This is a genomic window from Caulobacter sp. AVps16, from assembly GCF_058681455.1.
In genome coordinates this window covers 1745955-1976640 of sequence record NZ_CM178739.1, presented here as the reverse complement: position 1 = coordinate 1976640, position 230686 = coordinate 1745955, and the positions used below count along the sequence as shown (strand labels likewise).

General features: G+C 64.4%; 202 protein-coding genes, 3 tRNA genes and 3 pseudogenes (1 of these 208 running past the window's edge). 111 read left to right on the top strand and 97 right to left on the bottom strand.

The window, feature by feature from the left end; all coding sequences use genetic code 11:
* Nucleotides 1-175: 175 nt before the first annotated feature.
* Together ACW17U_RS09510 and ACW17U_RS09505 are read right to left on the bottom strand one after the other, a co-directional pair.
* Nucleotides 176-874 carry an IS6 family transposase gene (locus tag ACW17U_RS09510; RefSeq protein ID WP_492052140.1) on the bottom strand — a complete coding sequence of 233 codons (699 nt, stop codon included), beginning with the start codon at nt 872-874 and terminating at the stop codon, nt 176-178.
* A gap of 228 nt (nt 875-1102) precedes the next feature.
* Nucleotides 1103-1465: an L-rhamnose mutarotase gene (locus ACW17U_RS09505; protein WP_492052139.1), complete on the bottom strand. Its 363-nt coding sequence runs from the start codon at nt 1463-1465 to the stop codon at nt 1103-1105.
* A gap of 141 nt (nt 1466-1606) precedes the next feature.
* On the opposite strand from ACW17U_RS09505, the gene ACW17U_RS09500 reads away from it, so the two are divergent.
* The 7 genes from ACW17U_RS09500 to ACW17U_RS09470 all read left to right on the top strand — a co-directional run bounded on the left by ACW17U_RS09500 (nt 1607) and on the right by ACW17U_RS09470 (nt 15692).
* Complete coding sequence (locus tag ACW17U_RS09500; protein ID WP_492052138.1) at nt 1607-3799, top strand: polysaccharide lyase 6 family protein; 2193 nt, start codon at nt 1607-1609, stop codon at nt 3797-3799.
* Between the two features lie 22 nt (nt 3800-3821).
* Nucleotides 3822-6008: an alginate lyase family protein gene (locus ACW17U_RS09495; RefSeq protein WP_492052136.1), complete on the top strand. Its 2187-nt coding sequence runs from the start codon at nt 3822-3824 to the stop codon at nt 6006-6008.
* Nucleotides 6005-7285 (top strand): MFS transporter, encoded by a 1281-nt coding sequence (locus tag ACW17U_RS09490; RefSeq protein ID WP_492052134.1) that lies wholly within the window; start codon nt 6005-6007, stop codon nt 7283-7285. Before ACW17U_RS09495 ends, ACW17U_RS09490 begins: the two co-directional genes overlap by 4 nt.
* Before the next feature lie 26 nt (nt 7286-7311).
* Complete coding sequence (locus ACW17U_RS09485; RefSeq protein WP_492052132.1) at nt 7312-8064, top strand: SDR family NAD(P)-dependent oxidoreductase; 753 nt, start codon at nt 7312-7314, stop codon at nt 8062-8064.
* A 253-nt stretch (nt 8065-8317) separates the two neighbouring features.
* A complete protein-coding gene (locus ACW17U_RS09480; protein WP_492052130.1) occupies nt 8318-9076 on the top strand; it encodes a FadR/GntR family transcriptional regulator in 759 nt (252 codons plus the stop codon).
* 357 nt (nt 9077-9433) lie between these two features.
* A complete protein-coding gene (locus ACW17U_RS09475) occupies nt 9434-12463 on the top strand; it encodes a TonB-dependent receptor (protein WP_492055684.1) in 3030 nt (1009 codons plus the stop codon).
* A 352-nt stretch (nt 12464-12815) separates the two neighbouring features.
* Nucleotides 12816-15692, top strand: coding sequence for a TonB-dependent receptor (locus ACW17U_RS09470; protein ID WP_492055683.1), 2877 nt, complete (start codon nt 12816-12818; stop codon nt 15690-15692).
* A 199-nt stretch (nt 15693-15891) separates the two neighbouring features.
* Here ACW17U_RS09470 and ACW17U_RS09465 read toward each other — a convergent pair whose 3' ends face one another.
* The 3 genes from ACW17U_RS09465 to ACW17U_RS09455 all read right to left on the bottom strand — a co-directional run bounded on the left by ACW17U_RS09465 (nt 15892) and on the right by ACW17U_RS09455 (nt 19121).
* The gene (locus ACW17U_RS09465; RefSeq protein ID WP_492055682.1) at nt 15892-16590 is read right to left on the bottom strand and encodes an IS6 family transposase; all 699 of its coding nucleotides are present in this window, start codon (nt 16588-16590) and stop codon (nt 15892-15894) included.
* Between the two features lie 402 nt (nt 16591-16992).
* Entirely contained in the window at nt 16993-17799 is an 807-nt protein-coding gene (locus ACW17U_RS09460; protein ID WP_492055681.1) for a DUF5681 domain-containing protein, read from the bottom strand.
* A complete protein-coding gene (locus ACW17U_RS09455; protein WP_492055680.1) occupies nt 17796-19121 on the bottom strand; it encodes a site-specific DNA-methyltransferase in 1326 nt (441 codons plus the stop codon). Before ACW17U_RS09455 ends, ACW17U_RS09460 begins: the two co-directional genes overlap by 4 nt.
* 181 nt (nt 19122-19302) lie before the next feature.
* On the opposite strand from ACW17U_RS09455, the gene ACW17U_RS09450 reads away from it, so the two are divergent.
* From ACW17U_RS09450 to ACW17U_RS09410, 9 genes are all read left to right on the top strand, one after another.
* Entirely contained in the window at nt 19303-19581 is a 279-nt protein-coding gene (locus tag ACW17U_RS09450) for a DUF3489 domain-containing protein (protein ID WP_492055679.1), read from the top strand.
* Complete coding sequence (locus ACW17U_RS09445) at nt 19581-19994, top strand: DUF2924 domain-containing protein (RefSeq protein ID WP_492055678.1); 414 nt, start codon at nt 19581-19583, stop codon at nt 19992-19994. Before ACW17U_RS09450 ends, ACW17U_RS09445 begins: the two co-directional genes overlap by 1 nt.
* Nucleotides 19991-21634: a recombinase family protein gene (locus ACW17U_RS09440; RefSeq protein ID WP_492055677.1), complete on the top strand. Its 1644-nt coding sequence runs from the start codon at nt 19991-19993 to the stop codon at nt 21632-21634. Before ACW17U_RS09445 ends, ACW17U_RS09440 begins: the two co-directional genes overlap by 4 nt.
* Nucleotides 21635-22296: 662 nt before the next feature.
* Nucleotides 22297-23427, top strand: a complete 1131-nt coding sequence (locus ACW17U_RS09435; RefSeq protein ID WP_492055676.1) for a tyrosine-type recombinase/integrase — start codon at nt 22297-22299, stop codon at nt 23425-23427.
* The gene (locus ACW17U_RS09430) at nt 23424-24236 is read left to right on the top strand and encodes a hypothetical protein (protein WP_492055675.1); all 813 of its coding nucleotides are present in this window, start codon (nt 23424-23426) and stop codon (nt 24234-24236) included. The genes ACW17U_RS09435 and ACW17U_RS09430 overlap by 4 nt, the downstream gene beginning before the upstream one ends.
* Nucleotides 24237-24323: 87 nt before the next feature.
* Nucleotides 24324-24515 (top strand): helix-turn-helix domain-containing protein, encoded by a 192-nt coding sequence (locus tag ACW17U_RS09425; RefSeq protein ID WP_492055674.1) that lies wholly within the window; start codon nt 24324-24326, stop codon nt 24513-24515.
* Between the two features lie 2 nt (nt 24516-24517).
* The gene (locus ACW17U_RS09420; protein ID WP_492055673.1) at nt 24518-24739 is read left to right on the top strand and encodes a hypothetical protein; all 222 of its coding nucleotides are present in this window, start codon (nt 24518-24520) and stop codon (nt 24737-24739) included.
* Nucleotides 24736-25104, top strand: a complete 369-nt coding sequence (locus tag ACW17U_RS09415; protein WP_492055672.1) for a hypothetical protein — start codon at nt 24736-24738, stop codon at nt 25102-25104. Before ACW17U_RS09420 ends, ACW17U_RS09415 begins: the two co-directional genes overlap by 4 nt.
* A gap of 66 nt (nt 25105-25170) precedes the next feature.
* Nucleotides 25171-25647, top strand: coding sequence for a helix-turn-helix domain-containing protein (locus tag ACW17U_RS09410; protein WP_492055671.1), 477 nt, complete (start codon nt 25171-25173; stop codon nt 25645-25647).
* Nucleotides 25648-26020: 373 nt separating this feature from the next.
* On the opposite strand, the pseudogene ACW17U_RS09405 reads toward ACW17U_RS09410, so the two are convergent.
* The 3 genes and pseudogenes from ACW17U_RS09405 to ACW17U_RS09395 all read right to left on the bottom strand — a co-directional run.
* A pseudogene (locus tag ACW17U_RS09405) lies at nt 26021-26113 on the bottom strand (hypothetical protein); the annotation flags it as partial.
* Nucleotides 26071-27257 (bottom strand): IS3-like element IS511 family transposase gene (locus ACW17U_RS09400; protein WP_492055670.1). Its coding sequence is split into 2 segments (ribosomal slippage): nt 26071-27005 and nt 27005-27257, totalling 1188 coding nucleotides; the frame shifts between segments, so codons are not numbered across the junction. The pseudogene ACW17U_RS09405 and the gene ACW17U_RS09400, both read right to left, overlap by 43 nt.
* A gap of 633 nt (nt 27258-27890) precedes the next feature.
* Entirely contained in the window at nt 27891-29351 is a 1461-nt protein-coding gene (locus ACW17U_RS09395; RefSeq protein WP_492055669.1) for a serine hydrolase domain-containing protein, read from the bottom strand.
* A gap of 160 nt (nt 29352-29511) precedes the next feature.
* On the opposite strand from ACW17U_RS09395, the gene ACW17U_RS09390 reads away from it, so the two are divergent.
* Nucleotides 29512-30300: a LytTR family DNA-binding domain-containing protein gene (locus tag ACW17U_RS09390; protein WP_492055668.1), complete on the top strand. Its 789-nt coding sequence runs from the start codon at nt 29512-29514 to the stop codon at nt 30298-30300.
* Nucleotides 30301-30476: 176 nt separating this feature from the next.
* Here the strand turns inward: ACW17U_RS09390 and ACW17U_RS09385 are convergent, their stop codons facing one another.
* Nucleotides 30477-31283 (bottom strand): LytTR family DNA-binding domain-containing protein, encoded by an 807-nt coding sequence (locus ACW17U_RS09385; RefSeq protein ID WP_492055667.1) that lies wholly within the window; start codon nt 31281-31283, stop codon nt 30477-30479.
* 82 nt (nt 31284-31365) lie between these two features.
* On the opposite strand from ACW17U_RS09385, the gene ACW17U_RS09380 reads away from it, so the two are divergent.
* Both ACW17U_RS09380 and ACW17U_RS09375 read left to right on the top strand, forming a co-directional pair.
* Nucleotides 31366-33243 carry a MarR family transcriptional regulator gene (locus ACW17U_RS09380; protein WP_492055666.1) on the top strand — a complete coding sequence of 626 codons (1878 nt, stop codon included), beginning with the start codon at nt 31366-31368 and terminating at the stop codon, nt 33241-33243.
* 291 nt (nt 33244-33534) lie between these two features.
* Nucleotides 33535-34159 (top strand): annotated as a pseudogene (locus ACW17U_RS09375) (site-specific integrase).
* Nucleotides 34160-34281: 122 nt separating this feature from the next.
* Here the strand turns inward: ACW17U_RS09375 and ACW17U_RS09370 are convergent.
* From ACW17U_RS09370 to ACW17U_RS09360, 3 genes are all read right to left on the bottom strand, one after another.
* Nucleotides 34282-34488 carry a hypothetical protein gene (locus tag ACW17U_RS09370; RefSeq protein WP_492055665.1) on the bottom strand — a complete coding sequence of 69 codons (207 nt, stop codon included), beginning with the start codon at nt 34486-34488 and terminating at the stop codon, nt 34282-34284.
* A gap of 474 nt (nt 34489-34962) precedes the next feature.
* On the bottom strand, nt 34963-35901 hold the full coding sequence (locus tag ACW17U_RS09365) for a TraB/GumN family protein (RefSeq protein WP_492055664.1): 939 nt from the start codon (nt 35899-35901) through the stop codon (nt 34963-34965).
* Nucleotides 35902-35961: 60 nt separating this feature from the next.
* A complete protein-coding gene (locus ACW17U_RS09360; RefSeq protein WP_492055663.1) occupies nt 35962-36984 on the bottom strand; it encodes a zinc-dependent alcohol dehydrogenase family protein in 1023 nt (340 codons plus the stop codon).
* Nucleotides 36985-37522: 538 nt separating this feature from the next.
* Here ACW17U_RS09360 and ACW17U_RS09355 point away from each other — a divergent pair.
* Nucleotides 37523-39565, top strand: a complete 2043-nt coding sequence (locus tag ACW17U_RS09355) for a TonB-dependent receptor plug domain-containing protein (protein WP_492055662.1) — start codon at nt 37523-37525, stop codon at nt 39563-39565.
* A 138-nt stretch (nt 39566-39703) separates the two neighbouring features.
* On the opposite strand, the gene ACW17U_RS09350 is transcribed toward ACW17U_RS09355, so the two are convergent.
* On the bottom strand, nt 39704-41158 hold the full coding sequence (locus tag ACW17U_RS09350; protein ID WP_492055661.1) for a lipase/acyltransferase domain-containing protein: 1455 nt from the start codon (nt 41156-41158) through the stop codon (nt 39704-39706).
* Between the two features lie 169 nt (nt 41159-41327).
* Between ACW17U_RS09350 and fabF the strand changes: the two genes are divergently transcribed.
* On the top strand, nt 41328-42695 hold the full coding sequence (gene fabF, locus ACW17U_RS09345; RefSeq protein WP_492055660.1) for a beta-ketoacyl-ACP synthase II: 1368 nt from the start codon (nt 41328-41330) through the stop codon (nt 42693-42695).
* Between the two features lie 209 nt (nt 42696-42904).
* On the opposite strand, the gene ACW17U_RS09340 is transcribed toward fabF, so the two are convergent.
* From ACW17U_RS09340 to ACW17U_RS09320, 5 genes are all read right to left on the bottom strand, one after another.
* Nucleotides 42905-44287: a glutamate--cysteine ligase gene (locus ACW17U_RS09340; RefSeq protein WP_492055659.1), complete on the bottom strand. Its 1383-nt coding sequence runs from the start codon at nt 44285-44287 to the stop codon at nt 42905-42907.
* A 120-nt stretch (nt 44288-44407) separates the two neighbouring features.
* Nucleotides 44408-45802: a glutathione-disulfide reductase gene (gor, locus tag ACW17U_RS09335; RefSeq protein ID WP_492055658.1), complete on the bottom strand. Its 1395-nt coding sequence runs from the start codon at nt 45800-45802 to the stop codon at nt 44408-44410.
* Nucleotides 45795-46472 (bottom strand): DJ-1/PfpI family protein, encoded by a 678-nt coding sequence (locus tag ACW17U_RS09330; RefSeq protein WP_419252841.1) that lies wholly within the window; start codon nt 46470-46472, stop codon nt 45795-45797. Before ACW17U_RS09330 ends, gor begins: the two co-directional genes overlap by 8 nt.
* Before the next feature lie 255 nt (nt 46473-46727).
* Nucleotides 46728-48824, bottom strand: a complete 2097-nt coding sequence (locus tag ACW17U_RS09325) for a 2Fe-2S iron-sulfur cluster-binding protein (protein ID WP_492055657.1) — start codon at nt 48822-48824, stop codon at nt 46728-46730.
* A 179-nt stretch (nt 48825-49003) separates the two neighbouring features.
* Nucleotides 49004-49615 carry a glutathione S-transferase family protein gene (locus ACW17U_RS09320; RefSeq protein ID WP_419252839.1) on the bottom strand — a complete coding sequence of 204 codons (612 nt, stop codon included), beginning with the start codon at nt 49613-49615 and terminating at the stop codon, nt 49004-49006.
* A 190-nt stretch (nt 49616-49805) separates the two neighbouring features.
* On the opposite strand from ACW17U_RS09320, the gene ACW17U_RS09315 reads away from it, so the two are divergent.
* Complete coding sequence (locus ACW17U_RS09315; RefSeq protein WP_492055656.1) at nt 49806-51431, top strand: PAS domain-containing hybrid sensor histidine kinase/response regulator; 1626 nt, start codon at nt 49806-49808, stop codon at nt 51429-51431.
* 140 nt (nt 51432-51571) lie between these two features.
* Here the strand turns inward: ACW17U_RS09315 and ACW17U_RS09310 are convergent, their stop codons facing one another.
* Both ACW17U_RS09310 and cynS read right to left on the bottom strand, forming a co-directional pair.
* Complete coding sequence (locus ACW17U_RS09310; RefSeq protein ID WP_492055655.1) at nt 51572-52288, bottom strand: hypothetical protein; 717 nt, start codon at nt 52286-52288, stop codon at nt 51572-51574.
* A gap of 9 nt (nt 52289-52297) precedes the next feature.
* A complete protein-coding gene (gene cynS, locus ACW17U_RS09305; protein WP_492055654.1) occupies nt 52298-52747 on the bottom strand; it encodes a cyanase in 450 nt (149 codons plus the stop codon).
* Between the two features lie 938 nt (nt 52748-53685).
* Here cynS and ACW17U_RS09300 point away from each other — a divergent pair.
* The 5 genes from ACW17U_RS09300 to ACW17U_RS09280 are packed head-to-tail and all read left to right on the top strand — an operon-like array spanning nt 53686 to nt 56618.
* Nucleotides 53686-53979, top strand: coding sequence for a BufA1 family periplasmic bufferin-type metallophore (locus ACW17U_RS09300; protein ID WP_492055653.1), 294 nt, complete (start codon nt 53686-53688; stop codon nt 53977-53979).
* Between the two features lie 46 nt (nt 53980-54025).
* Nucleotides 54026-54895 (top strand): MNIO family bufferin maturase, encoded by an 870-nt coding sequence (gene bufB / locus ACW17U_RS09295; protein ID WP_492055652.1) that lies wholly within the window; start codon nt 54026-54028, stop codon nt 54893-54895.
* Nucleotides 54888-55613, top strand: coding sequence for an HvfC/BufC family peptide modification chaperone (locus tag ACW17U_RS09290; RefSeq protein ID WP_492055651.1), 726 nt, complete (start codon nt 54888-54890; stop codon nt 55611-55613). Before bufB ends, ACW17U_RS09290 begins: the two co-directional genes overlap by 8 nt.
* Complete coding sequence (locus ACW17U_RS09285) at nt 55603-56076, top strand: DoxX family protein (protein WP_492055650.1); 474 nt, start codon at nt 55603-55605, stop codon at nt 56074-56076. The genes ACW17U_RS09290 and ACW17U_RS09285 overlap by 11 nt, the downstream gene beginning before the upstream one ends.
* A gap of 26 nt (nt 56077-56102) precedes the next feature.
* Nucleotides 56103-56618 carry a TlpA family protein disulfide reductase gene (locus ACW17U_RS09280; RefSeq protein ID WP_492055649.1) on the top strand — a complete coding sequence of 172 codons (516 nt, stop codon included), beginning with the start codon at nt 56103-56105 and terminating at the stop codon, nt 56616-56618.
* 82 nt (nt 56619-56700) lie between these two features.
* Here ACW17U_RS09280 and ACW17U_RS09275 read toward each other — a convergent pair whose 3' ends face one another.
* Nucleotides 56701-57597: a LysR family transcriptional regulator gene (locus ACW17U_RS09275; protein WP_492055648.1), complete on the bottom strand. Its 897-nt coding sequence runs from the start codon at nt 57595-57597 to the stop codon at nt 56701-56703.
* 695 nt (nt 57598-58292) lie between these two features.
* Nucleotides 58293-58787 (bottom strand): YHS domain-containing (seleno)protein, encoded by a 495-nt coding sequence (locus ACW17U_RS09270; protein WP_492055647.1) that lies wholly within the window; start codon nt 58785-58787, stop codon nt 58293-58295.
* A gap of 523 nt (nt 58788-59310) precedes the next feature.
* On the opposite strand from ACW17U_RS09270, the gene ACW17U_RS09265 reads away from it, so the two are divergent.
* Together ACW17U_RS09265 and ACW17U_RS09260 are read left to right on the top strand one after the other, a co-directional pair.
* Entirely contained in the window at nt 59311-59718 is a 408-nt protein-coding gene (locus ACW17U_RS09265) for a nuclear transport factor 2 family protein (protein ID WP_492055646.1), read from the top strand.
* A gap of 43 nt (nt 59719-59761) precedes the next feature.
* Nucleotides 59762-60331 (top strand): pyridoxamine 5'-phosphate oxidase family protein, encoded by a 570-nt coding sequence (locus ACW17U_RS09260; RefSeq protein ID WP_492055645.1) that lies wholly within the window; start codon nt 59762-59764, stop codon nt 60329-60331.
* Nucleotides 60332-60586: 255 nt separating this feature from the next.
* On the opposite strand, the gene ACW17U_RS09255 is transcribed toward ACW17U_RS09260, so the two are convergent.
* The 5 genes from ACW17U_RS09255 to ACW17U_RS09235 all read right to left on the bottom strand — a co-directional run bounded on the left by ACW17U_RS09255 (nt 60587) and on the right by ACW17U_RS09235 (nt 68575).
* Nucleotides 60587-60663 (bottom strand) — tRNA-Arg (locus ACW17U_RS09255).
* Nucleotides 60664-60956: 293 nt separating this feature from the next.
* Entirely contained in the window at nt 60957-61868 is a 912-nt protein-coding gene (locus tag ACW17U_RS09250) for a LysR family transcriptional regulator (RefSeq protein WP_492055644.1), read from the bottom strand.
* A gap of 30 nt (nt 61869-61898) precedes the next feature.
* A complete protein-coding gene (locus ACW17U_RS09245; RefSeq protein ID WP_492055643.1) occupies nt 61899-63788 on the bottom strand; it encodes a CocE/NonD family hydrolase in 1890 nt (629 codons plus the stop codon).
* An 89-nt stretch (nt 63789-63877) separates the two neighbouring features.
* A complete protein-coding gene (locus tag ACW17U_RS09240; RefSeq protein WP_492055642.1) occupies nt 63878-66757 on the bottom strand; it encodes a TonB-dependent receptor in 2880 nt (959 codons plus the stop codon).
* A 228-nt stretch (nt 66758-66985) separates the two neighbouring features.
* A complete protein-coding gene (locus ACW17U_RS09235) occupies nt 66986-68575 on the bottom strand; it encodes an AbgT family transporter (protein WP_492055641.1) in 1590 nt (529 codons plus the stop codon).
* A 150-nt stretch (nt 68576-68725) separates the two neighbouring features.
* Between ACW17U_RS09235 and ACW17U_RS09230 the strand changes: the two genes are divergently transcribed.
* Nucleotides 68726-69841, top strand: a complete 1116-nt coding sequence (locus ACW17U_RS09230) for a CapA family protein (protein WP_492055640.1) — start codon at nt 68726-68728, stop codon at nt 69839-69841.
* Between the two features lie 356 nt (nt 69842-70197).
* Here the strand turns inward: ACW17U_RS09230 and ACW17U_RS09225 are convergent, their stop codons facing one another.
* Nucleotides 70198-70521 carry a hypothetical protein gene (locus ACW17U_RS09225; RefSeq protein ID WP_062145966.1) on the bottom strand — a complete coding sequence of 108 codons (324 nt, stop codon included), beginning with the start codon at nt 70519-70521 and terminating at the stop codon, nt 70198-70200.
* Between the two features lie 207 nt (nt 70522-70728).
* Here ACW17U_RS09225 and ACW17U_RS09220 point away from each other — a divergent pair, with 207 nt between their 5' ends.
* From ACW17U_RS09220 to ACW17U_RS09210, 3 genes are read left to right on the top strand one after another with little or no spacing between them, the layout of a single operon-like run.
* A complete protein-coding gene (locus tag ACW17U_RS09220; protein ID WP_492055639.1) occupies nt 70729-71997 on the top strand; it encodes a TolC family protein in 1269 nt (422 codons plus the stop codon).
* Complete coding sequence (locus tag ACW17U_RS09215) at nt 71994-73256, top strand: efflux RND transporter periplasmic adaptor subunit (RefSeq protein WP_492055638.1); 1263 nt, start codon at nt 71994-71996, stop codon at nt 73254-73256. The genes ACW17U_RS09220 and ACW17U_RS09215 overlap by 4 nt, the downstream gene beginning before the upstream one ends.
* A gap of 12 nt (nt 73257-73268) precedes the next feature.
* Nucleotides 73269-76403: an efflux RND transporter permease subunit gene (locus tag ACW17U_RS09210; RefSeq protein WP_492055637.1), complete on the top strand. Its 3135-nt coding sequence runs from the start codon at nt 73269-73271 to the stop codon at nt 76401-76403.
* Between the two features lie 346 nt (nt 76404-76749).
* Here the strand turns inward: ACW17U_RS09210 and ACW17U_RS09205 are convergent.
* Nucleotides 76750-76825: transfer RNA gene (locus tag ACW17U_RS09205), tRNA-Thr, on the bottom strand.
* 321 nt (nt 76826-77146) lie between these two features.
* Nucleotides 77147-77560, bottom strand: a complete 414-nt coding sequence (locus ACW17U_RS09200; protein ID WP_492055636.1) for a DUF1761 domain-containing protein — start codon at nt 77558-77560, stop codon at nt 77147-77149.
* A 169-nt stretch (nt 77561-77729) separates the two neighbouring features.
* Between ACW17U_RS09200 and metG the strand changes: the two genes are divergently transcribed.
* Both metG and ACW17U_RS09190 read left to right on the top strand, forming a co-directional pair.
* Entirely contained in the window at nt 77730-79445 is a 1716-nt protein-coding gene (gene metG, locus ACW17U_RS09195; RefSeq protein WP_492055635.1) for a methionine--tRNA ligase, read from the top strand.
* Between the two features lie 46 nt (nt 79446-79491).
* Nucleotides 79492-80658 (top strand): MFS transporter, encoded by a 1167-nt coding sequence (locus ACW17U_RS09190; RefSeq protein WP_492055634.1) that lies wholly within the window; start codon nt 79492-79494, stop codon nt 80656-80658.
* On the opposite strand, the gene cysN is transcribed toward ACW17U_RS09190, so the two are convergent.
* Both cysN and cysD read right to left on the bottom strand, forming a co-directional pair.
* Nucleotides 80646-82562 carry a sulfate adenylyltransferase subunit CysN gene (gene cysN, locus ACW17U_RS09185; RefSeq protein ID WP_492055633.1) on the bottom strand — a complete coding sequence of 639 codons (1917 nt, stop codon included), beginning with the start codon at nt 82560-82562 and terminating at the stop codon, nt 80646-80648. The genes ACW17U_RS09190 and cysN overlap by 13 nt on opposite strands.
* Nucleotides 82562-83533 carry a sulfate adenylyltransferase subunit CysD gene (gene cysD, locus ACW17U_RS09180; RefSeq protein WP_492055632.1) on the bottom strand — a complete coding sequence of 324 codons (972 nt, stop codon included), beginning with the start codon at nt 83531-83533 and terminating at the stop codon, nt 82562-82564. The genes cysN and cysD overlap by 1 nt, the downstream gene beginning before the upstream one ends.
* A gap of 566 nt (nt 83534-84099) precedes the next feature.
* Between cysD and ACW17U_RS09175 the strand changes: the two genes are divergently transcribed.
* Nucleotides 84100-86757, top strand: a complete 2658-nt coding sequence (locus ACW17U_RS09175; protein WP_492055631.1) for a coiled-coil domain-containing protein — start codon at nt 84100-84102, stop codon at nt 86755-86757.
* Nucleotides 86758-86770: 13 nt separating this feature from the next.
* Nucleotides 86771-87331 (top strand): sugar transferase, encoded by a 561-nt coding sequence (locus ACW17U_RS09170; RefSeq protein ID WP_492055719.1) that lies wholly within the window; start codon nt 86771-86773, stop codon nt 87329-87331.
* Between the two features lie 6 nt (nt 87332-87337).
* Here the strand turns inward: ACW17U_RS09170 and ACW17U_RS09165 are convergent, their stop codons facing one another.
* Both ACW17U_RS09165 and ACW17U_RS09160 read right to left on the bottom strand, forming a co-directional pair.
* Complete coding sequence (locus ACW17U_RS09165; protein ID WP_492055630.1) at nt 87338-88774, bottom strand: mannitol dehydrogenase family protein; 1437 nt, start codon at nt 88772-88774, stop codon at nt 87338-87340.
* 5 nt (nt 88775-88779) lie between these two features.
* Complete coding sequence (locus ACW17U_RS09160; RefSeq protein WP_492055629.1) at nt 88780-90288, bottom strand: UxaA family hydrolase; 1509 nt, start codon at nt 90286-90288, stop codon at nt 88780-88782.
* Nucleotides 90289-90463: 175 nt separating this feature from the next.
* Here ACW17U_RS09160 and ACW17U_RS09155 point away from each other — a divergent pair, with 175 nt between their 5' ends.
* The 7 genes from ACW17U_RS09155 to ACW17U_RS09125 all read left to right on the top strand — a co-directional run bounded on the left by ACW17U_RS09155 (nt 90464) and on the right by ACW17U_RS09125 (nt 100024).
* Entirely contained in the window at nt 90464-91540 is a 1077-nt protein-coding gene (locus ACW17U_RS09155; RefSeq protein ID WP_166504327.1) for a LacI family DNA-binding transcriptional regulator, read from the top strand.
* Nucleotides 91541-91651: 111 nt separating this feature from the next.
* The gene (gene uxaC, locus ACW17U_RS09150) at nt 91652-93106 is read left to right on the top strand and encodes a glucuronate isomerase (protein WP_492055628.1); all 1455 of its coding nucleotides are present in this window, start codon (nt 91652-91654) and stop codon (nt 93104-93106) included.
* 17 nt (nt 93107-93123) lie between these two features.
* On the top strand, nt 93124-93972 hold the full coding sequence (gene kduI / locus ACW17U_RS09145; RefSeq protein ID WP_062145995.1) for a 5-dehydro-4-deoxy-D-glucuronate isomerase: 849 nt from the start codon (nt 93124-93126) through the stop codon (nt 93970-93972).
* A gap of 147 nt (nt 93973-94119) precedes the next feature.
* Complete coding sequence (gene kduD, locus ACW17U_RS09140; protein ID WP_492055627.1) at nt 94120-94890, top strand: 2-dehydro-3-deoxy-D-gluconate 5-dehydrogenase KduD; 771 nt, start codon at nt 94120-94122, stop codon at nt 94888-94890.
* Between the two features lie 167 nt (nt 94891-95057).
* Nucleotides 95058-97784: a phosphoenolpyruvate carboxylase gene (gene ppc / locus ACW17U_RS09135; protein WP_492055626.1), complete on the top strand. Its 2727-nt coding sequence runs from the start codon at nt 95058-95060 to the stop codon at nt 97782-97784.
* A 458-nt stretch (nt 97785-98242) separates the two neighbouring features.
* Nucleotides 98243-98917 (top strand): bifunctional 4-hydroxy-2-oxoglutarate aldolase/2-dehydro-3-deoxy-phosphogluconate aldolase, encoded by a 675-nt coding sequence (locus tag ACW17U_RS09130; RefSeq protein WP_062151386.1) that lies wholly within the window; start codon nt 98243-98245, stop codon nt 98915-98917.
* The gene (locus ACW17U_RS09125) at nt 98918-100024 is read left to right on the top strand and encodes a PfkB family carbohydrate kinase (protein ID WP_492055625.1); all 1107 of its coding nucleotides are present in this window, start codon (nt 98918-98920) and stop codon (nt 100022-100024) included.
* Here ACW17U_RS09125 and ACW17U_RS09120 read toward each other — a convergent pair.
* Together ACW17U_RS09120 and ACW17U_RS09115 are read right to left on the bottom strand one after the other, a co-directional pair.
* The gene (locus tag ACW17U_RS09120; protein WP_492055624.1) at nt 100021-100212 is read right to left on the bottom strand and encodes a hypothetical protein; all 192 of its coding nucleotides are present in this window, start codon (nt 100210-100212) and stop codon (nt 100021-100023) included. The two genes, ACW17U_RS09125 and ACW17U_RS09120, sit on opposite strands and share 4 nt — an antisense overlap.
* Nucleotides 100213-100522: 310 nt before the next feature.
* Entirely contained in the window at nt 100523-100792 is a 270-nt protein-coding gene (locus tag ACW17U_RS09115; RefSeq protein ID WP_492055718.1) for a hypothetical protein, read from the bottom strand.
* 167 nt (nt 100793-100959) lie between these two features.
* On the opposite strand from ACW17U_RS09115, the gene rsgA reads away from it, so the two are divergent.
* Nucleotides 100960-102027, top strand: coding sequence for a ribosome small subunit-dependent GTPase A (gene rsgA, locus ACW17U_RS09110; protein WP_492055623.1), 1068 nt, complete (start codon nt 100960-100962; stop codon nt 102025-102027).
* 28 nt (nt 102028-102055) lie between these two features.
* Here the strand turns inward: rsgA and ACW17U_RS09105 are convergent, their stop codons facing one another.
* Complete coding sequence (locus tag ACW17U_RS09105; RefSeq protein WP_492055622.1) at nt 102056-103705, bottom strand: O-linked N-acetylglucosamine transferase, SPINDLY family protein; 1650 nt, start codon at nt 103703-103705, stop codon at nt 102056-102058.
* Nucleotides 103706-104044: 339 nt separating this feature from the next.
* Here ACW17U_RS09105 and ACW17U_RS09100 point away from each other — a divergent pair, with 339 nt between their 5' ends.
* Nucleotides 104045-104353 (top strand): hypothetical protein, encoded by a 309-nt coding sequence (locus ACW17U_RS09100; protein WP_062146007.1) that lies wholly within the window; start codon nt 104045-104047, stop codon nt 104351-104353.
* A gap of 34 nt (nt 104354-104387) precedes the next feature.
* On the opposite strand, the gene ACW17U_RS09095 is transcribed toward ACW17U_RS09100, so the two are convergent.
* From ACW17U_RS09095 to ACW17U_RS09085, 3 genes are all read right to left on the bottom strand, one after another.
* Nucleotides 104388-105425 (bottom strand): oxidoreductase, encoded by a 1038-nt coding sequence (locus tag ACW17U_RS09095; protein WP_492055621.1) that lies wholly within the window; start codon nt 105423-105425, stop codon nt 104388-104390.
* Nucleotides 105426-105537: 112 nt separating this feature from the next.
* A complete protein-coding gene (locus ACW17U_RS09090; protein ID WP_492055620.1) occupies nt 105538-106812 on the bottom strand; it encodes an MFS transporter in 1275 nt (424 codons plus the stop codon).
* A 32-nt stretch (nt 106813-106844) separates the two neighbouring features.
* Entirely contained in the window at nt 106845-107663 is an 819-nt protein-coding gene (locus ACW17U_RS09085) for a 2-keto-4-pentenoate hydratase (RefSeq protein WP_492055619.1), read from the bottom strand.
* Nucleotides 107664-107879: 216 nt separating this feature from the next.
* Here ACW17U_RS09085 and ACW17U_RS09080 point away from each other — a divergent pair, with 216 nt between their 5' ends.
* The 6 genes from ACW17U_RS09080 (at nt 107880) to ACW17U_RS09055 (ending at nt 112604) form a co-directional block, all read left to right on the top strand.
* Nucleotides 107880-108248: a BlaI/MecI/CopY family transcriptional regulator gene (locus ACW17U_RS09080; protein ID WP_492055618.1), complete on the top strand. Its 369-nt coding sequence runs from the start codon at nt 107880-107882 to the stop codon at nt 108246-108248.
* On the top strand, nt 108238-109137 hold the full coding sequence (locus ACW17U_RS09075; RefSeq protein WP_492055617.1) for a M56 family metallopeptidase: 900 nt from the start codon (nt 108238-108240) through the stop codon (nt 109135-109137). The genes ACW17U_RS09080 and ACW17U_RS09075 overlap by 11 nt, the downstream gene beginning before the upstream one ends.
* A gap of 111 nt (nt 109138-109248) precedes the next feature.
* Entirely contained in the window at nt 109249-109701 is a 453-nt protein-coding gene (locus ACW17U_RS09070) for a hypothetical protein (protein WP_492055616.1), read from the top strand.
* Nucleotides 109702-110123: 422 nt separating this feature from the next.
* On the top strand, nt 110124-111572 hold the full coding sequence (locus ACW17U_RS09065; RefSeq protein WP_492055615.1) for a L,D-transpeptidase family protein: 1449 nt from the start codon (nt 110124-110126) through the stop codon (nt 111570-111572).
* A gap of 55 nt (nt 111573-111627) precedes the next feature.
* On the top strand, nt 111628-112233 hold the full coding sequence (gene mepK, locus ACW17U_RS09060; RefSeq protein ID WP_492055614.1) for a peptidoglycan L,D-endopeptidase MepK: 606 nt from the start codon (nt 111628-111630) through the stop codon (nt 112231-112233).
* A 23-nt stretch (nt 112234-112256) separates the two neighbouring features.
* Entirely contained in the window at nt 112257-112604 is a 348-nt protein-coding gene (locus ACW17U_RS09055; RefSeq protein ID WP_062146020.1) for a hypothetical protein, read from the top strand.
* Nucleotides 112605-112682: 78 nt separating this feature from the next.
* Here the strand turns inward: ACW17U_RS09055 and ACW17U_RS09050 are convergent, their stop codons facing one another.
* The 4 genes from ACW17U_RS09050 to ACW17U_RS09035 all read right to left on the bottom strand — a co-directional run bounded on the left by ACW17U_RS09050 (nt 112683) and on the right by ACW17U_RS09035 (nt 115351).
* A complete protein-coding gene (locus tag ACW17U_RS09050; protein WP_492055613.1) occupies nt 112683-113723 on the bottom strand; it encodes a substrate-binding domain-containing protein in 1041 nt (346 codons plus the stop codon).
* Nucleotides 113724-113851: 128 nt separating this feature from the next.
* Complete coding sequence (gene arsC, locus ACW17U_RS09045) at nt 113852-114268, bottom strand: arsenate reductase (glutaredoxin) (protein ID WP_492055612.1); 417 nt, start codon at nt 114266-114268, stop codon at nt 113852-113854.
* On the bottom strand, nt 114265-114936 hold the full coding sequence (locus tag ACW17U_RS09040; protein WP_492055611.1) for an aquaporin: 672 nt from the start codon (nt 114934-114936) through the stop codon (nt 114265-114267). Before ACW17U_RS09040 ends, arsC begins: the two co-directional genes overlap by 4 nt.
* 43 nt (nt 114937-114979) lie before the next feature.
* On the bottom strand, nt 114980-115351 hold the full coding sequence (locus tag ACW17U_RS09035; RefSeq protein WP_492055610.1) for an ArsR/SmtB family transcription factor: 372 nt from the start codon (nt 115349-115351) through the stop codon (nt 114980-114982).
* A 54-nt stretch (nt 115352-115405) separates the two neighbouring features.
* Here ACW17U_RS09035 and arsH point away from each other — a divergent pair, with 54 nt between their 5' ends.
* A complete protein-coding gene (gene arsH, locus ACW17U_RS09030; protein ID WP_492055609.1) occupies nt 115406-116125 on the top strand; it encodes an arsenical resistance protein ArsH in 720 nt (239 codons plus the stop codon).
* Nucleotides 116126-116246: 121 nt separating this feature from the next.
* Nucleotides 116247-117002, top strand: coding sequence for a phosphocholine cytidylyltransferase family protein (locus ACW17U_RS09025; RefSeq protein ID WP_492055608.1), 756 nt, complete (start codon nt 116247-116249; stop codon nt 117000-117002).
* A gap of 12 nt (nt 117003-117014) precedes the next feature.
* Here ACW17U_RS09025 and ACW17U_RS09020 read toward each other — a convergent pair whose 3' ends face one another.
* From ACW17U_RS09020 to ACW17U_RS08990, 7 genes are all read right to left on the bottom strand, one after another.
* Entirely contained in the window at nt 117015-117443 is a 429-nt protein-coding gene (locus tag ACW17U_RS09020) for a nuclear transport factor 2 family protein (protein ID WP_492055607.1), read from the bottom strand.
* 26 nt (nt 117444-117469) lie between these two features.
* A complete protein-coding gene (locus ACW17U_RS09015) occupies nt 117470-118234 on the bottom strand; it encodes a nucleotidyltransferase family protein (protein WP_492055606.1) in 765 nt (254 codons plus the stop codon).
* Nucleotides 118231-119382, bottom strand: coding sequence for a dATP pyrophosphohydrolase (locus tag ACW17U_RS09010; RefSeq protein ID WP_492055605.1), 1152 nt, complete (start codon nt 119380-119382; stop codon nt 118231-118233). Before ACW17U_RS09010 ends, ACW17U_RS09015 begins: the two co-directional genes overlap by 4 nt.
* Entirely contained in the window at nt 119382-120443 is a 1062-nt protein-coding gene (locus ACW17U_RS09005; RefSeq protein ID WP_492055604.1) for an LptF/LptG family permease, read from the bottom strand. Before ACW17U_RS09005 ends, ACW17U_RS09010 begins: the two co-directional genes overlap by 1 nt.
* A complete protein-coding gene (locus ACW17U_RS09000) occupies nt 120440-121606 on the bottom strand; it encodes an LptF/LptG family permease (protein ID WP_492055717.1) in 1167 nt (388 codons plus the stop codon). The genes ACW17U_RS09005 and ACW17U_RS09000 overlap by 4 nt, the downstream gene beginning before the upstream one ends.
* 26 nt (nt 121607-121632) lie before the next feature.
* Nucleotides 121633-122070, bottom strand: coding sequence for an HIT family protein (locus ACW17U_RS08995; protein WP_492055603.1), 438 nt, complete (start codon nt 122068-122070; stop codon nt 121633-121635).
* Between the two features lie 126 nt (nt 122071-122196).
* Entirely contained in the window at nt 122197-123090 is an 894-nt protein-coding gene (locus ACW17U_RS08990) for a metallophosphoesterase family protein (RefSeq protein WP_492055602.1), read from the bottom strand.
* Between the two features lie 158 nt (nt 123091-123248).
* On the opposite strand from ACW17U_RS08990, the gene ACW17U_RS08985 reads away from it, so the two are divergent.
* The 3 genes from ACW17U_RS08985 to ACW17U_RS08975 are packed head-to-tail and all read left to right on the top strand — an operon-like array spanning nt 123249 to nt 126141.
* Nucleotides 123249-124298: a CDP-alcohol phosphatidyltransferase family protein gene (locus tag ACW17U_RS08985; protein WP_492055716.1), complete on the top strand. Its 1050-nt coding sequence runs from the start codon at nt 123249-123251 to the stop codon at nt 124296-124298.
* Complete coding sequence (locus ACW17U_RS08980; RefSeq protein ID WP_492055601.1) at nt 124298-125215, top strand: diacylglycerol/lipid kinase family protein; 918 nt, start codon at nt 124298-124300, stop codon at nt 125213-125215. Before ACW17U_RS08985 ends, ACW17U_RS08980 begins: the two co-directional genes overlap by 1 nt.
* The gene (locus tag ACW17U_RS08975) at nt 125212-126141 is read left to right on the top strand and encodes a hypothetical protein (protein WP_492055600.1); all 930 of its coding nucleotides are present in this window, start codon (nt 125212-125214) and stop codon (nt 126139-126141) included. The genes ACW17U_RS08980 and ACW17U_RS08975 overlap by 4 nt, the downstream gene beginning before the upstream one ends.
* A gap of 20 nt (nt 126142-126161) precedes the next feature.
* Here the strand turns inward: ACW17U_RS08975 and spt are convergent, their stop codons facing one another.
* The 8 genes from spt to ACW17U_RS08935 form a co-directional block, all read right to left on the bottom strand.
* On the bottom strand, nt 126162-127379 hold the full coding sequence (gene spt, locus ACW17U_RS08970; protein ID WP_492055599.1) for a serine palmitoyltransferase: 1218 nt from the start codon (nt 127377-127379) through the stop codon (nt 126162-126164).
* A gap of 2 nt (nt 127380-127381) precedes the next feature.
* Nucleotides 127382-127633: an acyl carrier protein gene (locus ACW17U_RS08965; protein ID WP_492055598.1), complete on the bottom strand. Its 252-nt coding sequence runs from the start codon at nt 127631-127633 to the stop codon at nt 127382-127384.
* Nucleotides 127634-127718: 85 nt separating this feature from the next.
* On the bottom strand, nt 127719-128669 hold the full coding sequence (locus ACW17U_RS08960) for an NAD-dependent epimerase/dehydratase family protein (protein ID WP_492055597.1): 951 nt from the start codon (nt 128667-128669) through the stop codon (nt 127719-127721).
* A gap of 2 nt (nt 128670-128671) precedes the next feature.
* On the bottom strand, nt 128672-130375 hold the full coding sequence (locus tag ACW17U_RS08955; RefSeq protein ID WP_492055715.1) for a fatty acyl-AMP ligase: 1704 nt from the start codon (nt 130373-130375) through the stop codon (nt 128672-128674).
* A 2-nt stretch (nt 130376-130377) separates the two neighbouring features.
* Nucleotides 130378-131736: a lipopolysaccharide biosynthesis protein gene (locus ACW17U_RS08950; RefSeq protein WP_492055596.1), complete on the bottom strand. Its 1359-nt coding sequence runs from the start codon at nt 131734-131736 to the stop codon at nt 130378-130380.
* The gene (locus tag ACW17U_RS08945) at nt 131733-132896 is read right to left on the bottom strand and encodes a CDP-glycerol glycerophosphotransferase family protein (protein WP_492055595.1); all 1164 of its coding nucleotides are present in this window, start codon (nt 132894-132896) and stop codon (nt 131733-131735) included. Before ACW17U_RS08945 ends, ACW17U_RS08950 begins: the two co-directional genes overlap by 4 nt.
* 19 nt (nt 132897-132915) lie before the next feature.
* Nucleotides 132916-133530 (bottom strand): LPS export ABC transporter periplasmic protein LptC, encoded by a 615-nt coding sequence (gene lptC / locus ACW17U_RS08940; protein ID WP_492055594.1) that lies wholly within the window; start codon nt 133528-133530, stop codon nt 132916-132918.
* A gap of 95 nt (nt 133531-133625) precedes the next feature.
* Complete coding sequence (locus ACW17U_RS08935) at nt 133626-134792, bottom strand: glycoside hydrolase family 88/105 protein (RefSeq protein WP_492055593.1); 1167 nt, start codon at nt 134790-134792, stop codon at nt 133626-133628.
* 484 nt (nt 134793-135276) lie between these two features.
* Between ACW17U_RS08935 and ACW17U_RS08930 the strand changes: the two genes are divergently transcribed.
* On the top strand, nt 135277-136386 hold the full coding sequence (locus tag ACW17U_RS08930) for an alginate lyase family protein (RefSeq protein WP_492055592.1): 1110 nt from the start codon (nt 135277-135279) through the stop codon (nt 136384-136386).
* 117 nt (nt 136387-136503) lie between these two features.
* Here ACW17U_RS08930 and ACW17U_RS08925 read toward each other — a convergent pair whose 3' ends face one another.
* Nucleotides 136504-137265 carry a FadR/GntR family transcriptional regulator gene (locus ACW17U_RS08925; RefSeq protein ID WP_062146065.1) on the bottom strand — a complete coding sequence of 254 codons (762 nt, stop codon included), beginning with the start codon at nt 137263-137265 and terminating at the stop codon, nt 136504-136506.
* A gap of 157 nt (nt 137266-137422) precedes the next feature.
* Here ACW17U_RS08925 and manD point away from each other — a divergent pair, with 157 nt between their 5' ends.
* The 3 genes from manD (at nt 137423) to ACW17U_RS08910 (ending at nt 143584) form a co-directional block, all read left to right on the top strand.
* Complete coding sequence (manD, locus tag ACW17U_RS08920; RefSeq protein ID WP_492055591.1) at nt 137423-138634, top strand: D-mannonate dehydratase ManD; 1212 nt, start codon at nt 137423-137425, stop codon at nt 138632-138634.
* Between the two features lie 146 nt (nt 138635-138780).
* Nucleotides 138781-141636 carry a TonB-dependent receptor gene (locus ACW17U_RS08915; protein WP_492055590.1) on the top strand — a complete coding sequence of 952 codons (2856 nt, stop codon included), beginning with the start codon at nt 138781-138783 and terminating at the stop codon, nt 141634-141636.
* A 70-nt stretch (nt 141637-141706) separates the two neighbouring features.
* Nucleotides 141707-143584 carry a hypothetical protein gene (locus tag ACW17U_RS08910; RefSeq protein WP_492055589.1) on the top strand — a complete coding sequence of 626 codons (1878 nt, stop codon included), beginning with the start codon at nt 141707-141709 and terminating at the stop codon, nt 143582-143584.
* Between the two features lie 57 nt (nt 143585-143641).
* Here the strand turns inward: ACW17U_RS08910 and ACW17U_RS08905 are convergent, their stop codons facing one another.
* Complete coding sequence (locus tag ACW17U_RS08905; RefSeq protein WP_062146073.1) at nt 143642-143920, bottom strand: HU family DNA-binding protein; 279 nt, start codon at nt 143918-143920, stop codon at nt 143642-143644.
* Nucleotides 143921-144148: 228 nt separating this feature from the next.
* On the opposite strand from ACW17U_RS08905, the gene ACW17U_RS08900 reads away from it, so the two are divergent.
* Nucleotides 144149-145810, top strand: a complete 1662-nt coding sequence (locus tag ACW17U_RS08900; protein ID WP_492055588.1) for an MFS transporter — start codon at nt 144149-144151, stop codon at nt 145808-145810.
* Between the two features lie 10 nt (nt 145811-145820).
* Here the strand turns inward: ACW17U_RS08900 and ACW17U_RS08895 are convergent, their stop codons facing one another.
* The 3 genes from ACW17U_RS08895 to bioF are packed head-to-tail and all read right to left on the bottom strand — an operon-like array spanning nt 145821 to nt 149047.
* Complete coding sequence (locus ACW17U_RS08895; protein WP_492055587.1) at nt 145821-147191, bottom strand: tetratricopeptide repeat protein; 1371 nt, start codon at nt 147189-147191, stop codon at nt 145821-145823.
* A gap of 27 nt (nt 147192-147218) precedes the next feature.
* A complete protein-coding gene (bioD, locus tag ACW17U_RS08890) occupies nt 147219-147893 on the bottom strand; it encodes a dethiobiotin synthase (protein ID WP_492055586.1) in 675 nt (224 codons plus the stop codon).
* Nucleotides 147890-149047: an 8-amino-7-oxononanoate synthase gene (gene bioF, locus ACW17U_RS08885; protein ID WP_492055585.1), complete on the bottom strand. Its 1158-nt coding sequence runs from the start codon at nt 149045-149047 to the stop codon at nt 147890-147892. Before bioF ends, bioD begins: the two co-directional genes overlap by 4 nt.
* A gap of 74 nt (nt 149048-149121) precedes the next feature.
* Here bioF and ACW17U_RS08880 point away from each other — a divergent pair, with 74 nt between their 5' ends.
* Both ACW17U_RS08880 and ACW17U_RS08875 read left to right on the top strand, forming a co-directional pair.
* A complete protein-coding gene (locus ACW17U_RS08880; RefSeq protein ID WP_492055584.1) occupies nt 149122-150405 on the top strand; it encodes an adenosylmethionine--8-amino-7-oxononanoate transaminase in 1284 nt (427 codons plus the stop codon).
* Nucleotides 150402-151341, top strand: a pseudogene (locus ACW17U_RS08875) (DMT family transporter). The gene ACW17U_RS08880 and the pseudogene ACW17U_RS08875 overlap by 4 nt, the downstream one beginning before the upstream one ends.
* A gap of 36 nt (nt 151342-151377) precedes the next feature.
* Here ACW17U_RS08875 and ACW17U_RS08870 read toward each other — a convergent pair.
* Nucleotides 151378-151911, bottom strand: coding sequence for a superoxide dismutase family protein (locus ACW17U_RS08870; RefSeq protein WP_492055583.1), 534 nt, complete (start codon nt 151909-151911; stop codon nt 151378-151380).
* 123 nt (nt 151912-152034) lie between these two features.
* On the opposite strand from ACW17U_RS08870, the gene gyrA reads away from it, so the two are divergent.
* The 5 genes from gyrA (at nt 152035) to ACW17U_RS08845 (ending at nt 157675) form a co-directional block, all read left to right on the top strand.
* Nucleotides 152035-154791, top strand: a complete 2757-nt coding sequence (gyrA, locus tag ACW17U_RS08865; RefSeq protein WP_062146088.1) for a DNA gyrase subunit A — start codon at nt 152035-152037, stop codon at nt 154789-154791.
* Between the two features lie 23 nt (nt 154792-154814).
* Nucleotides 154815-155306: a pantetheine-phosphate adenylyltransferase gene (coaD, locus tag ACW17U_RS08860; protein ID WP_062146090.1), complete on the top strand. Its 492-nt coding sequence runs from the start codon at nt 154815-154817 to the stop codon at nt 155304-155306.
* Nucleotides 155307-155415: 109 nt separating this feature from the next.
* A complete protein-coding gene (locus tag ACW17U_RS08855; protein WP_062146092.1) occupies nt 155416-156246 on the top strand; it encodes a peptidylprolyl isomerase in 831 nt (276 codons plus the stop codon).
* Nucleotides 156243-157106 (top strand): peptidylprolyl isomerase, encoded by an 864-nt coding sequence (locus ACW17U_RS08850; RefSeq protein WP_492055582.1) that lies wholly within the window; start codon nt 156243-156245, stop codon nt 157104-157106. Before ACW17U_RS08855 ends, ACW17U_RS08850 begins: the two co-directional genes overlap by 4 nt.
* A gap of 101 nt (nt 157107-157207) precedes the next feature.
* The gene (locus tag ACW17U_RS08845) at nt 157208-157675 is read left to right on the top strand and encodes a peptidylprolyl isomerase (RefSeq protein ID WP_062151406.1); all 468 of its coding nucleotides are present in this window, start codon (nt 157208-157210) and stop codon (nt 157673-157675) included.
* Between the two features lie 62 nt (nt 157676-157737).
* On the opposite strand, the gene ACW17U_RS08840 is transcribed toward ACW17U_RS08845, so the two are convergent.
* On the bottom strand, nt 157738-158718 hold the full coding sequence (locus ACW17U_RS08840) for an endonuclease/exonuclease/phosphatase family protein (protein ID WP_492055581.1): 981 nt from the start codon (nt 158716-158718) through the stop codon (nt 157738-157740).
* 39 nt (nt 158719-158757) lie between these two features.
* Nucleotides 158758-159363: a hypothetical protein gene (locus tag ACW17U_RS08835; protein ID WP_492055580.1), complete on the bottom strand. Its 606-nt coding sequence runs from the start codon at nt 159361-159363 to the stop codon at nt 158758-158760.
* A gap of 127 nt (nt 159364-159490) precedes the next feature.
* Here ACW17U_RS08835 and queA point away from each other — a divergent pair, with 127 nt between their 5' ends.
* Together queA and tgt are read left to right on the top strand one after the other, a co-directional pair.
* Nucleotides 159491-160579 (top strand): tRNA preQ1(34) S-adenosylmethionine ribosyltransferase-isomerase QueA, encoded by a 1089-nt coding sequence (gene queA, locus ACW17U_RS08830; RefSeq protein WP_492055579.1) that lies wholly within the window; start codon nt 159491-159493, stop codon nt 160577-160579.
* Between the two features lie 3 nt (nt 160580-160582).
* On the top strand, nt 160583-161695 hold the full coding sequence (tgt, locus tag ACW17U_RS08825) for a tRNA guanosine(34) transglycosylase Tgt (RefSeq protein ID WP_492055578.1): 1113 nt from the start codon (nt 160583-160585) through the stop codon (nt 161693-161695).
* A 3-nt stretch (nt 161696-161698) separates the two neighbouring features.
* Here tgt and ACW17U_RS08820 read toward each other — a convergent pair whose 3' ends face one another.
* A complete protein-coding gene (locus ACW17U_RS08820) occupies nt 161699-162349 on the bottom strand; it encodes a hypothetical protein (protein WP_492055577.1) in 651 nt (216 codons plus the stop codon).
* A 125-nt stretch (nt 162350-162474) separates the two neighbouring features.
* Between ACW17U_RS08820 and ACW17U_RS08815 the strand changes: the two genes are divergently transcribed.
* From ACW17U_RS08815 to ACW17U_RS08795, 5 genes are all read left to right on the top strand, one after another.
* Nucleotides 162475-162549 (top strand) — tRNA-Lys (locus ACW17U_RS08815).
* 124 nt (nt 162550-162673) lie between these two features.
* Nucleotides 162674-163549, top strand: coding sequence for a glycosyltransferase family protein (locus tag ACW17U_RS08810; RefSeq protein WP_492055576.1), 876 nt, complete (start codon nt 162674-162676; stop codon nt 163547-163549).
* A gap of 201 nt (nt 163550-163750) precedes the next feature.
* Nucleotides 163751-164623, top strand: a complete 873-nt coding sequence (gene cysT / locus ACW17U_RS08805) for a sulfate ABC transporter permease subunit CysT (protein ID WP_062146108.1) — start codon at nt 163751-163753, stop codon at nt 164621-164623.
* Entirely contained in the window at nt 164623-165468 is an 846-nt protein-coding gene (cysW, locus tag ACW17U_RS08800) for a sulfate ABC transporter permease subunit CysW (RefSeq protein ID WP_492055575.1), read from the top strand. The genes cysT and cysW overlap by 1 nt, the downstream gene beginning before the upstream one ends.
* Nucleotides 165469-165484: 16 nt before the next feature.
* Nucleotides 165485-166504: a sulfate/molybdate ABC transporter ATP-binding protein gene (locus ACW17U_RS08795; protein WP_492055574.1), complete on the top strand. Its 1020-nt coding sequence runs from the start codon at nt 165485-165487 to the stop codon at nt 166502-166504.
* A gap of 1 nt (nt 166505) precedes the next feature.
* Here the strand turns inward: ACW17U_RS08795 and ACW17U_RS08790 are convergent, their stop codons facing one another.
* The 3 genes from ACW17U_RS08790 to ACW17U_RS08780 form a co-directional block, all read right to left on the bottom strand.
* Complete coding sequence (locus tag ACW17U_RS08790; RefSeq protein WP_492055573.1) at nt 166506-167492, bottom strand: transglutaminase family protein; 987 nt, start codon at nt 167490-167492, stop codon at nt 166506-166508.
* 74 nt (nt 167493-167566) lie between these two features.
* A complete protein-coding gene (locus ACW17U_RS08785) occupies nt 167567-168508 on the bottom strand; it encodes an alpha-E domain-containing protein (RefSeq protein ID WP_062146115.1) in 942 nt (313 codons plus the stop codon).
* Nucleotides 168505-170019, bottom strand: a complete 1515-nt coding sequence (locus tag ACW17U_RS08780) for a circularly permuted type 2 ATP-grasp protein (protein WP_492055572.1) — start codon at nt 170017-170019, stop codon at nt 168505-168507. The genes ACW17U_RS08785 and ACW17U_RS08780 overlap by 4 nt, the downstream gene beginning before the upstream one ends.
* 253 nt (nt 170020-170272) lie before the next feature.
* Between ACW17U_RS08780 and ACW17U_RS08775 the strand changes: the two genes are divergently transcribed.
* From ACW17U_RS08775 to ACW17U_RS08745, 7 genes are all read left to right on the top strand, one after another.
* On the top strand, nt 170273-172054 hold the full coding sequence (locus ACW17U_RS08775) for an autotransporter assembly complex protein TamA (protein WP_492055571.1): 1782 nt from the start codon (nt 170273-170275) through the stop codon (nt 172052-172054).
* Between the two features lie 86 nt (nt 172055-172140).
* The gene (locus tag ACW17U_RS08770) at nt 172141-176223 is read left to right on the top strand and encodes a translocation/assembly module TamB domain-containing protein (RefSeq protein WP_492055570.1); all 4083 of its coding nucleotides are present in this window, start codon (nt 172141-172143) and stop codon (nt 176221-176223) included.
* 102 nt (nt 176224-176325) lie between these two features.
* Entirely contained in the window at nt 176326-177570 is a 1245-nt protein-coding gene (locus ACW17U_RS08765; protein WP_492055714.1) for a hydrolase, read from the top strand.
* Nucleotides 177571-178575 (top strand): arginine N-succinyltransferase, encoded by a 1005-nt coding sequence (locus ACW17U_RS08760; protein WP_062146123.1) that lies wholly within the window; start codon nt 177571-177573, stop codon nt 178573-178575.
* The gene (gene astD, locus ACW17U_RS08755) at nt 178572-180026 is read left to right on the top strand and encodes a succinylglutamate-semialdehyde dehydrogenase (RefSeq protein ID WP_492055569.1); all 1455 of its coding nucleotides are present in this window, start codon (nt 178572-178574) and stop codon (nt 180024-180026) included. Before ACW17U_RS08760 ends, astD begins: the two co-directional genes overlap by 4 nt.
* The gene (astB, locus tag ACW17U_RS08750) at nt 180023-181363 is read left to right on the top strand and encodes an N-succinylarginine dihydrolase (RefSeq protein ID WP_492055568.1); all 1341 of its coding nucleotides are present in this window, start codon (nt 180023-180025) and stop codon (nt 181361-181363) included. Before astD ends, astB begins: the two co-directional genes overlap by 4 nt.
* On the top strand, nt 181360-181851 hold the full coding sequence (locus tag ACW17U_RS08745) for a GNAT family N-acetyltransferase (protein WP_062146130.1): 492 nt from the start codon (nt 181360-181362) through the stop codon (nt 181849-181851). The genes astB and ACW17U_RS08745 overlap by 4 nt, the downstream gene beginning before the upstream one ends.
* On the opposite strand, the gene ACW17U_RS08740 is transcribed toward ACW17U_RS08745, so the two are convergent.
* Nucleotides 181848-182669, bottom strand: a complete 822-nt coding sequence (locus tag ACW17U_RS08740; RefSeq protein WP_492055567.1) for a LytTR family DNA-binding domain-containing protein — start codon at nt 182667-182669, stop codon at nt 181848-181850. The two genes, ACW17U_RS08745 and ACW17U_RS08740, sit on opposite strands and share 4 nt — an antisense overlap.
* Nucleotides 182670-182780: 111 nt before the next feature.
* On the opposite strand from ACW17U_RS08740, the gene ACW17U_RS08735 reads away from it, so the two are divergent.
* On the top strand, nt 182781-184004 hold the full coding sequence (locus ACW17U_RS08735) for an acyltransferase family protein (protein ID WP_492055566.1): 1224 nt from the start codon (nt 182781-182783) through the stop codon (nt 184002-184004).
* Here ACW17U_RS08735 and phhA read toward each other — a convergent pair.
* A complete protein-coding gene (gene phhA / locus ACW17U_RS08730) occupies nt 183962-184843 on the bottom strand; it encodes a phenylalanine 4-monooxygenase (protein WP_492055565.1) in 882 nt (293 codons plus the stop codon). The genes ACW17U_RS08735 and phhA overlap by 43 nt on opposite strands.
* Before the next feature lie 81 nt (nt 184844-184924).
* Nucleotides 184925-185254 (bottom strand): heat shock protein HspQ, encoded by a 330-nt coding sequence (gene hspQ, locus ACW17U_RS08725; RefSeq protein WP_062146137.1) that lies wholly within the window; start codon nt 185252-185254, stop codon nt 184925-184927.
* A gap of 153 nt (nt 185255-185407) precedes the next feature.
* Here hspQ and ACW17U_RS08720 point away from each other — a divergent pair, with 153 nt between their 5' ends.
* The 7 genes from ACW17U_RS08720 to guaA all read left to right on the top strand — a co-directional run bounded on the left by ACW17U_RS08720 (nt 185408) and on the right by guaA (nt 193137).
* The gene (locus tag ACW17U_RS08720) at nt 185408-186535 is read left to right on the top strand and encodes a Ppx/GppA phosphatase family protein (protein ID WP_492055564.1); all 1128 of its coding nucleotides are present in this window, start codon (nt 185408-185410) and stop codon (nt 186533-186535) included.
* Entirely contained in the window at nt 186532-187242 is a 711-nt protein-coding gene (locus tag ACW17U_RS08715; protein ID WP_492055563.1) for an RlmE family RNA methyltransferase, read from the top strand. The genes ACW17U_RS08720 and ACW17U_RS08715 overlap by 4 nt, the downstream gene beginning before the upstream one ends.
* Before the next feature lie 61 nt (nt 187243-187303).
* Complete coding sequence (locus tag ACW17U_RS08710; protein ID WP_492055562.1) at nt 187304-188302, top strand: potassium channel family protein; 999 nt, start codon at nt 187304-187306, stop codon at nt 188300-188302.
* A gap of 80 nt (nt 188303-188382) precedes the next feature.
* Nucleotides 188383-189846 carry an IMP dehydrogenase gene (gene guaB / locus ACW17U_RS08705; RefSeq protein WP_492055561.1) on the top strand — a complete coding sequence of 488 codons (1464 nt, stop codon included), beginning with the start codon at nt 188383-188385 and terminating at the stop codon, nt 189844-189846.
* A gap of 9 nt (nt 189847-189855) precedes the next feature.
* Entirely contained in the window at nt 189856-190245 is a 390-nt protein-coding gene (locus ACW17U_RS08700; protein WP_492055560.1) for an MAPEG family protein, read from the top strand.
* Between the two features lie 4 nt (nt 190246-190249).
* On the top strand, nt 190250-191524 hold the full coding sequence (locus tag ACW17U_RS08695; RefSeq protein WP_492055559.1) for an RsmB/NOP family class I SAM-dependent RNA methyltransferase: 1275 nt from the start codon (nt 190250-190252) through the stop codon (nt 191522-191524).
* A 53-nt stretch (nt 191525-191577) separates the two neighbouring features.
* A complete protein-coding gene (gene guaA / locus ACW17U_RS08690) occupies nt 191578-193137 on the top strand; it encodes a glutamine-hydrolyzing GMP synthase (RefSeq protein ID WP_492055558.1) in 1560 nt (519 codons plus the stop codon).
* Nucleotides 193138-193147: 10 nt separating this feature from the next.
* Here the strand turns inward: guaA and ACW17U_RS08685 are convergent, their stop codons facing one another.
* From ACW17U_RS08685 to ACW17U_RS08670, 4 genes are read right to left on the bottom strand one after another with little or no spacing between them, the layout of a single operon-like run.
* The gene (locus ACW17U_RS08685) at nt 193148-194335 is read right to left on the bottom strand and encodes a fumarylacetoacetate hydrolase family protein (RefSeq protein ID WP_492055557.1); all 1188 of its coding nucleotides are present in this window, start codon (nt 194333-194335) and stop codon (nt 193148-193150) included.
* A 51-nt stretch (nt 194336-194386) separates the two neighbouring features.
* Nucleotides 194387-195217, bottom strand: coding sequence for a DAPG hydrolase family protein (locus ACW17U_RS08680; protein WP_492055556.1), 831 nt, complete (start codon nt 195215-195217; stop codon nt 194387-194389).
* The gene (locus ACW17U_RS08675; protein WP_492055555.1) at nt 195214-196557 is read right to left on the bottom strand and encodes an FAD-binding oxidoreductase; all 1344 of its coding nucleotides are present in this window, start codon (nt 196555-196557) and stop codon (nt 195214-195216) included. The genes ACW17U_RS08680 and ACW17U_RS08675 overlap by 4 nt, the downstream gene beginning before the upstream one ends.
* On the bottom strand, nt 196554-197246 hold the full coding sequence (locus ACW17U_RS08670) for a TetR/AcrR family transcriptional regulator (protein ID WP_062146158.1): 693 nt from the start codon (nt 197244-197246) through the stop codon (nt 196554-196556). The genes ACW17U_RS08675 and ACW17U_RS08670 overlap by 4 nt, the downstream gene beginning before the upstream one ends.
* 409 nt (nt 197247-197655) lie before the next feature.
* Between ACW17U_RS08670 and ACW17U_RS08665 the strand changes: the two genes are divergently transcribed.
* On the top strand, nt 197656-198216 hold the full coding sequence (locus ACW17U_RS08665; RefSeq protein ID WP_492055554.1) for a hypothetical protein: 561 nt from the start codon (nt 197656-197658) through the stop codon (nt 198214-198216).
* Nucleotides 198217-198241: 25 nt separating this feature from the next.
* Here the strand turns inward: ACW17U_RS08665 and kynU are convergent, their stop codons facing one another.
* Genes kynU through ACW17U_RS08645 form a run of 4 tightly spaced genes read right to left on the bottom strand, consistent with a single transcriptional unit; the run spans nt 198242 to nt 201202 of the window.
* Nucleotides 198242-199486: a kynureninase gene (kynU, locus tag ACW17U_RS08660; protein ID WP_492055553.1), complete on the bottom strand. Its 1245-nt coding sequence runs from the start codon at nt 199484-199486 to the stop codon at nt 198242-198244.
* Nucleotides 199487-199494: 8 nt separating this feature from the next.
* Nucleotides 199495-200121 (bottom strand): DUF1190 domain-containing protein, encoded by a 627-nt coding sequence (locus ACW17U_RS08655; RefSeq protein WP_492055552.1) that lies wholly within the window; start codon nt 200119-200121, stop codon nt 199495-199497.
* Nucleotides 200122-200129: 8 nt separating this feature from the next.
* Complete coding sequence (locus ACW17U_RS08650) at nt 200130-200543, bottom strand: DUF350 domain-containing protein (RefSeq protein ID WP_492055551.1); 414 nt, start codon at nt 200541-200543, stop codon at nt 200130-200132.
* 17 nt (nt 200544-200560) lie between these two features.
* On the bottom strand, nt 200561-201202 hold the full coding sequence (locus tag ACW17U_RS08645) for a DUF2491 family protein (RefSeq protein ID WP_492055550.1): 642 nt from the start codon (nt 201200-201202) through the stop codon (nt 200561-200563).
* Nucleotides 201203-201375: 173 nt separating this feature from the next.
* Between ACW17U_RS08645 and ACW17U_RS08640 the strand changes: the two genes are divergently transcribed.
* From ACW17U_RS08640 to ACW17U_RS08555, 18 genes are all read left to right on the top strand, one after another.
* Complete coding sequence (locus ACW17U_RS08640) at nt 201376-201801, top strand: YjfI family protein (protein ID WP_492055549.1); 426 nt, start codon at nt 201376-201378, stop codon at nt 201799-201801.
* Between the two features lie 22 nt (nt 201802-201823).
* Nucleotides 201824-202564 carry a PspA/IM30 family protein gene (locus ACW17U_RS08635; protein ID WP_492055548.1) on the top strand — a complete coding sequence of 247 codons (741 nt, stop codon included), beginning with the start codon at nt 201824-201826 and terminating at the stop codon, nt 202562-202564.
* Between the two features lie 5 nt (nt 202565-202569).
* Nucleotides 202570-203727 (top strand): glutathionylspermidine synthase family protein, encoded by a 1158-nt coding sequence (locus ACW17U_RS08630; RefSeq protein WP_492055547.1) that lies wholly within the window; start codon nt 202570-202572, stop codon nt 203725-203727.
* Between the two features lie 153 nt (nt 203728-203880).
* Nucleotides 203881-204225 (top strand): DUF8776 family protein, encoded by a 345-nt coding sequence (locus ACW17U_RS08625; protein WP_492055546.1) that lies wholly within the window; start codon nt 203881-203883, stop codon nt 204223-204225.
* Nucleotides 204226-204248: 23 nt separating this feature from the next.
* A complete protein-coding gene (locus tag ACW17U_RS08620; protein ID WP_492055545.1) occupies nt 204249-204605 on the top strand; it encodes an ArsC family reductase in 357 nt (118 codons plus the stop codon).
* A gap of 119 nt (nt 204606-204724) precedes the next feature.
* A complete protein-coding gene (locus ACW17U_RS08615) occupies nt 204725-205390 on the top strand; it encodes an HAD hydrolase-like protein (RefSeq protein WP_492055544.1) in 666 nt (221 codons plus the stop codon).
* A 46-nt stretch (nt 205391-205436) separates the two neighbouring features.
* A complete protein-coding gene (locus ACW17U_RS08610) occupies nt 205437-205619 on the top strand; it encodes a hypothetical protein (protein ID WP_492055543.1) in 183 nt (60 codons plus the stop codon).
* Between the two features lie 20 nt (nt 205620-205639).
* Complete coding sequence (locus tag ACW17U_RS08605; RefSeq protein WP_492055542.1) at nt 205640-206050, top strand: hypothetical protein; 411 nt, start codon at nt 205640-205642, stop codon at nt 206048-206050.
* Nucleotides 206050-206565 (top strand): RNA polymerase sigma factor, encoded by a 516-nt coding sequence (locus tag ACW17U_RS08600; protein ID WP_492055541.1) that lies wholly within the window; start codon nt 206050-206052, stop codon nt 206563-206565. Before ACW17U_RS08605 ends, ACW17U_RS08600 begins: the two co-directional genes overlap by 1 nt.
* Nucleotides 206562-206852 carry a hypothetical protein gene (locus ACW17U_RS08595; RefSeq protein WP_492055540.1) on the top strand — a complete coding sequence of 97 codons (291 nt, stop codon included), beginning with the start codon at nt 206562-206564 and terminating at the stop codon, nt 206850-206852. Before ACW17U_RS08600 ends, ACW17U_RS08595 begins: the two co-directional genes overlap by 4 nt.
* Nucleotides 206853-206961: 109 nt before the next feature.
* Entirely contained in the window at nt 206962-207345 is a 384-nt protein-coding gene (locus tag ACW17U_RS08590) for a DUF6249 domain-containing protein (protein WP_492055539.1), read from the top strand.
* Nucleotides 207346-207372: 27 nt separating this feature from the next.
* The gene (locus tag ACW17U_RS08585; RefSeq protein ID WP_492055538.1) at nt 207373-207945 is read left to right on the top strand and encodes an RNA polymerase sigma factor; all 573 of its coding nucleotides are present in this window, start codon (nt 207373-207375) and stop codon (nt 207943-207945) included.
* Complete coding sequence (locus ACW17U_RS08580; RefSeq protein WP_062146189.1) at nt 207938-208318, top strand: hypothetical protein; 381 nt, start codon at nt 207938-207940, stop codon at nt 208316-208318. Before ACW17U_RS08585 ends, ACW17U_RS08580 begins: the two co-directional genes overlap by 8 nt.
* A 99-nt stretch (nt 208319-208417) precedes the next feature.
* The gene (gene panB / locus ACW17U_RS08575; protein WP_062151420.1) at nt 208418-209245 is read left to right on the top strand and encodes a 3-methyl-2-oxobutanoate hydroxymethyltransferase; all 828 of its coding nucleotides are present in this window, start codon (nt 208418-208420) and stop codon (nt 209243-209245) included.
* 167 nt (nt 209246-209412) lie between these two features.
* Nucleotides 209413-210159: a tetratricopeptide repeat protein gene (locus tag ACW17U_RS08570; protein WP_062151422.1), complete on the top strand. Its 747-nt coding sequence runs from the start codon at nt 209413-209415 to the stop codon at nt 210157-210159.
* Nucleotides 210156-211595, top strand: a complete 1440-nt coding sequence (locus ACW17U_RS08565; protein WP_492055537.1) for a PQQ-like beta-propeller repeat protein — start codon at nt 210156-210158, stop codon at nt 211593-211595. Before ACW17U_RS08570 ends, ACW17U_RS08565 begins: the two co-directional genes overlap by 4 nt.
* Before the next feature lie 123 nt (nt 211596-211718).
* Nucleotides 211719-213491: a ribosome biogenesis GTPase Der gene (gene der / locus ACW17U_RS08560; protein WP_492055536.1), complete on the top strand. Its 1773-nt coding sequence runs from the start codon at nt 211719-211721 to the stop codon at nt 213489-213491.
* A 17-nt stretch (nt 213492-213508) separates the two neighbouring features.
* Nucleotides 213509-214444, top strand: a complete 936-nt coding sequence (locus ACW17U_RS08555; protein ID WP_492055535.1) for an MBL fold metallo-hydrolase — start codon at nt 213509-213511, stop codon at nt 214442-214444.
* Between the two features lie 31 nt (nt 214445-214475).
* On the opposite strand, the gene ACW17U_RS08550 is transcribed toward ACW17U_RS08555, so the two are convergent.
* The 12 genes from ACW17U_RS08550 to rpsF all read right to left on the bottom strand — a co-directional run bounded on the left by ACW17U_RS08550 (nt 214476) and on the right by rpsF (nt 227235).
* A complete protein-coding gene (locus ACW17U_RS08550) occupies nt 214476-215225 on the bottom strand; it encodes an SDR family NAD(P)-dependent oxidoreductase (protein WP_492055534.1) in 750 nt (249 codons plus the stop codon).
* An 8-nt stretch (nt 215226-215233) separates the two neighbouring features.
* A complete protein-coding gene (locus tag ACW17U_RS08545) occupies nt 215234-216181 on the bottom strand; it encodes a bile acid:sodium symporter family protein (RefSeq protein WP_084746222.1) in 948 nt (315 codons plus the stop codon).
* A 75-nt stretch (nt 216182-216256) separates the two neighbouring features.
* Nucleotides 216257-217756 (bottom strand): amidophosphoribosyltransferase, encoded by a 1500-nt coding sequence (purF, locus tag ACW17U_RS08540; RefSeq protein ID WP_492055533.1) that lies wholly within the window; start codon nt 217754-217756, stop codon nt 216257-216259.
* Entirely contained in the window at nt 217753-218370 is a 618-nt protein-coding gene (locus ACW17U_RS08535; RefSeq protein WP_492055532.1) for a CvpA family protein, read from the bottom strand. The genes purF and ACW17U_RS08535 overlap by 4 nt, the downstream gene beginning before the upstream one ends.
* Nucleotides 218367-219749 carry a DNA repair protein RadA gene (radA, locus tag ACW17U_RS08530; RefSeq protein ID WP_492055531.1) on the bottom strand — a complete coding sequence of 461 codons (1383 nt, stop codon included), beginning with the start codon at nt 219747-219749 and terminating at the stop codon, nt 218367-218369. The genes ACW17U_RS08535 and radA overlap by 4 nt, the downstream gene beginning before the upstream one ends.
* 71 nt (nt 219750-219820) lie before the next feature.
* Entirely contained in the window at nt 219821-220903 is a 1083-nt protein-coding gene (alr, locus tag ACW17U_RS08525) for an alanine racemase (protein ID WP_492055530.1), read from the bottom strand.
* A 62-nt stretch (nt 220904-220965) separates the two neighbouring features.
* Entirely contained in the window at nt 220966-221655 is a 690-nt protein-coding gene (locus ACW17U_RS08520; protein WP_062146210.1) for a MarC family protein, read from the bottom strand.
* A 3-nt stretch (nt 221656-221658) separates the two neighbouring features.
* Entirely contained in the window at nt 221659-223179 is a 1521-nt protein-coding gene (locus tag ACW17U_RS08515) for a replicative DNA helicase (RefSeq protein ID WP_062146212.1), read from the bottom strand.
* A 154-nt stretch (nt 223180-223333) separates the two neighbouring features.
* Entirely contained in the window at nt 223334-225763 is a 2430-nt protein-coding gene (locus ACW17U_RS08510) for a TonB-dependent receptor plug domain-containing protein (RefSeq protein WP_062146214.1), read from the bottom strand.
* Between the two features lie 199 nt (nt 225764-225962).
* Nucleotides 225963-226547, bottom strand: a complete 585-nt coding sequence (gene rplI, locus ACW17U_RS08505) for a 50S ribosomal protein L9 (RefSeq protein WP_062146216.1) — start codon at nt 226545-226547, stop codon at nt 225963-225965.
* A gap of 13 nt (nt 226548-226560) precedes the next feature.
* Complete coding sequence (gene rpsR / locus ACW17U_RS08500) at nt 226561-226833, bottom strand: 30S ribosomal protein S18 (RefSeq protein ID WP_062146219.1); 273 nt, start codon at nt 226831-226833, stop codon at nt 226561-226563.
* Between the two features lie 15 nt (nt 226834-226848).
* The gene (gene rpsF, locus ACW17U_RS08495) at nt 226849-227235 is read right to left on the bottom strand and encodes a 30S ribosomal protein S6 (protein ID WP_062146221.1); all 387 of its coding nucleotides are present in this window, start codon (nt 227233-227235) and stop codon (nt 226849-226851) included.
* 274 nt (nt 227236-227509) lie between these two features.
* Here rpsF and ACW17U_RS08490 point away from each other — a divergent pair, with 274 nt between their 5' ends.
* Nucleotides 227510-228175: a hypothetical protein gene (locus tag ACW17U_RS08490; protein ID WP_492055529.1), complete on the top strand. Its 666-nt coding sequence runs from the start codon at nt 227510-227512 to the stop codon at nt 228173-228175.
* Here ACW17U_RS08490 and ACW17U_RS08485 read toward each other — a convergent pair.
* The 3 genes from ACW17U_RS08485 to ACW17U_RS08475 form a co-directional block, all read right to left on the bottom strand.
* The gene (locus tag ACW17U_RS08485; RefSeq protein WP_492055528.1) at nt 228150-228965 is read right to left on the bottom strand and encodes a sterol desaturase family protein; all 816 of its coding nucleotides are present in this window, start codon (nt 228963-228965) and stop codon (nt 228150-228152) included. The genes ACW17U_RS08490 and ACW17U_RS08485 overlap by 26 nt on opposite strands.
* Nucleotides 228966-229034: 69 nt before the next feature.
* Nucleotides 229035-230141, bottom strand: a complete 1107-nt coding sequence (locus tag ACW17U_RS08480; protein ID WP_492055527.1) for a helix-turn-helix domain-containing protein — start codon at nt 230139-230141, stop codon at nt 229035-229037.
* A 100-nt stretch (nt 230142-230241) separates the two neighbouring features.
* Nucleotides 230242-230686, bottom strand: partial view of a peroxiredoxin gene (locus ACW17U_RS08475; RefSeq protein ID WP_492055526.1) — the 3' portion only. The gene runs 86 nt beyond the window's last position; 445 of the gene's 531 nt are visible here — the last part of the coding sequence; its start codon lies off the right edge, out of view; it ends in the stop codon at nt 230242-230244.

Here is a 230686-nt window from a genome sequence, read left to right as displayed (position 1 = left end):
GGGCCATCGGAGACCAGGCCGAATGACGGATTGGTCTCGCTGGAAGCCCGGTGCGCCGGGGCTTTGGAGACTTGGTCTCAGAGAAGAGCCAAGTTGCCCAGACTGCGTGGCGGTGCTGTCAGTCTAACCCCAACTTGTCTCCACTGGGCGCAGTTCGAGCAGAAGCAGCCTGGTCTCAAGCCATGAGAGATTGCCACTCAGCCAAGGCGGCTGAGCGTTGCGTCTTGTAAGTCTCCCGGTTGATGAGGTGGCGGTCCTGGTTGAAGTGGTTGTGGAAGGCGGCGTGGACGGAGCTGAATTTCTGCAGGCTCTTCATCTGTCGGAACCGCAGCATGGCCCGTTCTCGTCGCCGGAACGGTAGGTGTGAGTTCTCACAACGGTTGTTGGCCCAGCGGCCAATCTCCTGCTTCTCGGTGTTGCCGAGTTCCTTCATCGCCGCCCTATAAGAGCGCAGGCCGTCGGTGGTGACCGCCTTGGCACGTCCGTGCCGCTTCATCAGTTTCTTCATGAACTTCAACGCCGCAGGCTTGTCGCGGGTCTTGCTGGCGAAGGACTCTAGCACTTCACCCTCGTGGTCGACGGCCCGCCAGAGGTAGTGCATCTGGCCGTTGATCTTCACGTAGATCTCGTCGAGATGCCATTTCCAGTGCGTGAAGGTCCTCATCCGCCGGACCCGTTTTTGGCGGATCTCGGCGGCCAACATCGGGCCAAACCTGTTCCACCAGAACCGCACCGTCTCGTGGCAAATGTCGATGCCCCGTTCGGCCAGGAGGTCTTCAACGTTCCTAAGCGACAGCGGGTACTTGACGTACATCATCACCACCAGGCGGATCACCTCGGGCGAGCTGTTGAAGTAGCGGAATGGGTTGCTCATCCCAGCAGGCTACCGGCCAGGGGCGGCGTCAGCAATTTGCTCTGACAGCGCCCCCATGCATCACGGCAATGTCCTTTCGGGCGTGGGCCAAGAGCCGCTTCTGACCCACGGCAGACCTTTGACAGGTCCGCTTGGCGGTCCGGTTCAGCAGGTGGTCTTGCACACTCGTTTCCGAGCTGGGGCCCCAAGACTTTCCCGGAAGAATAGGAAGCGCCAGAAGCTCAAGGCCTAACTGGTGCTCTTGTCCAGATATTCCCGTAATGAGAAAATATTCTCCATTGCGCGCCATTTCTCTGCCGGCATGGAATTCGGCAGAGCCTTCTGAAAGCTCCACATCAATAATTCCCACTCCCGTACACTTACATTTTTGTTGTCGTAGGCAAGTTTGGATTCAAAGTTGAACTGTTCGGTGACCTCAAGGATCATTGTAAGTCTATTCTCAACGAGAAATATCTCCATATCGATGACGCCGACCTCCTTGAGGCCAGCGGCGACATCCGGCGAAAAGTTCGCGTGCTGGTGATAGCGCCGATAGCTGTCGATGAGATCGGGCGCGTCCTTCAGATCCACCGCCATACACAGCCGCTGCATCGAAGCCCCCTGTCTTTTTGTGGACGACCAATCGTCACAGAATTATTCAGCCATAATGGCAGACCGATTGGTTGACAATAATCGGGAAGAATCTAGGTTGCCCTCAAGCCGCGAGGTCGGCGTTGGTGGGGGAGGCTTGCCGTGCGAGCGTTTTGGATCGCTGCTGCTTTGTGCGTTGTAGGTTCCGCCGGTGCCGTTTCGGCGGCCGAACGGCTGGTTCGGGACCCCTCCCAGTACCGCGCCGCCCTGAGCGCCTCGCGACCCGGCGACAGCATCGTCCTCGCCGATGGCGTCTGGCGCGATTTTGAAATCGTGTTTGAAGGCCAGGGCACAGCGAAGGCTCCGATCACGCTCCGGGCCCAGAATCCCGGCCGCGTGAGCCTGGAGGGGCGGTCGAGCCTCAAGCTGGCGGGCCGCTATCTGAAGGTCTCGGGCCTGGTGTTTCGGAACGGCTATTCGCCCAGCGGCGAAGTGATCGCCTTTCGCCGGGACTCCAAGACCCTGGCCAATGACTCGCGTGTCACTGAAACGGTGATCGACGGGTTCAACAACCCCGACCGGGGCCAGGTCGATTACTGGGTGGCGCTGTACGGCAAGAACAATCGTTTCGACCACAACCATGTGGAAGGCAAGCTCAACAGCGGCGTGACGCTGGCCGTGATCCTGTCCACGCCCGAGAGTCTCCAGAACCATCACCGGATTGATCACAACTATTTTGGACCCCGGCCGCCATTGGGCTCAAATGGCGGCGAGACCATCCGGATCGGGGTCAGTCAGCACTCGCTGTCGGATTCCAACACCCTGGTCGAAAACAACTATTTCGAGCGCACCAACGGCGAAGCCGAGATCATCTCCAACAAGTCGGGTGGCAATATCTACCGCGGCAATGTCTTCGTACGCGCTCAGGGGGCCCTGACGCTCCGGCACGGCAACGGGAATCTCGTCGAAGGCAATGTCTTCCTGGGCGGCGGCGAGCCGCACACCGGAGGCGTGAGGGTAATCAACGCCGACCAGACCGTCCGCGGCAACCTCTTTGCAGGCCTGGCCGGCGAAGGCTTCACCGGGGCGCTTGTGGTGATGAACGGGGTGCCGAACTCACCGCTGAATCGCTACCATCAGGTCCGTAATGCCCTGATCGAAAACAATATTTTCCTGGACGTGGCGCGGATTGAATTCGGCGTGGGCGCTTCGGCCGAGCGCTCCGCTCCGCCGATTTCCAGCATCATGCGCAACAATCTGATCATGGGTCATGGCGACGCGCACACCCTGGTGACCGGAAGTGACATTTCGGGCGTGACCTTCAGTGGCAACATCGTGTCGGGTGTCGCCAAGCCGGACGGCCTGGCGGGGTTTGAGGCCCGCGCGATCGAACGCCAACCCGGCCCTGGCGGCGTAAGCCTGCCGGCTGCCTCGGTGTTGAAGGCGCTCGGGCTGTCAGGCATGCCGCCCATTCCCGCGCGGGATGAAACGGGCGTGTCCTGGTATCCCAAGGGCGGATCCGAGATCAGCTTCGACAGCGGCAAGGTCACGGCCGTATCGCCGGGCGCCGATGGCATTGCCAGGGCCGTGGCCGCAGCAGCGCCCGGTGACGTCCTGCAACTGGTGGCAGGTGACTATACCGAGAGCCGGACCATCGACATTCCGGTCGCCCTCACGCTCAGGACGGCCAGGACCAGCAGTGGCGCGATGGCAAAGATCGTCTTCGAGCGTTCGACCCTGTTCAACCTGGTGGGCAAGGGGGATCTGAAGCTCGAGCGCGTAAGGATCAGTGGCGAGGCAGCCCCCGACTCGGTGGGGGACACGGTCATACGTGCGGCCCCTTCCTATCCGCTGCACAATTACCGGGTGGAGATCATCGGCAGCGAGATCTCTGACCTGGTGGTCAACAAGGGCTTCTCGGTCCTGAAGGCCGAAAAGGGGACCTTTGCCGAGCGGATCCGCATCGTCGATTCCGCCTTCAGCAACCTGACTGGCCCGGTTCTGAGCCTGGCGGGTGAGACGGAGGCTTTTGGCCTTTACAGCGCCGAAGCCGTCGAAATCTCGGGTTCGAGTTTCAGCAAGATCGGGGCACCCGCTCTGGACGTACTCCGTGGGGGTACGGACGAAAGCACCTTTGGTCCGCGCATTGTCGTCGCCAATTCGGTCTTCCGCGACGTGGGTGCGGCGGGCGGCCCCTCCATGGAGATGGTTGGGGCCCAGGACGTGCGCCTGTCGGCAAACCGTTTCGAACGGGCCGGATCGGCGCGCGTGACCATCAAGGTCGGAGAACCGCGTCTGTTCGAGACCGGCAGTGTCGGTCGCACGGCGCTCGAAATCATCGACAACCGTCGCTAGCCGTCAACTCAAGGCTTTGATCATGTCCACGACCTCCAGGTGCCTGCCGCTCGCGGCACTCGCGGCCTTCGCATTCCATCCGGCACCCACGCTGGCGAAGGTCGCGCCTCCGCCACCGCAGAGCGGCGCTGCACCCCTGTTCGACCAGAGTCTGGCCAAGGCCAAGACCTGGGTAGACGGCGAAATGGCCAGCCCGATCGCTGTCCCGCTCCCGGCGGACGCCGGTGGCGGCTACACCCATGAGCGACACAAGGACAATTACCGTTTCATCCATGATGCGGGGGTCATGTACCGGCGGACGGGCAACCCGGCCTATGCCGACCGGGTCCGCAGGATGCTGCTTGAGTATGCGGCGCTCTATCCGAAGCTTGGGCCGCACCCGAAGGCTACGGGCCAAGTGGCGGGTCGCCTCTTCTGGCAACTCCTCAATGACAGTGTCTGGCTGGTCAACAGCATCCAGGGCTATGCGGACGTTCGCGACGCCATACCGGCGGCCGATCGCGACGTGATCGAGCGCGGCCTGTTCCGGCCCATGGCCCAGTTTCTGTCCACGGGATCGCCGAAGGTCTTCGACAGCCTGCACAACCATGGCACCTGGGCCTTGGCGGGCGTCGGCATGACCGGCCATGTGCTCGGTGACAAGGACCTGGTGACCAAGGCCCTCTACGGCCTGGATGGCAGCGGAAAATCCGGCTTCTACAAGCAGCTGGACGAGCTTTTCTCACCGGACGGCTACTACACCGAAGGCCCCTACTATCAGCGTTACGCCCTGTTGCCGTTCGTGCTCTTTGCGCACTCGGTCCAGGCCAACGACCCTCAGCGCAAGATCTTCGCCTATCGTGATGGCGTCCTGCTGAAGGCTGTTCACGCCGAGATTCAGCAGTCCTATGCGGGCCGGTTTTTTCCCATCAATGACTCCCTGAAGGAAAAGGGTCTCGACACGCCGGAAATGCTCGATGCAGTGGCTATTGCCTATGGGGTCGAGAAGGATCCCTCCCTGCTGTCGATCGCCGTGGGACAGGGCGGGGTCGCGCTGAGCGATGACGGACTGGCTGTCGCCGCCGCCATCGGGCGGGGTGAGGCCAAGCCCTTCGGGTTCGCCTCGATCGCCTTGCGCGACGGCGGCAAGGGTGATCGTGGCGCGCTGGTGGTGATGCGATCGAAGCCGGGAGCAGGCGACCAGGCCCTGGTCTTCAAGAGCACCGCCCAGGGCATGGGGCACGGGCATTTCGACAAGCTGGGATGGCTGTTCTACGACGCGGGCCGCGAAGTGGTTTCCGACTATGGTTCGGCCCGGTTCCACAATATCGAGGCCAAGGCTGGCGGTCGCTACCTGCCCGAAAACAACAGCTGGGCCAAGCAGACCGTGGCTCACAACACCCTGGTGGTCGATGAGGCCAGTCACTATGGCTTCAAGCTCGAGGTCGCCGAGGCCAGGCCACCCAAGGTACTGACCTTCGAGGCACGCGATGGCATTCAGCTGTCCGCCGCCACTGCCGATGACGCCTATGACAAGGTGGGCTTCACGCGGGTCATGGCGATGATCGACCGCAAGGAGATCGGCCGCCCGATCGTGCTGGATCTGGTGAAGGCCAAGGGCACCACGGCCCACCGTTTTGACCTGCCCGTGCACTATCAGGGTCAGTTTATCGGGTCGGATCTGGCCTTTTCAGGTGGAACGAAAGGCCTCGCTCCCCTCGGTGTGGCCAACGGCTACCAGCATCTGTGGAACCGGGGTGAAGCGCCCGTAAAGGCCGGCTCGGGGCAACTGTCCTGGTTCAATGTCGACCGCTTCTACACCTTTACCTTCGCCTCCCCGAACGTCGATCAGGTGATCCTGACCGAGCTCGGAGCCAATGACCCCGACTACAATCTGCGAAACGAGCGCGCCTTTATGCTGCGCGGCGACGGCGACAAGGACTTTCAGGTCGTCTCCGTTCTCGAGCCGCACGGGGCCTATAGTCATGCCGAGGAATATGCCCGCGAAACCGCCCCGATGGTGCAAGCCGCCCGGCTAACCCAAGCGGAGGGTCTGGATCTCGTCCAGATCCGGACAACCAAGGGGTCTGAGCTCGCGATCGGCATCTCCTACAACCCTGACCCCAACACAGAACACGTCATCAAGACGGCTGCCGGCACCTTTGGATGGAGGGGCTTCTTCGGCGTTGCCTCGCCCACTGGGCTGGCAAATGCGGAGAAACGGCCATGAAGGTTCGCGGTCTGAGATGGGCAATCGTCGCCCTGGTCGGCTTCGCCACCGTGATCAACTACATCGACCGCAACGCCCTTGCGGTGATGTGGCCCGAGATGTCCAAGACCATGGGGGTCGGCAAGGAAGAGTATGCCCTGGTCCTGACCTGTTTCATGATTTTCTATGCCCTGGGCCAATCGGTTTTCGGCAAGATCTTTGACGCCCTGGGCACGCGGATCGGCTTTGTCCTGTCCATTGCCGTCTGGTCGGCCTCGATCGCCCTGCACGCCCTGGCCCATTCGGTGCTGGTTCTCAGCATCCTGCGGGCTGCACTGGGCCTTAGTGAAGCGGGCAATTGGCCTGGCGCCACCAAGGCCAATGCCGAATGGTTTCCGGTGAAGGAGCGGGCCTTTGCGCAAGGCATTTTCAATGCGGGCGCGTCGGTAGGAGCCATCATCGCGGCACCGCTGATCGCCTTGCTCTACCTGTCTATCGGTTGGCAGGCGACCTTCATTCTGATCGGGGTTCTGGGCTTTCTGTGGATCATACCCTGGTTGCTGGTCTACCGGTCGGGCCCGGAAACTCACCCCTGGCTGCACGAGGACGAGCGGGCCTATATCCTGACAGGCCAGCGCCCGGCTGCGACCGACGTGGCCCAGTCACAATCGGACTATGTGCCCAGGTTCAGTGAACTCCTTCATCACAAGGAAGCCTGGGGCCTGATCCTCTGCCGGTTCTTTCTGGATCCTGTCTGGTGGCTCTTTGTCTCCTGGCTGCCGATCTATCTGGCCGACAGGTTTGGCTTCGATATCAAGCAGATCGGGCTCTTTGGCTGGGTGCCCTATGTGGGTGCCGCCATCGGCAGCCTGTTTGGCGGCTGGATTTCGGGCTGGCTGCTGGCCCTGGGCTGGCCGGTGGGCCTGGCGCGCAAGACGGTCATCACCCTTGGTGGCGTGATCATGTTCCCAGCCCTGCTGATGACCATGAATGCCGCGACACCGCTCTATGCCGTTCTGCTGATTGCCGTGATCCTGTTCGGCTTCCAGATCGCGATCGGGAATATTCAAACCCTGCCCAGTGACTATCTCAGCGGCAAGTCGGTCGGGTCCCTGGCCGGGATCAGCGGCACGGCTGCCGTCCTCGGCGTGCTGATTACGATCTGGATCGTGCCGGTCATCACCAAGACGTCCTACGTCCTGTTCTTTGCCATGGGCGCGGCGCTTGTCCCCCTGGCCCTTCTCTCGATCTGGCTTCTGGGCGGCAAGGGCGAACGCCTTGTTGCCAGGACCCGCTAATGCAAGTTCCACAAGGGAATTCCACCATGCGTTTCACCAACAAGATTGCCGTCGTCACCGGTGGCGCGCGCGACATCGGCAAGGCGATCGTCCTGAAGCTGACCGCCGAAGGCGCTAAGGTGGCCTTCAACTATTTCGGCAGTGCGGACGCCGCAGCCGAGACCCTGGCCGAGGTTGAAGCTGCGGGTGGCAAGGCGATCGCCGTCAAGGGCGACATGACCCTGCAAAGCGACGTTGATCACCTGATGGAGTCGACGCGGCAGGCGTTTGGCGGGCCCGCTTCGCTGCTGGTCAATGTCGCCGGCGGGATGGTCGCTCGCAAGACACTGGATGAGATGGACGAAGGCTTCTTCGAGCAGGTCATGCGACTGAACCTGACCTCGACCTTCCTGGTCACCAAGGCTGCGGTCGCCCACATGGAGAGCGGCGCAGCCATCGTCAATCTGTCGTCCCAGGCCGGCAAGGATGGCGGCGGTCCTGGTGCCAGCGCATATGCCACGGCCAAGGGCGCGCTGATGACCTTCACCAAGGCCATGGCCAAGGAGTTGGGGCCGCAGGGTATTCGGGTCAACGCCTTGTGCCCGGGCATGATCAGCACCAGCTTTCACGACACCTTTTCCAAGGATGAAGTCCGGGCGAGGGTCGCAGGCATGACCCCGCTTCGCCGCGAGGGCATGGCACCGGAGATTGCTGAAGCCGTGGCCTTTCTGCTGAGCGACGAGGCCTCGTTCATGACGGGCGTGAATGTCGACATCAATGGCGGGTTGCTGATGAGCTGAGGTCCAGAGGCCTGGGACCAACCGGCGTCCATGGATTCTGAAATCTTCTCCCGCGCGGGGCCTTCTTTCTGATCGCCTGTCGATCCTCCCGCGCTTCTGGGGCGCCGGCCCAGGTCGGCGCCCCATTTTTCGTCTGGGCCGGGGCGAATGATCGTAGGGCAGCGGTCTTGAAAGCTGGCGCGGCTCGCGGCATAAAATGCGTGGCTGACCAATTGATTTGGCCGGTCAAGGCAAACGGGAAGCTCGCGGATCAATGACGTCACGCCGCCTCTACATGGACCTGTCACAGCAGATTCTCGCGCTCATCGAGAGTGGTGAATTCCCCGTAGGCACCCGATTGCCGCCGGAGCGCGAACTGGCCGTGCGCCTGGGCGTCAGTCGGCCCATCCTGCGCGAAGCCATCATCGCGCTTGAAGTTCTGGGCCGTGTCGAGGTCAAGACCGGCTCTGGCGTCTTGGTGACCCGGCCGCGCCGGAACAGCAACGAACTGGTCAGCGGTGTCGGTCCTTTTGAACTTACCCAGGCCCGTGCCGCCCTTGAGAGTGAAGCCGCCAGCCTGGCTGCGCCGATCATCACGGATGAAGAGCTTCGCACGCTTGAGGGCCTGCTGCAGCAAATGAGCCAAGCCGACGGTGTTGACGAGGAGGCCGCACAGGCCTTCGACCGGGAATTCCATCTTACCATTGCGCGAGCCACCCAAAACCAGGTGATCGAGAGCATGGTCGAGCAGCTCTGGGTGATCCGGAATGCGTCGACCGAGTGCCGGAGGGTCTATGCCCTCGTTTGCGGCGAGCACAGCGGCCAGCGTCACGATGAACATGACGGGATCCTCAGCGCGCTCAAGGCCCGCGACGCCGAGGGTGCCCGTACGGCCATGCGGCTACACTTCTCGCGCCTGCTGGAGGCCCTTCTGGCCGCAGCCGAGAACGAAGCCATTCGCCAGGTGAAGCTGCAGCTTTCTGAGAGCCGCACCCGGTTTGCCATCTCGCCAGGCCAGACCACGGCGGCCTGACCTGGTCATGGCCGGCGCACCACGCCGGCCATGATGATCGACTGAATCCCAAAGCCCTTTTCAATCGCTGCCCGCAAAACGGGGAGCGGGCGCGTGCCGTACACCTTCCTGTGCGCGGTCCTTCTGGCTGACCGGCTGTCGGCACCTTCGACAAGACACGTCTCCTCGCCAGGTGCCAGCAAGGTCGCGGCGGGCCAGTTTTGAGCGGCCGATCTTGGTTGCTTACATGGCTGCTAAATCGGCTGAACAATTTGTTGGCCAATTGGTTGACAATAAAGCCCGCTGCGGTAAGCCTGCTATCAATCCCGCTACACGTCGGGCTTTTCAGGAGGGGAAACCATGGCTTGTCAGCCAAGCTTGGCCTTGCGCGCGCTGCGCGCGTCATTGTTGTGCGGTATCGCGCTGCCTTTGGCTGCAACGCAGGTTCAAGCCCAGTCCGTGCCTGCTGCAGAGTCCGGCAAGGCCCAGAGCGCCCAGCAGAGCAACGCCGTCGCGACCGTTGAGGAAATCGTCGTCACGGGCATTCGGAGTTCTCTCCAGAACGCGCTCGTGGAGAAGCGTGAGGCCGACAACCTGATTGAGGTCATCCGGGCCGAGGACATCGGCAAGCTACCGGACCAGAATCTCGCCGAAGTCCTTGAGAACGTGACCGGTATTCAGATCAGCCGCGAAGCGGGGGTCGGCAACAAGGTGCAGATCCGGGGAACGGACGCCAACCGGGTCGAGATCAATGGTGTTTCGACTGTCGGTTCGGGTTCTGGGCGCTCCGGCATCAGCTTTGACGACCTGCCGGCATCGCTGATTTCTTCCGTTGAAGTGACAAAGGTGTCGACCGCGCAAACGGTCGAGGGGTCTGTCGGCGGCACGATCAATCTTCGCACGATCCGTCCGCTCAGCCTCAAGAAGCCTCTGATTGCCGGCCGGATGCAGATGGAGCACAGCGATCTTTCGGGTTCGACCCTCCCCCGGGTGTCCGGCACGCTGGGTGACAGGTGGGACACGGGTGTGGGGGAAATCGGCCTGGTCATGAGCGGCAGCTATGCCCGCCAGGACGTGGACAGCTTCAACCCGCGGGTCGATCGCGATGCGCTGGTGATGCCCGGCTCAAGCCCGAGTGCGAAGTCGTTTCCATTCCTGCGGATCCAGTTCTTTCAGCAGGGACAGGCAAACTACAAGTATGAGACCTATAACGGCACCACGGCGCTGGAATGGAAGCCGAACGATAATCTGAAACTGTATTTCGACGGCACCGTAAACCAGCAAGAGCGTGCGCAACAAAGCTATCGCGTACAACTGTCGGGCGTGTCTGCGGCCGGAGTCGTGGATACGACCAACAATACCTCCTTTGAAACCGTCAATTTCGGCAAGCTGAACGGACCAAACGGCCCCATCGACCTGGGATCCGTCCAGGCGGCGCTGACGGGTACAATGGGCATTACCGGGACCACGGGGTCCGTCGTCGATCCCAATCTTCGCACCTCGAGCGACACGGGCTCACGCGTTACGAAAAGCCAGGTCTTTGATTTCGGCGCGGACTGGCAGGCGAGCGACAATCTGTCCGTGCGCGCCGAGGCGTCACTGTCGACGTCGAAGTCGGACTTTCCAAACTTCTCGACCACTCTGGATTTCATCAATCCGAAAGGGCCGCAGCCTTCCTTCGGCAGGAGCCTGGACAACGGCGTGCCCCTGGCCTTCGACCTGAGAAATGGCACCCTGCAATTCGGTATCGATCAAGCCAGCGCCTTTGCCCCGACCAAGGAGCAAATGCTCGCCCCGGCCAATTACAAGTTGCAGCAGGTCTCGCAAAGTGCGGACAAGGCCGACAACGAAGAAAAGGCAGTGCGTGTCGATCTCTCCTATGATGCGACCCATATCCTGCCCTTCATCAAGTCGATTGATGCCGGTTATCGCTGGAGCAAAACCTCTTCGATCAAAAACTCGTTCACGAATAACATAACCCTGTCCAATACGAACACGGCCTGGAACAGACCGTCGGGCAATCTCTTTTCGGACATTCTGATTGCTGGACCTAGCAACTTCAACAAGGCCGATGATCGGACTCTGTTCTTCCCTGATTTCCTGCTGATCGATGGCAGCGCGGCGTTCAAAGACCCCACCCGCGTCCTGGCGTCGCTCAATAGCGCAATCTCGGCCAGCAATGCGGCCAAGACGGTCGGCCCCAATATTGCGCCGCTCGCAGGCCCGACGGAATCCGTCGCCGGCTTCTTCGAGATCAAGGAAACGACGGACGCGGCCTATTTCCAGGCCAATTTCGACACCGATATTGCCGGCAAATCCGTGCGCGGCAATGCCGGTGTCCGCTGGATCAACACCAAGATCACTTCGATCGGCAACAACGTCTCGAACGGTGCGTCCGCAGGCCAGATCGTTGAGAACAGCGAATATGACGTCTTCCTGCCGCGCCTTAGCCTGGTGGTGGAGCCGGCCGAGAAATTCTACGTCCGGGCTGGGGCGGCGAGGGATATCCGGCGTCCGGATTTCGACAAGCTGTCGACGTCGCTGTCCTTCTCTACGGGCGCGAATACACCGGTCTCGGTCGGCAATCCCAAGCTGGTGCCCGAAACCGTTTGGTCATTCGACATCTCCGGCGAGTATTACTTCGCGCCGTCAAGCTTGGTCAGTGTTGGGTTCTTCCACAAGGTTCGCGGCAATCTCTTCGCTGCCCGGCAGGAAGATCCGGCACCCAATCTGATCGGCAACCAGCTCAATATCGACATTACGCCGCCCTGTGAATCCGGCGGCATCTACAACCCCATTGCCAATCGCAACATCAATAGCCCCATCCAGGGCGTCGGCATCTGCGTGCCCTTGAGCTCGACCTTCAATGTTGAGGGCGAAACGACCCAGACCGGCATTGAACTCGCCTTCCAGCATGACCTGTCGGCTTGGGAAGACAAGCTCGGTTGGGCCTCGGGCTTTGGCTTCATTGGGAACTTCACGCATCAGAAAAGCGGCGGCAATGCCAAGGAATACCGTCTGGCGGATGGTCCGAGAACGATCTTTACCACCCTGGGAAAACCCAATTCGAAATCCCAGATTACGCTGACCAATCTGTCCGAGAATTCCTATAATACGACACTGTTCTACGACAAGTACGGCCTCAATGCGCGGCTGCGCTATACTTGGCGCTCCAGCTACGTATCGGATGACCCGTTCTTCTTCGGCCTGCCGCTGATCAATGCTGCACGCGGTCAGTTGAATGCCAGTGCCAACTACGCCATCAGCGATCGGTTCACCTTCGGACTTGAAGGCGTCAATCTCCTTCGGGAAGATCAGAGCCAGTACTGTGTGAACAACAAGGCCCTGCTGTGCTTCCAGGGCTTGACCGATCGAAGGGTCACGGCCGGCTTGAGCTTCCGTTTCTAAGGTACGGCTGAATACCGACGATCAAGGAGAAGGGGGGAGGGTGCTTGCTGATGCGAGCGCCCTCCCTTTTTTGTTTGTGCGTGGGCCAGGACGATTATTCGGGACATACCTGTGCAGCGCCCATGGCCTGGAGCGCGTGATCCTCAGGCCAGATCCGCAAGCGAGGGCCCTAGACCGCCGCCGTCCGCGTGCTGTCGCCCGTGCGGACCGCCTCCTCGCGCCTTAGTGTATCGGGGTGACCAATCTCCAGATATGGCCATACCAATTTGTCAGCCAATTGGTTGACATCTCGGTCTGTTGCCAGCAAAAGTTTGCCAAGTCCCAGGAATTGGGCACGGGAGGGACACAGGTCATGCGACATCATTCGACGCCCGCGGCGTCTGCCAGGGTCAGCGCTCTGAAATCGGCCTTGCTGGGCGGGATTGCCATTTCCGCCATGGCCGGCGCGGCATACGCCCAAACAGCCCCGGCCCAGCCCGAAGCCGCCTCGACGCTCGAGGAAGTCGTGGTCACCGGCATCCGGGCCTCGATTCAATCTTCCATCACCCGCAAGCGCGTTGAAACCGTCGTGGCGGACGTGCTTTCGGCCGACGACATTGGCGACCTGCCCGCCCTGTCGATCGGGGAGGCGATTGAAACGATCACGGGCGCGGCGACGCACCGTGAGAAGGGCGGCGCGTCCGAGATTTCGGTCCGGGGCCTGGGGCCGTTTCTGGGGTCGGCCAGTTTCAACGGGCGGGAAGCCAGCAATGGCAGTGGCGACCGCTCGGTCAATTTCAACCAGTTCCCGTCAGAACTCATCAATACGGTGGCGGTCTACAAGACCCAGCGGGCGGACTTCATCGAAGGCGGTGTCGCCGGCATCATCAATATGGAGACCCTCCAGCCTCTCGATTTCGGGAAGCGGAGAATCCAGCTGGAAGGTCGGGCGATCTGGGCCGACTACGACAGCAAGTTGAAAAATCCCAACGGCCTCGGGTATCGCGGCACGGCCAGCTATGTCGATCAGTTCGACCTCGGCAAGGCCGGAAGGCTGGGCATTTCAATTGGCTATCAGAATCTCGCCGACACCAATCCGGAAGAACTGTTTTCGTCCAGCACGACCTGGGTGGCCTGCAACAATGCCACGGCTGTCGTGTCGACGACCACGAACTGCATCCCGGTGACTCCCACTCAGGTCGCGGCAGGCACGCCCTATTACCTGTCCGCTGGCAGCCGGACCTATCGGCAGTTCATTGAGCAGAATGAGCGTGAGGCGGTCTTCGGTGCCTTGCAGTGGCGGATGACCGACCAGTTCGAGGTCGGCTTTGACTATCAGCAGTCGACGCGCACCTACACGGAAGAGCGCAACGACCTGAACTTCTCCGAGACGCTCCGTGGCGTGAACGGCCGGGTGGTCGGCGACCAGGGCGTGATCCTGGCTTACAATGGCAATACGACCATCGAGTCCACGCCCACCTTTCGCATCCGGACCGAAGAGTACAAGGGCGGCGGACTCAAGTTCAAATGGACCCCGACCGATGCCCTGACCCTGACCTCGGACATCTCCTATTCCAGCACCTTCCGCAGTGAGATGGACCGGCAGGTCCGCATGCGTTCGAATGCGACAGACATCTATGGCGTCGCCATTCCCGGCATCACGGGGCAGCGCGTGAACTACACCTATGATGCACGTGGCGTCGATCTGCCGGCCATCATGGTCAATCCGCTTTATGACCTTAACCGGCACGAGAACTTCAGCGCCGCCGCCCGCGTCCGCCGCGACGAATCCGTCCGCAATAACGAGATCAAGTCCATCCGGTTCGACGGAGCCTATGAGCTCGAGGACAACCTGTTCCGACGGGTTCGGGCCGGCGTTCGAGCCTCCGAACTGACCTATGACGACTTCGACGACCGGGTCGAGCTGAACATCGCGACCTCAACGACGATCCGCGATGCCAACCTTGCCTGTCGCAAGGAGTTTGGCCAGGCCGACTATCTGAGCAATGCCAGCGGGCCGACCATTTCGAGCTGGGCCACTTTCGATGCGCGTTGCCTGTTCCAGGCGTTCACCGGGGTGAAGGACACGGGAACCAACGCCGACACCCGCGCCATCGGCAATCGTGACATCATCGAAAGGACCAAGGCCGCCTATGTGCTCGGCGAGTTCGACACCCAGTTGTTCAACCTGCCAGTCACCGGCAATGTCGGGCTTCGCTATGTCCACACCGATGTGACCTCGGTGGGGCTGCGGGGCGGATTCAACGTCGTCAACAATGGCGACGGCACCATCCGGCTGGTGTCGAACGGCCAGTTCGAGAGTCAGACGATCAAGTCCGATTCCGAGGCCTGGTTGCCGAGCCTCAATGCGAACCTTGAACTGCGGCCAGATCTGGCACTGCGCGCTGGACTGTTCCGGGCGATGTCGCGACCCGACCCCAGTGCGCTCGGTGCCGGCCGCACGCTGAACCTGCAGTCAGGGACCTCTTTCGCGACGGTCGCTGAAGCGATCAACAGCATCACCGCCAACGGCAATCCGCGGACCCAGCCCCTGATGTCGTGGAATGGCGACCTGTCTCTGGAGTGGTACCCCAACCCCGACTCGATCCTCAGCCTTGCTGTCTACTACAAGCAGTTCAACGGAGGGTTCACGTCCAGTGTCGTCGATGAAACCTTCGCGGTGGGCGGGCAGAACATCACGGTTCCGGTGATCCAGGACGACGCCACCAAGGACAAGAGCACCCTTTCAGGGCTTGAGATCACAGCCTCGCATCGCTTCTCCAACCTGCCGGCCCCCTTCGATGGGCTGGGCTTCAAGGCCAGCTACAACTATGCGGACTCCGATTTCAAAACCCAGGATCTAAGGCTGGGCGAGCAGATCAATCCGCTGACCGGAGCCATCACCCCGGCCATCATCGCGCCGGCGGGGATCTTCGGCCTATCCAACCAGGTTTTCTCGGGCTCGCTCTACTACGAGATTGGCCCGATCGAGCTGCAGGGCATCTACAAGTGGCGGACGGAGTACTATCAGAAGTTCGTCGGAGGCCCGTCCCAGAACCGCTATGTGCGCGACACCGGCGTGTTTGATTTCCGCGCCTCCTACAGAGTCAACAAGCAGCTGTCGGTGAGTTTCGAAGGGTCCAACCTGAACGATGAGCCGCGGTTCCAGGACATGCCCATTCCGGGATCCATCCGGGAATATAGCAGCTATGGCGCGCGCTATTATCTCGGGGTCCGATATCGCTTCTAGGTCATCTGGGTCCGGCTGCGGTGGCGAGGTGGCAACCGCCTGACCTTGTCGCCGCGGGGCCCAGGACTAGAAGAACACCTGCGGGCTTTGCCGTCGGCCCGAGAGGGTCTGATCCAGTCCCGGTGCGGCTGTCGGGGTGCTGTCAGTCTAACCCCAACTTGTCTCCACTGGGCGCAGTTCGAGCAGAAGCAGCCTGGTCTCAAGCCATGAGAGATTGCCACTCAGCCAAGGCGGCTGAGCGTTGCGTCTTGTAAGTCTCCCGGTTGATGAGGTGGCGGTCCTGGTTGAAGTGGTTGTGGAAGGCGGCGTGGACGGAGCTGAATTTCTGCAGGCTCTTCATCTGTCGGAACCGCAGCATGGCCCGTTCTCGTCGCCGGAACGGTAGGTGTGAGTTCTCACAACGGTTGTTGGCCCAGCGGCCAATCTCCTGCTTCTCGGTGTTGCCGAGTTCCTTCATCGCCGCCCTATAAGAGCGCAGGCCGTCGGTGGTGACCGCCTTGGCACGTCCGTGCCGCTTCATCAGTTTCTTCATGAACTTCAACGCCGCAGGCTTGTCGCGGGTCTTGCTGGCGAAGGACTCTAGCACTTCACCCTCGTGGTCGACGGCCCGCCAGAGGTAGTGCATCTGGCCGTTGATCTTCACGTAGATCTCGTCGAGATGCCATTTCCAGTGCGTGAAGGCCCTCATCCGCCGGACCCGTTTTTGGCGGATCTCGGCGGCCAACATCGGGCCAAACCTGTTCCACCAGAACCGCACCGTCTCGTGGCAAATGTCGATGCCCCGTTCGGCCAGGAGGTCTTCAACGTTCCTAAGCGACAGCGGGTACTTGACGCACATCATCACCACCAGGCGGATCACCTCGGGCGAGCTGTTGAAGTAGCGGAATGGGTTGCTCATCCCAGCAGGCTACCGGCCAGGGGCGGCGCCAGCAATTTGCTCTGACAGCGCCCTCGCCCGGCTTGAGGCGATCGCGCATCGTCTGGACGGGAGTCAATCTCGACCGATGGCTCCGGGACCCGCGCGCAATGGTTCCTGGAACGCGCATGGCGTTTCGTCTTAGTGACCCACAGGCGCGTGCTGACGTTATCGCCTACCTGCAGGCTCAATCCCCACCTGCTCACAAGTAGCGCATTGGAACGACCGCTCTGCGACGGTCGTGTTCCCGGAGCGTACCAAGTTCGGCTCATAGCGCGCAGCCGCATCGCATCACCCGGACCTTCGCAAGCTTGCTGCCGAAGGTCCGGTTCATGGAGCAATACCAAGGTCCGCTGCTGGCGCTGAGCAGAAGGTCATCGAGGCTCAGCGACTACTGTCGATCCGTAACTGACGCAGTCGCTCCCGCCGCTCGTGATTTTTGGCCTGTTCCTGGTGCCACTCTCCGATGTTGAAGCCTGGGGCCCGCCGCGTCGGCTCATCTGGGATCAATCGGCCGATCATGTCCGCGAGCCGCTGCTCATGGGCGATTTCGATCTCATAGACCTCCCGAAGCTCCGGATTCTCTTCGATCTCCTGCCTATAGGCCTCGATCTCCAGCAAGGACTCTGCCCGACGTGCCGCGAGCTTGTCCCAGTGCGCCTTGTGATGGTCATCCATCGGGCCATTGAAGATGACCTGACCGGCGCGGATATCCAACAGAATGTCGTCGGGGTGTGGGATCGGATTTGGGCGGGCTTCACCTCTGCGATCACAGGCTTCGAAAACCTCCTCCCAGCCCTTCTTGTACTCGATCGCGGCCCCCATCATTGCGTCACGCTCGCTGAGCGACCGCTGTTCCACGGCCTGCACGAGGCCGGTGACGGCAAGCTGTGCTCTGTGGCTGCCTTTCACGGCGGCGACGCCCAGGCTTCGGAGTACGGCCTGGATCATCGGAAGCTCCTCGAGCTTCCCGTTTTCGCGGATCTGGATCGGCCGATAGGCCTCCTGCATGATCAGATCCTCCAGCCCTGACGCGCGACTTGCCGTCTTGCCCGGCTTTGCCTTCTTCCTGGGACGGCCGCGGGGATTGCCAGATGCACCCTTGCGGAACTGATGCTGCGCTGGCGGCTGACCATACCCGACCAGGGCCTTGCTCGGGCTGCCGGGGTCCTCATCGTCGGGCGCGCTCACTTCGGCTCCTCCCGCGAGCGCTGCACCTCGGTCGCCTCGAAGGTCGCACCATCCTGGGCAAGTTTCGCCGCCTTGCCAGTGAGCTTCTCAAACCGCCGCACAATGGTGTCGCAGTAGAGCGGGTCGAACTCGATGAGGCGGGCCGACCGACCGCATGTCTCCGCGGCGATCAGAGTGGTGCCGGATCCGCCAAATCCGTCGAGCACGATGCCGCCCCGCTTCGAGCAGTCACGGATCGCGTCGGCCACCAGAGCGGTTGGCTTAACGGTGGGATGCATCGCGAGCATCTCCCCGCGCCCCGATCCTAGACTGCTGATCCCCGGATAGTCCCAGACGTTGGTGCGGTATCGCCCGTCCTCACCAAGGCCGAAGCTGTTCACGTGTGGAGCTGTCCCGACCTTGAACACGAACACCAGCTCGTGCTTGGACCGATAGAAGGTGCCCATCCCGCCATTGGTCTTGTTCCAGATGCAGAGGTTCTTCAGCTCGCTGAACACCTGCTCGCCGGCCGCTAGCAATTCCCCCATGTGGCGCCAGTCCATGCATACGAAGGCGATGGCGCCATCGCGACTGACGCCGGCCATCGCGCCGAGGGCCTCCCGCAGGAACGCTGTGAACGCGGCCGAGGACATCTCGCCGGCGCCCATGGCGAACTCGCGATGCTGGATGCTCCCCAAGCCGGAGACGTGCCCATCGATCGGCACATTGTAAGGCGGATCCGTGAATACAAGGTCGGCGATATCGCCCCGCATGAGCCGGGCATAGTCCTCCGGATTGCGCGCATCGCCGCAGATCAGCCGGTGGCGCCCAAGCTCCCAGATGTCGCCCATCCGGCTTACCGCCGCCGTCGCGAAAGGCGGGACCTGATCCTCCGGACCGGGAGGCGCGTCGGGGTCGCTGTCTCGGGACAAGTCGAGGGTAAGGTCGACCTCGGCCAGTGAAAAGCCGGTCAGGGTCACGTCGAAGTCCAGGTCGATGAGGGCCTGGAGTTCGATCGCAAGGATCTCGGTGTCCCAGCCTGCGTTGAGCGCGAGTTTGTTGTCGGCGAGTACGTAGGCTCGGCGTTCGGTCTCGCTAAGGTGGGACAGGCGGAGGATCGGCACCGATTCCAGGCCGAGAAGCTTTGCAGCTTCAACCCGGCCATGACCGGCGATGATCTGACCCTCGTCGCTCACCAGCACCGGATTGGTGAAGCCGAACCGCTGGATACTGTCGGCGATCTGCTTGATCTGCTTTTTGGAATGGCGCCTAGCGTTTCGGACGTAAGGTTTGAGCGTGCTTGGTGCGCGGTGCTCGACTTCAAGTTCGGCGGGGCGAGTCATCTGCCGAACATATCATGAACTCGTGATTCTGAAACTAATGGCCGCAACCTGCCGCTGCCTGCGCTGAGGTTCGACTGGACTGCGGCGGGCGTCCGAGCATTGCTGTTGGCGTCCAGCCCGGCAGTCCGGGTTTTGCTCAGTGCGGGCCAACACCGGCCCCATGAGCGAAGGACAACTTCAAATGACCAAGTCATTCCGCAGATCCGGCGCCTTGCCCACAGACTTAACCGCCGAGATCCCGACCGAGCCGGCCAAGACGAAAATCGCCAGCGTCGTCGACCTGCTTCGCAACCCGGGCGGCGCGACCCTTGAGACTATGATGCGCGCTACAGGCTGGCAGGCGCACTCGGTCCGCGGTGCCCTGGCCGGATCGATCAAGAAGGGCATGGGCCTGCACGTCGTCTCTGAGAAGGTCGACGGTGTCCGGATTTATCGCATCCCGGCGAAGGTCCCGGCGTGATGATCGATCCCGCAATTACCGAGGAGGTTCGGGCGCTCGAGCGCCTGGACCTGGAGGGGCTGCGAGCGGTTTGGCGCGAGCGCTATGGACCTCCGCCGACGCTGAGGTCGACCGACCTTTTGGCTAGGCTCTTGGCCTGGGGGATTCAATCCGAGGCCTTCGGAGGCTTGGACGCCGAGACCCGGTCGACCCTCTTCCGAATGAGTCTCCCCGTCGCTGCGCCCAGTCTCGCCCCAGGCATGCGTCTGGAACGTATCTGGCGTGGGACCACCCAGACCGTCGAGATTGTCGAAGGCGGGTTCCGCTGGAGTGGACAGACCTATCGCAGCCTTTCACAGGTGGCCCAAGCGATCACGGGCGTGAAGTGGAACGGTCCAAGGTTCTTCGGGCTACGGCGGGACCCAGCGCGATGAGCCAGAAGCTTCGCTGCGCCATCTACACCCGAAAGTCCTCTGAAGAGGGGCTCGATCAGAGCTTCAACAGCCTGCACGCCCAGCGCGAGGCGTGCGAGGCCTATGTGCTGAGCCAGGCCGGGGAGGGATGGTCGGCCCTCAGGACCACCTACGACGATGGCGGGTTCTCCGGCGGTTCAATGGAGCGGCCGGGCTTGGCCCAACTGCTCAGCGACATCGCCGCAGGCAAGATCGATGTGGTGGTGGTCTATAAGGTCGATCGATTGACCCGGTCGCTGGCGGATTTCGCCAAGATCGTTGAAACCTTTGACGCGCGGGGCGTCTCGTTCGTTTCGGTCACCCAGGCCTTTAACACCACCAACAGCATGGGCCGGTTGACCCTCAACGTTCTGCTGTCGTTCGCCCAGTTCGAGCGCGAGGTCACCGGCGAGCGCATTCGCGACAAGATCGCCGCCTCCAAAGCCAAGGGCATGTGGATGGGCGGTACTATTCCTCTGGGCTACGACCTTCGTGAGCGCAAGCTGATCATAAATCTCGTCGAGTCCGAACTCGTCCGGGACATCTTCGCGCGCTACCTGGCCGGATCGTCGGCGGCGTCGCTGGCGGAGGATCTTGAGCGCGCCGGCGTCCGCTCCAAGGCCTGGACGACGCGCGCGGGCCGGCCGATGGGCGGCAACGTCATGGGCAAGGGCGCCATCGTCCATATCCTTCAGAGCCGGCTTTACCTCGGTGAGATCGTCCACAAAGGACAGGTCCATACCGGCGAGCATGAAGCGATCATCTCGCGGGAGGTGTTTGATACGGCCGCGGCCCAGATGGCTGCGAAGGCGGCGCTGCGCCGCAGTCGGCCGTCGCGCGCTGTGGCGGGACCACTCAAAGGTCGACTGTTCGATGGTTTGGGTCAGCCAATGAGCCCGAGCTTTGCCTATGGCAAAGCTGGAAAGCTGCATCGCTACTACATCGCCATGGCGTTGCAGCGCGGCGTCAAGCTGGCGCAGGCTGATGGCTTCATACGCCGGGTGTCAGCGCCTGCGGTTGAGGGTTTCCTTGTCGGCATCTTGAAGCGGATCAGCACCCGAGACGATGTGGAGACCGCCGACTTGCAGGATGTTGTGCATCGCGTGGAGCTGCGGGCGGATGAGACCCATCTCATCATAGATTCCGAGATGCTCTTTCCCAGCGAGAATCCGGAGCTTGTACTGGCCGCGGTTCGCAAGGCCCTCGTTGAGGGCGAACAGGCGGTTGCAGAACGCGGGCAGCAAAATGCGATCCGGCTGGTGCTGCCCCAACGTCTCCAACTCCGCGGCGGGCGGACATCAATCCGCGGGGGTTCGGCGGATGAGCGGCCTAGGCGGATCAATCCCGGGCTTGTGAACGCCCTGAAGCGCGCCCATGCCGACTTGCTCGAACTGAAGGCCTCGCCGTTTTCGAGCCGGGAAGACCTTCAATCTGCCGTGGCGCCGGCGACGCAACATGATCGTCAGGTCTGTCGCCTGGCTCTGATGTCGCCGGATATCCAGCGCCAAATTCTCGTGGGTGACCAGCCCGCCGGAATGACCCTTCGAAACATCCTGAAAACGCCGATGCCGCTTGCCTGGGCAGACCAGATGGCCTGGCTGGAGACGATTTCGCGCGGGTGATTTAGCCCCGAAAATTATCCCTGCTCCAGGGCGAATTGTTCCCTGTTCAACTCGATAATGTTCCCTGTTGCCGGCTTGCAAATTCCCTGTTTGCGAGCTGAAGCATCGTGGAAGATTTCGTGATTATTGCATTAAATTCAGAAGGTTATGTAGGTGTGAGCGTCTTGGGGAGGCCGACGGTGCGTTTTTAATGTCCCTGCAATCCCTGTTATCTGCTCATAACAGGGAAACCGTCACGGTTTTTGATGCGCGGAGACAGGCCGTGAAATGGAGGGGTTTGGGGGCCGAACAGGGCCATCGGAGACCAGGCCGAATGACGGATTGGTCTCGCTGGAAGCCCGGTGCGCCGGGGCTTTGGAGACTTGGTCTCAGAGAAGAGCTAAGTTGCCCAGACTGCGTGGCGGCCCGGAAGACCGCCATATCCCCATCCCAAGTGATGTCTGTCTGTCCGAATTAGCTGTTACAATTCAATGTATAGTCCACTCCTTTGGTCTCAGCTTGTCCAACGCAATCCCATTCTATAGTAGGGACCAGTAGGGACCCAAGTTGGGACCGAAGCTGTTGGGACCGGCATGGCTCGGCACATAAACAAACTCCCCCCCAAGGCCGCGACGGCCATTACCGCGCCGGGTCGCTATTCCGATGGCGGCGGGCTCTATCTGGTGGTGGGTGCCGGGGCGTCGCGCAAATGGGTGTTCCGTTTCCGGTGGAACGGCAAGCTCCGGGACATGGGCTTGGGTGGGACCACGAAAGTCTCCCTCGCCAGGGCGCGGGAGCGGGCTGCGGAGGCGCGCCGGATGCTTGGCGATGGGGAGAGCCCCCTGGAGGCCAAACAGGCCCTGAAAGCCATTCCGACCTTCGGCGAGTTTGCCGACGAGCTGGTCACAGTTCTCAAGGCCGAATGGCGCAATGAAAAGCATAGGGCGCAATGGGCCAAAGCCCTGACCAAGGATGCGGCCCCGCTACGGCCTTTGCGCTTGGACAAGATCGAGACCTCGCATGTTCTCGATACCCTGAAGCCGATCTGGTCTGAAAAGCCAGAGACCGCATCGCGCTTGCAACAGCGCATCGCGCGGGTGCTGGACGCGGCCAGGGCCAAAGGTTTCCGATCCGGGGAGAACCCGGCGCGGTGGTCGGGTCATCTGGACCACCTGCTACCAGCCCGCCAGAAGCTCTCCCGTGGCCATCATGCCGCCTTGCCCTATGCCGAGGTGTCCGCATTCATCGCCAAGCTTCGGGAGCGCGACGCGGTGGCGGCCCTGGCCTTGGAGTTTGTCATTTTGACAGCAGCCCGGTCTGGTGAGGTGCGTGGCGCGACCTGGGCGGAGATTGATCTTGAAGCCAAGGTCTGGACCGTCCCCGCATCGCGCATGAAGGCGGGCCGGGAACATCGGGTTCCCCTCTCAGCGTCTGCGCTCGCCTTGCTGAACAAGGTCAAGCCGCTGACCGACGGCAAGGCCGATGCCTTCGTGTTCCCCGGCTTCAAGAAGGACGCCAGCCTTTCGGACGCGGCCTTTAGCGCTCTATTCATCCGCATGGGCCTGGACCGAGGCGCCATCACCCCACATGGCTTTAGGTCCAGCTTCCGGGATTGGGCGGGGGAGGTCTCGACCTTTCCTCGCGAGGTGGCGGAGGCGGCCTTGGCGCACTCCGTCGGCGACGCTACCGAACAAGCCTACCGCCGGGGGGACGCGCTGGAAAAGCGCCGCAAGCTCATGGATGCCTGGGCGGGATACTGTGAGCGCCTGCCTGGGGGTGGCAACGTCATGCCTATGCTGAGGGGGAGCAAATGAAGCGCCGAAAAGCAAATCATGAAAGGTCTGGGCTGCTCAATCGTAGGGAGCCTGAGCCACGCGAGACAATCCCCGCTAGCCAGCCGGAGCGGATAGAGGCGGCTTTCAGGGCTTGGGGCGAGAGCGCTTCGCTGGCGAACCTGCTGGCCGAGGCGCGCGAGAATGTAAACCAGATCGAGGCCGCAGCCCTGGCGGTTTACCGACGAAACGGTCTTCCCGATCGAGACGGCGCCTACTTGCGTAATCCAGCCGACGGGACTTGGCATCCTCAACGGATCGCAGAAAGGCCTGGCGGCAAGTGGATCAAGGTTGATGACGACGGGGTCAATCGAGAACGGTGGGGCCGGACTCACATTGAAAACATCGGCGAAGAATATTCTGCAAATAGTGAAATTGGATTTGCGTCCAAAATACTCAAATCAGTATCGACGTCCCGCGCTCTAATAAATGAAATTGAATTAAAAGAAGACTATTTTGGAATTCGGGCATTTAATGCCGGATATAGTATAATGTGGAATTACTGGCTCATGGACATTGAGTTTGGTCTAAGCGATTTAGTTGCGCCGGAAATTCTAGCTAGAGCGGGCCGTAAAGCTGGCGGAACTGCAAGAGCCACCTCGCAGCGAAACAAAAATAAGGCTGAGTGGTCTAGGTGGAAGTCTGAAGCAGACAGGCTTTGCGCGAAGAACGCGGACCTGGGAGCCAAAGGCAACGGCGAGCGACTAGGAGACCTCATTGTCAAGAACCTCAATTTGTCAGTGAAATCCGATACCGTCATTCGAAGGATCAAAAAGGACGGACGCAGCTAACCACCTTCCGGCGGCGGCCTGACATCTGGCTATCCGACACTTTGAAACGGACGGAATGGCCCGCCCGCAGGTGTTGGATCAAAGCTCTTGTCCCCTCACCCTATTTTGCCTGTCGCCCTCAACATGACCGGTGCGGCGGCCTATTCGGGCCTGTCCCGCTCCCGTCTCTATGAACTGATGCGCTCGGGCGCTCTGGCCAGCTTTCAGGTCGGCGGACGCCGCATGATACGCCGCGACGCCTTGGACGCCTTTTTCGCCAAGTTGGCGGGGGAGGCGTGATCATGACGATCAAGAAAAAGCCCGCCGCGTTCGAGCGCGACGGGCCTTCCAATGTGGTTCTGCCTGACAGCAACGAACTCCACGCCAATACCCCTTCGTCAACTCAGGTTCAACACCGCGCTCGTGACCTGTTCGTCGAGGCGCTGGGACTCCGGGGAGGCGACCGGCATGCTGCCCTCAGCCTTAGTCGTCACTTCGGCCAAATTGCTCGGAGGGTGGCATGACCTATCTCAATGAGCAGGGCTTTGAAGTCGGCACCAACGGAACCGGCACCCTGGCGGCTCGAAGCAACGCGCGACAGGTCAGGGTACGGCGAGCGCAGTTGCTGGAGGGTCTTGAAGCCGGTCCCGCAACCGCAGAGCAGCCAGGCGAGCGTGCCAGCCTTCATTGGTATCTCGCGCCCCCTCGCCTGTTGGAACTGAAAGCCCTGGGCCTGGTAACTGTAGTAGGTGAACGGGCGCGCGGCGCCAGGGGCGGTGAGGTGAACGTCTGGCGGCTGACCACTGCTGTCGAGCACGCAGCCTTCACAATGGCCGCGACCGCGATTGTGCCGGGCCTTCTTGAGAAAGGGGGAGCCGACCGCGCTTAGCGCAGTTGGGGCGCGACGGTGGTCCCCGTCGCGCCCTGATCCGCTGTTGCGTCTTTGGCGAACCGAGTGGCCAGCAAGCACAATCAAAAGGGACGATCGAAAACAGGCAGTTTCATCATGCTCCAGCGGTTCATGATGGACTCGCCTGCATGGCGCGACCTGACACCGGCGGCGCGAGCGATCTATCTGGAAGTGGCGAAACTCTACAATGGCCGAAACAATGGACATCTTGCCCTGTCGGTCAGGGATGCCGCCGACCGGTGCCGCGTGAACAAGGATACAGCCGCCAAGGCCCTGGCGTCGCTGCAGCACCATGGCTTTATCGAGTGTGTCACGGTGGGCGGCTTTAGCCGAAAGGTCAGGCACGCGACCGAATGGCGCTTGTCGATCGAACGTTGCGACAAGACCCAAGCGCTACCAACGAAGGCGTTCATGAGGTGGCGATCGCCACCGACTGAATGCAAAACACGGTCCGGAAATAGTGCTCCAGCGGTCCCTTCGTTTAGGACAGTCACGGCATTGCCGAGCCCAAAAGGGGCCTGACGGTGCACTCGTTTGGGACCGTGGCGGTGGTTTTCCCTCCATCACGGTCCCCCCGTTTGGGACACATATACAATCTAGCCATAGGCGGTAGCGAAGCCGGGAGCGTAGCGCGCCCCCCAAAGGGCGCCGTAGCGAGCGAGCGGCTTCGCGGAGGCAACCACCGACGTTTTCAATTTCAGCCTAAAGTCTAGATGATATCTCGGTTTGAAATAAGCCAGACGCTCTAGCGTCCCGCCCCTATTGCTGTGCAGCACGCAACATCTTGCAAAATTTGACCTTAGCCTCCGGCTATATAGTGAAGACTAGATCGAGCATGTCGCGCGTTCGGTCCGTGTAATGCGCTCACAATGCCCGCAATTGGTCAGGAGTGTTAAATCAGGCCATCGCCCGTAACCGGAGATTTTGTGACCTGCCTCTGATCTTTCATCCAGCGCGGACCAGAGTCTCGGCACGGGTTACGCCCGATGGCGCGGTTGTAGCAACAGGCCGAGCCGTGGAGCTTCCACATTGCGCAGCGGGTCGGCCTGTTGCGTTCAGGTGCGCGGCATAGGCCGCAGGGGTCTGGTATCCGATCGACGAGTGCGGCCGGCGGGTGTTGTAGTCTTCGGCCCAGGCAGCGAGCTTCTGGCGGGCGTGGTCGAGGCCGAAAAACAGGGTCTCGTTGAGCAGTTCGTCGCGCATCCGGCCATTAAAGCTCTCCACGAAACCGTTCTGGGTGGGTTTGCCCGGCGCGATGTAGTGCCAAGCGACGCGATGATCCTCCGCCCAGGCCAGAATGGCCGTCGAGGTGAACTCCGTGCCATTGTCGCTGACGATCATCCCTGGCCGGCCACGACGGTCGATCAGCGCCGACAGCTCCCGCGCCACGCGCCGACCTGAGATCGAGGTGTCAGGGATCGCCGCCAGACATTCTCGGGTGACGTCGTCGACAACATTGAGAACCCTGAACCGGCGCCCGCCCGCGAACTGGTCGTGCACGAAGTCCAGCGACCAGCGGGCATTGGCCTTTGCCTCCACTAGGATCGGCGCCCGTGTGCCAATGGCGCAGCGGCGAGCCCGGCGTTTGCGCACCGTCAGGCCCTCCTCGCGGTAGAGCCGGTAGATGCGGTTCTTGCCGGAAAGCTCGCCCTCCCGACGCAGCAGGACGAACAGCCGTCGATAGCCGAAACGTCGTCGCTCGGCGGCGAGGCTGCGCAGGCGCTCACGCAACTCGGTGTCGGGCGCGCGGCGGGACCGGTAGCGCACCATCTTGCGGTCCGCCTTGACGATGGAGCAGGCCCGCCGCTCACTGATCTCGAACACCGTCCGCAGATGAGCGACGCCCTCGCGCATGGCGGCGGGCCCTACCATTTTTTTGAGAGCAGCTCGTTCAACGCCGCCTTGTCGAGCATGGCGTCGGCCAACAACGACTTGAGCCGCCGGTTCTCGTCCTCCAGCGCCTTCAGCCGCTGGGCCTCCGACACGCTCATGCCGCCGAACTTGGCCTTCCAGGCATAGATCGTGCCTTCCGACACGCCGTGCTTGCGGGCCAACTCACCCGCCTTCGCCCCAGCCTCGTTCTCCCGCAGGATCCCGATGATCTGCTCTTCCGTAAATCTCGCTCGCTTCATGTCCGTCCTCTCAAGGGCCGAACTCTAGCTCCGCGTGGAGGAAAAAATCAGGGGCAGGTCATTTGCCCCAGCCTTGAAGCGGACTTCCGAAGCTCGGTTATCGGGGAGGGGGAGGGGGAGGGGGAGGTCAAATCTCTCGGTCGATCAGCGTGGAGACCGGTGAGGTAACAGCATGAATTTCGCCGCGAAATAGGCCCAATCTTTTTTTTTTGAGGAGGCAGAATGCGACTGGGAACGATGGGAGCTGTGGGAACGCCTATTGAGACTACAATTGTTTGAAATGGCCTGATAGGTTGGAACGGTTCCCATCTTTCTCCGAAATGGTGGAAACTGTGGGGACCGGTGTTGCCTCGCCAAAGCTTTTGCAACAGGGGATTGCTTGCCCATTAGCACCTCGAAACATCGCGCGAGTGGTGCTCCCTACTGGCATTATGGCGGGTTTGAACGTCGGGGCGAACTGCGTTGGCGCTAGGTCATCGGTATTGATCGGGTAGCAGGGCGGCTTGGCGAGGCGGTATCCCAGAAGTCCGCTGCTGACTCTTCTCTGACCTTGGGAGAGTCCGCTTCCTGGCACCGGCCACAGCCCAGACGAGGCGATCCCGCGATTGGGCAGACCTGACTCTTCTTAGACCCCTAAAAGGTCTCCTGTTCGGCGTCACCGACAGCGGTTCTTCTGGATCGAGATAGCCAGACCACAAGGCCTGGCAAAGCTATTCGAAGGACAGCCCAGAGCGTGGCGATTGCGGAGGACAAGAGCACCAGGACCCCGACGTCCGGGTAAAACATATAGACCGCTGTCAGAGTCACGCCGCTAAAGCCCGGCACGGTGACTGCGAGAAAATAACTCAGCCCGATCAGTGCAAGAGAGGGAACGATGGCCCACGTCATCCGTGTGACCACGGGACGCCGGAACGTTGGGGCCCGGCGCGTGATGAGTCTCCTGATCGATAGCCCGCTGCCCAGCAACAGCAGGATGGTCAGTCCAAGCGTGCCCCACAGGCGCAGGCGATTGACCCCGGCCGGCGCGATGGCCTCGGCGGGCAGGCCCAGCGCGTAATTGACCGTCCCGCCCACCAGATTACCTTCCAGACTGCCGGACATGTTGGTCAGGACAAGCACGCCCTGCCGGGTCTCCGGATCATAGGCGACCCGGGACCAGAAGCCCGGATTCAGCCCGCCGTGGAAGATCAGCCTCCGGTCATCGATCGTGTCGAACTCCCACCCGAACTCGTAGCCGCCCCGGCGCTCCCGGGAGAGGGCTTCAGAAAGCGGGGCGGGGACGATGCGCGGGTCGTTCCCGAACACCGCAACCAGATAGGTCGCCAGATCTTCGGCGCTGGCCGTGACGCCGCCCGGCCCAGCCATCATCCGGCCGGCGACGAAGTCACGCTCGACCGTCTGTCCGAACCATTGGGTATGGCCGACGGCGGGGCGGGCCGATCCGGGCTTCGGCGCCTGGACGAACGAATTGCGCATACCCAGCGGACCGAAGATGCGGTCCTGCAGGACGTCTTCATAGGGGCGTCGCTCGACGGTCTCGATCACATGGGCAAGCAGAGCGTAGTTGGCGTTTGAATAGGCGAAACGGTCGCCGGGCCGGGTCTGGAGCCGAGCGCCCATGAGCTTGAGCGTGGCCCGGGCCATCGCATCCGCTCCCCGGTCGGTGGTCGACTGGCTGCGGTTTCCGTCCAGGGTCGACAGGCCGCTGCGATGGTTCAGCAGATGGCGGATGGTGATCCGGTTTGAGGCCGCCGGATCAGCGGTCCTGAAGGTGGGGATGTATCGGATGATCGAGTCATCCAGCGACAGTCGCCCCTCGTTAGCGAGTTGCAGCACGACGAGGGCTGCAAACGACTTGCTGACGGAACCCAGCTGAAAGGGGGTTTGCACCGTCACGGGCGTTCCAGCGTCATCGGCTTGCCCCAGCCCCCTGACGTGCGTGACCCGGCCGTCGGAGAACAGCGCCACCGCCGCGCCCGGAATGTGCAGCTCCGCCATCCCCCGTTCGACATAGGCGTCCACCTGCTCGGCCGATGGAACCGATGGCGTCGCGGCCCTTGCCGGGCTGAGGCCCGCCGACATCACCAGCGCCATGGCGACGGCCGCAACGGCTTTCAGGCGGAGCATCGCCCCCGAAATCGATCCTGTCACCCTGCAACTCTCCCTGATTGACCGGAGCAACTTGAACCGGATCGCGGTGACGTGTCTCTTCGCCTTCGCGAACGGGACGGTTTCTTCGCGAACGGAGCGTGGCGTGACGGTAGCAGGAACGATCCGGGGACTGGCGTCGCTCAGGCTGGGCCGGGCGGACGGCGTGGAACTGGCCGCCCTGGTCCTGTTCGGGGTCTTCCTGGCCACGATCGCGCCGTTCGGCACAGCATCGGACCCGGGCCCGATGCGCCACCTCTACTGGCAGCTGGCCGTGGTCGGCGGCGGGATGATTGCGGCCCTGATCGAGATGGGGCTGGTGCCGCGCCTGTCGGGGCGACCCCGGCTGTTCCTCGTCTTCCAACTGGCGATCATGACGCCGGTGATCACGGCCTGGGTCTCGCTGCTGCCGGTGGTCCTGTTCGGTGAGGCGGTCTCGGCCGCGCGGTTCCTGCGGCTTCTTCCCGAAGTGCTGGCGGTCAATGTCGCCGCCCTGGCCCTGACCGGGTTGACACGCAAGGCGCTGAACCGGGGCGACAGGCGGTCGTCGGCGCCCGAGGGGCTGGCTCCCCTCGCCATTCGCAGCAAGCTTCCGCGCCGGCTGGCGCGGGCCTGTCTGGTCGCGGTCGAGGCCGAGGATCACTATCTGCGCATCCGGACCGAGGCGGGGTCGGCCCTGGTGCTGATGCGGCTGGGCGATGCGCTGGACGTCCTGTCGCCCCTGGACGGCTTTCGCACAGACCGGTCCTGGTGGGTCGCGCGCACCGCCGTCCAGACTGTTCGATGGAAGGGCGGGCGCGGCGTCCTGGCCTTGTCCGACGGATCGTTCGCTCCGGTCAGCCGGACCTACGCCGCCGCCTTGAAGGGGACCGACTGGGTTGCGGCTGTTGTCTGAGGCTCGAACCCCCGGTCCGTCTCTCGGCGGAGATGCAGGCTCGGAAGATGTGCATCATCGCGTTCCGTGCTGACAAATGTCGCCTTTTCGGACGAGCGACAACGACCGCTCCGGGCGCAGGGCTGACCTCCGGCCTCCTGCTCATCTAGGCGTCCGCGGACGGTGGTCGCGGCCCCCTAGAACCAGCCAGCCTCTTTCAACACCGGTCCATAGGTCCGGCTCACCGGCACCGTTAGCCCGCCGGCAAGGCGTATTTCGCCCACGCCACGCCGCCACTGCACGCCCTCCACCGCGCCCGCCGCCACCCACCAGGAACGATGGACCCGCCAGCCGTGAGCCAGGACCAGCTCGTCCAGAGCATCGGCGAACCGCAGGGTGACCAGTTCTGCGCCCATGTCGGTATGGACTTTCAGATAGTGGTCGTGTGCTTCGATCGCGATCAGCCGCGCCTCGCGGCGTCTCGCCGACAGCCGCCGCCTGAAGGTCGCCTCGGCCTCGGGCAGCGGCGCGGCGATGACGGTTCGCGTCTCGATGACCACGGGCGCGCGCCGCCAGACCAGGGCCCGGACCGCCATCACCGCCAGCATGATCGGCCACACCTGCCAGAGCAGCCACCCGTAGGCCGGCCAGGTGATCGGCTGGTCCACGAGCAGATACTGGGTGACCAGCACCAGTAGGGTCACCGGCGGCGTCATCAGCACCGTGACCGCCGTCATTCGCCACCACGGGCTCATCAGGTATCGACGAAGCAATTCGTCCGCCCCGACTCCGATCAGTCCGCCGCCGACGAGGCAGATCATCCAGTAGAGGTAACGCACCGCGACGGGCGCGCTGTCCGAGTCGAAGGGTCCCAGGAATGCCATCAACAGGCCGATCCCGGCCAGGATCGCGACGTCGATCGCCCAGCGCCGCAGCGCCGTCGTCCCGCCTCGTTTTTTCGGCCTACGGTCCATGTCGTCCTGTTCGCGAAGCCCTGGCGCCATTCGCGAAGTCCTGCCTAGTGAGTCGCAGCTAGACCGGCAATGGCGTTGGGCGAAACCGCAACCCTGCTGGATAAGAAAACCTGTGTCGCACTCATGGCTCGCCGCCTCCCTGACCTTCGCCGCATCCGTCCTCGCCCTTCCCGCCATAGCCCAGCTTCCGGGTGCCGGCGTCGACGCCCGGCCTGATCCGGCCGTGATCTGCCACGTCGGCGTTTATCGTCTGGCCGACGGCGGCTGGGTGGATGTCGCCCCGCTCGAGAACGAGGGCCTCCGGTGGCGTCGGCTCGACGGATCGACCGCACGGATGACACTCGACGTCGAAGGGCGTTGGGTCAGCACCCTGGGATCGACCAGTCGGATCGAAGGTCCGCAGCCGCAACTGGGCACCTGCGACGACGGCCGGATGGTCTTCGAGGGCCAGTCCGGCTCCCGCATGACGCTGGATGTGCAGGATACGACCTTCGTCGGCCAGGGCGGAACCCGGTTGCAGGGACGGTTGATCCTGCCGCCCGGCGACGGTCCCGTTCCCGTCATGGTCGAGGTGCACGGATCGGAACGGTCGAACGCCCTCGACTTCAACGCCTTCCAGCGGTTCGCCCCGGCCTCGGGGGTCGGCGTCTTCGTCTACGCCAAGCGGGGCTCAGGCGGATCGGAAGGCCACTACACCCAGGACTTCCGCATCCTCGCCGAGGACGCCGCCGCGGCCGTCGTCGAGGCCCGTCGGCTGGCCGGGGGCCGGGCGAGCCGGGTCGGCCTGCACGGTGCCAGCCAGGGCGGCTGGGTCGCGCCGCTCGCCGCCGCCCGGACACCCGTCGATTTCGTCATCGTCCGCTTCGGCATGGCTTATGGAGTCCTGTCCGAAGACAGCGATCAGGTGGCTCAGGATCTCGAGGCCAGGGGGTGGGGCCCGGAGGTTCTGGAGCAGGCGCGGGAGATCACCGACGTCACCGGCGCTTTCGTCGCCTCGCATGGCGCCGTCGGCTTCGAAGGTCTGGAGGCCGTCCGAGCTCGATACCGCGCCGAACCCTGGTTCGCGGACATCAGGGGCGAGTTCACCGGCCTGCTGCTCAACGCGCCCAACGAGCAGATCATGGCCATGGCCCCCCAACTCGAAAACGGGCCGTCGTGGGACTATGACCCCCTGCCGGTGCTGAGCAGCCTGGACACGCCCATGCTCTGGATCCAGGCGGAAGACGACCGGGCTGCACCACCCGACGCCACACGGCGCCGACTGATCGACCTGTCCGCCCAGGGGAGGCCCATTACCCTGCTGGAGTTTCCGGACACAGACCACGGGATCGTCCGGTTCGAGACGGCCCCTGACGGCAGTCGCACATCGCTCGGCTACGCAGCCGGCTATTATCAGGCTGTGCTGGACTGGGCGCGGACGGGTCGATTGGACGGCGCATACGGCGACGGTCGGCTTCTCGCGTCGCTTGGAGCGCGTCTGGAAATCTGGGGAGACGGCCTCCTATCATCGCCTGGATTGCGGAGCTGCCTGCAAATGATCGAGTTGAGCCGCGCCTTCCTGGGTCGCCTTAGCGAACAGCTCAGCGAGCTGATCGAGCAACAATCGGCAGAGGTGTTCAAGCGCGCCGGCCTTGTCATTCCGGTCAAGTCTTCGTCCTTGTTGAGCGCCATCGCGGCGCTGGGTCCGGTCTCTGCTTCCGACCTCGTGCGCGCACTGCAGCGTTCACACCAACTCATTCAACAGAAGGTGCCGAAGCTGGTGGCGCTAGGATTGGTCGTCCGCCGGCCCGCCCCTGACGACCAGCGCGTCATCCTGATTGAGATTACCGACAAGGGGCGCGAACAGCTGGCGTTGCTCGATAGGCTGGCCTCCGAGTTCGACCGCGCCTACGGCGAAATGGAGGAGGAGGCCGGTCCCGTCTTCGACGGAATAAATCGCGCGATCAGCGCCCTCAAGTCCCGCCCCCTGATCGATCGCATCGCCGGCTGAAAGTCCGCAAAGGGTCGAGGCTGTGTAAAAACGTCGGAGCGGCATTTCTCCTTAGAACAATTTTCCCTCGTGCACCCCAGTGCAGCACGAACGATTCGGCATGGGGCGAAAATCGACCTTCTGGCGGAAGGAGTTACCCACAAATTTTCCAGTGCCGACGTTTTTACACAGCCTGGGTCGGGAGCGGAAATCAGGTCGCCGCCCGAGAACGGACATTGGGACCGTTGGCACCTGAAGGCAGAAACGGGTGTAGAATGCAGGTGAGGGACATTGGCACGCTGGAGGCGTGACATGGCTCAGCTCGACTTTTTTCTTTCGCCCAAGCAACCCTGGAACCATCGGCGGCTCATCGGACCTAAGCCGCCTTTTAAGCCCAAACACGTATGGGGGATCAGGCAGCAGCTGAAAACGACGGGGCGTGTGCGGGATCTCGCGCTTTTCAATTGCGCGATCGATGCGAAGCTTCGGGGGTGCGATCTCGTAAAGCTGCGAATCTGTGATGTAGCTCCAGGTGGATCTCTGCGTGCACGCGCCACGATCATCCAGCAGAAGACCGGCCAGCCGGTGCCGTTCGAGATCACGGAGCCCACACGGGACTCATTGGCAGTATGGTTGCAGCGGCGGCCGTCGAACTGATGACTGGCTCTTTCCAAGCCGGTCCCGGCCTGGCGAGCACATCACCACCCGGCAATACGCGCGGCTCGTAAATCACTGGGTGGCCATGATCGACTTGGAGCCCTGCGCTTACGGCACGCACAGCCTTCGTAGAACCAAGGTGGCGCTGATCTATAAGAAGACGGGTAACCTCCGAGCCTGCCAGCTCCTGCTTGGCCATCGGAAACTGGAGAGCACCGTGCGATACCTCGGCATCGAGGTCGACGACGCCCTTGAGATGTCAGAGCAGATCGATCTCTAGGCCGCTTTGGAGGATCCTCAGTAGCGTCGAGATACGAGGCGATTTGCGGCGCGCCCGATTTGCGAATGTCGTGTTTCAGGCAGTGCGACAACGGCAGCTGTTGGCGCAAAGCCGCACCAAGTTTAGGCGAGACGATCCGGCTGGGCCTCAGTTTCGGCTTGGAAGAAGGCCTTTTCTTCCGGGGTCAGGCTAAGGTCACCAAACAGCTCTTGCTCGAACCTGAAGACCTCGAGGACGACCGTCCTCCTGACCCTTCCCTCGTCGGACAACAGCCACGGGTTTCTTCGCACAATCTTCCGCAGCAGCCAGCGCGGCAGTTTGATATCCATCCCTGCCTCCTTCGCAAATCTCGAACGAATCTGCCGAGGTGACATGTCAGAATCGGACGTTCCGATTTGCGATGATGGGCACCTTGTGGCCCTCTTGCGACCGCTTCGCGTTATTGACTGTCTTGGGTAGGAAATGGGTACGCGTTAGGTTGCAACGACAGACAACCGTGTCGGGCCAACCTAACGCGGAACGGCTAAGGCGTTGAAAGCCCTCAACAGGGCATTTTTGCCAACTTAGCGGTCCCAACTTAAGGCTAGCCGCAGCACATTTCACTTGCGGCTAGGTGCCGATGAAAGTGCAACGATTTCGGTGACTTGGTGATTGCACTTCGCTGTCACGACGTAGGCGCAAGGTCATCATTTCATAGATGCGCAGAGCGGGTCGCCCAGGCGCTAGTCACCTGGGCGTACCTGTTGCCAGCAAACTCAGACGCTCGGAAATCGTGGCATCATTGTTGGCATGGCGCAGTATCGCTAGCTCAGATACTTTGCCTCCCAGCCATCCTGCTTCAAGTATTCGACCAAGCTATCGGGCCCAGCCATGTGGTAGATGCCGACGACTACGAAAGAGGGCTTGGCTTCCTTCTGCATCTCAGCGAAGCGCGGTAGCCAGTTGGTGTTCCGCCCCACGACGTGTTTTGCGTAAAGGCTTGGCTGAGAACGCTTCATTTCGGCCACGAATTCAGCGGCAGGATCGCGGTTTCCATTGGCCCATGCGCCATAGATGCGCTCGCTCTCCGCCGCCCCGGATATGACTTGCTTAACGGTATACTGGAGGAACTGGACGTCCTCCTCGTTCGACATTTCCCCCATGAATGTGATTACATCATCCTGGGCATCGAATTCGCTCGCGTGCCGAATTTTGTCTGAACTGATTTTCGACAGCAAAACTCGCTCGGCTGTTCCCTGCTCCTTTAGGCCCTTTTCTTTGAAGTAGGCCGACTCGATTTGGCTGGCTGCCAGCCAGGGTCTCATGGGCTCGAGCGAGTCCAAGGCGACTTTCGCTATCTCCGCAGCCTTCCTGACATCCGCGTAGTCAGGCCTAGACAGCGATCCGCTCAGCGGACGCTCGAGGTTTAGGCCGTACTTTCGAACGAGCGTGTTGGGGGTGCCCCGCCAGACACTCTTGGTTTCTGTCCAAATTGAGCCGCAGGACCCAATCAGGTTCTCAATTCGTGTGTCGCTCCAGGCGGTAGGGCGTGGTGGCGTTTGCGCCGTAAGATACACAACCTGCCCAGACTTCCTTAACGCCCAAAGCGGCCACGGGGTTCGTGATCCTGACTGCAATTCTCCCGCCAATGCCAAGCTGCTTTTGAGGGCACTGAAAGAAAGCGGTGCCGCAAAAGCCCCCGCAATGATTTGTCGCCTCGACGGAATTCCGACGCTGTTCGCGGGATTTCTATTGTTTGCCATGGACGTAAGGCCTCACTGCAGGGGAAAGGGGTGGAAACGCTCTCTTCGATTTCGACGCCGCTAGGAATGGTCCTGAGTATTGATGACCACCTTGCCGAAGTGGTCAGAATGTTTCAGGGCCTCATAGGCTTCGGCCGCCCCGCTCCATTTGAAAGTCTTGGACACGCGTGGGGTGATCGCGTGGTCTTCGACGAAGGCCATGAGCCGCTCGAAGTGTTCGACCGACCCAACGCAGATGCCGTTGATCCGACCATTTTTGAACTGCAGTGGTGTAATGTCCGGCTTGGAACCGAAGCCCGTGAGGACGCCGATCTGTGAGATCGTTCCCCCGAATGCGAGGCAGTTGATCGAACGATTGTAGGTGTCCGGGCCGCCCAGTTCGAGGATGTGATCGGCGCCGCGTCCATCCGTCAGGTCAAGAACAGCCTGATCCCAGTCAGGCGCCGTCTTGTAGTTCACGCCCGCCCAGGCTCCCATGGACTTTGCGATGGCGAGCTTTGCGTCAGACGACGATGTTACGATAACCTTCGCGCCTGCGGCGTGCGCCAGTTGGAGCGCAATGATGGAAACGCCGCCGGTCCCTTGAACAAGGATGGTGTGGTCGGGCCCTACCTGATCACGCTCAAACAGCGCATGCCACGCGGTCACACCCGCGCAGGGCAGGGTGGCGGCTTCGGCAAACGACAGACGGTCCGGGATCCGCACGAACGCATCTTCATGCGCCACGAACAGGCTTTGCAGCACGCCGTCCGTGTTCGAGCCGCCGAGAGCCTCCGCCAGATGTTCGGGCCGGAAAGGGCCGGAGCGCCATTTTGGGAAGAAGGCCGGACTAACGCGATCACCTGGTCGCCAACGGCTAACGCCTGAGCCAACCTCGATCACCTCACCGGCGCCATCAGAGAGTGGAACCAGGCCTTGTCGGGTGCCCTCCAGATCGCCTCTGCAGAGCAAATCGCGATAATTCAGGCTCGTCGCCATCATGCGCACGACTACGTGCTGACTGCCGAGTGGGCCGATCTGCGGCTGTTGGCCGAGAACTAGGGCGAGCTCGTTAGAGCCAGATTGGAGAGTGTACTGGTCCATCGACGAACTCCGCTGCTTGCAAGCCGCCCCTTCCGGCAGCGCAGGGCTGGGCGGGGTGAGGAGAACCTAGTGTGGTCGGTGGCCGACGACCGTTTCGATTAGTGAAATACACCGTCTCAGCCGCTGATTGCCTAAGAGTGCCTGCCTGGCCTTCCCAGTCGGCGCGGACGATGGGGCGGTGCCGAAAGCAGTCGTACCAAACGGCTCTGCGATGGACCTGGTCGAAAATCTCTTCCGTACCTGACATAAAGGACGGCTCAAAATGTTGAGTTGACTTGTGCCGCGCGTCTGTATTTTGCCTATCTTTCTCGATATCCATTTTCTGACTGTGAGTATAAACTTATATTATATGCATATATATCACCATTGCTTTGGCGTATTTATTTCGATAGTTTCCGATCATTTAGGGCGATGTCTTTATTAAAATCTGGTAATACGCATAGTTGCGTGAATTGAAATGCTCCATTCCTTTTGTTCCACTTGTTCGTGAGGAGCGGACGGCGGAGTAACGCCGCCTCATTTTTGACGAGGCGACTTCATGTCGAGAGAACTTTTTCTAGCGGGTCTGGCTGCGACGCTGCTGACCTCTGTAGCCCACGCTGCTGATCCTTTGACTGAGCAGCCCAACCCGCCGGCGCAGGCTGCGCAGCGCGGGGTGCTGGTCTTCCAGCCTGACTTCTTCGCCGCCCAGCGACCGAACACGGCGCTAGATATGGTGCAGCGGGTACCAGGTTTTTCGGTTCAGGACGGAAGCGGCGCTCGTGGCTTCGAGGGTGCGGTCGGAAACATTCTGATCAACGGAGCTCGCCCGGCCTCGAAGAACGACACAGGTAGCAACGTGTTGTCCAGAACGATAGCCGGGCGCGTTGAGCGTATCGAGCTGATCCGCGGCGGAGCCCCCGGCGTGGATATGCAAGGCTATTCGGTGGTCGTGAACGTGATCCTGAAGAAGGCCACAAGCCGACAATCGATCCTCACTTGGAATACGACGCAGTTTGACGGGGGGCGGGACCTCTTCGGCGGCAGCTATCAATTCACGGCCACCGACGGCGAAAAGAGCTGGGGAGTGACCCTGAGTGACGGCATCAGCAGTAGCGACGCCAATGGCCCTGGCGTGAACATTCGTCGTGACGGAAGTGGCAAGCCAATCCGCGAGGAGTCCTTCCTAAACGATAGCTGGGGTGGCAATCGCGGTATTCGTGGCAATTATTCTGGGCCGCTGGCCGGCGGCAAGATCGAGGCAACGGCCCGCTTTGGGGTCAATGACTGGCAGCAGTGGCAGGCCCTTGTGTCGTCGGTCGCTGACCGTCGCAGCAACTACGCGGAAGAGGGGCAGTCCGGTGAGTTTGGCCTGACTTATACTCGGCCCCTGGCCCCCAACTGGGCGCTGGAGACGCGGGCGATCCACACTTTCGAGGCCTTCGACAACGCGTCGACCAGCACCGAGACGCTTGGCGGCACTGCGAGCCCGCAGCAGCGGTTCACCGCAGACGGCGACAGTTCGGAGACGATTTTGCGCGCCCAGGTTCGCCACGACTGGAGCAAGGCCGTCACCTTCGAAGCCGGCGGCGAGCTTGCCTACAACGTGCTGGACGTGACGCAGGCCTACTCGGTAGGCGGGGCGGCCGTGCCGTTGCCCAGCGCTTCGCTCAAGGTCGAGGAGCTGCGCGGCGAGGGCTTTTCCAAGGCCACATGGCGGATCAATCCGCGCCTCACACTTGAGGGTGGTTTGCGACTGGAGACCTCGACCATCAAGCAGTCGGGCGACGCGGACAATGAGAAGAATTTCTTTTACGCCAAACCCCGGTTCCTTGCGACCTGGACCCCGGCAGCCAATAGCCAGGTGCGTATCCGCTTTGAGCGGGAGCTTGGCCAATTGGACTTTGGCGACTTCGCAGCGTCGGCAGAGCTGGATGATGACAGCGTTTATGGCGGCAATGTTGACCTCAAGCCCGAGCAACGCTGGATCAGCGAGATCGGATATGAGCGCCGCTTCTGGGGCGAAGGCATTGTCGCTATCGCCTATCGCCATGATGAGATTATCGGCGTGATCGACCGCCTACCGCTACCTGGAAACCTGTCAGCAACGGGGAACATCGGCGACGGCAAGCTGGATCGCCTCAGCGTGAACATTGTCGTGCCGACCGACAGGGCTGGCCTCAAGGGCGGCCGGATAACCTTCAAGAACGACTGGGATCAGACCGAGGTGAAGGATCCCACGACGGGCCGGACCCGTCCGATCTCGGGGGTGCGTCCAACCCTCGCGTCAGTCGGGTTTCAGCAGGACCTGACCCGATACAAGGTCCAATGGGGCGTGAACTGGCTGCCTCTTCTCATCGACAGAAACTATAATGTAGATCAGGTCGTGAACGTGCGAGGCTCCGGATATACGCAGGTATTCGCTGAGTACAAGCCGAACCCGACGCTGTCCGTTCGCACCCAGCTGACGCTTTGGGACGATTTCAATGTGCAGAGAACGGTTTTCTCAAATCGCGCCCCTGATCGCGCAGTCGCCTACGTAGAGAGCCGAATGATTGATCCACGCACCTTCGTCACCGTGCGAGTGCGCAAGACCTTCTAGGTCGAGCTTTCGGGAGGCTAGCCTGGCAATCCTGATCTGGGAGGCTGTTGCTGCATGGCGACAGCCTCCCAGTTGGATTTTGCGTCTAAAGCTTCAGCGCCCTGAAGGAGCATTTTGATCCAACCAGCGTCACGCCGGCTAAATAGAATAACGTACATTCAATCCGCCGCGCTGTTCTTCCAGCAGCCAGAATAGCAAATTGTCTGAAAACAAATCTGTCCTGGTCAGCCCAAGATGGTCCTGCTCGGTGAACAACACGCTGCGAAACCTCAGCGGAGACTGAATTCGCGGTGTCCAGGTGGAAGGAGTGCGCTGATCGAGCAGGGCGCTGGAACGGGTGACCGCTCCATCACCGGGGGCGTAGCTGGTCACGGTCAGCCGCTTACGCTGCCCGTCAAATCGATAGCGATCCGGCGTCGGCACCGTGTCACCGGCAACCAGGAAGGGCTCAAAGCCCACCGGCGCTGCCTGTGCGCTGTCGAGCGCCGTATGAAATTTTCGGGCTCGCGTCAGACTCGTCTGGAGATGCTCGAGCGCCAACTGGCGGCGCCGATTTGCGTCGGCGACCTCGGGAATGATGCTGGCAAGCACCGGTGCCTGGTCCGGCGCCGCCAATCCCCAGCCACGGTCAACCCAAGTTGTCGCGTCAAAGAGACTCTCACCCTTTACGCCTTCAATCGTTGGCGACCAGGATCGAGGCAGCAACTGGTAGACGGAAGGAAATGATCCAAGGATCGATGGCGGATACCTGGGCGCAACAGGGCGCCCAAAGTCTTGGCCATCCAGCAGGAGCCGCATGGTTTCCCCGCTTCCGCCATTCGGGGGCGCTACGAGGACTGCGCGATCAACATAGGCCGCGCCGGCCCAGTCAAGTGTTGGACCCGCGCCGAGCGACTCCAGCGGCTGGCCGCCATAACGCATGAAATATCTGAACATAACGGCCCCCATCGAGTGGGCGACGACGTCAAAGCGGATGGACTCCGGTGCAACATCATAGCCGAAATACTCGCGATAGCCGTCAGCAACGACCAGCCGCTTTTCGTCCATGAACTGCTTGAGGGCTAACGCAGTTTCGGCATTGTCGCGCCGCCAGTCATAAGGAAACTGGAAGCAGCTGATGTGCCCTGGGCCGTAGTCGAGGCCGTCAGGATGGAGGGTTTCGTCACGATAGCCCGCCGCGCCGAGCGTGGATAGAATCTGGGCGTACTGACGAAGCTGGAACGGTATGCCCAGGAGTTTCACGCTGACACGGTCGAGGACCACATCGGGACGTAGGTCTGTCAGCAGGTCAGGCGACAACCCTTCACGGTGGAACGGGAAGGCCAGCCTGCGAACGTTGGCTTTATCTGATGAGTTGAGAGAGAAGCCATCGAAGGCCCCCCAGACGGTTTGCCCTGACGCCCCGTCGACCAGGCGTGTGCCGAGAATTCCCGGAATTACGATCACAGGGTTTTGGTCGGGATAGTGCTGCTGGGCGGCACGAGTATAGAGAATTTTCAGACGATCACTGCTGGCGCGGGCTGCGGTAGGCAAAGCGGCGAGCCCGGCACTCGCCGTTACAGATGTCAGGAATTGTCGGCGCGAGTGGATCATCGGATTTTCGGGCTCGCAGCTTTTAGACTTCAGGGCGACCCGAACAGAAGGGCTGGCGGGTTGGGCTTTTTCCAGTCAACCCGGCCCCGGGCCGAGCTGACTGGCATGTCGCACACTCTGTGTCTGGAGGTGTTCTAGCAAGCTGCCCGGGGCGGAAGACTGCATTGCCATGAGTGGTGGTTCTCAATTGGAAGAGCCGCAGCCAAAACAGCGCTCAGCTTCGTGGTCCGGAGCAGTCACGCCCGGTCGCGGGAAAGTATCGGAAGTAGGTCTCATGCGCCGTATCGTTGTTACGGGCCTTGGTCTGGTCACGCCCCTTGGCGTGGGTGTCGAAACGGTCTGGGAGCGCCTGCTAGCCGGAGAGTCTGGCCTGCGGCGTCTGGCAGCTGAGGTGGCTCCCGATATTGCCGCGCAGGTCGTGGCACCTGTGCCTGAGGGGCAAGGCTTTGGTGAGTTTGACCTTGAGACGGTCGTCTCATCCAAGGACCAGAAGAAAATGGATCGCTTCATCCCGTTCGCACTTGCGGCGGCTGAGGAGGCCCTCGTTCAAGCGGGTTGGGCACCTCAGGACGAGGCAGGCCGTCAGAGTACTGCAACAGTTGTGGGATCAGGTATTGGCGGTTTCCCCGCCCTGGCCCAGGCCGTTCGGACCACCGACGCCCGTGGGGCGCGCCGGCTTTCACCGTTCACGGTACCTTCGTTTCTGGCCAACCTGGCCGCTGGCTGGGTCAGCATCCGCCACGGTTTCAACGGTCCCATTGGCGCGCCGGTAACCGCCTGCGCGGCAGGCGTGCAGGCGATCGGTGATGCTGCCCGCCTTATCCGGAATTACGAAGCCGACATCGCCGTTTGCGGCGGAACCGAAGCGGCGATCCACCATGTCAGCCTGGGTGGCTTTGCTGCCTCTCGGGCCCTGTCGAGCGCCTACAACGACACGCCTGAACACGCCTCCCGGCCCTTCGATGCCGACCGCGACGGCTTTGTGATGGGCGAAGGCGCTGGCATTCTGGTGATTGAAGCACTGGACCATGCGCTGGCTCGCGGGGCCCAGCCGCTCGCAGAGCTTGTCGGGTATGGCACCAGCGCTGACGCCTATCATCTTACCGCAGGGCCTGCTGATGGGGCGGGCGCCCAACGAGCCATGATGGCCGCCCTGAAGCAGGCCGGGGTTTCCGCCAGCCAGGTGGGTCACATCAACGCTCATGCAACCTCGACGCCGGTCGGTGATGCCGGCGAGTTGGCAGCCATTCGGGCCATTTTCGGCGTCGAGGGCGGCCCAGCTATCAGCGCGACAAAGGCCTCGACGGGACATCTGTTGGGCGGCGCCGGGGGTATGGAGGCCGCCTTCACTGTCCTTGCCCTTTCCAGAGGTGTTTTGCCGCCGACCCTGAACCTGAAGTCTCGAGACCCGTTGGCGGAAGGTCTTGATATTGTCACCACAGCTCGCGAGGCGCAGGTCGACCTGGCCTTGTCTAACGGGTTCGGCTTTGGCGGGGTCAATGCCAGTCTGCTCTTCCGACGCTGGACGGGTGCTTAGGCTCAAAGCATCAGGGTCAACCGGATTGAGCCAAATAGGCTCGGGTCTGCACCTCCTGGGCGGTACTCGGTCTGGTCCTGACCGAACATGGCGAGCTTGAACTCGCCTCAAACCTGGCTCGGCACGATGTCGGCACGTCCTCGCTGCCCGCGGCCAGGCTCGCCGCTTCCTCTGGATGGGAGCGGAAAGCCTGTCTGCCTGTCTCCGGCTTAAGTTTTGGACTGCGCGTCCCAGTAGGCGCAGTCTGTAAAGACCCGGCTGACATCGCCCTGCCAGGGGCCGTGATACAGCTCCAGTAGGCGGTCGGCCCGGGTCAAGCCGCTGTCGGCGATCTCTTCCAGCTCGCCCATATAGATGGTCTCGTCGAGGAACCCGCCGTTCATGTGGGCCCGGCCCTTGAGGCCCGACTTGGCGATGGCGACGAAATCCTTGGCCACGTCCTGGGCGGTGCGCCCGGCGATCGGCGCCTGCAGACCCAGAACCGGCACGTCGCGGCGCAGCTGGGCGCGCTCCTCAGCCGTCCAGTCCTTGCAGAGGTCCCAGGCGGCGGCCAGGGCGGCGTCATCATAGAACACGCCGGTCCACAGGGCCGGCAGGGCGCAGAGGCTGCTCCACGGGCCGGCGTCGGCGCCGCGCATTTCCAGATAGGTCTTCAGGCGCACTTCCGGGAACAGGGTCGTGGTGTGGTCGGCCCAATCCTTGATCGAGGCGCGCTCGCCGGGCAGCTCATCGATCTTGCCGTCGATGAAGTCGCGGAAATTGCGACCGGCCAGGTCGATATAACGGTCGCCGCGCTTGGCGAAATACATCGGCACGTCCAGGGCGTAGCGGGCGTAGCGCTCGAAATCGAAGCCGTCCTCGAACACGAAATCCAGCAGGCCGGTGCGGTCGGCGTCGGTGTCGGTCCAGACATTGGCCCGGCTGGAGAGGAAGCCGTTGGGCTTGCCTTCTGTGAACGGAGAATTGGCGAACAGCGCCGTGACGATCGGCTGCAGGGCCAGGCTCATGCGGAACTTGGCGACCATGTCGGCTTCGGACGAGAAGTCGAGATTGGCCTGCACGGTGCAGGTGCGCAGCATCATGTCGAGGCCCAGGCCACCGACCTTGGGCATGTAGTTGCGCATGATGACGTAACGCCCCTTGGGCATCACCGGCACTTCCTCGCGCTTCCACACCGGCGAGAAGCCAAGGCCCATGAAGCCCAGGCCCAGTTCGTCGGCGACGGTCTTGACCTCGTCCAGGTGCTGGCCGGTCTCTTCGCAGATGTCGTGCATGGTCAGCAGGGGCGCGCCGCTGAGCTCGAACTGGCCGCCGGGCTCCAGGCTGACATTGGCGCCGTTGCGCTCCAGCCCGATGATGACCTCGCCTTCCATCACCGGCTTCCAGCCAAAGCGCTGCAGGCCGACCAGAAGGGCGTGGACGCCGGTGTCGCCGTAATAGGGCACGGGCGCGTGCGAGCCGAGATAGAAGCCGAACTTCTCGTGCTCGGCCCCCACGCGGAAGGCCTCCTTGGGCTTGGAGCCTGAAGCGAAATAGGCGGTCAGGTCGTCGAGCGTCAGCGGACGCTCCTGCAGGCTAGTGGTGTCGGCCATGCACGGCGTCCTCATAAATCTGTGCGGGTCGGCTAAATCGGGCTGTCGGGGCGGAGCGCGAGGCGGCACTCATCCAAAGGCTTCCAGACCGCGCACCAGCCTGCAGGGCCTGGATCAAGGCTACGTTCCCACGTCGGAGGGCACGTACTTCTCGCGCATCGTGACCAGTTCCTCGGCCAGGGTCGGGTGAACCGCGCAGGTGGAGTCCCACTGTGGCTTGGTGACGCCCATCTTCAGCGCGATCGCCGCCATCTGAATGATCTCAGGGGAGTCAGGTCCAACAACGTGGACGCCCACGATCCGCTCGTCATCCTGCCTGACGACGAGCTTGACGAGGCACCGTTCCTGGCCGCCGTAGAAGGTGGCCTTCATCGGTCGGAAGACGGAGCGATAGATGTCGACCTTGCCATAAGCCTGACGGGCTTGCGCTTCGCTCATGCCGACCGAGCCGACCGGCGGCTGTGAAAAGACGGCCGAGGCGACCATGTCATGATCAAAGCTGGTGGGGTTGTCGTAGAACTCGGTCTGGGCAAAGGCGGCCCCCTCTCGGATCGCCACGGGCGTCAGATTGATGCGGTTGGTGACGTCGCCGACAGCCCAAATGCTGTCGATGTTCGTCTTGGAGAAGGCGTCAACGGCGATCGCGCCCTTGTCATTCAGGCCCACACCGGCCTTCTCCAGACCGAGGCCCCGCGTATAGGGCTCGCGGCCGGTTGCGAACATCACCGCGCCTGTTTCGAAGGTCAGGTCATTGCTCAGGGTGCTCAGCAGATGGCCGTCGTCCATCTGTTTGATGCTCGTGTGCGAGCAGCCCAGGACGACCTTGATCCCGCGCTTTTCCAGTTCGTCGGCCAGGTGCATGCGCACGTCGTCGTCAAAGCCGCGCAGAATGTTGGCGCCGCGATAGAGGAGCGTTGTCTCGACGCCCAGGCCGTTGAAGATTCCGGCAAATTCGACGGCAATGTAGCCGCCGCCCACCACCAGTATGCTCTTGGGCAGGCTCGGCAGATGGAAGGCCTCGTCCGACGTGATCCCAAGTTCCGCGCCCGGGAACTCAGGACGCACGGGGCGACCGCCCGTTGCGACCAGGATCCTGCGGGCGGTGTAGGTTCCGGCGTCGTCACTGCCGGTCTTGGGCAGGACCTCGACGGTGTGGGCGTCAACGATCTGCCCGCGACCGTGCAGGAGCTTGGCTCCGGCCTTCTGGAGGTTGGTGACATAGACGCCTGACAGCCGGGCGATCTCGACGTCCTTGTCCTGCAGGAACCTTGTCCATTCGAAGCGCGCATCGCCGATCGTCCAGCCATAGCCGGCCGCAGTCTTCAGCTGGCTAGAGACCTCACTGGCATAGACCATGAACTTTTTGGGAATGCATCCGCGCACGACGCAGGTTCCACCCACCCGGTACTCTTCGGCCACGGCGACCTTGGCGCCGCTCATCGCCGCCACACGTGCTGCGCGCACACCGCCTGAACCGGCACCGATCACAAACAGGTCGAAGTCGTAGTCAGCCATTGAGCACCTGTTCGTCAGAGTCCGTGTTGAATTCCGCGTCCACCGTCAAAACCTGAGGCAGGGCGTGCCACGCCGCGTCGGGACGGGGCATCCGCATGACATGGCGGATATGGTCCGCGTTCGAGTGCGAAGTCAGCATTTCCAGGAGCGCGAAGGCGACCTCGATGGCCGTTCCGGGGCCGGTTGAGGTAATCAGTGCGCCGTCAATGACCAGCGGGCGATCGACGAACGTCGCGCCATAGGATTCAAGCTGAGCTTTTCGCTTTCCGCCAACCTGATGATAGGTCGTCGCGCGCCGGCCTTGCAGGATACCCGCCGCGCCGAGCGCGAGTGCCGCCACACAGGCCGAGGCGATCGGCTTGCCCGCCGCTTCGAAGTTACGGATCACCTCCGAAAAGTCATGCGACAATGCGTCGTCGTAAAAGCCGGCGCCTTCAAAGCCGCCAGGAATGGCCAGGGCGTCAAAGGTGGCAAGATCGAGATCTTGGACGTTCTGGTCGGGGACTACCGAAAAGCCGAACGTGGCCCGAAGCATCGGGCGAAGACCAGCCGAAACGAGGTCGATCGGTTCTTCGCCATCGATGTTGGCCCAGCCCAGTACGTCGGTAAAGCCAGCCGCTTCCAGCGGCTCGAAACCATCTGCCAAAAGTAACAAGACCTTCTTGGCCATGCTCGATCCCTGACGAAATGTCGCCGGACCCTGGCGAAAATCGCCCGGCCTCTCCGCGAACGTGATGCGCTGTCAACCTTGGCAGCTGCGCCAGTGTCCGGATCGGCGGCGCTCAGCGCCATCCTGCTTTTGCGCAATAGTGCCTTCCGTCAGGCGGAGTGTAAGCGGTGACAAGGCGAGCCCCCGCGCAAACGCCGACCTCGTGGGCGGTAGCGTTACGCAGCACATTCACACGCTCAATCCCTTGAGGGCCGGCTAGACGTCCAAGACAAGCGGCCCGGGCACATCACCGCCATCGTGCTTGGGCGCCGCACTGCAGATCAGGGCCTCACCATCTTCATAATGGGCAGTGGGGCTGTTCTCGTAGCCGACAGCGCCGCTGAGCAGCTTAACTGCGCAGACGCCGCACGAACCCGATCGGCAACTATGCAAGGGAGAAAGGCCCTCGCGCTCGGCAAGCTCAAGAAGCGTTCCATCCCCCGGCCGCCAGGTCGCGTGCTTACCGCTTGCGCGGAACTCCACCTCCACGGCCTGTCCATCGCCTTCAGTGGCCGCGCTTCGCGCTGCTTTCCGGCCTGTTGCGCTGACGGCTGTCTCAATGGCCTTGGGCTTGATCGCGGCCGGACCAAAGGTTTCCGAATGAATGCGTTCGGGACGAACGCCCATCCCCAGCAGACCCTGCGACAGGGCGCTCATGAATGGCGGCGGTCCGCAAAGGTAGAACTCGTAGTCGTCGAAAGGCAGCCGGGCCTTCAGGAGGGCCAAGTCAACCCAACCTGTAATGTCGTGGTCGCGCCCCAAGACATCGTTCGGCAAAGGCTCATTATAGGCCGTGACCATCGTGAGGTTGCTATGCCTTGCGCATTTGTCGACCATGTGGTGGCGGAAGGCATGGTCAAGGCTGTTGCGCGCACCGTGGAAAAACCACAGGCGCTGCTGTGAACGGCTACGGCCGTTATTGACGAGGATCCGATTGATCATCGCGATCATCGGCGTAACCCCGATACCTGCGGAAAGCAGGACCGCCGGTCGCGGCGCAGCTTCGTCAAAGACAAACTCGCCACGTGGTGGGAGGAGCTCGACGACGTCACCAACGTTCAGCTGATGGACGGCCTCTGAAAAACGGCCCTGTCGCTTGACGCTTATGCGGTAGCTTGAGCCATTGGCGGCGTCTGAAACTGTATAGGGGCGCAATTCCAGCGCCCCGTTCACCGTCAAGCGCACAAAGATGTGCTGCCCAGCCTTGTGGACGGGCACGCTGCCTCCATCCATCGGCTTCAGAACCAGAGACCGTACCGTCTCGGTTTCGGGCTCGGCCCACGCGACGCGAAAAGCACGAAATTCGCCCTTGCCCCAGGCGCCGGGCTCCGTGGCCTCCCAAGATCCGGTCTTATCCAAATAGGGTGATGCCTCAACGTCGCCGATCGCACGGATCGACAGGCTGGCGGCAACCTTCACGGTCTCCAGAATGGTAAACTGCAAGAGCCGCTCGGCCCCGGCGAAGCCCGCCACCTCGGGCCCGTCCCAGATGATCTCGGCCTTCGCCGAGATGTGCCAAAGATCACCAGTCGAAAAATCGGGGAAGACAAGTCCGACACGCGGTTCGACGAGGATATTGCCCAGGGTGTTGAACAGGAAATTCCCCAGGAAATCCGGGATGGTGAGCACATCACCCTGAACCCTGACAAAGCCAGGTTTGCCGCCCCGATGGGAAACATCGACACCGTTGACTGGATCTAGCGCGGCCTTGTCGGTGTGGGTTGAGGCGATGAAGAACGTGTCCGCCTGGGCTACGAGCAACGCGGCCTCTTGGGACAGCCCTGGGGTTCGCTTGGGGGGAGCGTGCTGGCCCAGCAGCATCTGGTCCACGCGCTCGAAATGACGCCCCTGGATGTACTGAGGGCAGTTACCAAAGCTCTGGTCCACATCGACCGAAAAGCCCTCGGGCCCTCGGGCTGAAACCCGCCCGTTCACCCGGTTACGGCGTCGGGTGTGGAGTTCGATGCCTAGAAAGCCGACCGGTTGCCCTGCGGCCACGCCTTCGGCCGCGGGGTCCCCAGAGGAGAATGCCGCAGCCAGGGTAAGCGTTGCGGGGCTCGGAGACTGGACGAAGCCCGGCGCGCCGTCGAGCAGCGTCGCCCAGGGCTGGCCCGTGGCGTCACGAGATCCCAAGACGATGAACGGCAGCTGTTCGAAAAACGTCCGGTGCTGATCGGGCATCTGACCGCGGATGATTTTCCGGCCGGTCGCTTCAATCTTTGCCCGCACGCCCAGACGTTCCTGGAGCGCCTGCTCGCCCTCGTGGAAGGGGGAGCGGTCGTGGGGCCAACGGGTGGGATCGCCATGTGTCACTGAAACTTGCTCCAATGGCGGCACCAACGCGCCGGCCCCATTTTTAGACTAGCAGGGCGTACCGGTCGCCAGGCAATCCAGGCGAAGGGCCTGGAACTCTTGCTGGCTTAACGGCGCCCGGGCTTCGCGCCGATCAACGCGGCTGAAGAAATTCAGCAGGCGTCGGCGCAGGCGGGTGATCATTTGACCAGACCGACCGGCGTGCTTTGCATCGGCACGAAGCCAGGAAGCGCCTCGACGCGGGCCAGCCAAGCCCCAACGTTCTTGTAGCTTTCCAGGGCCACGTTGCCCTCCGGTGCGTGTGCCACATAGGTGTAGGCCGCCACGTCGGCGATCGTGGGGCGGTCACCGGCCAGGAAGTCCGAACCTGCCAGCTCGCTATCCATGACCTGCAGAATGGTATGAGCTCGCGCGATGACTTCGGCGGCATTCAGACCCGCACCAAAGACGGTGATCAGTCGTGCAGCGGCCGGACCTGAAGCGATTTGGCCCGCAGCAATCGACAGCCAACGCTGCACCCTGGCGGCAGTCGCAGCATCTTTCGGGAGCCAGTCGGCACGATCGAACTTCTTGGCCAGATAGACGAGGATCGCATTGGAATCGGCAACGACGACGTCACCATCCTTCAAGACGGGAACCTGGCCCAGGGAATTGAGGGCGAGGAAGTCGGCCTGCTTGTGGGCGCCCTTGCGCAGGTCGACCTCGACGAACTCGGCGGTCTCGCCCAGCAGCGACAGAAAGAGTTCGACGCGATGCGAGTGGCCCGAAAGCGGGAAACGATAGAATTGCATGGATGTTCTCCGGTTTGAAACTTACCCCTTCAACATGACGGCTGGCTTCCTGGTGCTGAACGGTCGAAATCTGGAAGGACCGATTCCGATATGCGCAATAAACGCCTCGGCTGCCGACGGTTTGTCTGCACTCCCTGAAACGCTGTTTTGCGAAATCTGCGGCTAATCGCTGAGGCAAGATAGCCGCAAGATGGACGCTGCGCATTTCATTCGAGGGGCCAAATGCTTGCAGGCACTGGCCAACTGGGGAGTTATCCCGATGTCCATTGCGACTGCCGTCCAACCTCCGGCCAACAGTACGAGTCTTTTCGCACGCGCCTGCGACAAGGCCGCGATCGTCGTTCTTACGGATCTGAGCGGCGGGATCATCGACTGCAATGACAAATTCTGTGAAGTGAGTGGCTACGCGCGTGGAGAAATCATCGGGGCCAGTCACCAACTTGTCAGCTCCGGGACCAACCCACCCGAGTTATTTGCCCAAATGTATGAGGCAGCCTCTTCAGGCAGCGCTTGGAGTGGTACGATCTGCAACAAGCGCAAATGCGGCGCGCTTTACTGGCTAGATACCACCATTACGCCACAACTCGACGAAATCGGTCGGCCGGTTGCTTATCTCGCCATCCATTTCAACGTAACGGCTCACAAGCAAGCGCTTGCGGATCTTGCCGAAGCGCGTGAGCGAGCTGAGGCTGCGGCACGGGTCAAGGGGCGTTTTCTGGCAACAATGAGCCACGAGCTGCGGACGCCCCTGACGGGAGTAATCGGACTGACCGAGCTTCTCGCCCAAACCTCATTGGACGCGAGGCAGCAGGACTATGTGTCGTCCTTGCTTGAAGCCGCTCATGCCCTGCATGCGATCGTCAACGATGTGCTGAACTTGGCCAAAGCGGAAGCGAACATGGCGATTCGGCCGGTCCCGATCAATCCCACCGAGGTGTTGGCCGCAATCGTTAGATTGCTTTCGCCAATCGCAGCCAAGAGGGGTCTCTGTCTTTCGTTAAAAGTCGCCCAACCCTTGCCAGAGTTCGTGACCGCCGATGTTGACCGGCTGCGGCAGGTCGTCGTCAACTTGGTCGGGAATGCTCTGAAGTTTACGGATGCGGGTGTCGTGGAGGTATCAGCGGCCTGGATAGGGCCGGCGCAGTCGGGGCGTTTTCGAGTCGATGTCGTCGACACTGGACCAGGTTTTCCAGCAGAGGACGCTGAGCGCATTTTTGAGCCCTTCGAACAGGCCGACAACTCTGCTTCTCGTCTTCACGAGGGCGCAGGCCTTGGCTTGGCCATCAGTGCTCATCTGGTTCGGGCGATGAATGGTGAAATCGGGGCCGAGAACCGAAAAGAGGGTGGTGCACGATTTTGGTTCGAAATCCCATCAGAGGCCTGTCGAGAGAAGATCCGGCAGCTTGAGAGCCTGGCAAGAGTTGAGAGCCATTCACTGGATATCTTGATCACTGAGGATAATCCGACTCTCCAACGCCTGGTCCGGACCATCCTGGAGAGCGCCGGCCATGTCTGTGCGGTCGCTGACAATGGGGCGGTCGCCCTTGAAATGATGCGCGCGCGACCGTTTGACGTCTGCCTGATGGATCTGCGCATGCCAATCATGGACGGAGTTACGGCCACTCGGATCATTCGCGACGAGCCTCCGCCCGGTTGGCGTCCCCCTCCGATTATCGCCCTTAGCGCGGACGTGCTGGATGGCGATATGGAGCACTATTCGGATCTGGGTTTCTACGCGTTCTTGCCAAAGCCGATCAACGCCGCCCTGCTGCTGACAACGATCGCTGAGGCGGCTTCGCTTGCGGTGCTTGTTTGAGCTGGGCAGGGGCAGAGAAGTGTCTGGTCGCCGCCGAATAGGGATATACCCACCTAGGTAGCGAGACTTAGGGGCGCGGCCTTCAGAGCTCGGGTGGTCTGATTATTGGTCAACCCGCGCCCGCTCGCTAGTTGGGCGCGTCAGGTGCCGATCATGTTACGCCTTATGGTCGAAGTGATCCTTTTTACCTCCCCACTGAGGCCGTTGATCTCGTTGGCTATCAAAGCAAAAGCTCGTCCGGACTCGCCTGAGCGGGCAGCCTGGATCGTCGCGTTGATCGAGATCATGTAGACGGAGCTGTTGAGGCGATCCAAGTCCGCCAGCCAACCCGTTAGCCTAGCTTTGCCCTCTTCGGACACGCGCGACAGTTCGGCCGTAAACTGCTCGACCAACGCATTCATCCGCTCAAGCAACGTGATCGAGACGAATTCGGATAGTTCGAAAAGCGCCTGGACCTCGCCCCCACGTTCCCGCATGGCGCGGATTAGCAAGGCGCAATCCCTGGAGAAGCGGCCAGCGGTTTCATCGAACACCGTCTGGTGGGGGGCGAGGAACTGGCCAAGGTGGATGAAGAGCTCTTTTCCGATCGCAAAGACGCTTGGATCGGTCGTGAAACCTCTCACCAACGCGTCAAAGTCGTTCAGGGTCTGTTGCGCACGGTCGATCAGATCCGCTCGCGCCGCGCCTTCCCGCGACTGGGCGAGGGCCAGGAACATCACTGCCCGGTGCGGGAAGAACCTGAGCCGGGCGCCCTGGTTGGTGAGATGTCCAAGAAGGCCCCGCCATTCGGCACGACGTTCCTCTGAAAGTTCAGCGCTCGGCTGTGAACCCGCAGCTTCCTTGAGGGGCGGGGCCATACTCAGATCCTAGTCAGGTACAAAGGCGAACGCGGCGTCGCGATCACTCTCGTAGTATTTGAAGGGCAGGAACTTCCCGCTCATGACGATCCGTACGCGGTCCCCCTTGGGATCGACCTGGCGACCCAGATCGAGGTTGAAATCGATGGCAGACATGATGCCGTCGCCAAATTCCTCCTCGATCAAGGCCTTCCAAGCCGGTCCATTGACCATCAGCAGCTCATAGAAGCGATAGAGCAGCGGATCGGTGGGCGGCATCGGCGTCCCGCGGCTTGGGACCTCGCCGAGCATCTTGATCTCATCCGCATCGAGCGCGAGGAAGGTGCCAACTTTCACGGCCGCGTCTGGCCCCAGTCTCATCTGGCCCAGCAAGGCCCCGACGGTCAGCGCAGGCGAGAGCGGCAGGGCGTGGGCGTAGATGTCGCTCCATGTCAGGTCCCGCCGGCGCTTGATGTCCAAGATCTTTTCAGTCAGCCCGTCGCGCGTCACGTTTCACCTGTTCTTATCGGAGCGGCCGCTCGCCCAGCTCTGCCGGTTGCGGAACGTTCGGAGCGATGGCTGGCCGCCGGCGACGACCAAGCGTTGTGTGAGGCCAAGAAGAGCCTTGAAGCCTCGCGGATCGTGACGCTTTGCCGGAACCCATCGCCCAGTGCCGGGCAACTTCGATGGTTCGTTCGCCGCCCGGAATAGGGTTATTTCGGAACACACCATTCCAGAATTTGGGATGGCCGGCATTGCGGCCGGGCCTCCATCCTGCCGAACGCGCGGGGCCGGATCAGGGGGCGGCGATCTTGGCTGAAAATCAGCGGGCGGAGCGGATGACCAGCCTTGAAGATTGGCCAGGATTTGACGTCCAGGCGAGCGCCGAGGCGGCCACTGGTCAGGCAGGTTCAAGCCGTGCTCGGATCCTTAGCAGGCCGGTTTGACTGTCGGGATGGTCAAGGCGCTCGATCTGGGGTGTGGCGCGGGTGAAATGCTCTCCGCCCTTGGGAGCGGGCGGTGATTGGCCTGCTTCAAGTGTGGAAGCGCCTTTGGCAGCCAACGACCACGTCGCTCCCGGTAGCCCAACTGTTGCGCACAGTGAAAGACACACTCTCTTTTCGCATATGTTATCGCGGCAGGAACAGCGGCCTATCTTCATTCCCGGCGCACAAGCCGAGCGAGAAGGGTTTGCGGAGTGAAACGAGACGGCAGCGCCTAACCTGCAGTCTTTGTTTCATCAAACGTAAGGGGCCTGGCTGCGAGCACTTCAAGTAAAGTGTTGCGGTGAGGCAAGGCGCAGAATGTTCTGAAAACGCCTAGCCCGAACGATCAGATCTTTCTCCTCGGTGTCAGCGTCTGCGTGGCGGTCCTTTTGACTGTCTTCGCCAATCGCAGACTTCACGATGGAGATTACAATGTCGATTAGCCGTTCGGCCTTCCTGGCCGGTGTGCTCGCTGTCGCCCTGACCCCGATGGTTGCCTCCGCAGCCGAGCGGCCTGCGCGTGAAAAGTGCTTTGGGGTTTCTCTCGCCGGACACAATGACTGTGCGGCAGGCCCCGGGACGTCATGTGCTGGGACCTCCAAGATCGACTATCAGGCCAATGCCTGGACGCTCGTTCCCAAGGGGACCTGCACTACGATGAAATCGCCGACCTCGGCGACGGGCCTTGGCCAACTCAGCGCCTTTACGGCTAAGCCGAAGGCATAGGCCTTTGTCGACTCCACCTGACATTCCGACGCCCTTGGGAATTCCCGTGCGCCGCGAGCGTTCGGCCGGCGGCGGGCTCTTGCCCGTCGCCGTGGGGCTTAGCCTCCGGCGCGAGCACGCCACGGCGCTGCTTGAGGGCTGCGCCGAAGTCGGCTTTCTGGAGGTCCACGCAGAAAACTATATGGCCGCCGGCGGCCCGGCGCGGGCCTTGCTCGAGCGGCTCGCCGAGACCTATCCTATCTCCCTGCACGGGGTTGCGCTCTCGCTCGGCGGAAACGAGCCACCCGACCGCGCGCACTTGAGCGCCCTGAAGGCGCTGGTCGACTGGGTACGGCCAGCGGCGGTTTCGGAGCATCTGGCCTGGTCGTCACATGAAGGGGTCTACTTCAACGACCTGCTGCCAATCGCCTATAGTCCTGCAGCGCTCAATCGGGTCGGCGATCATATTGAAGCCGTTCAGGATGTGCTGGGCCGCACAATCTTGCTGGAGAATCCAGCTCGGTACTATCACTTGGCCGGGGGCGAGCTTGAAGAGACCGAGTTTCTTCAGCGCCTGACCGAACGCACCGGTTGCGGCCTGCTGCTGGACATCAACAATGTCTACGTCTCGGCCCAGAATCTCGGGTTCTGCGGAGCTCACTATCTTCACAACTTCCCGGTCGATCAGATCGGTGAAATTCACCTTGCCGGCCATGAGAGCGTACTGCTCGAGATGGACGGGAGAAAGCTGCTCGACAGCCATGGCGCCCCAGTCGCCGATCCCGTCTGGGCACTCTATGTCGACCTAATGGCGCGTATCGGCGCGCGTCCGACGCTGATCGAGAGGGACAATGACGTCCCGCCCTTCGAAACCCTGCTAGCGGAATTGCGGCACGCCCGGCGCCTGATGGGCCAGATCGGCGCGGATCATGTCTGAGATTGCGCGCATCGCTCAGGCTGTGCTGGAGAGCGGACCGCTGCCTCCGGAGAGGAGCCCAGCGTTCGAGATCTACCGCAACAACTATCGGCATGCGCTCTTGCGAGCCCTGTCGCAGAGCTTCCCGGTCGTTGAGCAACTGGTTGGCGAGGGGTTCTTCCGCGCGATGGCGCAGGATTATTTGGAGCTCACGCCGCCTACGTCGCGCCTTCTGCGCGACTATGGCGAGAGCTTTGCCGAATTTATCGGGCGTTTTGGGCCCGCCGCTCCGGTTCCCTATCTGGCCGATGTCGCCAGGCTTGAGTACGCGCTTGTTCAGGCCTTCTACGCCAGCGACGAGGGCGACGACCCGGCCGGGAATCTCACGGAGCTTGGGGTCGAAAGCCAGCTGCGGTGGCGCGGCTCTACCCAGTTGATCCGTTCGCTCTATCCAATTGTCTCTATCTGGCAAGCTCACAAGACCGGTGAAGACCTGGCGGGACTCGACTGGCGCCCGGAGAACGGCCTGATCGTGCGCGATGCGCACACGGTCGGAGCCCATGCTCTGGACGACACCGAGGCTGCCATAGCGGACGTGTTTCGAAACCCCGCCTCACTCGAGACGGCCCTCGAATCCCTGGGCCCTGATGCAGCACCTGCTGCGGCCCAAGCCATTCGGCGCTTGCTCGACCTGCAAGCCCTTGTCCTCCTCAACGAAAGCAAGATCGATGCACAATAACTCGTATACGGACGATAGCTTCCTCTCGCGGTCCCTCCGTCGCCTGGACACGACGCTTGACCTCGTCCCGCCCAGTGTGCCGCGCCTGTTGCTGCGCTGGGGCCTGGCGGGCGTGTTCTGGACCTCTGCCCGCACCAAGGTTGAAGGTCTGCTGACGGTCTCCGACAGCGCCAAGTTCCTCTTTGCCGAAGAGTATCGGCTGCCCTTGATCGACCCCGATCTGGCCGCTCATCTGGCCACCTATGCCGAGCATGCCTTTGCCTTGAGCCTCTTTGTGGGCCTGGCGACACGCGCTTCCGCCCTCGGGATCTTTGTGATGACCCTGGTCATCCAGCTCTTTGTCTACCCGGACGCCTTTCTGGGCGTACATCTGGGGTGGTTTGCGATGGCCGCAGCCATCCTGGTCCAGGGCCCGGGCGCGATTTCGGTCGATCACCTGTTGCGGACGCGCTTCGCCCGATGACCGGTCCATCTATTAGCCGGCGTGCCGTGTTTGGCCTTGCCGCCCTGGCCGGCGCCGGGGCGGCCGAGGCTCAGACGAACCTCAGCGGTCTTGGTTCCCCGCCGCTCGTCCACGGGTTTTCTGGACGTGCCGCTGCGACTGGGAAGTTCACTGATCGGCAGGGCCGGGAGAGGCAGGTCGCCGACTTTCGCGGCCGCGTCGTCCTCCTGAACCTGTGGGCAACCTGGTGTGGCCCTTGCCGCATAGAAATGCCGAGTCTGGACCGACTGGCTGCTGTGTTTGCCTCCGACCTTTCGGTCCTTCCGGTCTCGCTCGACGGACGTGGCTGGCTGGCGGTTGACGAGTTCTGGGGAGATCGCTTCGCGCATTTGACGCCCTATCTGGCCAAGGACAACAAGCTCACCAAGAGCTACGGCGCCCTTGGTTTCCCTTTCTCGGTTCTGATCGACCGAGGGGGGCGCGAGGTGGCGCGGCTGCCGCGTGGGGCGGAGTGGGACCAGGGGCCCTATCGGTCACTGGTCGCCAAGACGGTGCTGGCGTGACGCTGATCTCAAGGTGCGGCCGAACGGGCCGCCATCCAGGGCAAAAATTCGATCTCTTTGGAGCCGTAAGATCTGAGGCGCCCTAGTTGAGCAGACGGTTGGCCCTTAGCCGGTCCACGGCAAGATCGACGAAGGCGCGCACCTTGGCTGAGGCCCGCCGACCCTCTGGGTGGACCACGTGGATAGGCAACGGCTCTTCCTCGTAGTCGGCCAGCACGATCTGCAGGTCGCCATCGCGCAGTTCTGCGCCGATTTGGTAGGACAGGATGCGAGTCAGCCCCCACCCCGACCGAGCGGCATCGATAACGGCCTGGTTGCTGTTACAGAAAAGGCGAGGCTCGACCATGGTCGAAACCTTGCGCTCGCGACCAAACCGCCACTCTAGATTGGTCCACGCGCTCGTCGCCGCGACAATCCGATGTCCAGCCAGATCCTGGGGTACGCTAGGAGCCCCATGTTGCTCGAAGTATTTCGGAGAGCCGCAGATCACCCGCCGCACCTGGCCAACACGAATGGCCGCAAGGCCGGAGTCGCTGAGGTGGCCGATGCGCAGGGCCACATCGACGCCTTCTTCAACAAGATTGGTGACTCGGTCGAGAAACAGCGACTTGCCAACGACCTGACTGTTCTGTTCCAGATACTCCTGCAGGATTGGCATGATGTACATCTGTCCAAACAGCACGGAAGCGGTGACTGTCAGGCTGCCCTTGGCCTCGCTGTAGGCACCCGACGCCACGGCGTCGGCCTCTTCGATGTATGAGAGAATTTTCTGGCAGTCGTCAAAGTAGCGCTGGCCGACTTCGGTCAGGCGAACCACGCGCGTCGTGCGTGTAAATAGCCGAGCCCCCAGCCCTTCCTCGAGAAGTGCTACAGCTCTCGTGACCGCCGGCGGGCTCATATTCAGCTGTCGAGCGGCTTCAGCAAATCCACCGCTTTCGGCGACTTTGACAAACACCTGCATAGCCTGGAGGCGTGCCACGTCTTAATTCTCCGCCGAATCTTCTGGCGAAAGGTTTACCTAGCAATTTCGCAAAGTCCATCTGGGGCGCCTCGACAGGTGTTCAGAGGAGCCCGCGTCCTTTGCCTTAGTGCTGGGTCTTGATCGGGGGAACGAGAAGTTCTGGCCTTGAGGCCACTGTGATCTCGAGCATAGCCAGTTCCAAAGCCCGAGCCTCGACAAGATCCAGCTCTTCGCGGGTTAGTCCCATGCGTAGCGCGCGGGTCCTACTCGTAGCGATCGCGATCTCGCTGAAAGACCTCACGGCCAGGGCAAAGCCTATGGCTGCTGAGCATTTGATGTCGAAACTCCGGCCTGCCCACGCCGCATCGATTTCCGCGCCCGTCAAGCCTGCCGACCGGGCCTCTTGCTCAAGTTTGTCTCTCGTCTCGCAACAGACGCAGCGTGCCAACAAGGCGAGCGCCAGCTGGGCGTCCAGGCTCGAGGACAGGCTAATCCGCTTCATTGGGAAGGCTCACTTTCATCAGATGGAAACGACAAACCCGACGCCCCCTCAGGATGCCCAATGTTGAGCATCCTGGGGGCGCCGGGCGTCCGCCGGACCAGACCAGAAGGGGGCGGGCGGTGACCTCGCTCTCCCCTATCGACCTTCCACGGGGGGGCAGGGGGGGGGGAGAAGGCCTGACTGGTCCGACAAGAGGTTGCCGATCTGCCTACTACAGGCTGTCGGGGGTCTTGCTCATGATCTCAGGCCAGTTCTCCTCGGCCTTGACGAGGTTGCCCGGAATGTCACGGCCCCAGGCGACGGATACGTCCTGATTGACGTTGAGGTAGAGCTTCTTGTCGACGACCTTCCAGACCATCGGGTCGCCATCGAGCTTCTTCTCCAGGGCCACGCCCATGGCGCAGAAGCCACCATATTGCGGTGCATAGGCTGCGGGGCTGGCCTTGAACATCTTCAGGCTCTCAGCCGAGGCGAAGTGATAGGTGGCGCCGTTGAACTTGGTCGAATAGCGGGCCAGGCCCAGGGTCGGCTTGCCGGCGCTGAAATAGGCGACCGGATCATAGCCGCGCAGGGCCAGATTGGCGGTGTCGGTGTTGACGGCCGACGTCGAAGTCGGAACGATGGCGTGCGCCTGGGTCGTGAGGACAGGGGCGGCGATCATCAGGCTGACAGCGCCGATGATGGCGCGAGCGGCTTTATAGGACATTGTAGTCTCCGGTTGCGTCGGCCGGCGTTGGGCGCCGAGCCCTTTAGGAAATCGATGGGCATTGGCGGTGTGCCTCTGAACCCGTCGCCAAGGTATGGGGTGGCGGGGCAGTGAATAAGCCTCGTTGTGCGCAATTGATTGTTTCATCCCGAGAGCATCCGGCGCCTTGCGGCGCCTTCCCTCGTGGCTTGTTGCGCACGGGAACCTGCACCAAGTTTTGGGCTGAACTGAAAGGTGCGAGGCCCCGGCTTTATGACTGCCGTAGTAAATGGACGCAGATATTTCGACGTGACGGTCAAGACCGTTTCGCCTGCTGAAACTGATCATTGCCTACAAGGCGGATTATCCCGTCTCAGATTCTGGTGTCTGGTCATTGCAGGGTTCTGGCCGTCGCGGTCGCGCCCTTTGGCTTTCCTCTCGGCCCTCCGAAGCGCGGCCGTCCACTCCGATGCAAAGGTAGATATCCATGGCTCGCCCTCCGCTGCCGCCGTTTGATCGTGATGGCGCCGTTCAAAAAGTGCGAATGGCGGAAGATGGCTGGAACTCCCGGAACCCGGACGCCGTCTCTCTGGCCTATACTGAGGACAGCGTCTGGCGGAACCGCGCCGAATTCCTGCAAGGTCGGGCGGCGATCGTCAGCTTCCTGACCGGCAAATGGCAGCGCGAGGCCGAGTATCGGCTCATCAAGGAGCTCTGGGCCTTCACCGATAACCGCATCGCCGTGCGCTTTGCCTACGAATGGCAGGACGCGGCCGGTCAATGGTGGCGCTCGTACGGCAACGAGAACTGGGAGTTCGACGGCGAAGGGCTGATGCGCCTGCGGATCGCCAGCATCAACGATCTGGAGATCCAGGAGCAGGATCGGCTGTTCCGATGGCCGCAAGGCCGGCGTCCTGATGACCATCCAGGGCTATCAGATCTGGGTCTCTAGTCCGCAGTAGCAATGGAGGAAGTGACCCATGGGACATAGATTCATGGAGCTGGCTTTCACGCCAGGCGTCATCGCTGCGCAGGAGGCGCAAGGGAGCCGTCGTGGCTATGAGGGCTTCGACGCCGGCCCGGCCTTCAGCGACGCTCTGGGGCCCCAGGAAGACGCCTTCATCCTTGAGCGGGATAGTTTCTACCTCGCCACGGTCGGTGAGACCGGTTGGCCCTATGTCCAGCACCGAGGTGGGCCGATTGGGTTTCTGCAGCCCCTGGACGACCGCCGCCTTGTGTTCCCCGACTATCGCGGAAACCGTCAGTACATCAGCCTTGGCAACATCGATGCGGCATCGAAGGTTTGCCTCTTCCTGATGGATTACGAGCAGAAGGTTCGGCTGAAAATCTTTGGCCTGGCATCGGTCAGCTCAGAGCAGCCGGAAGGCTATGTCGACGCCCCGGACGCGGCGCGCAGGCGTGTGGAGCGTTACTGGACCATCCAGGTCCAAGGCTTCGACTGGAATTGCCCCCAGCACATTACCCGCCGCTTCCCGGAGCCGCGTGTGCACGAGCTGGTAAAGTCGCTTCGCGACCGTATTGCTGAGCTCGAGGCGCTGATCTGAAGGCCTTGTTGTTGGTGGAGCGCCAATGTCCGCATCTGGCGCGACCGTGTCCCTAAAGCGGACATGCTCAACGGCTCACTAGGGTCGTGCACGCGAGAGGCCAATGCGATGGAACCAGGTTTCGAGCGCCTCTTATTTGGCCGGAACCGTCCCAAGCGATACCGCTTTATCGCCACGCCAAGTAGGGACGAAAATTGGTACCGGGAACGATGGGCGCAGAAAACATTATATTTTTCAATAATTTAACATTGATGTTGGCGGCCCGGAAGGGACTCGAACCCCTGACCTTCGCTTTAGGAAAGCGCTGCTCTATCCTGCTGAGCTACCGGGCCGCGCGCCGCGCGGGCGAAGGGTCCATAGCGCAGGATTATGCAGCGGGCCAGAAGTATGAGGCTTTGGCGCAGCTTCATTCTGGGCGCTTCGAAGGGCGTTCTCTTGTCGTCCAGGCTTGCCGCCAAGACGCCTATGCTAGCGCTCAGGTTTGGGCCGGAACGCTGGAGCTGGCCAGGATCTAAAGGTCAGGTGCTCCGGCCAGAAGGTCTGCTTCTTTCGAAGTTGATCCATCTTTGATTGCGCGCTTCGAGATACAACCCCTAGCGTCAGGCTTGCCGGCTGTGAGGGGCACCTATGCCGCTGTCGTTGGCTTGTCCAGGGCGTCGAAATAGCCACGCGCTTCTTCAAGCAGGGCGGCGGCCAGGCGGTTCATTGGGGCCAGGGCCGAGGTCATGAAGGCATACTCGTGCAGGATCTGCGGCCGGAAGGTGCGGATCACCGTGTCGCCCCGCACGAAGTTCTTGGCCATCAGGGCGTTGACGATGGCGATGCCTATACCCTCAGCGGCGAAGGCGCAGGCGGAGCCCACCGTATGGGTCTCCAGTTTGACGTCGGGCCGCACGCCGCGGTCGCGGAAGGCGTCGTCGATCTGGCGGCGCGACCAGGTACCAAAGCCCAGCAGGACCAGGGGTTCGGCCCGCAGCAATTCCGGCGTGAGAAACTCATGCTTCGCCAGAGGGTGAGCGCCGGGCAGCACGCAGACGGTCTCGCTGGCCGAAAGGGTGAAGGTTGAAAGGTCCGAGCGATCCATCGGCAACTTGACGAAGCCGCAATCGGCCGTGCGGTTGGCGACCATGTTTCGCGCCGTCTCGGTGCTGCGCGAGTCGATGCTGACCCGTACCTTGGGAAAGCGGTCGAGGAACCGGGTCAGAATGGTCGACAGCACGCCTTCAGACAGGCTGGGCGGAGCGACGATCTTCAAGAGGCCGGCATTGAAGGTGGCGATGTCGCGGACCAGGGCGTCGATGCGCTCCAGACCGCCGAAGGCCAGGTCGACCTCCTCATAGATCATCAGGGCTTCGGGGGTAGGGCTGAGGCGGCCCTTTTCGCGATAGAACAGCTCGAAGCCGGCGTCCTGCTCAAGTTGGGCGATCAGGCGGCTGACGGCGGGCTGGGTCAGCCCCATTCGCCCCGCAGCAGCCGTTGCCGAGCCGCTCAGCATGGTTTCGCGGAAGGCTTCCAGGCTGCGCAGGTTCAGTTTCAATCGATCGCTCCGCTTTCAGGCCCGGCGTTTCTACCGCGCCGTGACCGGCAGCAGCAGGCGCGAAGGCCGCGTCGCATCGACATAGACCCGATTTGTCGCCACGCGGGGAGTCCGCCCATAGCCTTCAGGTTCGCCGGAGTTTGGATTGACGTCGAAATGAGGGAAGTTGCTGGAGGCAATGTCCAGTCTGATGCGATGGCCCTTCAGGAACAGATTGGCGGTCGGAAAGGCCTCGATCTCGATCCGGTAGATCCCGCCCGGGGCCAGGCGGCTTTCGTGGCTGTAGCTCAGCCGGTAGCGCGCCCGCAGGATGCCGTGGCTCAGGTTCATGGCGAATCCATCGGGAAAGTCTTCCGACGGCGGATGAAGATCGATCAGCTTGATTGTGAAGTCGGTGTCTACGCAGTCGGAGGCAATGAACAGCTCGGCCTGGATCGGACCGATAACCTCGACATCGTCAGCCAGAGGCGAAGTCTGGAAGACCAACACGTCGTCGCGGTCGGCCAGGGCGCGAAAGGGGGCGCGACAGCCGAAGAACCGCTCGTCCTCGCGCTGGTCGAATGCGCCCGCCTCCATGACGGGCGCGCCCGAGGCCAAGGCACCGCCTATTGTAGGGACGGGTTTGCGCGGATCGTGCACATAGGCGCGGAAGGCTTCGGCGACCTGTGGCGGCGTGGTCGAAAGACCGCCGTCGGCCTGCAGGAAATAGTCCATGACGACCGATGAGGCCGGCGGCCAGGCCGCCTCGTCGCGCCATCGTCCGCCGTGATCCAGCCGCCCCTCCGGGGTCTTGCGGCCCGAGCCGCCGCCCATGACGAAGAGTTTGACCGGGGGCAGCGGGTCAGGTCCCGGCGCGGCCTTCAGCCAGGCGTCGAACCAGGCCAGCCGCAGCGCCACATAGTCCGGGGCCAGGGCGCCGTCCAGCGGCGCATCCGCGCCGAAGTCCACATCGCCGGCATGGCTGACCGAGCGCTGGCCATGAGTCCATGGGCCCATCACCAGCTTGACCGGCGAGGACTTGCGCGCCGAAAGCCCCAGATAGTTCTCGGTTGCGGTCAGGGCGTAAGGGTCGAACCAGCTGCTCATATGCACCATCGGCACATCGGCATAGTCGTCATAGGCACCGCGCGCATAGAGGCCGGTCTGGGTCCAGTAGGGGCCAAACAGGCCGTTTCGCCACTGATCCAGCAGGTATTTTTCGTATTCGGGCGCCGCACTCAGAGGCGAAGCGCCCTCGCTCCAGGGCATGTGCGCGAACCAGGCCTTCAGGTCCTGGGAGATCAGCGCCTGACGCCGAACGGGATCGCTCTCCGTGGCAGGGCTTAGCAGGGCGTGCTTGTAGGCCCAGGTTGCCTGTTTCAGCTCAAACGCCCCGCCCTGGCGGATGCCCGAATGGTAGGCGCTGGAAAAGCCGCCGGAATCCAGGAACATCGCCGCCAGCGCTGGAGGGTTCAGGCAGGCGAGGGCGCTTTGGGTGTGGGCGCCGTAGGAGAGGCCGAGCGTTCCCACCTTGCCATCGCACCACGGCTGCTGGGCCAGCCATTCGAGGGTGTCGAAACCATCCTCGCCCTCGGCCAGGTACTTTTCGAACACGCCTTCAGAGGCGTATCGGCCACGACAATCCTGCAGGGCCACCACATAGCCGCCGCGCACGAACTGAACCGCCAGTTCGGGCTTGGAACGCGGGTGAGAGTCTTGCCGGGTTCGGTCGCCGTGATTGACGCCCAGCTTGTCATAGGGCGTGCGTTCCAGCAGCACCGGCAAGGGCGTCTGTAGGGGCTCGCCGTCCAGGGCCGGACGATAGATGTCCGTGGCCAGCCGTACGCCGTCACGCATGGTGACCATGACGTCACGCGTCACATGCACATCGTCAGGCAGGCTGAACGTCGCGCAAGACCGCTGCTGGGAACCGTCGCTCATGGCCGGCGTCTCTGGAAAGGGGGTAACGCGACGGTTTTTCAAGAGGTTGCGACGGGAGAGAGACGGCGAGCGCCTCCCTCCACGCGGTCCTAGAACTTGGCCGAAACGCGGGCGTACATGTACCGGCCGCGGGCGTCGTAGGTGTAGATGTCGTAGTTGATCGGAGCATTGGCGTAGGACGCGGGTGGCGCTTCGTCGAAGACGTTGCTGACCCCGATGCTGACTGCCGTTTCAAAGGTGTTGAAGACGTAGCCGGCTTCCAGGTCGTTGTAGAAGATGGAGTCGGTCTTGGCCCCTTTGACGGTGTTGGCGACGTCGGTGGTGTCGCCGATATAGCGGCCGCGCCACAGGGCGTTCCACGATCCCAGGCTCCAGGTCAGAGAGGCCTGACCCTTCCAGTGCGGATAGGTCGACCGGGGCTGGTCGCCCTTGCCGGCCCGTTCGTCGACGATCGGCGCGCCGCCCGTCGGGTTGGGGCTCGTGGTCTTGAAGGTGTCCAGATACGAGGTGTCCAGCACGGCGGCGAAGCGACCGACATCCGTACTGACCTCGTAGCGGATCGTGGTGTCGATGCCCGAGGTCTCGATCTCGGCCAGGTTCTGAGCGCCTTGCAGAAGGTTGGTGATGGCGCCGGTGGAGGCGTCGCGGGTCACCAGGTCGCAGAACACGCCGCCTTGCTGGGCGCATAGGTTGAGGATCTGGGTCGCCGACTGCGAGGCAATCGCGTCCTTCACCTTGATCTGGTACCAGTCGACCGTGGCGCTGAGGCCGGGGGCGAAGCGCGGCTTGACGGCGAGGCCGAAGCTGTAGGTGTCAGCGGTCTCGGCCTTCAACTTGGTATTGCCCGCGATCGTGCCGGCAATCAGGCCATTCAGATTGTAGTTGGCCTGATTGTAGCCGGTGGGCACGCCCACGCAGCCAGGGCGGCTGGCATTGGCAGCTGCACCGCCATTACAGGGATCGACGCCCTGGAAGCTGGTCTGGCGACCGCCCTGATAGAGCTCGAGGATCGAGGGGGCGCGGAAGCCCTGTGAATAGGTGCCGCGCACCAGGATGTCTTCGATCGGACGCCAGCCGACGCCGATCTTGCCGGTGCTGTCACCACCGACGGTGTCATAGTCGGAATAGCGGAGGGCCAGGCTGACATCGAGACTCTTGGCCAGCGGCAGGTCCTTCAGCAGCGGAATGGCGGCTTCGACATAGGCTTCGTTCAGGCTGTACTCGCCGCGCGTGGGGGTGCGGGTCTGGCCCGTGGTGCTGGTGTTGCTGGCGAAGGTCGAGCCCGAAGCTGGGGTCGGAATATTGGTCGGCGCGGTGTTGACGAAGGCGTCGGGATTGTCGACGGCCTTGTTGGTGCGGTGCTCGACACCGGCGGCGATGGCCAGCGGGCCGGCCGGCAGCTGGAACAGCTCGCCGGTGATGTTGGCCGTGACATCGAAGATCGAGGTGCTGTTGGATTCGACCACCGTGTAGCGGATGTAGTCGGCCTGTGCGGCCGTCATCGGCGCGAACAGGTTGACCGGAACGCAGCCGGCCGTTGAGGCGCAGGCGGTGCCGAGGCCCAGCGCCAGCTTGTCGTAATTGATCGCGTTCAGCGCCCGCGAATTGATCTTGTTCTTCGAATAGAGGGCGTAGACGTCCCAGGTCCAATCGCGACCCAGCAGGCTGACCGTGCCATCCAGGCCCCCGGCGACACGCATGGTCTTGACGTCCTGCACGTTGTCGCGATTGCCGACCTCGGTCATCACCTTGCGGATGCGCCAGGCCTGGTTGGCTGCGAAACCGAGCGCATTGGCCGTGGGCACGCCATTGGCCGTGCCGAATGGATTGAAGGCCTGGCTGTTGGGGATGGCGAACCCGCGGATAGTACCGGAGGTGCCGCCGATATCCAGTTGGACAGGTGAGAACAGCTGGTCGGACTTGCGCTGGTTATAGAGACCCTCGACCTTCAGGCGGACCTTGTCGGTCAGGTCGGCGGTGTAGCGCGTATAGACGCCATAGCGCTCGCTGGGACCAGCCGAATAGATGCCCTGGGCCTGGGTGTTGAAGTAGTCGCCGGGCAAGGCGGCAGTGTGGAAGGCGTTGTCGGCCTGGCTGCCTGCGGCGATCGTGGCACCGGCGTTGAAGGCAATGGGGGCGGTCGAGGCGGCAAAGCCTGTCGCCGTACCGAAATAGGCGTTGTTCGACAGGCCAGGCAGGATGAACAGGCCATTGGGGCTGGTGCCGACAGCCGTGGCTGGAACCAGGGTGACCCGGGTCAGGTCGCGATCCGAGGTCAGGATCGGCTTATCCTTCACATAGCTCAGCGAGACCAGCAGGGCGCTGCTTTCGAAGCGCTTGCCGAAATTGACGATGCCCGAATACTGCTGGCCGTCGCCTTCCGAGCTGACGCCGTACTTTGCCTGGGCCTTGACGCCGTCGAAGTCGCGGGCCGTCTTGATGTTGACGACGCCGGCGATGGCATCGGAACCATAGATGGCCGAAGCGCCGTCCTTCAGCACCTCAAGGCCTTCGATCATGCCCAGTGGCATGGTGTTCAGGTCGACAAAGTCCCGGAAACCGCGCTGACCGACGCCGTCGACCCAGCGGTGGCCATCGACCAGAACCAGCACGCGATTGCCACTGCCTTCGGCACCGCCGAGATAGCGCAGATTGATCGAGCTGGCGCCGTAGGAGGTGCCCTGGGTGCCGTTGCTGCTGAGGCTGACGCCCGCCGACGGCAGCTTTTGCAGCAGCTCGCCGACCGAACCAGCGCCGGAGTTTTTGATGTCGGCCTCAGTCAGGGTGGTGACGACCCCCACGCCGTCAGCGTCCTTGCGCTGGATGCGCGAGCCGGTCACGACGATCTCCTCGACGGTTGTATCCGCCGCCGGTTGTGCGGTCTGGGCGAAGACCGGCGTCGCCGCGCAGGTCAGCAATGCCGCATAAGCAGTTCCGGCGCAGAGCGCGCGCACGTTCAAGGCCTGCATGGATCAATTCCCCTTTGTCGCCGACATCGTCCTGCGCCGACCGCGCTAGACCCCCTGCCGACTTTCGAAGCGTAGGAGGCGCGTCTTCGGCTGCGCAACGCCATTGCGGTTTCTGATCAGGCCATGCGCGGGCCGTATGACTCTGTTTTGCGACGACGGTCATGAACGGGGCCAACCGCGCCCTTTTGAAAGGCGCGGTTGGCCGGTCTGCAGGATTTCGTCGCCGAGCTAGGGCGTAATCGGTGCGCTGGCGGCGGGCGGCAGGGTATAGACTCCGGAAGCCCCAGGCCCGACCGGCAGCTTGAACCCGACGAAGACCAGCACCAGCAAAACGCCCCCGGCCATGAAGCCCAGGCAGTAGGGCAACATCAGCGCGATCATCGAGCCGACACCGAAGTTTGGTCGCCATCGCTGGCACAAGATCAGAACCAGCGGGAAGTTGGAAGCCAAGGGCGTGACGATGTTGAAGATCGAGTCGCCCATCCGATAGGCGGCGGTGGTCATCTCCGGCGAGATCCCCAACAGCATCATCATCGGTACGACCACCGGTGCCATGGCGCTCCATTTGGCCGAGGCCGAGCCGATCACCAGATCCAGCCCCGAGGACATGGCCAACAAGGAGACCAGCAGCGCCGGTTTGGGCAGTCCGACCCCCTGCAGCACCTCTGCGCCCTTGACCGCCAGCACCGGCCCTAGCTTTGACCAGCCGAACATTGCCACGAAGTGGGCGGCGAAGAAGGCCAGGACCAGATAGGGGGCCATGTCCTTCATGCCCTGACCCATCATCGACACCACGTCGCGGTGGGAGCGGATCGCACCGGTCGCAGAGCCATAGGCCCAGCCGCTGGCCAGGAACAACAACATGAACGCTGCGATCAGGGACTGGTAGAAGGGCGTCATCCTTCGCGGGCCGACGGCCTCTTCGTCAAACAGGGGTGTGAAACCCGGCCACAGGGTCAGTGCCGCAAAAAGGGCGATGATCACCAGGGCCGCAATGCCAGCACGACGGAGGCCGCGACGCTGAGACTCTCCCAGAGCGTCCAGGCTGACTCCGGCCTGCGCCATGGCCGCCTCGTCGGGACGCCAGGGTCCCAGGCGCGGCTCGACGATCCTGTCGGTGACGAACCAGGCGATGGGCGTAAACAGGATCCCGATCGATAGGGTGAACCACCAGTTGCCCAGCGGGTTCATCACGAAGTTCGGGTCGATCAGCCTGGCGGCCGGTTCGGTGATCCCGAGGATCAGCACGTCGAACTGTCCCGGCAGGATGTTGCCGGCGAAGGCCCCGGAGATGCCGGCATAGGCGATGGCGATCCCGGCCAGGGGATGACGTCCGCTCTCGGCATAGATCAGGGCGGACAGGGGTATCAGCACGACATAGGCGGCGTCTGAGGCGTGATGCGACATCAGGCCGATCACGAAGATCGCCGGGGTCAGGACCTTGCGCGGCAGCTTGCGGACCGCGTCACCCAGCAGGGCACCGAACAGGCCGGTGCGCTCGGCGACCGCTGCGCCCAGCATGACGACCAGCACCAGACCCAAGGGCGGGAAGCCGGTGAGGGTGTCGGGCATGTCGACAAAAAGTTTGGCCAGATTGGCTTCTGACAGCAAGCTCTGGGTCTTCAGATGCGCGCCGGTGACCGGATTGACCGCGCTCCATCCCGCTGCGCTGGCGATTACCGAAACGACCATCAGGATGGCGATGCAGAAGACGAAGATCAGGACCGGATCGGGAAGGGCGTCGCCGATCTTTTCAATGCGATCAAGCAGGCGCGGCCCCCGGCCAGCAGCCGGCTCGCGCGGATCTTCAGTCGTCATGGTCGAAAGTCCCCCGTTCGAATGAGCCTTGCAGGCGGCTCGTCGCCTTACAACCGCATAGCGGCAGGGCATCGGGCCATTCGTCAAAGGCATGACCTAGTCGCCTTTCAGCCGGTCTCTTATGGTCTTTAAGATCCCGGAGCCCCGAGCATGCATCGCAGAGATTTCTTGGCGACGGCGACCGCGTCTGCGCTGGTAGGGTCGGTCTCGCCCGGCATGGCCGCCGCATCGAGCCTGAAGGTGACCCTGTTGGGTCAGGCGCTGATCGAACATGACGTCTCTGCCGGCTCCTGGCCCGGACGTCTGGACCTGGCTGCGCGGCTGGCGAGCGCCGACGCCGGCTTCACCAATCTGGAAACGGTGATCCGGGGGCCGCGAGCCGGCGCACCGACACGGGAGCTTCTGACGCTGCACGCCGCCGGTCCTGAGGTGATCGAGACGCTCAAGGCGATGAACGTCACCCTGGCCGCCACCGCCAATAATCACGCCTTCGACCTCGGCACGGGCGGGATCCTCGACACCCTAGCAGCGCTGCAGGCTGCAGGCCTGCCTTCGGCCGGGACAGGAGAGGATCTGGCCCGGGCCACTGCGCCGGCCTATCACCAGACCCCGCACGGCACTGTGGCGCTGGTCGCCTGCGCCACCGGCAAGGTGCGGGAGGGCGGCGCAGCGACGCCTACGCGCCCCGGCGTCAATGAGGTGCGCCGCGACGCCGGCGGACAGGTTGCAGCGGCCGATGCGACCCGGGTGCTCGACGCCCTGTCTGACGCGGCGCGCCGAGCCGACGTTGTCATCGCCTACCAGCACAATCACGACTGGGAGCCGGACATGGCGAGGGTTCCCGACTGGCAAAGGGTCTTCGCCCGGCGCTGTGTCGATGCCGGAGCCAGTGTGTTTGTCGGTCACGGCGCGCCCTTGCTCCAAGGGATGGAGGTCTATCGCGGCGCGCCTGTGATTTACGGCCTTGGCAACTTCATCTTCCAGACCGAGAAACCGCCCGGTGCCTATCCGCCCGAGGCCTGGGAAGGCGTGCTTGTCGAATGCAGGTTCAGGGCGCGACGTTGCCGGTCTGTCAGGCTGGTCCCGATCCGCCTCAATGAGATCGGCAGGGCAGGGCCGGACGACTTGGCGACGCGGGGTATGCCGTCATTGGCCTCGGGGTCGCAGGCGCTGGCCATACTGGACCGGATCGCGGACCGTTCCCTCGCTTTGGGCGGTCGTCTGTTGATAGGCGATGGAACGGACGCGCAGCTGCAAGTCCCGTAGCTGAGATTTTGGCCGGCTGAGGCGGCGCGTCAGAAGTCAGCAATGCCCAATCCGTTGCAGTTGGAAGGGCCGCCCCACCCCCAATATGGGTCGATTGACTTGACCACAAACGACCCGGGGCAGGTCTATTTCTGTGCCAGTCCGAGTTTTGCAATCGCCTCCGCTCGGGCATGGGGATGGTTCGACGGATGGCTGCGACGGGATTGGAAGGACTCTGCAGGAGCATTCTAACGCACCAGCAGCTGCGCGACATGGGTTTGCGGTGAGCACTGTTCCTGGCCGGGCAGGCTGGGAGCGCGATCCTGCGGTGACGTTGACGCATTGATCTAAGCAGAGCTTGCGACGACTATGTCGCTTCACACGAGTCCATCGAGGGATTTTTGCTCCAACATCTGAACAAACGGCTTGCGAAAGGCGTGACGGCTCTGGCCGTGATGCTGATCGCTATGCTCGTGGTTCAGGCACCCGTCGCCATGGTGGATCGGGCCTTGCACGCGAACGGTAAGGCCCATGCAGCTAACGCCTTCGCCGGTCCGCTTGCCGCCGATTTGGTAGATCACGAACGCGATCATGACCGTCATTTGGTCCAGGATCATCACGATGGCGAAACGACCGATATGGCTTCGCTCGTCGTTGAGGACGATCGTGATCCTTCCCCCTCGCAAGGCGCTCACCACCATCACGATGGCCCTTCGCTTCTAGGCCTCGTGACCGTGATGTCTGCTGCAAGCCCCTGGATTGCCTCGGTCATTCCCTGGTCCAGCCGGGAAACATCGCTCGCCAGTGCTGATCCGTCGCCGCAGAAGCGCCCTCCCAAGACCCGCCTCGAACACGTCGCCTGACCGACGCGGCCTACGGCCGCGCCAGCATCCGTTCGAGAGAAATCCATGTCCCGTCCTATCCACGGTCGCCTCGCGCGATCATGGCTGCTCGCGTCGGCGATCGCCGTCGCGCTGCCCTTCACGGCGCAAGCCCAATCCCTGGCGCTGAACCAGGCGCTCGCCAGAGCCGCTCAGGCTGATCCCACTCGGGCCGCCGCAGAGGCCCGTATCAAGGCCGCAGACGCCGGGGCGCGGCAAGCCGACGTTCGCGCCAATCCAGTCCTCGGCGTCGAGCTCGAAGACCTGACCGGAACCGGCCCCTATTCCCTCGTCGATCGCGCCCAGGCCACTTTCTACTACCAGCAGACCCTGGAACGCGGCGGCAAGCGAGAGGCCCGGACTGCCCTGGCGCGAACCGAGATCGACCTGGTCCGCCTGCGCCATCAGACCAAGGTGCTGGACCTCTTCAAGGAGGTCGAACTGGCTTGGGTCGAAGCCCTGGCGGCTGAGGCCCAGGCTCGCCTGGCGCGAACGCGCCTGGACATCGCCGAGCGCGCCCAGGCTGAAGTTGATCGCCGGGTGAAAATGGCCCGTGACCCGCTGTTTGCCGGTGCCCGTGCCGAAGCTCAGGTTGCCGAGGCGAGGATCGCCTTGTCGCAAGCTCAGCTGGCTGCCGACACCGCCCGGCGGACCTTGGCCGGCTATTGGAACGACGGCGTGGATTTCGAGATCGACGCCGCCGCGTTAGAAGACACCTCGGCCGCCCGGGAGATCGCTGGCGAGGCTTCCCCCGTGGACCTGGCTCTGCTCGACGCCGAGCGACAGACCGCGACGGCGCGGGTTCGCGTGGAAGAAACCAAGGCCGTTCAGGACCCGACCTGGCGCGCAGGTCTGCGCTATCTGAATGAAGGCCGCGACGTGGCCGTCGTGGTCGGTGGGTCGATCCCTCTCGCGCGCTACGACACCAATCGCGGAGCCATCGAGCGCGCCCAGGCCGAACGCACGGCGGCCGACACAGATCTGCTGACCGGCAAGGTCCTGCGCGAGCGGCAGATTGCCAGGCTTCAGGCCGACCTGACCGCACGGGCCAGTGAAGCCCGTCGCATCGAGGCGGAAGTACTGCCTGCCGCCGAACGCACCATTGCTCTGGTTCGCGAAGGGTTCAACCGGGGCGGCTTCAGCTATCTCGACGTCATCGAGGCCCAGCAGGTCCTGATCGACGCCAGAAGCCGACGGCTCGACGCCCTCAAGGCCTTCCACACCGACCGCGCCCTGCTGGCCCGCCTGACCGGCCGCCACGCGGCCCTTATTCCCGCTTCGGAGACTGTCCGATGAACCGTGTTTACACCCGGCGCGCGTCAGTGCGCCTTGCCCTGCTGATGGCCGGTAGCTTGTTGCTCTCCGCGTGTGGCGATGGTGCCAAGCCCTCCGCCGAGGCCGAAGGGCACGCCGCCAAGGCCGGCGACTTCGAACGTGGCCCGCATCGTGGCCGAATGCTGCGCGCCGGCGATCTGGCCATCGAGATGACCATTTTCGAAGACGGGGTCGACCCGGAATTCCATGTCTATGCCTATCGCAAGGACAAGCCGGTCGACCCGCGTCAGGTAGAGCTGTCGGTCGAACTGACCCGCCTGGGCGGCAAGGTTGATAGGTTCCACTTCACGCCACAGGATGACTATCTGCGCGGGGCGGGCGTGGTGCATGAGCCCCACTCTTTCGACGTGAAGGTGCGCGCCAGCCAAGGCGGTCAAAGCCATCAGTGGACCTATGCGTCCTACGAAGGCCGAACCACAATCAGCGCCCAGGCTGCCAAGGCCGGGGGCGTGAAGACTGAGATCGCCGGGGCGGCCGATGTCGCCGAACTGGTCGACATGGCGGGGCGCGTTGAGATCACGCCCGAGGGAAAAAGCGAGGTCCGTGCCTGGTATCCGGGCCGGGTGATGGCCCTGCGCGGCGAGCTTGGAAGCCAGGTCCGCAAGGGGCAGTTGCTGGCGCGCGTAGAGTCTAGCGAGAGTCTGCAGACCTATTCGATCTTCGCGCCGATCAGCGGAGTCATCGTTGAGAAGAACCTCAATGTCGGCGATGTGGCCGGCGAGAGGGCGATCTTTGTGATCGCCGATCCGACCAAGCTGCACGCCGAGTTCTTCGTCTATCCGCGCGATGCCGAGAAGGTGCGTGTCGGACAGCCCGTGCAGGTTCGCAGCCTGGCGGGCGACACCAAGCTGATGGCGCGGGTCGAAGCCGTGCTGCCGACAGCGGACCTGGCCAGCCAGACCCTTCTGGCGCACGTCCATCTGCCGGAGGGCTCAGCCGCGTTCCGGCCGGGCATGGGCGTCGAAGGCTCATTCCAGGTCGCGTCCAGCCGGGTTCCGCTGGCGGTTCGCACCAAGTCCCTCCAGCGCTTCCGAGACTTCACGGTCGTCTTCGCCAAGGTGGGAGACACCTACGAGGTGCGGATGCTGGAACTGGGCCGCCAGACGCCGGAATGGACAGAAGTCCTGGGCGGACTTGAGCCTGGAACCGAATATGTCGCCGATGGTGCCTTCCTGATCCGCGCGGACATCGAAAAGTCCGGCGCGAGCCACGACCACTAGGAGCGCGCAACCATGCTTGACCGCATCATCGCGCTGTCAATCCGGCTTCGATGGATCGTCCTGGCGCTCGTCATCGTCTCGTCGATTGTCGGAGTCTGGAGCTTCCAGCGCCTGCCGATCGACGCCACCCCCGACATCACCAATGTCCAGGTGCAGATCAACACCGAGGCACCCGGCTTCTCGCCCCTGGAAGCTGAACAACGCATCACCTTCCCGATCGAGACAGCCATCGCCGGCCTTCCAGGTCTGGAATACACCCGCTCGGTGTCGCGCTATGGCCTCAGCCAGGTCACCGTTGTCTTCAAGGACGGGACGGACATCTATTTTGCGCGGCAACTGGTCAATGAGCGGCTGCAGGCTGCACGTGCACAATTGCCGACTAGCCTGACGCCCGAGCTTGGCCCGATCGCGACGGGCCTGGGCGAAATCTTCATGTACACGGTCGAGGCTAAGCCCGGTGCGCGTCGTCCCGACGGTAAGGCCTATACGCCTGAAGACCTGCGCACCCTGCAGGACTGGGTGATCCGGCCACAGCTGCGAAACACACCCGGCGTCACCGAGGTCAACACCATCGGTGGTTTCGAGCGGCAGTACCATGTCACGCCTCTGCCTGAACGCTTGTCGGCCTATGGCCTGACCATGGCCGATGTCACTGACGCCCTGTCCACCAACAACAGCAATGTCGGGGCCGGCTATATCGAGCGCTACGGCGAGCAGTATCTGGTTCGCGTTCCCGGCCAGGCCAGCGGTGTTGAGGACCTGCGCGGCACGATCATCGTCAATCGCGGCGGCGCGCCGATCCGCATCGGTGACGTGGCCGATGTCGGTCTGGGCGAGGAGCTTCGCACCGGGGCCGCGACCGAGAACGGCCAGGAAGTGGTGCTGGGCACGGTCTTCATGCTGGTTGGCGAAAACAGCCGCACCGTCGCCCGCGCTGCGGCGCTGCGTCTGGAGCAGGCCGCCAAGTCTTTGCCGGCCGGCGTCATGGCCAGACCGGTCTATGACCGCACCGAACTGGTCGATCGCGCCATTCGCACGGTCGAAAAAAACCTGGCCGAGGGCGCTCTGCTGGTGATCGTCGTGCTGTTTTTGCTGCTCGGCAACATCCGCGCGGCGCTGATCACGGCAGCGATCATTCCCTTCTCCATGCTGATGACCATAACCGGCATGGTGCAGAGCCGTGTGTCGGGCAATCTGATGAGTCTGGGGGCTCTGGACTTTGGCCTGATTGTTGATGGCGCGGTGATCATCGTCGAAAATTGCCTTCGCCGGTTCGGCGAGGCCCAGCATCGTCTGGGCCGCCTGCTTAGCAAGGAGGAGCGCTTCGCCCTGACCGCCTCCGCGACCGGCGAAGTGATCAAGCCGTCGCTGTTTGGCGTGCTGATCATCACGCTCGTCTATGTGCCGATCTTCGCCCTGACCGGGGTCGAGGGGAAGATGTTCCACCCGATGGCCATCACCGTGGTCATCGCCCTTACGGCCGCCCTGGTTCTGTCCCTGACCTTCGTTCCCGCCGCCGTGGCGACCTTCGTCAACGGCAGGGTTGAGGAGAAGGAAAGCCGCGTCATGCGAAGCGCGCGCCGACTCTATGAACCAGCCTTGGCTCTGGCGCTGCGCCTGCGCATTGCCATTGTGGCCGGTGCGGTCGCTCTGGTGCTGCTCGCAGGCTTCGCCGCCAGCCGGATGGGCTCGGAGTTCGTGCCCAATCTCGACGAGGGGGATATCGCCATGCACGCCCTGCGCATCCCCGGCACCAGCCTCACCCAAGCCATCCGCATGCAAACGGCCCTGGAGGCGCGGATCAAGCAGATGCCGGAGGTCGAGCGCGTGGTGGCCAAGATAGGTACCGCTGAGGTCGCCACCGATCCCATGCCGCCCAGCGTTGCCGACACCTTCATCATGCTGAAGGACCGCAAGGACTGGCCCGATCCGCGTAAGCCACGTGCCCAACTGGTGGCCGAACTCCAGGCGGCCGTGGCCACCATCCCGGGCAACAACTACGAGTTCACCCAGCCGATCCAGATGCGGTTCAATGAACTGCTGTCGGGCGTACGCGCCGACGTGGCCGTAAAGGTCTTCGGCGACGACCTCGACCAGCTACTCGAAATCGGCGAAAGCGTTGGCAGCGTGGTCGAGGGCATCGAGGGCGCTCAGGACGTCGGTGTCGAACAGGTGACCGGTCTGCCGGTCTTGCAGATCACTCCAGATCGCGCCGCCCTGGCCCGACTGGGTCTGAACGTGCAGGACTTGCAGGAGGTCGTCGCCACCTCGATCGGCGGCGCGGTGGTGGGCCAGGTCTTCGAAGGCGACCGTCGTTTCGACGTTGTCGTTCGACTCCCGGAGGCGATCCGCCGCGATGTCGATGGTGTTGGCCGGCTTCGCGTCCCGCTGCCGCAGGCCTCTGACGGGTCGCGTGGCTTCGTACCGCTCCAGGACGTGGCCAAGGTCGAGACGGTCATCGGCCCAAACCAGATCAGCCGCGAGGATGGCAAACGCCGGGTTGTCATTACCGCCAATGTGCGCGGTCGCGACCTCGGCTCGTTCATCACCGAGGTCCAGCAGAAGGTTGGCACCGAGGTGGAAATCCCCACCGGCTACTGGGTCAGCTACGGCGGCACGTTCGAACAGCTGATCTCAGCCGCCAAACGGCTTCAGCTGGTCGTACCGGCCGCGCTACTGCTGATCTTCGGCCTGCTGTTCGCTCTGTTCAGATCGGTGAAGGACGCCGCCATCGTATTCTCCGGTGTGCCCCTGGCCCTCACCGGCGGCGTCGCGGCGCTGCTTCTTCGTGGATTGCCGCTGTCAATCTCGGCGGGCATCGGCTTCATCGCGTTGTCGGGTGTGGCGGTGCTCAACGGCGTGGTCATGGTCAGCTTCATCCGCAGCCTGCTAGCGGAGGGCCGGTCCATCGAGGAGGCAATCTCTGAGGGCGCTCTGAGCCGGCTGCGGCCGGTGCTGATGACGGCCCTGGTCGCCAGCCTGGGCTTTGTGCCGATGGCGTTCAATGTCGGTGCCGGCGCTGAAGTTCAACGGCCGCTGGCGACCGTGGTGATCGGCGGGATCATCTCCTCGACCCTGCTGACGCTGCTGGTCCTGCCGGCCCTCTATCGGCTTGCAGGGGGCTCTCAACGATCCGCGCAAAACTAGAGGGGCATCGAGTGTTCGGGCCGCCCAAGGGGTTACGCCCAAGGGCGGCCGGCCGATCAAGTGCTCGGTGTACGGCCTGCGCGGCCCGGCTGGCGAACAAGTGGGAGGGCCGACCTGACGCCAGCATTGGCGGGAGAGATGTCCATTGAGACCCCGCGCGCTCTCAGGGTCGGTCGGAGATATGCAGTTGCCCCTAGCGGGGGCGCTTCAGCAATCCGATTGTCTTCCAGCCTCTCACGAAGGAGAGCCGTGGCCGCTGGCCGTTCTTAACCCACGGTGCTGTAACCTAGGTGTGGGCCGATCGGATGACCCAACTTTAGGCTACGGTCTTATCTATTGAAAAAATTGGTGCCGGTTACAGGAATCGAACCCGTGACCTTCGGTTTACAAAACCGCTGCTCTACCAGCTGAGCTAAACCGGCATCTTTGAAAACACTGGTGTTTTCAGGCTGTCGCGCGACTGTTGTCGGAATACACCCACGCACGGGCTTCTCTCTAGTCGGGCTGCCATGCCCTTGGCAACTGCTACCTAGGCTTTGGTGTCGAAACCCTGACCTTCGGCAAGTTCAGAACGATCTCCCAGTCTAGTGGTTTGCTGCGCTGAGCGACTTTGACCGGCGCTGCATTCTACCATGGCCAGGCTCGAGTTGAGGGAACCGAGGTGACCTGACATGCGATGGTCCCGTATCGTCACTAAGGGGTCGTAAATGGCATTCCGTAGCTATCGCCTGAGCGCGGCCTTCTCAACCGGCGCGCGGCTTCAGCTTCAATCCGCCGAGCAGGGCTCCGCCCAAGGTGTAGGTCAGCAACTGGTAGCCCCCGTCGATCCAAAACAGAGACAGATTTCCTGCTGCATAGACATAGTCCAGCGCGACCACCGTCAGGTCAAAGAACAGGCAAGCGGCCAGACCAACCTTGGCACCGCCTAGCCAGGTGCGTGCCTCCAGCCGACGGATCAGCCAGTCCAGACCGATCAGGATGATCGCCATATTGAGGATCCCAAGGCCCATTCGCCATTCGGTCCCGACGAAGTCCGCCTCCGTCATCCCCATCGCCTTCATCCAGGCGGCACTGAGGAGAATGCCATACCAGAGAATGCCGATGACTTGCCCGACGACAAGGGCCGCAACCCAGCCCAGCCAGTTTATGGTCTTCACAGGTCAACCTCCCACGATGCCGGATCAGTGTCTCCGGTTCTCCCCAGAGGCAGGGAGCCTGCATAACTTTGTTTGGTCAACGGTCCGGCGCTTTTGTTTCGCGGCCCGCCCTTCTATATGCGAACGCCTGTTTCCTTGATCCCCGACTCCCCCGGAAGATTTCCGCCTCATGGCTCGTATCCTGATCACCTCCGCCTTGCCGTACATCAACGGCATCAAGCACCTGGGCAATCTGGCAGGATCCATGCTGCCGGCGGATGTCTACGCGCGCTTCCAGCGGGCCCGGGGTCACGAAACGCTCTATATCTGCGCGACAGACGAACACGGAACTCCGGCTGAACTGGCCGCCGCCGCCGCCAGCCAGGACGTGGAGACCTACTGCGCCGAACAGCACGTCCTGCAGCGCGACGTGGCGGAAGCTTTTGGCCTGTCCTGGGACTGGTTTGGTCGGTCATCCTCGCCGCAGAACCGCAAGCTTACGCAACACTTTGCCGAAGTGCTGGAGGCCAATGGCCTGATCGAGGAACGCGTCGACCAGATGGTCTATTCCATCGACGACAAGCGCTTCCTGCCCGACCGCTATATCGAGGGCACCTGCCCGCACTGCGGCTTCGACAAGGCGCGTGGCGACCAGTGCGACAACTGCGGCAATCTGCTGGATCCAACCGACCTGAAGAACGCCTATTCGGTGATCTCGGGCTCGCGGAACCTGGAGGTGCGCGACACCCGCCATCTCTATCTTCTGCAGACCAAGATGGCCGACAAGATCCGGGCCTGGGTCGACAGCCACGCCGAATGGCCGCAGCTGGCCAAGTCGATCGCCTACAAGCATCTCGACGAGGGTCTGATCGACCGCGGCATTACGCGCGATCTGGCCTGGGGCGTCCCGGTGGTCAAGGACGGCGGGCCTCGCCCGGGCATGGAGGGCAAGGTCTTCTATGTCTGGTTTGATGCCCCGATCGAATATATCGCCGCGACCCAGGAATGGGCCGACGCCGAAGAGGGCCGCGACTGGAAGCGCTGGTGGCGGACCGACGAGGGTGCAGCCGATGTTCGCTATGTTGAGTTCATGGGCAAGGACAATGTCGCCTTCCACACCGTCAGTTTCCCGGCGACCATCCTGGGCTCGGAAGAGCCGTGGAAGAGCGTCGACATGCTCAAAGCCTTCAACTGGCTCAACTGGTATGGCGGCAAGTTCTCGACCAGCAACAAGCGCGGCGTGTTCATGGACGCGGCTCTGGAAATCCTGCCACCCGACTTCTGGCGCTGGTATCTGACGTCTAACGCGCCTGAGAGCAGCGATACCGCGTTTACGTGGGAGATGTTTGCCAGCGCCGTGAACCGCGATCTGGCCGATGTGCTCGGTAACTTCATCAATCGCATCCTGAAGTTCACCGAAGGCAAGTTCGACGGAGTCGTGCCTGAAGGTGGCACGCCTGGACCCCTGGAAGAGAAGCTCTTCGCCGACGTATCCGCGCGCCTCACGGATCTTGCCGAACAGATGGACGCCATCGAGGTTCGCAAGAGCGCCCAGGCGCTCAGGGCCCTTTGGGTGGTCGGCAACGAGTATCTGCAAGAGGCCGCGCCCTGGACGGCGATCAAGACAGATCGCGATCGAGCCGCTGTGATTGTCAGAACAGCGCTCAACCTGGCTGCGCTTTACGCGAAAATTTCTTTGCCCTTCATCCCGTTTGCCTCAGAAAAGATCGCCGAAGCCTTCTCGCTCTCTTTGCCGGCCGCCTGGCCCACCAGCGATGCAAGGCATGAGCTCTCGTCTCTTCCGGTCGGTTTGACGGTCCGTGCGCCTGAGGTTTTGTTCAGGAAGATTGACGAGGACATGATCGCCGAGTGGGCAGGCCGCTTTGGGGGAGCCGAAGAGGCGTGATCTTCATGGGCGTCAGGTATGCCGGCCGTTCGGGCGACCTTGGCCGATGAGTAGCCTGACGCGGCTGAGTATCTTCTACGTCGCGATGTATCTCGGGACCGGTGTGAGCCTGCCTTACATCGGCACCTATCTGCGCGATCGCGGGATGAGTGGCGCGGCGATCGGCTTGATCCTCGCCATTCCCATGTTGGCCCGGCCGTTCACCGGGCCGGCGCTGGCGGTTTGGGCTGACGGGTTCACCCTGCGCCGCTCGCCGATGATCCTTTTGTCGCTGGGTGCGGGCCTGGGCTATGCCGCCTTGCTGATCGCGCCTGGCGCGCTGGGTCTTGCGATCGCATGGTTCATTGGCCAGACCCTGCTTTCGACGGTTTCGCCGCTGGTCGACGTCATGGCCTTGCGACGTGCGCGCGCTGAATCGTTCAATTACGGCCTGCCGCGCGGGACGGGATCGACCGCGTTCATCGTCGCTAACCTGATCATGGGTGTCGTCCTGACTTTGGCGGTACCAGCTGTCATTCCAGTCTGGATCGCGGCTTCAGCCTTTCTGACGGCCGTGGCGGCCCGTCTGGTCATTCCGGCGGACCCCGTCCACACCGATGGGGCCAAACCCATCGGCGCTGATCGCTGGAAGGGCCTCGGAGCGCTGCTGAAGGACCGCAACTTCCTGCTGGCTGTGGTCACAGCGGGCCTGATCCAAGGGGCTCATGCCTTCTACTATGGGTTTTCTACAATCCTCTGGCGCGGGCAGGGCATTTCCGAGCCGGTCATTGGGCTATTGTGGGGTGTCGGCGTCGCGGCAGAGGTGGCGTTCATGTGGTTCCTGGAGCCATGGCGCCGCCGCATCGGACCCGAGAAGCTGATGATCCTCGGGGGGATCGCGGCGGTCCTGCGTTGGCTGGCCTACGCATTCTCGCCGCCGCTCTGGCTCTTGTTTCCGCTGCAGGGCCTCCACGCCCTGACCTTTGCTGCCAGCTTTCTGGCCTCCTTGCGACTGATCGAAAAGCTGACCCCGCCTGCAAACGCTTCGGCCGCTCAGGCGCTTAACTCGGCATTGTCCGGCGGCTTCACGCTGGGCATTGCCACCCTGCTTGCCGGTCCTTTGTTCGATGCCAGCAACGCCTTTGGCTATCTGGCCATGGCGGTTATGGCAGCCTTGGGCCTGGTTGGAGCCATTGCCCTTAACCGCCGCACCGGGCGCGTTCAGATGGTGTAGTCGTTTTCCTGCCCTTCAAGCCATTCGACGATCCGTTCGGCCGCTTCAACCGGGCTCATGCTAGTGGTGTCGATGCGCAATTCGGGTGCCTCGGGCGCTTCGTAGGGACTGTCGATGCCTGTGAAGTTCTTTAGCTGACCGGCGCGCGCCTTGGCATAGAGGCCCTTGACGTCGCGGGCTTCAGCCACGGCGAGTGGGGTGTCTACAAAGACCTCGATGAACTCACCGACCTCGAGGATCTCGCGCGCCATTCGCCGCTCAGCGCGGAACGGCGAGATGAAGGCCGTCAGTACGATCAAGCCCGCATCGACCATGAGCTTGGCCACCTCCGCCACCCGGCGGATGTTCTCTACCCGGTCTTCTTCCGTGAAGCCCAGGTTCTTGTTGAGACCGTGACGGACATTGTCGCCGTCAAGAAGGTAGGTGTGGCGACCCAGGGCGTGCAGTCGCTTCTCGACCAGATTGGCGATGGTCGATTTCCCTGCGCCCGACAGGCCGGTAAGCCAAACAACCTGACCGCGCTGGCTCTTTAGTGCAGCGCGAGATTGTTTCGTGACGTCCGTATGTTGCCAGTGAATGTTATCTGCCCTTCGCAGCGCGAAGTTCAGCATGCCGGCACCGACCGTACGGTTGCTGATCCGGTCAATCAGGATGAATCCGCCCAGTTCGCGGTTATCCGCATAGGTCTCGAAGGGCACCGGTTGATCGAGCGACAGATTGACCAGTCCGATTTCGTTCAGGGCCAGCCGCTTGGCGGCCGTCCGTTCCAGCGTATTGACGTTCACCCGGTGCTTTATCTCGGTGACGGAAGCCCCCACGGTCCGAGTGCCGATCTTCAACAGATAGGCCCGTCCTGGAGGCAGGGGGTCCTCGTCCAGCCACACAACGGTCGCCTCGAACTGCCCGGCGACCGGGCAGGGGGCTGCCGCCGCCACGATCAGGTCGCCACGGGAGATATCGATCTCGTCGCACAGGGTCAGGGTCACGGACTGACCGGCTACAGCCTGCGGGAGGTCGTCAGGCAGGGTGACGATGCGGTCGATGGTGCTTTCCTGGCCTGACGGCAGGACACGCACGCGATCGCCTGGCTTGACAACGCCGGACGCAATTAGCCCGCAGAAGCCGCGGAAATCGAGATTTGGCCGATTGACCCATTGGACGGGCATGCGGAACGGCTTGGCTTGCAGATCATCTTCGACCTGGATGGTCTCCAGCCAGTCCATCAGAATTGGACCCTTGAACCACGGCGTTTCAACGCTTTGGCTGGCGATGTTGTCTCCACCAAGGCCCGAGATCGGTATGGGCGTGAAGACGGAAAGACCGATTTGATCCGCAAAGGCGCGGAAGTCCGACACGATGGCGTCGTAGCGCGGCTGATCCCAGCCGATCAGATCCATCTTGTTCACCGCAAGCACGATGTGGCGAATACCGAGCAGGCTGACCAGATAGGCATGGCGGCGGGTCTGGGTCAGCACGCCCTTGCGGGCATCGATCAAAATGATCGCCGCATCTGCGGTCGATGCCCCCGTGACCATGTTACGCGTGTACTGCTCGTGGCCGGGGGTATCAGCGACGATGAACTTGCGCCGGTCCGTCGCAAAGAAGCGATATGCGACGTCAATCGTGATGCCCTGTTCACGCTCGGCGGCCAGACCATCCACGAGAAGGGCGAAGTCGATCGCCCCGCCCTGAGTGCCGACCCGCCTGGAGTCCGCTTCAAGGGCCGCAAGCTGATCCTCGAAGATCATCTTGCTGTCATAGAGCAGCCGGCCAATCAGTGTGGATTTGCCATCGTCGACGCTGCCGCAGGTGATGAAGCGAAGCAGCGACTTGTGCTGGTGTGCGACCAGATAGGCGTCGATGTCGTCCGCGATCAGGTCAGAGGGCGTGTACACCTTGGTCATCAGAAATAGCCCTCCTGCTTTTTCTTCTCCATAGAGGCGGACTGGTCATGGTCGATGACGCGGCCTTGCCGCTCGCTCGTGGTTGCCAGCAGCATTTCCTGGATGATCTGGGGCAGGGTTGAGGCCGTGCTTTCAACGGCACCGGTCAGAGGGTAGCAGCCCAGGGTGCGGAACCTTACGCTCCTCATCGTCGGGGTTTCGCCGGGCAGCAACCGGAACCGATCATCATCGACCATGATCAGAGCGCCGTCGCGCTCGACCACCGGCCGTTCTGCCGCGAAGTAAAGTGGCACGATCGGGATGCTTTCCAGATGGATGTATTGCCAGACGTCGAGTTCGGTCCAGTTGGAGATCGGGAACACCCGCAGGCTTTCACCGGGGTGTTTTCGGGTGTTGTAGAGCTTCCAAAGTTCGGGCCGCTGGTTCTTCGGATCCCATCGCTGCTCGGCTGACCGGAAGGAGAAAATGCGCTCCTTGGCACGACTCTTTTCCTCGTCACGGCGTGCGCCGCCAAAGGCGGCATCGAAGCCGTGTTTCGCCAGCGCCTGTTTCAGACCTTCGGTCTTCCACATGTCGGTGTGCAGGGCGCTGCCGTGGTCAAAGGGATTGATGCCCTTGGCCTCGGCTTCCGGGTTCTTGTGGACCAGCAGGTCGAAACCCAGGTCAGCGGCAACCTTGTCGCGTTGGGCGTACATCGCCTGAAACTTCCAGGTGGTGTCGATATGCAGGAGCGGAAAGGGCGGTCGCGACGGGAAGAAGGCCTTGGCCGCCAGATGCAGCATCACAGCGCTGTCCTTGCCAATCGAGTACAGCATTACCGGGCGATCGCATTCCGCTGCGACTTCGCGCAGGATGTGAATGCTCTCTGCCTCCAGGCGCTGGAGATGGGTCAAGCGGGCCGGCGAGATCTCGGTCATGAATGTTTCCGGCAAAGCGCTGGGCGCGATCGGTTCAAGCTGGGTAGGGGCCAAAACAGGGGTCCGCAAACAGAAAAAGTCCGTTCCACCCTGGATCGAGCCAGCGCGGACTTGCTTCCTGGCGACCTAGGCAGTGGAGGCCGAGGGGGCAAGCGCTGGAATTCTGGAGGCGCTGTCAGCTTGAGTGGCACCGGTCCCGGTGTGCATGACCAAAAGTTCACTCGGCCCAGGACTGGATTCATCGCATAACGCCGCTATCGCACGGTGGGTTGACCATGAGCGTCCTTGCGGAATTGCTGGCAGTTGTCGTCGTCTGGCTATCAGCCATGGCGTTGAGCCAGCTGGGCATAGACATCAAGGCTGATCCCCGGATCAGCACCAGGCCAGAACGGACAGTGTCACGGACGCCGCGTGAAGGACCGAAGGTTCCGAGGGCGGCCGTTCCGGATGCCTCAGCGGGTTCGATGACGGGAACGGGCCCTGGATCGCTCCGCGACGACGTGTAACCTTAAAACTCAACCGAAGCCGCTTTGCGCGCGGGCTTTTCGCCGCTAGGTTCATTCTCTACGCGATATAGGGGCAGGGCGCGCGTTGATTGTCTTTGCCCTTCGCTGACCGCCTTGGGACCCTGGCTGTGTATGAAGCCTAAGAAGCGCCAACCGCTCGATTTCTCCGCCGTTCCTGTGGAGGCATCCGCAGAGGATCAAATCTCCGCGCCAGAATCTCCAGTTCCTGAGGAGCCGGAGGAGAGCATTGCCATGCCGGTCGATGCCCCCATGGGTGCAGCCGACCTGGACCTTGACTTGCCTGCGCCAGAGCCCTCCTCGCCGCGCGCACGAGCGGCCTCACGCCGCAGCCGGACCATACAGTCGCCAATGGCAGACGAGGTGCCGCCGTTCGCCCCGACGTCACTGGCCACCAGCGCTGCCCAACCCCCAGCGCCGGTGGTCGAGCCCGGGCATGATACGACGCCGGTCAGGGCCGAACGTGCTGATGCGCCTCTTGATCTGGCATCCCCGGTCGACGCGTTCGATCGAGCGGGGCCTGCCGAGCGGCGCCCCATGCCTGCGGCGCTGTTCTGGACTTTTGCCGTTGCGGCTGCCGCCCTTTGGGCCCTGGCTCCCCTGGCTTTCGCTCTGGGCTATGCCCAGGGTGTTCCTGCGCTAAAGGTTGAAGGCTTTGCGCTTGCGGTATTCGCAGGCTTGGCCGTTGGCCCGGCGCTGCTCACTCTTCTGGGCGCTTATCTTCTGCGGCAGGCTCAGGGTGTTTCGGCGGAGTTGCGCCGCAACCGGACCATGACCGATCGCCTGGTTACGCCCGCCGTCCTGGCGGCGGCCGGTGCAGCCGGGGCCGTAGAAGCGATCCGCAGTCAGATCGACGGCGCGACCATCGCTGCGACACAGGCGCGGGAGCGTATCCTGTCACTGCGCCAGTCGCTCGCTGAGGAGACCGCGCGATTGGCAGAGGCGGCTGCGGATTCGGCCCGCATGGCCAATCAGCTTTCCCAAGGTCTGGGTCATGAGCGTCAGGCCCTTGAGACCCTGTCGGTCATGCTGGATGCGCGTTCTACGGCCGTTGTGGATGCCATCGGGAGTCAGGCCCGCATGGTGGCGGAAGCTTCCGATCTGGCGGAAACCCAGTTGCGTGAGGCCGAGGCCGCTCTTGCGGCCCGCGCGGCAGATCTCGCCGCTGCGGCAGCGGAAGCTTCTGATGCGGCCCGGGTCGGCGCAGAGGATATCTCGCGTCAAATCGCCCGCCTTGAGACGGCGGGACAGGGCCTTGGCGACCAGATGAGTTCTGTTGAAAAGAATCTGGCGCAGCAAAGGGCGGCTCTGGTCGCCGCCAGCCAGTCCCTGAGATCGGAGCAGGAAGATTTCGCTGCGGAGTCGGAGACACGAACCGCACAGCTCACGGAATTCGTTTCCTATACCCGTGTCAGCGCGACCGAGCTCAGCGACGTTGCGGCAATGGGGGCGGAGGTTTTGCGTGGCCTGATTGCGGCTGCGTCAGAGCAGTTCAAGGACATGGCAGAGACGGCGAAGGCGGAGCGGGACGGCTTGGTCGATGAGACCAACAAGGTGCTCACCGCCATTTCGGATGCCGCAGCAGGCCAGCGCGAAGGGCTGGAGATCGAACTGAAGCAGGCCATGGAGGCCCTTGCGGCTGCAGCACTCAAGGCCAGCGAAGGTGTTGATGCACGCGTCGAGTCGGCGCGCGGTCGCGTGGACCAGTTGAACGAGATCGCCTTTGCTGCAGGTCAGAAGGCCGACACCGTCTTCGAGTCGCGCATGGAAGAAGCGCGAGATCTGATCGAGCAGTCCGCTCAAATGGTGGAACAGGCCGGAGCCCGCACCGCACAGAAGCTCGCTGAGGCAGTCCTGACAGCACGTGGCACCCTGGGTGAACTGGAAGCCATGCTCGACGAGGTTGGACAGCGCACGGCCGAAATGCCTGTCGAAGCCATGCAGAAAGCCGTCGAGGTTCGGGCGTCGATCGAAAAGGGCATCGCGGAATTGATGGCCGCAGCCCGCCGCACGGCGGAAGAGACGGCGGCGATCGATCAAGCCTTCCAGGATCGTGTGCGTCGCAACTATGATGCCCTCAGTGAAGCTGCTGCAGCAATGGGAGGACCGACTCCCGCACGAACGGCTCCAGCGCAGGTTTCCCGCTCGAAATCCGTCCCGCCGCCAGTTCCGACTATGCCGAGCGCGGGTATGGATCCTGACGATGACCTGCTCGCGGATGACCCGGGACCCCGGCCGCGCCTGCGTCTCACGCCTACGGCTACGGACGATGAGTTCCGATCGGTGTTCGACAATGCTGGCGGCCGCGCCGCTCCCCCCGTCCAGGACGGGCCTGAGGGCCAAAACTGGTCGTGGCGATCCTTGCTCTCGGGCATAGAGAACAGTTCGCCGGGCGATGCGGCTCTAGGCGAAAAACTGGCCGCTGAGATTTCAGCGATGGGCATTGATCCTCACGCACTTCTGCCTCGCGGCCGGATCGACGAAATCGCGGCCGCTATCCAGACGCGTGATGCTTCGGGTGCGCGTGAAGTTGTGAAGCGACTGGCGCCCGCTGCCATTCGACGGCTGGTACGGCGCCTGTTCTCGGACGCAACCCTTCGGGCCAATGCCGAGCGGTTCCTGAAGCGATATGCGGGCATGATCGATGAAGCCGGCGGGCAGGACCGCGAAGGTTTCCTGGTTGCCGCTCTGCTGTCTTCGGATGCTGGCCGGGCCTATTTGTTGCTGGATGCTGCGACCGGCGATCTGGCGTAGTCTCTGTCCGATGTTGAAGCGCGCTTTCGACGTGGCGGCATCTTGTGCAGGGCTAATGGTCTTGCTGGTGCCGTTGCTTGTGCTTTGGGTTTTAGTGAGGCTGACGTCTCCAGGGCCGGCGCTCTACTGGTCGCAACGGGTAGGGCGCTGCTCCACGCTGTTTGCAATGCCGAAGTTCCGCACCATGCGGACCGACACGCCTGAGGTCGCGACGCACCTGCTTGCGGATCCGGATCATTGGCTGACGCCCATTGGCGCGACCCTTCGTCGGCTTAGCCTTGATGAGTTGCCGCAACTCTGGAGCGTACTTGTCGGCCATATGAGTCTGGTTGGACCAAGGCCCGCCCTTTTCAATCAAGACGATCTGATTGCTGCGCGACGCCAGGCAGGAGTCGACAGCTTGCGGCCGGGCGTCACGGGCTGGGCTCAAATCAACGGTCGCGACGAACTGTCCATTCCAGACAAGGTTGCGCTCGATGCAGAATACTTGGCGCGCCGCTCGTTCGGGTTCGATCTCGTGATCCTGGCGAGAACTGTCCTGCCTGTCCTGACTGGCCAAGGTGTGACGCGCTAGCTCCGGTTAGGTCAGGGCCGAATAGGCCTTTTCGATAGCTGCGACAAAGGCCTTATTACTCTGCAGATCTGCCGGAAAAACGGTGTTCAGGGCCAGAAACGCCGCAACGTCAGCTTGGGTCTCGTTGGAGCAGGATTTAGCGACAGCAACGAGTTGGTCGGCCAAGGGATCGATGAGGGCCGTTCCGGCAGCCGCCTGCCGCCTCACGAAATGCATCCAGGCCGCCAGTGGAATAGCCAAGCGTTCGACCGAATGCCCTGCGTCCAGCGCATCGGCGATTGTTCCCAGGATTCTGAAAGGCAGCTTCTGTGAGCCGTCCCAGGCGATCTGGGCCAGCAGATGGCGGATCTCTGGATTGCGGAAGCGCTTCAGGATCGCTTCGGCATACAGCCCAAGATCAAGGCCACGCGGAGCAATCAAGGTGGGAATGATATCCAGGGCCATCATATCCTCGGCCAGTTTGGCCAGGACAGGGTCGTTCATCGCCTCGAAGACGGTGACATGGCCGCGCAGAATTCCCGCATAGGCGAGGGTAGAATGAACGCCGTTCAGAAGGCGCAACTTGGCACGTTCAAAGCCTCGGACATCATCGGTCAGGGTGACGCCGACGCTGGCGAGGTCTGGCGCGTGCGGGCCTAGAACGTCTTCGACCACCCATTGGGTAAAGGCTTCGCGCTGAACAGGCCAAGCGTCATCAAGTCCGGTTGCGGCTATAGTGCGCTCCCGCAAGGCGTCATCTGTGGCGGGCGTGATGCTATCGACCATGGTGCGTGGAAAGCTGCCATTGGCGTCAATCCAGCCGGCCAGTTCGGAATCGACCTTGGTCGCGTATTCGATGACCGCCGCTTTTAGCCGCCAGCCGTTGTCCGCCAGATTGTCGCAGGCGACGACGGCATAGGGCGGAAGGCCGGCCAGGAAGCGACGACGCAAGCCTTCGACCAGATAGCCAATGGCGCTGACGGGGTCTCGCGGGTTGGCCAGGTCATGACGAATATCCGGATGGGCTTGGTCAAGGCTGCCCTCCTGAGACAGGCAGTAGCCCTTTTCTGTCACCGTCAGGGTGACCATCCTGGTCATCGGGGAAGCCAGACGCGCAAAGACGGCCGGCGGATCCTCTGGCGCAACCAGCACCTCCACAATCGACCCCACGATCCGGAAAGTGGTTTGATCGTCGAGTTGGGCGAGGGTGTACAGGCCATTCTGCGGTGCCAGGGCGTCGCGAACGCCGGTGCTCTTCAGGGACACGGCGCAGATGCCCCATCGCGGGTCCTGCGCCAGCAACTGATCGAAGTAGAAAGCCTGATGCGCTCTGTGAAATGCGCCGGGACCCAGGTGCACAATGCCGATCGAGACCCGGTCACGATCGTAATCTGGTTGAAAGACCCCCGGCAACGCGGCGGGACTGCTTGTCGCGCAAAGCTGCAACGGGGAGGAGAGGGGCATTGCAGTCAAAGGGTTACACCGCTTTTCCAGATTGCGATTTCGCGTTCACCATTCGCTTCGGCCTTGGTCTGTTTGCCGGATGCCGTTTCGACAACAAGATCCATCAGGGCGTCAGCCGCGTCTTCGATTGTGTGGCCGGACAAGACTATCCCCGCATCGAAGTCGATCCAGCCGGGCTTGCGCGTGGCAAGCGTGCTGTTGGAGGCGATCTTCAGGGTCGGGGCTGGAAAGCCCAGGGGCGTACCGCGACCGGTGGTAAACAGGATCAGGGTGGCTCCTGCAGCCGTCAGGGCGGTTGAGGAAACGGCGTCATTGCCCGGTGCCTCTAGCAGGGTAAGGCCGCGGGCCCCCACTTTTTCGCCATAACGGATCACCCCGATCAATTCAGAGCGCCCCCCTTTCTGCACGGCACCCAAGGACTTCTCTTCGAGTGTTGTGATGCCGCCAGCAATGTTTCCCGGTGAAGGATTTTCGTGGATAGGTTGATTGTTGTCGATAAAGTATCGCTTGAAGTCATCCACCAGTTGAACAGCGCTATCGAACACCGCCTGAGAGCCGGCGCGGGCCAGTAACATCTGTTCCGCGCCAAAGATTTCAGGAATCTCGGTCAGGATCGGAGTGCCGCCAGCATCGGCTATCCGATCGGCGATGCGGCCAACCAGTGGATTGGCGGTCACTCCGGAAAAGCCGTCTGAGCCACCGCACTTGAGTCCGATGACAAGATCGGAAATCGAGCAGGTCTCTCGTTGGTCTTTTTCCACAATGGCGACAAGGTCCTCGATTGCGGCAAGGCCGTCTTCAAGTTCATCTTCGACCAATTGGGTGGTGAACGCCCGCACGCGAGTTGGATTCAGGTCGGGGGCGCTGTCGAGCAGGGCCTGCAGCTGGTTGTTTTCACAGCCCAAGCCCAGGATCAGTATGCCGCCGGCATTGGGATGGGCCGCCAGGGCAGCGATAAGCTTGCGGGTATGGGAGAGATCATCGCCAAGCTGTGAGCAGCCGAACGGGTGGGGGAAGGCGAAGATCCCGTCGGTACGACCGGCGAAGCGCAGATTGGCTTTTTCCGCGATCCGACGGGCGGTGTTGGCGACGCAGCCTACAGTGCAAAGCACCCAAATCTCATTCCGCGTGCCTACCCGTCCGTTCGTGCGCCGGTAGCCCATGAAGCTGTGGACTGGCTGTGCCTCTATCAGACGCCTCTGAGGTGGGTGCCAATCATAGCCTTCGAGGCCGGCCAGCTTGGTTTCCACATTGTGGACATGGACATGGTCGCCAACGGCGATGCTGACCGTCGCCCGGCCGATGGGCCAGCCATACTTCATGACGTCGTCGCCGATACTGGCGGCGGCTATAGCGATCTTGTGGCCTTTGGGGACATCAGATCGCGCCACAATTCTGCGGCCGCGCAGTTCGAGCGTTTCACCTGCGACGATGTCACGCAGCGCTGTGGCGACATGATCGCGAGGGTCGACATCGTGAATCGATTCGTCGTGGACACAGCTAACTTGGGTCATTCGTGCCTTCACGCGGCGGCTAGTCGGACGGCGAAACCTTATCCACCCAGTCGGTAACCGGTGTCAAACTCCCTCAACAGGGCAGTTGCGCCCATTGGTGGCGAGGTCGGTGCGTCTGGAGTATGACAAATGCAAGCGCTGAAAGCTGCATGGAAACGCCGTGAATTCTCCCAAACTGCCAAGTCCGCCTTCGAGCGATCATGAACCTGAGGGCGGACTTGAAGGCGGACGCAAGCGCGCCACGATCAATGACATCGCCAGGCTAGCGGGTGTGTCCAAGAAGACGGTTTCGCGGGTGATCAATCAATCGCCCTTCGTGCGCGACGAAACGCGCGAACGGATTGAAGCTGTGATTGCCGAGTGGGGCTATGCTCCGGATCCTCAGGCGCGAGGCCTAGCGTTTCGCCGGTCCTTCTTGATCGGCATGATCTATGACAACCCAAATCCACAGTATGTTGTGAACATGCAGTTGGGCCTGTTGGACGGCATGCGGGGCTCTGGCTTCGAGCTGGTCGTGCATCCCTGCAATCGCGCCAGCCCGACCTTTCTCGCGGATGTGAGAACATTCGTTGAGCGCCAAAAGCTCTACGGTGTCGTCCTGCCCCCTTCGGTTTCTGAAGATGAAAGGGTGGCAAAACTGCTCAATGAAATCGGATGCGCCTATATCCGAATTGCCTCGGTAGAGCTCGACAAGCCTGAGCACATGATTGTCGGCCACGATCGCATGGGCGGTGCCCAGGCAGCGCGGCACATTCTTGATCTGGGCCACCGTCGCATTGCCTTCATTTCGGGGCCTGCGACATTCCGCTCCTCGCATGAGCGGAGAGGCGGCTTTGAAGCAGCCCTTGCCGAACGCGGCCTCACGCTACAGCCAAGTGACATCATTCAGGGGGCCTATACCTTTGAGTCTGGCGTTGCCTGCGGCGATGAGCTTCTGGCGCGAACCCCGCGTCCGACAGCGATCTTCGCCGGCAATGACGAGATGGCGGCTGGTGTGCTGCAATCCGCTCGAAAGGCTGGGTTGAGTGTTCCTGCCGATCTCACGGTCGTTGGTTTTGATGATTTCCAGATCGCCCAGGCCGTATGGCCTCCGCTGACGACCATCCACACGCCAACCCGTGAGATCGGAAGAATGGCTGCTGAGAAGCTCATCGATGCCGAGCGCCGCGAACGGCGCGAGGAGCGTGATCCAGCCCGAACCGAACCCACCCTTGTTGTTCGCCAATCATCGGGGCCAGCCCCCGTAGTTTAGGCCAAACCCACTAAGGTCAGGCTTGCAAGCAGGCATGACACCGGTTACCAAGCGCACGTCAGATGCGGCCACGGGCGAAGCTGCCGGCAGGAGAGGAAGCAGGAGAAGTCCATGGTCAGGCCCCTGATGTTCCATGACGATCGCCTGTTTCCAGCCGAAGAGTGGACGCGTTCCATAGCGCGTGAGCTTTATGCGACGGTCCGAGACCTGCCGATAATCAGCCCGCATGGCCACACCGACCCCAGTTGGTTCGCGAGCAATGCGCCCTTTCAAGACGCTACCGACCTGTTGCTGGCTCCGGACCACTATCTCTACCGCATGCTCTACAGCCAGGGGATCTCACTGGATGCGCTGAAGGTTCGTTCCAAGTCCGGGGTTCCGGCGACGGATGCGCGCGAAGCCTGGCGTCTGCTGGCCCACAACTTCCATCTGTTCCGGGGCACGCCGTCGTGGATCTGGTTGAATCACGTTTTCAGCCAGGTGTTCGGTATTGAAGTCTTCCTCTCTGGCGAAACTTCAGACTTCTATTTTGATACGATCAACGAAGCGCTTGCCACCGACGCCTTCCGGCCGCGCGCCCTGTTCGACCGCTTCAACATCGAGACCCTGGCGACTACTGAAGGTCCGCACGAAACCCTGAAGCACCATCACGCCATCCGCGAGAGTGGTTGGGGAGGCCATGTCATTACGGCCTACCGACCGGATGCCGTCATCGATTTCGAGGACGAGCGATCAGGACGGGCCTTCGAGCGCTTCGCCGAGGTTACCGGGCAGGATGTTTATAGCTGGCAGGGCTATCTGGAAGCTCACCGCATCCGCCGCGGAGCCTTCATCGACGCCGGGGCGACATCTTCGGATCACGGCCATCCCACGGCCGCCACAGCCGACCTTGCCGACGGTGAGGCTGAAGCGCTCTTCCTCAGCCTGGTCAAGGGAGAGGTCACGGCTGAGAAGGCTGAGCTTTTCCGCGCCCAGATGCTGACGGAAATGGCCAAGATGAGCCTGGACGACGGGCTGGTCATGCAGATCCATCCTGGCTCGTACCGCAACCACAATGCTGGCCTGCTGGAGAGCCATGGTCGCGACAAGGGGGCCGACATTCCGGTCCAGACCGAATACGTCAAGGCGCTCAAGCCCCTGCTCAGCAAGCTGGGCAACGATCCGCGCCTTTCCGTCATCCTCTTTACGCTGGACGAGACAAGCTACAGCCGCGAACTGGCCCCGCTCGCCGGCCACTATCCGGTCCTGAAGCTCGGCCCCTCTTGGTGGTTCCATGACAGCCCTGAGGGCATGATGCGGTTCCGGGAGCAGGTCACGGAGACGGCGGGCTTTTACAACACGGTGGGCTTCAACGACGACACCCGCGCCTTCTTGTCGATCCCGGCTCGCCACGACGTTGCCCGCCGAGTCGACAGCAGCTTCCTGGCCCGCCTGGTCGCCGAGCATCGGATGGACCTCGTCGAAGCCCAGGAGCTGATTGTTGACCTGACCTACACCCTGCCCAAGCGCGCCTACAAACTCGATCAACCGAGGCTGAATCCGTCATCGGTTCAAGCCGCCCAATAAGCCCATCGGAGCTCTTCATGTTCACCAAGACCTATCACGCCACGCATCCGGACATGATGTTCGCGGTCAGCAATGACGACCTGCGCGAGCGCTATCTGATGGATGGCCTGTTCGCCGATAACGAGATTGTCCTGCACTACAATCACGCCGAGCGCTTCGTGATCGGCGGCGTCGCCCCGGTCTCGACTGGCGTCAAGCTCCCCGATCAGACTGAGCCGGCTTCGGCAGCGGGCCACCCGTTCCTCGAGCGCCGGGAGCTTGGCGCGATCAATGTTGGCGGCGGCAAGGGCAAGGTTACGGTTGACGGCGTCGTCTACGACATCGAGCCGCGCGACGGGATCTATGTCACCATGGGTGCCAAGGACGTGGTGTTTGAAAGCATCGACGCCGCCAATCCGGCCCGTTTCTACCTGACCAGCCTGCCGGCCCACGCCGCCTTCGAAACCAAGAAGCTCGAATTCGCCAACGCCGTCCCGCTGGAGCGTGGCGCGCTGGAGACTTCCAACGAGCGCACCATCTACCAGTACATCGTGCCGACGACCTGCAAGTCGGCCCAGCTGCTGCTGGGCATGACCGTCCTGAAGCCGGGCAGCGTCTGGAACACCATGCCGCCCCACCTGCACGACCGCCGATCGGAAGCCTATTTCTACTTCGGGCTGGGCGAGAATGACCGGGTCTTCCACTACATGGGCGAGCCGGACGAGATGCGTCACATCGTGATCGCCAACGAGGAAGCCGTGATGAGCCCGCCGTGGTCGATCCACATGGGTTCGGGCACTTCGAACTACACGTTCATCTGGGCGATGGGCGGCGAGAACCTCGACTACACCGACATGAACGTGCTGGACATCTGCCAGCTGAAATAGGGGCGTCGGCTCCCGCGCTCCCGGCCTGTCATCCTGGCTGGAGCGAAGCGAAGAGCCGGGACCGCTACAAGCGCCTGCGTTTGCGGTGGTCCCGGATCGGCCTTTCAGGCCGTCCGGGATGACAAGATTTTTGAACAGGAACTCACCATGGCCAATTCGTTCAGCCTCGAAGGCAAGGTTGCCCTCGTCACCGGTGCCAATACCGGTCTGGGTCAGGCCGTGGCCGTAGCCTTGGCCGAAGCCGGCGCGAATATTGCCGCTGCGGGTCGCAGTGCGCCGATCGAGACCCAGGCCGCTGTCGAGGCCACGGGTCGCAAGTTTCTGTCGATCAAGGCCGACTTCGGGTCGATCGAACCTGTCCAGCGCGTGATCGACGAGACCGTTGCCGCGTTCGGCAAGGTCGATATCCTGGTCAACAATGCCGGGATTATCCGCCGCGCCGACTCCATCGAATTCACCGAGGCCGACTGGGACGCGGTGATGGATACCAACCTGAAGGTCGTCTTCTTCCTGACCCAGGCCTTCGCCAAGCAGGCCCTGAAGCAGGGCCCGGTCAATGGCGTCGCCGGCAAGGTGATCAACATCGCCAGCCTGCTGTCCTTCCAGGGCGGCATCCGGGTGCCGTCCTATACGGCCAGCAAGAGTGGCCTGGCGGGTCTGACCAAGATCCTGGCCAACGAGTGGGCGACCAAGGGCATCAACGTCAATGCCATCGCGCCGGGCTATTTCGACACCAACAACACCGAGGCCCTGCGCAACGATGCCGACCGCAATGCCTCGATCCTGGCCCGTATTCCGGCGGGTCGCTGGGGCAAGCCGAGCGACCTCGGGGGAGCTGCCGTGTTCCTGGCTTCTTCGGCGGCCGACTATGTCCAGGGGATTACTCTGCCCGTGGATGGCGGTTGGCTGGCCCGCTGACGGCAAAATTTCACGCAAAGATCGAATGGTAGCGCAAACATAATGCTTGCCGGGTTTTCCCGGCCAGAGAAGCAGGCTAAGGGCGCCGCAACGTCAGCGCCGGTTAGGGCAGGGCGTTCAGGTTCATCCTTCTGTAGCGGCGCCTCTGGCGTCAGCGGAGCTCGCTTATGCGTAACCCGGCCCTGTCGCTCGGCGGTGATCGCCCCACCAGCCGTAACGTCCGTCAGAACGCCAACCTGCTCAGCGATCTGCTGTCCGAAGCCATTGCCTATCTGGAAGGCGAAGAGGCGGCCGCCCTGGTAAACCAGGCGCGCAAGGCCTCGAGCGGCGAAGACGAGACGGGCGCAGCGCCGGTTCTGGACCACCTGTTCGCTGACCTCTCAAACGACCAGGCCGTGTTCCTGGCACGGGCCTTTGCCAGTCATTCCTTGCTGGCCAATATCGGCGAGGACGTCGCGGGACGCCGCCGCCATGCCGAAGCCGCAGCCCAGCCCGGAGACGATCGTCCGCGCTCCCTGGTCGATGCCGTCGCCGCCCTCAAGGCCGGTGGCAAGTCCGACGAGGACATCGCCCGGACCTTTGCGGCCATGAATGTCGTGCCGGTCCTGACCGCCCATCCGACCGAGGTGCGTCGCCGGAGCATGGTCGATCGCGAGACCGAGATCTCGCGGCTCATGGCCCTGCGGCGCCACCATCTCCCGGCCGATCTTGAGAGCGACATCCGGGAGCGTTTGTTCCGCGAGATCGCCCTGATGTGGCGCACCCGGCTTTACCGTCCCGAACGGATCACGGTGAAGGACGAGATCCGTAACGCCCTGTCGATTGTCCGCACCTCCATCCTTCCGGCGATCATCGACCTCTATGGCGACTGGACCGCCCAGATCGCCCACAATGCCGAACTGGCCCCGCTGCTGAAGATGGGCTCCTGGCTCGGCGGTGACCGCGATGGCCATCCAGGCGTCAATGGCCAGACCCTGAAACTGGCCCTGAGTTCGCAGTCGCGGGTGATCCTCGACTGGTACGCCAGCGAGGTCCGCAAGCTCTGGTCCAACCTGGCGATCTCGACGGCCTATGCCCCGGTTTCGGCCGAGTTGATGGCCCTGGCGGGGCAGGCCAAGGACCCTTCGGTACATCGCATCGACGAGCCCTACCGTCTGGCCCTGGAGCTGGTCTTTGACCGCCTGACCGCCGTGTCCCAGAAGCTGACCGGCCAGCCCGTCGCCTATGCCAATGGCGCGACCGATGTCGAGCCCTATGGCCATCCGGACGCCTTTGTCGCCGACCTGGCGATCGTCATCGACAGCCTGGAGCGCAACGGCGGAGAGCGGCTGGTCGGAACCGCCCTGCGCACCCTGGTCGAGGTGGCCAAGGCCTGCGGCTTCCACCTGATGTCGCTCGACTTGCGCCAGAACGCCGACGTGCATGAGCGGACCCTGGACGAACTCTTCCAGAGGGCCGGCACCGGTCTGCGCTATCTCGACCTACCGGAGGCGGAGCGCTGCAAGGCCCTGATCGAGGAGCTGTCGCACCAACGGCCGCTGGTTTCGCCGTTCACCGCCTATGGCGAGGAGACGACGCGCGAGCTGGCGACCATGGAGGCCGCGGCCCAGGCTGTGCGCGACTATGGTCATGGCTGCCTCGGTGCCTATGTGATCTCCAAGTCGGCGACCCTCTCGGACATTCTCGAGCCTCTGGTCCTGCTGAAGCAGGTGGGCCTGGTCTGGGGCGGCGCGGCACCGCGGTCTTCGGTCAAGATCAGCCCGCTGTTCGAAACCATCGAGGATCTGGAGCAGGGACCCCGTGTCCTGCGTCAGTGGCTGGAGCTGCCGATCAGCCGGACGATCCTCGGGGATCGCCCCGTGCAGGAAATCATGCTCGGCTATTCCGACAGCAACAAGGACGGCGGCTATGTCGCCTCGCGTCGGGGCGTTGCCCGGGGCGCGTCGGCCCTGGCCTTCGAAGCCGACCGCATGGGGGTCGGCCTGCAACTGTTCCATGGTCGCGGTGGCAGCGTCGGACGGGGCGGGGGGCCGGCTGCCGAGGCGGTGATGGCCCAGCCGGCCGGCACGGTCCAGGGCCGCATTCGCATGACCGAGCAGGGCGAGATGATCGCCCGACGGTTCGGCGACCAGCCGACCGCGCGTCGCAATCTGGACGGCCTGGCCGCTGCCGTTCTGATGGCGAGTGACCGTCCGATCGTGCGGCCTGACCCCAAGGTCGATGCCGCCATGACCGCCCTGGCCCAGGCCTCGTTCGAGGGCTATCGGGCCCTGGTCTATGAGGATCCGGCCTTTGAGGACTTCTTCTGGTCGGCGACCCCGATCGGTGAGATCGTCGGCCTCAACATCGGTTCACGACCTGCCAGCCGCACGGCCAGCCGCAAGATCGAAGACCTTCGCGCCATCCCGTGGGTGTTCAGCTGGTCGCAGTCGCGGTTCATGCTGCCGGGCTGGTTCGGCTTCGCCTCGGGCGTCGAGCGCGCCGGTCTTTCCATCCCGCAACTGCAGGATCTGGCCGGTGGTTTCGACTTCTTCGCTTCCCTGCTGTCGAACATGGAACTGGCCCTCGCCCAGAGCCATATGGGCATTGCGGCTCGGTATGTCGCCCTGTCGCCCGATCCGGCCAATGCGACCCGGATCTTCGAGACCATCAAGGTCGAGCATGAGGCCGCTCAACGCCTGGCCCTGGCAATCCGGGGTGGGACCAGCCTGCTGGACAACCAGCCGGAGCTCGCCGAGTCCGTCGCCCTGGCCAGCGTGTCGGTCGATCCGCTCAACCACCTGCAGCTGGAATTGCTGTCGCGGCGGCGGGCAGGCGACCAGGACGAAGCGGTTCGGCTGGCGATTCAGTTGACCGTGGCCGGCATCGCCGCAGGGCTACGCAATACCGGCTAAGCCCCGCTTGACTAAATACTTCACGATTTCAAAGATCTATTACGATTGCCGAAGCGTCTGACGGCGCTTGCCTAAACCACGGGTTTCTGATTATGTGCGCGATGACACCGGTGGCGCCACGAGGCTGCCTCGAAATGACACCGGTATCATAACGTTTCGGTTCGATCTGTTCGCGCCGTCTCGTTGCGGCTCTCTGGAGCTCGCTCCTGCGCAAACTTCGGGGCGTCGAGCCTGCTCGACGCCCTCACTTTTGCCGTAGCGAGACCCCGGGATGGAATTGGGGAAGGAAACAAGGCGGCGCGAACGCGCCTTTGTTTGACGCAGCGGCAGCCACGGAGTGGCGTCCGCGCGCGACGCGGTCTAAACGGTCGCCCTGAGCCAATTTCGGCGAAATCTTCCCTGCGATGACGTCCCACGGGGGCTTCTGCGCAAGAACGATGCTTTTGGAGGACTATGTGATGGTGAAAGACCGTATGGCGGTGCTGACTGCCCTGATGGACCAGGGCGTCATTCCGGTTTTCTATCACCCGGACGTCGAGGTCTGTAAAAAGGTCATCCAGGCCTGTGCCGACGGCGGCGCACCCTGTATCGAATTCACCAACCGCGGCGATTTCGCCAGCCACGTCTTCTACGAAGTCACCAAGCACTTCGCCTCGGCCGATCCGCGCGTGATCATGGGCGTCGGCTCGATCGTCGATGCGCCGACCGCCGGCATCTACATCGCCAACGGGGCCAAGTTCGTCGTCGGCCCGATCCTCAATGCCGATGTCGCCAAGGTCTGCAACCGCCGCAAGATCCCGTACTCGCCGGGTTGCGGTTCGGCCTCGGAAATCTCCTATGCCGAAGAGCTGGGCTGCGAGATCGTCAAGGTGTTCCCCGGCTCGTCGGTCGGCGGTCCCGATTTCATCAAGGCGGTTCTGGGCCCGATGCCCTGGACCCGCATCATGCCGACCGGCGGCGTCGATCCCGACGAAGCCTCGGTGAAGAAGTGGTTCGGCGCGGGCATCGTCGCGGCCGGCATGGGCTCCAAGCTCATCACACAGGAACTGCTCGACGCGGGCGACTATGCGGGCATCACCGCCAAGGTCCGCGAGACGGTTGAACTCATCAAGAAGGTTCGTGGGAAGGCCTAAATGACTGATCAGATCCTCAACATCCGCCCGGCTTCGGAAACGAAGTGGGACTGCGCCAGCTTCGGTGAAGTGATGCTGCGTTTCGACCCGGGCTTCGGCCGGGTTCGCAATGCGCGCCAGTTCAACGTCTGGGAAGGCGGTGGCGAATACAATGTCGCCCGTGCTTTCAAGAAGTGCTGGGGCAAGCGCTCGACGGCCGTCACCGCCCTGCCGGTGAACGACCTGGGCTGGCTGGTTGAGGATCTGATGATGCAGGGCGGTGTCGACACCAGCCACATCATCTGGCGTGATTTCGACGGCCTGGGCCGCAACACCCGCGTCGGTCTGAACTTCACCGAGAAGGGCTTCGGCGTCCGTCCGGCCCTGGGCTGCAGCGACCGGGGTCACTCGGCCGCCTCGCAGATCCGCCCGGGTGAAGTGAACTGGGAAAAGCTGTTCGGCGAGGAAGGCGTGCGCTGGTTCCACACCGGCGGCATCTTCGCGGCCCTGGCCAGCAACACGGCCGAAGCCGTGATCGAAGCGGTCGAAGTGGCCCGCAAGTACGGCACCGTGATCTCCTACGACCTGAACTACCGCGCCAGCCTTTGGAAGTCGCAGGGCGGCAAGGAAGGGGCCCAGAAGGTCAACCGCCACATCGCCCAGTACGTGGACGTGATGATCGGCAACGAAGAAGACTTCACCGCCTGCCTGGGCTTTGAGGTCGAAGGCCTGGACGAGCACATCAGCTCGATCGATCCGGCCAACTTCAAGAAGATGATCGAGACGGCCGTAAAGCAGTTCCCGAACTTCAAGGTCGCCGCCACCACCCTGCGCAATGCCAAGACCGCCTCGGTCAACGACTGGTCGGCGATCCTCTATGCCGGCGGCGAGTTCTACGCTTCGATGATGCGCGAGAACCTCGAGATCTATGACCGGGTCGGCGGCGGCGACGGCTTTGCCTCGGGCCTGGCCTTCGGCTTCATGGAAGGCAAGGGGCCTCAGGCCGCCGTCGAGTACGGCGCGGCTCACGGTGCCCTGGCCATGACCACGCCCGGCGACACCTCGATGGTGCGCCAGGCCGAGGTCGAGGCCGTAATGAAGGGCAAGGGCGCGCGGGTCATCCGCTAGTCCGTCAGTGGCCGGATCTGCGGCGGTCTCAGTTCCTCTGCCGGGATGACAAGATTGTTGAAGCCCTCGGCCGAAAGACCGGGGGCTTTTTCTTTGACGTAGGGCGGCGTCTCCCGGCCGTTTTCATCAAACTCGACCTTCTGGTAGCCCGGCGGGATCGTTTCTCCCGGCTGGAAGTAGCTAATCACCCCGTAGGCCCCCTGTAGGTCCACTGTTTTCGCTGCTCAAGCTGCGCCGCGAGCGCATGGACGCGCTCGAGGAGCGTGGCCTGTAGCCAGGCGACGTCCCGGAAGTGGCGCCGGCTGGCGCGCGTGCCATTGGCGTCGGGTTTCTTGTGGTGCTGGCGGGGCAGGGGCATCGGATTCTCCGGGCATGACGATAGGCTCGCGGCGGAAACCGCGAGGGTGGGGAGGGATGCGGGGCACCCGGACGACGTCCGGATGAGAGGTAGAGTTTACCGTTTCGACGAAGCCAGGCGCCCCGCGCGATCGTTTTCCGTCAGCCTCCCGCCAGGTGGCCCTGTTGAGGCCTTACCGGGACCCGGACCGCGCCGTTTCCAGCGGGCTCCAGCGGTCGAAGAGGACGGGCTTTCAGCCAGACACGCCCTTTTGCCTTCAACCACGCCGACGGCGGGCGGGTCTGGCCAGCAACCAGATCCCCGGACCGGTCGAGTATCCCCCTCGACCCCAGCCCCGCTCGACCACACCCTGGGGCCGCAAAGGTCGCTGGCCGCGCGCCCTCCCCATCGCCCCGAGATGAAGCCAGTATATGGCGGTGCGGATCTCCGTGGACTTGGCGCTCTGCAGGCCAGGGATTTCAGGGGGTTAGGCGCGGGAAGCAGGGGGGATACAGGATCGGTCCCGAACGACGGTCGGGATGAAGCCTTGTCGGGTGCGGGGTGCTAGACTGCTCGCCTGTATGGAAAGATGCCGCCCTTGATCGATCATTATGGCTGGTCCGACGCCCTGGCGCGGGACTTTGAACCGCATGCGCGCGCAGGCTACCGCCCCGGGCGGGTGATCGTTCAGCGGCGCAGCGCCTTTGGAGTGGCGACCGACCAGGGCGAACTGCGGGCCAAGCCGTCCGGCCGCCTGTTGCATGAGGCGGGCGAAGGAGGCGTGCCCGTGGTTGGCGACTGGGTGGCGCTGGTACCCAACCCCTCTGAAGGTTTGGCCACGATCCATGCGGTCCTGCCGCGCCGTACGGCCTTTGTCCGCCGGGCGGCCGACAGCGTCCAGACCCTGCAGGTCATTGCCGCCAATATCGACGTGGCCTTCGTGGTCACCTCGATGAATGCCGACTTCAATGCGCGCCGGCTGGAGCGCTATCTGGCTGCCGCCTGGCAGAGCGGGGCGCGGCCGGTGGTGCTGCTGACCAAGTCGGACCTGTCGGACGCCCCGCAGGTCCTGGCCGACCAGGTCACGGCCCTGGCGGCGGGCTGTCCGGTGATTGTGGTTTCGGCGCGCGAGGGCGTGGGCCTCGACGCCGTGCGGGCCCATATCGCGCCGGGCGAGACCTGCGTCCTGATCGGCTCGTCCGGGGTTGGCAAGTCGACCCTGGTCAACCACCTGTCGGGTGAAGACCGTATGGCAACCCAGGCGATCCGTGAAAACGATGCCCGGGGGCGGCACACCACCAGCCATCGCCAGCTGTTCCGCTTGCCGGACGGCGGGCTGATCCTCGACACGCCGGGGATCCGCGAGGTGGGGCTGATCGACGCCGAGGAGGGGCTGGGCGTCGTTTTTGACGACATTGAGCGCCTGGCGGAGGCCTGCCGGTTTCGCGATTGCGGCCATGCCAACGAACCGGGCTGCGCGGTGCGCGGCGCGCTGGAGAGTGGCGCGCTCGACCCTGAGCGCTGGGCCTCGTTCCAGAAGCTGGGCCAGGAGCTGGCGGCCGTGGAGGACAAGGCTGAGCGGATCGCCCGGGAGGCCGAACGGCGGCGGCAATTGTCCCTGCAGAAGGCCTACAGGACGACGAAGAAAGACCTGAGGGGCGCCTGAGGCCAGCCCCCGGCCATGCCGGACCCGCCTAGGGGCGGGGTGTCATGGCCAGATAGGCGTCTTCCAGCTGGCGCACGAAGCGCGGGATGTCGAACAGGGGCGCTGTACTGCGGTTCTGCCGGAGGCGATCGCGCAAGTTCTGCAGGCGTTTGGGATTCCGCGCCAGCTGCATGGCCTCTTGCTCATAGTCGGCAAGGCTGTCCGTCACGAGTTCCGGCAGGCCGGCCGCCTGCACCAGACTGGCTCCGCCCCGCCCGGCGGCGGTCGTGCCCAGGCAGGTCAAAAGGGGCAGGCCCGCCCAGAGCGCGTCGCTCGCTGTCGTGAAAGCTCCCACCGGCAGGGTGTCGAGCATCAGGTCCGCCGCCTGCAGGCGCGCCAGATGCTCGGCATGGGGCACTCGGGGCGCGAAGATAATCCGGTCATCGGAAACACCCCTTGCCAGGGCTTCGCGGCGCAGATTGTCTTCCTGCAAGGCGTTCCGGCTCAGCAGCCAGATCACAGATCCGGGCGTGGCCTGCACCAGACGCATCCAGATATCGAAGATGGCCGGCGTTATCTTGTAGGCCGCATGGAAGGCGCAGAAGACAAAGCCCTCGGCGGGCAGGCCCAGAGCGGCGCGGGGCGGGGCAATCTCGACCGCTGCCCGAAGACTGTCATTGGGCTGGAAGCCGTCAGGCAGACGAACCAGCCGTTCCGTGCAATAGGCCTCGGTCCCCGGCGGGGCCGTGACAGTGTCCGCGATCAGATAGTCGACAAAGTTCGCCCCCATCGTGCCGGGAAAGCCCAGATAGTTCACCTGGATGGGGGCCGGGCGGTAGGCGAGGATCTGGGGGCGGGCACGGTCCGTATAGCCTTTCAGATCGATCAGGATGTCGATCTGGTCGGCGTGAATGGCCTTGGCGGCATCCCTGGACGAGAAGGACTCCAGATCGCGAAAGTGATCGAAGCCGGTCCTTATGCGCGCCTGGATCGGCGTGTCGTCCCGCGGACCGTAGGAATAGCCGTAGACCTCAAACCGCGACCGGTCGTGAAGTTCGAACAGTTCGGCCGTCAGATAGGAGGTGGCGTGATCGTGGAAGTCGCCGGACAGATAGCCCAGGCGCAGACGGTCGCCGGACCTGGCCGGGCGCGATGGAAAGCTCTGCTCATGCGGGAGCTCAAAGGCTCCGGCCCAGACCAGGGCGCAGGCCTGCTGTTCGGCCTGGTCCGCACGGGTGTACAGCAGGGTGAAGGGATTGAGCCGATGACCGGTCGCCGCCAGGTCCCGGAGACGGTCGTCATCCTGATCGAAGTCGCTCCAGTCACAGGAGGAGCGTTTGACTCCGACCAGGCTGGGCAGGCTGGCCGGATGGTCTGGATCCAGCGCGTGCGCGCGTCGAATGGCCGGAAGGGCAAGGTCCGGCCGCCCTCCCGAACTGTAGATCGTATGCAAAAGCCGGTGGATCTCCGGCGCATCGGGCCTGAGGGCTGCCGCCGTCTGAGCCGCTGCGAGCGCCTCGTACAGCTGGTTGCCGTGATGAAGCACGCGCGCCAGATTGAGGTGCGCTTCAAAGAAGGTGGGGCGGACCGCTACGGCCCGGCGGAACAGCCGCAAGGCGGCGGTCTCGTCGCGCCGTTCCAGGGCAAGGACTCCGAGGCCGTTCATGGCTGCGGCATTGGCCGGGTCTTGTCGCAGCATCTTGCGGTAGATGTCCCGGGCGCGCTCCCACTGCTGATTGCCAAGATGCGCGGCGGCACGTTCCGACGGAGAGGGTCTTGCTACGCGGGACGGTACCATACTCGAACTCTGGGGGCGGGCCATTCGCCTGGGGCCCGTGGACGACTGAACTGGCCCTCCTTGTAGGGCCTGTCGGTGGGCTCGCAAGGGCTAGTTCCAATAGGTTGTCATTGTTTACCCAGAGCTCAGGGCGGGCCCGCCGCAAGATGCAGTCCCCACCGCAACCCCGCCCGGCCTTAAGGTTTCACTCATGACCTTCACGAACGCTTCCTAGACATCTGCCGCCCTACGGTATGGTCCATGTCAGACGTGGATTCCTTCCTGCAACAGCCCATTGAGCGGCGCGCCGAGAGCCGCCGGGCCTGTCTGTTGCGCGGAGATGTGGTCATTGGAGGAGGTCGGGCCGAGCCGGTGGCGGTTCTGGACCTGACCGCCTTTGGGGCCCGGGTGGCCATGCGGCGCACCCTCCTGCTACCGACCAGGCTTCTGCTGCGCCTGACTCTGATCGACAGTGTGGTGATCTATGACGCCGAACTGCTGTGGCGGCGCGGCCTTGATGCCGGCCTGAACATATCAGGCCGGCGGGAGATCAGCGGCCGGGCTCACTAGGGTCCAGAGCTCTCGCTGTCTTGGCCGCAGGTGGTCAAAGACCGATCTCGCGTCGCTCCGCTGCGCTGCGCTGGGCAGCGTCGATGACCTCCATGACCAGAAGTGCCTCTTCAGGCGTCACGGGCGGCGGGCTGCCCTTGCAGATCGCCTCGCGGATGCCGGCATAGAAGTGGTCATAGCGCCCCCGCAGGGGTTGGACCGCGGTGCTGATCGGTTCGTCGTCCTCCAACTGGATCAGGACGCCTGGCCGCTGATCGGCCCCATAGGCCGGTGAGCCGGGGGCCATGCCGGCCTTCAACTGATCTTCCTGGGCGTCCAGGCCGCTCTTGATGAAACTGCCGGCGGTTCCATGCACGGCCAGGCGAAGATTGGTCGCCTGGGTCATCTGGCTGGCATGCAGCAGCACCCTCAGGCGCGGATAGCGCAGGAGCAGGTGGAAATAGTCGCCGGTGACGCCGCCCTCTTTCTGGATTGCGACATCGGCATAGACCGCCTGGGGCTTGCCGAACAGCACCAGGGCCTGGTCGATCAGGTGGGGCCCGAGGTCCAGCAGCACGCCGGCACCAGGCTTTTCACGCCAGCGGTCCCGGACCATTGGCCGGTAGCGGTCAAAATGGCTCTCGTACTGGACGATCTCGCCCAGATGGCCCTGGTCGATCAGAGCCTGGAGGGTCAGGAAATCGCTATCCCACCGCCGGTTCTGGAACACGCTGACCAGCCGGCCGACCTTGCGGGCGTGGTCGGCGACGGCGCGGGCCGCCTCGAGGGTCACGGCAAAGGGCTTGTCGATGACGACGTGTTTGCCGGCCTCGAGAGCGGCATGGGCCTGATCCGCGTGCAGGCTGTCGGGTGTGGCGATGACCACCAGATCGATCTCTGGATTGGCTAAGGCCCGTTTCAGGTCGCCGGCGACCACCGCGACTTCCGGAAAGTCTGCCCGCACCTTGGCTGCATCGCTTGAGACGACCGTGTGCAGCTCAAGACCGTCGGTGGCCGTGATCAGGGGCGCATGAAAGGTCTTGCCGGCGAGGCCGTAGCCGACCAGGGCGACCTTCAGCGGGGCGGGGGACATGGCAACCTCCTGACGTTGAGGCCCGGCATAGGTCGTGACTCGGCCTGGGACCAGAAAAAAGCCCCCGGCGCGCTGGCGTCGGGGGCTTTGCAATTCTGGATGCCGTGAAGATCTAGATCTTCACCGGCTCCATCTTCGGGGTCAGCAGGTGCACCACCAGAAGGGCCACCAGATAGGCGCTGCCGGCAATGATGAAGATCGGGGTGTAGGTGCCGATCTCCTCCAGGACCTTGCCGATGTACTTCGAGAACACCATGCCGCCGACGGCTCCCAGCATGCCGCCGATGCCCACCACCGAGCCGACGGCTGCACGTGGGAAGACGTCGGAGGGCAGGGTGTAGAGGTTGGCCGAGAAGCCCTGGTGGGCCGCGGTGGCGACGCCGATGATCAGCACGGCCAGCCAGACGCTGTCCGCAAAGGAGGCGAACATGACCGGCACGGCCAGCAGGGCGCAGATCAGCATGGTGATCTTGCGAGCCTTGTTGATGCTCCAGCCCATGCTCATGAACTTGGAGGACATCCAGCCGCCGCCGACGCTGCCGACGTCGCTGAGCAGATAGATGGCAATCAGCGGCGGGCCGAAGGTCTTGAGGTCCAGGCCGTAGCGCTTGCCCAGGAAGTCAGGCAGCCAGAACAGGAACATCCACCAGATGGGGTCGATCAGGAACTTGCCGATCGAATAGGCCCAGGTTTCGCGCTTGGTCAGCAGCTTGATCCAGGGGATTTTCTCCACCGGATCGGCTTCGTCCTGTTCGATATGGGCCAGCTCGGCCGCGCCGATCTTTTTATGCTGGCGCGGCGTGCGGTACATGATCAGCCAGATCGGCAGCCAGACCAGGCCGACAACGCCGGTGACGATGAAGGCCATCTGCCAACCCCAGGTCAGCACGATGGCCGGCACCACCAGCGGGGTGACGATCGCGCCGATATTGGTGCCGGCATTGAAGATACCGGTGGCGAAGGCGCGTTCCTTCTTGGGGAACCACTCGGCCACGGCCTTGATGCCGCCCGGGAAGCCACCGGCCTCGCCGATGCCCAGACCCATGCGGGCAAAGATAAAGCCGTTCAGACCCTTGGCCCCGGCATGGGCGATGTGGGCGACCTGCCAGATCAGGAAGGCGATGCCGAAGCCCCAGCGGGCCCCGATCTTGTCCATGATCTTGCCCCAGACCAGATAGGCCACGGCATAGGACAGCTGGAAGTAGAAGACGAGGTCGGCATAGTCGCCTTCGCTCCAGCCGAACTCCTTGGACAGGTCCGACTTCAGAATGCCGATCGTCTGCCGATCGACATAGTTGATGACCATCGCCACGAACAAGAGGCTGACGATCACCCATCGATACCGACCGATCTTCTCGGAGGGCTCGGGGGCCTTTGGGATGACCATTTACTCGTCTCCTTACCCTGAATTGTCGTTTCTTATTGTGCCGGGACGGCGATGCACTCCACTTGTCCCAGGGCACCAAAGCTAACCCGTGCAGCATCCCCGGCGACCACATCGTGGATGCCGGTGCTGGCCCCGGTTGTGACTAGCATGCCCTTCTTCAGCGGCCGGCCGCGCGCAGCGACATGGCCCAACAGGAAGGCCAGGGCGGCCAGGGGCGAGCCGGGGATCGAGGCCGCCGTGCCCGTGCCGACGACGATGCCATTGATCGTGGTCTCGACGGCCATGTCCTCCCAGGCGATGTCCCGCCAGTTGGCCAGCACCGGACCCAGAATCTGGCCGTCATTATTGCCGAAGTCCGAGGCCACGATGGGCGGGCCCAGCACATTGATCGTGGCCAGGGGGCTGCCGGCGATCTCGACGCCCAGGATCAGGTCGCCGACATAGTCAGCGGCTTCTTCGGCGGTCCAGTCGGTCTTGTCGGCGGGCGCATCCTTGCCCAGGCGCACGATGAACTCGGCCTCGACGGCGGTGAATCCGCCCTCGATGGCGCGGAAGGGCGTAGGGGCCTCGGCCGCTTCCCAGAGTTTATTCTTGAAGATGCAGCCGGCAAGACGCTCGGCCCCCAGTCGGGCCTGATGCTGCGGCGGGACATAGCCGACCTTCCAGCCGACCAGTTCATCTGGCCACGCGTTAATCGCAAGGTCCTGTACCGCATAGCCTTCGGCCATGGTCTCGGGCAGCACGCCGCCAGGATAGCCGGCAACGGACGTGCCGGCGAGGCGGGCCTTGACGAACTGGGAAGCAATCGAAGCCGGTGCGAACACGTCGCTCTTGGCCGCTGAAACGGTCACGCCGCTTTTCCTCCCTATCGTCACTCAGTCACCCGTTTTCGGGGGTTGAAACGTCTGTAATGGAAACCGGTGTCATTGACAATGAGGAGGATGGTTACCGGTGGACAAAGCGAGATCTGGCGATCCTGCGGGGCCCTTTGCCGTCGTCCCGCCGCGATCGCTTGACAGGCTGGGATGCAGGTATAGCGTCTGATCGAATTACGGATGTAATGAGCCATGCATATTACTTCAGCCGAAAGCCACGTCATGGAAGCGCTCTGGCGGCGCGAGCCACTGACGGCCGATGAACTGGTGGCCGAGGTCGGGACCAGCCAGTCCTGGGGCGAGGCGACGGTCAAGACCCTGATCAACCGGCTTCTGAAGAAGAAGGCCATCAGGTCCGAGCGGGCCGAGGGCAAGCACGGCTACCGGCCGCTGATCGCCCGCAGTGTCTATGTCCAGGCTGAAAGCCAGGGTCTTCTGGACCGCCTTTTCGAAGGCCAACTGGCCCCGATGATCAGTCATTTCGCCCAGCATCGCGCGCTGAAGGCCGAGGAGATCGCACGGCTGAAACGTCTGATCGAGGAGCTCGAAGATGGCAGCTGAGATTCTGACCCATCTGATCTTTGGCAGCCTCGCCTCCAGCCTGGCGATCCTGCTGGTGCTGGGCCTCCGCCGCCCGGCGCGGGGCCTGTTCGGAGCGGAGGTGGCCTATCTGCTGTGGCTGTTGCCCTTGGCAGCCGGACTCGCGGCCCTCTTGCCGGCGCGGGCGGCTGAGCCGGGCACCATGGCGACACCCCGGTTTACGATCGCGACTGAACATGCGCCGATGCTGGGCGGTGTCTGGCTGGCCGGTATCGGCCTGACTGTGATCCTTCTGGCCTGGAGCCAGGTCCAGTTTCTGCGCCGTGCGCGGGCTGGTCAGGCCGGGCCGGCCGTGGTCGGCATCCTTGCACCGCGCATGGTGGTGCCGGACGACTATCAGTCGCGCTACTCCGAGGCCGAACGGGGCTTGATCCGTGCCCATGAGCGCGCGCACATCGAGCGGCTGGACCCCCGTATCAATGCCCTGATGGCGCTGATCCAGTGCCTGGGCTGGTTCAATCCGCTTGTGCATCTGGCCGTACGGGAGGCGCGCCTTGATCAGGAGCTGGCCTGTGACGCCCGGGTCATGGGCCGACAATGGCGCGCGCGCGGCCTCTATGCGCGAACCCTGCTTAAGACCCAGCTCGGCGCGAGGGGGCTGCCGTTGGGCTGCCACTGGCCAGCGGGCGAGCCCCATCCCCTGGAAGAACGGGTGGCCATGCTGGGTCGACCGCAGCCGTCTCTGCATCGCGCGGCCCTGGGGGGCGTCCTGGTCACGGCGCTGAGTCTGACGGCCGCCGTCGCGGCCTGGACAGCTCAACCCCTCGGCCCGCCGCGCCCGGCCGCCGCCGCGGTCATCTGGCCGGAGGTGGTGGTCTTTGCCCGGATGTCGGTGTCACTCGAGCCCTAGGCCGGGGCGCGAGCCCAGATCCGGCCGTCGACCTGAGCATGACCTGGCAGGTAATTGTTCAACTGCGGCCGATCCGACAGCCTGGGTATCAACTCAAATCGGGAGAGAGCGATGTCTGGGTTTTGGCGTAACTGGTTGATGGCCTGGTGCGGGTCGGTCGTCCTGTTCGGCGCGGTGCTGGTGGGCGGCGGGTTCGAGGCCACGAGCGGGCCGGTCCGGTTGATCTTTGGCTTTCTGGACGGACCCATGCCGCTGGATCTCAACGCCCAGATGCGCTTCAGCCTGGCCCTCATGGGCGCGGTTTCCATCGGGTGGGCGGTGACTGCCGCCGGCATGATCCAGGCTGGACTGCTTTTAGGCGAGCGCGGCCGGCCGGTCTGGCTCTGGCTGACCGCCGGTGTTCTGACCTGGTTCATCATCGACACCCCGATGTCGATCGCCACCGGCTACGGTTTGAACGCCCTGCCGAACCTGTTTCTGCTGGTGACCTTCCTGCTGCCCATCCTGCGCAGCGGTGTCTTGCGGGCTCCGCGCCATGGGGAAGCCGGCGACCCCAGAGGCTAAAGCCGAGCCGCGCGGCCGGTGCCTTGGCCTCCAGGACTCCCGGGCATCGAAGTATCGCCGTGTCACTGAACCTGGGTGAGGTTGTTGAAGGTGCAGATGCAGCAAGGGCCTGGTCGTGAGCCGAACAAGGCTCGCGGTTAAACGGTCTGCAGGGTGAGGCCGGGCACGGGGCGGCGGGAGGACAGACCCAAACCCCTGTGTGGCTTCCCGGTTCCTGCGGCGCAAAAACAACCCCCTCGACCGGCCAGGGGTTCGCCTTTCACGATACTCGCGTTGACGGCGACCCGTTCGAACCGCCATTTGGTAAACGCGCGAACGGTTCGCGTGGCAAGGTGTTACGAGATCCTGTGACAGTGAACGGCTTGTCCCGAGTTGGGTGTGCGCTGGCCCTGGCCGCGCTGTGTCTTGTGGCGGGAGGGGGCGTGCAGGCCCAGCCTCAAGCGTCGTCTCTACCGGCCCTGCGTCCTGTGCCGGGGACGCCGCAGCAGCCGCTGGCCTTTCCCACCAGTCCCTATGCTGTGGCCTTGCGCAGCGATCAGATCGAGCTGCTCGGCCGGATCCTGGCCGAGGCTCCGACTCATGGATTCGAGTCGACGGCCTATGTCCCGGACCAGGCCCTCGCGCTGCTGGCGTCGCGCGATGTCGCGGCCCGGCAGGCGGGGCAGACCCAGCTGATCGCCCTGACCCTGGCCTATGCCCGGTCCGTTCGCTCGGGCCGCTTGCCGCTGGCCAGTTTTCCATATGACTGGGGCCTGCGGCCAACGCCTTATGACCCGGGTCCCGACTTTGTGCAGGCTGTCGCCCAGGACCGTCTGGCGGCCTGGCTGGACACCTTGCCACCGCCCTATACCGGCTATCAGACCCTGCGCCGGGGCCTGGTAACCTATCGCGATATCGCGGCGCGGGGCGGCTGGGCCCTTTTGCCGGCGGGCCCGGAGCTCAAGCTGGGGTCCACCGATCCCCGGGTCATCGCCCTCGAGGCGCGCCTCGCTGCAGAGGACACCACGGTCGCCGTCGATGGTGTCGCCCTGTTCGACGAGGCCCTGACCCAGGCCCTGATGCGGGCCCAGAAGCGCTTTGGCCTCAATCCCAACGGCGTGCTCGACAAGAAGACGCTCGACGCCCTCAATACCCCGGTCGAGCGGCGTCTGGACCAGATCGTCGCCAATATGGAACGCTGGCGGTGGCTGCCCCAGGTGCTTCCGGCCGACCGCATCCAGGTCAATATCGCCGCTGCGGTCCTTTCGGTCTTCCACCATGATGTTCCGACCCTGACCATGCGGGCCGTGACCGGCCGTCCGGGGGACGAGACCCCGATGCTGTCGTCCAGCATCCACAGCCTTGTTCTGAACCCGCCCTGGAACGTGCCGTCCTCGATCGCCTCGCGGGAACTCTGGCCCAAGGAGCGGGCCAATCCGGGCTATCTGGCCCGCAATGATTTCATCGTCATCCCGCTGGAAGGCGGGGGCTCGCGTCTGCAGCAGAAGGCGGGACCCAAGGCGGCGCTCGGGCTGATCAAGTTCGATTTCGCCAATCCCTATGGCGTCTATCTGCATGACACGCCCAGCCGCGCGCGGTTCGCCAGCTTCAGCCGGCTGGCCAGCCATGGCTGCGTGCGGGTGGAAAAGCCCGTCGACCTGGCCCGGGCCGTACTGGAAGGCGACCCCCTCTGGACCCCTCAACGGGTGGATGAGACCATAGCCAGCGGCAAGACCGTGCGGGTTCAGCTCCCGCAACAAATCGCCGTCTATCTCCTGTACTGGACGGCCTATGTGACCCCGGACGGTCAGGTCAATTTCCGCGACGACCCTTATGGCTGGGACCGCCTGCTGGTGCAGCGGATTGCCGCAGCCCTGAGCGGCTCAGCTTGACCTTCTGGTTCGCCTGGGGTGTCCTGCCGGCAGTAGAGTGTCGGAGTAGGGCGTCATGATCGGACGGCGGAGGCTGTTTCAGCTGGGCTTGAGCGCCCTGGGGGCCGTTTCGGTGGCCCCTTCGGCCCAGGCTCAGGAAGACATCATCGGTGCCCTGCTCGAGGCGAATTCTCCTCGGCCCGCGGTGCTCCGTCCGCCCGTAGACGCTGCGCCGCGGCAGATCGCTCTGCACAACCTGCACACTGAGGAAAAGCTCCAGGCGGTCTATTGGGAAAACGGGACCTATGTGCCCGACGCTCTCGAGGCTCTGAACCGGGTGCTGCGCGACCATCGGACCGGCGAGGTGGCCCCGATGAACGTGCAGCTGTTCGACCTGCTGACCGATCTGCATCGCAAGACCGAGACGACGGCCGCCTTCCAGGTGATTTCCGGTTATCGTTCGCCGACCAGCAACCGCCTGCTGTCGGAGCGCAGCGGCGAGGTCGCCAAGCGCAGCCTGCACATGGACGGCAAGGCCATGGACATCTATCTGGAAGATGTCGCCCTGGAGCATCTGCGCGCCGCCGCACTCGATCTCCAGCGTGGTGGCGTCGGTTATTATCCCGACAGCAAGTTCGTACACGTCGATGTCGGGCCGGTCCGGCGCTGGCAGGGAAGTTGAGCCCGCGAGGGCAGGGGGCTGGAATGAGCGCTGAGCGTCGTAGCAATCCGTTCGGATGGATCTTCCTGGGCTTCGTCGTGGGCGTCATGGCGACCTTCGGCACCATCCTGTTCCTGACGGCGGGCCTGGGCGGCTATGATCAGGGCTCGGACGAGCAACGCACGGCCGCCGATTCGGCGGCCGCAGAGGCCCTGGTTGCCACACGCGCGGGCCCGGAACCCCGCAAGGTCGAGGCCCCCGTGATTGCGCCCGCGCCCGCCGTTGTCGATACCCCGGTCCGGGAAACACCACCGGTCGATGCCCAGATGGCCGAGGACGCCGCTGCCGCCGGCATGACCTCGCGCCCGGCGACGGATCAGCCGACCAACTAGCGTCCTCTCGGGCTCAGCCTGCTTTACGCCCGGCGGGCGGCGTCACCCCGGAGCTTGAGTCCGGGATGACGCGCCAGATCAGGACTTCGGGGCCGCCATGACCGGCAGTGTCTTGGCCTTGGCCTTATTGGCGTCATGCTGCTGGGGGGGCAGAGGGATCAGGCCCCGCGATTGCAGATAGCCGCCCCGGCCCGTGGCAGCGTCCGAGGTGAATTCGTTGACGAACTCCTTGAGGCCCGGGGTCACGCCGATCTGGCTCTTTTTCACATAGATGAAGAGCGAGCGCGAGATCGGGTAGGTGCCGTTGGCGATCGTCGCCACCGTCGGCTTTACGCCGTTGATGCTGGCGGCCTTGATGGTGTTGGCGTTCTGCTCGAGGAACGAATAGCCGAACACGCCCAGGGCGTTGGGGGTCTTCTGGATCGTACCGACGACGGCATTGTCGTTCTCGCCGGCATCGATCCAGGCCCCATCACCGCGCATCGGTGCAACCTTGGCCTTGAAAGCCTTTTCGTCGCTGTCCTTCAGCTTGGCCAGGGTCGGCAGCTTGCTCGCGCCGTTCTCGATGGCCAGTTCAACCCAGGCATCGCGGGTGCCGGAGGTGGGCGGCGGGCCATAGGCCAGGATGCGGGTCTTGGGCAGGCCCGAATTGACCTCGTTCCAGGTCTTGAAGCTGTTCTTGCCCAACTGACCGCCGCGCAGGCTCTGGTCGGCCAGGCCCAGATAGAGATGCTCCAGCTTGAAATTGAAGTCCGGGGTCTTCTTGTCCATCGCCACGACGATGCCGTCGAAGCCGATCTTCAGCTCGACGATGTCCTTGACGCCCGCCTTCTGGCAGGCCTGAAACTCGGACTTCTTCATCGGACGCGAGGCATTGGCGATGTCGGGATACTTCTCGCCCATGCCGCCGCAGAACATCTTGATGCCGCCGCCGGTGCCCAGGCTTTCGACCTTGGGCGACTTCTTGCCGGTCTTCTTGGCGTAGTTCTCGGCCACGCGGGTCGAGAACGGGAAAACTGTCGAGGACCCAGCGGCCCAGACATAGTCGCGCGCGGCATAGGCGGAATCGGCGGCGGCCAGCATTGCAAGGGCGGCAGCGGCTCCCAGAAGCTTGTTCATGACATCTATCCCGTATCGTCGGCCGGCGGCATCCGTGGCCTTGGTCAGCGGGCTAATGTCACAGTTTGATGACGGTTTCGCGACATCTCCTCCGTCGTCGGAGGGATTCCTTGTGGCTCCAGGGAGCCCTAGTCGCGCGTCACCACTTCACCGTCTTCCTTGGTGAAGGTCTCGGGGGCCTTGTCCAGCAGCGCGTAGACCCGTTCGGAGGGGCGGCAGAGAGCCACGCCCTTGGGCGTCACGACGATGGGGCGATTGACCAGGATCGGGTGCTCGACCATGGCGTCGAGGATCTGGGCCTCCGTCGCGCCGGCCTCCAGCAGGCCCAGCTCTGCGGCGGGCGACCCCTTTTCACGCATCATGTCGCGCAGGGTGACACCGGCTTCGTGCGCCAGGTCCTTCAGCTGTTCGTGGGTCCAGCCGGCCTGAAGATAGGCGATCACCGAGGGCGTGTAGCCGGCGGCTTCAACCATCGCCACCACGTTGCGCGAGGTGCCGCAGGCGGGGTTGTGGAAGATCACCACGGGGAAGTCAGCATTGCTCATTGTACGGAGTTTTCTTTCAGGAGCCAGGAGAAGACAAGCCCGGCCGCCGCAGCGCCTAGCGCCTGTCCGAGCAGAAAGCCCGGGATCGAGGTCGGGGCTATGCCGGCGAAGCTGTCGGTCAGACTGCGGGCCAGGGTGACGGCCGGATTGGCGAAGGAGGTTGAGGCGGTAAACCAGTAGGCGGCGGTAATGTAGAGGCCGACGGCGGCGGGGACAGCCTGGGACCTGAAGCGCGAGACGCCCAGTATGGTCGCCAGCAGGCCAAGGGTCGCCACGGCTTCCGAAAACACCTGGGCCGGGCCGTCCCGCAGCTTGGTCGAGACCTGCAGGATGGGGGTCTCGAACATCAGATGGGCCATCCAGACCCCAAGCGCGGCACCCAGGACCTGGGTGCCGACATAGAGGCCGGTGTCGCGCGCCGAGATCTCGCGTCGCGTGGCCATGACCAGGGTCACGACCGGGTTGAAATGCGCGCCGCTGATCGGACCCAGAACCGTAATCAGCACGACCAGGGCCGCGCCGGTCGCCAGGGTATTGCCCAGCAGGGCGATCGCGTCATTTCCACCGGAGAGCCGCTGGCCCATGATGCCGGAACCGACCACGACCGCGAGCAACAGGGCAGTTCCCAGGGCCTCTGCGGCGAGGCGGCGGGTCAGGGAGAAGGTCATCAGTCCTGGGTCTTGCTGACGTCATCGAGACGGACTTGAGCGGTCATGCGGTCTCCAGTTCGGTCAGGCAGGTTCCATTGCAGGCCGTGGCCCGGGCGAGAATGTTGCCCAGGGGCGCGCAGATATCGGGTGAGCCGCCGCAGCAGTCTTCCATCAAAAAACCCAGCAGCCCCTGCATGGCACCATAGTCGGCGGTGTAGATGATCGAGCGACCTTCGCGGCGGGCGTGGATCAGTCCGGCATGGTCGAGGATCGACAGATGGCTCGACAGGGTGTTGGGCAACATGTCGAGGCGACGGGCGATCTCGCCGGCGGCAAGGCCGGCGGCCCCGGCCTGGACCAGCATGCGAAAGGCCGACAGCCGTCCGCCATGGGCGAGGGCTGAAAGGCTTGCAACGGCGCTAGTCATTTCCATATTTCGACGATAGTCGAACTAATGAACCTTGTGAAGCTGTCCTCTGGAGTGCCCGTGACTGATTTTCCCGCCCTGGATTCCCGCTATCTGGCCCAGCCTGATGCCGCAGCCCTGGCCCCGGCCGGACCGGCACATCCGCCGCGGATTCTGTTGCTCTATGGATCCCTGCGGGAGCGGTCGTTCAGTCGGTTGCTCGTCGAGGAAGCGGCGCGCATCCTGCAAAGTCTGGGGGCCGAGACCCGGGTCTTTGATCCGCGCGATCTGCCGGCACCAGACTCGGTCGATGCCAGCCATCCCAAGGTGCAGGAACTGCGCGCCCTGTCGCTCTGGTCCGAGGGCCAGGTTTGGTGCAGTCCCGAGCGTCACGGGGCCATTACCGGCGTGATCAAGAGCCAGATCGACTGGATTCCGCTTGAGATGGGCAGTGTGCGCCCGACCCAGGGGCGAACCCTGGCTGTCATGCAGGTCAGCGGCGGGTCTCAATCCTTCAATGCGGTCAACACCCTGCGTCTGCTGGGCCGGTGGATGCGGATGATCACCATTCCGAACCAGTCGTCCGTGGCTATGGCCTGGAGGGAGTTTGACGATAACGACCGGATGAAGCCCTCATCCTATTATGACCGCGTGGTCGATGTGATGGAGGAACTGGTCAAGTTCACCCTGCTGACCCGTGGCCATGCCGACCATCTGGTCGATCGCTATAGCGAACGGAAGGCCCGGGGTGACGCCGCACCTCCGAACGCGCCGTCGGCGGCCGTAGCGGGTGGGGCCTGAAGGCGGTTTTCCGCTCCCTGTCGGGCGAGCTCGCTGGCCCTAGGTGGTGGCGTCGCTATCCTGTAGTTTCCCGTTCTGAATCAGATGCCGACACGTGCGGCGAGAAGTGAATCGAGTCGCCGTGGCGCATCCGACCAAAGCCATCATCCTGAGCGCAGGCCAGGGCAAGCGCCTGTCGCCCCTGACCGACACCCGGCCCAAGTGCCTGGTCGAGCTCTCGGGCCGCACTGTCCTGCACTGGCAGCTGCGCCATCTGGGCCAGGCCGGCATCACCGAGGTTGTTGTGGTAACGGGCTTTGCCGCCGATACGGTCGAGCGCGAGATTGCCGGACTGGATCTGCCCGGCATGACCGTCCGGACCCTGTTCAACCCCTTCTTCGGCCTGACCGACAACCTGGCCACCTGCTGGCTGGCCCGGCATGAAATGGTCGGCGATTTCCTGCTGCTCAACGGCGACACCCTGTTCGAGCCGGCCATCGCCGAGCGACTGATCTCCGCCCCGCCGGCCCGGATCACGGTCACCATCGACCGCAAGGCCGGCTACGACGCCGACGACATGAAGGTGGCGACCGACGGCCTGTCCCTGCGGGCCATCGGCAAGACCATCGAGACCTTTGATGCCGAGTCGATCGGTTTCCTGCGCTTCGATCCCGAGGGCGCGACCCTGTTCACCGGCATTGTCGAAGCCGCTCTGCGGACGCCCGAAGGCCTTAAGCGCTGGTATCTCAGCGTGATCAACCAGATCGCCCAGCACCATGACGTGGTGCGCGTGCAGTCGATCCAGGGCCTGGACTGGGCCGAGATGGACTTCCCCGAAGACCTGCCGCGCAATCGCGAGCTCGCGGCCTCGTGGGTGGCAGAGCGGGTGGAGGCCTAGGGTCGCTGCGGCCTATTTGTAGGCCGGAATGATGCCGCCCAGGCGCTTTCCCATTTCTTCGGCCAGGGCCTGAACGCCGTTCAGCGGCCGCATCATGACCTCGAAATCCACGATCCGGCCGTCTTCGTCGAAGCGGACGAAGTCGATCCCCTTGACCGCCTTGTCACCCACCCTGGCGCTGAACTCGAGCACGACGTTCATCCCGTCGTCGGTCGTGGCCTGCCGGTGATAGGCGAAGTCGGTGAACACGGTCAGCACGGTGCTCAGCGCCAGGACCACAGCGTCGGCGCTCTTGTAGGGCTTGAAAGCCACCGGCGAGCGGAACGTCGCGTCGGGATGGACGATGGACCTCAGGTCGCCAAGGTCGCCCTTGGCGACCATCTCATGCCAGGCCGACAGGCTTCTGGCGGCGGCGGGGTGCAGTTGGGGCAGGTCAGTCATGGGCGTCCTCCCTGGGTTCGAGCCGTTCAGCGCTCGATGATCGTCCGGACCAGATCCAGGTCCGACGGCTTGTCCACATCCACCGCCGCCAGGCCGTAGGACGAGCGCACGATGGCAGCCTTGACGCCTGCGGCCCGGCCCAGACGCTCCAGCGTCTCGTCGATGGTCATCAGGCCCAGAAGGTAGCGGACCAGCATTACCGGGCCGAGCAGGGCGGCGATCTTCCAGGGTTGCTTGCGGAGGGCCTCGGCCTTGCGCCAGAAGGCTACGGCGTTCAGGGCGGTCTCGGTCTTCAGCAGGAAGAGATTGCAGCCCGAATAGCCGCCGTCCCTGAAGCGCCAGTAGGTACGCTTGGTCTCCAGCGCGGCCGCGCGGACGACCGCTTCCGGTGCCATCAGGACGGCGATGTCTGCGTCGCCTGGGGCCTTGGCCAGGAACTCGGTGATCCATTCGGCCTGAAGCAGGGCATGGTCGACGGTTGTCACCAGCAGCGGCGTGCCCATCAGGCTGGCGGCGTCATGGACGCTCTGGCTGGGACCACCGGCGGCGGGCAGGGGCGAGGCCTTGGCCACGCCGGCCAGGGCTTCGACCACGGCGATGTCGGAGGTCGACACCCCGATCCGCGTTGCACCGGCCTGATCCAGGGCCTGCAGCACCCGCGTCAGCAGGGTTTCGCCGCCCAGTACAATCAGGCCCTTGTGGCTGACCCCGGCATAGGCGGCGACCGGATCTATGCCGCCGCGCGAACCGGCCAGAACCAGGGCCTGAAAGGTCCCTCCGGAAGGGCTCAAAGCGCCTTCTCGTAGATGCGGTAGGTCTTGTAGATGGTTGCGCCCATAGCTTCGGAGATCCGCCGCATCGGCAGGTTCTCCTCCAGGACCCAGGAGAACTCGAACCGCTTGTAGCCCAGGGCCAGGGAGGCGGTGCGGCCGGCGTTCATCAGGTGGAAGGGCAGCAGCTGGCCGCGCATGGTCTCGGCGAACTTGCGCTTGACGCCCATCAGCGGCACCCGCGCCGAGGTCAGGCCCCGAACCTTCAGGCGCCACAGCAGCTTGGCCCAGCCGAAGGGCAGCAGCTTGCCCTTCAGGTCGGCGATGGCCTCGTTGACATTGGGCAGCAGCACGATGAAGCCGGCCGGCTCGCCGTCGATCTCGGCAAACAGGGTCATCTTTTTCTCGATGACGGGCTTGAGCGCCTTGGCCAGTTGCCGGGTCTCGGCCTCGGTGGTGGGCACAAACCCCCAGTTGCCGGCCCAGGCGTCGTTCAGGATCGCCGTCAGGGAGACGACCTCCTCGTCATAGCGGCTCATGTCCAGCTCGCGCAGCACGACCCCGGCTGGCAGACCGCGTCTCACGCGGCGCACCACCACGTCCGGTAGGTCTGCGGTCGGGTCGCAGACATAGGCATAGACGTCCTTGGCCTTGGCATAGCCCTGGTCCTCGACCCGGGCTCCGGCATAGGCCGGGTCATGACCCATCATCACCATAGGCGGGGTGTCGAAGCCGTCGACCAGCAGGCCGACCTCCTCGTTGATCGACAGGTTGAAGGGGCCGAGTGACCGGATGCAGCCGCGGTCACGCAGCCAGTCTTCGGCCGCCCGGAACAGTACCCTGAAAACAGCCGGATCATCCTCGGCGGCGATCAGGCCGAAATTGCCGGTCTTCTGGCCCTCCGCCTGAGGGGCCAGGGCGTCGATCTGGGCGCTGATCCGGCCGACAATCCGACCCGCGCGTTCAGCCAGAAAGAGCTGGACCTCGGCATGTTCGAAGAACGGATTGGTCCGGGGAGACAGGGCCTCCTCCCGTTCCATCATCAGGGGCGTGATCCAGTGGGGATCACCGGCATTGAGGCGGGCCGGAAGCCGGATGAACCGCGCCAGTTGGGCGCGGGTGCGAACCGGGATGACCCTGAGGTCGGCGTCTTGCGAGTCGAACGGCATCAGCCCTCCAGATTGATCAGGGCGTTGATCGCCAGGGCCCCAAACACGACCGGCGCGCCCCAGACGGCCAGGACAGGCGAGATCGCGCCGCTTTCGCCGAGGGCCGACAGCAGGCCGTCGACGACGAGGAACACCAGCCCGGCCGCCAGTCCGGCGGTCAGGAGGACGGCACCCTGGCGGCTGCGGAAATTGGCGAGGGCGACTGGTGCGCTCAGCAGGAGCATGACCAGGGCGCCGAAGGGGCCGGCAAAGGCCCCCAGCAGCCGGGTTTCGTAATAGCTGGGTGGCCGGTCGGTGCCGCCATTGAGCAGGGCGCGACGGGCCGATCCCGCCGATGGGGCCGGATTGTCCGAGAACAGGGCCTGGACATCGACGGGGCGCAGGGCTGACGGCCAGGTCATCTGGCTGGCCGTGACCGTGTCGGTCCGCTGGCCGGAAAAGCGGGTTGTCGTCACTTTCGCCAGGCTCCAGGCCTTGGCGGTATAGGTGGCGGACTGGGCATCGACCCGTTCAATCAGCTGTCCGCTGGTGTCGCGGCGATAGACCTTCACGGCCGCGAGGGCATGGCCGTCGGCGGAGGCGCTGGCGGCCGTGACCAGGTCGTCGCCGACCCGGAAGCTGACAGGACCGCTCGCCTTGCGATCGGCGGCGGGGGTGTGGGCCTCCCACCAAGCATTGAGGATCGGATCCGTGCGCGGGGCGATCCACTGGGCGCAGGTGAAGTCCAGCAGCATCATGGCAGCGGCCGCCGGCGCGGCCATGGCCACAATGCGATAGGCCGAGATGCCTGCAGCGCGCATGGCGATGATCGCGCTTTCTCGAGCCATTTGCGAAAAGGCAAACAGGCCGCCGGCCAGGACGCTGATCGGTGCGATCTGTTCGACCAGTCGCGGCGTGCGAAGGGCGGCGTAGTAGAGCACTCCGCCCATGCCCAGGCCGCGATCGAGGATGTCGGTCGTCACTTCCAGCAGGTCGAGGACCTGAAGAATGCCCATCAGGACGGCGGCGGCCGCCAGGATCCGGGTGGCGGTAACGCTCAGGACATAGCGCTGGAGGCTCATGATGCGGCCTTCCGGCGGGGCGTGACCAGGCGTCGGACCTGATCGAGGGTCTGGCCTATCCGGCGCACCACACGGCTGATGGGGGTGTCGCCGGGGCGCTTCAGACTGCCGACAAACATCCAGACGCAGAAGCCGGTGAACAGCAGGAACGGGCCCCAGATCGCCAGGATCGGGTTGGCCTTTCCGCCCTCGGCAAGGCTTTGGCCGAGCTGCAGCGAATGCTGGAAGGCCAGTAGCAGGAGTCCGGCCACGATCAGGCCCGGGGTGCGATTGCCGCGCTTGGCAGCGAGGCCCAGGGGAAAGGCCAGCAGCGGCAGGAAGGGCAGGAAGGCGGCCCGGGCGAGGCGGCCATAGAGCTCCGCCAGAAGCGTCTCCTTGGGCAGGGCCGAGGTGTTCGATCCGGCCTGCCGGGCCAGTTCATTGAGGGTCAGCTCGCGCTCGTCACCGCCCCGGGCCCGCAACAGGGTGGCCGCGCCCGCCAGGGGCAGCTCGGTGGCGAACTGGTCGAAGGCCAGGGTGCGATAGGCACCGGCAGCGTCCTGGCCGATCCTCTGGCCGCGACGCAGCAGCAGGGTGACCTTGTCGCCGGTCGGGCTGGCGCTCAGGGTCGCGGTCTCGGCCGTGATGACCTCCTCGCGGCCCTTGTCGTCGAGCCGGCGGATAAAGACCCGGGTCAGGCTCTGGCCCGCCGGATCGGCATCGTCGGCCGTCATCAGCAGGTTGTCCTCGTCGATAAAGGCCCCGCCGGACAGCCGACCGTTCCAGCCGGCATTGACGGCCTCGTGCATCACCGAGCGATAGGCATAGCGGCTGTAGGGCTGGCTGTAGCCGAACAGGGCGACGCTGAAGAGGCTAAGGACCAGGCCCACACAGACGAAGGGAATGACGATCCGGCTGAGCGACTGGCCACTGGCCAGAAGGGCGTCGATTTCGGAGTCGTCGGACAGTTTGGTGATGACGATGAACAGGGCGACGAAGAAAGCCACCGGCAGGGCCAGGCCCAGATAGTGCGGCACCAGATTGGCGGCCAGCTCGGTGACATAGCCGAAGCGCGCACTGCTTTGCGACAGGGCGTCGAGCAGACGCAGGATGCGCTCCAGCAACAGGGCGACGACTGTCACGCCGAGGCAGCCGACCATCGGCCAGGCCACCAGCTTGAGCATGTAGCGATCGATCAGGCGCAAGACGGTCACGCGGCCGACCAGGTCTTGGCGAGCAAGGCCGCGAGGTCCGCAGCGGCGGCGGCGTCGAGGTCCACAGTAGTCCCCAGAGCCGGCGCGGCCGGCCAGCCGGCATCCACGAAGGCACGCCCCGCATGGACCCGCTCGCCGCTGTAGCGGGGAATCACATGGAAGTGCACGTCGCGGTCGACCATCATCAGCATCAGATAGTTGATCTTCTCATAGGCCACGACCTGTCTGAGCAGGCGCTCGATACCGTCGATCGCCAGCTTCAGGTCGCTGAAGGCCGCCGGGCTCAGATCTGAAAAGGCTTCGGCCCTGTCCTTGCAGACCAGGACCAGCGACCCGAAGGTCGGTTGCTTGGGACGGACGAGAACCAGCCAGTGGTCGGTTTCGGCGACCTTGTTGTCGGGATAGCCGAAGGCCAGGGCGGTCGGATTGCTCATGGAAAAAAGGTTCGCCTCTTGGCGCTGACCGCCGCCGATTCACAATAGGCACCCGGCCTTTTTCAGGGAAGGGCGATCCGCAGGGAATGTGACGATCCTGTTGCGGCCAGCCTTCAGCCCTGAGGTTCAGACCAGACTGTAGCGTCCCAGCTCGGTGGGTCTGCCGGTTACAGGATCAAGGCCGCGGGCGATCACGCGGATTTTGGCCGGTCCGGAGCCTTCTCTGATGATTTCAATGGCATGCCAGCGCGCTGCGGGGTGCTTGCCCCGCCCGACCGCCGAGGCCGAGGGCACGCCGAGTACCGGAATGTCACGACCGTTCGGGCCGGCCAGGGTGGTGACCAGGGCCTCATGGGCGTGGCCATGCAAAATCAGCTCAGCGCCACGGCGCTGCAGGATGGCCTGGAGCGCCGCCTGATCGTCCAGCGCCTTGCGTCGTGACACCACGCCCGGAGCCGGCGGGTGGTGGATCAGCACGACCCGGACAAGGTCGCGATCGGCCAGATCGATCAGCAGGGCCTCCAGTCGTGCCAGCTGCGCGTCGCCCAGTTGGCCCGTTGCGAGGTGAGGGGCGGTCGGCACGGCCGAGCACAGGTTGATGATCGCCACACCGTCACGCAGGCGCAGGCGGGGAAAGTCCCCGGTCTCACCGTCGCCGAGCCAGTCCGACCAGGTCGAGAACCGGTCGGATCGCGGGCTATGTACCAGGGCGTCATGATTGCCGGGGCTGAGGGTCACGCCCTCGGCCGGTCCCAGGCCGGACAACCATTGGCGCGCGGCATCGAACTCCGCCTTTGAGGCGAAATTGGTCAGGTCGCCGGTCAGGGCAATGTGGTCTGGCGCATGGGCCTGGATGTCGGCGACAAGGGCCGCCAGCACCTCCGGCTGATGCTCTCGCCGCTTCCGGCGCCAGGCGATCCGGCTGAGCAGGCGCTTTGAAGCCAGGTCGCGCCAGCCAAAGGCCCCCTTTGGTGGCGGTAAATGCGGATCTGACAGGTGAGCGATACGGAAAATAGACAAGTCTGGGCCACGGATTCTGGTCAGGGGGCCGCGAAGCGGCTTATCAATCGCCACGGCTTTCACAGGGTTCTCGCACATTGACCGACGGAAGTAATCAGGACGGCGCCGCGAGGCGGACGGCGATCACGATCGGCGAGGCCTCGACGCGGATCTGGGGCATGAGCTCGGCCGAGCGCCTGTCGCGCATCTATGGACGTGTCGGCCTGGCCGAAGCGACCGCCGAGACGTTGCCGGCCTTGGGCGAGGTGGTGATCGTCGATGCCGGCTGGGTGTTCGACGAGGCGCTGATCCGCGCCCTGGCCGGTCGGCCGGGCGTGGCCATGGTGGATGACAGCGGTCGGGTGGTGGCGGCGCATCTGCCTGTCGATCAGGCCACAGGGGCGGTGGCGGGCGACCTTGCTGGCCTGCCGGCCGAGATTCCCCGCCTGTCCGCCCTGGACATCGGTTCATCCTACAACAGCGAATTGCGCAAGCGCGAGCCGCCGGTGCTGGAACGCCTGACACCCGAGACGGTCGACGCCGTCGAGAAGCGGCTGTTCAAGGGGTCCTACAAGGGGGTCACCGATCTGGTGACGAAGTATGTCTGGCCTGCCCCGGCCCGCGTGATCACGCGCTGGTGCGCCCTGGCCAGGATCACCCCCAACCAGGTGACCTTCGCCAGTTTCCTGATGGTCCTGGCCGCCTTCGCCCTGTTCTGGACCGGTCAATACGGCTGGGGCCTGGTCTGCGCCTGGATCATGACCTTCCTCGACACGGTCGACGGCAAGCTGGCCCGGGTGACCCTGACCTCGTCGAAATGGGGCAATGTCTTCGATCACGGGATCGACCTGATCCATCCTCCCTTCTGGTGGTGGGCCTGGCTGGTCGGCCTGGGCTCCCTGGGCCTCTCGCCGCCCCATGCCGGACTTTTGCTGGCCATTGTGGTTGGCGGCTATGTGGCCCAACGGGTGGAGGAGGGCATCTTCCTGGGCCTGTTCAAGGTCGAGATGCACGCCTGGCGCCCGTTTGACAGCTTCTTCCGGCTGATCACCGCCCGGCGGAACCCGAACCTGCTGTTCCTGACCGCCTCGACCCTGGTCGGTCGTCCGGACGTCGGCTTCATCCTGGTCGCAGCCTGGACGGCGATCTGCTTCGTTGTCCATGCGAGCCAGATCGTGCAGGGCCTGCTCACGCCCAAGGGCGGCGTTACGTCCTGGCTTTCCCGCTGATGAAGGTTGGTGTCGTCCACAACCCGCGCAGCCACGCCAATATGGGGCGTAGCGCCGACTCGTGGGCCCCCGACGATGTGATGCTGGTCCGGCCGGCCAGCCTGGAGGCGCTTACGGTCGATCTCACGGCCTTTGCCGCCCGAGGAGTGGAACTGCTGGTGATCGATGGCGGTGACGGCACCATCCGCGATGTGCTGAGCCTGCTGCCCAATTCCTTCGGTGACGCGCCGCCCCTGATCGCCATCCTGCCGTCCGGAAAGACCAATGTCCTGGCCGTGGACCTGGGCATACCGTCTGACCGGAGCCTGCAGGACGTGCTGATCGCGGCCCGCTCGCCCCGGGCGGTCATCAAGCATCGCGCGCCCCTTGAGGTCGCTTGGGATGATGGCCGCTCGCCCCTGCGCGGCTTTGTGTTCGGGCTTGGGGCGTTTGTGCGCGGTACGACCATGTCCAGGACCGTCAACCGCATGGGGGCGTTTCACGGCCTTTCAGTCGCCCTGACCGTAGCCGGAGCAGCCGTCGGTGTGCTTTTGGGCGGCGCGCGCGATCACTGGCGGGCGGGCGTGCCCCTCAGCCTGGCGATTGATGAGCAGCCGGTGACGGACCAGCCGCGCTTTCTGCTGATGGCCACAACGCTCAAGCGCCTGCCGCTTGGTCTGAAGCCTTTCGGGCCGCCGCGCGAAGGCCTCAAGTTTCTCGACGTTGATGCGCCGCCTCGTCGGCTGCTTCCGGCCCTGGCCTTGCTGCTGGGCGGTGGCGACGCCAACTGGCTTCCGCGCTTCGGCTATCGGCGTGGCGACGCCCGGTCGGTCCGTGTCGTGACCGGCGAATCCTTCGTGGTCGACGGGGAGGTCTATGACTCCAGCGGTGGCATGACCGTTGAGCTGGGCGCACCCCTGAGGTTCCTGGCGTCGTGACCAGCCAGGTCCTGGCCATGATCGAGGCCGAACTGCGCGCGCCCGCGCCGGCGCATGCCGTGGCCTATGCCCAGCGACTGGTGAGCGCCTTTGAAGATCCGGTAGCCGTCCTGTTCTATGGGTCCGTGCTGCGGACGGGAGACCTGGACGGGGTGATGGATTTCTATGTCCTGACCCGCCAGGCCCGTCGGGGCTGGCGCGGCGTGCTGGCGCGCAAGCTCTGGCCGGATGTCAGCTATCACGAGATCGAGCACGAAGGCCGCATTCTCCGCGCCAAGGTTGCGGCCATGACTGTCGACCAGTTCAATCTGGCGGCACGAGGCCATGAGATCGACACGACCATCTGGACGCGGTTTGTTCAGCCCTCGGCTCTGGTCTGGTCTTCGGATCCTGAGGTCGAGCCCGTCGTCATCGCCGCCGTTGCCGAGGCGACCCATTCGGCGGCGCGTTTTGCAGCCGCGCTCGGACCCGTCGAAGGCCCTTCGGAAGCCTATTGGTCGGCGCTGTTCCAGCAGACCTACAAGGCCGAGTTTCGGGTCGAGCGCGGCGGGCGCGAGCAATCGATCCTGGCCTTCGATGCCGGGCGCTATGATCGCCTGCTGGTCGCGTGCTGGCGCGAGCAGGGCTTGCTCGATATCGTCTCACCGACCTCTGTGCAGCCCAACCTGACCGAGGAAGCCCGGACCCGGTTCGGACGCGCCTGGCAGGTGCGGCGGCGGCTGGGCAAGTCCCTGAACGTGGCACGCCTGGTCAAGGCCGCCTTCACGTTCGAGGGGGCCGCGCGTTATGCGGCCTGGAAGATCGAGCGCCATACGGGTGTAGCTGTGCCCCTGACGCCCTGGCGCGAGAAGCATCCGGTGCTCGCCGCCCCGGGCGTGCTGTGGCGGCTGTGGCGCACCCAAAGGGCGCGAAAGGCCGAGACCTGAGGTCCCGGCCCCTCTGAGCGTCAGGCCGTGGCGCGCTGGCGCTGGTTGTCGATCAGGCCCATGGCGGCCCCAAGTTTGGCGAAAACGGCCAGAACCTTGTCGATCTGCTCGGGCGTGTGGGCGGCGCTGACGCTGGTGCGCAGCAGTGGGCGGCTGTCGGGCGTTGCGGGCGGCAGGGCCAGGTTGAGATAGACCCCGTTCTGCAGCAGGGCGTTCCACATGCCGATGGCCCGCTCCTGGTCCGGCATGGTGATGGCCACGATCGGGCTGGCCGTCGGTCCGGTCTGGAAGCCCAGGGCGGTCAGGCCGTCATACAGCTGGCGGGCATTGGCCATCAGGCGATGGCGCAGTTCAGGCATCTCTTCCAGACGCTTCAGGGCCACGAGGGTGGAGCTGACCACGGCCGGAGGAAGGGAGGCGGTGAACATGTAGGGACGGCAGACGACCCGCATGACGTCGAAGTCGTCGACATTGCTGACACAGAAGCCGCCAATGGCACCGAGGCTCTTGGAGAAGGTGCCGACCACGAAGTCGACATCGTCCTCGACGCCTTCCTGTTCGGCCAGGCCACGGCCGTGCTCGCCGAGAACGCCCATCGAGTGGGCCTCGTCGACCAGCAGATAGCCGCCCAGTTCGCGCTTCACGGCGGCGATCTCCTTGAGCGGCGCGGTATCACCGATCATGGAATAGATGCCTTCGACGACGATCAGTCGCTCGCCAGGCAGATCCTTCATGCGCCGGAGGCGCTTGTAGAGATCTTCCGGATCGTTGTGGCGGAAGCGGATGACCTCGGCATGGCCCAGGCGGGACCCGTCATAAATGCTGGCGTGGCTGTCGGCATCCAGGATCAGGTGGTCGCCGCGCCCGACCAGGGTCGACAGCACGCCCAGATTGGCCTGATAGCCGGTGGTGAAGACCATGGCATGCTTGCGGCGATAGAAACGGGCGAGGGCCGCTTCCAGCTCCACGTGGGCTTCGAAGCTGCCATTGGCAATCCGCGAGCCCGTCGTGCCCGTGCCCCGTTCCTGTACGGCCTTGACCGAGGCGGCGATGCTCTCGGCGTCAAAGGTCAGACCCAGATAATTGTTGGTGCCCAGCAGGATCGTCGGGCGGCCGTCAATGACGCCCTCGGTCGGTGAAACCACCTTGTCGAGTCGAACGTTGAAGGGATCGGCCCCAGCTTGCCGGATCGCCTGGTAGGCGTCGCGATAGGCGAGGTGTTTGTCGAACAGCCCCATAGTTATCCCTTACTCCGAAGGTCTTTTATCAGATTGGACAGGTCGCCCGCCGTCTCGACCGAGGCCAGACGATCGAGGGGGATCGAGATATCGAACGCGTCTTCCAGCTCCATGATGATGTTCATCAGGGCCAGGGAATCGACCTGAAGGTCACGACCAATATGGGTCTCGTCGGTAACTTCCACTGTGCGTCCGAGCACCGTGGACACCGCCAGGCCGATTTCCCTCAAGGTAAGATCCGTAACCGCTTTCATATCGACTCGCTGATACCCCCGTGAGCGGGTCCGACTGATTCAGGTTGTAACAGTCCCACTGTCGGATTCCTGTCAAAATTGGCTGCTATAGTCGAGGCGAAGCAACTAAAAACCCCTTGGCGCGATACCATTGCACGCTTTGGGAGAATCCGGTGTCGATCCCGTATCGCGTCGCGATAGCGCCGGGCGGCAAATCCGTGTCCGAGACGCCCCAATCCAGATGCAGCATTTCCCGCGCCTTGCCAGGCGTGAAGATGGAAATCTTCCCTGAGGCGCGTCCAATTCCTTCAGACAGGCGCGCCAGGGTCGTGATCAACCAGGCCGGGACCTGGATCAGGCGAGGGTTTTTGCCCACCGCCCTGGACGCCGCCTGCATAAGCTCGGTCCAGCTGTAGCCGGCGATGCGAGCGTCTGACAGGGCAAAGACGCCCGCAGTCGGGCTCGCCGCCAGTTGGGCGATCTGGGCCGCAGCATCCTCGACATGGATCATCACGATCCGCGCCCTTGGGTCCAGGGTCGGCAGCAGGGGCGAATCCTGGGCGGCCCGGAACAGGCCCAGGGTCTCCATGTCCCCGGGTCCATAAATGGCCGGCGGCCGGACCACGGTCAGGGAGTCACCATACGCCGCCCGGGCTGCATCCTCGCCACCGCGTTTGCTGGCCGCGTAGTCCGAGAGGGCGGGCTCGCGCGCCGCCAGGCTGGAGACCACGATCAGGTGGGAACCGTTGGCTTTGGCGGCGGCGGCCACGGCGCGCGCGCCCTCGACATTGGTTTGGTCAAACTCGGCCCTGGAGCGCGCCTTGATCAGGCCGGCCACATGGATCACCACCTTTGCCCCGGCACAGAGCTTGGTCAGGGCCTCGGCATTGGACAGGCCGCCGAGAACCAGCTCGGGCTCAAGCCCGGCCCAGTCAGGATCGATGATGTCCCGTCTTGCGAGGATGCGCACGGTCCAGCCATCGGCGGCCAGGGACCTCACAAGATGCCGGCCCAGGAAGCCCGTGGCTCCGGTGACGGCGACGACGCCCCGGCCCACTGTCAGGGCTGCTCCGCATAGGCACCCGCCAGGAAGGCGGCCTTGGCCTTGGAGCGGCTGAGCTTGCCCGACGAGGTCTGGGGCAGGGCATGGGCCCCGACCAGCTGTACGCGGGTCTCGACGCTATGGCGTAGCCGCAGGACGGTCGCGACCTGTTCGGCCAGGGCCCTGCGGGTCTCCGCGTCACCGCCACGGGCCTGGACCAGGACCATGACCAGCTCTTCGCCGTCACCGGGGATCGAGAAGGCGGCGACGTCACCGCTGCGCAGGCTGTCGATCTCGGCCTCGGCGGTCCATTCCAGGTCCTGGGGCCAGATATTGCGGCCATTGAGGATGATCAGGTCCTTGCCGCGGCCGGTGATGACGATCTCGCCCTCGACCAGATAGCCGAGGTCACCGGTGTCCAGCCAACCGTCGGCCGACAGTACCCGGGCGGTCTCTTCCGGCTGTTCGAAATACTCGCGCATCAGGCTGGGCCCACGGGCAAAGATCCGGCCAACGCCGCGCTCGGGCAGGGATTGTCCGGCCGCGTCGCGGACGACCAGGTCGTGATCCGGGAGGACTGGGCCATTGCGGGCGAAATCCCGCGAACGTCCGGCGTCGGTGCTGGTCACCGCCAGGCCCTGTTCCAGCTGCTCGACATCCAGGGTCTCGACCTTCAGGCCCTCGCCCAGGGGTGACATCGACAGGGCCAGGGTGGCCTCGGCCATGCCGTAGCTGGCGACGAAGGCGGAGTCGGAGAAACCTACGGCCTTGAAGCGTTCGGCGAAGGCCCGCAGCGGCCCGGTGCGGATCATGTCGCCGCCCAGTCCGGCGCTGCGCCAGCGCGACAGATCCAGATGCTCGATCGACGCGGCCTCGGCCCGGCGGGCACAGAGCTCATAGCCGAAGGTGGGACTGTAGCTGATCGTGCCCCCGTTGCGGGTCATCAGGTCCAGCCACATCAGCGGCCGGCGGACGAAGGCCCCGGTCGGCAGCAGGTCAACCGACATCTGGCTGGTCATGGGGCTCAGCAGGAAGCCGATCAGGCCCATGTCGTGATAGAGCGGCAGCCAGGAGATCGCCCGGTCATCGGGGCGCACCTTCAGCCCGTCCCGGGTAATGGCCTGGGCATTGGCCATCAGGGCGCGGTGGGTCACGACGACGCCGGTCGGGAAACGGGTGCTGCCCGACGAAAACTGCAGATAGCAGGTGCGGTCGGGCTCGATTACCGGCAGGTCCGCATCCTCGGCCTCAGGCAGGTCCGCCAGGGCACCGGCGAACCGCAAGGGCTGGCGGGCAGCGATGTCCGGCAGCCAGGCCGCCATCGAGGCCGGGCCGATCAGGACAGAGGCCCGGGCCGAGCCCAGCATCCTGGCGATCTGTTCGATATAGGCCTCGCGGCCGCCCAGCGGTGCCGGCAGGGGCAGGGGGGCGGGCGGCAGGCCGGCATACTGGCAGGCAAAGAAGGCGCGAACGAAGTCGGCGTCGGTCTCGGCGATCAGGCCAACGCTGTCGCCGGGCCGGGCTCCGGCGGCCAGCAGGCGCCTGGCCAGGGCCATCGCCTCGTCGCGCAGGCGCGCATAGGGCAGGGCTTCGAGCAGCTCGCCGCGCAGGGAAAAGAGGTTCACGCCCGTCTCGCCCCGGGCTGCGAAATCCAGCGCGGCCGTCAGGGTGGGGAAATCTGCGAAGCGAACCGTTCGCGAGGTGCCGGTCGGAGTTATCATCATCACCTGTCGCCTTTGGCGTCGTTTGCATCCTCGGCGCAAGAGGCTTCGTTCTCATCCGGCTGTCCGGAGCGAGCAAGGCGCACGCGGAGGGTCAGGAACATCCCTATGGCCATGGCCGTTGCGGCCCCGACCAGGGCGGCCCCGGCGCCGTTCATGCCGAGGCTGGATACCAGGGGGAACAAGGCCAGCAGAAAGATCGCGCTGACCACCAGGCGGACCCTCAAGGCCAGGTGCGCGGCGCGCATGGACACCAGCATAGGTTCGAGCGGCAAGGCGAGGATGCCGATGGCCGCTGCCGTGACCTGCCAGGTCATGACGTCGGCGGCACCGACATAGGCCTGGCCCATGATCAGGCCGAGCAGAGGTTTGCCGAACAGCCAGGTGATCAGCAGCAGCAGGCCGGCCACGGCCCCGCCCAGAAGGGCGACCTGTCGGGCCAGCTTGCGCATGGCGGTATCACCGCCGAGCGCCCGGAGCTTGGCGAGTTCGGGATAGAGGGCCGGGATCACGAGGCGGGCCGGCTTGGCCAGGCCGTCGGCCACCTGTCGACCAATCCGCCAAAGTCCGGCCTGGGCCGGGCCGAGCAGGGCTCCGACCGACAGGGTGATCACATGGGTAAAGGCCACGTCCAGGCTGCTGCTGAAATTGGTCGCCCAGGCGAATTTCCACACACCGGGCAGGCCCTTGCCAAGCGGACCGACAAGCCTGAAGCCGTCGGTCAGGCCGCGCTGGGCAAGCTCCCGCCAGGCGATGACGCCGACATACAGGAACGCGGCCAGGGGCCCGGCGGCCCAGGCCAGGAGATAGGCCCAGAACGGCGCCTGCTGCCAGAACGCGATCGCCGAACCGATCAGCCGCACCATGGAGCTGACAGCCTGTTCGCCGGCCAGATAGCGAAAACGGTCAAACAGCCTAAGCAGGCCGACCGAGGTCGCCGAGGTCATCACCACAATGGTCAGGGCATAGAGCGCAGCGGCGGGTGCCATGTCCTGTGACCAGCCCAGGAGCGAGCCGAACGCCAGGGCTCCGATCACGCCGAGGGTCACCCCGACCAGGCCGCTGCTGAGATCCAGAAAAAGCGACAGGCGAACCACCTGCTGGAAGGTCCGGCGATCCTGTTTCAGCAGCGGCTCGGCACCGTACTGCAGGACGGTCTGCCAGGACTGGAACTTGACCACCTCGCCCAGGAACTGGGCGAAGGTCGTGATCAGGTACAGCAGGCCCATGCGGACCGGATCGAGGCCGCGGGCCGTCAGGGCGATATAGGCCAGTCCGATGATCGCATTGACCGTGCGGCCGCCGAGCAGGGTTCCGGCATTGGCCAGGACCCGGGCGAAGACAGAGCGTTCGGCGCTCATCGGGTCCTGGTGGTCCGGGCCAGGACGCGGTCGGCTATGGCTTCGGCGGCGCGCTCCGAGGAGGGTCGGGCGGTCAGGTCGAAGCTTTCGGCAAAGCCGCTCGTCTGGATCGCGACATAGTCGCCATGGCTCCGGCGCGCCGCCTCAACCGCCTCGACCAGATGGTCGACCGAGGTCAGGACCGGGCCATACTGCCAGTGATGGAAGCTTTCATCGCCTTGCCACTCGACCTCACCCGGGTTGAGGAACAGGCAGGGCTTGGGTGTGCGCAGGAACTCGTAGACCTGACTTGAAACGTCACCGAGATAGATGTCGGCCGCGCGGGTATAGGTCATGTCGATGGCCGCCGGGCCGCCGAGATCGATATGGATGCGGGGGTGTCGGCGGAAAGGATCCAGGGCGGACAGCATGGCCGGGCCGGCTCCATCGAACAGCCGGATGTGCGGCGCGAAGATCAGGTTGAAGCGATCGTCCGCGGCAAACTGTTCGAGCACCCGGACCCCGAAGCGCGGCCATGAGCCGAGGCTGGCATGGAAGTGCGGGTTGTAGACGACCAGGGGCTTGGCTTGCGGAAACACCGGCAGGGGCGAGCCGGGCAGGGCGTCGATGATGTCGAACTTGGGATAGCCGACCATGGCGCAGTTTTCCGGGCGGACCCAGCCCCCCTCGACCATGCGGTCGCGCTGCTTGGGGCCGGCGGCCATCACCAGGTCGAACTGGCGCAGACGTGGCTCGAACACCCCGCCCCGGTCGCCGGCGCCGTGCTGGGTATAGACCAGCAGGGACCGCCTGACCCCCAATCGGCGCAGCAGGGCGGTGGTACGCTCCGGGGTGACGATGGCGTCCATCCGGCCGAGCGCCAGGGCATTGGCGGCCAGCATCAGGGCCTTGGGCGGCGTGGAGGTTTCCTTCAGCCGCACCCTGCGCAGCCAGGCCGGCGGCAGCAGGCGCAGGCTGATCGGCGCGCCACCGACGGCGTCCAGCAACTGCCGGGCATAGTCCAGGTGGTCCTCCGTGGTGGCCGCAATCTCGACCTCGAGGCCGGGCCAGCCGCGCGACAGGGCCACGGCAATCGGCAGGCTGTGCAGGATCTGGTGGGTCTGGGCGATGTAAAGGAAGCAGATCCTGGGCCTGGAACTGTCGGACGGGGCCTGGCTCATTGCCGTTGCGCCGACCGGATCAATGGCCAGGAGTGAGGCGCGAACGCACCCGGCCCTTGAAGACTACCCGATCGCCCTCATCCGACACCGCATAGCTGTCGGCCTGAACCTGGTTGCCGCCGCTGGCTCCCTGCACGCCGCCGTCGCCGACGACCTGGCCGGTGCGCGTATCGATCACGGCCTTCTCGGTCCGGAAGGCATAGTCCGTGCCGTTGCCGATCTGGACGTCACCGGTCAGCAGCAGGGCCCCGCTCTCCTCATCATAGGTGCCCTTGCGGGCGATCACCTGGGTAGGATTGATGGACCCATAGCCCCGGGTCAGCTGGGGCGCGACCAAGGCGATGCGACTGGGGCTGGTCTGATCGCGGTCGGCGGTCTTGGCCACGATCAGAAAGGCGCGGCCGTCCTTCATCGCGCCGGTGAAGCGGGGGTTTTCCATCCGCAGCGGCGCATTGGTCGCCACGCGGGTCGACCGGGCCTCTGCAGCCCGGATCGTGGCCTGCACGCCTATGGCCCCGCCGACCATCACGGCGATCGCCGGAAGAATCAGCCTGAGTGCGCTGACCGACTTGCGTCGACGGGGGCGGACCTTGCGCCTCACGACGAGGGCTGAAGACGGTGCAATCGAGATCATCAGGGCCAGAATGCAATGCTTATGAGGAACCGGCTTAATCCCGACTGCGCCGAGTCCCAAGTGTTATTCGAGGCGGAGGCCAGGTCAGGGCCGGCTCAGTGCGGCTTGCGCCCGACCTCACTGGCCGCCAGCAGAAAGGCGCCCACCCCGTAGAGCTGGGTGTCGTCTGGCTCGACCTGTTCGGGTGCATAGCCGACCTGCTGCACCCAGGTCAGCTTGCCCTCGGGGGTCACGGCGCGGACCAGCGCTGACCAGCCATGGTTTACCGCGATCCGGTAACGCGGCGCGGTCAGCAGACCCGTATTCACCCCCCAGGCCAGCCCGTAGGTGAAAAAGGCGGTGCCGCTGGTTTCCGGTGGCGATCCTTCGGGGGCCAGCAGGGACGGGGCCCAATAGCCGTCGGCCTTCTGAAGGTCGACGAGCCGGTCCGACATGGCCCGGAACAGCGCCACATAGCGGGGGCGGGATGGATGGTCCGCAGGAAGCAGCTTCAGCACATTGACGATGCCGGCATAGGACCAGCCGTTGCCGCGGCTCCAGAAGATCTTCCGGCCCTGATCGTCGCGACGCGTAAAGTAGCGGCTGTCCCGGAAATAGAGGCTCTGATCCTTGTCGAGCAGATAGTCGGTAGTCGCCCAGAACTCACGGTCGGCATAGGCGGCATAGCGAGGGTCACCGGTGACCCTGGACAGGCCAAACCAGGCCGGCGGGGCCATATACAGGGCGTCACTCCAGCACCATCGGGTCTGGCAGGGCGGCTCGCCGACCCCGTCCTGGAAAGCCAGATCCCCGGTGGGCTGATCGGCCAGGATGGCGTCGAAACGGGTGCGGAGGGCGGCGATCCGGACAGGATCAGGTGTCTTGCCGTAGGCCCAGAGCCAGCTCTGGCCGATCGCATGATCATCGGCATGCAGCGGCCGGCGGCCCAGTTGCCAATCCTGCTCAACGCCGTGCGCGAGCAGAGCCTCGGCATATTTCGGATCGCCGGTGCGGTCGGCAAAGGTGAACAGGCCGGTATAGAGCGCGCCCTGGATCCAGCCTCGCGGATCGACCGTATTGTGCTTGAAGGTGCGGATGTAGTCGAAGCTGTCGAGGCGCGCGAGTTGCCAGTCCGCCACCTTGCGTCCCAGCGCCAGCACATCAGCTTCTCTCGGCGCTGCCGGAGCGACCGTGGCTCGGGAGGGCGGGCCGGGCACCTTTACACTGCTGCACCCTGTGGTCATGGCCATCAGGGCCAGGGCGAGGATCAGGCTGGCGCGCATCGAACTCCCTTTTGGATGAGCAGTGATTTCGGGCACCTTGCCATTGTGGTCAAGCCAGTGGGCCAAGCGCGTCCGGCGGCGAGACGTCCAGCCTAGCCATCTAAGGAGCGTTTGACCACTCTGACCGAGAGCGCTTTTGTAGGAGCTGGTCATCGTCCTCGCCCGTGTGGCGGAAATTGGTAAGGCCAATTTTCTTGCCCGGCCGACCAATTCGACTATGGTGACCCCGCGAGTCTGGCGGAGGCACTGGAAGCAGCCTCCCCGACCGTCTGCCTCTTGCTCTGCCGCAGGTGTTCCGAAGGTGATCATGAACCGGTTCCCGGTCAAAGCCGCATTGATGACACTGGCCCTGTTCGCAGGCGGATCGGCTTGGGCGGATGGAGCCCCTGCCGGCGTGGCAAAGCCGGCGCCGCAATGCCTGGGCAGCGAGGGACATGCCGCCAGCTTCGCCGGACGACGGACGTTCCGGCTCAGGCCGGACTGGATGGCCACTACCAAGGGCGCGCTCACCCGGCCTGACCTGGCTCCAGCCTATCAGTTGCTGATCAAACGGGCCGGAGCGGCGCTGGCGGGACCGACCTATACCGTCGTCGACAAGCTGAAGACGCCGCCCAGCGGCGACAAGCACGACTATATGAGCATGGGCCCCTACTGGTGGCCCGACCCCGGTAAGCCCAATGGCGAGCCCTATGTCCGACGTGACGGCGAGGTCAATCCCGAGCGCAGCACCGACGCCTTTGATGTCTCCGACCTCGAGGCCATGAGTGGTGCCATTGAGGCGCTGTCCCTGGCCTATTACTTCACCGACGACCGTCGTTATGCCGACAAGGCCGCCCAGCTTCTGCGGGCCTGGTTCCTGGATGCCGCCACCCGGATGAACCCGAATGCCAGTTTCGCCCAGGGCGTTCCAGGGCGCACGCCCGGGCGGGCAGAGGGTGTCCTCGACACCTTCAGGCTGCTGCGGGTTGTCGAGGGGATCGGCTTGCTGGGGCCGTCAGGTACCCTGACCGCAGCGGATCAGGCCGGGCTGGAACGCTGGTTTGCCGACTATGCCGCCTGGATGCAGGCCAGCCCGACCGGACGGGAAGAGCGGGCGGCGACCAATAATCACGGCAACTGGTACGATTATCAGCTGGCGACCTTCGCTCTGTTTGCACGTCAGGACGATCTGGCTCGCCGGGTGATCGCGACGGTCGGGCCACAGCGCATTGCGAGCCAGATGGCCCCGGACGGCTCGCTGCCCGAGGAGCTGAAGCGCACGAAAGCCCTGCACTATAGCTATTTTGCTCTTGAGCCCCTGGTGGGCCTGGCTGACCTCGCGCGGTGTACCGGTCAGGATCTCTGGCAGTTCGAAACGGCGGATGGCCGCAGCCTGCGCAAGGGGTTCGCCTTCCTGGCCCCTTACGTGGGAAGGGAGGAGAGCTTTCCTTTCAAGGAGCTGGAGCCACACAAGGCGGCAGCCTCAGCTGCGCCGCTCCTGACCTATGCCGCCTGGGCCTATGGCGATGAAGCCTTTGGTGCGGCTGCATCTTTGGCCGCCAAGGCACGTTCTGTGAGTCTGGGTGACCTTCTGATCGCGCCCTACGAACCCTGAAATTCGTCGACCTGCGCGGGTGATGCGTTCCTTTCACCCGCACCTCCTCCCGAGGTTTGCCGACGAAGGGCGGCTGGGGCCTTCCCCCCAGCCGCCCAACCTTCAAGATTTTGGTGTCTAGACCCGCGAGCGACGCGCCAGTTCGTGGCGTCGTGCCTCAACCTCACTCCGGGCCTGGGCGAGGGCGTCGATTTCCGTGGCAGTCAGGAGATTGTCGATCACGCGTCCCAGATGTTCCCGCATGGCGTTGCGTGCGGCCTTCGGATCCCGCGCCTGCAGGGCCAGGAGGATCTCCTGATGGTCATCAATCAGCGGGCGGACGCCCACTTCGCGAGCCCGTTCCAGCATGGCGCGGCACAGGGGCGACTTGTAGCGCAGGTCCCAGAGGTTTTCGATCACAGTCACCAGGGCGCTGTTGCGCGTAGCCTGGGCGATGGCGACGTGGAAGCGGCGGTCGGCCAGCTCACCCTTCACGTCACGGTCGTTCTCGACCACCATGTCGTCCATGATGGCGGCCAGTTGCGCGAGTTCGGGGTCGGTGATCGTGGTGGCGGCCAGGGCACAGCTCTCGCCCTCGATCAGGCGGCGGGCCTCGGTCAGCTCGAAGGCACCGATATCCAGCTCCGGCGGCTGACTCTCAGGCATCGGTGCCTCGGTGATGTAGACACCAGAACCGTGCCGCGCCTCGACCAGTCCGCGGATCTCCAGGGCAATCATGGCTTCTCGGACCGTCGGGCGGCTGACGCTGTAGTCTTCTGCCAGATCCCGCTCTGACGGCAGGCGTTGGCCCGGCTGGTACTGGCCGTCCCGGATCGACTCGGCGATGGCGTTGGCGACCTGCTGGTACAGCTTTCGGGTTTCGGCGGTTGAAGTGGTCATGGCAGTCTCAATAGGGCGGGGTCCGGTCAGACCGGCGCGGCCGCAAGCTAGGGCACTTCTAACGGCAAGGCCACCGTCCGACGCTCTAGGCATGGTAGCGCAATCACTCTAATGTGGTCAGGCCAATATGGCTCCGCCCCAAACCAGATTCCGGGTCATGCTCAAGATCACAGATGCCAAGGTCATCGTCACCTGTCCTGGCCGCAACTTCGTGACCCTGATAATCACCACATCGGATGGGGTTTATGGCCTGGGCGACGCGACCCTGAACGGACGCGAACTGGCGGTGGTCAGCTATCTGCAGGACCACATGATCCCTTGCCTGATCGGGCGGGACGCTCACCGGATCGAGGATATCTGGCAGTTCTTCTACCGCGGCTCCTACTGGCGTGGTGGGCCCGTGGCCATGACCGCCCTGGCGGCCGTCGACATGGCGCTGTGGGACATCAAGGGCAAGGTCGCCGGGCTGCCGGTCTATCAGCTGCTGGGTGGGGCCTGCCGGGACGGGGTCACGGTCTATGGTCATGCCAATGGCGAAACCGTGGAAGACACCCTGGCCGAAGCCGAGAAATACAAGGCCATGGGCTACAAGGCCATTCGCCTGCAGACCGGCGTGCCGGGGCTGGCCAGCACCTATGGGGTGTCCGGCGACAAGCTGTTCTACGAGCCGGCGGATGCAGACCTTCCGACCGAAAACCTTTGGTCGACCGCAAAGTACCTGAACCATACGCCCAGGCTGTTCGAACGGGCGCGCGAGGTCCTGGGCTGGGATGTGCATCTGCTGCACGATGTTCACCATCGCCTGACCCCGATCGAGGCCGCACGTCTGGGCAAGGATCTCGAACCCTACCGTCTTTTTTGGCTGGAAGACGCCGTGCCCGCAGAGAACCAAGCGGGCTTTCGGCTCATCCGCCAGCACACCACCACCCCGCTCGCCGTGGGCGAGATCTTCAGCCACGTCTGGGACTGCAAACAACTGATTGAGGAGCAGTCTATCGACTATATCCGGGCCACGGTGTTGCATGCGGGCGGCATCACGAACCTGAGAAAAATCGTGGCCTTCGCTGATCTTCATCATGTGCGGACCGGCTGTCATGGGGCCACGGACCTGTCCCCGGTGACCATGGCCGCCGCCCTGCATTTCGACCTGTCGATCCCCAATTTCGGCCTGCAGGAATACATGCGTCACACACCCGAGACGGACGCGGTCTTCCCGCATGGCTACAGCCTTGCCGACGGCATGCTGCACCCAGGCGAAGCGCCGGGTCTGGGTGTCGATCTCGATGAGGCCCTGGCCGCCCGCTATCCCTACAGGCGCGCCTATCTGCCGGTGAACCGTCTGGAAGACGGCACGATGTTCAACTGGTGATCCCGTGATCCGCCGGCATCAGGTGGGCCGATGTGGAGGCTGAGCCGGCGTGGCTAATTGGCTTGACAAAATCTATGACACCGGTAGCAAATGGTATGACCAAATTATGATCGTCCCCACCAATGAGGGATGAAAAAGGGGGAAGCATGTCGCTCAAGTCCATTCTCAGTCTTTCGACCGCCGTTTGCGCCCTGAGTGTCGGAGCGGGGGCCGCCTACGCCCAGACCGCGCCGGCCGGGACGGACGTGGTCGAAGAAGTGGTCGTCACGGGCTTCCGCAAGTCGCTGCAGCAGGCCATCGAGGTCAAGCGCTCGGAAACCTCGATCGTCGATGCGATCAGTGCCGAAGACATTGCCGACTTCCCCGACCTCAATCTGGCCGACTCCCTGCAGCGGGTGCCGGGCGTTCAGATCGACCGCGACGGCGGCGAGGGCCGTTCGATCAATGTCCGCGGCCTGAGCTCGGACTTCGTGCGTGTGCGCCTGGATGGCCTGGAGGCCCTGGCGACGACCGGTGGCCGCGACGGTGGCCGCGCCAATCGTAACCGTGGCTTCGACTTCAACGTCTTCGCCTCTGAACTGTTCAACAGCATCAAGGTCCGCAAGTCGCAGGAAGCCTCGATCAATGAGGGCTCGCTCGGTGCGACTGTGGATCTGCAGACGGCCCGGCCGTTCGACTATCCCGGCTTCGTCATGGCCATGGGGACCCAGGCTTCTTACAACGACCTGACCGAAGGCACCGATCCGCGCGGCACCTTCCTGGTCAGCAATCGCTGGATGGACGGCCGCCTCGGAGCCCTGTTCTCGGCGGCTTACAGCAAGCGCAAGACCTATGAAGAAGGGGCCAGTTCGGTCGGCTTCCGCGTTCCGGGCGACCACCTCTGCCTGCCCACCAAGAACAGCGCCGGCGTCATCACCTCCTATGTCAACGCCTCGTCCTGCTATCAGTCGGTCGGGACCATAACCAAGGCCGACGGCACGACGGTGACCGGCCTGGCCGCCCAGGAAGCGGCCTGGGGCGCGGCTCACCCCCGTATCCCGCGCTATGGCCGCATCGGCTATGATCGCGAGCGTCTGGGCCTGACCGGTGCCATTCAGTTCGACGTCTCTGACAAGACCCGCCTGACCTTCGACACCCTCTATGCCAAGCTGGACCAGACCCGCAGCGAGGAGTTTGTCGAGATCATCAGCCCGGCCCGCGAGACCGGCGTCCAGGGCTTCCGCGCCATGGATCTGCTGAACGGGACCATCGGTCCCAACCGCACCCTGATCAAGGCGGCCTTTGACGATGTCGACGCCCGCAGCGAGCAGCGCATCGACATTCTCTCGACCGCCTTCTTCCAGAACTCCCTGGGCCTGACCCATGAGTTCAGCGACCGACTGAAGCTGAATGCCTTGTACGGCGTCTCGCGCGCCATCGGCCGCAACCCCCAACAGACCACGCTGTCGTTCGACCGTCATGACGTCGATGGCTATTCCTACGACTTCACCGACAAGAACCAGCCGGGGATGAACTACGGCTTCGACGTCAACAATCCGGCCAACTGGGCCCTGATGTCGTCCAACGCCCTTGGGGACGCCTCGATCATCCGCCTGCGGCCCAACAAGACGGTCAACAGCTACGAGACTGCAGAGTTTGACCTTACCTATGACCTGACCGACGCCGTCACCCTGAGGGGCGGTCTGTCAAAGAAGAAGTTCGGCTTCTCGGTCTATGAGGTCCGCAAGGCTGTCGAAGGCGTGCCGGCAACGGCCCTGGCCAAGCTGGCAGCTGACGGCAAGACCATTGCCGACTATTCGACCCGGGTGACCAATTTCGGCAAGGGCCTGGATGTGCCTGCCGGCACGCCCCTGACCTGGGTGATCCCGGACATCAACAAGCTGGACGCCCTGATCGGCTTCAGCTGCAACTGCGTCAACTCCTATGGCGACTTCCGCCTGACGCCGTTCAATGGCGAAGTCCGTGACGTGACCGAGACCTCGACGGGCGGCTTCCTGCAGGCTGATTTCCGCACCGAGCTGATGGACATGCCGGTGCGTGGCAATCTCGGCGTGCGCTATGTCGAGACCGAGGTCGACGCCACGGGCATCCTGGGCACCACCCCGCTGAACCTGAAGAACAAGTACAACGACACCCTGCCGGCCCTGAACCTGTCGATCGAACCACATGAGAATGTCATGGTTCGCTTCGCAGCCGCCAAGGTGATGGCGCGTCCGGCCCTGAACCAGCTGACCCCGGGCGGGTCGGTTTCCCGGGGCGTCTCCGAGACGACCCTGACGGTCGGCAACCCGTTCCTGGATCCGATCCGGGCCAACAACTACGACGTCAGCATCGAATGGTATCCCTACAAGGGGGCCCTGTTCAGCCTGGCCCTGTTCCGCAAGGAGATCTCCTCCTACGTCCAGACCACGCGTCAGGCGATGCTGTTCTCCGATACGGGCTTCCCGAACTCGATTCTGCCCGTCGGAGTCGTGGCCAGCGACACGGTGATCTTCACCTCCAGCCAGAACACCCCCGGCGGCAATCTGGACGGCTACGAAATCACCCTGCAGACGCCGTTCACCTTCCTGCCGGGCCCGTTCGACAAGTTCGGTGGCCTGTTCAACTACACCAAGGTGGACTCGGCGATCGACTACATCGTCAACACCACGACCGGAGCGCTCTCGCGGCAACCGATCGTGGGTCAGTCGCCCAAGTCATGGAGCGCCACGCTCTATTACGAAAACGGTCCGTTCGAAGCGCGGGTCTCCGGGACCTATCGCGACGAGTACCTGACCCGGGTGCCGACGCTTTATGGCAACGACGTCGATGGCAAGGCCGAGGCGCTGAATGTCGACATGTCGATGTCCTATGACCTCAACAAGAACTTCACGATCTCGTTCGAAGGCATCAACCTCACCGACCAGTTCGACGAGCGTTGGACCAACAGCACCGACCAGTTCATGCTGAACTACGAGCATACGGGCCGGGAATTCGTCCTGGGCGTTCGCTACAAGTTCTGATGACCCCAACGCGGGCCGGATATCCGGCCCGCGTTTCTTTTTCCAGAATCTGAATTCGAGCAGAGACGGGATGATTGTGCACGCCTGGACCTTCGCCCGCCGTCAGGGACTGGCCCTGTCGCTTCTGATCGCAACCGCCGCGCCGGCTTTGGCCGTGGCGGATGTCCGCGGCCCGGTGCTGACCACGGTCGCGCCGATGAACCAGACCGTACAGAAGCGACTGCAGCCGGAACTGGAGAAGCTCCTGGACGCCCTGCTGGTTCAGCAGCGCGACATGACGCTCGACGGCACGCGCGTGTTCAGCGGCGATGACAAGTTCCTGCCCGGCAAGGTCGCGATCGGTCTGGCCTATCTGCTGGTCGATACCCCCCGGGACGACCCGCGGTTCGCGACCTATCTGGCGGGGTTCCGGCGTATTGCGGACCTCACCATCGACGACACCAACGAGACCTGGGGTGTCTACTACTACGCCCAGGCCCTGCGGATGCTGCAGCAGGCAGGACTGCTGGACCAGGCCGTGTCACCAGCGACCCTTGAGCGCCTGAAGCTCAAGCTGGACTGGCGGCGGTTCGTCCGCACGGAAGATCTGACCCTGATCAACCTGCCCAACAACTATTTTGGCGTGGCCTTCAGCATCGCCCGGCTGCGGTATCAACTGGGCTGGGAAGATGCCTCGGCCAGTGAGGCCCTGCTGAACCGCACGCTCGATCATTACCGGAAGTACTCCGGCGACTTCGGCTTTGCCGATGAGACCGACGGGGAAGGGCGGTATGACCGTTACAGCGTCCTGCTGATCGGGGAAATCGCCCATCGCCTGATCGAGGCGGGCATGCCGGCCAGTCCCGAGGTCAAGACCTGGCTGCGCAAGTCGGTCGACCTGATGCTCCCGCGCCTGAACCTGCGCGGCGAAGGGTTCGAATATGGCCGCAGCATCGGGGCCTATGGCGAAACGGCCTTCCTCGAGGTGCTGACCGCTGCAGCCAAGCTGGATGTCCTGACTCCCCAGGAAAAGAGCATGGCCTATGCTTTCTCGTCCCGGGTCAGCGCGCGACACATGGATTTCTGGTTCGATCCGGCCATGGGCTCGGTGAATCTCTGGGAGCGGGGGCGTCGCACCGACGCCTATCGCGGCAAGCACCGCATCCTGGGCGAGACCCTCAGCCTGGCCCGTCAGCACCTCTATACCAATGCGATCTGGAACGAGCAGGGCTTTGCCGACCGGGTGCCGGACCCCGGCTATGCCGCCTGGCTGGACGCCTTGCCCCAACAGACCGTGACCTGGTTTGCCCGCGGGGAGCATGATCGGCTGCTGGTCACGCTGCGCGACAGGGGGCGACTGGTCAGCCTGCCGGTTATCAATGGCGGCAAGGGGCAGCACGAGAACTCGCCCTATTATCCTGTGCCCTTCTCGCCGGGCATGCTGTCAGGGGTGGCTGATGGCCAGTTTCCGCAGCTCCTGCCCACCGTGACCTTTGAGGATGGCACGACCCTGGCCCCCCTGGCCTATGCCCGGAAGGCCCAGGTGCGGTTCAAGGGGCGGAAGACGACGGTGAGGTTCGAGCAGGACCAGGTCGACCGGCTGGGTGGCGATGCCCCGGTCGCCGATGACCGCCTGTCCGTTCGCACGCAGTATGAATTCTCGCCGGGGCGTATCACCCGGACCGATGTGATCACGCCCAAGTCACCGCTGTCGGCGGTGAGCATCGATGTCGACTTTGCGGGATTTTCTCAGGGGCCAGCTACAAAGGGCGGCCTTACGCGCTTTAGCCAGGGCGACGTGAAGGTCTTTGCAACCAGTGGCTACAAGTCTTGCCGGTCTCGAGCCTTGGCCAATGAGGCGGCCTATCGCACGCCGACCGGAGCCATGACGTCTTTGGTCCAGTGTTCGACGGGGCCGATCCGCCTTGCGGAGCCGCTGAGCCTGTCCTGGACCCTGACTTACCAATAGGGGCAAGGACGCGATCGGCCGGCCTGTAGCTAGCCGATCGCGTCCCAATCCCGAGGATTAGCCGTTGACGGCGTCCTTGAGTTGCTTGGCGGGCGTGAAGGCGACCTTCTTGGAGGCCGCGATCTCGATGGCCGCGCCGGTGGCCGGGTTGCGGCCGGTACGGGCCGGCTTGGCCTGGACCTTGAACTTGCCGAAGCCCGGGATCGAAACTTCTTCGCCCTTAACGGCGGCGTCGGTCACGGCCTTGAACACGCCGTCGATGATCGCCTTGGCCTGAGCCTTGGTCAGCTTGTCGTCAGCGGCGACTGCGGCGTCGACCAGATCGGAAACGTTCATTTTGATAGCTCATCCAATGTGGAATCAAGGAGCGTCGAGCCTGACGAAACGGGAAGGATTTGTCACGTCATCCCAGCAAATAGGGGCATTTCTGCGGTCATAGGGGCAAGCTTCACCTCCCCAGCCGCCAAAAACTCTGACAACATGCCGAGATCGGTGGGTCGCGGCGAGGTGACGCTCAACTCTTGCCATGGTAGCGATAACAGAAATCGGGGGGAATACATGGCAGTGGCCGGGAATCAGGGGGCGAAAGACGGTGTTGTCGTCGGTCGCAAGGACGGACTCGTCATCGGCGCAGCCTCGGTGGGCACGGTCTTTGAGTGGTACGACTTCTATCTCTATGGCTCGCTGGCCACCTACATCACCCACCATTTCTTCTCCGGGGTGAACGAGACCACGGGCTACATCTTCGCCCTTCTGGCCTTCGCGGCCGGTTTCGCCGTGCGCCCGTTCGGGGCCCTGGTCTTCGGCCGCCTCGGCGATCTGTGGGGCCGCAAGAACACCTTCTTGATCACCATGCTGCTGATGGGCCTGTCCACCTTCGTGGTGGGACTGCTGCCCAGCTATGAGCAGATCGGAATCATCGCTCCCATCGCTCTGGTGGCCATGCGCCTGATCCAGGGGCTGGCCCTGGGCGGCGAATATGGCGGGGCGGCGACCTATGTCGCCGAGCATGCCCCGGCCAATCGGCGAGGCCTCTATACCAGCTTCATCCAGATCACGGCGACCTTTGGCCTGTTCCTGAGCCTGATCGTCATTCTCGCTACGCGCCACGTCATCGGCGAAGACGCCTTCAAGGAGTTCGGCTGGCGCATTCCGTTCCTGATTTCGGTGCTCCTGCTGGGCGTATCGCTGTGGATCCGCCTGCAGCTTTCCGAAAGTCCATCGTTCCAGAAGATGATCGACGAGGGCAAGGGCTCCAAGAAGCCCCTGGCAGACAGCTTCGGCAAATGGGGCAATCTGAAAATCGTCATTCTGGCCCTGGTCGGACTGACCGCCGGTCAGGCCGTGGTCTGGTACACGGGCCAGTTCTACGCGCTGTTCTTTCTTGAAAAGATGCTCAAGGTCGAGGGCGGCCTGACCAATGGACTGGTGGCCATTTCATTGCTGATCGGCACGCCGTTCTTTGTGCTGTTCGGCTGGCTGTCGGACAAGATCGGCCGCAAATGGATCATCATGGCGGGCTGCATCCTGGCCTGCCTGACCTATTTCCCGCTGTTCAAGACCCTGACCGTCGCCGCCAATCCGCAACTGGCGGCCGCCGTGGCCGCCGCGCCGGTGACGGTGGTGGCCGACCCGGCCGACTGTTCGTTCCAGTTCGACCCCGTCGGCAAGACGGTGTTCAACACCTCTTGCGACCTGGCCAAGTCCTATCTGGCCAAGGCCGGGGTCACCTATGTGAACGCTGCGGCCCCGGCCGGGGCGGTGGCCTCGGTGAGGATCGGCGAGACCGTCCTACCGTCCTTCGCGGGCGACATGCTGGACAAGGCGGCGTTCAAGGACCGCAAGAAGGCCTGGGAAACCGAGCTTGGCGCGGCGCTCAAGACGGCCGGCTATCCCGCCAAGGCCGACAGCGCCCTGGTCAACAAGCCGTTGGTGGTGGGCATCCTGACCCTGCTGGTGATCTATGTGACCATGGTCTACGGGCCGATCGCGGCGATGCTGGTCGAGATGTTCCCGACCAATATCCGCTACACCTCGATGAGCCTGCCCTATCACATCGGCAATGGCTGGTTCGGGGGCTTCCTGCCGACCACGGCCTTCGCCATGGTCGCGGCCACGGGCAATATCTATTACGGCCTGTGGTACCCGATCGTCGTTGCGGGCGTGACGGCCGTGATCGGCATCCTGTTCCTCAAGGAAACCAAGGACGTCGATATCGAGGCCTAGGGTCGCGGAACTAGAGGCCCGCGCGGCGGCGCGCCACGCGCTCGCGGGCCACAGCGGCCTGAGCCGGCAGGTCGAGGCGCTCGTACAGGTCCGCAAGCGCCTGGTTGACGGGCAGGCCGTCGGGATCGAAACCGCGGCGCAGTTCCAGCATCTGCTGGGCTTCGGACAGGCGGTCGGAGCGGATCAGGGCGTCCAGTACGATCTGGTCGAAAAGATCGCGCTGGGCATGGCTGCCACCCACTTCGGCCAGACGGGGCAGGGCGGCGCGCAGGCCTCGCAGGGCGGCCGGATAGTCGCCGCGCGCATGGGCGACCAGGCCTTCGGCGGCGGGCAGGGCGACATCACGCCATGTCGAACGTACGAAGTCGGGAGCCTCGATGGCCGCCCGCCGGATCGCCGCCAGAAGCTGGTTTGCTTCGGGCCGGCCGGCGCGGGCCAGGCCGAACAGATATTGCAGCGACAGGAAAGGCTGCACGACGTCATCGGCGCGGGTGACCAGGTAGTCGGCCAGAGTGTTCCAGCGCGGTCCGACATCGACGCCGGCCAGCTCCAGCCGGGCCAGCAGGGAGACCGCCCCGACCTGGTCCTGTGAATAGTCCCTGGCCTGGGTCCAGCAGTGATCGTCATAGGCCGACAGCGCCGCCTCGAACCGGCCCTGGCTGAGATAGAACAGCGCCAGGTGCCACCAGAGGTGGGTGTCCATGAACGAGTTCAGGTCGGTCCAGGTGTCGCGCACGCCCTCCAGGAAGGCGACGCCTTCGTCGATGCGGCCCTGGGTCAGCATGACATGGGCCAGGGCGTGCTGGGCCCAGGGCTCCTTGCGCTGCAGGGACAGGGCATGTTGGGCGGCGGCCTCGGCCTCGTCCAGCAGGTGGCACTGCTCGTAGGCGAAGGCCAGCATGCCGTGCAGGTGGGGAATGTCGGCGGCGGCGGGCAGGCAGCGACTGGCCGCGCGCAGCATGGCGGGAAAGTCGCCCCGATTGAAGTCGTGGTAGTGCCGCAGCTTCAGCATCAGCAGATCGCGCGGCCAGGCCTCGAGAATGGCGTCGGCGATCGACAGCGCGCCGGGGATGTCGTCGGCGGACCAGGCCGAGACGAAGGCCACGACCTTGCGCTCCCGTTCATTAGCGCCGCCGAGGCTTGCCCGGGCGCCTTCCAGATAGGGTGCCGCGCGGGCCGCAGCGTCCGGTGCCTCCAGGAGGAGCCACAGGACTGCCGCATAGGCATTGAGCAGAGGCTCGCCGGGCGAGCCGTCGGCGGCCACCAGGATGTTGGCGGCGCGGGTCTCGTAGGCCAGGAAGCCGGCGATGAAATCGTCCACAGCAGCCAGGGCGGGGTCACTGGCGACGGAGACAGGGTTGCCGAGATAGTCTGTGCGCATGCTGCCACCCTAGTGGAGCTTGGCGGCCTAGTCTTTCGGCGCTTCAGGGAAGATCAGGTCGGCGAGCTCGGTCGCGCTCCAGTCCGCGTCGCGCGGGGCCAGGATCAGCGGCACGCGGGCCTCGAAGCCCCGCAGCATCTGGCCGGTCTGGTCCAGATCTGGCGCGGCGAGGCTTTCGCTCATGACGAGGGCGGCCAAGCTCAGACCTCGGGCCCTGATTACCTCCAGCGCCGTCAGGACGTGGCTGACCGTGCCCAGATAGGACCCCGCGACCAGCAGGACAGGCAGGTTCAGCGCGACCATCAGGTCGAGATTGGTGGCCGTGTCGGTCAGGGGCGACATCACCCCGCCAGCACCCTCGATCAGCAGCAGATCGCGGTCGGCTCGCTCCAGTCGGTCCCGGCAGTCGCCAACCAGATCATCCAGGCGCAGGACATCGCCCTCCAGCGCTGCGGCCAGGTTGGGGGCCAGTGGGACGCGATAGCGGCGGGGCGAGATGCGGGGCAGGGCGTCCGGCTCGCCCAGCGCCTGGGCGAGGCGGCCGGGATCGCTGACATCCGGATCGTCTGGATCAAAGCCGCTGACCACCGGCTTGAACGCGTCGACGCTCAGGCCCCGCAGGCGGAGGGCGCGGATCAGGGCGCAGGCGACATGGGTCTTGCCGATATCGGTGCCTGTGCCGGCGACGAAAACGGACTTCATGGGGCCAGGTCCCTGCGGATCGCCGCGACTACCTCGGCCAGTCGCATCACCTCAGCGTCCGAATGTGCGGCACTGAAGGCGATCCGCAGCCGGGCTGTTCCGTCCGGGACCGTCGGCGGACGAATGGCGACCACGAGAAAGCCTTCGGCCTCGAGCCGGGCTGAGGCCTCCAGAGCCGCTTCGGCTGAGCCGATCACCACCGGGACAATCGGGCTTTGGGCGGGGGGCAGGTCGAGGGCGGCTGAGAAGGCGCGGGCCTTGGCCAGGGGCAGGGCGGTCAGGGCCGGTTGGCTCTCAATGATGTCGAGCGCTGCGAGGGCAGCTGCGGCCGAGGCCGGAGGCAGGCCTGTGGCATAGACGAGGGTGCGGGCCCGGGTCTTCAGCAGGTCCACAACAACCCGCGAGCCGCACAGATAGCCGCCATAGGATCCGAGGGCCTTGGACAGGGTCCCCATCTGAAGCGGAACCTCCGCATCGGGAAACAGTGCCGCAGAGCCACGGCCTTCAGCCAGGACGCCGACCCCGTGGGCGTCGTCCGCCAGCAGCCAGGCGTCATATTGCGCACAGAGCGCCGAAATCTGACCCAGCGGTGCCAGGTCGCCGTCCATCGAGAACACGCCATCCGTGGCGACCAGCACATGGCCCGCCGTCGTCCGCTCGGACTTGAGCAGACGCTCCAGGTCCGCAAGGTCATTGTGCCGGAAGGCGACCGTGCGGGCACCCGACAGCTTGGCTCCGGCCCAGATACAGGCATGGGCCAGGGCATCGACCAGGATCAGGTCCCCGGGGCCCATCAGGGCGGGAATCACGCCTGTGTTGGCGAGATAGCCGGAGCCGAACACACAGGCGGCCTCGGTGCCCTTCAGCCGGGACAGGCGCTTTTCAAGATCGCCGAGCAGGGGATGGTCGCCTGTAACCAGACGCGAGGCCGAGGCCCCGGCACCATAGTTCAGGGCGGCTTCGGCGGCGGCGGCCCGCACAGCTGGATGCTGCGACAGGTTCAGATAGTCGTTGCAGGAAAACGAGATCAGCCTGCGGCCACCGCGCTCGACGACGGCACCCTCCAGCCGCCGGGTCGGCTGCAGGCGGCGGCGAAGGCTCCTGGTTTCGAGGGCCGCCAGCTTGTCGCCGGCGAAGGCGTCGAGGCTCTGCATGCTGTTTCCCGTTTGCGAAGGCAGGCCGCACGGCATAGGCAAGCCGCCCTCGCGGCGCAATGAGAGGATCGCAGATGTCGGCGACGACTCCGGACTGGATGACGACGGGCGCAGGGCATGTCTGGCGGCCCTATTGCCAGATGCAGACGGCCCGGCCACCCCTGCCGGTGGTTGCCACCCACGGTTCGCGGCTGGTGCTGGCCGATGGGCGGGAACTGGTCGACGGCCTGGCCTCATGGTGGACGGCCTGCCACGGCTACAACCATCCTCACATCGCCGCCGCCCTGCACGACCAGATCGAGCGCATGCCACACGTCATGTTCGGAGGGCTGGCCCACGAGCCGGCCTATCGGCTGGCCCGTCGCCTGGCGGACCTGCTGCCCGGTGATCTGAACCATGCCTTTTTCGCCGAGTCGGGCTCGGTGGCGGTCGAGATCGCCATGAAGATGGCCCTGCAGTTCCACATCAATCGCGGCGAAACGGGGCGAACCCGCTTCCTGTCGTTTCGGGGCGGCTATCATGGCGATACCCTGGCCACGATGACGGTCTGCGACCCGGAAGAGGGGATGCACAGCCTGTTCACGGGCGTCATGCCGGCCCAGGTGATCGCCGACCTGCCGCGTGATGCCGCCGGTGAAGCGGCCCTGGATGCCCTGTTGGCCCAGCAGGGCTCAGAGATTGCCGCCATCCTGGTCGAGCCCCTGGTCCAGGGCGCGGGCGGCATGCTGTTGCATGGTCCCGACACCCTCAGGGCTCTGCGCCGTCTGGCCGATGCGCATGGGGTCTTGCTGATCTTCGACGAGATCTTCACGGGCTTTGGCCGCACGGGCTCTCTGTTCGCCATGCAGGCCGCCGGGATCGAGCCCGACATCGTCACCCTGTCCAAGGCCCTGACCGGCGGCACCTTGCCTCTATCGGCCGCCGTGGCCTCGAGGCGGGTGTTCGAAGCCTTCCTTTCGGAGGATCCGGAAGCGGCCCTGATGCATGGGCCGACCTATATGGCCAATCCGCTGGCCTGCGCTGCCGCGAACGCTTCGCTCGACCTGTTTGAGGACGGTGCCTGGCGCAACGATGTGGCGCGGGTTTCGGCCGCCCTGGCCGCGGGGCTTGAGCCCTGCCGGTCTGCCCCGGGTGTGGTCGATGTCCGGGTGCTGGGCGCGATCGGCGTGGTCGAGTTTGCTTCCCCCGTTCCTGTCGGCGACCTCTGCGCGCGTTTCGTTGACGAGGGCGTCTGGATCCGGCCGATGGGCAAGGTGATCTATCTGACCCCGGCCTTCTCGATCCCGGACCCGGACCTGGCCCTGCTGATCCGGGCCGTGCGTCGAATAGCCGGTGTCGAGACCGCTGCCGTCGATTGACCGGCGCCGTCTGGTCTGGTCCAAGCGGCCATGCCCGCCAATTCCCCCCTGTCCGGTTTGGAACGTCTCGCCATCCTGGCGATCATCCTGACCTGGGGGCTGAACAATGCCGCCGCCAAGGTGGCGACCGAGCACCTGCCGCCGATGATGGTGGGCGGTTTGCGGTTCGGCCTGGCCCTGATCTTTCTGGTGCCCTTCATCCGCCCGCCCTTTCCTGAGCCCAAGAAACTCATCTGGATCATCCTGCTTTCGGGTCCGATCCATTTCGGCCTGATCTATGTGGCCTTCGGCATGGGCCACTCCCTGAGCCCGCTGGTCGTGGCCAGCCAGTTGTGGATTCCGTTCACGGCCGTCGCGGCGTGGCGAATGCTGGGCGAGACCATGCGCCTTCCGGCTGTCATCGGCCTGGTGATCGCCTTTGTTGGCGTGGCCTGGATGAGTCTGGATCCCCATGGCGCCGGAGATCTGCCCGCCGTGGCCCTGGTGGTGCTGGCCTGCGCCTGCTGGGCCGTAGCCACGGTGCTGGTGCGCATGAACCCCGGGGTGAAGCCGCTGAAGGTGCAGGGCCTGACGGCCATCGTCGCGGCCCCGACCCTGATCGCCATGTCCTTCGCCTTCGAGTCGCGCGTCGTCGAACGCGTGATGAGCGCTCCGCCCCTGGCCTGGGCCTGCGTGGCCTTTGCCGGCATCGTCTCGACCATAGGGGCGAGCGCCCTGTTGTTCTGGCTGGTCCAGCGCCGGGAGGCGGGGCGGGTGACGCCCTATTTCCTGCTGACCCCCCTGGTGTCCTGTACGATCGGCATTCTGTTCATGGGCGACCGCCTCACCCCGCAGCTTCTGATCGGCGGGGCGGCCACCATGGCCGGCGTGGCCCTGGTGGCCCTGACCGAGAAGCGGGCGGCGCGCGCCGAGGCCATGACCGCCGAGACGGTCTAGAGACCCCGGGGCGGCCTTGCCGGCCTGGTCCTCTGCCTATTTCACCACGCCGCAGGCGGAACGCGCGCCGGCTCCACCGATGGGCTGGCTTTTATGGTCGTCCGGTGCGGCATGGACGACGATGGCCGAGCCATCCGCGTCGAGCAGGGCCGGCCGGCCACCTGAACCACTGATCGAGACGAACGGCGTGAAGATCTCGGCCATGGCGAGGCCGTCCAGGCCGGCATAGACGTTCGGCAGGTCTCCACTGTCATTGCTGGCGGGGTTGAGCAGACCGTGCACCACGCTGGCGGTCGTGTGAACGTGGGCGCCAGCCGATTTGAAGTCCGACGTGCTGCAGTCACCCTTCTCGTGGAAATGCACGCCGTGCCAGCCCGGCGTGAGGCCTCTGAGCTCCAGCCGGACCAGTACGCCGTGCGGTCCCTCACTCAGGCTGGCCGTTCCAAGGTCCTGACCGCTGCCGGATTTGACGACGGCGGTAGCGGTCTGGGCCTCGGCCGCTTGAGCGGACGCGGCACCGAGGCCGGCAAGCATCAGGCCGGAGAGGGTCGCGGCAAGGAGGGAGCGCATGGGAAATCCTTCAAAAACAAGCGGGCGGGGGACTGCGCCGCCCCGGAAAGGTGGCGCCATCCTTGGCGGAATGCTAACGGTTCACAACAGTTCCGTGTCCGATTCTGACGGCGAAAAATCCCCTTGAGCGACGATCAAATCACTACCCCTCCCGAAGGGCCGCGAGGGGATATCGCCCCGATCTTCATCGAGGACGAACTGCGCCGGTCGTATCTCGACTATGCGATGAGCGTGATTGTCAGTCGCGCCCTGCCGGACGCGCGCGACGGCCTCAAGCCTGTCCACCGCCGCGTGCTGTTTTCCATGCACGAACAAGGCCATACGCCGGACCGCTCCTATGTGAAGTCGGCCCGCGTGGTCGGTGACGTGATGGGCAAGTATCACCCGCACGGCGATGCCTCGATCTATTTCACCCTCGTCCGGATGACCCAGCCCTTCTCGATGGGCCTCATCCTGATCGACGGTCAGGGCAATTTCGGTTCGGTCGACGGCGATATGCCGGCCGCCATGCGCTACACCGAATGCCGCATGGCCCCGCCGGCCCTGGCCCTGCTGGCCGATCTCGACAAGGACACGGTCGACTTCCAGGACAACTATGACGGCAAGGAACAGGAACCGACGGTTCTGCCGTCGCGGATTCCGAACCTGCTGGTCAATGGCGCGGGCGGCATCGCCGTCGGCATGGCCACCAATATTCCGCCGCACAATCTGGGCGAGATCATAGACGCCTGCCTGGCGATGGTCGACGATCCCGAGGTCAGTGCTGAGACCCTGCTGGACATCGTGCCGGGCCCGGACTTCCCGACCGGGGGCGAAATCATCGGCCGGGCGGGCCCGCGCCAAGCCCTGCTGACCGGACGCGGCTCGGTGATCATGCGCGGCCTGGCCACGGTGGAAGAGATCCGCCAGGGCCGTGAGGCCATCGTCATCACCGCCATTCCCTATCAGGTGAACAAGGCCAATCTGGTCGAGCACATCGCCGAACTGGTCCGCGACAAGAAGATCGAGGGTGTCAGCGACATCCGCGACGAATCCAACCGCGACGGCATGCGGATCCTGGTCGAGCTGAAGCGCGACGCCTCGGGCGAAGTGATCCTCAACCAGCTCTATCGTTTCACGGCCCTGCAGAGCTCGTTCGGCGTCAATATGCTGGCCCTGAACCGCAAGCGCCCGGAACAGATGGGCCTGCGTCAGCTGATCGAGGTGTTCGTCAATTTCCGTGAAGAGGTCGTGGTCCGGCGGACCAAGTTCGAGCTCTCCAAGGCCCGCGATCGCGGCCACGTGCTGGTCGGTCTGACCATTGCCGTCGCCAATATCGACGAGTTCATCCACATCATCCGCTCGTCCAAGGATCCGGCCGAAGCGCGCGAGCGTCTGGTGGCCAAGGCCTGGCCGGCCGGCGACATGCTGCCCCTGGTCGAGCTGATTGCCGATCCGCGCAGCCTGCATGAAGAGGGCGGCCTTATCCGCCTCACCGACGAGCAGGCCCGCGCCATCCTGGCCCTGACCCTGTCACGCCTGACCGGTCTTGGCCGCGAAGAGATCGGCAATGAGGCCGCTGCCCTGGCTGAAGCCATCCGCGGCTACCTCGAGCTTTTGTCGGACCGCGCCAACATCATGGCCGTGGTGCGCGAGGAACTGGTCGAGGTGCGCGAGAAGTTCGCCGTGCCGCGTCGCTGCCAGATCGTCGACGGCGACGCCGACGTGGAAGACGAGGATCTGATTGTCCGCGAGGACATGGTCATCACCGTGACCATGGGCGGCTATGTAAAGCGCACGCCACTTGCCAACTACCGCACCCAGCATCGGGGCGGCAAAGGCAAGTCGGGCATGGCGACCAAGACGGAGGACGCGGTCACCCGCGTGTTCTCGGCCTCGACCCACGCCCCGCTGCTGTTCTTCACCTCGGGCGGCAAGGTCTACAAGCTCAAGGTCTGGAGGCTGCCCCTGGGGGCCGCCAATTCGCGCGGCAAGGCTTTCGTCAATCTGCTGCCGATCGAGCCAGGCGAGACCATCACCTCGATCCTGACCCTGCCAGAAGACGAGAGCACCTGGGATCGTCTTGACGTGATGTTCGCTACCCGCTCGGGCAGCGTCCGTCGCAACAAGCTTTCGGACTTCGTCGATGTCCGCCGCAACGGCAAGATCGCCATGAAGCTGGACGAGGGTGATGGCATTGTCGGCGTCGGGGTCTGCGGCACCGAAAATGACATCCTGCTGACCACTGCGGTGGGCCGCTGTATCCGCTTCTCGGCCGACGAGGTGCGGGTCTTCGCCAGCCGCGATTCGACCGGCGTGCGCGGCGTGAAGCTGGCCGAGGGCGACAGCGTCATCAACATGGCCATCCTGCGCGGCGTCGACGCCACGCCGGCTGAGCGTGCCGCCTATCTGAAACATGCCCGCGCCATGCTGCGTGCAGCGGGTGAAGAAGGCGATGACGCCCCGGCCCCGGAAGAGGCCGATGAGGATGTCGGCGAGGCCAGCCTGACGCCGGAACGGATTGCGGAACTCGGTGCCGCCGAGGAGTTCATCCTGACGGTCTCGTCAGAGGGCTTCGGCAAGCGGACCAGCGCCTATGATTATCGCCGTACGGGCCGGGGTGGTCAGGGTCTGACGGCTCAGGACCTCTCCAAGCGCGGGGGCCGTCTGGCAGCCTCCTTCCCGGTCGAAGACAGCGACGAAATCCTGCTGGTGACAGACGCTGGACAGTTGATACGGTGCCCCGTCGCGCAAATTCGTGTTGCAGCGCGGAATACTCAGGGCGTAACCGTCTTCCGCACCGCGAAGGACGAGCATGTCGTGAGTGTGGAGCGGCTGGCTGACGCCGGCGGCAGCGACGACGATCAGGGCGAAGCCAGCGGGGCGGACGAGACCCCGTAAGACGCCGAAACGCAGGGGGTTGCATGAGGGTCGGGCTCTATCCCGGAACGTTTGATCCGGTCACCAACGGCCATCTCGACATCATTGGTCGGGCGGTAAAGCTGGTCGACAAGCTGGTCATCGGCGTGGCGGTGAACATCGGCAAGGGGCCGCTGTTCACCCTTGAGGAACGTGTGGAGATCCTCGAGCGCGAGACGGCTCACCTGTCCAAGGTGGCCGTGATCGAGGTCAAGCCGTTCAACAGCCTGCTGATGCACTTCGCGCGCGAGACCGGGGCCCAGATGATCGTCCGCGGCCTGCGGGCCGTGGCTGACTTCGAGTACGAGTTCCAGATGACGGCCATGAACCAGCAGCTCGATCGCGAGATCGAGACCGTGTTCCTGATGGCCGATCCCCGGCACCAGGCCATTGCCTCGCGGCTGGTCAAGGAAATCGCCGCCCTGGGCGGTGACATCTCCAAGTTCGTGCCCGCCGGGGTGGGCGAGCAGCTGGTTGCGAAGCTGCACAAGGCCTGAGGCGCGGGTCTGCCGTGAAGCTGTCGAAATCTTAGGCTTCAACACGACGAGCTTGTCGGGGTGGCGGCGGCGTTCTACGCCCCACCGGCCTTTCTATTCGGGGAATTCTATGAAGCCTGTCTCTTCCGTCGCCGTCCTGGCGCTTCTGGCTGCGAGCGCCCTTGCGCCCGCGGCCCTGGCCCAGACCTCGGACTGGCGTACGCCCGATCCCCAGAACGTGCTGGTCGTGGAGACCAACAAGGGCCGGATCATCGCCGAGCTCAATCCTCTGGCTGCGCCCAACCACGTGGCCCGGATCCGTGAACTGACCCAGGCCGGCTTCTATGACGGCCTGACCTTCTTCCGGGTGATCGACAGTTTCATGGCCCAGACGGGCGACCCCAACAACACCGGCACCGGCGGGTCGGACAAGCCGGACATGACGGCCGAATTCACTTTCCGTCGCGGCCTCGATGCGCCCCTGGCCGCGCTCGGCAAGGCGGGCAGCAACGAGACCGGCTTTGTCGGTGCCTTGCCGGTGACCAGTCAGCCGGCGGCCCTGGCGGTGATGACCGCCGACCGCAAGGTGGCGACCTGGGGCAACTTCTGTCCCGGCGTGCTGGGCATGGCCCGGGCCAGCAATCCGGACAGCGCCAACAGCCAGTTCTTCTTCATGCGCCAGTACTATCCGACGCTCGACAAGACCTACACGGCCTTTGGTCGCGCCCTGTCGGGCCTGGATGTGATCCGCTCGATCAAGACGGGCGAGCCGGCACCCGATCCGCAGGACCGAATGATCAGCGTCCGGCTTCTGGCCGATCTGCCGGCCGACAAGCGCCCTTCGGTTCAGGTCATGGATACCCGCAGCCCCGCTTTTGCGGCCCTGGTGGCCAAGCGCCGGGCGGAGGTGGGCCCCAGCTTCAACAATTGCGATGTCGACATCCCGGTGCAGGTCAAATGAAGCCATCCGCCGCCATTGCCCTCGGACTGACCCTGGCCGTCCTGGCCCAGCCGGCCCTGTCTGCCCCCCGGACCAAGCCGACCGGTGCGGTCACGCCGCCGACCGAGGCGGACTGGCGCACGCCTGACCCTGACACGGTGATGGTCATCGACACCAACAAGGGCCGGGTGATCGTCGAGTTGATCCCCGAAGTGGCGCCGGGCCATGTCGCGCGCCTGAGGGATCTGACCCGGGCCGGTATCTATGACGGCCGCACCTTCTTTCGGGTGATCGACCGCTTCATGGCCCAGACCGGAGATCCGAAGGATACGGGCGAGGGCAATAGCGACCGGCCCAACCTGAAGGCCGAGTTCACCTTCCGCCGAGCCCAGACCACGGGCTTTGTCCCGGCTGCAGAGCCGTCGGGTCTGCAAGTGGGTGTGCTGGGTTCGTTGCCGGTCTTCAGCCAGCACTGGAGCTGGCACGAGGTCACCAGCGACGGCAAGGTTTCGGCCTGGGGAACCTACTGCCCCGGTGTGGTCGGCATGGCCCGCGACGACGACAACAACTCGGCCAACAGCCAGTTCTTCCTGATGCGCCAGCCCTATCCCTCGCTCGACAAGCGCTACACCGCCTTTGGCCGGGTGATCAGCGGGCTTGAGGCGATCCGCGCGATCAAGACTGGCGAGCCCGTGGCCGCACCGCAGGACCGCATGGACAAGGTTCGCATGCTGTCAGACATCCCCTCGGCCGAACGCCCAACCGTGCGGGTGATCGATCCGAAGGGTCCGTGGTTTGCCGGTGAAATCCGCCGTCAGCGCGAGGCAAGGGGTGCCGACTTTTCCATCTGCGACCTGTCGATCCCTGCGGATATCCGCTAGCGCGTCACTGTTTCCGGAGCGCGGCAGGTTCACAGCGGGGGGAAAAGCGCGCTAGAAGCGCGATCATCATTCAAAAGCCCCCGCCACATCAAGGGATGACCATGTCGGCCGACCTAGAAAACACCCTGATCCTGACGCTGGAAAGCGGCCCGGTCACCATCCAGATGCGTCCTGACCTGGCCCCCGGCCATGTCGACCGGATCAAGGAACTGGTCCGCGAGGGCTTCTATGACGGCGTGGTCTTCCACCGCGTGATCCCGGGTTTCATGGCCCAGGGCGGCGATCCGTCGGGTACCGGCCGTGGCGGCAGCGACAAGCCGGACATCAAGGCCGAGTTCTCCAAGGAGCCGCACGTGCGCGGCATCTGCTCCATGGCCCGTACCCCTGATCCCAACTCGGCCAACAGCCAGTTCTTCATCGTCTTCGACGACGCCACCTTCCTGGACAACCAGTACACGGTCTGGGGCCAGGTCACGGACGGCATGGACCATGTCGATGCCCTGCCCAAGGGCGAGCCGCCGCGCCAGCCGGGCAAGATCGTCAGCGCCAAGATCGCTGCCGACGCCTGATAGTCGCTGCTGCATAGCAAGACGGCCCCGGAGCGATCCGGGGCCGTTTTCTGTTTGGGCCTTCAGTCCCGCCTGAGGCGGACGACAATCGGACGGTGATCCGAGCCCAGGGCCGGGCCGCGGGAGACGCTGACCGTCTTCCAGGCCTTGCCGGCATAGACATGATCTATCGGCAGGAAGGGCGCGGGGGCATTGGCCAGTCGCGAGAAGCGGCCCGATGGCCAGGAGGGCAGGGCGCGTGTCCGGCGTTCAAGGCCAAGAGCCTTGTCCTGGCGCTTCAGGGTGAATGACCAGGGCGTTGAGTTGAAGTCGCCGGTCAGGATGGTGGTGGACCGGTCAAAGCGGTCCATGGCTGCAAGCAGTCGCTTGCCCTGCTGCTGCTGAGGTCCGGCGGGAATGGGCCAGACATAGTGGATCCCGGCCACGGTGAAAGCCCCCTTCGGGTCGGCCAGGGTCGCCCAGGCCCCGGCCAGTTCATGGCCCTCCGGATAGAAACCGTTCCGGGCCAGCATGCGCTTGCGGCTGAAGATCATGGTGCCGCAGGCCTTCCGGCCGTCGCAGGTGACTGAGAAAGGGTAGTAGGCTTTCAGGCCCCTGACCGTTGGACCGGCCATGCCACCGCCCTCGACGATAACTACGACGTCGGCATCCTGGTCCAGCAGCCAGCGAAGGGCCAGCTCAGGCGTTTCGTTCTCGTGCCAGACATTGAACTGGATGACTTTCAGGTCACCGGGGCGAGCGGCGAGCCGCTTGCTGCCGGCGGCGGCCAGAAGCTCGGGCCCCATCAGGATGGCGCAGGCCAGGAGGCCGAGACTTCCCAGTCCGACAATGGCCTTGCGCTCGTCACCGCGGGCGAAGATCCAGCCCGTCACGACTGCTCCGGTGGCCATGGCCAGCCAGAGCGGGGACAGGTGGCTGAAGGCGTCCAGCCGGTCGCTGAATACACCGCCCAGGCAGACCAGGGCGAACCCCGTGCCGACCACCCCCAGCATCAGGGCGGTGCCGCGAAAGAACAGGCTCAGGAGGCGAAGCAGCAGGTCCATGACCTGCCCTTATCATGGACCGGGGCCAGGGCGATGGTTTCAGTCGCCTGCGAAATAGACGAAGCCGATATTGCGCAGACGGTTGGCACCGATCTGCAGGTCGCCGGTCAGGACAGGCTTGCCCGCTGCACCGGGTCCGGCCGCCCTGGCGGCTTGCAGCCCCGCAAGGTCCAGACCGCCTGAGAAACTGACCTCGCCAATCCTAGTGTCCTTGCCGCGAAAGGTGACCTGGCCCGCCCCGACCCGGTAGCTGTCAGCCAGCAGCCGGAAGCTGACGGTATGATAGGTCTGGCCCAGTTCATTTTCGGCGGTCGGGCTGGTGACGTCTTCGAATTCCAGAAAGACCGGACCGAAGTTGCTCGGGCGCTTGCCCTCTTCCCAGGCGGCGAAATCGCTGGGCGCGCCGAGATTGACGGATTTCAGCGCCCAGTTGCCGACCTGGATTGGGGTCTGGCTGAAGTAATAGCCAAAGACGTCGAGACGCGGATCATGCTGGAACGGGGGCGAAGCGGGGCGTGGTGAGGAGTCTGTCGCTGTAGTCGGGGACGGCGTGGCCGCGGTGGCGTCAGCCGGTTGCGATGGGGCCTGACCGCAGGCCAGCAGCAGGAACGGCAGCAGGGCGACAGAAAACCGCAGGTGTCTCAAGGCGATCCTCCTCCGAAGACTCTTGTTGCTGGACAGAGTGGCGGCACCGGATCGCGCTTGTCCACGGCGCTCGCCTTGCGGCGAGTATCTTGACCTGCAGCTCTCGCCGTGTCCTTGAAACCGCCCCATGCGCCTTTCCGATTTCGACTTCGTCCTGCCTGAGGACAATATCGCCCTGCGTCCGGCCGAGCCGCGCGATTTCGCGCGCCTTCTGGTCGTCCGGCCGGGGGAGGACATCGCCGACCAGATCGTCCGCGACCTGCCTGACATCCTGCGTCCCGGCGACGCCCTGGTCTTCAACGATACACGCGTGATCCCGGCACGGCTGGCCGGTCTGCGCGATGCGCGTACGACCGGCGGTGGCGACGGTGCGCCAGTCCCGGTCGAAGCCACCTTGCACCAGCGCATCGCGCCGGATCGCTGGAAAGCCTTTATGCGCCCGGGCAAGCGCCTGAAGGTCGGCGACCATGTGGCGTTCGGCTCGGACGAGCACCGCCTGGATGCCACCGTGCTGGAAAAGCATGAGGGCGGCGAGGTGCTGCTGGCCTTTGACCTGTCCGGGCCAGAACTTGACGTCGGCATCGCCCGGCACGGCGAAATGCCGCTACCGCCCTATATCGCAGCCAAACGCGCGGAAGATGATCGCGACCGCGCCGACTATCAGACCGTCTATGCGCGCGAGGATGGATCGGTGGCTGCGCCGACCGCCGGCCTGCACTTCACGCCGGACCTACTGGAGCGGCTGAGGGCCAGGGGCGTTTCGCTGCACTTCGTCACCCTGCATGTCGGAGCCGGCACCTTCCTGCCGGTCAAGACCGATGAGGTGTCCGAGCACCGGATGCATGCCGAGTACGGCGAGGTGACGGCCGCGATCGCCGACGCCCTGAACGCCGTTCGCGCCGCCGGCGGCCGGATCGTCTGTGTCGGCACCACAAGCTTGCGGCTTCTGGAAAGCGCGACCGGCGAAGATCGCGTCATCCGGCCGTTTGCCGACGAGACCGCCATCTTCATTACCCCGGGCTATCGCTTCCGCGCTGCCGACGTGCTGATGACCAACTTCCATCTGCCCAAGTCGACCCTGTTCATGCTGGTCAGTGCCTTCGCCGGCCAGACGACCATGCGCGCGGCCTATGAGCGGGCGATCGCGACGGGATATCGCTTCTATTCCTATGGCGACAGTTCGCTGCTGTTTCCCGCCGACCCAGCCGAGACCTAAGTTATGGCCTTCCCCTTCGAGATCTCCGCCACTGATGGCAAGGCGCGTACCGGCGTGCTGAAGACCCCGCGCGGCGACATCCGCACCCCGGCTTTCATGCCTGTGGGCACTGCCGGGACGGTGAAGGCCCTGACTGTCGATCAGGTGAAGGACACCGGCGCCGACATCATCCTGGGTAATACCTATCACCTGATGCTGCGGCCGACGGCCGAGCGGGTGAAGCGCCTGGGCGGGCTGCACAGGTTCATGCGCTGGGACAAGCCGATCCTGACCGACAGCGGCGGCTTCCAGGTGATGAGCCTGTCCGGGATCAGCAAGGTCACCGAAGAGGCCGTGACCTTCGCCAGCCATATCGACGGCTCCAAGCACGTCCTCTCCCCCGAGCGGTCGATGGAGATCCAGGCCGACCTGCTGGGCAGTGACATCGTCATGCAGCTGGATGAGTGCGTCGCCTGGCCGGCCGAGGAGGCGAGGGCGCGCCAGGGCATGGAACTGTCAGCCCGCTGGGGGGCGCGCTCCAAGGCTGCGTTCGGAACCCGCGACAGCCAGGTGTTGTTTGGCATCCAGCAGGGCTCGACCTTCGAAAACCTGCGCCGCGAGTCTTCGCAGCGCCTGCAGGACATCGGCTTTGACGGCTATGCCATCGGTGGTCTGGCCGTGGGCGAGGGCCATGCGGCCATGTGCGAGGTGCTGGACTATGCGCCCGACATGCTGCCCTCCGACAAGCCCCGCTACCTGATGGGCGTCGGCAAGCCGATCGATCTGGTCGAGGCGGTGGCCCGCGGCGTCGACATGTTCGATTGCGTCCTGCCGACCCGGTCGGGCCGCCACGGTCAGGCCTGGACCTGGGACGGGGCGATCAACATCAAGAACGCCCGCTATGCCGAGGATGACACCCCTCTGGATCCGGACAGCGACTGCCCCGCCAGCCGGGACTATTCCAAGGCCTATCTGCGTCACCTGTTCAAGGCCGAAGAGATCCTCGGTCAGGTCCTGCTGTCCTGGCACAATATCGCCTTCTTCCAGGCTCTGACGGCCGCCATGCGCGCGGCCATTACCGAAGGCCGGTTCGAGGCTTTCCGCCAGGACTTTGCCCGGCGACACAACGCGGGCTGAGGCCTAGTTCCGGATCGGAAAGCGCGGCCTCCGGCCCTCGGGCATGGGCGGCATGCCGGGGTCGATGACGGGGGCCACGGTCGGTGGCTTGTGCAGAGGCGTCGCCGGTGGCGGGCAGCCGCGCACCTCACCCAGACCTTTCAGATAGGCCCGGCGGACATTGCCGGAGGTTATGGCGCTCTGCACCAGCCGGTCATGTCGCTCGGCACCGCTGAGCTTGCGGACCCAGCCGCGCATCGGGATCATGTCCTGGGCGGCGCTGGCTACGGCACCGAGGGCTGCCGAGCCCGCCGCCCGACGGCCACGGTCCATCAGATCCTCATTGTCCTCGGGCGGGCGCGCGTCGAGGTCATCGCCCAGGGCCACGTCGAGGGGCGCGATCAGGCTGGACAGGGTTGCACAGCTGTTTTTGGCTGGCTTGGCATAGGGGTCGGCCATGGCATCGATCAGGACGGGCGGGATCTTGGTGCGGATGATGTTGACGTCGCGCAGGGGCGCGCTGACGGCACCGGTCAAACCGTCCTTGTTGGCGTCCGAGGTCGTCTGAATTTTCGAATCAGCAGGAGGGGAAGGGGTCTGTGCAGACTGGCCGAACGCCTGCGAACCGGCCAAAACCAGCGGCATCATGACGAGGGGGACGAGCAAACCACGCATGGACCAAGCCTAACGCGTCAAAAGCGGCGCCGTCATGTCAAACTAGCGACGAAAGCCCGCTTGCGGCTGCGGCGCCCCCCGACTATGTTCCGCGCCGCTTCCACCGGCCTCGCCGCGTCGTGAGCGGGCCGGTAGCTCAGTGGTAGAGCATTCGACTTTTAATCGAATGGTCGTGGGTTCGAACCCCACCCGGCCTACCAATTTTCTACCAGAGCCGTCTTGTGCCCGCTTGCGGGGCCTGGCGTGCGATCCTTTGCCAAGCCCATTGATCTTTGAACGATGGCCTACTGGTCCCGGCGGGCCTGCGCCGGTATGGCTGCGGGCATGTCCAAGGATAAAGACCTCAAAACGTTCGAGCGCGCCTGGTCTCTGCTGGCCAGCGGCCAGTATGCCGAGGGTTTCGCCCTCTGGGAAACGGTACGATTCCGGAGGGGCAGTAGTCCGACCCCAAAACCCAAGCTCTCCTTTCCGGAATGGCATGGGGAGGCCGTGTCGAGCCTGCTGGTCCTGCCCGAACAGGGGCTTGGCGATCAGATCCAGTTTGCGCGGTTCGTGCCGGATCTGGTGGCGCGCGGGATCTCGGTCACCGTCTACACCCATCCAGCCCTGGCGGCCCTGTTCAGCGGGCTCGGCGCAAAGGTCAGGCCGGTGGACGGCAAGGTCTCGATCGAACGACACGACGCCTGGATCATGCTCGGATCCTTGCCTCATCGCCTGGGCCTGACCCTGTCGATGCTGTCGGGTCGACCCTATCTGTCGGCCCCGCCCGGCCGACTCGAGGCCTGGCCCAGCCACATCCGGCATGGCGTCGTGTGGCGCGGCAATCCGCGCCATGCCAACGACATGCATCGATCCCTGACGGCGGACGACGCAGCACCGCTCTTGAAGATGCCCGGGGCGGTGAGTCTTCACCCTGAAGATACCAAGGTCCGTGACATGGCAGACACCGCTGCCATCCTGGACAAGCTGGAGTCCGTGGTGACTGTCGATACCTCGGTGGCGCATCTGGCCGGTGCCATGGGCAAGCGTACCCTGCTGCTGTTGCCGGCATCGCGGCCCGACTGGCGATGGCTGCAGGACCGGTCGGACAGTCCCTGGTACGACAGCATCGAAATCCTGCGTCAGACCCGCCCCGGCGACTGGGGGGAGACCGTTGCGTCCGCCATGGGCTGGCTGCAGGCTGAACCACCGCAAGGCTAGGCGAAGGGTCACTGCCACCTCATGCTGGCTTGCCAGGCGGCGGCCCACCGGTGAGTTTTTCTGGGTGCTTGACGGCGGAATTCTGAATTGACCCCACCGGGCTGGTGGGGATTTAAGCGCCCTGACTTGTCGCCTAAGCACCCGTGTGGATGCCGGGGCGTTTCACAACGGACTTCGCTGGACCAGGACGACGATCAGACCATGACCGCCGAGACCGCCGCCGCGCTCCGTATTGGCCCTGTCGCCAGAAAGCCGCTGTTTCGGCGGCGATCCGCCATACCTGGATTTACCCTGACGCTCGGCGTCACCCTGACAGTGCTGTCGCTGATCGTGCTGATCCCTTTGTCAGCGGTTGCCCTGAAGGCCGCTGAACTCTCGCCCGCACAGTTCGTCGCCGCCGCCTTTTCGGAACGGGCCCTGGCTGCCTACCGCCTGACCTTTGGCGCGGCCTTTGTCGCCGCCGCCATCAACGGCGTCTTCGGTGTGCTGACGGCCTGGGCCCTGGTCCGCTATGACTTTCCGGGCAAGGCCCTGGTCAACGCCCTGGTCGATCTGCCTTTCGCCCTGCCGACGGCGGTGGCCGGCATTGCCCTGGCCACGCTCTATTCGCCCAATGGCTGGGTTGGTGCCTACCTGACCCCGTTGGGGATCAAGGCCGCCTACAACCCTGTCGGCGTGACCATCGCCCTGATCTTCATTGGACTGCCTTTTGTGGTGCGCACCATCGAGCCGGTGTTGCGCGACCTCTCTGACGATGTCGAGGAAGCCGCTGCCAGCCTCGGAGCTGGACGATTGTCGACGATTGCGCGGATTGTCCTGCCGGCGCTGGGCCCGTCCTGGCTGACCGGATTCGCCCTCGCCTTCGCCCGGGGCATTGGCGAATATGGCTCGGTGATCTTCATCGCCGGCAACATGCCCTACAAGTCCGAGATCGCGCCGCTGTTGATCATCATCCAGCTAGAGCAGTTCGAATATGCCAGTGCCGCAGCGATCGCCGTGGTCATGCTGGGCGCGTCATTTCTGATGCTGCTGGTCATCAATGCGGTCCAGGCCTGGGCGAGGAGGTACGTCTGATGGCTGCTCCGCGTCTTTCCACAGAGGATCCCGCCTGGGCCAAGGTGCTGATCATCAGCCTGGTCCTGGCCTTTCTGGGGCTGGTGCTGGTCTTGCCGCTGGTCGCGGTCTTTGCCGAGGCCCTGCGCAAGGGCCTCCAGCCAGCTCTTGAGGCCATTTCCAATCCTGATGCCATTGCGGCCGTGAAGCTCACCCTCCTGACGGCGGCGATTACCGTGCCGTTCAATGTGGTATTCGGACTCTGCGCCGCCTGGGCTGTGGCCAAGCACGAGTTTCCGGGCAAGAGCCTGCTGATCACCCTGATCGACCTGCCGTTCTCGGTCTCGCCGGTCGTGGCCGGCCTGATCTATGTTTTGGTCTTTGGTCTGCAGGGCTGGGTCGGCGACCATTTGGTCGAGAACGACATCAAGATCATCTTCGCGGTGCCGGGCATCGTCCTTGCGACCATCTTCGTGACCTTCCCCTTTGTTGCCCGTGAACTGATCCCGCTGATGCAGGAACAGGGGACCAGTGAAGAGGAAGCTGCGGTCTCGATGGGAGCCTCGGGCCTCTACACCTTCTGGCGTGTGACGGCGCCGAATGTCCGCTGGGGGCTGCTCTACGGCGTCCTGCTTTGCAACGCCCGCGCCATGGGCGAGTTCGGTGCCGTGTCGGTGGTTAGCGGGCATATCCGGGGCCTGACCAACACCATGCCCCTGCATGTCGAGATCCTCTACAACGAGTATGATTTCGTCGGAGCCTTCTCAGTGGCTGCCTTGCTATGCCTGCTGGCGATCCTGACCCTCGTCCTCAAGACCGTGCTTGAAGTCGTCCAGCCCGGCGCAAGCCGGCGCGGCGGCCACTGATCGGAACGCCCGTCCCATGACCATCTCCATCCGTTCCGTCGACAAGAAGTTCGGCCGCTATCCGGCGCTGAACAAGGTCGGGCTCGAGATCGCCGATGGCGAGCTGCTGGCCCTGTTGGGCCCTTCAGGCTCGGGCAAGACGACCCTGCTCAGGGTTATCGCTGGCCTGGAGTTTCCCGATGCCGGCCAGGTGCTGTTCCATGACCAGGACGTCACCTATGCCTCGGCCGCCGCACGCCGCGTGGGCTTCGTGTTCCAGCAATATGCGCTGTTCAAGCACATGACCGTGGCCAAAAACATTGCGTTTGGCCTGGATGTCCGCAAGGGCAAGGACAAGCCGTCCAAGGTTGAGATCACCAAGCGGGTCGATGACCTGCTGCGCCTGGTCGAACTGGAGGGCCTGGGTGGGCGCTATCCTTCCCAGCTCTCAGGCGGACAGCGTCAGCGTGTGGCCCTGTCACGCGCCCTGGCGGTACAGCCGAGCGTCCTACTTCTGGACGAGCCGTTCGGGGCCCTGGACGCCACGGTCCGCAAGTCGCTGCGCAAGGAGCTGCGCCGGGTTCACGATGCCACCGGCGTGACCACCATCTTCGTCACCCACGACCAGGAAGAGGCTCTCGACCTGGCCGACCGCGTGGCGATCCTGAACCAGGGCGTCATCGAGCAGGTCGGAACACCCGCCCAGGTGCATGACGAGCCGGTTTCGCCTTTCGTCTGCGGGTTCGTGGGTGAGGCCAATCGCTTTGAGGGCACGGTTTCCGGCGGGCGCTTCGCTGCGGGAGCCGTGAGCCTTTCCGCCGGGACTGTGGCTGATGGCAAGGCTGTGGCCTTTGTTCGGCCTCATGATCTTAACCTGGCGGCTGACGGCTTTGAGGTTCGCATCAACCGCGTGCACGTCCAAGGTGCCCTGGCCGCCGTCGACGGCGTTACAGTCGATGGCCAGCGGATCGAGGTGACGGTATCCCGCGACCAGGCCGACCTGTTCACCGGCGCGGTCAAGCTTTCCGCCCGGAAAGCGCACGTCTATCCGGCCTGATCTACTGCTGCTGTTGCTGTTGCTGCTGATGCAGGTCCTGCCGGAGTGCGGCGGCTTTGTCGGGGCGGCGGCGCCCGCCGGAGAAGTTTGGCCGGGCCATCCGCAGAAACTCTGGCTCGGCGAGGGCGGCGCGGGCGCGGCGGACGGAAACGCCTACCGCCAGTTCACTGAGGGCGTCGCCCTTATAGACACCGCGTGACGGCGTGACGTCGGCATAGTCGCGCCCCACGGCCACGGCGACGTGGCGTTCACCCGTCATCATGTTGTTAGTCGGATCAAACCCGACCCAGCGCAGGCTGGGCAGGAACACTTCCACCCAAGCATGGGTCGCATCCGGATCGGACCGGTCGCCGGCCTCGCGGTCGGTGAACAGGTAGCCCGACACATAACGGGCCGGGACACCCCAGGAGCGACAGACGGCCAGCATGATGTGGGCAAAGTCCTGACACACCCCACGGCCGGCGCTCAGGGCCAGATCGATCGGGCTGTCGGCGTCGGTCACCCCCGGCTGGTACTCGAAGGCCTGATAGATGGTCTCGGACAGGCGGCGGATCGCGGTCAGGGGATCGCGCCGGCGAAGGTCGTCGAGATTGTGTTCATTGACGAAGGCACTCAAGGCCTCGGTCGATTCCACAAAGCCGTGCAGGCGCAGGAAGTCGAAGCACTCGCCCCGGACAAACTCGCTGCGCAGGCGGTCCCATTCCCCCATGTCCAGGGCATCCGGACGCTCGCCCGGTGCCTCGGTCTCGACCGCAGAACGGGCGACGATGGTCAGGTTGTCGTGCGGTTGTGGCACGTCGAAGTGGTAGACGGCATTGCCGAAGCTGTCGGCATAGGAAAAGACCTGGGCGACCGGGTTGAGGTCCAGCTCGAAGCTGATCAGGCGCTGGCGGGGCGTCTTCTGGGGCTGCATCCACAGCTCCATCAGACTTTCCCGAACCGGGCGCTCATAGTGGTACTGGGTCACATGGCGAATTTCGAGCAGCACTGGGTCAGTCCTTACGGGGTCGCGTTGCGGTCGGTGAAACCGCTGTTGTTTTTGGCGAGCGGACGTGTGTGGTCCTAGGCCGGAAGACGCATCTCAAGGGGATAGGCGACAAAGGTCTCGTAGATCGCTTCGTGGATTCTGGCGCACTCGTTGACGACAGAGGTCAGCAAGGCTCCGGCACCCTGGTTCTCGAGCTCATTGATGTCGGCAAATTGCAGTCGGGCTTTCAGACGCCCGGCAATCCGCTCAGGTCCGGCACCTTCGCTGGCCGATCGCCGCGCGAGAACGCTGAGATTGGCCTCGATCTGCGATGTGGCGAAGCGGATCGAGCGCGGGAAGTCTTCATCGAAGACCAGGAATTCGAGGATGTGGCGCGGTTCGATCTCGGCCGTATAGACCCGCAGATAGGGTTCCAGCGCGCAGGCCATGCGCAGCAGGCTGACCAGGGCGATATGGTCATTGATCTGGCGGCCGGGTGTTTCGGCGAAACAGACCTCCAACAGACGGGACACCAGCTGGGCTCGCTCCAGATACATGCCGAGCATCATGAACCGCCAGCTTTCCCCGTGGCTCATGGTGGTATCGGCGGCCCCCTTGAACAGGTGGAGGTCGGCGATGATGTCCTGGAGAAAGGTGGTTGAGCCTTCGGCGAAATCGCGGCGCGCGTTTTCGTCGGTGACCTTCAGATAGAGCAGGTTCAGCCGTTCCCAGGTCTCGGTCGTGATCTGGTCGCGGACCTGCCGGGCGTTCTCGCGGGCGCGGGCCAGGGAGGACACCACCGAATTGGGATCCGAGCGGTCCAGGGCCAGGGCCTCAGCCGCTTCGAACGAGCCGACGGCGCTGCTCACGTCCGGCTCGCCGACAGCAGAGAGGGCGATCCACACGGCCTGGACGCCAGAATCGGTCTGGTCCAGCGTGGCGTTCAGCATCACGCTGGACAGCCGCGACAGGTGTTCGGCGCGTTCAATATAGCGGCCCAGCCAGTAGAGGCTGTCGGCGACGCGAGCGAGCATCATGGGCGGGCTCCTCCGAGGCCGTTGGCGTGATGGTCCTCGGCCAGGACCCAGGTGTCCTTGGAGCCGCCACCCTGGCTGGAATTGACCACCAGAGAGCCGCGTTTCAGCGCGACACGGGTCAGGGCACCCGGCGTGACGATGGTCTTCTCGCCCGAAAGGATGAAGGGCCGCAGATCAACATGGCGGGGCTCGATACGACCATCCACAAGACAGGGTGCCGTCGACAGCTGGATGGTTGGCTGTGCGATGTAGTTTTCCGGATCGGCCTTGATGGCCAGGGCAAAGTCGTCACGCTCCTTCTGCGAGGCATGCGGTCCCACCAGCATGCCATAGCCGCCGGAGGCCCCGACCGCCTTGACGACCAGCTTGTCCAGGTTGGCCAGAACGAAACTCAGCTGTGCGGGCTCGCGGCACAGATAGGTCTCGATGTTCGGCAGGATGGCGTCCTCGCCGAGATAGTAGCGGATGATTTCGGGGACATAGGCATAGACCGCCTTGTCGTCGGCGACCCCGGTGCCGGGGGCGTTGCAGATGACCACATTGCCGGCGCGATAGGCATTGAACAGGCCTGCAGCACCCAGTGACGAGTTCCGGCGGAAGGTCAGGGGATCGATATAGTCGTCATCGACCCGCCGATAGATCACGTCCACCCGGCGAATGCCGGTGGTCGTGCGCATGTAGACCATGTTGTCGTGGACCACGAGATCGCGGCCCTCGACCAGCGGAACCCCCATCAGGCGGGCAAGATAGGCGTGCTCGTAATAGGCCGAGTTGTAAACACCCGGCGTCAGGACCACGACCTGGGGATTGGGCCGCCATTCGGGGCTCATGCTTTTCAGGGTCGCCAGCAACAGATCGGGATAGCGCTCGACGGGCCGCACGCCGGCAGCCCGATAGGTCCCCGGAAAGGTCCGCTTGGCCGCGTCGCGGTTGGCCAGCATGTAGGACACGCCGGACGGCACCCGCAGATTGTCCTCCAGCACGGCAAACTGTCCGTCCTGGCAGCGGATCAGGTCGCTGCCGCAGACATTGGCATAGGCCTTATGGGGCACGAAGATGTGCTGCATCTCGCGCCGGTAGGAGGGCGCGCCCAGGACCAGTTCGCGCGGCACCACGCCGTCCATGAGGATCTGCTGTTCGCCATAAATGTCGGCCAGGAACAGGTTCAGGGCCAGAAGGCGCTGGGTCAGACCGGCTTCAATCTTGGCCCATTCCTGGGCCGGGATGATGCGGGGGAAGAGGTCGGTCGGAATAATCCGCTCGGTCGTGGTCTCGCCGCCGCCATAGACCGTGAAGGTGATGCCCTGCAGCAGGAAAGACCGCTCCAGGGTCTGCTGCCGCCCCGCGAGTTCTGCCCCGCCCAGCGTGGACATACGCGCATGCAGAGGGTCGTAGTGCGGACGTACAGCGCCACCGGGCGCGAACATCTCGTCATAGGCGACACCAGGCAGGTAGGCCGCCTCGGTCAGGGGAAGGGCTGGTGCTTCCAGGTCTTGAGTTTTCGCCGCCACGCCTTGATCCACGCTGTTTGCCTTGGGCTCCGCCGAGTCTGACGTGCCGTGTCCAACCCTAGAACGTCACGGCGTCTGACGTCGGCGAATTTCGCCGTCGCCGCGCCTTTGCGCATGACTGCCTAACATTTGGGCGCCTTTTGGTCGGTGAGGGAAGGAGCCACCGTCCGGGCCGCTGCATTTCCAACGGTGACAGCGGCGAGGTCGGCGACTACAGGGGAGCGGGGGCGCTCCGCGCGGGGAATACGGCTTGGTGCGTAGACGATTGGCCCTCGGGATCGCGACGGCAGCCTGGCTGCTGGCCGGTGCCGCATGGGCTGACGAGCCTTCGGCCACGATCACCGGGGTAGAAGACAAGACTCTGCGCGACGCGATCCTGCGCGTGCTCTCGACCTCCAAGGCTGCGCCGCAAAGCCGCGCTGAAGCACGTCGTCGTGCCCGCGACGCCGGCGACGACGTCGTCGCCGTGCTTCGGGCTGAGGGCTACTACGCCTATGCCGTCGAACCCGACATCACCGAGGAGGAGGTGCCACGCGGTGTGGTCAAGGTGAACCCGGGGCCGGTCTTTGTTCTCGCCGAACCGAAGATCATCTGGCAGGGGGCCCCACCCGAGGATGGGGTCAACAGAAGCGCGCTTGCGGCTATGCGTCTGACCCCGGGCGACCCTGGCCGCGCGGCCGCCATCCTTGGGGCTGAAGGGCGGGTCATCGCCCAGGTGCAGCAGCTGGGTTATGCCGACGCCGCGGCCGAACCGCGGGAAGTCATTGTCGACCATGCGGACCATACGGTTCGCCCCACCTTCAATATCGTGGCGGGCGAACTGACCCGGCTTGAGGGCGTGGAGGTGGTGACCAAGGGCCGCAGCAATCCGGATTGGGTCGCCCAGTTGGTCCCCTGGCAGGCGGGCGACGTCTATGATCCGGAGCATGTTGCCGAACTGGAGCGCCGCCTCAGGGATACCGCCGTCTATGACTCGGTGTCGGTATCCCTCGCGCCGCGCGACAAGGTCCGGCCAGGCGGGCTCAGGCCGGTGGTGGTCAATCTGACCGATCGTCCTGAACGGACGGTCGAACTGGGCGCGGGTTATTCGACCAGCGAAGGGCCGGGCGTGGATGCCCGCTTGATCCGCTACAACCGCCTGCAGCGGGCGGACACCACCACCTACACGGTCCGGCTGGCCAAGCTGGAAAAACGGGTCGGCGGCGAAGTGGCCCTGCCGCACTGGCGTCGGCCGCAGCAGACCCTGAAGCTGAACGGTGCCGTCTTCAAGGAAACGACGGACGCCTATGACGAAACCGGCGCGACGATCAGCGCGGACCTGACCCGGCGACGCAAGACCACGTCCTATCGAACCCTGGGGGTGGCGCTGGACCTGGCCCAGTCACAACAACTGGTGACCTCAAACGGTGCCGCCGTGCGGGAGACTCTGAACCTGGCGACCCTGACCACCCTGGGTGCCGTGGCCTGGGATCAGTCGGACAATATCCTGGATCCGACCCGGGGGTGGCGTTTTGAGGCCCGAGCCGAACCGACAACCAGCTTTGGCGATACGACCCTGGCCTATCTGAAGGCCCAGGTGCAGGGCGCGGCCTATGTTCCCTTCGGCGCGGACGCCGGCACGGTCCTGGCGGCACGGGTCAAGGTGGGGGCCATATTCGGGGCCCTGGTGTCGGAGATACCAGCGTCGCGTCGGCTGTTCTCTGGCGGGGGCGGCTCCGTGCGGGGCTATGCCTACCAGGCCATTGGTCCACGACTGGCCGACAATACTCCGCAGGGCGGCGTATCCCTGGTCGAGACGTCCTTTGAGGTGCGCCATCGGTTCACCGAGCGCTGGGGCGGCGTTGCCTTTGTGGACGCTGGAGCGATCGGGCCGGAGCGCAAGCCCGACACCGAAGACTTTCGGTTCGGGGCCGGAATCGGCGTTCGCTATGATCTGGGCTTTGGTCCCATCCGGGCGGACATCGCGATCCCTCTGGGCAAGCGCTCGGGTGACCCGGCCTTTCAGATCTACATCAGTATCGGGCAGAGCTTTTGACCGAGGTCCGCCCCCAGAACGCCCCTGAAGAACCGCCCGGCGAGGCTCCGGCCGCTCCGGTCCGGAAGCGCGGAGGACCCGGCAGGTTGCTGATTGCCCTGGTGTCGGTCCTGGTCCTGATCGGGGCGGTTCTCGGTGGTCTGCGCTATGGGCCGACCACCCCGCAGGGGCGCCTGCTCCTGGAGTCCAGGGTCAGCGGCCTGAAGCTGGGCCGCATCGGCCGACTGACCGTCGAGGGCGTGAGAGGCGACATCTGGCGGGACTTTGGTGTGCGTCGCCTGGCGATCCAGGACGACAAGGGCCCCTGGCTGGAAGCCCATGATGTGCGGGTCGTCTGGAGACCATCCGAACTCCTGACGCGACGCTTTCATGCCGAACAGATCCAGGCGGGGGATGTGACGGTCCTGCGCCGGCCTATCCTCGGCCCTGCAGGCAAGCCCGCACAGGCCCCAGTGTCGGTAGACCTGGACAGGGTCAAGCTTCGGCTGGTCACCCGGCCCGCCTTCAGTCGCCAGGCAGGCGATTTCGATGTTGCCGGGTCCTACGAGTTTGCACGCATGGGCGGTCAGAAGGGCCGGCTGAGCCTGGCCAGTCGGCTACACCGGGGCGACCGGCTGGACCTGGACTTCGATCTGGGGGGCAAGAACACGCTTCGGCTCAAGGCCGAAGCCGTCGAAGCCGATGGCGGGGCCATAGCCGGGGCCCTGGGTCTGCCGGTCGACCGGGCCTTCGATCTCAAGGCCAAGGCCGAGGGCGCGATGACGCGCGGAGCCTTCAGTCTGACGGCGAGATCGGGGGCAGACATACCCCTCGACGCTACCGGTGCCTGGACGCCTGAAGGCGGCTCAGCGCGGGGGCGGATCGACTTGGGAGCCTCCAGCCTGACCCACCGCCTGGAGGCCATGTTTGGTCCCGAGGCCAGCTTCAGCCTTGAAGGCCGCAAGTCGAAGGGCGGTCTGTTTGATCTGACCACCCGGATCAGGTCCGCGAACCTTGTTCTTGAGTCGCGAGGTCTGGCCGACATCGGCAAGAGGCGCACGGGCCCCGACGGTCTGCCTTTCACGGCGAAGATCGGGTCGCTCAAGACGATTGTTTCGATTCCTGAGATGGGGGCCGGGCAGGTGAAGGGCCGGCTTCGGCTGGAAAAGGGCGGCTTCACCGTCGAGGGGGATGCCGATGTCTCGGACCTGTCCCTGCTGGGCTATCACCTGGAACGCGCCCGCGGCCCGGCTTCGGTGCGATGGTCCAAGGGAGAGTTGACGATCAAGGCCCAAGCCGCCGGACAGGGCGGGGGCGGAACCGGGATCCTGGCGGTGCTCGGGGCAAGCCCCAAGGCCGATTTCGAGGGCGTGCGGCTAAAGAACGGCCCGTTCCTGATCCGCTCGGCCAGGATCACCGCGCCCAACCTGGTGGTGACGGGTGAGGGCGATCGAAGTCTGTTGGGGGGGCTGAGCTTCCGGGGGGAGGCGCGTGTCGCCAGTCTTGCACCGGTCCGGGCCGGGGCGCGCGGCAATTTGGCGGCCAAGTGGTCGGCCAGCAGCGCACAGGGCAGGCCTTGGGCCTTTTCCGTTGATGCCAAAGGTCAGGACTTTGCAGCCGGCCTGGCGGAACTGGATCGCCTGCTGGGCAAGTCGCCGCGCCTCAGCGGTCGGGGGGCGTGGCAGGATGGAGTCCTGACGATCGACAATGCCAAACTTGAGGGGACGGCGGCTGAAGTCCGGACCTCGGGTGCGATGCGACGTGACGGCACTCTGGGCTTCAAGCTGGATTGGACGGCGACGGGGCCGTTCACGGCCGGTCCCATCGAAGTCACCGGCAAGGCCAAGGGCGATGGCACCGTCGCCGGCACACTGGCCAGGCCAAGGCTGGACCTGACGGCTGATTTTGACTCGATCGATCTTCCGAGACTGCCCCTGACCCAGGCCCATCTCGCCCTGACCTTTGAGCGTACCTCAGACGGCTCCGACGGGGTCGCACGGCTTACGGCCCAGAGTCTCCAGGGACCGGCCCGAGCTGGAGCGGCCTTCCGTTTTGCGGCAGGCGGGCTGGAACTCACAGACCTTGATCTTGACGCAGGCGGGGCGAAAGCGACGGGCAATGTGTCTCTGCGCGGACGGCAGCCGGCTTCAGCGAATCTGCTGGTGTCGATCGGACCAGGCGCCTTCCTGTCCCAGGGGCGGGTCGCGGGTTCTGTCCGGATCGTCGAGGGGAGCGACAGTGCCCGCGCGACCCTTGATCTGACCGCCGAGGATATCGCCAGCGGCAACTGGAAACTGCGTACGGCTCGGATCAAGGCCGATGGATCCCTGGGCAATCTGCCCCTGACGGTCGATGCACAGGGCCTGGCACCCGGCGGGCGCTGGCGGCTGGCGGGAACGGGTGCGCTCGCGCAGTCCGGCGATGACTACACCCTGTCTCTCGACGCTTCCGGACGCATGGGACGGACCGATATCAAGACGCGTGAGACGTCAGTGATGCGCCTTGGGGGCGCTTCGATCCTTTCGAGGCTGCGGCTTCTGATCGGAGACGGCCAGGCCGACCTCGACACCGACATCGGTCCGGAACGCTCCAGTCTCAAGGCGCGTCTGGCCGGCGTCAGTCTCTCGGCCTTCGATCCGGACCTGGCCGGCGACATTGATGGCACGTTCAATCTTTCCGGCCAGGGCGAAACCTTGCTCGGCGAGTTTGAAGCCAAGCTAACCGGCGCGCGGGAACGTGGGTCCAAGATCGAGCAGTCGCTGAACGCCCAGATCCATGGTGATTTGAAAGACAGCGTGCTGACGCTCGTGGCCGAGGGGGCCAATCGTCAGGGCCTCACATCCGAGGCGCGCCTGCAGCTGCCGGCCGAAGCCTCGGCCTCGCCGTTGCGACTGGCGATCGATCGTCGGCGGCCCGTCATGGGGTCCTTCAAGGCCCAGGGCGAGATCAAACCCCTATGGGATCTGCTGCTGGGGCCGGAACGGTCGCTGTCCGGCAAGATCGATGCCGAGGGCTCTCTCGGCGGAACCCTGGCCGATCCGCGGCTGGTCGGGCGGGCATCCCTGGATGGCGGCGGCTTTGAAGAGGGGCGTACCGGCCTGCGTCTGCGCAACATTACCCTGCGCATGGCGCTGGCCGACAATGCGATCGACGTAAGCCAGGCGACGGCGGAAGACGGGATAAGCGGTTCCCTGGCCGGCGCGGGACGCATCAGCCTCAACCGCGAAGGCGTAAGCAGCTTCAGGCTCGACCTCAAGGCCTTCCGCCTGATCGACAATGACCTGGCCACCGCCACTGCCACCGGCCAGGCGACCGTCAATCGTTCGGCCGACGGCAAGGTCAAGCTGAGCGGAGACCTCGTCATCGATCGGGCCGATGTCTCGGCCCAGAGCAAGACCCCGGCCGGCGTGGTCAATCTGGATGTCATAGAGCGCAATCGTCCGACGGACCTCGACCAGGGCACCCAGCCCCGGCGGGCCAGTCCCGGCGGCGGCATCGCTTTGGATCTCGACCTCAAGGCCCCGCGCCGGGTGTTCGTGAAAGGGCGGGGCCTGGACGTCGAACTATCGCTGGACGCCCATGTCGGCGGGACCTCCTTTGCGCCGAGTCTCGACGGCGTGGCCCGCATGGTGCGTGGCGAGTACGACTTCGCGGGCAAGCGGTTCGAGTTCGACAGTACGGGTGTCGTTACGCTTTCGACCCAGCTGGATCGCATCCGTCTCAACCTCAGCGCCCGGCGTGAGGACACGGCGCTGACCGCCATCGTCAAGATCGCTGGCACGGCCGCCAAGCCGGAAATCACCCTGACCTCGACACCTGAGCTGCCGAGCGATGAAGTGCTCAGCCAGGTGCTCTTCGGGGCCTCGGCCGCCCAGCTGTCGCCGATTGAAGCCGCCCAACTGGCCTCGGCCCTGGCGGCCCTGGCGGGAGGCGGCGGTTTCGATGTGATGGGCAATCTGCGCAGTTTCGCGCGGCTGGATCGCCTGGCCTTCGCCAACAGCGCCACCGGCGTGACGGTGGCGGGCGGCAAGTATGTCACCGACGATGTCTATCTGGAGATCATCGGTGGTGGACGTGAGGGTCCTGCCGCACAGGTTGAGTGGAGGATCCGTCGGACCCTGTCTCTGGTGTCAAAGATTGGCGGTCAGGGCGACGCAAAGCTTTCCGTTCGCTGGCGAAAGGACTATTAGGGGCGCAAGGCTGTTGCGCGGGCGCCCGTTTACCTCGTCTGAGGAAGCACGATTTACCCGCGGCCCTTGGTTTATTGTGACTGGGGGAGGACCGGCATGCCTATGCGACTCGAGAACCATGAACGCGTTGTTCTGGAGGCTCTGGCCTCGGATGGCGCGCGAATTATCGACCGGGCTGTGGCCTGGTGCGCGATAAACTCCGGTAGCCTGCATCTGGCGGGCCTCGAGCGCCAAAGGCAGATTTTGCTCGAAACCGTGGCGGCCCTGCCTGGCGCGCCGACCGAGATTCCGCTCGCGGCATCCGAGGTGATCGGCGCGGACGGTCGCGTCGGCCAGCAGCAGCATACGCCGGCGATTGCCGTCGTGGTGCGTCCCGAGGCCCCGGTCCAGGTGGTTCTGACGGGCCACTATGACACCGTCTATCCGGAGACGAGCCGTTTCCAGGCGGTGACCACACGGCCTGATGGCGCTCTGCACGGGCCGGGGATCGCCGACATGAAGGGCGGCATCAGCGTCATGCTGGCGGCGCTGGAGGCCTTTGAGCGGCATCCTGATGCGGGCCGGGTCGGCTATCGCGTCCTGCTGTCGCCGGATGAAGAGATCGGCTCCGTCGCGTCCGGTCCCGTCCTGGCCGAGTTTGCCAGGCTGGGCCATGTCGGCCTGACCTATGAACCGGCCCTGGCCGATGGCTCCCTGGCGTCATCACGCAAAGGGTCCGGCAATTTCCACATCGTCGTGCATGGCAAGGCAGCCCATGCCGGCCGCGACTTCGCTGCGGGGCGCAACGCCGTGATCGGCGCGGCCCGCATTGCCGAGGCTTTGCATGGACTGAACGGCCAGCGCGACGGTGTGACCGTCAATGTCGCCCGGATCGATGGCGGCGCGCCGCTGAACATGGTGCCGGATGTGGCGATCGCCCGGTTCAATGTCCGGTTCCCCGATGCCGAGGGTGCCGCCTGGTTCGAGGCGCAGGTTGCCCGGATCGTCGCGGAACCACGTGAGGGGCTGCATGTCCACCTGCACGGCCTGATCACCCGCGGGGCCAAGCCGTTCAACGCGGCCCAGCAACAGCTGTTCGGTGCCGTCAAGGAGGCCGGGGCCCTGCTCGGCCAGGACATCGCCTGGAAGCCGTCCGGCGGGGTCTGTGAGGGCAACAACCTGTTCGCCTCGGGCCTGCCCAATGTCGACACCCTGGGGGTGCGCGGCGGCGACATCCACAGCGAAGCCGAACACGCCTGGCCCGAAAGCTTTGTCGAGCGCGCCCAGCTCTCGGCCCTGATCCTGATGAAACTGGCCAGCGGCGAGATCGACGGACGTTCGATCCGCGCGTCCATGGAGAACCTTTGAATGCTAGTCGTCCGCCCCGCCGGCCCGACCGATTTTGACGCCCTGATGGAATTGGCCCTGCTGTCGGGCCGAGGCTTCACCAGCCTGCCCGAGGACGAGCAGACCCTGCGCGCCCGACTGGACCTGTCGGCGGCTAGCTTCAAGGCCGAGGTCGCCGCGCCCGAGGCCTGGTACACCCTGATGCTGGAAGACCTCGAGGCCGGGGACGTGATCGGCGTCGCTGGTGTCAAGGCGGGCGTCGGTCTGAAGCGACCGCATTTCTCGTTCCGGGTCGTCACCCTCGCCCAGTCCTCACCGACCCTGGACAAGCGCTTCGATCACCGCGCCCTGGTGCTGGTCAATGAGTGCGCCGGCTGGTCCGAGGTGGGCTCGCTGTTCCTGAAGCCAGAACGCCGGATGGGCGGGGCCGGGCGGCTTCTGGCCCAGTCGCGCTACATGCTGATCGGGCTGGAGCCGCAGCGCTTTGCCGAGATGATCCTGGCCGAACTGCGCGGCTGGTTCGACGAGGATGGCGGCTGCCCGTTCTGGGATCATGTCGCCAGCAAGTTTTTCCGCCTGGAGTTTGACGAGGCCGACATGATGAGCGCCTCGACCGACGGGCAGTTCATTCTCGACCTCGCACCGCGCCATCCCATCTATGCCGAACTGCTGCCCAAGGAGGCGCGCGAGGTTCTGGGGCGCGTGCATCGCGAGGGCGAGGCCGCTCGGGCCATGCTCGAAACCGAAGGCTTCCGCTTCCAGGGCCTGATCGACATCTTCGATGCCGGGCCCACGGTTGCGGCGCGGCGCGACGACATCAAGACGGTCCGCGAGGCGCGCCGTTTGCGCCTGAAGCTGGGCGAAGATGCCTATGGCGAGGAGGCCTTGGTCTCCTCCAGCGAGATCGGCGGCTTCAGGGCGGTCCGGGCCCCGGTGTTCATTGACGGTGAAACGGCGATCATGGGGCGCGACGCGGCCTCGGCGCTGCGAGTTTCCGAAGGCGACATGGTGCAGGTGAAAGCATGAGTGGCGGCGTGTTTATTGATGGTGTCTGGCGCGCAGGTGCCGGACCGGAAGCAGTTTCCATCGACCCGACCACGGGCGAGACGATCTGGCGTGAAGCGTCGGCGGCACAGGCCGACGTCGCCCTTGCCGTGGCCGCCGCACGCCGCGCCTTTCCGGCCTGGGCCGATCAGCCGCGCGAAGCCCGCATCGCGATCCTGCGCCGCTACAAGGAGATCCTGGTCGAGCGCACACCGGCCTTCGCCGAGGCCATGAGCCGCGAGACCGGCAAGGCCCTGTGGGAGACACGGGTCGAGCTGGCCTCGATGGCCGGCAAAGTCGACCTGTCGATCAGGGCCTATGACGAACGCACGGGCGGCGTCGAAAACGCCATGCCATTCGGGCGCGCTGTTCTGCGCCATCGCGCCCATGGCGTCATGGCGGTGCTGGGCCCGTTCAACTTCCCAGGTCACCTGCCCAATGGCCACATCGTGCCGGCCCTGCTGGCCGGCGACACGGTGGTATTCAAGCCGTCCGAGGAAACGCCGCTGGTCGGTCAGTTGCTGGTTGAGGCCCTCGAGGCAGCCGGCGTTCCGTCCGGCGTGATCAATCTTGTCCAGGGCGGGCGCGATACCGGCCAGGCCCTGATCGCCGAAGAGATCGACGGCCTGCTGTTCACCGGCTCGGCCCAGGCGGGTGCCTTCTTCCGGCGGTACTTCGCGGATCGCCCTGACGTGATCCTGGCCCTCGAGCTGGGCGGCAACAATCCCCTGGTGGTCTGGGACGCCGGCGACGCCGAGGCCGTAGCGGCCCTGGTCGTGCAGTCGGCTTTCATCACCACCGGTCAGCGCTGTTCCTGCGCCCGGCGCCTGATCGTGTCGGATGACGCGGCGGGCAGGGCGGTGATCGAGGCCGTTGCAGCCCTGTCGGATCGCCTGACGGCCGGACCCTGGAACGGTCCAAGCGAGCCCTTCATGGGGCCCCTGATCTCGGCGCGGGCCGCAGCCCTGGCCAAGGCCGGCGCGGACGCCCTGGGCGGTCAGCGCATTCGGACACTGGGTGGTCTGGACGGTCTCAGCGACGCCTTCGTGTCCCCGGGCTTTGTCGATGTCACCGGCGTCGATGTGGCGGACGAAGAGCTGTTTGCGCCCCTGCTGCAGGTGCGCCGGGTCGGCAGCTTCGAGGAGGCCATCGCGGCGGCCAATGCCACCCGCTACGGTTTGTCGGCTGGACTTATCTCCAATCAGTCAGGGCTTTGGGACAAGTTCCTCAACCGGATCCGCGCAGGCGTCGTCAACTGGAACCGGCCGACGACGGGTGCCGCAGGCAGCATGCCGTTCGGGGGTCTCGGGGCCTCCGGCAACCACCGTCCCAGCGCCTATTATGCCGCCGACTATTGCGCCTATCCGGTGGCCAGTTTTGAAGCGGATGCAGTCCTAAATACATTTAGTGATATCAAGGGTTTGCGAGCATGACTTCGGCAGTTGAAGCCAATTGCGACGGTCTGGTCGGGCCGACCCATTCCTATGTTGGCCTGTCACCGGGAAATCTCGCCAGCCAGAAGAATGCCGGCGAGGTCTCCAATCCTCGCGGTGCGGCGCTCGAAGGTCTTGGCAAGATGCGCAAGCTCGCCGACTGGGGCGTGCCGCAGTTCGCCCTGCCTCCACATGAGCGTCCGAACCTAAGCCTATTGAAGGCGTTGGGTTTTTCCGGATCGGATGGCACCGTGCTCGAGCGGGCCTGGAAGGAGGCTCCGGCCCTGGCCTCCGCCGCCTGTTCGGCCTCGCCGATGTGGGCTGCCAATGCCGCCACCGTAACGCCCAGCGCTGACGCGGCGGACGGACGGGTTCACTTCACCCCCGCCAATCTGCTGACCAATCTGCATCGGAGCCTGGAGGGCCCGCAGACTACGCGCAGCCTGCGGCGGCTGTTTGCGGACGAGTCCAGGTTCGCCGTGCACGATCCGCTGCCGGCCCAGCCCCATTTTGCCGATGAAGGCGCGGCCAACCATGTGCGCCTGTGTGCGGAGCATGGCGCGCCGGGCGTCAACATGTTCGTCTGGGGTCGTGAGGCTTGGGAACACTGGGATGGCCGTTACCCGGCCCGCCAGACCCGCGAGGCCTTTGAGGCGGTTGAACGTCGCCACGGCGCGGCACGGGCGATCTTCCCGCGTCAGGGCAAGGCGGCGATCAATGGCGGGGCGTTCCATAACGACGTCGTCTGTGTCGGCACCCGCGAATGCCTGTTTTTCCACGAGAGCGCCTTCGAGGACCGCAACGCCATGATCGCGTCGGTCCGTCGGGCGGCGGACGGACTGTTCGAGCCGGCCTTTGTCGAGATCTCGGAAGCCGATCTGCCGATGGCGGACCTGGTGGCCAGCTACCTGTTCAATTCGCAGCTGCTGGTCATTCCCGGCGAGGATCGGCTGGTCCTGCTGGCCCCGGCCGAGACCCGCGACAATCCTCGCGCCCATGCCGTGGCTGAAAGCCTTGCCGCCTCCAATGGTCCGATCGGACGCGTCGACTATGTCGATGTGCGCCAGAGCATGCGCAATGGCGGCGGACCGGCCTGTCTGCGCCTGCGGGTCGTGCTGACCGAGGCCGAGCTGGCGGCGGCCAATCCGGCTCAGAGGTTCGATGCTGCCCTGCATGACCGCCTGGCGGACTGGGTCGAGCGTCGCTATCGCGACCGCCTGGTGCCGGGCGATCTGGCCGATCCTCTGCTACTCACTGAGGTCCGTGAAGCCCTGGACGAACTGACCGTCATCCTCGACCTGGGCAGTGACTTCTATCCGTTCCAGAGGGGCGCATGAGCTATACTATCCGGCCTGCCGGTCCGGAGGACATCACCGCCCTGATCGCCCTGCACAAGGCTGCGGCGGCCGTTCCGGACGGGCTGGCCCGCCGGCCGGACGAGATCACCCAAGCCTATGTGGAACGCTGCATCGCCGGGATCAGTTTCGTCGCCGTCGGGCCAGACGGCACGATCTGGGGCGAGATCCATGCGGCGCGCGAGACGGTGGCTCTGTTCTCGCATGTGCTGTCGAGCCTGACGGTCGCGGTTCATCCTGACCGTCAGGGGCGGGGGATTGGGTCCAGGCTGTTCGAGGCCCTGATTGCCCATGCCCGGTCGATGCAGCCGCCGATCCTGCGGATCGAACTGGCCGCCGGGGCGGGCAATCCAGGCGCGATCCGTCTGTACGAGCGACTGGGCTTCCAGCACGAGGGGCGTCAGGTGGCGCGTGGTCGCTATCCGGATGGCCGTCTCGAAGACGACATCCTGATGGGTCTGCTGCTCTAACGTCGGAGGCGCGCGAGGGCCTCGGGAAAGCGCCGTGATAGCGGTGCCTCCTGACTGCCGAGTTCGACGGCATAGTCGCCTGACCCTTCTGGACGTAGCCCGGTCACCCTGGCCTTGTTGATCAGCCAGGAGCGATGGCTGCGGACAAAGCCGTGTTCGGCCAGCTCTGTCTCGATCGTTGCCAGCGGGGTGCGCATCAGAGGCCGGCGGCTGTCGACCAGCACGAATTCCACATAGTTGCCGGCCGAGCGGACGGCCAGGATGTCGTCGATGGGCACCCGGACCAGGCGCGTTCCGTCCTGGATGTCGAAGGTCCTGGGCGAGGCCATGGTCGGGGCTGTAGCCGGCTGGTGGCCCTGGCGAAGGGACACCTGGAAGATGAACCAGGCAATGCCATAGGCGACCAGGTCCTTGCGGAACTCGTAGGGGAACTCGCGGGTGAGATCGCCGAAATCATAGTCCTGCTGAAGCAGGAGCAGATAGGCCAGTTTCCGTAGCGCCACGAAGCCCGCCACATGCAGGGCCGAATAGGCCAGGACGGCGACCAGATGGACGGGGACGGCTTGCCACCAGCGCGGCCCGCTGCGATGAGTCCAGAGGGCGACAGCAGCCGGGATCGCGAAGATCGCCAGGGTGACCAGTGCGCTGCTGCCTTCCCACAGGATGGGAAACAGGGGTGGCAGATCCGGATCATCGTGGCGGATCGTCAGGATGTTGACGACGCAGATGGTGGCGATCAGGCCGATGCCCAGCAGCCAGGCCCGCGCGATCGCACGACGCTCGTCGCCGCTCATCCCGAAAAGCGCGCCGGTCGTCACGGCCGGTTTTCCGCTCGTCCCCGACGGGGCCCGCCGATCCCCGCGCTCTTGGCGGGCCTGGAGGGCTCGAGGCACGACCTTCGCATCCCTTTTCAAGCCGGGTGCCTCTTCATGACCACGACGACATCTTCCTTCGACCGCCGCTACGACCTGGACTGGATCCGGGTCGGCGCGTTCTTCCTGCTCATTCTGTATCACGTCGGCATGTTCTATGTGCCCTGGGACTGGCACGTGAAGAGCCCGCATCCGGTCGAGGCTCTTGAGCCCCTGATGCAATTGACGAATCCCTGGCGACTGACCCTGCTGTTTCTGGTGTCCGGCGCCGCGACGCGGTTCATGGCCGACAAGGTCACGGTCGGAAAACTGACCACGGCGCGGATTGCGCGGCTGCTGCCACCGCTGGCCTTCGCCATGTTCGTGATCGTGCCGCCGCAGAGCTATTTTCAGGTCATTGAATACGCGGCCGCTCATCCCGGCTGGGCCACGGGGTTCGAGTCCTATGGCGAGTTCTGGCTGAAGTACGCCACAGCTTCGGGCCAATGGTGTGGGCCCGATGAGGGCGAATGCCTTGTCACCCCGACCTGGAACCACATGTGGTTCGTGGCCTATCTGCTTGTTTATTCGTTGGTCCTGGCTCTGCTGTTGAGGATCAGTCCCAGGCTGGGCGATCGGCTGCAAGCCGGTCTGGAGCGGGTGCTTAAGGGGATAGGGCTGTTGATCTGGCCCGTAGTCTACCTGGCCCTGACCCGCATCGTGCTCTTGCCGCTGTTCGAGATCAGTCATGCCCTGACCGATGACTGGTACAATCACGCCGTGTCATTCGCGGCCTTCCTTCTGGGCTTTGGGCTGGCCAAGTCCGAGGTTCTGCGCGGTCGCCTGGTCAGTGTGCGCTGGACGGCCCTTGCCTTGGCCCTGGTCTGTTGGGCGGGATGGGCGAGCTATGCATGGGTCTATCGCGCTGATGACGCCAACCCGCCCGAGGCCCTGCGACTGGTGATGCGTTGCGTCTATGCCACCGACCAGTGGTGCGCGATCGCGGCCATCCTGGGCTTTGGGGCCAAGCACCTGAACCGTGATGCGCCGGTCCTTCGCTACCTGACCCTGGCGGTCTTCCCGCTCTACATTGTCCACCAGACCCTGATCGTGGTCCTGGCGCATCACCTTGCGGCCTTGGGACTTCCCCAGGGCCAGGAGGCCGGCCTGCTGGTGGTCGCCACCTTTGCCGGTTGTTTCGGTTGCTATGAGGTCGTCCGCCGCATTCCGATCGTGCGGTGGCTGTTTGGCCTGAAGTCTCAGCCCCGGTCAGTCGCCAGCCGTCCGCCGCCAAGCGCATAGGCCTGGGTCCCGCAGGTGAACACGGTGTCGCCGGGCAGGATCTGCGCGATACCGATGTCGCTGGCGACGGCCAGACGATCATAGAGCGACCCGAAATCCCGGAGGGTGACGTCCTGCAGTGTCTGGATGGAGTCGATGACGAAATAGGCCTGCTGGAAGTCGTCGATCCGGTAGGGGGTGCGCATCACCCGCTCGAGATCGAACCCGATGCGGTTGGGGGACGGATCGTCCAGGGCGAACAGTGACTCCGACCGCGACGAGACTATGCCCGCCCCATAGATCCGTAGACCCTCCGCCGTCTGCATCAGGCCGAACTCGACCGTGTACCAGTAGAGACGCGCGAGGTGGGCCAGATGGCCCAGGTCCAGGGCTCTTTGGCCGCCCTGTCCATAGGCCTGCATGTAGTCGGCGAAGACCGGATCGGTCAGCATCGGCACGTGCCCGAACACATCGTGGAAGATGTCGGGTTCCTGCAGATAGTCGAGTTCGTCGGGCTTGCGGATGAACTGGCCCGCCGGGAATCGGCGATGGGCCAGATGGTCGAAGAACACGTCGTCAGGCACCAGGCCTGGCACCGCGACCACGCTCCAGCCGGTCAGGCGTTGCAGTTCTTCATTGATGCGGGCGAAATCGGGGATACCGGAACGGTGCAGGTCCAGAGCGTCGAGGCCGCGCAGAAAGGCATCGCAGGCCCGACCCGGCAGCATGGCCGTCTGGCGTTCATAGAGGGTGATCCAGACCTCGTGCTCGGCCTGGGAATAGCGATCCCAACCCTGATCGATGGTCCAGTCCGCCCGGGCTCCGGGCGGCGGCGAGGGGGAAAAACCGTCAGCGCTCATGCAGTGACGCTACGCCCCGCATGCCGCAAATATCGTTCGGAATTTGCCTCGGGATCCGAAACATTCGGATGAATCTTGCGTCTAGTGTGAGATCCGGGGGCGAAGCTTGTAGGCGCCGTGATCGAAGGACTCAAAGATCACCGCCGTCTGCGGATGCTGCACCGGCTCGCCGGTCTCGTCGGCCAGCAGGTTCTGTTCCGACACATAGGCCACGTAGGTGTTCTCGTCGTTCTCGGCCAGCAGGTGATAGAAGGGCTGGTCCTTGATGGGCCGGATGTCTTCCGGGATCGATTCCCACCATTCATCGGTATTGGCGAAAACCGGATCGACATCGAACACCACGCCCCGGAACGGAAAGATCCGGTGCTTGACCACCTGGCCGATCGCAAACTTGGCGAATCTCGAATTCATGGACGGGATGATAGCAGGACCACCTGACTGAATCCTGAACGCAGAATTCCGCAGGCGGAGAACAAGCCTTTCGCCCTGCGCCTGCGTTGCTATGCTTGTCGGCGAAGTGAGGTGTCGTGATTTGCGGCACCTGCAAGACAAGGTGGAAAGACCATGTCGGAGGCGCTGCGTGCGCCCGACGCCCCGAGAGCTCCTCGAGAGGAGAACGGGCGGCGTCGGCGGCCGCCGGGCGAGCAGTCGTGCTATGCGGCACTCGACCTTGGCACCAACAACTGTCGCCTCCTGGTGGCGACGCCGTCTCCGCGCGGTTTCCGTGTCGTCGAGGCCTATTCCCGCATCGTGCGCCTGGGTGAAGGCCTGTCCCAGACCGGTCGCCTGTCCGATGCCGCCATGGACCGCTCGATGGCAGCCCTGAAGGTCTGCGCCGAGAAGATCCGCCGGCGCAAGGCGATCAAGATCAAGGCCGTGGCGACCCAGGCCTGCCGGGGCGCAGACAATGGCGCGGCCTTTGTGGCCCGGGTGGCGGAAGAAACCGGCCTGCGGCTGCAGATCATCACGCCGCGCGAGGAGGCCCAGCTTTCGGTCGCCGGCTGCATGAGCCTGTTCGATCGCCAGTCTGACGCCGCCCTGGTGGTCGATGTCGGGGGCGGCTCGACCGAACTGTCCTGGGTTGATCTGAAAGGCGAAGGGCTGGATGCCAAGCCGCGCCAGTTCGCCGCCTGGAAACTGCCGATCAAGGCCTGGCTGTCGATACCGGTCGGGGTGGTGACCCTGGCCGAACGCTTCCCAGAGGGCGAGCGGGCCGATGAGGTCTGGTTCCGGGCCATGGTCGAAGACGTCAAGGCGAGGATTGCAGACTTCCCGCACGCCGAACCGATGCGCGAAGTGTTTGCCAGCGGGCGGGCCCATCTGGTCGGAACCTCGGGCGCGATCACCAGCCTGGCCGGCCTGCACCTTGGCCTGCAGCGCTATGACCGCACCATCGTCGACGGCCTCTGGATGGACCGCCGGGATTGCGAGATCGCGGCGGACCGATTGCTGAGTCTTACGGCCGCCGAACGGGCCCTGGAGCCCTGCATCGGTGCCGACCGTGCGGACCTCGTCCTGGCCGGTGCAGCAATTCTGCAGGCCGTTCAGGAGCTTTGGCCGTGTTCGCGCGTGCGTGTAGCCGATCGAGGGCTTAGAGAGGGGCTTCTGATGTCCCTGATGTCCGAACAGCAGCGTCGCCCGCGTCGGCGACGCCGGGGCGGGGCGTCCAAGTTCAAGCCGGTGTCCGAATGACCGAAGAAGAACCGCCCCGCAAGCGCATGGTCAAGCCGCCAGTCGGCGGGACCGACGCTGGTCGCACCAAGCCGGCACGCCTGAAAAAGACCTATGGCCGGACCACGTCGCAACAGGCCTGGCTCGAGCGCCAGATCAATGACCCGTTCTCGGCCAAGGCCCGCGCGCTGGGCTATCGCAGCCGCGCGGCCTTCAAGATCAGCGAGATCGACGAGAAGTTCGGCTTCTTCAAGAAGGGGGTCCGGGTCATCGACCTGGGCTGCGCCCCGGGCGGCTGGCTACAGATCGCGGTCGAGCGCGGTGTGACCCAGCTGGTCGGCGTCGATCTGCTGCCCGTTGATCCGGTTGCGCCGGCCCACATCCTGGAAATGGACTTCACCGACAATGCCTGTCCGCCCAGGCTGATCGAACTGCTGGGCGGTGCGCCGGACGTTGTGCTGTCGGACATGGCCCCCAACACCGTGGGTCACCGGGAGACCGACCACCTTCGTATCGTGGGCCTGATCGAGATGGGGGCCGAGTTCGCCATAGACGTGCTCAAGCCCGGCGGTGCCTTTGTCGCCAAGGCTTTCCAGGGCGGGGAAACGGCGGACGTCATTGCCCGGCTGAAGAAGAACTTCGACCGGGTCGTGCACTTCAAGCCCAAGGCCAGCCGGGCTGACAGCTCGGAGGTCTTCCTGGTCGCGACGGGGTTCCGGGGGCGGTGAGGGCGGTCGGCGGATGCTGAAGGATCTTCTCTCGCGTCCATTGCGAAATCTGATCTATGCCGTGCTGTTCGTTCTGGTCGTCGGCGCGCTCTCGACGGCCTCCTACGGCCTGGCGGGATGGAGTCTCGCCGACGCGGCCTATATGGTCACCCTCACCATTTTCACGGTCGGATATGGAGAGGTTAACCCGGTCGACACGGCCTACCTGCGCGCCGTGACCATCGCCACAATGATCTTTGGCTGCACCGGGACCATTGTGGTCACGGGCGCGCTCGTCCAGGTCCTGACCCTCAACCAGCTAGAGCAATTTTTCGGCAAACGCGTGGAAAAAACCATCGAACGGCTGGAAGGCCATACCATCATCTGTGGCTTTGGCCGGATCGGGATGATGCTGGCGAGTGAACTGGCTGCGGCCGGAGCGCCGCTGGTGGTCATCGAGCGCGACGACGCCCGCGCTCATCAAGCCCTCGAACTCGGGCATCTTTGCCGGCAAGGCGACGCAACAGACGAAGCGTTGCTGAAGGCCGTGCATATCGAGCGCGCCAAGGTGCTGGCCACAGTCCTGGCCGATGACGCCGACAATGTGTTTATCACGCTCTCGGCGCGCAGCCTTAACTCCAACCTGCAGATCATCGCCCGCGGGGAGCGACCGTCGACGGAGGGCAAGCTGCTGCAGGCCGGCGCGGACCGGGTGGTGTTGCCGACCCACATCGGGGCTGAACGGATCGCTGAACTGATCCTGTTCCCTGAAATGGCCCAGATCTTCCGGGGCGGACAGGCCAGCGGGTCGCTCGACCGGGCCCTCGACCGTCTCGGCCTGGATCTCGAAATCCTGGTCGTGCCGCAGGATGTCGCCCCCGGCACATTGACGGTCGGCGAGATCGAGCGCCGTGCCCGCAGCGCCTTCCTGCTGCAGATCAATCGCCCGAACGGAACTGTCGTCACGAGGCCTCTCGCTGACCATATCGTCGAGCCTGGTGACGGTCTGGTGTTGCTCTCCAAGCTCGGACGGAGCGCATTGGACCGTCTCTTCGAGGACGCGCCTTTGGCCAAGGCCTAGATCGGGTTCGCGAAGTGTCTTGAGCGCCTCGACAAACCCAAGCCTCGCCGCTATACCCGCGCCGCAAAATGGAGACTCCCATGGAGATTCGCGAAGGGCTCACCTTCGACGACGTTTTGCTCGAACCCGGTCCGTCCGACGTCATGCCGACCCAGGTGACGACCGAGACCAAGTTCACGCGTGAAATCAGTCTGAACATCCCGCTTGTGTCCGCTGCCATGGACACGGTGACGGAAAGCCGCCTCGCCATCGCCATGGCCCAGGCCGGCGGCATGGGCATCCTGCACCGCAACCTGACGGTGGACGAACAGGCTGACCATGTGCGCGAAGTGAAGCGCTACGAAAGCGGCATGGTCATCAATCCGCTGACCATCAATCCGGAAACCACCCTGGCTGAGATCCGCGAGATCAAGGCGCGCCGCAAGATCTCGGGCTTCCCGGTGGTCGAACGCGACACAGGCAAGCTGGTCGGCATTCTGACCAATCGCGACATGCGCTTCGAGGGGGACGCCAACGTTCCGGCCTCGTCGCTGATGACCCGCGAAAATCTGATCACGGTGTCCGAAGGCATTGATCACCGCGAGGCGCGCGAACTGCTTCGCAAGCACAAGATCGAGCGGCTGATCGTCGTCGACGACGCCTATCGCGCCGTCGGCCTGATCACGGTGAAGGACATCGAGAAGGCCCAGGCTCACCCCCTGGCCGCCAAGGACGACAAGGGTCGGCTGCTGGTCGGTGCCGCCTCGACCGTCGGCGACGCCGGCTTTGAGCGCTCGATGGGCCTGGTCGACGCCGGCGTCGATGTGGTCGTCATCGACACCGCCCATGGCCACTCCAGCCAGGTGGCCCAGGCCGTCAGCCGTTTGAAACGTGAAGCCAACCGCGTCCAGATCGTGGCCGGCAATATCGCCACCTATGACGCCGCCCGCGCGCTGATCGACGCTGGTGCCGATGCCGTGAAGGTGGGTATCGGTCCGGGCTCGATCTGCACCACCCGCATCGTCGCGGGCGTGGGTGTACCGCAGTTGACCGCAATCATGGAGGCCGTCCGCGCCGCCCGTGAAAGCGGTACGCCGGTCATCGCCGACGGCGGGATCAAGTATTCCGGCGACCTGGCCAAGGCGATCGCCGCCGGGGCTAGCACGGCCATGATGGGCTCGATGTTTGCTGGCACCGAAGAGGCACCGGGCGAGGTGTTCCTGTACCAGGGGCGCTCTTATAAGAGCTATCGCGGCATGGGCTCGGTGGGTGCCATGGCTCGCGGCTCGGCCGATCGCTACTTCCAGAAGGAAGTGACCGACAGCTTCAAGTTGGTGCCGGAAGGCATTGAAGGCCAAACGCCTTTCAAGGGTGCCATTGCTCCGGTGCTGCACCAGCTGGTCGGCGGTCTTCGGGCCGCCATGGGCTATGTCGGTGCGCCGACGATCGCCGAGTTCCAGAATCGCGCCCGCTTTGTGCGCATCACCGGTGCCGGCCTGCGCGAGAGCCACGTTCATGACGTGATGATCACCCGGGAAGCCCCCAACTACCCGAGCGCGGTCTAGATCATGCGGATGGCGTTCGAACTTCAGATGGTGGGCGTGGCCGTGTTGATCGGCCTTGTCCATCTGCTGTGCGTGGCGGTTATCGGCGACGTGCAGCGGGGTCTGAAGTGGAGCGCCGGACCACGCGATGCCCGCATCGAGCTGACCGGTCTTGGCGGTCGGCTGGAGCGGGCCTTCGCGAACTTCCGCGAGACCTTTCCGCTGTTCGTCGCCGCTGTGGTGGTCACCTATCTCGGCGGCCGCATCGGCGTCCTGACGTCGATCGGTGCCTTGCTCTATGTCGTCGGCCGGGTGGCCTACCTGCCGCTCTATGCCTTCGGCGTGCCCTGGGTGCGCAGTATCGCCTGGTTCGTGTCACTGTTCGGGATCATCGCGATCCTCCTGGCCCTGGTGGTCTGAGCCCATGCGGGACGGAGGACGGGTTTCCGCCGCGATCGAGGTTCTGACCGAGATCGAGGCGCGGCATTTTCCAGTCAAGATGGCGTTGAAGCGCTGGGGCGAAGCCTCGCGCTATGCCGGTTCAAAGGACCGGGCCTTCGTCTCGGGGCTGGTGCTGGATGCGCTGCGTCGGAAGCGATCGCTGGGCTTCATGATGGGTGACACCTCGGCCCGCGCCGTGGTGCTGGGCGTGCTGTCCCAGGTCTGGGCCTGGCCGGTTGACCGCATCGCCCAGATGGCGGGCGAGGAGCATGGACCCGGTGCCCTGGCCGAGGTCGAGCACAAGGCACTGACGGCACCGGCGTCCCTGGACGATGCACCGGCTCCGGTGGCGGGTGACTATCCGGACTGGCTCGAACCCAGCTTGCTCCGCGCCTTTGGCGACGGCGTTCGCACGGAAATGGCGGCCCTCTCGCAGCGTGCGCCGGTCGACCTGCGCATCAACACTCTGAAGACGGATGTCGAGCGCGGGGCCAAGGCCGTGTCGCTGATCGGTGCCGAGCCGGCAGGGATTCTCGCCAACGCTTTCCGCATTCCCGCACCCCAGGCCGCGGACCGGACGCCGTCGGTCGAGTCCGTCCCGGCCTTCACCAAGGGCTGGTTCGAGGTCCAGGATCTGGGCTCCCAGATCGCAGCGGCCCTGGCCGGGGACATCAAGGGCAAGCAGGTGCTGGACTTCTGCGCCGGCGGTGGCGGCAAGACCCTTGCCCTGGCCGCGGCCATGGGCAATAGCGGCCAGATCTTCGCGCACGACAGCGACGCCCGCCGCCTAGCCGACACCATCCGTCGCGGCCAGAGGGCCGGGGTCCGCAACCTGCAGATCCGCTCTCCGATCGAGGCCGAGCCGCTGAAGGGCCTGGAAGGCCGACTGGACCTGGTCTTTGTCGATGCCCCCTGCACGGGTGCCGGCACCTGGCGCCGCCACCCGGATGCCAAGTGGCGCCTGTCGCCGGACCAGCTGGCCAAGCGCCAGATCGAGCAGGACAGCGTGCTGACCGACGCTGCCGATTTCGTCAGACCCGGCGGACGTCTCATCTATGTGACCTGCTCGCTGCTGGTCGAGGAGAACGAGGATCGCATTGCCGCCTTCCTGGCGGGGCATCCCGGCTTCGCGGTCAGGCCGATCAGCCTGGAAGCGATCTCAGGCCATGTCACCGACCAGGGCTTTCTGCGCCTTACACCCCACACCGCCGGTACGGACGGCTTCTTCGCCGCCGTGCTGGAACGAACACCTCACTAGCCGTCTTCCCCCGGGAAGAGGGTCCGACCCGAACGACGCCGGAGACCTATGCCATGACCGCCCCCGCCCACCACCAGCGCGTTCTGATCGTCGACTTCGGCAGCCAGGTCACCCAGCTGATCGCCCGCCGGGTGCGCGAGGCCGGCGTCTATTGCGAGATCCATCCGTTCGACAAGGCCGAGGCCCTGGTCGATGATTACGCCCCGTCGGCCATCATCCTGTCCGGCGGACCGGCCAGCGTGCTGGAAGCCGACAGCCCCCGCATCGGCAAGAAGCTGTTCGATCTGGGCGTGCCCCTGCTGGCCATCTGCTACGGCCAGCAGCTGCTTTGCGACGTGCTGGGCGGGAAGGTCGAGGGCGGTCATGCCGGCGAGTTCGGCCGCGCCGAGCTGACCATCGGCAAGGCCAGTCCGCTGTTCGAGGGCCTGGCCGGCGTCGGCGAGCTGGAAACCGTTTGGATGAGCCACGGCGATCGCGTCACCGCCATCCCGGACGGCTTCGACGTTATTGCGACTTCGGTCGGCGCACCGTTCGCCGCCATCGCCGATGATGCGCGCAAGATCTACGCCGTGCAGTTCCACCCCGAGGTGGTCCACACCGTCAACGGCACTCAGATCTATCGCAACTTCCTCGCCTTGGCCGGCCTGAAGGGCGACTGGACCATGGCGGCTTTCCGCCAGGAGATGGTCGGCAAGATCCGCGCCCAGGTCGGGACCGGCAAGGTGATCTGTGGCCTGTCGGGCGGGGTCGACAGCTCGGTCGCCGCCGTTCTGATCCATGAAGCGATCGGCGATCAGCTGACCTGTGTCTTCGTCGACACGGGCCTGCTGCGCAAGAACGAAGCCGATCAGGTCGTCACCCTGTTCCGCGACCACTACAATATCCCGCTGATCCATGTGGACGCCGGGGCCGAGTTCCTCGGGGCCCTGGCCGGGGTCAGCGATCCCGAGACCAAGCGCAAGATCATCGGTGGCAAGTTCATCGACATCTTCGACCGCGAGGCCGCCAAGATCGACGGTGCCGACTTCCTGGCCCAGGGCACGCTCTACCCGGATGTGGTCGAAAGCGTTTCGGCGCGCGGTGGCCCTTCGGCGGTCATCAAGAGCCACCACAATGTCGGCGGCCTGCCGGACTTCATGAAGTTGAAGCTGGTCGAGCCGCTGCGCGAACTGTTCAAGGACGAGGTCCGCGCCCTCGGGGTCGAGCTGGGCCTGGCCCCGGCCTTCGTCGGTCGCCATCCATTCCCCGGCCCTGGCCTGGCCATCCGGATTCCGGGTGAGATCACCGCCGAGAAGGTCGCCGTGCTGCAGCAGGCCGATGCCATCTATCTGGAAGCCATCCGCGAGGCCGGACTCTACGACAAGATCTGGCAGGCCTTTGCCGTGCTGCTGCCGGTCAAGACCGTCGGGGTGATGGGCGACGCCCGCACCTATGAGAATGTCCTGGCCCTGCGGGCGGTGACCTCGACCGACGGTATGACCGCCGACTTCTTCGAGTTCCCCTGGGACGTACTGGGCAAGACCGCCACCCGGATCATCAACGAGGTCCGCGGCGTCAATCGCGTTGTCTATGACGTAACGTCCAAGCCCCCCGGCACGATCGAGTGGGAATAGGCGGCAAGCCCTAGGGCTGGTCCTGCAGTTCGACACGGTTTTCGAGCGTGCCCATCCGGTCGACCCGGATGGTCACCACATCGCCGGGCTGCAGATAGGCCTCTGAAGCCTTGTCGTCGGCGATGGTTCTTTCGACGACGGCCTGGACGAGGCTTTGCTTTCCGAAGCCGGCCATCCAGTCGAGCGCGCCGCGCACAAGGGTTGAGGGCCCGGGCCCCTTGAACACCGTGCCCGCAGGCGTACCGGCCAGGATCAGGGTGCGATCGGGAAGAACGCCCTCGGCACTGATCGGCAGGCGGGCCTGACCCTCGCGCCAGGTCCAGACGGCGTCCTTGCGCTTGGCGGTTTCGACAAGAAGGCGATCGAGGTCCCAGATCCACTGGGTGACGCGGGTTTGCTGCCGCGCCTGGCCATTGACGGACAGGTTCAGTTCGAGCGGTTTGACGTAGGCCTTGAGGTCTCGCGGGATGACCAGCAGGTCGCCGACGGGCAGGAAGCCCCTGCCGCTCTTGCCGTCGGTGAAGCCCTTGCCCGATGTAATGTCAGCGATATCGGCCCCGCGCAGCAGGGCCGCGCGGTCGGTGATGTCATTGCACAGCATCAGTCCGCCCCTGGCGCCGCCCGTCGCCGGCAACGGCTTCAATGTGACCAGACACAGCTCGACCTCATAGTCGAGCAGGCCGTCGATGGCAGGCACGGCAGCGCGCGGGGTGGTCGGCTGGGCCACCTTGGCGAACATGAAGGGGCCATCCTCGACCTTGGCCTCATTGGCGTGCTCGGGATAGTTGGTCGCCGCCGCCGCATGCACACCCCGCAGGTCGACAGGCACAGTCAGGGTCGCCGCGTCGTGGCTCAGGCTTGGTTTGCCCGCATCGATGAAGGCGGCCACGGCCCCGTAGCCCAGGCGGTTATAGAGGGCGATGGCGTCCTCACCGGGTTGCATCAGCGGGGCCAGATCAACGCCGGTGACGACACCGTCCTGATAGCGGCGGACCGCCATGGTTCGCAGGCCTGAGCCATCGTGATAGCGCGCAAAGGTCAGGGCTTCGTCCGGTGGGGCGATCGTTAGACTGGCGCGCAAGGGCGCTGTCGGGGCCGGACGCGGCGGCAGCCTGGGCTTGGTGGGCCAGAGGGCCAGGATGGCGACCGCCGAAACCAGGAGCAGGAACAGCAGGACGGAAATCGATCTTAGGCGCATGTCAGGGTCTGCCGTTTCGTGCCGCAATGTGGGCCGCGCGGTCGGTGGGTGTCATGCCTGATCCTTGAACTGGGCATGCAGTCCGGGAAGGAAACTGGCCAGATGCGGCATCTCCTGGGCGCAATGGACGAGCAGGGCGCGCGCATCGCTTTCCGTCAGCTTCAGCACCTGTTTGGCCACAGCCGCGGCCAGGGTTCCGGCCAGATTCCTGCCGGCGACGTGGGACCCGCCCATCCAGAACCTGGAGCGCATTTCACTGCCGCCCGCGACCCGGCGGACATGGTGCGCCAGATAGCCCACCTCGATCGGAGCGTCGCCCAGGCCGATCCGCGCGCAGATGACCGTGGCCTCGCGATCGTACTCGAGAGTGCGATCGAGCAAGCCCAGTTCGGTAGGCGGGACGAAACGGATGGAGCCGCGCACGAGATCGCTGCCGATATACTCGTCGACCAGCGACGTCTGGCCGACATAGCGAGAGCGCCCCTGAGAGCCTGCGGGCGGTGGAGTGCGCCAGCCGACATGGACATGGGCCTGGGGGTGCCAGAGCTTGTACTTGGCCGACTGATCGCCGTGCCAGCCGAACCACCAGTCGACCATGGCCGGGGTCACGCCGGGCATCGCCGTTCGAACACTGACCCGCATGCCGCCGTCTGCCGTCAGGACAAAGCCGTCCTCAAGGCCGCAGGTGTCGCCGAACAGCGACTCCGCCGCCCGATCCAGGCCGGGCATCAGGATGTCCGGTACGCCGCCGCGATCGAGTGCGGCACAGATGTGCGGTGCCAGGGGCGCGATGTCCGGCTTGAAGAAGGGCGCATAGGGCTGGGCGAGATCCGCCGCCTCATAGCCCAGATAACGACCCGGGACCGGCCTGCTGCTCTTCATCCGGCAGGTCCCATATAGCTGTTGAACCGGCCATCGGGGTCAAAGCGGGCCCGCAGGGCCTCGAGGCGGTTCAGGTGGGCCGGAGCCATGAAGGGTGCGGGCCGTCGCCCCAGATTCTCGTCGGCCAGTTGAATGCCACGGCTGTGGGGCTGCAGGGCCTGCATGTGGTCGGTCGCCCAGGTCTCGTCAGCGGGTCTTTGGGTCTTGCCGCGCAGGCCGCCATAGAGGGCGAGATAGGTGCGGGCCTCGAGTGAGAAGGCCATGTCGGGCCGCGAGGCCGGCGGATTCCAGTTCAGCCACAAGGCATGGCTCGGGGCCGGCGGCTGGCTGTCAGCGATGTCGCGCATCGCCGGCAGCAGGGGCGAAATGGGAGTGTCCATCCACATGCTGTCGGTCGTCCAGCGGGTATTGGGCAGGAAAAGGGTCTTCTCGCCGGAGTTCATCATGAAACCCAGGGAGACGGGCAGCAGCGGCAGGGTCAGGCTGGCCTTCTTGCGAAGCGGGCCCTGGTCAATGAACCGAACGGCATCGCGAGCCTCGCGCCGACTGTTGGTCAGGACAGGGCCATAGACCTCCAGCCCATGGGCGAAGATTCCCATGGCGCGCCGGTTCATGACCATCTGAAACTCGACCGAAGCGGGGACCTCGGGGCCGACGGCATCGGCCCAAGCCATGACCTCTTCGAGATGGCGGATGCGGAAGACCTGGAGCTTGAGTCCGATGAACTTCGGCCGTTCATGCAGTCGAAGGTGAAACTGGACCACGACACCAAAGAAGCCTGGGCCAGCGCCGCGGGCGGCCCAAAGCAGTTCGGGGTTTTCGCGCTCGGTGGCGTGGACGATAGAGCCATCAGCCAGAACGACGTCTACGCCGATGACACTCTGGCAGGCCAGGCCCAGCGCGCGACTGTTCCAACCAAAGCCGCCTTGCAGGAGGAAGCCACCCATGCCGACGGTATAGGCGTGAGCGGTCGGAAAGAAGAGATTGCGGCGGGCCAGGGCCTTGTCGAGGTCGCCGGCCAGACAGCCCGGGCCAATCTTTGCCGTGCCGTTGGCTTCATCGAGGACGATGAGGTTGAGGCGCGAGAGATCAAGCAGGAGTGCCCCCTCGCGGAAATGGTTTTGCGCCCAGCTGTGTCCGCCCGAGCAGATGGAGATCCGCAGACCTTCGTCGCGCGCCCGCTTCACCGCGGCGACGACGTCGGCGACCTCCCTGGCCTGGACGATCAGTTTGGGTCGGTGGCCCGGATCCTGGGCATTGAAGCTACTGTCCCGGAGCGCGGCATCGAAGTCCGGCGCGCCCGGGCTGAGAACCCGTCCAGCGGTCTTGGTCGGTGTCACGGCGTTTCCCCCAGGTCTGGCGTCGGACGTTGCGGCAGATCCAGCCAGCGCATCGGCATAGGGCGGGGAGCCGGGAAATCGACGGGCTCGTGCGCAAGCCGCCGGGCCAGGTCCCCGTCGACGCCCAGCAGGATCAGCAGCCGTTCTGTGGCATCATCGATGGACTCGAGGGGCAGGGCTCCCCGATGCAGATCCAGGGCCAGTCCACTGATGGCACCGGCGACCAGGCTGGCGGTGATCTCAAGATCGTCTGCCTTGAAGAGGCCCAGCTGCACGCCTTCGGCGATGTCCTGATGGAGTCGCAGGCGTAGCTCGGCTCCAAGGCCGCCGGCCGGCAGGCCAACATCGAACATCAGCCGTCCCAGACCCGTCTTCTGGCCGATGATCCGCAGGGACTGGCGGGTGATCCGGGCAAAGCGGGTGGCCGGATCGGCCAAGCCGACGCCCAGGCCCAGCATGGCGGCGGCATGTGAGGCGGCGAGCAGTTCGGCCAGATCCTCGATCAGGGCCGTTACGTCGGGAAAGTGGGTGTAGAAACTCGCATGAACCAGCCCCGCATGGTCGGTGATCTGGCGCAAACCGAGCGCTGACGCATTCTGCTCCATTAACAGGGTCTGGGCCGAGACGAGCAGGGCGTCACGGGTTCTGGCGCGCTTGGCACCTTTGGGGGCAGCAGGTTTCAGAGTCATAAAACGACATAATGTCATTTATAACATTATGTCAATTTTACTGGCCTGGGCTTGCCACTTTGCAGCACCACGCATCCAGCTGGAGCAGCACCGACCGGACCTTCGGGCGAAGGCCGGCCGGCGGGCGGGGCGCTACTTCTTCTTGAACAGCGTGGCCATCTCGCCCTTGACGCTGGGGTTGGATGCATTGGCTTTCGGAGGGGCCGGCTTCTTCGACTTGCCCTTGGTCTCTTTCATGGTGCGGCTCTTTCCGTTGCACAGGGCTGAGCTGGCAGCGCGCCGTCAGCCATGGCAACACTGTCGACTGGGGACGGCCATGGCGGCGATCCGTGCAGGTCGACTAATCCTAGTCTCGCACGTCTGCCGCCCGCCGGGTGGGTAATCGTCCGAGCCACGCGAGGAGACAGACATGAAACGTATCCCGGCGCTTTGTGCCCTGGCCTGGCTTGCGACCCTGCAGACCCAGGCGTCGGCGCAAACGGCCGCCGAAGGTTTCTTCGAGCGGTTGCGCGGTCTGTGCGGCCAGAGTTTCATGGGCCAGGTCGTCAGCGGTGATCCGGCCGATGAGGCCTTTCGCAAGGCCGAGCTGGTAATGACCGTGTCATCCTGCGACGCCGTCGAAATCCGCATTCCGTTTCGGGTGGGCGAGGATCGATCCCGGACCTGGGTCATCAACCGGCTGGACAACCAGCGCCTGCGTCTCAAGCATGATCATCGCCATCCAGATGGCGTCGAGGACGAGCTCTCGCGTTATGGCGGCGACACGGTCGAGGACGGTTCCGTCGAGGTTCAGGCCTTTCCGGTCGATGCGGAGTCCCGGGCCCTCTTCACCCGTCTGAACAGGGCGGTGTCCAATACCAATGTCTGGACCCTGGAGATGACCGATCGCGCCTTCGTCTACCAGCTGTCGCGGCCCGGGAGGTTGTTTCGGGTATCGTTCGACCTGACGAAACCGAGGCCTGTCCCCTGATGCCAATTGGCCGGATTGACGTCCTTCAGGTCACGGCGTCGACGGCGGCATAGGCAGGATCGCGCCAGACGCCCTGATGGATAATCCCGGCCAGGCGATCCACCGCATCCCACACATCCACAAACCGCAGATGCAGGGGCGCGAAGCCAAACCTCAAGGTGGCCGGGGCCCGGAAGTCGCCGATCACGCCCTGGGCGATCAGGGCTTTCATGATCGGATAGCCCGAAGCGTGGTCGAAGGCGATGTGGCCACCGCGGTCCTTCGGGTGCGCCGGGCTGGTCAGGATAAAGCCGGCGTCGGGCAGGCGCTCGTCCATCAGGGACTGGAACAGCTGACCCAGGGCCTGGGACTTCGCCCGGATCGCCCCGGTACCCGCCCGCGCGATCATGTCGATCCCGGCCTCGGTGGCCACGAGGCTGAGAATCGGCTGGGTTCCGGTCAGCATGCGACCGATCCCCGTGGCAGGCCGGTAGTCGCGCTCGAAGGCGAAGGGCGCGCTATGGCCCCACCAGCCGGTCATGGGCTGGGTAGCCGTTGCCTGGTGGCGTGTGGCCACAAACAGGAAGGCCGGGCTGCCGGGGCCACCGTTCAGATACTTGTAGGTACAGCCGACGGCAAAGTCAGCGTCGCAGCCGTTCAGGTCGACCGCCATGGCCCCGGCGCTGTGGCAAAGGTCCCAGATCGCCAGGGCTCCGTGGGCATGGGCTCTGGCGGTGATGCCGGCCATGTCCAGCACATGGGCGGACTTGTAGTGCGCATGGGTCAGGACGACGGCGGCCACATCGTCGTCTATGGCGGCGGCAAGGTCATCCAGTTCGGCAAAGCGGATCTGATGTCCCTGGCCGAGGGACTGGACCAGGCCCTGGACGACATAGTTATTGGTCGGGAAGTTGCTGCCTTCCATGACGATCACCCGACGGTCGGGGCGCAGGGCCAGGGCGGCGGAGACCACGCGATAGAGGTTCAGACCGGTGCCGTCGGTCAGGACGACTTCTCCAGGCCCGGCACCGATCAGACCGGCCAGACGGTCGCCGAGTCGATAGGGCAGATCAAACCAGCCCGCCTTGTTCCAGCTGGTGATCAGGTCCGTGGCCCATTCCTGGCGCGCTGCCTCGGCGACCCGGGTCAGGGCGGCCTTCGGGGCGGGGCCCAGGGAATTGCCATTCAGATAGATCACACCGGCCGGACGTTCGAACTCGTCGACGAAGGCCGCCAGGGGATCAGCAGCGTCCATGGCCTCGGCGGCGGTGCGGGAAAGCGCGGAGGACATGCTGCCGATCAACCGCCGAACGACCGGCCGCCGCCAAATCCGCCACGGGAGATCACGGAGCTGCGGCTCTGGACCCGCGCCGGGGCCTCGGCTCTCGACGGAGCGTCAAAGCTCTCCGAACGTACGCGCGTCCGGCCGCTGACATAGTCGCGCGACAGCGGATAGCCGCCACCGCCGTAATAGGTCCCGTTACGATCGCGATACATGGGCGCGCCGCGATAGCCGCCGCCCATGTTGTCGAGCGCCTGACCAATGATGAAACCGGTCAGGAGCGGCGTGAAGAAGCTGCCGCCGCCCTGGCTGGAGCGTGGCACGCACTGGTCAACGCCATAGCGTTCCTCGCAGCTCTGCTGGTCGTTGAACTTGGGGGCGTTCTCGGCACTGTCCTTCTGGGCCTGGGCCAGGGTCGTTTCGCATTGCTGGGCGGTGAAGTCGCCTGAGGCCTTGCACTCGTCGAGACTGGTAAAGGTGCGGGCCTCGACGGCGCGGCCGGATTGGGCGGCCGGCGGATCGCCCCATTGGGTGACGGCCGGCGCACTGTCGCAAGCGGTGATCGACACCGCAGCGCCCGCCATCAGGGTGGTCAGGGTCAGGCTGCGCGAGCGCTTCAGGCGGGGTTGGGCTTGATCGGACATGGGGCGGCTCATGACGTCATGCAGGCGGCATTGATCAGGCCCACGGCCAGGGAGATGCTGGCCAGATAGACCCCGGCGGCCAGTTCGCCGCGCTCGATGCGGGCGGCGACGTCCTTCATCACCACGACGCGGATCAGGGTGAAGGCGGCGATCTGGATGATGCCGGCCAGGGCGGCCCAGGCGCAGAACTCGACCAGCGAGACGGTGTGGCTGAGGGCCGAGGCCAGTGGCAGGACATAGCCGACCAGGGCACCGCCGAGGGCGAGGGCGGCAGCGACATTGCCCTCCCGGATCAGCTTGCCCTCATGATAGGGCGTCACCCACTGGTAGATGACCTTGAAGGCCACGGTGAACAGGCCGGCGGCGACGAAGGCCACCAGAAAGGCGAGGGCGCTGGTGGCGAACCCCTGAAGATCAAACATGGTCTGTCTCTTTCCGTTCAGGCTTTGAATTCGCCGGCTTCCAGCGGGATGCCGAGCATGATCTCGAACGAGACCTCATGGTCTTCGCTCTCCTGCTCAATGGCGAGCAGTAACTCACGGCCGTCACCCGGAAGGTCGCGGGCGAACAGCATGCAGGTCTGGAAGATCCGCCGGTCGGGAACGCCGTCCCGGTCATCATGCAAGTCTTCCCAGAAGGTGACGGGATCCTGGTGCTCGGCCTCATCGCCAAACCACAGGCGGAGATAGTCCGGCAGGCCCTTGGCCGTGAAGGTGCGGGCCTGCAGCCGGGCGGTCCAGGCCTCACGATCGGCGCGACCGCCGGGATAGGCACTGTCCCAGGGCATGAAGACCGTCACGTCGGTCAGGCGCTGGCCTTCACGATCGTCGGAGACAGCCTGAAACATCACATGATCATCGGTATAGAAGCGATGGACGAAGCCGCCGTCCTTGAGGTCCACCAAGCCCTGGGCGGAGATCTCCAGCGTGTCGCGGTCCAGGTAGAACCGGGTGTCGCCGCCAAAACGCCGCCAGGCCAGGGTGTCGAGCCAGACGGTTCGACCCAGGGTGACATTGCGTATGGCGGGCAGGGCCGGCGCGGCGAGCGCAACGTCCTTGCGTCCGAAAAGCTTGCTGAACATCGAAAGCGGACCCGGTGGCGACTCCCTCTACCTGTACGACGCGCGGTGCTTCTGCAAAAGGGGCCGCGCCATTACCAACTTGTCATGGGCAAGGTTTTCGCGAGGCTCTCGACGACTGGCATTCGGCCTCCCATCTTGTATGAAACGCCACGACCTCTAGAGGATGAATCCCCATGACGACCGCCGCCTGGACTGTTCGCTCGCTGCAGGCCGCCCTGTCCACAGGGGGGGGCGAGGCCCTGACGGCCCGGGTCGTCGAAGGGGCGGATCCGATCCTGCTGGTCACCATGCACGAGCAGGGCGACCTGGAGATCTTCGTCAGCGCCAGCGACCAGCAGATCGCGGCTTCGGTCCTGTTGTGGCCGGTCGACGAGCAGGAAGATCGCCACGCCTTCAACGAGTTCCTGCTCAAGGCCCAGAAACTGGTGCCCCTGTCGAATTTCGGCATCGGCACAGTCGGTGACCGTGACTATTACGAACTGTTCGGCGAACTGGCGCCGTCCTCGTCGCTCGATGACATTCTGATCGAACTGCGCGTGCTGGCCGAAAATGCCATCGAGGCAGCGTCCGATCTGCGCTCGTCCTTCACTCCCGCCTGAAATCGTTCCCGGAGACCCCCCGATGTCCATCTGGCGCAAGCTGTTCACCCTGGGCCGCGCAGGCGCGCATGACGCCACGGCCGCCGTCGTCGACGCCAATGCCATCCGGATCCTGGACCAGGAAATCCGCGATGCCGACACCGCCCAGGGCAAGGCCCGTGACGACCTGGCCACCCTCGTGGCCCGGCGGCGCATCCTGGAAAAGGAAGTGTCCAGCTTCCGCGAGCAGGTGACCAAGTACGAAGGGTCTGCCCGCGCAGCCGTCGGCAAGGGCGACATGGATCTTGCGCGTCAGGTCGCCCAGCGCATCGCTGACCTTGAGCAGGACATTGCCCTGAAGGAGCCCCAGATCGAGGGCATGCGTCAGGCTGAGGACCAGCTGCATCAGGCCATCACCGCCACGGATCGCCGGGTTGAGACCCTGCGCCGTGAGGTCGAGGTCGTGAAGGTCAATGAATCTGTCCAGAAGGCCCAGGCTGCGGTGGCGGCACGAGGCGCGGGTGCAGGCTCGTCCCTCGGTTCGGCTGCCGACAGCCTGGCCCGGATCAAGGAGCGTCAGGCCATTCGTGGCGAGCGCATCAAGGCCGCCGGCGAACTGGAAGATCGCCGTACGGGCGCCGACCTCGACGAAAAGCTGCGCCTGGCCGGGATCGGTCCAGGTCAGTCCTCGGCCGATGACATTCTGGCGCGTCTCGCCCCGCCGGCCGCACCGCCTCTGCAGATCGAGCAGAAGTCGGCCGATCCCAAAGCCAGCGACGCCTGATCCGCGTGCGTCGACTTGATCTGACGCCCCGACCAGACTGGCAGGCGAAGGCTGACGCTGTCGGTTTCGTCTACCACCACACGGACGGCCAGCCCTATTGGGATGAGTCGGTGGCCTATGCCTTCACCCTGGCCCAGATTGAAGGCGATCTGGAGCCGGCGGCGGAAGTGCTGCACGAGCTTTGCCTCGACCTCGTCGATGAGGCCGTGGGGAGCGAGGCCCTGATGACCCGGTTGGCGATCCCGGCCGAGCATCAGGACTTCATCGCTGCCTCCTGGCGAGCCCGCGAGCCTTCGCTCTATGGCCGCTTTGACTTCGGTTATCACGGCTCAGGCCCGCCCAAGCTCTATGAGTACAATGCCGACACGCCCACCAGCGTGTTCGAGGCGGCGACCTTTCAGTGGCTCTGGCTGGAAGACCTCATGGCGACCGGCGCGCTGCAGGCGGGAACCGATCAGTTCAACAGCCTGTTCGAGGCCTTGCGGGACCGCTTCGCAACCCTGTTCCCGGCCGGTGGCTTCGTGCATTTCGCCAGTGATGCTGCGGCCATTGAGGATCGCCAGACCGTGCGCTTCCTGGAAGACCTGGCCCTGCAGGCCGGGCTCGATCCCAGGTTCGTCGCGATCGATGCCATTGGGGTGAACGCCGAGGGCCAGTTTGTCGACAGCGAGGGGTTCATCCTCAAGGCGGCCTTCAAGCTCTATCCCTGGGAGTTCATGCTACGCGAGCCCTATGCGGCCCATTTAAAGACCGCCGCTGTGCGCTGGCTTGAGCCACCCTGGAAGGCGATCCTGTCGAACAAGGGCATCTTGCCCCTGCTCTGGGAGCGGCATCCTGGCCACCCCAATCTTCTGGAAGCCTATTTCGAGGATGACACGCGGGCCTCGAACCTGGGCCCGCGCCATGTGCGCAAGCCCCTGTTTTCGCGCGAAGGGGCCAATGTCGAGATCATCGGCGGGGATGAGCCGGTCCTGGACCAGGGCTACGGCCGGGAGGGTGCCATAGTGCAGGCCTTTCACCCGCCTCCGACCTTTGGAGGCAAGCATCCCGTGGTCGGGGCCTGGATGGTCGGCAATCGGCCTGCGGGGATCGGCATTCGCGAGGATGACAGCGTGGTGACCAAAAACCTGGCGCGTTTCGTGCCGCATATCATCGAGGCCTGAGGCGCAAGACCCGGATCGAAGGTCGCAATTCGCCTGTTTGGTGTAAATGGTCCTTGCGGTTGGACCCGGGATCACTCCACCTTCACCGCAAGGCCCTCACGTCGACGCGTGTTGGGACCAAAAAATCGTCAGAAGTCCAAAGTCGGGGGAAGTATGAGTTCGGAACAGGACAGCGCGGGTTCCAGCATCGCCGCGATCTTGGCCGCCGTGTCGGCGGAAATGTCCATTGCGGCCGAGGCCTGCGGCAAGCTGGACGACGCTCTGGGTCAGATCCTGGCGGCGAGCCCGCCGGAGAGCCGCAATCAGGTCATGCAGGAATTGCATACTGTCGACCTTCTGGCGCAGCACATCACGGCAGTGACGGACTTCACCCACCGCCTGGCCCTGATCGCATCGACCGACGATGCGCTTGAGGTTGATGAAGCGCTGTCGGCCATCACCCTGGGCGCAGTCGCTGAACGTCTTCGCGCCAGCCTGGCCGCCGCCAAGGCGGCGTGACGCGCGACGGAGGGATCAGGGCCATGACCGTGACCGTCTATGGAATCAAGGCCTGTGACACCATGAAGAAGGCCCGGGACTGGCTGGACGACCATGGGGTCGTCCACGCCTTCCACGACTACAAGGCCGTTGGTATCGACCGCGATCATCTTGTCCGCTGGGTCGAGGGCCTGGGGTGGGAGGCGGTTTTGAACCGGGCCGGCACGACCTTCCGCAAGCTGCCGGAGGTCCAGAAACAAGGCCTGGACGCCGCAAAGGCCGTGGAATTGATGCTAGCCCAGCCCTCGATGATCAAGCGGCCCATGCTCGACATCAATGGAGCGTTGACCGCGGGCTTCAAGCCGGATCTCTATGCCCGGCTGTTCGAAGCGGCCGCTTGAGGCCAATTGGTTTTGCGCCAGACGCGAGTCGGCTGATTTTTAAGACGACAATCGGGGCGAGGCGGGGCTATTTCGGCCAAGCTCGCGTCGTTTGAAACCAGAAGTGCAGGAACTGTTCCGTGGGGGCCCAACCCGTTCCGTCCTACGACATGGTCATTTTTGACTTTGACGGCACGCTGGCCGACAGCGCGGCGTGGATGATCAAGGCCGTCAATCCCATGGCCCAGCGGTTCGGGTTCAAGACCGTCACCGACGAAGAAATCGATATGCTGCGCGGCCGCGGGACGCGCGAGGTCATTCGCTATCTGGGCATCTCGCCCTGGAAACTGCCGATGATCGCCCGGCACGGCAAAAAGCTGATGGCGGCCGAGTGCGAGTCCATTCCGCTGTTTCCGGAAACAGCCAGTATGCTGCGGACCCTTCACGAGGCGGGGCTTCGCCTCGCCGTGGTCAGTTCCAACAGCGAAGGCACCATCCGCGCGGTGCTCGGGCCGGAATTGTCGGGTCTGATCAGCCAGTTCTCCTGTGGGGCCTCGCTGTTCGGCAAGGCCCGCAAGTTTCGCAAGGTGACCTCCGGTGCCGCGCGCGACCGGGTCATCTGCATTGGGGACGAGACCCGCGATATCGAAGCGGCCCGCGCCTTGGGCCTGGCCAGCGGTGCCGTGACCTGGGGTGCTGCCAAGAGGGCGATCCTGGCCGAGCATGGTCCGACCATCGTGTTTGAATCGCCGTCGGAAATTATTTCGCATCTCGTTGCATCCAGGGCGGCGTCCGGCGGCGACTAACCTTCAGAAAACGGTGCCGAGCCTGGCACCCTCTGGAGCCCAAACCATGCTGAGCCTGTTTCGAGACTTCTGGTGGCTGGTCTTTCCCTTGGGCTGGTTCCTGATTGCCGCCTGGCGCGCCTGGCTGGATTACAAGGCCCGTCGTGACGTTGTGGATCTGATCGAGACCTATACCAAGGCTGGGCGCGAGCCGCCGGCCGAACTGTTCGCCCGTCTCAAAGCCAACTGACAGTTCTCGGAGGGAAAATCATGGAAGACCTGTTCCGTTCGTTCTGGTGGCTGATCTTTCCACTGGCCTGGTTTGTGTATGGCGGCTTCCAGAGCTGGCTGTCCTATCGCGGCAACCGCGACACGCTGGATCTGCTGAAGGCCTATGCTGCGAGCGGGCGCGAGCCGCCGCAGGAGCTGGTGGCGCGCCTGAACAAGCGCAGCAACTACGATCTCGACGATGATCGTGATGACATGCGGTCACGCTATCGCCGTGAGAGTGGCTGGTACTATGTGGTGCTGTTTGGCGTGATGTGCATGGGTTTCGCCTATGCCGCGACGTCAGATCTCTATGAGGCCGGCCCGGCCTTCCTGATCGTCGCCTTCGTCATGGGCGCGCTCAGCCTGGCGTCTTTAGTGTCGGTGCTTACGGGTCGAGGCCCGAAGATCTGATGGATGCGCCGCTCGTCAGGGCGGCGCGGGCCGGATCCCAGGCAGCGTTCGCTCGTTTGGTCGCAATCCACGAGAAACCCCTCCGGGGGTTCCTGCGGAAGAGCGGCTGGGCTGACGCCGACGACATCGCCCAGGACGCTTTTGTAGCGGCCTGGACGAGCCTGGGACGATTGCGCGCCGATGAGGGGTTCCGGGCCTGGCTCTTTGGTATCGCCTGGCGCAAGGCCCAGGACCAGAGTCGCAGCGCGCGCCGATCGGCTCGCCGCGACGAGGACTGGCGTGGTCAGGAAGCCCTGGAAGCCTCTGGCGAGGTCGGCCAGGACGAGCGCCTGGCCCTGCAGGCGGCGCTCGACACCTTGCCAGAAGACCAGCGTGCCTGTGTCACCCTCTGCCTCGGTCAGGGCTGGTCGCATGGTGAGGCAGCCGAGGTCCTCAAATTGCCGCTTGGCACGGTGAAGTCGCATGTTACCCGTGGTCGTGAGAGACTGCTGGCTGTTCTGGGAGATCCGTCATGAGTCCCGAAGATCGTCTGGCAGAATTTCTGGGCGAAACGCCCGCGCCGCAGGCGTCTGGTGTCTTCGTGGCCGAGGTCATGGAGGCCGTTGAACGCAGGATCTTGCTCGATCGGCTGGCCCTTGGCGGCTTTGCTGCCTTGGCCGCTAGCGTGGTCCTGTGGGCCTGCGCGCCGATCCTGAACCTGGCAGTTGACACCCTGGCCCCTAGCCTCGCCCCGGCGGCGGGCATGTTGCTCGTGGCGCTTGCCGCTTTGGTTGTGGGGGACCGGTTGCTGGCCTCCCGCTAGCTTACGAAAGTTTCATCTCGCCGGGTGCCTCCAAACACATGTCCCGGTGCCTCTTATAGTCAGAAGGCGGCGACATGGATGTCTCGCCCCCAACAAGAGGAGTTTCGCTATGGATGAGGTCTGGATCCCCATCATCTTTTTCATGGTCATCGCAGCCATCGTGATTGTGCCGGTTTGGCTGAAGAGCCGCGAACGCATTGAGATGCAGTCGACGTTGCGTGCAGCGATTGACAAGGGGCAACCGGTGCCTCCGGAAGTCATCGACGCTCTGACGCGTAACGTGAAGGTCGCTCCCACCTCGCTGAGCGACATGCGCGCAGGCGTGATCTGGATGGCTATCGGCATCGGCTTCGCAGCCTTCAGTTTCTTTGCTGACTTCGGCGATCATGATTTTCACTCGCCGGGCCTCGGCATCGCCTGCATTCCGATCGTGATCGGCCTGGCCTTCGTCATTCTCAGCTTCTTCAATCCCAACAAGTACAAGCGCGTCTGACGACAAAGGCTTGGCGAGGGGAACGGCATGTCCATGGACCGCCCACCAACGGGTCACGATGTCGAGCTCGCCGCCTTTGCGGCGGCGGGCGACCGGCGCGCCTATGGCGAGCTGGTCCGGCGACACGGCTCGGCAGTCCGGGGCCTGCTGCGCCGCATGGGGGCCGACCCGGCGACCGCCGACGACCTGGCCCAGGACGCCTTCCTGGCCGGTTTCGAACAGGTGGCGGACTATCGCGGCGATGGCGCTTTTGCCGGCTGGATCAAGCGGATCGCAGCGCGTTGCTATCTTCGCAAGGTCAAGCGTGAAGCGCGCATGATCTTCACCGACCAGGCCCAGGACGGTGACGATCCTGCTGCCCTAAATGAGCCGCGGACGGCCAACCGGATCGACCTGGACGAGGCCCTCAAGGCCCTGTCGAAAGGCGAGCGGCTTTGCGTTTCGCTCTGTTATGGGGGCGACTGGTCCCACGCCGAGGTCGCCGAGGCCTTGAACATCCCGATCGGCACGGTGAAATCCCATGTCAAACGTGGTTTGGATAAACTCAGGGCCAGACTGGCCCCACCGACTGAAAGCGCGAGGAGGGAAGCTCATGGCTGAACCCGATTTCGAAGCGCGGCTGACACGGCTTTTCAATGAGCCACCGGCTTTTCCGGACGCCGAGCTGTTTACCGCCCAGATTGCTGCCAGCCTTGACCGTGGCTGGGCGCTGCGTCGTCTTCTGATTGGCGGAGCGGGCGTCGCGGCGGGCGTGATTGCGGCAGTGCAGCTGGTGGCCACCCGCTTCTCTGCCGAATTGCAGACCCTGTCGCGCAATGGAACCCGAGATCTGAACGCCGATATCGACCTGGCTTTTGCCAAGTTCAGCGAGGTGGTCGCAACGCCCGCCAGCATGGAAGCGCTGTGGCTGGCGGCGGGACTGGCGCTTCTGGCCCTGGGCTTCGCCGTGACCCGGGCCATGGAAGAGTTCTGAGGCGATATCGACTGATCGCTGTTCATGTTGCAGTGCGGGGCGATCTGGCCGACAACAGCGCGCCTTCGCCCCTATCGGGGCCTGACCTGGAGCATGGTTCTGTCCTCGCACCGTGATGAGACGGTTCGCCGCCTCGCAGCCCCCGACATCGCCGCCCGCAAGGGCGGTGTGCCCATCGTCTGCCTGACCGCCTACACCGCGCCCGTGGCGGCTGCGCTCGACGACGCCTGTGACCTGCTGCTGGTCGGCGACTCGCTGGGCATGGTGGTGCACGGCATGCCCAATACCGTCGGGGTCACGCTGGAGATGATGATCCTGCATGGCCAGGCCGTGATGCGGGGCTCGCGCAAGGCCATGGTCGTGGTCGACATGCCGTTCGGATCCTATGAGGCGTCGCCTGAACTGGCCTATGCCAATGCGGTGCGGATCATGAAGGAGACCGGTGCCCAGGCCGTGAAGGTCGAGAGCGGTCCCACCGTTCCGGCGACGATTGAATATCTGACCCAGCGCGGTGTGCCGGTGATGGGCCATGTGGGCCTGCGCCCCCAGGCGGTGCTGGTCGATGGGGGCTTCAAGGCCAAGGGGCGGGATGAGGCCGGTCGCGCCCTGATTCTCGAGGAGGCCCGCCGTACGGCCGATGCCGGGGCCTTTGCCGTGGTCGTCGAGGGTGTCGCCGAAAGTCTGGCACGCGAGATTACAGCTGCCATCGCTCCGCCGACCATCGGCATCGGGGCCTCAGCGGGATGTGACGGCCAGATCCTGGTCACCGACGACATGCTGGGCCTGTTCGACTGGACGCCCAAGTTCGTGCGTCGCTATGCCGATCTGAAAGGCGAGATCGAGCGGGCGGCGCAGACCTATGCGTCCGACGTCAAGGCCCGGACCTTCCCGGGCGAGGCCGAGACCTACTACGCCAAGAAGAGCTAGTGCTTGCGCCAGGGCCCGTTGCGGCTGGCCCTTTCCCGCTATAGGTTCCCCGCCTGCGCTGGCGGCCCTTTGCCGGCCGCATTCTGTTGTAAACCATGCGTCATCGCCGGATCCGTCCGGCGCTGATGCGTCAGGGCGCTGTGAGCGTCCGTTTCGGAGCCTCGTTCGTGGTCGATGTTTTTGACGAGGTCGAAGAGCAGCTTCGCTCCGACCGTTACAGGACCCTCGCGCTGAAGGCGCTGCCCTGGATCGGCGCGGCCACGGTGGCGGTTGTCATCGGTGTCGGCGGCTTCTGGGGCTGGACGGCCTATCAGACCAAGGAAGCCGCCAAGGCCTCTGAAGCCTATCAGGCCGCTCTGGAGACCATGGGCCGCGAAGGGGCGGCCAAGGGGCTCTCGGCCATGGAAGCGATTTCCAAGGGCGGTTCGCCGGGCTACCGCGCCCTGGCCCTGATGCATCTGGGCGGCATCCGGCTCGACGAGGGAAAGACGGCCGACGCGGTGCGTTACTTCGACGAGGCGGCCAAGCTTTCGTCGGACCCGGTCATCGGGGATCTGGCGCGCCTCAAATCCGCCTTGGCCCTGATGGATACGGCCTCGTTCAAGGACACTGAAACGAGGTTGACGCCATTGACGGGGGAGAAGAGCCCATACCGGGTGAACGCCAAAGAAGCCCTGGCCTTCGCCAAGCTTCAGTCGGGCGACCTGAAGGGGGCTCGCGAGGACTTTTCCATCCTGGCCAACCTGCTGGACAACAATTCTGAAGGCGTGCGCCAGCGCGCCCAGGCGGCCATGCAAATGATCGATTCCGGCTCGGCCAAGGATCTGGCCGCCGTGGTCAAGGCGTCGATTGCCCTGCCGCCCCTGGCCGTTCTGCCGACTGCACCGCAAACCGCGCCCACCGGCGCCCAATGAGCCGCCCCATGATTTCCAAGCGTTCTACAGCGCTGATCGCGCTGATGTCGGCGGCGATGGCGGTGAGCGGCTGTTCCACGGTCTCCTCGTCGGTCTCGAAGCTGAATCCCTTCGACAAGGCCGAAAAGGACAAGGCCAAGGCGACCCAGGGTCAGCGCATCTCGGTGATCGCCTTTGATCAGAAGGTCGAGGCTGCCGAGGCGCTCAAGGGTACCGAATTCTATCTGCCGGAGCCTGCCGTTCAGACGGAATGGCGACTGCCGGGCGGCAATGCCGAACAGTCCGTCGAGCATGTCGATGCCGGCAAGGCGTTCGAGATCGCCTGGCGCAAGGGCTTCGGTCAGAAGGGCAATCGCAAGTTCCACATTACGGCCCCGCCGGTGGCAACCGCGGACCGGATCTATGTCATGGACGGCGAGTCCACGGTCTCGGCGATTGATGCCAAGACCGGCACGGTCGACTGGCGCAAGGATCTGCGTCCCTCGGCCGGACCGGGCAAGGGCGGCTTCTTCGGCCTCGGTGGCGTCAAGAATGATCGTCTGGGCTTCGGCGGCGGTCTGGCCCTGAGCCCGGACAACAAGCTGATCGTGGCCTCCGGCTTCCGGTTCGTTGCCCAGCTCGACGCGACAACGGGGACCGAGGCCTGGCGCCAGACGACCTCGACCCCGATCCATGCGGCCCCGACCGTGGTCGACGGACGGGTGTTCGTCGTGTCGACCGACAATGAACTCCTGACCTTCAATGCCGGCACGGGCGCGCCCGGCTGGACCTACCAGGCCCTGATCGAGCCGGCCCGCATCCTGTCGGCCCCCAGTGTCGCGGTCAGTGGCGACACGGCCGTCGCTGGCTTCGCCTCGGGCGAACTGGTGGCGCTGCGAGCGGCCAATGGCAATGATCTGTGGAGCGAAGCCCTGTCGCGGGCCAGCCGGACCAATGCCCTGTCCGAGATCCGCGACATCCCGGGCCGACCGGTTATCTACAAGGGCGACGTCTTCGCCGTCAGCCATTCCGGCGTGTTTTCGGCCACCGATCTGCGTACCGGTCAGGCCCGCTGGAGCCTGCCGATCACCGGGATCACCAGTCCCTGGGCAGCGGGAGACGTGGTCTATGTCGTCGACAAGTCCGGCCAGGTGATCTGCGTCGCGCGCGAAAGCGGTTCGGTCTACTGGATCCGTGACCTCAACGAAGGCCTGGGCCAGTCGAAGCGCCAGAAGAAGAAGCTGGCCAAGCATCCACGCCTTTGGTCGACCCCCATCCTGGCCTCGGGCCGGCTGATCACGGTATCGAGCGACGGCCAGGCCGTTGCCCTGAACCCCAAGACCGGGGCCACGGAAAAGACCCTGAAGATCGGTGCCCCGGTGCTGCTCGCCCCGATCGCGGTCGGGGATACGGTCTATCTCGTCACTGACGACGCCCAGCTGGTGGCGATCCGCTAAGTCTTCTGCGCCGGCCTCTTCGGCCCGGCGATCAATCTCCAGAGGTTCCCAAGCCCGGGTCGGCACAAGCCGACCCGGGTTGTCCGCTTTGCGGGAACCGGAAAAATCGACTACTGCACACCTATGCCATTGAAACTCGCTATCGTCGGCCGCCCCAATGTCGGCAAGTCCACGCTGTTCAATCGTCTCGCCGGCAAGAAGCTGGCGATTGTCGACGACCAGCCCGGGGTCACCCGTGACCGCCGCTACGCCTCGGGCCGCCTCGGCGACCTGGAACTGGAGCTGATCGACACCGCCGGCTTTGAGGACGTCTCGGACGAAAGCCTCGAGGCCCGCATGCGCCATCAGACCGAGCTGGCGGTCGAGGAAGCCGACGTCTCGCTGTTCATCTATGACGCCCGTGAGGGGGTGACCCCGTTGGACGAGGTCTTCGCCACCCTGCTGCGTCGCCGGGGCAAGCCGGTCATCATCGCCGCCAACAAGGCCGAGGGCAAAGCCGGCCAGTCGGGGATCGGCGAGGCCTACAAACTGGGCCTCGGCGAGCCGATCCCGATCTCGGGCGAGCATGGCGAAGGCATGGCCGAACTCTATGCGGCCATGTTGGAAGCCTTTCCGGAAGACCAGTATTCCGACGATGAGGACGATGACGACAAGCCCATCCGGCTGGCCATTGTCGGTCGTCCCAATGCCGGCAAGTCGACCTTGGTCAACCGCCTGATCGGCGAGCAGCGCCTCCTGACCGGCCCTGAAGCCGGGATCACCCGCGACTCCATTTCGGTCGACTGGGTCTGGGGCGACAAGAAGGTCCGGCTGGTTGATACGGCCGGCCTGCGCAAGAAGGCCAAGGTTCAGGAGAAGCTGGAAAAGCTCTCCACCCAGGACACGATCCGGGCCATCACCTTCGCCGAGGTGGTGCTTCTGGTCATGGATGCCACCCATCCGTTCGAGATCCAGGATCTGCAGATCGCTGACCTGACCGAGCGGGAAGGGCGGGCCCTGGTCTTCGTCCTGGCCAAGTGGGATCTGGTCGAAGACCCGGCCGCCCAGCTGGCGGCCTTCCGCGAACATGCCGAGCGTATGCTGCCCCAGGTGCGCGGCGCGCCGGTGGTGGCCCTGTCCGGCGAGACCGGCAAGGGCATTGAAAAGCTCATGCCGGCCGTGCTGAAGATCCACAAGGACTGGTCGACCAAGGTCAAGACCCGTGACCTGAACGACTGGCTGCAGATGGCCATGCAACGCCATCCACCGCCCGCCGTCAGCGGCAAGCGCGTCAAGCCCAAGTACATGGCCCAGACCAAGGCCCGCCCGCCGACCTTCGTGCTGTTCTCCAGCCGGGCCGACCAGATGCCGGATCACTATCGGCGCTATTTGATCAACTCCCTGCGGGAAAGCTTCGACCTGCCGGGGGTGCCGTTGCGCATCACCATCAAGTCCGGGGCCAATCCCTATGCCGATGGCGAGGCCAAGGGCCACAGCGGTCGCGGCAAGCGGGAGTTTGAACGCCGTGAGCGTGAGGAAGAGCGCATCCGCGCCTCACGCAACACCGTCAAGAAGTCCAAGCGCCTGGCCGACGAGGCCGCCGCGGCTGCGGCAGCCGAAGCCGGCCTGCCGACGCCCGAGAAGAAGCCGGTGAGGGGCCCCAAGCCCACCGTCAAGGCCGAGGCCAAGACCACCAGCGCGGCTGTCGCCACGCCTGCGGCCGAACCGGGCAAGGGCGCGGTCAAGTCGGTGAAGAAGCAGGGGCCGCGCGCCCAGAAGAAGGTCTCGAGCACGCCCAGCTACAAGGTCGGCTTCAAGGCTGCCGGCGGCAAGGCTGCGAGCGGTCCAAGGCGGCCGGTGGCCGGCTCCGGCATTGTTCGCGGCAACAAGGGCCCGGGGAAACCCAAGGGCAAATAGGGCTGGAGCCAAGGGTCATGCTTCTGGATCGCCGTCGGCTGCTGTCTCAGGGCGCAGCGCTTGGTGCTGCGGCCCTGTCGGCGGGATCCGGCCCGGCCCGGGCAACGACCGGGACCCGGCTGATCCTGCTGGGAACCGGCGGCGGCCCCACGCCCAAGAAGAACCGGTCGGCACCGGCCCAGGCTATCGTCGTCGACGGCGTGACCTATGTGATTGACTGCGGGGACGGTGTTGCGCGCCAGATCGTGGCGGCCGGCCTGAAGCTCGGGTCGATCCGCAACGTTTTCATTACCCATCACCATTCCGACCATAATGCCGACTACGGCAATCTGCTGCTGCTGGCCTGGGCGGCAGACCTGGATCATCGGGTGGACGCCTATGGTCCGCCACCCCTGGCGGCCATGACGCGGCAGGTCCTGGAACTGAACGGCTTCGACATCAAGACACGGATCGCCGACGAGGGGCGGCCGCCGCTGCGGCCCCTGATCCATCCGCATGAGATCACCAGGCCCGGCCTGGTCCTGCAGGACGACCGGGTGAGGGTGACGGCCGCCCTTGTGCGCCACCCGCCGGTCGCGCCGGCTTTTGCCTATCGTTTCGACACGGCTGATCGGTCCATCGTGATCTCGGGCGACACTGCCCCGTCGGAGGCGCTGGTCACGCTGGCCCGTGGCGCGGATGTGCTGGTCCATGAGGTCATGTACCTGCCAGCCCTGGAACAGCTCCTGGCCTCCGAACCCAATGCCGTTCGGCTCAAGGACCATTTGCTGGCCAGCCACACCACGACCGAGCAGGTGGGGCGGATCGCGACCCAGGCCGGGGTCAAGACCCTGGTGCTGTCGCATTTTGTCCCCGGTGGCTATCCGTTCCTCGACGACAGCGTCTGGCTGGACGCCGTGCGGCCGCATTTTTCCGGCGAGATCATCATCGGGCGAGACCTGCTGGAGATCTGATGAGCGGCCTTGTCGCGCTGCAGATCCGGGCTCAGCCGAGGCTGGCCGATTCCTGACCCCGCTCCTTGAACCGCGCCACGCCCCGGGGCGGGTCACGATCGGGGCGCACCAGATCGATGATATAGGGAACTATGCTTTCGGGGGCCGGGACGGTCATCGGATCCTCGCCCGGGAACGCGCCTGAGCGCATCTTTGTCCGCATGGCCCCAGGGTCGACGCAGAGGGCCCGAACCGGGGTATTCTCCATCTCGTCCGCATAGCAGTCGACAATGGCTTCCAGCCCGGCCTTGGAGGCCGCATAGCCGCCCCAGAAGGCGCGATGGCTCTTGGCCACGCTACTGGTCAGGAACAGGGCCCGTCCGGCGTCGGAGGCGCGCAGCAGGGGATCCATGGCCCGGATAAGGCGCCAGTTGGCCGTCAGGTTGGTGGCCATGATCATGTCCCAGCCCTTGGGATCCAGGTGGCCCACAGGGGTCAGGGCCCCCAGAACACCGGCGGCGCCGATCACGATATCGAGCTTGCCCCAGCGCTGGTGCAGGGCCGCGCCGAGGGCGTCGAGGCCGTCGGGCTCGCGCAGGTCCAGCGGCACAAGGGTGGCATGCTCCGCCGTCGCCGCAAAAATGGCGTCATCGAGCGCTTCGAGCGCCCCCTGGGTGCGACCAAGGGCGATGACATGGGCCCCAGCCTCGGCCAGTCCCAGGGCGATGGCGGCACCAATGCCCCGGGTTGCGCCGGTGACCAGGGCGATACGGCCCGCGAGCGGTTTTGCTGAAGAATCCATGGGGCGTTCTAGCGGCTGAGCGGCGCTTCTTGAAGCCCGTCCGTGGCGTCATCCGCCGGGCGTTGGGCATAGTGCTGGGCGATCACCGAGCAGGCCATCAGCTGGATCTGGTGAAAGATCATCAGCGGCAGGACCAGAACCCCGGCCGTGGCCCCGGGGAACAGGATGCCGGCCATGGGTACGCCGGTGGCCATGCTCTTCTTCGAGCCACAGAAGACGATGGCGATCTCGTCGGCCTTGGCAAAGCCCAGGGCCCGCGCGCCGAAGGTCGTGGCCAGCAGGATGACCGCCAAGAGAAGGCCGCAGACCCCGAGGAGCAGCAGAAGTTCGAGCGGTGTGACCCGCTTCCAGAGCCCGGCGACCACGGCGGCGCTGAAGGCCGAATAGACGACGAGCAGGATCGAGCCGCGATCCACATAGCCCACTAGCTGCTTGTGCTTCTCGATCCAGGCTCCGACCCAGGGCCTGGCCAATTGTCCAGCGATGAAGGGCAGGAGAAGCTGGACGACGATGTCCTGGATCGGTTTCCAGCCCGCTGTGCCGGCCTGCGCGTGCATCAGCAGGCTGACCAGAACCGGCGTCAGAAAAATGCCCAGCAGGTTCGAGGCCGAGGCGGCGCAGACGGCGGCCGCGACATTGCCTCGGGCGATGGAAGTGAAGGCGATCGAGGACTGCACTGTCGAGGGCAGGCAGGCCAGGAACACCAGGCCCGCCGCCAGGGTGGGCGACAGGATCCCGGTGCGGGCGGCCAGCAGGCCCAGAAGCGGGAAGAGCAGATAGGTGAAGGCCAGGATGGTCAGGTGAAGCCGCCAGTGGGTCACCCCGGCCACCACGGCCTCGCGGGACAGCTTGGCCCCATGCAGGAAGAACAGCAGGGCGATGGCCAGCTTGACCACCAGGCTCAGCCCGGCCGCGAGCTCGCCACGCACCGGCAGGACCGAGGCCAGCACCACCATGCCGAACAGCAGGACGATGTAGCCGTCGATCTTCAGCCTGGAGAGCAGGTTGGAAAGTCCGTTGAGCACGCCCGGTTACGCGCTGAGCAGCGACAGCTGCTTGTCATTGGCCTCGTTGCGGCCTTCGGCCACTTCGCGGTCGGTCAGGCGGGTGGGATAGTCGCCGGTGAAATAATGGTCGGTGAACTGCGGGGTCACCGGGTCGCGCGGGCCAGCTTCCAGGGCCTGATAAAGGCCGTCGACCGACAGGAAGCCGAGGCTGTCGACTTCCAGGAACCGCGCCATCTCTTCCAGCGACTTGTTGGCCGCCAGCAGCTGTTCGCGCTCGGGCATGTCGATGCCGTAGAAGTCCGGCCACTTGATCGGCGGGCTGGCCGAGCGGAGGTGGACCTCCTTGGCACCGGCCTCGCGGACCATGCGGACGATCTTCAGCGAGGTGGTGCCGCGGACGATGGAGTCGTCGATCAGCACAACGCGCTTGCCTTCCAGCACGGCCCGGTTGGGGCTGTGCTTCATGCGCACACCCAGTTCGCGCACGCCCTGGGTCGGCTGGATGAAGGTCCGGCCGACATAGTGGTTGCGGATGATGCCCAGATCGAACGGCAGGCCGCTCTGCTGGGCATAGCCGATGGCAGCCGGCACACCACTGTCAGGCACGGGCACGACCACATCGGCCTCGACCCCGGTCTCGATAGCCAGCCGCTGGCCCATGCGCTTGCGCACATCATAGACAAAGCGGCCGTTCACCACGCTGTCGGGGCGGGCGAAATAGACATATTCGAAGACGCAGGGCCGCGCGGCCAGGCTGCTGAACGGCTTCAGGGACTTCACGCCGGTATCGGAGATGATCACCATCTCGCCGTGCTCGATGTCGCGCACGAACCGGGCGCCGATCATGTCCAGGGCGCAGGTTTCCGAGGCCAGGATCGGCTGGCCGTCCAGGTCGCCCAGCACCAGCGGACGGATGCCCAGCGGATCGCGCACACCGATCATCTTCTTGTTGGTGATGGCGACCAGGGCGTAGCCGCCCTCGATCTGGGCCACGGCGTCGATGAAGCGGTCGACGATGCGGGCCTTCCGTGAGCGGGCGATCAGGTGAAGGATCACCTCGCTGTCGCTGGTCGACTGGAAGATCGCGCCTTCCTGCACCAGCCGTTCGCGTAGCGACAGGAAGTTGGTCAGGTTGCCGTTGTGGGCAATGGCCACGCCGCCGGTCTCGAGATCGGCGAACATCGGCTGGACATTGCGGATGCCGCTGCCACCGGCCGTGGAATAGCGGGTGTGACCGATGGCCATGCCGCCGGGCAGGCGCTCGACTAGGTCATTGCCGGTGAAGGCGTCACCGACATGGCCCATATGGCGCTCGGTATGAAAACGCTGGCCGTCGAAGGCGGCGATGCCGCAGGCTTCCTGACCTCGGTGCTGCAGGGCGTGCAGGCCAAGGGCGGCCACAGCGGCGGCGTCGCGAACGCCGAACACCCCGAACACGCCGCATTCGAGTCGCAGGGTGTCGTCCTCGGGATCACGCCAGGGCGCGGAGGAAAACCGGTCGGTCGACTGGCCGATAAAGCTCATCGCGATTTCTCCACCAGATCGTCGAGATCCTGACGCTGGTTCTGATCATAGTCGGTTTCGCCGGGCTTGCGGTCCGGCGGATTGTCGCTGGCCCCGCGTACCGCGCCTTCGATGGCCGGGGCAAGCTTGCCCGCCAGTTCGCTGCCTTTTGGCGCAAACACTCTCAGGACCTTCGCACTGGCCCCGGACAGGGGGTAGAAGATCGAGCGCTCGACCCAAGACGGCACGCGGTCGGGCGGTGTGGCCATGTGGAACAGCATGTTGAACACGCCCAGGATCACCAGGGCCCGCATCAGGCCGAAACCTGCGCCGACCGCACGGTCCAGAAGTCCCAGGGCACTTTCATGCAGACCGGCGGTGAGCCGGCCGCCGAGGAACCTCAGGACCACAAAGGCGGCCACGAACACGAAGAGCAGGGCGCAGGCCGTCGCGGCCCAGTCCGGGTCCATCAGGTCGCGGAAGATCGGGCCGCTGACGCGCAGGCTGAACAGGGCCAGGGCTGCGGCGAAAATGAAGGACAGGGCCGAGGTCAGTTCGCGCGACGCGCCCCGGGCAAAACCGACAGAGCACGAGGTGATCAGCAGCAGGCCAGCAATGATGTCGAAGGGCGTCACGTCAGCTGGCCCCAGATTTCGTCGCCGATCCGGCGCACCGCATCTGCCAGCCTGGCCACCCCGGCCACCGGCAAGGCTCCGCCACCGTCCGGAAGTCCCGAAAGCGGTCCGAGCGCCCGGCCAAAACCGAGTTTTGCGGCTTCCTTCAAACGCGTCTCCATCCGGCTCACAGGCCGCACCTCGCCCGACAGGCTGACCTCGCCGAACACGACGCAGTCCTGGGGCAGAGCGACATCCAAAGCCGATGAGGCCAGGGCGGCCGCCGCCGCGAGATCCGCCGCCGGTTCTGTAATGCGCAGGCCGCCAGCGACGTTCAGATAGACGTCCTTGTCGCCAAAACCAAGGCCGCAACGCGATTCAAGCACGGCCAGCACCATGGCCAGGCGTCCGGAGTCCCAGCCGACCACCGCCCGTCGGGGCGTTCCATAGGCAGAGGGTGAGACCAGGGCCTGGAATTCCACCAGGACCGGCCGGGACCCCTCGATTCCGGCAAAGACAGCGGCCCCCGCCGCGCGCTCCCCACCCTCATTGAGGAACAGGGCCGAGGGATTCTTGACCTCGCGCAGACCGACATCGCCCATTTCAAAGACCCCGATCTCGTCAGTGGCCCCAAAGCGGTTCTTGGCCCCGCGCAGGATGCGGAACGGGTAACCGCGCTCGCCCTCGAAGCTCAGCACGGCGTCGACAAGGTGTTCGACCACCCGCGGACCGGCAATCTGTCCGTCCTTGGTCACGTGACCCACCAACAGGATGGCGACCCCTTTCTTCTTGGCGAGCCGGACCAGTTCGGTGGCGCAGGCGCGAACCTGGGTCACGGTGCCCGGACCGGCTTCGTGGGCGTCGCTCCACATGGTCTGGATGGAGTCGATCACCACCAGGTCGAAACTGTCGCGCTTCAAGCCGTCGAGGATGTCGCGCAGACTGGTTTCCGCCGCCAGACTGACCGGCGACTTGGCCAGGCCCATGCGCTCGGCCCGCGACCGGATCTGCTCGACGGCCTCTTCACCCGAGATATAGGCGCAGGACACGCCCCGCGAGGCGGCATTGGCGCAGACCTGCAGCAACAGGGTGGACTTGCCGACCCCGGGATCGCCGCCGATCAGGATCGCTGAGCCCGGCACCACGCCACCACCGCAGACACGGTCGAACTCGTCGACTCCGGTGACGATGCGGGGCGGAGCGGGGGTGTCACTTTCCAGACCCTGAAACTGCAGGCCGCGCGTGCGCGTCGCCTTGGTGGACGACAGGGCCCCCGGTGGCCGTGCGCCCACTTCCTCGACCAGGCTGTTCCAGGCCTGGCAGGCCGGGCATTGGCCCGACCACTTGGTCTGGACCGCCCCGCAGGACTGGCAGGCATAGACGGCGCCGTCACGGGCCATGGAAGCTCCTGATTCTCGGATGGATGGAGCCTACAGGGTGATGGAGCCTTGCGCCAAAGCCGGACGTGGGATCAGAGGATCACCCGGTGGGCCCGGGGTGCGATCCGGGTCAGGAGTTCATAGGCCGTGGTCCCGGCCGCTGCTGCCGCGTCGTCGACGGACAGATCTGGGCCGATGATCTGCATCATGGCCCCCGGGCGGGCGGCGTCGCAGTCGGTGATGTCGACGGCGATCAGGTCCATGGATACCCGGCCCAGCATCGGGCGCCGCCGGCCGTCGAACCAGACCGCGCCTCGAGGATGAGCGGCGCGCGGAATGCCGTCGGCATAGCCGGCCGCCAGGATGGCGACCCGGGTATTGTCCGTTGCGGTGAAGGTCGCCCCGTAACCGATGCTCTCACCGCGCGGCACGTTGCGGGTCTGCAGGATCGGGGCTTCCAGGGTGACCACAGCCCTGATCCGTGGGTCGGGTCTGTCGTGCGGTCCGCCGCCATAGAGGCTGATCCCCGGCCGAACCTGATCGAAGGCATAGGCCTCGCCGAGGAAGACGCCTGCGGAATTGGCAAGGCTTCGGCGCGCCTGAGGAAACAGGGCCACGGCCTCGTGAAAGCGCTCCAGCTGCTTGGGGTTGAGGGGGTGGTCCGGCTCGTTGGCGCAGGCCAGGTGGCTGATGACCTGGGTCACCTCGACATGCTTGAGACGGTCCATAGCCGCGAGCAGAACCCGGACCTCTTCCAGGCGCAGGCCCAGACGGTTCATGCCGGTGTCGATATGCAGGCTGGCAGCCAGCCGGCCGCCGCGGGCCTGGCTGTTCCAGGCCTCGATCTGCGGAAGACTGTTCAGAACCGGCGTCAGGCGGGCCGCTACCAGGGCGTCGGCGGCCCCTGGCGTGACCCCGTCCAGGACATGGATCGTTGCGTCGCGATCGCCCAGGCTCCGGCGCAGGGCCAGGCCCTCGGAAAGCCGGGCTGTGTAGAAGCTGCGCGCGCCCTCGTTCCAAAGTCTGTCTGCGACCAGGGCCGCGCCGACACCGTAGGCATCCGCCTTGACCGCCGGAGCGACGTCCGCGCCCGAGGCCGCGGCCCTGAGCGCATGATAGTTCGCCGACAGGGCATCGAGATCGATCGTCAGGCGGGAGTCGGAAGGATCGGTCACGAGGGCTCTGGGGCAGGAAGGCGGCGCGTCTGGGCGTAGCGGAGCCCGTCAGGCTTTTCCAGCTAGAACGCGTTTGGGTGCGCGGCCAGGAACACCGAAACGAGGTTCTCGAAACCGGACGCCGTGATCTGCACGCCGATGCAGAGCAGCAGGAAGGCCACAAGCCGTGACAGGACCCGCGCCCCGGATTGTCCCAGCAGCCGGGTGACCCGGTCCGAGGCGCTGTAGAGCAGCCAGACCAGGGCCGCGACCCCGGCCGCCGCCAGGCTGGCCCCGACGAAGAAGCCGACGGCACTGCCTTCCGTCGGCCGCTGCGAGGACAGGGCTATGGCCACAGAGATCGAGCCCGGTCCGGTCGTGAACGGCATGGTCATCGGAAAGAAGGCGATGTCTTCCTGCAGGCGGACGGGGTCGGTGTCGCTGGTCTTGCGATCCTCCTGTTCCTGCGGGTCCATCAACAGGCCCCAAGCCCGGATGGCCACCACGAGTCCGCCTGCGACGCGCAGCGCGCCCAGGCTGACCCCGAAGAAGTTGAGGATGTAGCCGCCCAGCAGCAGGGAGCCGAACAGGACCAGGAAGGAATAGAAGCCGATGCTGCGGGCCAGCTTCTGGCGTTCCGCACGGCTGCGGCCGCCCATGGCCTGGTCGAAGATCAGCGAGGCTCCGACCGGATTGACGATCGAGAACAGGGCCGGAAAGGCCAGCAGAAAGGCCCCGATCAGGCTGGAGACGGGCAGGGGGCTGAAATCCACGGTCTACTCGTCGGAGGGGATGTTGCGCGCCTGGGCGAAATAGTGGTCGCGGGCGAGGTTGCCGAAGCGGGTTGTATCGCTGTTGAACGACAGGCGCACGGTTCCGATCGGGCCGTGACGCTGCTTGGCGATGATCACTTCGGCCAGGCCCTGCAGGCGATCCATGTCTTCCTGCCAGGTCAGGTGTTCAGGCGTGCCTTCGCGCGGCTCGGCGCGGCCGACATAGTAGCTTTCGCGATAGACGAACCAGACCATGTCGGCGTCCTGTTCGATCGAACCGGACTCCCGCAGGTCGGAAAGCTGGGGGCGCTTGTCTTCCCGTTGTTCGACCTGACGCGACAGCTGCGACAGGGCGATGACCGGGCAGCCCAGCTCCTTGGCCAGGGCCTTGAGGCCCATGGTGATCTGGCTGACCTCCTGGACGCGGTTGGCGTTGGAGCCCAGATCCGAGCCGGTGACCAGCTGCAGATAGTCGACGACGACGAGGTCCAGACCGACCTGGCGCTTCAGGCGGCGGGCCCGAGCGGTCAGCTTGGCGATAGAGAGACCGCCGGTGGCGTCGATATAGAGCGGCGCTTCCTGCAGCTCCATGGCGGCGTCGCGAACCCGGCCGAACTCCGAGGCGTCGATCTCGCCCTTGCGGAGCCGGTCACCGGAGACTCCCGAGGCGTCAGCGAGCATACGCAGGGCCAGCTGCTCGGCGCTCATTTCCAGCGAGTAGAAGGCGACGACCCCGCCCTGGACAGTCTTCTTGGTGCCGTCGGGCTGGATCTCATAGGCGTACTTGCGGGCGATATTGAAGGCGATGTTGGTGGCCAGGGCGGTCTTTCCCATCGACGGACGTCCGGCCAGGACCACGAGGTCGGAGGGGTGCAGACCGCCGATCTTCTGGTCGAGATCCACCAGATCGGTGGCCACGCCGGACATGCCGCCGTCGCGGCTATAGGCCTCGGCGGTCATTTCGACTGCGCCGCGCAGGGCCTCGCCGAAGGTCACGAAACCGGAAGAGGCCGTGCCACTTTCGGCCAGGGTGTAGAGCTGCTGCTCGGCGGCCTCGATCTGGTCGCGGGCCGGCCGGATCTCGTCGCCACCGCCATGGGCTGAGGTGGCGATTTCACCACCGATGCGGATCAGGTCGCGGCGCAGGGCCAGGTCGAAAACGGCGCGGGCATAGTCGCCGACATTGGCGGCCGGCGGTGCGCGGTCGACCAGGTCGGCCAGATAGCGCAGGCCGCCCAGCTCCTCGAACGCGGGGTCCTTCTTGAACTCGTCGGCCAGCAGGATCGGCTCGGCCAGCTGGCCTTTGCGGATATGGGTCTCGATCGACTGGAACAGCCGCTGGTGGAACGGCTCATAGAAATGGCGACCGTTCAGGGCATCGGTCAGGCGCTCATAGGCAGCGTTGTCATAGAGCAGGACGCCCAGCAGAGCCTGCTCGGCTTCGAGGTTGTGCGGAGCCACGGCGATGGTGACGTCCTGATAGGGCGGACGCAGGTCGAGAGCGGGGACGAGAGACATGGCCACAGGTTAACGCGCCGGTTTTCCGCATGCGCGCGTCGTCTCGACGCACGTCCAAGATGAACGGGGATGTTTTGTGTATGTTCTGCCCCGAAGGCTGCGCAAGAAAAAAGGCGCGGAGATCGCTCTCCGCGCCTTGTTCCCTAGACTGGAGCCGGGACTACCAGTTGACGCTGATACGGCTGTACAGGAAGCGCCCGTTGAAGCCGAAAGGCGAGAAGGACGTGAAGCTGGTGGCGTTGGTCGTATTGACCGTCACCGGCGTACGGTTGGGGTACTCATCGAACAGGTTGTTGGCACCGATGGCCAGGGTCACGTTGTCCGTGATGCCGTACCGCCCTTCAAGATCCACAACGGCCTTGTCGCCGGTCCGGACATCGAAGGCTCCCGTCGCGTCATTGTTGGGTGACAGGACCGTGCCGTAGAAGGTGGTCTTCAGGCTGGCACCCCAGCGGTCCTTGGTCCAGTCGCCGGCCAGGGTGACCTTGTGCTTGGGCGTGCCTTCTTCAAACGTCAGGACGTTGGCGCGGCCGAACAGGGTCGGGGGAACCGGCAGAGACGACAGGGTATTGGTCGTCGGGATCTTCGTGACGTCGGTTTCGTTGAAGTTCGCGGCGGCGGTCAGGTCGAAGACCCCGGCGTCATCCGCATTGAGGCGATACCGTGCAACGATGTCGATGCCCTGGGTCTCCGTCTCGACACCATTGATGAAGAACCGGGCGGCCGTGACGTTGAACGGCAGCAGCAGGTTGTTGATCGTTTGCTGGGTGGGGGTGCCCGTGGCGGAGCCCTGGATGTTTTCCGACAGCACGATGCGGTTGTCGATGTTGATCCGGTAGGCGTCGACGGTCACTTCGAACGCGCCCTTGTGGAACACGAGGCCCAGCGAAGTGTTGGTCGATTCTTCCGCTTCCAGCGGCTTGGAGCCGAGCACCTTGGCCACCGCGCTGGTGGCCGGGAAGGTGCCGACCTCGACCGGGGTCGAGACGCCGTTGATGATGATGAAATTGGTCGAGGTGGTGGTGAAGAACTGCTGCTGCAGGGCCGGAGCCCGGAAGCCGGTCGACACGGCACCGCGCACGGCGAGGCCTTCGGCGAGCTCGAAACGGGCGGCCAGCTTGCCCGTCGTCGTCGCGCCGAAGTCGGAATAGTCCTCATAGCGCAGGGCCACCGAAGCCGTGAAGCGCTCGGTCAGGCGGGATTCCAGGTCCAGATAGACGCCGACATTGTCGCGGTCCTTGGACAGCACATTCGACGGCTGGAAGCCCGGGAAGCCTTGTGCGCCGGCCGCTGAGGTCGTGATCGGACCGCGATTATAGGAGGCCGGCTCACCGGCGCGGATCGAATAGTCCTCCCAGCGTGCCTCGGCACCGAAGGCAACGTTCAGGGGCTCAAAGGCGCCGATATCGACACCGCGCGAGACGTCCAGGCCCACGACGGTCTGGTCATAGCTCATGCCGCCGGAGTTGAAGCTGGTCTTGCTGGCTGCGCCATAGGACGCGTTCGCAGACTTTTCGGTGCGGTAGTCGATCTCGTTCTTGCCGTAGGCGACATTGAGGTCGACCTTGAAACCGCCGAGGTCGCCACGCAGGCCGCCGGCGGCCGTCGTGTCGGTGATCTCGCTGGCGATGATGGGCAGATAGCCGTCGGGATAGATCGAGGCCACCGGCGTTTGGCGGGCATCGCCGACAATACGCGGGAAGGCCGCGCTGGCCCCCTCGCGAGCTTGGTAGCCCGCCCAGCCATAGGCATCCCAGCTCTCGCTGACCGGCAGGCCGGCATTGAAATAGATCGTCTTGTCGGTCACCTCGGCGTCGCCATAGCGCGAGGTCACGCGGGCGGGGGTCACGCGGACGTCGATATCGCCACGGCTGGTCGGATTACGATCGCGGTACTCTGCGGAAATGGTCAGGAAGCCTTCAGGACCCAGCGGCAGGCCCTGCCAGGCTTGCAGGGTCACGGTCTGGCCGTCTCTGGCGTCGCGGCCCTGGGTATTGCGGGCCGTCTTCACTTCACTGTTATAGCGGCCATAGGTGGCGACCACACCACCACCGCTACGGGCTTCGCGCAGGCGCAGATTGATGACGCCGGCGATGGCATCAGAGCCATACTGGGCCGACGCGCCGTCGCGCAGGACTTCAACCCGGCTCAGGGCAATGGTCGGAATGGCGTTGAGGTCGACCGCTGCCGAACCACGGCCGATCGAACCATTGACGTTCACAAGGGCCGTCGCGTGGCGACGGGTGCCATTGACCAGCACCAGCGTCTGATCGGGAGCCAGGCCGCGCAGGGTCGCGGGACGGATGTGGTCCGTACCGTCGGTAATGGCGGGGCGCGGGAAGTTGATCGAGGGCGCGAGGGTCGACAGGGACTGGGCCAGCTCGGTCGTGCCCGTGCGGGTCAGGGCCTTTTCGCTGACGACATCGACCGGCGCGATGGTGTCAAGGCGTGTGCGTCCCGCCGTGCGGGTGCCGGTAACGACCACCTGCTCTAGGTTGGCGGCATCTTGCGGCGGCGCGGACTGGGCCTGGGCCGAGCCGGCGATTGCGGCGGCCGAGGCTGCCGTAAACAGCAGAATTCGAAAGCTCATTTGCATTCCCCTCATGGTTACGCCGGGGCCGAGTTGATGATCGGTCTGTCCGGGTACGGAGGCTTAACGCCTCGTGAGAAGAACATGGGCGCACAAGCGTGCGCCTACAAGTTCAACATTTCTTTGTTGCACCGCAGAAAAAAACGGCGCGGATTGCTCCGCGCCGTTTCTCGATAAATCACAGATCCTTGGAAAAGGATCAGGACTCGTAGTGATCGCCTTCGAACGAACCGGCGCCACCGGCGGCCATGTCCGAGGCCGCTTCGGCGTCAGCCGCGCGGTCTTCTTCGAATTGAGCGGCGATGACGTTTTCGCCGCGCGCCTGGCGCTCGGCTTCGTCGGCGCTGCGCGCGATGTTGAGGGTGACCGTGACGGTCACTTCAGCATGCAGCTTCACCTTCACTTCGTGAACGCCCAGGGTCTTGATCGGCTTGTCGAGGACGATCATCGAGCGATCGACCTTGCCGCCTTCAGCCTTGATGGCATCAGCGACGTCACGACCCGCGACCGAACCGTACAGCTGGCCGCTTTCGCCAGCTTGACGGATCATGACGTACTGGGTGCCGTCGAGGGTCTCGCCGACAGCGCCGGCGGCTTCGCGGTTCTTCACGTTACGCACTTCGATTTCAGCGCGCTGAACTTCGAAGGACTTCAGGTTGGCGGCGTTGGCACGCAGGGCCTTGTGACGCGGCAGCAGGAAGTTACGGGCGAAGCCGTCCTTCACGGTGACCACGTCGCCGAGGGTGCCAGTGCCTTCAACGCGTTCGAGCAGAATGACTTTCATCGTGGTGTCTCCCTTACTTCACGACGTAGGGGAGCAGAGCCAGGAAGCGGGCGCGCTTGATGGCCTTGGCCAGTTCGCGTTGCTTCTTGGCCGACACCGCGGTGATGCGCGACGGAACGATCTTGCCGCGCTCGGAAACGTAGCGCTGCAGGAGCTTGACGTCCTTGTAGTCGATCTTCGGCGCGCCGGCGCCCGAGAACGGGCAAACCTTGCGGCGACGGAAGAACGGGCGGCGGGCGCCGCCGGCAGCGGGCGCGCCGGCTTCGGGAGCAGTGGTATCGGTCATGATCTCTCTTCTCCCTTACGCGGCGGCGAAGTCGTCGCGCGGACGATCCGAACGCTCGGGGCGCTCGCTGCGTTCGCGGTCGCGACGGGCCAGAACCGGCGACAGTTCCAGGTCCAGCTCTTCCACGCGGATGGTCATGAAGCGCAGAACGTCTTCATTGATCAGCAGCTGGCGCTCGACTTCCTTGACCGCCGGCGCCGGAGCGTCGATGGCGAGCAGGGAATAGTGGCCCTTGCGGTTCTTCTTGATGCGATAGGTGAGGTTACGCAGGCCCCAGTATTCGATCTTGGCGATGTGACCGCCGCCTTCTTCGATCAGGGCTTTGATTTGCTCGTTCAGAGCTTCGGCCTGTTGCGGCGAGATATCCTGCCGCGCGATGACCACGTGTTCGTAGAACGCCATGTTTTCCTTCTTCCGGCTTGGAGGGCGGCGCGGCTGACGGCGGAAGTCCGACAACCACGATGGTTCCTGAGCGCCGAGCGGGAAATCCCGTACCCGTGAGGGCTGCGCCAAAGACCGCCATCCGTGAGAACGCGCGCTACTACAGGAGACGGGCCCGGAACGCAAGAATGCATCGCCATCGCGACGGCCCTGGCCCACACACCGTCGCGGCGGAAGGGGCAGTTACGGAGGAGCCTGATCTTGCCGCAAGGGCAGGTTGTGCTAGACAGCAAGCATGATGTCTAGCGCTGTCATGAGCGCCCTCGGGGGCCTTGCGCTGGCGGTGAGCCTTGTCGGGCCGACCGCCGCCCAGGCGATTCAAAAGCCCGATCTTTCGGTTTCGGCCCATGACGGTCGCTTCACCGGCTATTCGGCCGCCCTGCCTGTAGACCTTTCCACCGACACCGAGTCCGCCAGGGTGACCGCCAGGATTGCCGGTACTCTGGAACGGCCGACCTATGACCTGGACCTCAATCTGAACCGCAAGCTGGATGCCGAGCACTTCGGCAAGCGGTCTCTGGCGCTGGGGGCCTCCTGGAACGATCGCGAGGCCCGCCTCCGGTCGTCGGTGTCCAAGATGTTCGGCTTCGGCCTGCTGCCGCGCGCCAACTATGTCAGCCTGTCGATGGACATGAACGCGGCCCAGCCCATTGCCGTCCCCGGCCAGATCCCGGTGGCGCGGGCCAATGTCCGCTCGGCCCTGACCCTGGACGGCAAGCCGATCGGTTCGATCGCGGTCGGCGGCGGGTCGATGGGCGACGAGGGGGTTGATGTCAGCGTCACCCGGCCCTTCGAAATCCCGGCCGAGTTCACGGTCAGCCTGCGTGGAGCCGCCACCCAGGATGCATGGCGGCTCCAGGACAGTCGCCTGATGGTCAGGCTGGTGAAGGCCAGCTGGTAGTCTCGCCCGAAGCCCGGCCCTTGCGGCGGGTAGCCTCGGCGAACCGTGCCAGATAGTCCGGATGCTCTGTGCCCATCCAGCGGTCCCACCACGTGAAGTAGAGACCGTAATTGTAGCCTGCCTGGGCGTGGTGCAGATCGTGGTGCGTTACAGTGGTCACCCAGGGAAGTAGAGGGCGACCGTCCTTGCGGGCCGGGAACAGCTCGTAGCCGCTGTGGCCAATCGTATTGCGGGCGATCTGGTGCAGGACATAGAGGCCAACCACCGGCCACTGGGTCGGCACGATCATCATCCAGACCGGCACGAACAGTGCCGCGATCACTGCCTCGCCCAGGTCGAAACTGTAGGCGGTGAAGGGCGAAGGGTTGTTGGAGCGGTGATGCCGCCGGTGGAAGGTCCGGAACAGGCGACGGTCATGGATCAGCCGGTGGGTCCAGTAGAACCAGGCGTCATGGGCCACGATCATCAGGACCAGGCTGATCCAGAACCACACCGGGCCCAGGTCGCGGGCGACATGGGGGCCGGGCATCCAGCCGGCGCGAAACAGGCTGAAGCTGAGAAGACCCACGGTCGAAAAGATCATGACCGAGCGGATCGAGATCAGAAACTCCAGCACCAGCTGGCGACCTGGGGGATGGGTCTCGCGGATCTTGCGGGCGGCCAGGGGCCTGGCCAGCACCACCCAGAGGGTCAGCCAGACGCCGACGGAAAAAATGGCATAACGCAGGACGTCGGCCTGGGCCGCCTGTAGCCAGTTGTGGAGAAAAGGTTGGATGGTCTCGAAGCTCATGGGGCGTCCTCGCGGTTGGTGTCGCCAGGACGTCTGACCGTTTGATCGCGGTCGCGCCGAAACCTGAAATCAGGCCGACTTGTTTGAATTCGGGGCGGTTTCACCGGTTTCAACCAAGCGCAGCCGCGGTGCCCCGGCGCAGGCCTGCTGGCGCCAGGCCGAGGGGGTCGCGCCGGTTTCCGCCCGGAAGGCGCGATTGAAGGGGCCCAGAGATGCAAAGCCAAGCTCATAAGCGATGGCGGACACGGACTTCAGTGCCAGTTCGGGATCTGCGAGGGCGATCTTGGCGGCGGCAATACGCCGGCTGTTGACGTAGTCGGCGAAGTTACGATGGCCCAGCATGCCGTTGATCAGCTTGCGCAGCCTGTGCTCCGGTGCGCCCACCAGGGCGGCCAGGGCCCCGATGGACAGATCCTCGCCCCGCCAGACCTCGTCCTGCGTCATGGCCCGTTCCAGCCGAACCAGGACCAAACGATCGGCCGGGCTGAGGGCCAGGGATTCCCGGGGGGCGTCTGACAGAGTCTGGCCGGTTCCGGTCGGCTGTTCGACCAGGAGGGGCTCGACCCGGAGCAGGGCCAGTCCCGCACCCAGTCCCAGACCGGCCAAAAGGAAGGCTTGCACCAGGGAGGCGTCAAGGGCCCGTACCGCCGCCGGCCAGCCCAGATCACAGGCCGCCTGAATCAGGACATAGCCGGCGGCCGCCGCGGCCAGCGGGGCTCTCAGGCGGCGGCGCTGGTCCACCAGATCATCACGCCAGCCGCGCCAGGCGACCATCAGGACGTGGACGACGATGGCGGCTGAAAAGATCGAAAAGGCCTTCCAGATCCAGACGCAGACGTCGGGCGGGGAGACGACGGCCGCCAGCCAGAACCCGAAGGCCACCAGGATCGGCAGCCACCGCCAGGGCCTGGGGACCGGAGCATCCTCGAACAGTCCGATGGCAAACAGCCAGAACACGCCGGTCCCCGTCACGGACAGGGCCCAGATCAGCTTGGAAGGATGTCGATCACCAGACCAGCCGTCGATTACATGGGCGATCGCGCAAACGAAGAAGAGGGCGCCGATCCAGCGCATCGGGGCCAGTTTGCGGCTGGCGGCCAGGGCCAGGCCGGTGGCGGCGAAAGCGCCGATGGCCATGCCGCGGGCGACGGCTTCAAGCAGATCGGGGTTGGTCATGTCCGATCCTCGCGCCTGACCGCCCGAGCCTCAAGCCGGCCGGCTGGTCGAAATCGAAAAGGGCTGGTCGCAAACTGGACCAGCCCCAAGATCGGTCCGACTATTTGGCCTTGTAGGCCTTCACTGCATCCATGGTCTTGCTGACATGGCCGGCGAAATTTCCGTCGGTGTAGGCCATCAGGATATTGCCGTCCGGCGCGATGACATAGGACGTCCGATTGGACCAGGTGTCCTTGACCGGCAGGGCGACGTCATAGCTCTTGATCAGGGCCGGCGAGGCGGCCGCCACGGCGAACTTGTCGCGACAGTGCTCCTTGGAGAAGTCCTTGATGCGGTCGACATTGCCGCCGGTGACGCCGATCACGGTGGCACCCAGCTTCTCGAAATCCGGGGTGGCTTCGGCGAATTCGTGGGCCTCGGCCGTGCAGCCCGACGTGTAGGCGGCCGGGAAGAAGTACAGCACCACCGGCCCCTTCTTGAGGGCCTTGGACAGGGTGAAGCTGAAGTCCTTGCCGGCCAGGGCGGCAGGCGCTGTGAAATCCGGA

Coding starts and splice junctions, on each gene's coding strand:
- ACW17U_RS09510 (WP_492052140.1), bottom strand. CDS start 874: ATGAGCAACCCATTCCGCTACTTCAACAGCTCGCCCGAGGTGATCCGC.
- ACW17U_RS09505 (WP_492052139.1), bottom strand. CDS start 1,465: ATGCAGCGGCTGTGTATGGCGGTGGATCTGAAGGACGCGCCCGATCTC.
- ACW17U_RS09495 (WP_492052136.1), top strand. CDS start 3,822: ATGTCCACGACCTCCAGGTGCCTGCCGCTCGCGGCACTCGCGGCCTTC.
- ACW17U_RS09490 (WP_492052134.1), top strand. CDS start 6,005: ATGAAGGTTCGCGGTCTGAGATGGGCAATCGTCGCCCTGGTCGGCTTC.
- ACW17U_RS09485 (WP_492052132.1), top strand. CDS start 7,312: ATGCGTTTCACCAACAAGATTGCCGTCGTCACCGGTGGCGCGCGCGAC.
- ACW17U_RS09480 (WP_492052130.1), top strand. CDS start 8,318: ATGACGTCACGCCGCCTCTACATGGACCTGTCACAGCAGATTCTCGCG.
- ACW17U_RS09470 (WP_492055683.1), top strand. CDS start 12,816: ATGCGACATCATTCGACGCCCGCGGCGTCTGCCAGGGTCAGCGCTCTG.
- ACW17U_RS09465 (WP_492055682.1), bottom strand. CDS start 16,590: ATGAGCAACCCATTCCGCTACTTCAACAGCTCGCCCGAGGTGATCCGC.
- ACW17U_RS09455 (WP_492055680.1), bottom strand. CDS start 19,121: ATGACTCGCCCCGCCGAACTTGAAGTCGAGCACCGCGCACCAAGCACG.
- ACW17U_RS09450 (WP_492055679.1), top strand. CDS start 19,303: ATGACCAAGTCATTCCGCAGATCCGGCGCCTTGCCCACAGACTTAACC.
- ACW17U_RS09445 (WP_492055678.1), top strand. CDS start 19,581: ATGATCGATCCCGCAATTACCGAGGAGGTTCGGGCGCTCGAGCGCCTG.
- ACW17U_RS09440 (WP_492055677.1), top strand. CDS start 19,991: ATGAGCCAGAAGCTTCGCTGCGCCATCTACACCCGAAAGTCCTCTGAA.
- ACW17U_RS09430 (WP_492055675.1), top strand. CDS start 23,424: ATGAAGCGCCGAAAAGCAAATCATGAAAGGTCTGGGCTGCTCAATCGT.
- ACW17U_RS09420 (WP_492055673.1), top strand. CDS start 24,518: ATGACGATCAAGAAAAAGCCCGCCGCGTTCGAGCGCGACGGGCCTTCC.
- ACW17U_RS09415 (WP_492055672.1), top strand. CDS start 24,736: ATGACCTATCTCAATGAGCAGGGCTTTGAAGTCGGCACCAACGGAACC.
- ACW17U_RS09395 (WP_492055669.1), bottom strand. CDS start 29,351: ATGGCGCTGGTGATGTCGGCGGGCCTCAGCCCGGCAAGGGCCGCGACG.
- ACW17U_RS09385 (WP_492055667.1), bottom strand. CDS start 31,283: ATGGCGCCAGGGCTTCGCGAACAGGACGACATGGACCGTAGGCCGAAA.
- ACW17U_RS09370 (WP_492055665.1), bottom strand. CDS start 34,488: ATGGATATCAAACTGCCGCGCTGGCTGCTGCGGAAGATTGTGCGAAGA.
- ACW17U_RS09365 (WP_492055664.1), bottom strand. CDS start 35,901: ATGGCAAACAATAGAAATCCCGCGAACAGCGTCGGAATTCCGTCGAGG.
- ACW17U_RS09360 (WP_492055663.1), bottom strand. CDS start 36,984: ATGGACCAGTACACTCTCCAATCTGGCTCTAACGAGCTCGCCCTAGTT.
- ACW17U_RS09355 (WP_492055662.1), top strand. CDS start 37,523: ATGTCGAGAGAACTTTTTCTAGCGGGTCTGGCTGCGACGCTGCTGACC.
- ACW17U_RS09350 (WP_492055661.1), bottom strand. CDS start 41,158: ATGATCCACTCGCGCCGACAATTCCTGACATCTGTAACGGCGAGTGCC.
- fabF (WP_492055660.1), top strand. CDS start 41,328: ATGAGTGGTGGTTCTCAATTGGAAGAGCCGCAGCCAAAACAGCGCTCA.
- ACW17U_RS09340 (WP_492055659.1), bottom strand. CDS start 44,287: ATGGCCGACACCACTAGCCTGCAGGAGCGTCCGCTGACGCTCGACGAC.
- gor (WP_492055658.1), bottom strand. CDS start 45,802: ATGGCTGACTACGACTTCGACCTGTTTGTGATCGGTGCCGGTTCAGGC.
- ACW17U_RS09330 (WP_419252841.1), bottom strand. CDS start 46,472: ATGGCCAAGAAGGTCTTGTTACTTTTGGCAGATGGTTTCGAGCCGCTG.
- ACW17U_RS09320 (WP_419252839.1), bottom strand. CDS start 49,615: ATGCAATTCTATCGTTTCCCGCTTTCGGGCCACTCGCATCGCGTCGAA.
- ACW17U_RS09315 (WP_492055656.1), top strand. CDS start 49,806: ATGGACGCTGCGCATTTCATTCGAGGGGCCAAATGCTTGCAGGCACTG.
- ACW17U_RS09310 (WP_492055655.1), bottom strand. CDS start 52,288: ATGGCCCCGCCCCTCAAGGAAGCTGCGGGTTCACAGCCGAGCGCTGAA.
- ACW17U_RS09300 (WP_492055653.1), top strand. CDS start 53,686: ATGTCGATTAGCCGTTCGGCCTTCCTGGCCGGTGTGCTCGCTGTCGCC.
- ACW17U_RS09290 (WP_492055651.1), top strand. CDS start 54,888: ATGTCTGAGATTGCGCGCATCGCTCAGGCTGTGCTGGAGAGCGGACCG.
- ACW17U_RS09285 (WP_492055650.1), top strand. CDS start 55,603: ATGCACAATAACTCGTATACGGACGATAGCTTCCTCTCGCGGTCCCTC.
- ACW17U_RS09270 (WP_492055647.1), bottom strand. CDS start 58,787: ATGTCCTATAAAGCCGCTCGCGCCATCATCGGCGCTGTCAGCCTGATG.
- ACW17U_RS09265 (WP_492055646.1), top strand. CDS start 59,311: ATGGCGGAAGATGGCTGGAACTCCCGGAACCCGGACGCCGTCTCTCTG.
- ACW17U_RS09260 (WP_492055645.1), top strand. CDS start 59,762: ATGGAGCTGGCTTTCACGCCAGGCGTCATCGCTGCGCAGGAGGCGCAA.
- ACW17U_RS09245 (WP_492055643.1), bottom strand. CDS start 63,788: ATGAGCGACGGTTCCCAGCAGCGGTCTTGCGCGACGTTCAGCCTGCCT.
- ACW17U_RS09240 (WP_492055642.1), bottom strand. CDS start 66,757: ATGCAGGCCTTGAACGTGCGCGCGCTCTGCGCCGGAACTGCTTATGCG.
- ACW17U_RS09235 (WP_492055641.1), bottom strand. CDS start 68,575: ATGACGACTGAAGATCCGCGCGAGCCGGCTGCTGGCCGGGGGCCGCGC.
- ACW17U_RS09230 (WP_492055640.1), top strand. CDS start 68,726: ATGCATCGCAGAGATTTCTTGGCGACGGCGACCGCGTCTGCGCTGGTA.
- ACW17U_RS09225 (WP_062145966.1), bottom strand. CDS start 70,521: ATGGTGGTGAGCGCCTTGCGAGGGGGAAGGATCACGATCGTCCTCAAC.
- ACW17U_RS09220 (WP_492055639.1), top strand. CDS start 70,729: ATGTCCCGTCCTATCCACGGTCGCCTCGCGCGATCATGGCTGCTCGCG.
- ACW17U_RS09215 (WP_492055638.1), top strand. CDS start 71,994: ATGAACCGTGTTTACACCCGGCGCGCGTCAGTGCGCCTTGCCCTGCTG.
- ACW17U_RS09210 (WP_492055637.1), top strand. CDS start 73,269: ATGCTTGACCGCATCATCGCGCTGTCAATCCGGCTTCGATGGATCGTC.
- metG (WP_492055635.1), top strand. CDS start 77,730: ATGGCTCGTATCCTGATCACCTCCGCCTTGCCGTACATCAACGGCATC.
- ACW17U_RS09190 (WP_492055634.1), top strand. CDS start 79,492: ATGAGTAGCCTGACGCGGCTGAGTATCTTCTACGTCGCGATGTATCTC.
- cysN (WP_492055633.1), bottom strand. CDS start 82,562: ATGACCAAGGTGTACACGCCCTCTGACCTGATCGCGGACGACATCGAC.
- ACW17U_RS09165 (WP_492055630.1), bottom strand. CDS start 88,774: ATGCCCCTCTCCTCCCCGTTGCAGCTTTGCGCGACAAGCAGTCCCGCC.
- ACW17U_RS09160 (WP_492055629.1), bottom strand. CDS start 90,288: ATGACCCAAGTTAGCTGTGTCCACGACGAATCGATTCACGATGTCGAC.
- uxaC (WP_492055628.1), top strand. CDS start 91,652: ATGGTCAGGCCCCTGATGTTCCATGACGATCGCCTGTTTCCAGCCGAA.
- kduI (WP_062145995.1), top strand. CDS start 93,124: ATGTTCACCAAGACCTATCACGCCACGCATCCGGACATGATGTTCGCG.
- kduD (WP_492055627.1), top strand. CDS start 94,120: ATGGCCAATTCGTTCAGCCTCGAAGGCAAGGTTGCCCTCGTCACCGGT.
- ppc (WP_492055626.1), top strand. CDS start 95,058: ATGCGTAACCCGGCCCTGTCGCTCGGCGGTGATCGCCCCACCAGCCGT.
- ACW17U_RS09130 (WP_062151386.1), top strand. CDS start 98,243: ATGGTGAAAGACCGTATGGCGGTGCTGACTGCCCTGATGGACCAGGGC.
- ACW17U_RS09125 (WP_492055625.1), top strand. CDS start 98,918: ATGACTGATCAGATCCTCAACATCCGCCCGGCTTCGGAAACGAAGTGG.
- ACW17U_RS09105 (WP_492055622.1), bottom strand. CDS start 103,705: ATGCTGCGACAAGACCCGGCCAATGCCGCAGCCATGAACGGCCTCGGA.
- ACW17U_RS09100 (WP_062146007.1), top strand. CDS start 104,045: ATGTCAGACGTGGATTCCTTCCTGCAACAGCCCATTGAGCGGCGCGCC.
- ACW17U_RS09095 (WP_492055621.1), bottom strand. CDS start 105,425: ATGTCCCCCGCCCCGCTGAAGGTCGCCCTGGTCGGCTACGGCCTCGCC.
- ACW17U_RS09090 (WP_492055620.1), bottom strand. CDS start 106,812: ATGGTCATCCCAAAGGCCCCCGAGCCCTCCGAGAAGATCGGTCGGTAT.
- ACW17U_RS09080 (WP_492055618.1), top strand. CDS start 107,880: ATGCATATTACTTCAGCCGAAAGCCACGTCATGGAAGCGCTCTGGCGG.
- ACW17U_RS09075 (WP_492055617.1), top strand. CDS start 108,238: ATGGCAGCTGAGATTCTGACCCATCTGATCTTTGGCAGCCTCGCCTCC.
- ACW17U_RS09070 (WP_492055616.1), top strand. CDS start 109,249: ATGTCTGGGTTTTGGCGTAACTGGTTGATGGCCTGGTGCGGGTCGGTC.
- mepK (WP_492055614.1), top strand. CDS start 111,628: ATGATCGGACGGCGGAGGCTGTTTCAGCTGGGCTTGAGCGCCCTGGGG.
- ACW17U_RS09055 (WP_062146020.1), top strand. CDS start 112,257: ATGAGCGCTGAGCGTCGTAGCAATCCGTTCGGATGGATCTTCCTGGGC.
- ACW17U_RS09050 (WP_492055613.1), bottom strand. CDS start 113,723: ATGAACAAGCTTCTGGGAGCCGCTGCCGCCCTTGCAATGCTGGCCGCC.
- arsC (WP_492055612.1), bottom strand. CDS start 114,268: ATGAGCAATGCTGACTTCCCCGTGGTGATCTTCCACAACCCCGCCTGC.
- ACW17U_RS09040 (WP_492055611.1), bottom strand. CDS start 114,936: ATGACCTTCTCCCTGACCCGCCGCCTCGCCGCAGAGGCCCTGGGAACT.
- ACW17U_RS09035 (WP_492055610.1), bottom strand. CDS start 115,351: ATGGAAATGACTAGCGCCGTTGCAAGCCTTTCAGCCCTCGCCCATGGC.
- ACW17U_RS09020 (WP_492055607.1), bottom strand. CDS start 117,443: ATGACTGACCTGCCCCAACTGCACCCCGCCGCCGCCAGAAGCCTGTCG.
- ACW17U_RS09010 (WP_492055605.1), bottom strand. CDS start 119,382: ATGCCGTTCGACTCGCAAGACGCCGACCTCAGGGTCATCCCGGTTCGC.
- ACW17U_RS09005 (WP_492055604.1), bottom strand. CDS start 120,443: ATGAGCCTCCAGCGCTATGTCCTGAGCGTTACCGCCACCCGGATCCTG.
- ACW17U_RS09000 (WP_492055717.1), bottom strand. CDS start 121,606: ATGCTCAAGCTGGTGGCCTGGCCGATGGTCGGCTGCCTCGGCGTGACA.
- ACW17U_RS08995 (WP_492055603.1), bottom strand. CDS start 122,070: ATGAGCAATCCGACCGCCCTGGCCTTCGGCTATCCCGACAACAAGGTC.
- ACW17U_RS08985 (WP_492055716.1), top strand. CDS start 123,249: ATGAGCTCGGCCGAGCGCCTGTCGCGCATCTATGGACGTGTCGGCCTG.
- ACW17U_RS08980 (WP_492055601.1), top strand. CDS start 124,298: ATGAAGGTTGGTGTCGTCCACAACCCGCGCAGCCACGCCAATATGGGG.
- spt (WP_492055599.1), bottom strand. CDS start 127,379: ATGGGGCTGTTCGACAAACACCTCGCCTATCGCGACGCCTACCAGGCG.
- ACW17U_RS08965 (WP_492055598.1), bottom strand. CDS start 127,633: ATGAAAGCGGTTACGGATCTTACCTTGAGGGAAATCGGCCTGGCGGTG.
- ACW17U_RS08955 (WP_492055715.1), bottom strand. CDS start 130,375: ATGATAACTCCGACCGGCACCTCGCGAACGGTTCGCTTCGCAGATTTC.
- ACW17U_RS08950 (WP_492055596.1), bottom strand. CDS start 131,736: ATGAGCGCCGAACGCTCTGTCTTCGCCCGGGTCCTGGCCAATGCCGGA.
- ACW17U_RS08945 (WP_492055595.1), bottom strand. CDS start 132,896: ATGAGCCAGGCCCCGTCCGACAGTTCCAGGCCCAGGATCTGCTTCCTT.
- lptC (WP_492055594.1), bottom strand. CDS start 133,530: ATGATCTCGATTGCACCGTCTTCAGCCCTCGTCGTGAGGCGCAAGGTC.
- ACW17U_RS08935 (WP_492055593.1), bottom strand. CDS start 134,792: ATGCGCGCCAGCCTGATCCTCGCCCTGGCCCTGATGGCCATGACCACA.
- ACW17U_RS08930 (WP_492055592.1), top strand. CDS start 135,277: ATGGCCACTACCAAGGGCGCGCTCACCCGGCCTGACCTGGCTCCAGCC.
- ACW17U_RS08925 (WP_062146065.1), bottom strand. CDS start 137,265: ATGACCACTTCAACCGCCGAAACCCGAAAGCTGTACCAGCAGGTCGCC.
- manD (WP_492055591.1), top strand. CDS start 137,423: ATGCTCAAGATCACAGATGCCAAGGTCATCGTCACCTGTCCTGGCCGC.
- ACW17U_RS08915 (WP_492055590.1), top strand. CDS start 138,781: ATGTCGCTCAAGTCCATTCTCAGTCTTTCGACCGCCGTTTGCGCCCTG.
- ACW17U_RS08910 (WP_492055589.1), top strand. CDS start 141,707: ATGATTGTGCACGCCTGGACCTTCGCCCGCCGTCAGGGACTGGCCCTG.
- ACW17U_RS08905 (WP_062146073.1), bottom strand. CDS start 143,920: ATGAACGTTTCCGATCTGGTCGACGCCGCAGTCGCCGCTGACGACAAG.
- ACW17U_RS08895 (WP_492055587.1), bottom strand. CDS start 147,191: ATGCGCACAGACTATCTCGGCAACCCTGTCTCCGTCGCCAGTGACCCC.
- bioD (WP_492055586.1), bottom strand. CDS start 147,893: ATGAAGTCCGTTTTCGTCGCCGGCACAGGCACCGATATCGGCAAGACC.
- bioF (WP_492055585.1), bottom strand. CDS start 149,047: ATGCAGAGCCTCGACGCCTTCGCCGGCGACAAGCTGGCGGCCCTCGAA.
- ACW17U_RS08880 (WP_492055584.1), top strand. CDS start 149,122: ATGTCGGCGACGACTCCGGACTGGATGACGACGGGCGCAGGGCATGTC.
- ACW17U_RS08870 (WP_492055583.1), bottom strand. CDS start 151,911: ATGCGCTCCCTCCTTGCCGCGACCCTCTCCGGCCTGATGCTTGCCGGC.
- coaD (WP_062146090.1), top strand. CDS start 154,815: ATGAGGGTCGGGCTCTATCCCGGAACGTTTGATCCGGTCACCAACGGC.
- ACW17U_RS08855 (WP_062146092.1), top strand. CDS start 155,416: ATGAAGCCTGTCTCTTCCGTCGCCGTCCTGGCGCTTCTGGCTGCGAGC.
- ACW17U_RS08850 (WP_492055582.1), top strand. CDS start 156,243: ATGAAGCCATCCGCCGCCATTGCCCTCGGACTGACCCTGGCCGTCCTG.
- ACW17U_RS08845 (WP_062151406.1), top strand. CDS start 157,208: ATGTCGGCCGACCTAGAAAACACCCTGATCCTGACGCTGGAAAGCGGC.
- ACW17U_RS08840 (WP_492055581.1), bottom strand. CDS start 158,718: ATGGACCTGCTGCTTCGCCTCCTGAGCCTGTTCTTTCGCGGCACCGCC.
- queA (WP_492055579.1), top strand. CDS start 159,491: ATGCGCCTTTCCGATTTCGACTTCGTCCTGCCTGAGGACAATATCGCC.
- tgt (WP_492055578.1), top strand. CDS start 160,583: ATGGCCTTCCCCTTCGAGATCTCCGCCACTGATGGCAAGGCGCGTACC.
- ACW17U_RS08820 (WP_492055577.1), bottom strand. CDS start 162,349: ATGCGTGGTTTGCTCGTCCCCCTCGTCATGATGCCGCTGGTTTTGGCC.
- ACW17U_RS08810 (WP_492055576.1), top strand. CDS start 162,674: ATGTCCAAGGATAAAGACCTCAAAACGTTCGAGCGCGCCTGGTCTCTG.
- cysT (WP_062146108.1), top strand. CDS start 163,751: ATGACCGCCGAGACCGCCGCCGCGCTCCGTATTGGCCCTGTCGCCAGA.
- cysW (WP_492055575.1), top strand. CDS start 164,623: ATGGCTGCTCCGCGTCTTTCCACAGAGGATCCCGCCTGGGCCAAGGTG.
- ACW17U_RS08795 (WP_492055574.1), top strand. CDS start 165,485: ATGACCATCTCCATCCGTTCCGTCGACAAGAAGTTCGGCCGCTATCCG.
- ACW17U_RS08785 (WP_062146115.1), bottom strand. CDS start 168,508: ATGATGCTCGCTCGCGTCGCCGACAGCCTCTACTGGCTGGGCCGCTAT.
- ACW17U_RS08765 (WP_492055714.1), top strand. CDS start 176,326: ATGCGACTCGAGAACCATGAACGCGTTGTTCTGGAGGCTCTGGCCTCG.
- ACW17U_RS08760 (WP_062146123.1), top strand. CDS start 177,571: ATGCTAGTCGTCCGCCCCGCCGGCCCGACCGATTTTGACGCCCTGATG.
- astD (WP_492055569.1), top strand. CDS start 178,572: ATGAGTGGCGGCGTGTTTATTGATGGTGTCTGGCGCGCAGGTGCCGGA.
- astB (WP_492055568.1), top strand. CDS start 180,023: ATGACTTCGGCAGTTGAAGCCAATTGCGACGGTCTGGTCGGGCCGACC.
- ACW17U_RS08745 (WP_062146130.1), top strand. CDS start 181,360: ATGAGCTATACTATCCGGCCTGCCGGTCCGGAGGACATCACCGCCCTG.
- ACW17U_RS08735 (WP_492055566.1), top strand. CDS start 182,781: ATGACCACGACGACATCTTCCTTCGACCGCCGCTACGACCTGGACTGG.
- phhA (WP_492055565.1), bottom strand. CDS start 184,843: ATGAGCGCTGACGGTTTTTCCCCCTCGCCGCCGCCCGGAGCCCGGGCG.
- hspQ (WP_062146137.1), bottom strand. CDS start 185,254: ATGAATTCGAGATTCGCCAAGTTTGCGATCGGCCAGGTGGTCAAGCAC.
- ACW17U_RS08720 (WP_492055564.1), top strand. CDS start 185,408: ATGTCGGAGGCGCTGCGTGCGCCCGACGCCCCGAGAGCTCCTCGAGAG.
- ACW17U_RS08715 (WP_492055563.1), top strand. CDS start 186,532: ATGACCGAAGAAGAACCGCCCCGCAAGCGCATGGTCAAGCCGCCAGTC.
- guaB (WP_492055561.1), top strand. CDS start 188,383: ATGGAGATTCGCGAAGGGCTCACCTTCGACGACGTTTTGCTCGAACCC.
- ACW17U_RS08700 (WP_492055560.1), top strand. CDS start 189,856: ATGGCGTTCGAACTTCAGATGGTGGGCGTGGCCGTGTTGATCGGCCTT.
- ACW17U_RS08695 (WP_492055559.1), top strand. CDS start 190,250: ATGCGGGACGGAGGACGGGTTTCCGCCGCGATCGAGGTTCTGACCGAG.
- guaA (WP_492055558.1), top strand. CDS start 191,578: ATGACCGCCCCCGCCCACCACCAGCGCGTTCTGATCGTCGACTTCGGC.
- ACW17U_RS08685 (WP_492055557.1), bottom strand. CDS start 194,335: ATGCGCCTAAGATCGATTTCCGTCCTGCTGTTCCTGCTCCTGGTTTCG.
- ACW17U_RS08680 (WP_492055556.1), bottom strand. CDS start 195,217: ATGAAGAGCAGCAGGCCGGTCCCGGGTCGTTATCTGGGCTATGAGGCG.
- ACW17U_RS08670 (WP_062146158.1), bottom strand. CDS start 197,246: ATGACTCTGAAACCTGCTGCCCCCAAAGGTGCCAAGCGCGCCAGAACC.
- ACW17U_RS08665 (WP_492055554.1), top strand. CDS start 197,656: ATGAAACGTATCCCGGCGCTTTGTGCCCTGGCCTGGCTTGCGACCCTG.
- kynU (WP_492055553.1), bottom strand. CDS start 199,486: ATGTCCTCCGCGCTTTCCCGCACCGCCGCCGAGGCCATGGACGCTGCT.
- ACW17U_RS08655 (WP_492055552.1), bottom strand. CDS start 200,121: ATGTCCGATCAAGCCCAACCCCGCCTGAAGCGCTCGCGCAGCCTGACC.
- ACW17U_RS08650 (WP_492055551.1), bottom strand. CDS start 200,543: ATGTTTGATCTTCAGGGGTTCGCCACCAGCGCCCTCGCCTTTCTGGTG.
- ACW17U_RS08645 (WP_492055550.1), bottom strand. CDS start 201,202: ATGTTCAGCAAGCTTTTCGGACGCAAGGACGTTGCGCTCGCCGCGCCG.
- ACW17U_RS08640 (WP_492055549.1), top strand. CDS start 201,376: ATGACGACCGCCGCCTGGACTGTTCGCTCGCTGCAGGCCGCCCTGTCC.
- ACW17U_RS08635 (WP_492055548.1), top strand. CDS start 201,824: ATGTCCATCTGGCGCAAGCTGTTCACCCTGGGCCGCGCAGGCGCGCAT.
- ACW17U_RS08625 (WP_492055546.1), top strand. CDS start 203,881: ATGAGTTCGGAACAGGACAGCGCGGGTTCCAGCATCGCCGCGATCTTG.
- ACW17U_RS08620 (WP_492055545.1), top strand. CDS start 204,249: ATGACCGTGACCGTCTATGGAATCAAGGCCTGTGACACCATGAAGAAG.
- ACW17U_RS08610 (WP_492055543.1), top strand. CDS start 205,437: ATGCTGAGCCTGTTTCGAGACTTCTGGTGGCTGGTCTTTCCCTTGGGC.
- ACW17U_RS08605 (WP_492055542.1), top strand. CDS start 205,640: ATGGAAGACCTGTTCCGTTCGTTCTGGTGGCTGATCTTTCCACTGGCC.
- ACW17U_RS08600 (WP_492055541.1), top strand. CDS start 206,050: ATGGATGCGCCGCTCGTCAGGGCGGCGCGGGCCGGATCCCAGGCAGCG.
- ACW17U_RS08595 (WP_492055540.1), top strand. CDS start 206,562: ATGAGTCCCGAAGATCGTCTGGCAGAATTTCTGGGCGAAACGCCCGCG.
- ACW17U_RS08590 (WP_492055539.1), top strand. CDS start 206,962: ATGGATGAGGTCTGGATCCCCATCATCTTTTTCATGGTCATCGCAGCC.
- ACW17U_RS08585 (WP_492055538.1), top strand. CDS start 207,373: ATGTCCATGGACCGCCCACCAACGGGTCACGATGTCGAGCTCGCCGCC.
- ACW17U_RS08580 (WP_062146189.1), top strand. CDS start 207,938: ATGGCTGAACCCGATTTCGAAGCGCGGCTGACACGGCTTTTCAATGAG.
- ACW17U_RS08565 (WP_492055537.1), top strand. CDS start 210,156: ATGAGCCGCCCCATGATTTCCAAGCGTTCTACAGCGCTGATCGCGCTG.
- der (WP_492055536.1), top strand. CDS start 211,719: ATGCCATTGAAACTCGCTATCGTCGGCCGCCCCAATGTCGGCAAGTCC.
- ACW17U_RS08555 (WP_492055535.1), top strand. CDS start 213,509: ATGCTTCTGGATCGCCGTCGGCTGCTGTCTCAGGGCGCAGCGCTTGGT.
- ACW17U_RS08550 (WP_492055534.1), bottom strand. CDS start 215,225: ATGGATTCTTCAGCAAAACCGCTCGCGGGCCGTATCGCCCTGGTCACC.
- ACW17U_RS08545 (WP_084746222.1), bottom strand. CDS start 216,181: ATGGTGGTGCTGGCCTCGGTCCTGCCGGTGCGTGGCGAGCTCGCGGCC.
- purF (WP_492055533.1), bottom strand. CDS start 217,756: ATGAGCTTTATCGGCCAGTCGACCGACCGGTTTTCCTCCGCGCCCTGG.
- radA (WP_492055531.1), bottom strand. CDS start 219,749: ATGGCCCGTGACGGCGCCGTCTATGCCTGCCAGTCCTGCGGGGCGGTC.
- ACW17U_RS08510 (WP_062146214.1), bottom strand. CDS start 225,763: ATGAGCTTTCGAATTCTGCTGTTTACGGCAGCCTCGGCCGCCGCAATC.
- rplI (WP_062146216.1), bottom strand. CDS start 226,547: ATGAAAGTCATTCTGCTCGAACGCGTTGAAGGCACTGGCACCCTCGGC.
- rpsR (WP_062146219.1), bottom strand. CDS start 226,833: ATGACCGATACCACTGCTCCCGAAGCCGGCGCGCCCGCTGCCGGCGGC.
- rpsF (WP_062146221.1), bottom strand. CDS start 227,235: ATGGCGTTCTACGAACACGTGGTCATCGCGCGGCAGGATATCTCGCCG.
- ACW17U_RS08490 (WP_492055529.1), top strand. CDS start 227,510: ATGATGTCTAGCGCTGTCATGAGCGCCCTCGGGGGCCTTGCGCTGGCG.
- ACW17U_RS08485 (WP_492055528.1), bottom strand. CDS start 228,965: ATGAGCTTCGAGACCATCCAACCTTTTCTCCACAACTGGCTACAGGCG.
- ACW17U_RS08480 (WP_492055527.1), bottom strand. CDS start 230,141: ATGACCAACCCCGATCTGCTTGAAGCCGTCGCCCGCGGCATGGCCATC.